The sequence below is a fragment of the Flagellimonas lutaonensis genome (genome assembly GCF_000963865.1).
In the GTDB taxonomy this organism is placed as follows: domain Bacteria; phylum Bacteroidota; class Bacteroidia; order Flavobacteriales; family Flavobacteriaceae; genus Flagellimonas_A; species Flagellimonas_A lutaonensis.
Window position 1 is genome coordinate 1,045,515 of the sequence record NZ_CP011071.1, and the last position, 230,686, is coordinate 1,276,200.

Here is a 230,686-nt window from a genome sequence, read left to right on the forward strand (position 1 = left end):
TTCTGCGCTCTCCCCGCCATGTGAAGTAAAGGCTAGGGCAGCCTCAAATATAGGTTTTGACCACTCATCGAGGGCATTTTTATCCACTATGCGATAAACATCCAAGGCATCTTTTTTGGAAAGCCAGGATGCCGCAACGATCGCTGCCAACCGCACCCTGCCGTGGGGGTCTTGTACGGCATTTTTCAAAAGCTTCATTGAATCATTTAGGTGATGGTCCATGTAGCGCAGTACAGTTACCGCAGCGGCCCTTACCCTGTGGTCGTTTGCTTTGAGACAATTTTTCAAGAGCTCTTCATCCACCTTATTGGTGCCCCAGGCGACCCAAAGGGCCTCCAACAGATGGTGTTCGTATTGCTTATCGTTCTTGTCGAGTTCAGCGACCCAATTTGAGAGTGCACCCATTACCTCATCCACATTTCTACCCCTTAGCTCCCTGCGGGTCCGGTAACGGGTTCGGTACTCGGGCAGTTTCAGGTTGTCCAACAACTGGGGAATAGTGGCCCCATCGATATTCGCAGGTTGCAACAAAGGCCTGGATGGATAAGTGATCCGGTATACCCTACCATGTGAATGGTCGCGAAGGGGGTCGCGCGCATTGTGCTGCATATGCCCGATCAATATGTTGTGCCAATCTATGAAGTACAGTGATCCATCGGGGGCAAACTCCATATCGACGGGCCTAAAATTTCCATCGTCTGACCAGATAAGGTCTTGGCGGTGCCTGCTTTTATAGCCTGTACCACTCTCTGTTATCTGGTGTTGCTTCATCCCCAAAAAGCCTATGGTATTGTTGATCAGCAGATCCCCCTGCACCTCGTCTGGAAAATGGCGGCTCGAGACAAACTCAAGACCACTTGTGGGGCGTACCCGGTGTGATTCTTCAATCAGGTTTTCAGATTTTGGGGAGGCCTTTCCGTATACCGGTTTGATCGTACTGGGCATTAGCCAGCGCACCGGTGGGCCCGATGTCTCGGCAAAAAAGTATTGGCCGTAGTCGTCAAAAGCGATGCCCCAAGGGTTTGGTATCGCGATCTGTGCCGTACGCTCAAGATACCTTCTTGTTGGGTTGTACCTGTAAAACCCACCGTTGGAACCCCTGACCGGGCCATAGGGTGTCTCGACATTGGTGTGCAGAAATACCCCTTCGCCCATATAAATGGCCCCCGAGGGATCGGCACAGAATGCACTTATGGTGTGATGAGTGTCGTGGTCATCAAATCCACTCAATACGATTTCGACCGCATCGGCCCTGTCATCGCCATCAGTATCGCGATAGCATTTTAGGTGCGTACCCTGAGAAACAAAAACCCCATGCTCCGTTATCTCAAAACCCACGGGCACATGCAAGCCATCGACAAAGGTGGTCTGCTTGTCTGCCTTGCCGTCGGCATCGGTGTCTTCCAGTATAATGATTTTGTCATTTGGTTTGCGGTCACCCGGTCGATAGTGTGGATAACTGGGCATGGTGGCGACCCAAAGTCTACCCTTGTTGTCAAAAGCCATCTGCACCGGATTTGCCAAATCAGGAAATTCTTTCTCTGAGGCAAAAAGTTCTACTTGGTACCCTGGTGCCGTATGGATGGCGGCCACAGCCTCTTCCCCATACAAATATCTGGCGCCTTCTTCTTGATCGCCCAGTGTATAGTTCGTTTGTACCTCGGGCAATTTATGGGTCAGCCTGTCATATTTGGCCAGGTCTCTTTTTTCACCGCGCAGTGCCTCCCAAATGGCGGCATCGCGAATGGCCGTCATTTCACGGATCTTCTTCAGTTCGTAGGGGTAATTATCGGGGCCGTAAGGCTTATATCTTCTGCCGTAGACGTGCACGCCGTTGGGTATTTTGTAATCGTTGTGCCACATCCAATTTTTCTCGTTGACAGCCTCTAGCACCAAGGCGGCGTGGGTCCGGTCAGGTCGCCGTTTTCCAAAGACTTCATCTGCCAGAAAACGGGCCAGCTTCTTATAGCCCCTGTCGTTCAATTGCACCCCGTCGATTGTCAAGGGCTCTTTTTTTTTATACCACTTTTTGCTCTCAGCAAAGGCATCTACAAAAACAACGGCATTGGCTTGGGCCACCTTGCGCATGGCACTGGCATAATGAAAAAGGCGTTCGTTTGCCTTCGAACCATTCGGCACATCAATGGAGTCTGACACGTCTTGAAAAGCCGTGGGCGACACCAAGACAAGTTGGGGTGCGCTAGATCCATTGTACCTTTGTGATCGAACATGTTTGACATAGGCATCCAGTTCTGCCGCAAAATTCGCGAGCCCCTCGGGGCCGTCAAAGGAGGAATTATAACCAAAAAAGGCCAAGATAACATCTGGCTTGAGTCTCGAGAGCCATTCATCGGGGTATTCAAAATGCCCCTGGCTATCGGTTGGATTCGACAGCTCATCTTTGTGAAAAGCCTCGGCCCCCGGAAAAGACCATGGCGTCTCCCTACCCGAATGGGGCCAAAAACCAGGGGTGTTGCCGCCGTCTGCCATATTTCGTATCCATAGGGAATCTTGGGGATGTCTCAGGTGGAGTTCGGTCTCAAAATGACCAAAATCCATCATCCTAGAGGCCATATTGCTTCCTACGATAACAATTCTGTCATGGCGCAGTAATGAAATCTTGGGTTCTTCACTACAACCATGGAGCAATACCATAAAAAGTGTAAAGAGCAGAACCCGTTTAAAAAACAAAAAACCCTTGGGGCTACCGGATATAAGGCGGTAATCGATCATATACCTCCAAGATACAATTTTAAAGCAGTTCACCACACCCTTTTGGTAAACTGGCTTTTTATCGGGCATTGACATGGGCAATCCTCAAATAAATGGTACAATACCTTACTTTTACAGCCAACAATTCTTGGACCTTTTTGTAAAGATATGTACACACCACAGACCAAGGTCGGTGAACTTACAAAACAAAAAAATTGATGGACGCCTCAAAGGATCTACTGCTCATCTTTACCCGAAACCCCGAATTGGGAAAATGCAAGACCCGCTTGGCAAAGACCGTTGGCGACCAAGCGGCCCTCGACATCTATACATTTTTGTTGGAACACACCTTGCAAATTACCAAAGGGCTGCCCGCAACCAAATATGTCTACTACTCAGAAGAGATTTGGCAAGATGATATTTGGGAAGCCGGTATCTACACCAAAAAACTGCAACAGGGCAACGACTTGGGCAACCGTATGCACAATGCTTTTGTTGAAGGCTTTGACGAAGGGTTTGAAAAAATCGTCGTTATCGGAAGCGATATGTACGATCTCTCCCAAGTAGACCTTGAACAAGCCTTTCGGGAGTTGGACACCAACGATTTTGTCATTGGCCCTGCGCATGATGGGGGCTACTACTTGCTCGGCATGAAACGTTTATATGCGCCTTTGTTCAAAAACAAGGCTTGGGGCGCAGAAAATGTGCTGCAAGACACCTTGGCCGACTTAAAAAATGAAGAAATCGTTTTGCTCGATATGCGAAATGATGTTGATTTGTATGACGATATCAAAGATATTGAGGCCTTTCAGGCTTTTCTAAAACATATGGAAGAATGACACAGAAACTGTTGGATGAATCAGTAGCCTATTTGCGGTCAAAAGGGTTCGTAGACCCCGAAATAGGCATTGTACTCGGTACTGGGCTCGGACAATTGGTCGATGAGATCGAAAACCCGGTGGAAGCCCATTACAACCATATCCCCTATTTTCCTCTGGCAACGGTCGAGTTCCACTCTGGCAAACTACTTTTCGGCACCATTGAAGGTACGCAGGTCGTGGTCATGCAGGGTCGCTTTCACCTGTATGAGGGATATGATTTTTTGGATGTAACCTACCCCATCAGGGTCATGCACCAATTGGGTATCAAGAAACTGTTCATATCCAATGCCGCAGGGGCCATCAACCTGAACTTTAAAAAAGGTGACATGATGCTCATCGAAGACCATATAAATCTTCAGGGGGGCTCGCCTTTGGCATTCAAAAACGTGACCGAATTCGGGGACCGGTTTGTGGATATGAGTGAGCCCTACGACATTGAAATGCGCAAAAAACTTGAGGAAATTGCCAAGCAAAAGGGCATTACCTTGCAAAAAGGGGTCTATGCCTCGGTCGTTGGCCCACAATTGGAGACCAAGGCCGAATATCGTATGCTGAAAATATTGGGGGCCGATGCCGTGGGCATGAGCACGGTGCCCGAGGTTATTGTGGCCAACCACCTTCGTTTGCCCATAGTGGCGGTTTCTGTGCTCACCGATGAGTGCGACCCCGACAACCTTGAACCCATCAACGTTCAAGAAATTATTGAAGTTGCAGGCAAGACCGAGCCCAAAATGGTCAAATTGTTCAAAGAACTGATCAAGCAAATATGATGAACGGTGGGCACAGGTACTTTCATAAACATTCAATGACCGTTTACTTGCGGCCAACGTAAGGTTTTGCGCATTTTGCCCACTATTGAACATACGTTTGAGCACATAGCCCATGAGCACCCCAACAATCAGTATCATCATCCCCACCCTAAATGAAGCGGCACATATTCAAGTGCTGCTCAATTGGTTGAAAGGCCATAGCACTGCCCAAAATATTGAGGAAATCATAGTTGTGGATGGCGGCAGCACTGACCAAACTATCGAACTCGCCAAGCGTTCCGGCGTTTCCACCCTCTCGGGGCCACGTGGCCGGGCGCACCAAATGAACCTCGGCGCAAAAAGCGCCAAGGGTGAAATACTCTATTTTCTACATGCAGATACTTTGCCTCCCAAAAATTTTGACACAACCATTTTAAGGGCGGTTGCCGCAGGCCACGAAGCAGGCTGCTTTCGCATGCGGTTCGACACAAAAAATCCCGTGTTGCGTTTCTTTGCCTGGTTGTCAAGAATCAACCACACCCTGTGCAGGGGCGGCGACCAATCGCTTTTTGTTACCAAACAGGTTTTCTTTGGAAACAGGGGGTTCAATGAAGACTACCTCATTTATGAGGATAGTGAATTCATCCGTAGGCTTTATAGAAACACCGACTTTAAGGTGTTGCCGAGGCAGGTGGTTACCTCGGCCAGAAAGTATCGCCAAAAAGGCTGGTTGCGGGTACAGTATCACTTTGCCATGATCCACCTCAAAAATTATCTTGGTGCAGGCCCGGAAGAGCTGTACCGCTATTACAGCAAAAACTTACTTTGAGGAAACCGTTTTTGAGGATTCATAATCCAGCATGATCCCCTCTGAAATCCATTTGGCCAAAGCCTGTCGGTTGTCAGGGTCCAAAATACGGCGTTGGTCTTTTTTGCTTCTGATATTGCCGATTTCGATATAGGCCATGGCCGGCAGCGTATTTTTTACCACGTACAGGCCGCTGCGTTCCATAAAGGTGCCATGATAGGTCCTGTTGGGTTGAAACTTCTTGTACTTTCTTAAAAATGTCTGGTGGATGCTCTCGGCCAACCGCTTGCCACTCTTGCTTTTTTCGTGGTGATAGAAAAACACATCGATATCAGTGCCCCTACTTCTACTATCGATATGGGTTACCAGCAACCGTTGGTACTTGCCCCGGTTTTTTAGGTATAAACGGTTAACGGCCTCGGTACGCTGTTTTAGGCGCGCCAATTGTTTTATGGGAATGGCCTTGTCAGGAATCACGAATTCGTCCGTATCCAATTCAAGGGCCCTATCGTCCCGTATTCCATCATTCCCGTCTTGTACGATAATATGCACCTCCGCGCCATGCGATAACAGCTCTCGGGCCAATCGAAGCGTTACATCGTATGCATACTCATCTTCGGCAATCAATGTTCCATTATACTTCTCAACTGCCCCGGGATCTGGCCCACCATGCCCCGATATCAAATAATACACCGTATCATCCAACCGGTTGCTGACCGAATCGACCTTGGCAAAGGCATTGCCAAAAAGCGGATATCGTATGCCCGTATCATTTTCTTCGGCTTCTTTTAGCGCCAAGGTATCGGGCAACAAATAGGCACGGCCCATGTACAGCGACTCATCTTCCCCCAACCTTTCAGCATTGAGCTCCACAAAGTTGTTATAAAATTTTGTGGGATTTACCCCATGCCTGCGCAGCAGGGAATAAATGCCATCGCCCTGCTTGGCCACGACGGTGGCCAGCGTATCTTGGGCCACCATAAAACAGGGAAGCCAAAAAATGAACAGGAAATATTTTAACGGGCAGGGTTTCATCGATCTTCAATTTCAATATCGGCATAATCTTGGAGCATACCATTGGCTATCCACCGGGTCAGGGCCCTTTGATCCTTTCTCACCAAATGTCTGGCGGGCGTTGTAACCGCATCTGAAAGGGAAAGCACTGTTATGGGAGGCAGCATGTTTCGTGCCAAAAATAGACTTTGGTTGTCGACAAACACACCCGGGGCATCAGACACTTTTCCCACTTTCTTGCTATATCTGCCAAAAATGGCTTTCAGGTTCTCGGCCAACCGTTCGCCCTCGTCACTGCCATCGTAATGGTAAAAAGATACATCCAGGCTTTTGCTTTCCAGCGAACCGTTGGCACGAAGAATGAGCAACCGCTGGTACTTGCCCTGGTTCTTAAGGTATCTCTTGTTCACCACATCAACATACTGCTGGGCCCTAGAAAAGGCATTGGCCGTATCATCGCTGACACTTTCATTTTTGATTACATATACCTTGGCGCCGTTCACCAACAACCTACTGGCCAAATTGGTGGCCATGGTCGTGATGAAATCATTCTGCACCTTATCTTCAACAACCAAATAATATACCGCATTCTTCAGTTCTTCGCTCTTTAAATCGAGCTTTGCCAATTCAACATCAAAAAGGGGCGTTTCGGTTCCATCGGGCAATGATACCGCCCTGCCCATGTTCTTAAACGAATCTGGTGCCATGGGAATTTTATAGGGCCAACCCTGTTTAAGCTCGCTGCCGTTTTTAATATGTCCTTCATTGAGTTCTAAAAAGGCCCCAAAATATTTCTTTGGATGGATACCCTGCTTTCTTAGGATGGAGAAAATACCATCACCGGGTTGGGCAACAACCGTTAGAACCGAGTCTTGGCCCAAGAGCATGAATGAAAAAAGAAAAAAAACAAAAAAGGCAAGGCAATGTCGCATGGGCGTTCCAAATAAATTCTATACGTTACAAAATTCTGTAAAATTTAGGGCAATGGAACGGGCGGCTGCATGAACTTTTCAAACAATTTGCCCACATTTATCAACTATTGCTTTTTGTAGAACGATCGTATCACTTCTTCGGCGGGCTTGTTCTGGGGAGTAAAACGGTTGTCGTTGGCACCACCGACCTTATTATGGTGAATAAACCATTTCCATACAAACCCCCCGGCGAACCAATCTTCGGTCCAAAATTCTTGGAATATGGCCCGTAGGGCATTGGCCTGGGCTTCAAGGTTCACTTTCATTTCATTGCGATCGACCAACCAAGGTTTATGGGCCGTATAATCCATACTACGGTAGCCAAATTCGGTAAACAATATGGGCCTACCCTTTTCGGCAGAGAAAGAGGCCAGCGGCTCCTTCCATTTTTGCCAGCCCGCTTTGAGTTCCTCTGGCATGGGGTGTTCTGTATCGGAAAGTGGAAAATAGGCATCGATGCCGATATAATCGAGTTCTTTCCAGAAAGGGGTTCTGGAATATTCGTCCCAGTTGGCAGCATACGTCAGTTTGCCCTTATAGACCTGCCGCACTTTAGCAATCAGGCTTTCCCAAAAATCAGGACGGTATTTTACAAATTCTTCCAGTTCGGTGCCGATACAGAAAATATCCGTCTTTGTCTCTTCCGCAAGTTCTGCATAGGTTATAATGAACTGTTCGTATGAATCCTCAAGTGTTCTCCAATCTTCTTCAGATTGCATCATCATGTCGCCAGTGAACTCACCACGCCAAATCCATATCTGAGGTTTGAGCATGATCTTGATCCCATTTTTCCGCAACAGCTCAATGTACTGTTTGGCGCCCGCCCTTGTTTCACCGTACCATTGACGATCCGTATTAAAGATCACGTTGGGCGATTCGAGGCTTCGAAGAAAGCCAAAAGGCATTACGGCCGCATAATTGGCGCCGACAGACACCACGGGATCAATATTTTCCTGCGACACCTTATCTCGTGAACCCACAAAGCTCACCCCATTTATTTTCTCTTGCACCTGACTGCTACAACTCAGTTGCAAGAGGCACAATAAAAAAAGCCAAAGGTTTTTCACACATCCACATTAGGCTTCTAAAATACTGTATCTTGGAAACTTAAGGCGGTTTTTAAGATTTATTTAAGTCGTTTAGACGCCAGTCATAGGAATAATGCCCAACACCTTTGTCTACCTCGATTTTCTCTTTCCTGAATCGGTTGATGAAATCGATCACTGTTTTTCCGCCCTGAACAAAATCTTCCCTATACCACTCAAAAATCTGTGAAAGCAACACTTTATCGCCCCTTATCTTGATAAACTCGGGATTGTTGAGGGCCTGTATGGTCTGGCGCTGCATCTGGGCCTCAAGCTTATTGGGCAGATAGGCCTCGTCTATCAACGGTGGGCAACCCAGTCCGGCGCATACCAAAACAAAGTGGAACCGTGCCTCTTCAGGAAACTTTCTCCGCAACAGGTCGTTTTCAATCTCGTTCAGGGTAACGTTCTTACCCGATACCTTGTGCTTTTTTTCGTCAAAGATGCCTTTGATGTCAAGCGGAGAGGATACTGGGTAATGGGCCACCACTTCATGGATGACCAGTAGGTTATAGGCGTTGATCCAAAAAGCTTGGTATACTTTTGGGTCGTCCATAGAAACGGAAAACTCTTTGGCCATATCGATAAGCCCATTCAATGTGGTGGGATTTTGTTTGATGGATTGGTAATCGACCCTTCCGTTCTTGACGTGGGTACTGAGGAAATCGTCTGCCTTTGAGAAGAATGCAGTCGTACTTTGTGGGAAGCCCAACTGATAGAACCCAAACAATAGAACCGTAACAATTTTTTTCAATATTGGCATCGACAATTCTTAATTCTTGGTGTTGGTCGCAAAAAAAGGCCGTAACCTACAGTTTAATAGGAAATATCGTCAAACCCGGTGCCCGGTGGGCCACAAAATAGCAAAACCTTACATATCCCAACAAAATTTAAACTCTTTCTAAATAAAGAGTGTGCGTTAAGTTTCTATCTTTAAATGCGACACAATTCTCAACCGATTCACAATCAATGCAAAACATAGTTATAATTGGTAATGGCATAGCTGGTGTCACCGCTGCACGTCATATCAGGAAGCTTTCTGACCATCGCATCATTATCATTTCTGCCGAGACCGATTACTTTTTTTCAAGAACGGCCTTGATGTATGTCTACATGGGCCATATGAAATTTGAGCATATACAACCCTATGAAAATTGGTTTTGGGAAAAAAACCGAATCGAATTGGTACGGGGTTATGTTACCCAGGTGGATGCCGACAACAAGCAACTCTTGGTCGATAACACCAAAAAGTTTCATTACGACAAATTGATCATCGCCACTGGCTCAAAACCGAACAAGTTTGGCTGGCCCGGACAAGATTTACATGGTGTACAAGGGCTTTATTCAAAACAAGACCTTGATTTATTGGAGGTCAATGCCCCCAATAAGAAAAAGTGTAAGCGGGCCGTCATCGTGGGGGGCGGATTGATTGGCATTGAGCTCGCTGAAATGCTACGAAGCCGTGACATTCCCGTTACTTTTTTGGTGCGTGAAAGCAGTTTTTGGAACGGTGTCTTGCCCGAAGGTGAATCACAGATGATCAATGAACATATTCGTGAGCACCACATTGACTTGCGGTTGAGCTCGAACCTAAAGGAAATCGTTTCAGACAAGAACGATCGCGTCAAAGCGGTGATCGTACAGGAAACCGGTGAAGAAATTCCCTGTGATTTTGTCGGTCTTACCGCAGGGGTTTCGCCAAATATTGATTTTTTAAAGGATTCGGGCATCGAACTCGGTCGGGGCGTGAAGGTCAATCGTTTTTTGGAAACCAACAAAGAAGATGTATATGCCATCGGTGACTGTGCCGAACAGCGTGAGGCCATCGGTAACCGACGCCCCATTGAGGCCGTTTGGTACACAGGGCGAATGATGGGCGAAACGGTGGCCCAGAGCATTTGCGGCAATCGTGTTCCGTACAATCCGGGCCATTGGTTCAACTCTGCCAAATTTTTGGACATCGAATACCAAACCTATGGCTGGGTCTTTAGCGAACGGGGCAAAAAAGAGTATGAAAAGCATTTTCATTGGCGCCATTCAAAAGAAAAAATATGCATCACTGTTGCTTTCCATAAAGAGACACAACAATTTTTGGGTATCAATACCTTCGGAATACGCATGCGCCACGAAATTTTTGACCGTTGGCTGACCGAGGAACGTGATGCGGATTTCGTGATAGAGCATCTGATCGATGCCAACTTCGACCCTGAGTTTTATAGAAATCACGAGCAAGAAATCATTTCAAAGTACAATTCAGATTTTGGGAAATCTATAAAAATCAAAAAGAAAAACATCAAGAGAATATTTCAATTCAACTGATTGGATGGTTTAGTGTTCATAGTTTTTAAGACGATATAATGGCAACTGTAGATAAATTCGAAGATTTAGAAGTTTTGCAATTGGCTAGAGTGGTTTGTCAGCAGGTAGAGAAGCTTTTTCAAAACACCTAACTTGCTGGAAATTTTTCACTTCGTGACCAAATGGAAAGAAGTTCAGGTTCAATAATGGATAACATTGCTGAAGGGTTTGACAGGGATGGAAATAGTGAGTTCCATAACTTTTTAAGCTATTCTAAAGGTTCGTGTTCTGAATTGAAGTCCCAAACCTATCGGGCTTTTGACAAAGGATTGATTTCAGTGGAAGTGTTAGAGCAGATTCAATCAAGAATAGAAATAACAACAAACAAAATAGGAGCTTTCATGTTCTATTTGAGAAAATCTAACTTCAGAGGTCAAAAATTCAAATGGACACCGAACAACAATAAACCATGAACTAAAAACAACTATGTACTACGAACAACATAGCAAAAACATGTCCCTCACGGGTGAACCGCCCAAAGCCTTGAACAGGGGCCAAAAGTTGGCAACGGCAGTGGGCACGGCCGGATTGGGCATTTTGACCCTTTCGCTTTTCAACCTAAATTTTCCGAACAGGCCAATGTTGTTAACGGTTTCACTGATGGCGATTACCCTTGGGGTCGTTTGGTTTGCCAAGGCCCAATATGGCAACAAGCACAAAGGCATCAAAAACGACGGGGTGATGTTCAAGTCGATTTCAAGCCGTGGGCTTGGGGGGTGGGTTTCGGGCATCGCCTTGACCGGGTTTTATATCGTTTTATACTTCTTCCCAGAATATTTGGGGTTGGTGCAAGACGGTGACAACAAGGGCATCATCGCCTTATTCGACCCTTTGAGCAAAGCACTTAGTGGCAACCCAGCCAGCCAGTGGTTTGTGTATGGCGCCCTGTACACCGTGGCGATATTGGCCTTTGGCATCAAGTTCATCTGGAAATACCGTCACAATACCTATGAGATCATACGTACCGTGAGCGTCATGTTCTTTCAGACGGCCTTCGCGTTTCTCATTCCAGAATTTATGGCAAGGCTAAACGGTAAACTTCCTTATTACGATTTAAAGAATATCTGGCCGCTCAACTATTACAATTTTGAACGCTATCGCGTCAACAGTTTTATCGATGCAGGCGACATTGGTCTGGCCATGTTGATCTTTGGCATACTGTCAATTTTTGTGATTACCCCAATATTGACCTATTTCTATGGAAAGCGCTGGTACTGCTCTTGGGTCTGTGGCTGTGGCGGCTTGGCCGAGACTGCCGGGGACCCCTTTCGGCACTTAAGCGACAAGACCCTGTCGGCATGGAAGGTTGAGCGCTGGGTAGTACACAGTGTGGTGGTATTTGTGACCCTCATGACCATTGCCGTGGTACATTCATACTTGGGCAACGATACCAGTAAATATTGGCTGACCAAAAACACGTTCTTGATAGCATCGGCCACTTTGTTGACCTTCGTATTCGCATGGGTCATGATTTTCAAAAGGAAACAACTGCAGAAAGATGCCCAATATGGGGCCATTGGCTATTTTATGATCATTGTGGTGCTGTTGGGCCTCCACTTTTTTGGCGGCGACAACAACTTATTTCTGTTCAAGGCTGAAAGCCTTCGAAAATGGTATGCCTTTTTGATCGGGGCCGTTTTCAGCGGAGTGATCGGAGTCGGGTTCTATCCTATTTTCGGCAGCCGTGTTTGGTGCCGGTTTGGCTGCCCCATGGCGGCCATTCTAGGGTTTCAGCAACGCTTGTTTTCAAGGTTCAGGATCACCACCAATGGTGGGCAGTGCATCTCATGTGGCAATTGCTCGACCTACTGTGAAATGGGCATCGATGTTCGGGCCTACGCTCAAAAAGGCGAAAATATCGTGCGCTCAAGTTGTGTGGGGTGCGGCATCTGTTCGGCCGTATGCCCAAGAGGTGTTCTAAAGCTCGAAAACGGCCCATTGAAGGGGCGTATCGACAGCAATGAGGTATTGCTTGGAAACGATGTTGATTTAATGAATTTGGTGAACAAAAAATAAGCGACTTTTGCACCAAAATCCCTCCATGGCAGATATCAAGGTCATAATCCCCGCCTTCAACGAAGGTGATTCAATAACCAAGGTAATAGAGGAAGTTCCTGATTTTGTGTCGGAAATTATAGTGGTCAACAACAATTCAACCGACGATACCTTTGAAAAGGCCAAGAAAGCAGGAGCCACTGTTTTGACCGAAACCCGCAAAGGATACGGCCATGCATGTCTTTGTGGCCTGCATTACATCGATAAACGATCCAAAACACCCGATATCGTCGTATTTATCGACGGAGACTATTCAGACTATCCCGAGGATATGGAAAAAGTGGTGGCCCCGATTTTGAACGAGAACATTGATTTTGTGGTCGGGGCACGCAAAAAAGAGCTCAGAGAACCCGGGGCGATGACCCCACAACAGGTTTTCGGCAATTGGTTGGCCACTTTTTTGATGCGATTGTTCTTTGCTGCAAAATACACCGACCTGGGGCCCTTTAGGGCCATCAAGTACAAAAAGCTCAAAGAACTGCAGATGGAGGACAAAACGTACGGTTGGACTGTGGAAATGCAGTTGAAGGCCTTGCGTAAAAAACTGACATACAAAGAGGTACCCGTACGCTATAAAAAAAGAATTGGCGTTTCTAAGGTATCTGGTACCGTAAAAGGTACTATATTTGCAGGCGTAAAAATTTTGGGTTGGATTTTTAAATACAGTATAAGATAATCATGGCACTCACTTTAACTTACATCATTATTGCTATTTACAGCATCGCGTTGATGTTGATTTTCTTCTACAGTTTGGCCCAGCTCAACTTGCTCATCAATTATCTTAGCTACAAAAAGCGCAACGACGAGGCCCCGAAATTCAACCTTATGGATCCAAGGGAAATACCCTATGTGACCATTCAATTGCCCATTTATAATGAGGAATATGTGGTAGAGCGATTGCTCGATAACATTTCAAAAATAGAATACCCAAAAAGCAAACTGGAGATTCAGGTGCTCGATGACTCTACCGATGATTCAGTTTTGGAGACGGCAAAGAAAATTGAAGAACTTCAAAAACAAGGGCTCGACATAAAGCACATTCGCCGCGAAAACCGTCAAGGTTTCAAGGCCGGTGCTTTAAAAGAAGGGCTTGCCATCGCAAAAGGCGACTTTATTGCCATTTTCGATGCCGATTTCATGCCAGAGAGCGATTGGCTCAAAAAGACCGTGCCTTATTTCAAGGATGAGGAAATCGGGGTGGTTCAGACCCGTTGGGGGCATATCAACCGTGATTATTCCACCCTTACAAAAATCCAGGCCTTTGCCTTGGATGCCCATTTTACATTGGAACAGGTCGGAAGAAACTCAAAGGGCCACTTCATCAACTTCAACGGTACCGCCGGTATTTGGCGTAAACAATGTATCATCGATGCAGGTAACTGGGAAGGTGACACCCTCACCGAAGACCTCGATTTGAGCTATCGTGCCCAGTTGAAGGACTGGAAATTTAAATACCTGGAGGATGTAGAGACCCCCGCTGAGCTGCCCGTGGTCATGAGTGCCGCCCGCTCTCAGCAATTCCGATGGAACAAAGGAGGTGCCGAAAATTTCAGGAAGACGGTCTGGAGCGTTATTACCGCTAAAAATCTTGATTTCAAGACAAAGTTTCATGGGGTAATGCACCTTTTGAACAGTTCAATGTTCTTGTGTGTGTTCTTGGTGTCTGTACTGAGCATCCCCATGCTGTATATAAAGAACTCCTATGGCCACCTTGCTTGGGTTTTTGAGGTTACCAGTTTCTTTATCGTCAGTACCATTATTCTGTTTTTCTGCTACTGGTTTACCTACAAGAGTATGCAGGGAGGTGGTTTTGACAAGTTTGTAGACTATATAAAGCTGTTCTTCACGTTTTTCTCTGTGGCTCTGGGACTGTCGTTGCACAATTCAATCGCCGTACTGGAAGGCCACTTGGGCAAGCGAAGTGAATTTGTCAGAACCCCGAAATTTAACATCAACAGCCTCAGCGACACATGGAAGGGCAACAAATACATTACCAACAAACTCTCACCGAACATGTTGGTAGAGTTCGGGCTTATGCTTTACTTCCTTTTTGGAATGTACAGTGCCGTACCATTGAATGATTTTGGTCTTTTTCCCTTCCATCTGATGTTGTTCTTGGGCTTCGGTTTTGTATTCTTCAAATCGTTGACGGCCAAGGCGTAACATATGCTTTCTTATTGGAAACTACACAGAATACCCATCCTGCTAGCGCTGGGAAGTGTGTTGTTTTATTGGGTCTTTGCCTACAACCTAGTACGTGAGGACAGTATAAAATTGTTCTCTCTTTTCGGTGCACTTTTCTTTTTCTATTTCAAATTGATCCAGTTTGAAAAATGGAACCTGAGGTTTATGGTTGTCTGCGGTGTACTCTTCAGATTGGTGTTTCTTTTGGCCGAGCCCAATCTTTCGCAAGATTTCTATCGGTTCATATGGGATGGTGAACTGATCAATAACGGAATCAATCCGTACCTACATACTCCTGACGAGCTGATTCAGAATTCGGCATTCAAAATTCAGCATTCAGAATTGTTGCATCAAGGCATGGGTGCATTGAGTGCAAGTCATTTCAGCAACTATCCGCCCTTGAACCAATTGTTCTTTGCCATATCCACTTTTTTGGGCGGTGGGAGTGTTTTAGGCTCCATTATAGCCATGCGGCTGAGTATTATAATTACCGATATCGGCATTTTCTATTTTGCCAGAAAACTGCTCAGAAAACTGAATATGTCGACCCATTTGGCTTTTTGGTATTTTTTGAACCCCTTGGTCATCATCGAGTTGACGGGCAACCTTCATTTTGAGGGGGTCATGATTTTCTTTTTTGTCTGGGCCATGTACCTGTTGTCAATCAACAAATGGTGGCTTGCCGCGCCCATTTATGCGATGGCCATCATGCTGAAATTGGTGCCCTTGCTATTTCTACCCTTTTTCCTCCCTTTCTTGGGATTCAAAAAGAGTATACTTTTTTATATCCTTACAGGAATTGCCTGTGGCGTTTTTCTCTTACCGTTTTATTCCCCCGTTTTTATAGATAACTATGGTGACACAATAAAGCTGTGGTTTTCGAACTTTGAGTTCAATGCAGGCATCTACAATGCGGTCAAGCATAGTGCCGTGAACCATTATGGAGCCAAGCCTTGGGAATTGATAAAAGATTACGGAAGCCTTGTGCCACTTTTGGTGGTATTGGCGGTTCTGTTGCTGACCATCTTCAACAATAACAACAAACTTGAAGGCGTATTGAAATCAATGTTATCGGTTCTGGTACTGTATTATTTTCTGTCGACAACGGTACACCCCTGGTACATTATCTTTCCGCTGTTTTTGACGATTTTCACCGATTACCGTTTTGCGGTGGTCTGGTCGGCCATGATAATTTTGAGTTATTTCGCCTATTCAAATCCCGTCTTTGAAGAGAACCTTTGGCTCATCTTCGTTGAATATTTTGTGGTTTTTGGCTTCTTTATCTACGAAATCTTTAAAATTGAAAACCTGAAACGGCTATTTCAACAAAAATCGGAAGTCAAATAGGTCAGTTCTGCATAATTTGTACATTTACCCCATAATGAACGAACAGCAAGACATACTTTCTTTGATGGGCACCTTCGCCCCAGTACGCCAGTTCGCTCCACGCCGTCGCCCGTAAGGGTGTGCTATATCTTTTGGGAATAGGTGAGTCCATTCCCGTAAACTCCAAAAAATCTTTTTCAATCCAATAAAAACATCAGCAATGGATATTGTTGTTGCCAACGAGTCACATTTTAAATACGCCCAAATAATCAGCGATACCATTTCAGAATCGGCCAAGGTTCGGGGTACAGGTATTGCCCAACGATCGCCCGAATACATCATTAAACGGTTACAGAACGGCAATGCCGTCATCGCCTTGGACGGTGACAAATTTGCCGGGTTCTGTTACATCGAGGTATGGGGGAACAAAGATTTTGTAGCAAATTCTGGCCTGATCGTGCACCCCGACTACCGGGGCCAAGGATTGGCCAAAAAAATAAAAAAACGAATTTTTGAGCTTTCAAGGGAAAAATTCCCGGAGGCAAAAATATTTGGCATCACCACTGGCCTGGCGGTCATGAAGATGAACTATGAACTGGGGTACAAACCTGTTACCTTTTCAGAATTGACCGATGACCCCGATTTTTGGAAAGGATGCCAGACCTGCAAAAATTTTGACATCCTTACCCGAACCGATCAAAAGATGTGCCTTTGTACCGGTATGCTGTATGACCCAATGGCAAAGAACAGCCATCCCCAAGCGGAAAAAATAAACAGAAAAACTTTTCAGCGATTGAAAAGCATCAAGGAAAGTCTTTTCCTAAAAAAGAAAAAGGTCTCCCCTGACCCTTCCAAAGGAAGGAAATTACCCAAAGGGTGATATTTGGATTATTACCTTGAGGGAACTTTAGGGATGTCAAAAATATTAAAAACAATAAAGGGCTCTCCCTTTGGAAAAAGGGAGATGTCCGACAAATGAGGACAGAGGGATTGAAACAAACAGATTCCCGTTTTCACGGGAATGACAAAATGAAATGATTATGAAAAAACTGGTTTTAGCTTACAGCGGCGGACTCGACACCTCATACTGTGCCAAATACCTTTCGAAAGAGAAAGGGTTTGAGGTGCATGCCGTAAGTGTCAACACAGGCGGATTTTCAAAGGAAGAAATCAAAAGCATCGAAGAAAAGGCGTTGGCCTTGGGGGCTGCAAGCTACACTTCCATTGACGCGGTGCAACGTTTCTATGATAAGGTGGTAAAATACCTCATCTTCGGCAATGTGTTACGTAACAATACCTACCCCCTTTCGGTCAGTGCCGAAAGAATCATACAGGCGGTAGAGATCGTGAACCACGCCAAAAAAATTGGTGCCAGCCATATTGCCCATGGCAGTACGGGTGCAGGCAACGACCAAGTACGGTTTGACATGATCTTTCAGATATTGGCGCCCGAAATTGAAATAATTACCCCCATTCGTGACCACAAACTGGCCAGGGAAGAAGAAATTGCCTACTTACAACAAAACGGCGTCGATTATTCATGGGAAAAGGCCAAATACTCTATCAACAAAGGGCTATGGGGCACCTCCGTTGGGGGCGATGAGACATTGACCTCACATTTGCCCCTACCCGAGTCAGCATATCCCAGACAATTGGAGGCCAAACTGCCCAAAGAGGTCAGGCTCACCTTTGAAAAGGGTGAGTTGGTGGCTTTGGATGGTAATGCTAATTCACCCGTGAACAATATCGAAAAATTGAACGATATCGCCTCAAAATATGCCATTGGCCGGGATATTCATGTGGGCGATACCATTATCGGCATCAAGGGTAGGGTCGGTTTTGAAGCGGCCGCTCCGCTTATCATTATCAAGGCGCATCATTTGTTGGAAAAACACACCTTGAGCAAATGGCAGCAATACCAAAAAGAGCAATTGGGCAACTTCTACGGAATGTTGTTGCACGAAGGCAATTATTTGGATGCTGTGATGCGAAACATCGAAACATTTCTAGAAGACACCCAAAAGAATGTCAGTGGCGATGTCTTCGTGACCCTACATCCCTATCGTTTTGAACTGAACGGCGTAACCTCTGAACATGATTTGATGAACGCTTCCTTCGGAAGCTATGGCGAAATGAACAAGGGTTGGACAGCTGACGATGCCAAAGGCTTTATCAAGATTTTGAGCAATCCAGGGAAGATTTCTAATTACGTTTATCAGAAAGAACAATAATATCATATCAAACTGTCATGCTGAGCGCAGTCGAAGTACAGTCGAAGCCAAAGCGAGATATCTAGATTTCTCACTGTCTTGGCAGATTCGAAATGACAAAAACAAAAACGAATGATCAAAGTAGGCATTATTGGCGGTTCAGGCTACACAGGAGGCGAGTTGATACGGCTTTTGCTGAACCACCCAAAAGTGGAAATCGATTTTGTGTACAGCACCACCAAAGCTGGCAAACCGATTTCTTCTGCACATGGCGATTTATTGGGGCAGACCGATTTACAGTTTTCAGGGGAAGTCAATCCAGGGGTTGACGTGGTATTTCTGTGTTTGGGGCATGGTAATTCTGCACAGTTTCTAAAAGACAATGATTTTTCAGAAATTACCAAAATCATCGACCTCAGCAATGATTTTAGGCTACAAAAGGATGCTGGGTTCGGAGGGCGAAAATTTGTATACGGACTTCCTGAGCTGAACAAAGAGAAAATCACCAATGCGAATGCCATTGCCAATCCGGGTTGTTTTGCCACCGCCATTGAACTGGCCCTATTACCTCTGGCAAAGGCCGGATTGCTCCAAAACGAAGTACATATCAATGCCATAACAGGTAGTACCGGTGCGGGCATCAAACCCTCTGAAACAGGCCATTTCAGCTGGCGAAACAACAATGTGAGTTGGTACAAACCCTTTACCCACCAGCACTTGGGCGAGATTGGTGAAAGCTTGGCCTCCTTTAAAAATGAAGTCGGACAACTATACTTTCTTCCCAATCGGGGAAACTTTGCCCGTGGCATTTTTGCAACGGCCTATACCAAGTTTGGGGGAAGCCAGGCAGAAGCCTTTGAACTTTACAACGATTTTTATGCAGATGCCTTGTTTACCCATATTTCGGAAATGCCCATCCATTTAAAACAAGTGGTCAATACCAATAACTGTCACATCCATATACACAAACATGACAATGTACTATTAATCACTTCGGCCACAGACAACTTGTTGAAGGGAGCATCGGGACAGGCGGTACAGAACATGAACCTGATGTTCGGGTTTGAAGAACGAGAAGGGTTGAAATTAAAAGGAAGTATTTATTAACCATTAGGTCGAGCTGTCACATCGATCGGAGGCGAGATGCGAGACCTGTTTAATTAGATTCCTGCTTTCGCAGGAATGACAAAAAAAAAGAAACATGAAACTAGCAATTATAGGAGCGGGAAATCTCGGGCTGGCCATCGCCAAGGGCATTTTGCACACCAACGGGGCCACCACCATGTACCTCACCAAGCGCAACGTAGCCGAAATCAAGGATTTTGAGAAATACGGTAACGTAACGGTAACCACTGATAATGCCGAGGCGGTCAAAAATTCTGACATTTTAATTTTTGCCGTGCAGCCAGGCCACTTTGAAGCCATTCTATATGATGTCAAAGACCTATTGACCGAAAAACACGTGGTCATCAGTACCATCACGGGCTTCAGCATCGAAAAGATGGAGTCCATTATCGGCGCAGACAAGTACATCATACGAAGCATGCCCAACACGGCCATCTCCGTGGGCAAGTCGATGACCTGTCTGTGCAGCAACGACTTGGGCAAAAAGCGCATCGATTTGGCCAAGGCCATTTTTAACCGTATGGGGCCCTCCATGGAAATTCCAGAAACGCAAATGCAGGCGGCCACCGTTATCTGCGCCAGTGGCATTGCCTTTTGGATGCGCCTGATCCGCGCAACCACCCAAGGCGCCATTCAATTGGGCTTTGATGCAAAAGAAGCGCAAGAATTGGCCATGCATACCTGTAACGGGGCAGCCAGCCTGCTGATTGAATCAGGCAGCCACCCAGAAGAAGAAATTGATAGGGTAACAACACCTAAAGGCTGTACCATTGAAGGTTTGAACGAAATGGAGCACCAAGGGTTGAGCTCTTCATTGATACGGGGCATTGTGGCATCGTTTCAAAAGATTAGTGAAATACGAAAAGGCTAAGGCCTCCCCTGGCCCCTCCCCTTCCTGTATCGTGCGAAGTCACGGTAAAATAAGGGGAGGTGGATTCCGCTGTCATACTGAGCACAGTCGAAGTAAAAGCGGAAGACAGAGGGGTCTGAAAAATTAATAGATTCCCGGCCCTATCTGCCAACAGGCAGGTTCGCGGGAATGACAAAATGTAAAAATGAAACTATTCGACGTATATCCGCTCTATGAGGTGACCCTGGTTTCCGCCAAGGGCATTGAGGTCATTGATGACAAGGGCAACATCTATTTGGATTTCTATGGAGGCCATGCCGTGATTTCCATCGGGCATTCACATCCACATTATGTAAAACGGCTGAAAGACCAACTGGATAAAATAGCTTTTTACAGCAACTCGGTTCAAAATCCGCTGCAAAGGGAACTTGCCCAGAAGTTGGGCGAGCAATCGGGGTGTGAAGACTATGCGTTCTTTATGTGCAATTCTGGGGCCGAAGCGAACGAAAATGCATTGAAAATGGCTTCCTTCCATACGGGAAAGGCCAAGGTCATCGCCTTCAAGAACAGTTTTCACGGCCGTACTTCAGCAGCCGTGGCTGCCACAGATAATCCTAAAATCAATGCCCCGATCAATCAACAACAAAAAGTGGATTTTTTGCCTTTGAACAATTTCGAAGCTTTTGAAAAAACCATCGCCAAAGGCGACCATTGCGCCGTAATCTTGGAAGCCATCCAAGGGGTAGGCGGTTTGGATGAACCCACCACGGAATTCTACCAATTCATTGCCGAAAAGTGCAAGAAAAATGGGATTGTTTTAATTGCTGACGAGGTACAGTCTGGCTTTGGAAGAAGCGGCAAATTCTTCGCCTTTCAGCATCATGGGGTGACACCAGACATCATCTCAACCGCCAAAGGCATGGGCAATGGGTTTCCAGTTGGCGGAGTGCTTATACATGAAAAATTCAAAGCTTCCTACGGATTGTTGGGCACCACTTTCGGCGGCAACCATTTGGCCTGTGCCGCCACTTTGGCCGTGCTGGAAGTGTTGCAAAACGAAAATCTAATTGAAAATGCCACTGCGCTCGGAACCTATTACAAAGAGAAAGCCCAAGAAATTCAACAAGTGAAACAGGTAAAAGGCCGGGGACTGATGTTGGGATTGGAGTTTGAACACGAGGTCAGCGAGCTCCGAAAAAAACTGATTTATAACCAGCATATGTTCACAGGTGGCTCGGCCAATAAAAATTTGTTGCGGTTTTTACCGGCATTGAACATAACAAAAGAACATATCGATATATTTTTTGAAAGATTGAAAAAAGAATTACTAACAACATAGTGTCATTTCGAACGTATGTGAGAAATCTCAAGATCAATAAATAGATTTCTCCTCACTTCGTTCTGTCGAAATGACTGAAAAAATATGAAACACTATCTATCCATACACGACATCGGCGACCTGCAAACTACGGTCAACGAAGCCATTGCATTGAAAAAGAATCCGTATCAATTTGAACAATTGGGCCATCAAAAAACCATTTGCCTGTTGTTTTTCAACAATAGCCTGCGCACCCGTTTGAGCACACAAAAGGCGGCCATGAACTTAGGTATGGAGGTCATGGTCATGAATTTTGGAAGTGAAGGTTGGCAATTGGAGTTTTCAGACGGTGCAGTAATGGATGGTGGCAAGGCCGAGCATATCAAGGAAGCCGCCCAAGTGGTGTCACAGTACTGTGACATTGTGGCCATACGTGCCTTTGCAGGGCTTTTGGACAAAAAAAAGGACGAGGCTGAAGAAGTGCTGAACGGATTCAAAAAATATGCTTCAATTCCCGTGGTGAACATGGAAAGCTCAGTGGCCCATCCGCTGCAGGCCTTGGCCGATACCATTACCATTGAAGAGCATAGAATAATTGAACGGCCCAAAGTGGTGCTGTCATGGGCACCCCATCCCAAACCCCTGCCGCATGCAGTGCCAAATTCATTTGTGAACATGATGAGATTGCAAGAGGCCGAGTTCGTCATCACGCATCCGAAAGGGTACGAACTGAACCCTGAAGTAACAAAAGGCTGTAAAATTGTGCACAACCAACGCCAAGCCCTGGAAAATGCGAACTTTGTCTATGTCAAAAACTGGAGCAGCTATTCGGAGTACGGAAAAGTGCTGCACACAGATAAAAACTGGATGATGACGCAAGAAAAACTGGGCGATGCAAAATTCATGCACTGCCTACCCGTACGACGAAACGTGGTGGTCGAAGATGCCGTGTTGGACAGTCTGCAAAGCCTTGTCATCGAACAGGCCAATAACAGAACCTATGCTGCGCAAGTGGTTTTGAAAAGGATATTGGAGAATATAAAATAAAAATGTCAGGTCGAGCGCAGTCGAGACCTAAATAAAGGGATTCCCGCCGAAGTCCATCCTGAGCGAAGACGAAGGGCGGGAATGACAAAAATGGAAAAACTGAGTATCATAAAAATAGGAGGCAATATCATCGAAGATGAGACCCAGCTTCTGCAATTTCTTAAGCTGTTCGCTGCAATGGATAATCCAAAGATATTGGTCCACGGTGGGGGCAAAAAAGCTTCTGAAATTTCCAAAAAACTGGGTATCGAACCCAAAATGCACAAAGGTCGCCGAATCACCGATGAAACTGCCCTTGATGTGGCCCTAATGGTCTATGGCGGGCTCGCCAATAAAAAAATTGTGGCGCGATTACAATCTTTGGGCTGCAACGCTCTGGGTATGAGCGGTGCAGACGGCAACACCATCAAAGCGCATAAACGACCTGTAAAGGAGATGGATTACGGCTTTGCTGGTGATGTGGACGGCATTAATGCCGATTTGATAACCAATCTTTTACATCTTGGGATCTCGCCCATTTTCTGTGCATTGACCCACGACCAAGAAGGGCAGTTGTTGAACACCAATGCCGACACCATTGCTTCCGAATTGGCGGTGGGATTGAGCGATGATTTTGAGGTAACATTGTATTACTGTTTTGAAATGAACGGGGTGCTGCGTGATGTTTCCGATAAGGGTTCGGTAATCAAAAAAATCGATTCCACATCCTATCAAAAATTGATGTCCGATGGCATTATCAGTAATGGCATGCTCCCAAAACTGCACAACTGCTTCCACGCCCTGCAACATGGGGTGAACGAAGTAAGAATCGGTAATTTAGCCCTGTTTGAAAAAGGGAACCCCAATTATACAACGCTCACGTTATGACGCTAGATAAAGACACCTTGGCAAAAGAAGCCCTAGAATTGTTGAAAGAGCTGATATCCATTCCATCCTTTTCCGAAGAGGAAGACGGGACGGCAACCGCCATTGACAATTGGTTGGAAAAGTTTGGAGTTGATACCAAAAGGCAATACAACAACATTTATGCGTTCAACAAATACTATGATGAAAGCAAGCCCAATCTGCTGCTGAACTCACACCACGACACAGTGAAACCCAATTCCGCTTATACCAAAGACCCGTTCAATCCGCATATCGAGGATGGAAAATTGTACGGGCTGGGCAGCAACGACGCGGGTGGGGCTCTGGTTTCGTTGTTGGCGACTTTTGTCCACTTCTACGAGCGTCAAGACCTCAGCCATAATATCATCATGAGCGCCACGGCCGAAGAAGAGGATGCTGGTGACAAGAGTATTTCTGCTTTGCTGCCCATTCTTCCTGAAATAGATGTGGCCATTGTGGGCGAGCCCACCCAAATGCAATTGGCCATTGCTGAAAAGGGATTGGTAGTCTTTGAGGGAAAAGTGGAGGGCACGCCTTCGCATGCGGCACACCCGAATGACAACAATGCCATTTACAACACCATAGAGGTTTTGCAATGGTTCAAGAATTACAGGTTTGAAAAAGTTTCGGAGGTCCTCGGGCCAGTGAAAATGACGGTCACCCAAATCAATGCGGGCAGCCAGCACAATGTGGTGCCAGGGCACGTTGACCTTGTTATTGACACCCGTGTGAACGATTGTTATACCAACGAAGAGGTTTATGAAATCTTGAAAAAGGAAGCCCCTTGCAAACTGACGCCGCGTTCATTGAATTTGAGTAGTTCTTCGATTTCAATCAACCACCCTTTGGTGCAATCGGGCATTGCGCTGGGCAGGGAAACCTACGGTTCGCCAACATTATCCGATCAAGCAGAATTAAGCTGCCAATCGTTGAAATTGGGCCCTGGTGACAGCACGCGGTCGCACTCCGCCGATGAGTTTATTTATGTAGATGAGGTAATCGAGGGCGTTGGGCTGTATATTGATATTTTGGAGGGATTCTTATCAAAGAAATGAGATATTGGACGTGAGGTTCTAGATTCCTCGTAATCAGTTCTTGCGTCTCACATCGAAAATCAAACATCTAAAAAACAATGAAACTCTGGGACAAAGGCTTTAGCACCGATAAAAAAATAGACCAATTCACCGTGGGCAATGACCGTGAGCTTGATCTCGTTTTGGCAAAATACGATGTCATCGCCTCAAAGGCCCACGCGAAGATGCTGGGCAAGATGGGATTGATTTCCAAGGATGAATCCGATGCGTTGTTAAAGGAATTGGAGACCATTGGAAAATCCATCGCAAAAGGCAAGTTCACCATCGAGGATGATTTTGAGGACATGCACTCAAAAATCGAATTTCTGCTCACCAAGAGATTGGGCGATACGGGAAAGAAAATCCATACCGCACGTTCACGAAACGACCAAGTGTTGGTGGCCATGCAATTGTACCTCAAGGATGAACTGACCGAAATCAAGGCACAGGTCAAAACATTGTTTGATTTACTGCTGAAACTGGCCAAACAACACCAAAAGGTGCTGCTGCCAGGTTATACACATTTACAGCTAGCCATGCCCTCTTCGTTCGGACTCTGGTTTTCGGCCTATGCCGAGAGTCTGGTCGATGATCTCTACTTCGTACAAGCCGCCTACAAGGTTGCGGACCAAAATCCGTTGGGGAGCGCCGCAGGGTATGGAAGCTCCTTCCCCATCGACCGAAGCTTCACCACCAAAGAAATGGGGTTCGAGACCCTCAAATACAATGTGGTCGCCGCCCAAATGGGCCGTGGAAAAGTCGAGAAGGCCACCGCTTTCGGTATTTCAAGCATCGCGGCCACGCTCTCAAAACTGGCGATGGACATCACGCTCTACATGAGCCAGAACTTTGATTTTATCTCTTTCCCAAATGAACTGACCACGGGCAGCAGCATCATGCCCCATAAAAAGAATCCCGATGTGTTTGAATTGATCCGCGCCAAGTGCAACAAGATACAGGCCGTGCCCAATCAACTCACACTTATCACCAACAATCTGCCGAGCGGCTACCACCGGGACCTTCAGCTGGTCAAGGAAATCATCGTGCCTGCCTTGCAAGACATAAAGGCCTGTCTCGAGATGATGACCTTCAGTTTAAAGGAAATCAAGGTCAACAAAGACATTCTTGACGACCCAAAGTACGACTACCTCTTCAGTGTCGATACGCTGAACGAGATGGTCAAAAGCGGTATGCCCTTTCGTGATGCCTACAAGACCATGGGACAGGCCATTGAAAACGGCAATTTTAAACCGAAAAAGGACATCAAACATACCCATAAGGGCAGTTTAGGGAATTTGTGTTTGGATGAGATCAAAGCAAAAATGCAGAAGGCTTTAAAACCCTAACGGCTCCCCGCCCTTGTCAGGGAGGGGTGGTTCCGACTTTGGCGGAGGCGGAGTATCGTTAGGTCAAATGGCGCCAATGGCCAGTACCAAAGTATTTTTTTGGAACCTATGGCATTCTTTGATAATTTTCAAGTCATTGTTTCGGTATTTTTTATGAAAAGAAGGTCTTGGAACCCGTTGATTGCCAATAATCACAAAATAATTTGGTGTATATATCGTTTGAACAGAACACCAAACACTAACACATGGCAAAACCATTACGCTGCCTTTTACTTCTTTTTTCAACTTTCCAACTATTTTCGCAGACCCCTGTTCCAGATGTTAATTTTGAGCAATTTTTAGTCGATGAGGGCATTGACAGCAACGGATTGACCGGTGATATTCTCAATGCCGATGCGGCCGCGGTGACCAATTTAAATATAACGGTGAACACCATTACCGATTTTACGGGGCTTGAAGCCTTTGTAAATCTTATTACCTTGAACGCTGGCCGCAATCAGTTCGCCACCCTACCATTAAATACCCTCACCGCATTGGAAGAATTGGTTTTTGATGACAATGATGCACTGGCATCGTTGGATCTCTCGAACAACACTGCATTGCGCATTCTTGAATTGGATAGCTATATTCCAGGTCTTGTGCCGCACCCGCCAATCACTGTTTTAGATTTATCGAATAACATAAATCTAGAAGATTTGACCATTGGTTATATGGTGAACATCGATGATCTTATATTACCTGAAACTGCAAGCTTGACCGATATCGACATCAACCAAGTTCGGGAAGATGACCTAAATTTTTCAAAGCTATCAGGCCTCGAAAATCTGCGGATTCGCGGAAGCGCGGCCGTTAATCCTGTTACCATTACCTTGCCCGATGAAAAAACGGTATTGAAATCACTTTCCATTTCAGCAATCAATTTAGATACCGTAGACGTGTCAGAATTCATTGCTCTTGAAAACCTGTATTTGTTCGTCACCAATGTGCAGACCCTTTTACTGCCCGCAACCAATACATTGACAGATATAGACATAAACAACCATCGAATCACCAATATTTCCTTTGTCAATCAACCCGGACTGATCAATTTGGAACTGAACAGCATTGAAAATGGTCTTGGCCCGCTCGTCGTAGATTTAAGTCAAAATCTTGCCTTGGAAGACCTTGATTTATCCAATAATGAGATGACATCTATCGACATCGTGAACAATGTCAACCTAACAGATTTGGACCTGGGCAGCAATGAACTGACCACTTTAGACATAACTTCAAATGTTCTACTTGAAGATGTAAATGTTAACCGAAACCAATTGACCACATTGGATTTATCACAGAATCCGTTATTGGAGCGATTGAACATCAGTTACAATCAATTTCCTGGTTTGGACGTCACCAACAACCCTGAATTGGGCTCATTGATCATCAGCAACAACCTTTTCACGGGAACAGGTTTGGATCTTACGCAAAACCCCCAACTCTATTATATAGATTGCTCCTTTAACCAAATTCAATCGTTGAATATCACCCAAAACACAAATTTGGCAAGCTTTATTGGCAATAACAACCTATTTTCCGGTACCGATATCATGGACCAATTTTACAACATACAGGCCGCACGTGGCGGTATTTATGCCTCTCAGCTGCTATATGTCCATTTTAATAATCTTTCTGGGAGAATCCCAGATTTTGCCGGCCTAATCAATCCCAATACCAATTATTTCAGGTTGCGTTTCAACGACAATAATTTCGAGTTTGGTGATTTTGAGGATGACCACGCTGAGTATGTATTCAATATGTCGGCAACCAACACTTTCAGTAGTACAGAGCTGCCCATCATGACCGAGTATCATTACGCTCCCCAAGCCAAGGTCAACAACATTGAAAACTTCACGAGAAATGCTGGTGAAGACATCACCCTGACCACCATTGTGCGTGGTAGCCAGAACCATTACCAATGGTTCAAAGATGGTATGCCCTTGGCAGGTGCCCCCGATAGCCCAGAATTGGTATTGATCGAATTGGATGACTGTGATGCCGGTGTCTATTACTGTGAGATAACCAGTGATCTTGTGCCTTTTGAAAACGCAAATCCACCGGGCACCGATGGCAAAAACCTGTTGTTGGTTCGAAACGACATCTCGCTGAACATCAACGTCAACAAGACGTGTGCATCCCTAATAAACCCATTGAACGCTGCTACCGATGTGCCTGTGACCACTGGCCTAACTTGGCGAGAAAACCCAAGTGCTTGCAGTTATATCTTGACCGTGGGCACCGCAACCGGAGCTTCAGATGTTGTGCCCGCTACCAATGTGGGCAAAGTGGAAACGTTCAACTTTGACACCGACCTAGCTTTCAACACAACTTATTTTGTTAATATCACGCCCGTTTTTTCAGATGGAAGTTTGGGCGGATGCACCGAAGAATCATTTACCACGGGCAGTGATTATGTAGTACCCGATTGCACCTCCCTGGTATCACCCGAAAACGGTGCTCTCGATGTTGCCATTGATACCGATGTTTCATGGAACCACGCCAATGGTGCCGACGCGTATCGAATAACTATCGGCACAACCACTGGCAACAACGATATTCTTGACAATTTTGACGTGGGCAACGTAACCACATATGATCTACCCACCGATCTGCCTGAAAACACCGAAATCTATGTAACGGTGACACCTTATAATGTTGCTGGGGGTGCCATGGACTGTACCGAGGAAAGCTTTACCACAACCAATGTGGCGACCGTGCCAAGTTGTACAACACTTTCAAATCCTGCAAACGGTTCGGCAGACGTGCCATGGGATACTGATGTAACATGGAACGCAATAACAGAAGCTACAGGTTACAGGTTGACCGTTGGTACTTCTTCGGGAGCAAACGATATTCTGAACAATTTCGATGTGGGCAATGTGACCACCTACGATTTGCCCAGTGACCTACCACATGGAACAACAATCTATGTTTTGACAACCCCCTACAATACTGTAGGCGATGCAGTAGGATGCAGCGAAGAAAGCTTCACCACAGACCTTGCTTCCACTGTGGCCTGCGTACGATTGATCAATCCATTAAATGGTGCGACCAACGTTTCCGTGACGACCGACTTGACATGGGAAACCGAACCTATTGCCGATGGGTACCGTTTAACAGTGGCAACTTCATCGGGCGGCAATGATATTTTGAACAATGTGGATGTCGGAAATGCAACTACTTATGACCTGGCTACAGATTTACCTGCCAATACCCAGATATTTGTAACCATAGTGCCCTACGATTCCGTTGGAAGTGCTTTGGATTGTTCTGAGGAGAGTTTCACGACCAGCACCCCAACGATACCCAGCTGCACAACATTGGTCAGCCCGATTGACGGAGCGGTCGATATTTCCATCACAACCGATTTAACTTGGAATTCGGTAAACAATGCCGATGGATACCGATTGAGTATCCGCGATGGGGCATCGGTGAGCTACAATATTTTAGATGATGTAGATGTCGGGAATGTGACGGTCTTCGATTTGCCCAACGACCTACCGGAGAACAGTGACATCTATGTACTAATAGTACCCTATAACGACACAGGTGATGCGATAGGCTGTACTGAAGCGTTTTTTGTGACCGGTGAAGAACCTACCATACCCGAATGTACTTCATTGCTAAGTCCGAACAATGGTTCTGCCGATATTCCCATCGATATAAATCTATCATGGAATATTGTTTCAAATGCCAACGGCTATCGATTGATTGTAGGAGCCGCTTCAGGGCAAAACGACATTCTCGATTCTGCAGACGTGGGCAATGTCACCTTTTTTGACCTGCCTAATGACCTGCCGATGAATACCGAGATTTTTGTGACCATCGTACCCTACAATTCTGTGGGAGATGCCACCGGATGTGTCGAAGAAAGCTTTACCACCTTCAACGACATGGGTAATTCGGTACCAAACTGTACCCGGTTGAACACCCCTGCAGATGGGGCAATGGATGTTGCCGTTGATACCGACATTTCTTGGGATAGCATTGCCGCAGCCGACGGTTATCGATTGACCATTGGAACCGATTCTGGGGGCAATGATATTTTGAATGGGGAGGATGTAGGACTGTTGACCTCGTATGATTTGGCCGAAAACTTGCCGAATGCCCAGCAGATTTACGTGACGATCACTCCCTACAATGCCCAAGGCAATGCCCTGGGATGCAACGAAGAATCGTTCACTACAATTGGACTTAGGGAAGAAGGCCAAGCAGAAACCCTCTTTGGGTTTTCACCCGATGGAGACGGCATCAACGATTATTGGGAAATCAACGGAATAGAGAACCATCCTGCCAATACGGTGATAATCTTTAACCGCTGGGGTGATATGGTGTTCAAGATCGAGGGGTATGACAATGCCGGAAATGTATTCAGGGGCGAGGCCAACCAGTTGACGGGTATGGGGGCCGGACAGCTTCCTGAGGGCACCTATTTTTTTCAAATCAACATTCCAGAAGAACATAATCTAAAGACTACCCAAGGGTACTTGGTGTTAAAGCGATAAGACTATGGCAAAAAAGTTTTTTTCAATGGTGGTTTTTGCCATTGCCTCCACATATTTGGCATGGGCGCAACAGACCCCGACCTTTACGGAATACAATTACAACACCTTTGTCATCAACTCGGCCTATGCCGGAGTATTTGATGGTGCAGAGGCCACATTGAGCAACATTGGGTTCGGCAATCCAGATTTTCAAGGCACTCCGAGAAGCTTTGCTTTCACCTTCAACACGCCATTGCAAAACCAGAAAATGGGACTCGGTGCGGGGGTCATAAACGATGAGATCGGGGTTACTTCAGCAACACAGATTTTTGCCGCCTATTCGTACAAGATTTATTTGAACGACAACAGGCACCCCTACTGGAAAGTCTATGATCGTACCTTTATCTCTTTTGGCCTGAATGCAGGGGCACTGCTGTACAACCAAGACCTCTTGGGCTTGGGCATACAAGACGACCCCAACTTTACCGAGAACGTCAACACAACTTTGCCATTGGCAGGTGCGGGCATACTTTTTGGCCATGGCAACTTTTTTGTGGGGGCATCCATGCCCAATCTATTGGGCGACACTTTTGCCAACCAAGACAATCTACAGCTATCACGGCCCATTTACGCGTATACCGGATATCATATCGCCCTAAGCCGTTTTCAGCCCGATTTCGTGTTCAAACCCAGTATGCTCTTTAAGTATGAATCAGGGGCACCCTTTCAGGTCGATGCCAACCTATCGGTAAACATCAAAAATACCGTTGAAATCGGCGCAGGCTATAGAACCAGCAACACGTTGAACGCTTTTGCCGGCTTCTACCTCTTTAAAAATTTTAGGGCGCTCTATAGTTATACCCAAGGCAGTGCCGACTCGCCCATAGGCAACACCCACGGTATTGTCCTCAGTTATCGTGCAGGAAATGGCTACGCTGTTGATTGATGGTCAAATATAAAAAAGGCGTTTTATCACTTGCAATTGATTACTTATTGCCCCAGTTTTGCCCTGTTTTAAAGGCCAAAAAGCCAAATACTGCCAAAACCAAAATATAGAACACCTTTAAACCAAGGTATACGTTTTTCCAAAAATCAGCTGTTGGGGTACCCTCCAAGCCATCATCAAAACCTGAAGCCATAAACAAAAACTGACTTGCGGGAACTATAATAAACGCAGTCAAACCCCATGAAACCAACAATATAAGGTTAGATGACCTGCTCGAGAAACCATTTAGCAAACACTTCAATAAATAGCTGAAAGAAAAAATGGTTACGGTAATGCAAAACCAGAAATATTCGTTGGCAATTACAAAATAAGTGTCATGAATGTTCATATCAGTGACCCCCTTTGGGTCATTGGAAATCCATACAAATATCAAGACAATAACAAGGGTTGAAAAAAGCCAAGTGAAATCTCCCCTTCTCACTTTATCATCCCCAAATTGATCACCTCTTGTTGCGTCAAAGGCCGCCAATGGCCTCGCGGCAGGTCTTTTTTGGTGAGTCCGGCAAAAACCACACGATCTAGTTTTGTCACCGTATAGCCCAAATGCTCAAAGATGCGGCGCACAATACGGTTGCGGCCCGAATGAATTTCGATGCCCACTTCCTTTTTGGTGGCACCCTTTACGTAGTCGACCTCATCGACCTCTATTTTGCCATCTTCCAACTGCAGGCCCTCACGAATCTTTCGCAGGTCGGCGATTTTTAGGTTTTGGTCCAAGTGTACATGGTAAATCTTGCGGACCCCGTGTTTTGGGTGGGTCAATTTTTTGGCCAGATCGCCATCGTTGGTAAAGAGAAGGAGTCCTGTAGTGTTGCGATCTAAACGGCCCACGGGATAGAGACGGTTCTTTGAGGCACTTGAAACCAGTTCCATCACGGTTCTACGCCCTTTTTCATCGCTGGTAGTGGTGATAAAGTTCTTGGGCTTGTTGAGCAGCACGTACTCCTTTTTCTCGGGGTTCAGCTTTCGCCCATCAAACCGCACATCGTCAGTGCGCTTTACCTTGTGCCCCATCTCGGTAATCACCTTGCCATTTACGGTCACATTGCCCGCTTTGATGAAGGTGTCGGCCTCTCTTCGGGAACAAACCCCCGCATTGGCAATAAAACGGTTCAAACGAATAAGATTGGGGTCCTTTTTTAATTGGGGTGCTGTCTCTTTTTGTTGTTGGCTTCGTTTTATCGGAGAATTGCCACGGGCATTACTTTTTTCTCTATAACTGCCACCTTGCCTGCCCGAAGCCTTTCGGCCCTTGTAGTTGTCTGATTTCGCCATCAGTCCTTAAATTTTCGCAAAGATAGTCAAAGAATGGATGCAAGCCAGATTCGTTGTTTCAATATATTGCCAAGACCATTGTACAACATATTAACCTGTTATTTAAAAAAAACCGTTGACTGCCGTTCTCTATTGACCAATAACTTTGTCACATCCGGACGAGAATAGTGCCCCACAGGGTCAAAATTTTGTCGTTCTTCATAGACTCGGTTGATATCGATGGTATGATGGATGATTCCCTCTGCACCCACAACAGGTTCCAAAACCCATTCGCCATCAGGGCCAGCGATACATGAGCCACCATTGGCCAAAACATCAGGAGCCTTTTCCAAGATTTTATCCAAATGTGGCGTATCGGAAGGAAAATCCTTTTGGGTCATCATCGATGAAACCGAAATCACATAGCTTCTTGATTCGCGGGCAATGAATCGGGTAATGTCTTTCGTGTTGTTCAAGTTGCCGGGCCATACCGCAACGTGTAGGTTTTCGCCCTGACCATACAAGGCTGCACGGGGCAGGGGCATCCAATTCTCCCAACAATTGAGTCCGCCAACGGTGAACTGTTTCAAGGGGTGTACCTGCAGCCCATTACCATCACCGGGCGCCCAGGTCAGCCGTTCATCATAGGTGGGTTGCAGTTTTCGGTGTACCGATTTGATTTCCCCATGTTGGTCGATATAGACCAATGCACAATACAGGCTGTGTCCTCCGCGGTCTTTGGCCCGCTCGATCATGCCTAGATAAAGAGCCATTCGATTTTCTTTGGCCATCTGGCATATGGCATCCAGTTCACCTGCTTCAATCTGTATGGAGTTTTGTGCGTAATGGGCATGTAGTTCTTTGTTCAATTGCAAATCCCAAGCCGCGCCATCGGTATAGGCCAACCAAAATGGGTAGCCGGGCAACAGTGCTTCACCAAAGACCAAAAGCTCGGTCTTCTCTTTGGCTGTTTCCTGAATTGCCACAAGGATTTTTTCAAGGGTTGCCTTTTTATCTAACCAAACAGGGGCTATCTGTGCCAGGGCGACTTTCAACTCATTTTCCTTCATAAAATCCTATTTAAGACCAGGTCCACATCAATCAACAAAATACTGAAAACACCCAAAACAATGATGAACTTTAAGATGTTGTGCAGCCATACATAATGTTTTTTTCCGGTTGCTTTCCAAAGCAGGAATATGAACAGTGCCAATAAAATGATGCTTCCCCAGAAATACAGGTACATATACCCCACATCGAATATCTTTATGAGAAGGTAAGCGGGTATCAAGGTCAATACGGCCAACGAGGTGACCAATGCCTTTGAAACCCGTGGGCCGAAAATCAGGGGAATGGTGCGGTAGTTCTGCGCCATGTCACCGGGCATGTTTTCTAGATCTTTTATCATTTCACGGGCCAGAATGAGCAAAAAAAGAAAAACAGCATGTACAAAGATGACGGTTTCAAAATTTCGATAGTACACAAAAACCACAAAAAAGGGTGCAATGGCAAGAGTGGCAGAGACAAAATTGCCCAATAGCGGAATTCGCTTTAGTTTGTGTGAGTAGAACCAAATGCCAAAAATATATGCCGAAAAGAACAGTACGGCCCGAAAGGAAATATAACTGGCGGTGAAGACTGCCACAAAATTGAGCACAAAATAAGTGGTCAACTTAAACCGCTGGCTCACAAGCCTGTCCAACATGCTTTTTGTGGGCTTGTTGATCAGATCTTTTTCGGCATCGTAGAAGTTATTGATGATGTACCCCGCGGCGATAACGAGGGCTGAAGCGGTGACAATCAAAAAAAGGTTGAGGTCAAAAACCACCTTTGCCAATGGCAGGTCTGGCGCCAGAATGTAGATAGAAGCCAGGTACTGTGCCAATGTAATCATGAGTATGTTGTACCCACGTACCACAGAAAAAAGGCTCAGCAATTTGAAGAGATAGAACCTTTGCTTTCTGTTGAGCATTACGTATTTCTAGAAATTGTAGACCACCTCTAGCTTGTGGCCCTTCAAAGCCTTTCGGGCCCTGTCGATATCTTCAGTGAAGCCGAGAATATAGCCGCCGCCGCCAGAACCACAAAGTTTTAGGTAGTAATCGTTGGTCTCAATCCCCTTTTTCCAAAGAGAGTGGAACTGCTTGGGAATCATGGGCTTGAAATGGTCGAGCACTACGTGCGAAAGTTGCTTTACATGCCCGAACAGTCCTTTGATGTCGCCGTTCAGGAAGTGCTCGACACAGGCATCGGTATGTTTGACAAACTGGTCTTTTATCACATTTCTAAAACCCTCTTGTTTCATCTTTTCCATGAACAACTGTACCATGGGGGCCGTTTCTCCCGTCATGCCGCTATCGAGCAGAAAGACAGCGCCCTTGCCCTCTTTGTTCTGTGAAGGTATGCTGGTCGACTCTATATTGTCTTTTGAATTGATCAAAATGGGCAGGCTCAAATAACTGTTCAAGGGGTCAAGACCTGACGATTTACCATGGAAAAACGATTCCATCTTGCCAAAAATATCCTTTAGTTTCAGCAGTTTTTCTCGGGTAAGGTTCTCCAATACCGTAATCTTATCATGGGCGTATTTATCATAGATGGCCGCCACTAGGGCCCCGCTGCTTCCGATACCGTAGCCTTGGGGAATAGAACTATCAAAATACATTCCTTTTGAAACATCTTCCTTCATCGAAGAAATATCGAAGGTGACCAACCCATCATCTTGTATTTCTTCCAAATAATCAGCAAAACGCCTTAGGCCCTCATTTGACTTTTTGGCTTCCTCAAATAGATTCTCGGTGGTCTTCAACGCCCCTTTGAAAAAGTTATAGGGAATGGAGAGTCCTTTGGAATCTTTGATGATGCCGTACTCCCCGAATAGCAGAATTTTTGAATAAAACAATGGACCTTTCATAGCTAATTATCAGACGTTTGATGTGCAAATGTACTGAATCGACGATTTCGGTCGAATATTATAACGATAATTTACAATTTTTTTGCCCCAAAACCTATTCGATCACAAATGTGGTGGCCGTTCTCGCAATGCTGCAACAATGACTCACAGATAAACTGATAAACCGGTTTCTTTTCAGATTCTGGGTACAGTACATGTACATTGGCCCCTGCATCCAAGGTAAAACAGACATGTCGCCCGGTCTCTTTTCGATACTCCCAAATTTTATTGATGATTTCGAGTGTATTGGGCTGCATCAGCATAAAATAGGGTTGGCTGGTCATCATCATGGCGTGCAGCGTCAGTGCCTCGCTCTCAACGATTTCAATGAAGGCATCAAGGTTTCCATCGGAAAAAATGGCTTTCAGCCTTTCAAGATTGCCATGCGCCTGCTGAAACCGCTTTTCGGCAAACGGGTGGCCGTGCATCAAATCATGCCCCACCGAACTGCTCACTTGCTTCTGGCCCTTGTGCACCAACAGAATGGTATCATGAAAGTTCTTGAAATTTGGGTGTACCGGATAAGGATATTTGATTCCATATAAATCAGAGCTTTCGGGTATCGTAGGTGTCTCGCCCCATTGAATCACATCTCCCTCAATACTGCGACAGGCACTGCCCGACCCCAACCGGGCCAAAAAGGAGGCCTTTCTGATAAAAAAATCTTCTGACATTGCAGGGTCAGCCTCTTTTTCGATTGAAAGAAGACAAAGCGCCAAAGCCGCCATTCCACTGGCAGAAGAGGCTATTCCTGAGCTATGCGGAAATGAATTTGATGTTTCGATCACAAAATGGTATTGCTTCAAAAAAGGCAGATAACTCTCGACCCGCCCGAAAAACGTGCTGATTTTTGCTTTGAAGCTTTCTTTGGGTTTTCCCTCAAAGTAAAAATCGAATGAAAATTCTTCACCAGCGGTTTTCTTTCTTTCGAATGAGAGCGTTGTCGTCGTGGCACAGGCATCCAACATAAAACTAATGGATGGGTTCGCGGGAATCTGGTTGGCCTTCTTTCCCCAATACTTCACCAGTGCAATATTGCTGGGTGCCTTCCACGTTACCTTTCCGCCTGTTGCCAGGCCATCGGCTTTTTTAGAAAGAAAATCCTTTTCTGTCATCAAAAAACAATTTGGGCAAAGATACATACGAGGTGGCACCTGTTCACACAATTGTGAGAATTTCCTATTTTAGTAGTGACAGGTGCCAACCATGAAAAAAAAACTCGTTTACATCGCCATATCGATGACCGTATGCCTTTTGATAGGCATATTGGCGAGTTTTGCCACCCAAAGCTCGGTCAATGATTGGTACCAGACCCTGAACAAACCGAGTTTTAATCCGCCGAACTGGATTTTTGGGCCCGTCTGGGGAGTTCTCTATATTTTGATGGGCGTGGCCGCCGGTATCGTTTGGGCCAAGGGCATCTACCATCTATGGGTCAAAACAGCGTTGTACCATTTTGCCTTCCAATTGCTGTTCAATGCGCTATGGAGCATTGTTTTCTTTGGATTTCAAAGTCCGTTTTGGGCCTTGATAGTCATTTTAACGCTATTGATACTTATTTTTTTGACTATTCGTTGGTTCAAAGTGGTCAGCAAAACAGCTGCCGTATTAATGGTTCCTTACTTTCTTTGGGTCTGCTTCGCGGCCGTATTGAATTACAAGATTTGGGAGATGAATTAAGCCCTTCCTAACCTACCCAAACAGGAGGAAAGCGCAAGCTCAAGATTCAAGTGCAATGGTTTTTAGACACAAAAAACACGAATTTTTGAGGTTGCAATGACGTTCGCAACATACGTGGGTCTAGGCATTGAATTGTGAATTCCCCCTTTTGGGGCCAGGGGCCTTTTAAACTTTAACCAGGCATTTCAATCAACTTTTGTATGGTTCTCAAATTGCGGGCAGTAGCCTCGACTTTTAGTTTGCGCTCGATTGAATTGTTGTTTAGTTTGGCCTCTGCAAAGCCAATTTTACAATTCAGGTACACACAGGCATTGGTAATGTGAAAGTCTTCGCCTTCAAATTTTAATTTATTGAATTCATCGATCAAGGCTTTGGCCGGTGGCTGTTTTAGCAGTACAAAGAACAACTGCCTTGTATTTTCTTCTTTGGAAAAAGGATTGTTCTTCAAGATATTTTCTAAATCCTCTGCCGTTCTCACCAAAACCGGCACATCAAATCCGAAATCATCAAGAATGGCCTTTTTAATGCCTTCTTCAAGTTCGAACAGCTCCCCGCCCTTGTTTATAAAAACGATGTTCCCACTTTGAATATAGGTCTGTACCCCTTCAAATCCTCTTTTGTGAAGGCTTTTCCGCAAATCGGCCATTTTTATGGTCTTGTGGCCACTGACATTAATGCCCCTTAACAGGGCGATATAGGTTTGCATTCCTTCACTTTAAAAAATCCACTTCCAATCTACTGATTTATTTTAGTAAATTCAGACACATTTTTGATTCGCATTCATGGACAAGTATATTCTCGCCCTAGATCAGGGCACCACCAGCTCACGGGCCGTTGTTGTCGATAAAAAGGGAGCCATCGTCTCGGTGGCGCAAAAAGAATTCACACAGATTTTTCCGAAACCGGGATGGGTCGAACACGATGCCAAAGAAATCTGGTCAACCCAAGCCGGTGTCGCCGCCGAGGCGGTTTCAAAGTTGGGATTGGATGCTGCCCAAATCGCTGCCATCGGTATTACCAACCAACGTGAAACGGCCGTTGTGTGGGACCGCAATACCGGCGAACCCATTTACAACGCCATTGTCTGGCAAGACAAACGAACGGCCGATTTTTGCGATCAACTCAATAAAGAGGGTAAGGCTGAATTGATTCGAAAAAAGACTGGTCTGGTCATCGACTCTTACTTTTCCGCCACGAAAGTGAAATGGATTTTAGACCATGTCGAAGGGGCCAGAAAACGCGCCGAAGCAGGCGAATTGGCATGGGGCAGCATTGATTCTTGGCTCATTTGGAAGATGACCCAAGGCAACCTGCACATCACCGATGTAGCGAATGCCTCTCGGTCATTGATATTCAATATCAATACCATGGACTGGGATGACGAACTGCTCGAACTGTTCACCATTCCAAAGAGCACCTTGCCCGAAGTACGCCAATCAAGCGAGGTGTATGGCCATACAAGTCCGAATTTCTTTGCGGGCAAAATCCCCATTTCGGGCATTGCCGGCGATCAACAAGCGGCCCTTTTTGGGCAGATGTGCACCAAACAGGGCATGGTCAAGAATACCTATGGCACCGGTTGTTTTATGCTGATGAATATTGGTGAAAAGCCCATCATCTCAAAGAACAATCTATTGACGACCGTTGCCTGGAAAATCAACGGGAAAACACATTATGCCTTTGAAGGAAGCATTTTTGTTGCGGGAGCGGTGGTACAATGGCTTCGCGACAGCTTGAAGATCATTAAAACTTCTTCTGAGGTAGAAAAACTGGCAGGTTTGGTTGATGGTGCGGAGGGTGTTTATTTTGTTCCCGCATTCGCGGGATTGGGCGCTCCGCACTGGAACCAACATGCCCAGGGCACCATCTTTGGGCTGACACGCGGTAGCACAGATGCCCATATAGCAAGGGCAGCTTTGGATTCCATCGCCTATCAGACCATGGATATTTTAAAAGCGATGGAGGCCGATTCAGGAATATCCATCAAAGAATTACGGGTCGATGGTGGGGCCACCGTCAACAATATGTTGATGCAGTTTCAGGCCGATGTGTTGAACACGGTCACGGTGCGCCCAAAAATTGTGGAGACCACCGTAATGGGTGCGGCCTATCTTGCCGGATTGGCCGTTGGATATTGGAACAGCGCCGAAGAAATACAGGATATTTGGGAGGCCGATGTGCATTTCAGCCCCACGCCTGACAGAAGACCCATCGAAGATGGAATCAAGGGCTGGTATCGGGCCATTGACGCTCTTGAACATTGGTCAAAAAATAGTTGATGGTGACTAGACAGCAATCATATGTTCAATTATTGACCCGACCATATCATGGTATCACTTTTTGTGATACACTAAACAAATAACTGATAACCAATAACCTAATAACCGAACTATGACACCATTTGTGGCCGAGATCATCGGCACCTTTTTATTAATGCTTTTGGGCTGTGGCGTGGTTGCCAATGTTGCCCTTTCTAAAACGTATGGCAACAATGGAGGGTGGATTGTCATTACAACGGGCTGGGCCATGGCCGTATATGTAGGGGTGGTGGTGGCGGCCCCTTACAGTGGGGCACATATCAATCCGGCGGTAACAGTGGGATTGGCGGTTGCCGGAAAATTTCCTTGGCAAGAAGTACCCCCTTATATTTTGGCCCAGTTTATCGGTGCCATGTTGGCTGCCTTCTGTGTGTGGCTGGTGAACAAAGAACATTTTGATGCCACCGAAGATGGCAATACCAAACGGGGCGTTTTTTGTACGTCCCCGGCCATTCCCAATACGGCGTTGAACCTGTTCAGTGAGGTTTTGGGCACTTTTGTGTTGGTTTTCACAGTGCTTTATTTCAGCGATGCGACCCTCAATGATTCAAAGCCCATTATTATTGGTCTGGGATCTTTGGGCGCTTTGCCCGTGGCCTTGCTTGTTTGGGCAATAGGCCTGTCTCTTGGCGGCACTACGGGGTATGCCATAAACCCTGCGCGTGATCTGGGTCCCCGAATCGTTCATGCACTGCTGCCTTTGAAAAACAAGGGTTCCAATAATTGGGACTATTCTTGGATTCCTGTAGTGGGCCCAATAATCGGAGGTTGTTTGGCGGCTTTTTTGATGTTGGCCCTTAACTAAAGTCAGTAGAGATGGCCTTGGCAGCAATATAGGCCCCTGTCCAAGCATTTTGAAAGTTAAAACCCCCTGTAATGGCATCGACGTTGATAATTTCGCCTGCCAAATAGAGGTTGGGCACAATTTTGCTTTCAAACGTCTTGAAATTGATTTCCTTTAAATCGACACCCCCGGCGGTCACAAATTCTTCTTTATACGTGCTTTTTCCATTCACCTTTAAAGAACAGGCGGTCAATTCTTTTGCCAAATTTTTAAGGTCATCATTTGTGGCACTGGCCCATTTCAAATCTTTTTCGATTCCGGCGGCCAAAACCAACCGGTACCATAAACGTTGCGGTATTTCGATGGCCCTGCTTTTTATTACGGTCTTTTTGGGTTCCATCTCTTTGATCTGCCTTAGATACCCATACATCGATTCAGTGGTATATTCGGGCATCCAGTTGACCTCGACCCTAAAGTCATATTGTAGGTCGTGCAGCAAATTGGCCCCCCAGGCCGAAAGCTTCAGAATAGCCGGGCCACTGAGCCCCCAGTGGGTAATGAGCAATGGCCCTTCGGAAACCATTTCGGGTTTTTTTGGCAATCCGCTTTTGAGCTGTATCTTGATTTTTGGGTTGTACCTGTTCTTTTGATAAACTGCCACTGAAACATTACAGCATATCCCCTGTAGGCCATTGATACGGGAGTCTTTGATATTAAACGTAAAAAGCGATGGCACAGGGGGCACAATGGTATGGCCCATCTGCTCCAGTAATTTCCAGATTTTGCCATTGCTTCCAGTGGCCAAAAACAATTTTTTGGCGAAGTAATGCTTATTCATGGTGGTCACCTGCCACTGGCCTTGACCGTCAACCTTAAATTCTTTGACCGAACTGTTTCTTAAAATGGTAATGCCCAATCGGTCAGCTTCGGACAGAAAAAAATCGATAATGGTCTGAGAAGAGTCGCTCTTGGGAAAGACACGGCCATCTTCCTCAATTTTTAAGGCGATGCTGTTTTCTTGAAAAAAGGCCATGGTGTCACCCGTGCAGTGCTCATGAAATGGGCCCAACAGTTCTTTTTCGCCACGGGGATAATTTTTAACCAGTTCGTGAGGTGAAAATTCCGCATGGGTCACATTGCAGCGGCCCCCACCTGAGACCTTTACCTTTGACAGTACGTTTTTACCGCGTTCAAAAATGGCTATCTTGAGCTTCGGGTTAGCCCGGGCCATGTGGATGGCCCCATAAAAACCGGCCGCACCGCCACCAACAACGATAACATCAAACATCAACGAACACGTTCTGGATAGTCAGAAATGATACCGTCAACCCCAAATTCTTTCATCTTTTCGATGTCTTCAGGGTTGTTGACCGTCCATGTATAGACTTTAAAACCTGCATCCTGAATTTTGTCAACTATTTCTTGTGTCAATTGCCTATAATCAGGGTTGATGGCGACCGCATTCAATTCTTTTGCTACGGGAATTGCCTGTAAGGGGTCTTCTTCGGTCAATACAGCGATGGCAATATCAGGATTTGCTTCACGCATTTTTTTCAACTCATCCCAGTTGAAGCTGGAAATCAAAAAATTATCCCAAGACCAGCCTTTTTCCCTTACATAATAATCAAGTATGAAGTTGACACGGTTTGCGGTATCCGCTCCTTTCAATTCTATATTCAGAGTGGTCTGGTTGTTGATGAGCTTAAGCACATCTTGAAGCATTGGTATTTGGTGGTTGCCATCAAGCACCACTTGTCTCAAATCAAAGATGTTGTACTCTTCTATTCTTCCCCCGGCATTGGAAAGTCTTTCGAGGCGCTCATCATGGAACACTACAATTTCACCGCTATCAATCTTAAATACGTCAATTTCGATCATGTCTGCATTCAACTCCATTGCCTTTTTAACAGAAGCCAACGTATTTTCGGTCTCATGGCCCATGGCACCCCTGTGCCCAATGACCAAAGGAACGGAATTTCTCATATTGCAGCATCCAAAAAATACCATTATTACAATTAGTGCTATCGCGGTCTTTCCCATATTCAAAGATTATGCTGCACAAAAATACAATTTGGAAACAGAACTCAATAGACCTAATCTAACTCATAAATACCCATTGTATTAACATTAAAATTGAAATTTATTAAATATTTTCATTTTGTTGATGTGATATTCGTAAAATATATTTAATAGATTTGCCATATTACTAACCGATTAAATAAACCAACATGTTTTCGAAATCAAATTTATTGGCCACTCTTGTCAGTGGTATTTCCATGTTCGTACTAGGGTACGTTTTTTGGGGAATGTTGGGTGAAAGCCTGATGGAAGGCCACACCCTGACCAATGTGATGAAAGAAGAACCTGATTTCATCCACTTATTCTTGGGTTGCTTGATAGGGGCCTTTGCCTTTAGCACCCTTTATGGGAAATGGGCACGGGGCCATCACTCTGCCAAAGAAGGAGCCGAGTTTGGCCTTTGGATAGGTGTATTCGTCGGATTGGGAATGGGCCTTATTTGGTTCGCCACCTCTACTATGATGGATCTTACCGGACATCTTATGGATGCTGTAATCAACATCATCTACTACACCATCATCGGGGTAATAGTTGCCATGATCTATAGAGCCACGAGTGCCAAAAACCCATGATAAAATATCTGAGCGGGCCAAGGCCCGCTCTTTTATTGGGCAATACGAAAAATAAAAGACTGTAAAGGGTCAAGCTCAATGGCAATCTTTCCTTGCCCTTCTTCAACCTTCAACTTGTTTTTTTGTTCCCCATAGAGATTTTCTTTCAACGGATAGATGCCATCGGCCAAGCCCCATTTGGCTATGATATCTTGAGGAATCTTCAAATCGAACCTATAGTTTTTCTCCCGATCAAAATTAGAGACTATAACCAGCTTTTCGTCGAACGACCAGCGAACATACGACAACACGCGATGGTCGTAAGTGGGTGTGTTATCTTTATTGTAAAAATGGATTTCTTGGTATTCGCCCATCAACGCAGGGCTATTGATGGTGAAATTCAATAAGTTTTTGTAAAAGTCACGCAGGCTTTTTTCTTTTTCGGATAATTGTCCACCATCAAATTTTTTGTTGTTCATCCACCGTTGATGGGCAGGCACACCGATATAGTCAAAGATGGAAGTTCTGCTGGGCCTTCCAAAGCCTGCCTCTTCAGAACCATCTTCACCCACTTCTTGACCGAAGTAGATCATGGTCGGTGAGGTACTGATGGTGGCCGATACCACCATGGCCGGCTTGGCAATTTCTGGATCTCCTACGAATTCAGGACTTGCGATTCGCTGTTCATCATGGTTCTCCAAGAAATGTAGCATATGGTGCTCGATATCTTTCAACCCATTCTGTACAACAGGTATATGGTCTGTCCACCCATGGCCCTGCATAATATGTTTGATGCTATCGTACAGTTCTACCTTGTCGTAGAGATAATCCATTTTTCCTTTGTGGATGTAATCACGGTAAAGGCCCGGGTTATAGACCTCGGCCAACAAGAACGCATCGGGGTTTTTCATTTTTATGGAAGCGTTCAAAAAACTCCAGAACTCTACGGGCACCATTTCTGCCATGTCGAACCTGAAACCATCGACCCCAAAATCTAGCCAATAGAGGGCAATATCCCTGAACTTATACCAAGAGTCGGGCAAATCTTTATCCTTCCAAAACTCAAAGTGGTCTTCATAACCCTTCATGGCATATTCAGGGGGCAACTTTTCAAAATCTTTGCTGCCATCGGGCCGCACCCCGTAGTTGATTTTAACGGTCTCGTACCAATCATTTTGTTGGGGCTGTGGCGCACGCGAGCCATTGCCCGTCCATTTTGCGGGCTCTTCGGTAAACTTACCATCGGCCAAGGGATGGTTTTCGCCACCCAAGGGCCGATAACCATCTTGCCACTCGGGCACCTTGAAAGCTGTACCCGGTATGTAGTAAAAGTTATTGTTTCTGGTGTATTCGACGGAGGTGTCGTCACTGACCCCAAAATCTTCAATCCCTTCAGGATTGGTCAACCCCTCATAACGACGGGCCACATGGTTTGGCACAATATCAATGAGCAGTTTAAGTCCGTTTTTATGGGTTCTCTCGATTAGCTCCTTAAACTCATCCAACCGTTTGGCAGGGTCCACAGCCAAATCTGGGTTCACATTATAATAATCTTTTACTGCATAAGGGGATCCCGCACGGCCCTTTACCACATCAGGATCATCGTTTGATATGCCATAAGTGGTATAGTCGTTGATGACGGCATGGTGTGGCACACCTGTATACCAAATATGGGTAACCCCTAGGGCCTTGATCTCTTGAAGCGCCTTGTCGTCAAAATCAGCAAATTTTCCGACACCGTTCTCCTCAACGGTGCCCCACGGTTTGTTGGTGGTATTGGTGTTGCCGAACAGTCTGGTAAAAACTTGGTAAACAACTTTTTTTCGCTCTTGCATTTCTTCTGATTTGCTTTTTTTGGGATTTTCAGCACATGACACAGTCAATAATACACCGATCAATAAGACTAAGACTGTAAAGGGCTTCATGCTTGTATGGTTTCCCCAGGTTTGAGCACCACCCGTTGGCCGTTTACCCGAATGGACATCTCCTCGGTGCCTGTCAGCTCATAGCTAGACCCCTCTTTGGTCACGGTTACTTTAAGAATGCGGTTTCTGAAATTTATTTTGAACGAATAGGCTTCCCACTTCTCAGGAAGTTGGGGTGTAAAATTCAATTTATCCTCAATGATTCGCATGCCCGCAAAACCTTCGACGATACTCATCCAGGTGCCGGCCATTGAGGTAATGTGCAGCCCTTCTTCCACTTCCTTGTTATAATCATCGAGGTCAAGACGCGAGGTTCTAAGGTAGAACTGATAGGCTTGGTCCATTCTGCCCAGTTTGGCAGCTTGAATACTATGTACACAAGGCGACAGGGACGACTCGTGTACCGTAAAGGGCTCGTAGAAATCAAAGTGTTTGCGCAACTCTTCTTTGGTAAAATGATCTTCAAAGAAATAGAACCCTTGCAACGTATCGGCCTGTTTTATGTAGGGCGAGCGCAAAATGCGGTCCCAGCTCCATTTTTGGTTCAACGGACGTTCACTCTTGGGCAATTCAGATACAGGTATCAATTCCTTGTCCAAGAAACCGTCTTGCTGTAGATACACGCCATGTTCTTTGGAATATGGAAAGTACATATTGTCGGCTACTTTCTTCCACTTTTCGGTCTCCGTCTCGGTCAGATGGGTTTTGCCGATAATCCTTTTGTAATCATCAGGATAGCCCTCTTTTACTTTTTCAAGCTGTTCAATGGCATACTCAATGCACCATTTGGCTATATAGTTTGTATACCAGTTGTTGTTCACATTGTTTTCATACTCGTTGGGTCCGGTAACACCCAGTATCACGTACTGCCCCTTGTGTTCAGAAAAGTTGGCCCTTTGGTGCCAAAAACGGGCGATACCTATAAGTACTTCAAGGCCCATTTCAGGAATGTAGCTATAATCTCCCGTAAATCGGAAATAATTGTATATGGCGAACGCAATGGCCCCATTCCTGTGGATTTCTTCGAACGTGATCTCCCATTCGTTATGGCACTCTTCGCCGTTCATGGTCACCATTGGGTACAGGGCGGCCCCATTTTCGAAGCCCAGTTTTTGGGCGTTTTCAATAGCCTTTTCAAGGTGGTTATAGCGATATTTCAAAAGCCTTCGGGCCACCTCTTGGTTTTTGGTGGCCATGTAAAAGGGAATGCAATAGGCTTCGGTATCCCAATAGGTGCTGCCGCCATATTTTTCGCCCGTAAAGCCTTTTGGGCCTATATTCAATCTCGAATCGGTACCCAAATAGGTCTGGTTCAGTTGAAATATATTGAACCGGATTCCTTGTTGGGCCTTGACGTCTCCTTTAATGGCGATATCGCTCATCTGCCAAATATCGGCCCATGCCTTTTTCTGCGTTTGCAGCAACCCATCAAAACCAATAGCGGAAACCTTGTCAAGCACTTCATTCGCCGCTTCGATCAATTTGTTTTTGTCATGGTTTCTATCAACGGTATAACCACCATATTTTATAACGGTAAGCTTGCCTCCTTTCTTTAGGGCAGTATCGAAGGTCAATGAAACCTTGGTATCGGTTTTTTGTGGCGATGATGGCTTTACTTGTTCGTTGTGGGCTTCGGCAGTGGCCATCATAAAAGTACAGGTGGCAAAGTTGGTCTTCATGGTGTGCGCCTCTATGAAGCCCCTGCTGCCGTCAGCAACAATATTCGTGGTGTTCCAAAACTGGTCATCCCAATTGCTATCTTCATTTTTGATACCACTGTCAAGGTATGGCATTGCCGCAACCCCGACATCTTTGTTCAAGACCTCCAGTTCATATTTTATGGCCCCGACCTCATCATATTTAAGGCTTAGAAACCTTGTCACAACCGCCTTCACCTCTATTCCATTGGGCATGGTGGCTTCAAAACTTCTTTGGTACCAGCCTTCTTTCATATTCAGTTCACGCCTGTAGTTGTCGACTTTGGTACAGGTGTTGAGATCTAAGGGTTCTCCATCAATAGAAATATCGATACCGATCCAGTTGGGGGCGTTCAATACTTTGGCGAAGTACTCAGGGTAGCCATTTTTCCACCAGCCTACCCTGGTCTTGTCAGGATAATACACTCCTGCTATATAACTGCCCTGAAAGGTTGGCCCAGAGTAGGTTTCCTCGAAATTGGCCCGTTGTCCCATAGCTCCGTTACCGATGCTGAACAGGCTTTCTGATGATTTCACGCGATTCTTGTCAAAGCCCTCCTCTATAATGGACCACTCGTCTGGCACAATATAATCTTGATTCATTTGATGTCAGTTTTTTGGTTGCTATTAATTTCCCGACCCTGCACCATTTGGGTTCAAAGTTGATTCCCTGGCAACTATGGTGGGCTGAATTATTTCGGTTTTATATGTTTCTTCCTCTACATCGCTCTCGACCTTTTCTATAAGCATTTTTGCAGCGATTTCTCCCATTTTATCACCGTGCTGCGCCACGGAGGTCATACTCGGATTGGCGTGTTTTGACAACAGTCCGTCGGTAAAGCCAATTACCGAAATATCATCTGGAATCACATAGCCCTTTCTCTGAAGTACCCGCATTGCGTTAATTCCAAATATCTCATTGACGCTCAAAACACCATCCACCTCAATTCTATCAAAAAAATCGCTGATGACCTGCTCTTCAATATCCATATAGGGCAGTCTTAAGATATAGTCGTCCTTGATCTCAAGCCCACTGTCTAGCAATGCTTTTCGATATCCTTCATTACGGTCTCGGCTAACACTAAAATAATCATGGGTGGTAAGCAATGCAATTTGTTTTCGCCCTTCATCGATTAATTTTTTGGTGGCCATATAGCCCCCTTGCTGGTCATCGATAACCACCTTGTCACAATCGATTTCATCAGTGACCCTATCAAATAGCACCACAGGTATGCCCTGTTCGGTAACCTCTTTTAAATGGTTGTAGTCATCATTTTCTTGGGTGCCCGCTGAAAGAGACATAATAAAACCATCGATGCTGCCATTGGCCAACATCTCCATGTTAATGACCTCTTTATCAAAAGATTCGTCTGAAAGACATACTATTACATTATACCCTTTTTGGTTGGCGTATTTCTCTATCCCTTTGACGACCGTTGTAAAAAAATGGTGCACAATGTCAGGAATCACCACCCCGATATTCTTTGTTCGCTTGTTCTTGAGGCTTATGGCAATGTTGTTCGGCTTATAGTTGTACAACTTGGCAAAAGCCTGAATTTTCTCTTTGGTATCCCGACTGATTTCCTCGCTATTTTTCAGTGCTTTGGATACAGTGGAAATAGACACATCAAGTTCTCGGGCAATGTGTTTTAAGGTAATCTTCTTTTTTAACATGAATCGCGTTATAAATCAGAGTTTATTTGGTAAAGAATACCTTCGCCATCTTTTGGCACGACAAGTATATACAGCGGACATATTTATAACCAAAAATAACGGCTTAAGGCGGCAAGAAATAAAAATATACTATATTTAGCAATTATTTGACGATTTCTTATACCTATTATACGATTAGTGAAGAAAACACAAATTGCGGTTGGTACAACTGACCAAATGGTAGTTTGGCAAAGTTATTAACACGAAACCGTTTTCGTGGCTGTTAGGCCAAGCAATAAAAGGGTTTTAACGCTTTTTTTACATATGTTTATCGTTTAATTTAAAATTAACTCAACTTAAAATTAATTACTTATGAAGATTACGCTACTTAAAGGCTTTGTGCTGCTCGGGGCATTTTTATGCTTTGGCATTGCGAAAGCTCAAACGGTATCTGGTACTGTTTCTGACGAAACTGGTCCTTTACCTGGGGCGAGCGTTTTGGTTAAAGGAACCACTAACGGTACCCAAACTGATTTTGACGGTAATTACACCTTGAACGATGTGGGCAGCGATGCTGTTCTGGTGTTTAGCTACATTGGTTACAAGACCCAAGAAATTGCGGTCAATGGTCAGTCGACCATTAATGTGGTCATGGAAGAAGATGCCCAAGCATTGGATGAGGTAGTAATCATCGGTTACGGTCAAACAACGGTGAAAGACGCAACCGGTTCGGTAACTGCGGTCACCTCAGAAGATTTCAACCAAGGTATTATTGCATCGCCCGAACAGTTGATCCAAGGTAAGACCGCGGGTGTGAACATTCAACAGACCAGTGGTGAGCCTGGTGCCGGAGTTCAGGTAAACATTCGAGGCTCTAACTCAGTTAGGGGTAACAACAACCCTCTTTTTGTCGTTGATGGTGTTCCTCTTTTTGGCGAAAATACAGATGCCGCAGGAGACACAGGTCAAGGAGGAAGCGAGGTAAGTAACCCGTTGAACTTTTTGAACCCCAACGACATCGAGAGCATCAGTATCTTGAAAGATGCCTCTGCAACGGCCATTTATGGGTCCAGGGGCGCCAATGGTGTGGTCATTATTACCACAAAAAGTGGTAAGGCCGGTGGCACAGGAGTGTTGGAGTTCAGCTCTACACTAAGTATATCAAAGCCAGTCAGAAAATTCGATTTGTTGGATAGGGATGAGTACCTTTCAGCTGTCGAGCAATTTGGAGGTAACGCTGCAGCCAATGACTTCGGAGCCAATACCAACTGGCAAGAAGTAGTTTTAAGATCCACCGCTTCTACCAATAACAACATCGCCTATTCAAAAAACTACGGTTCGGGCAATGTAAGGGCCACTTTCGGGTACCAGAAACAATTTGGTGTTATTGAAAAGTCCGAGTTCGAAAGAATTACGGGAAGATTGAATTTGAACCAACGGTTTTTGGATGACAAACTTTTGTTGGGTATCCAGACCTCAATTGGTCGGGTAAACATTGATAAACCGCCAGTAGCTTCAGGAGCGGGGTTCAGGGGAGACATCTTGGGTGCCGCCTATTCCGCCAACCCTACATGGCCTGCAAGCCCAAGTTTTGATGATGGTGGTGGTCTTATCCAACCTGCCAACTATTTGGCCGAGACACAAAACGTGACCAACACCAATCGTTTTCTCTTGAACGGCTCGATCGAATATAAGTTTACCCCGGAACTTTCGGGAAAAGTGAACTTGGGTTATGACCGCTCAGACAGTGAAAATGTATCTGTACTTAGTGCGAACTTGCAAAACTTCAATGGTATTGAAGGTATTGGTTTTGGAACCTTCAACTCATTGGAACGAGAAAACTCAACACTCGAAACTACTTTGAGCTACACCAAACAGTTTGACAATTCAAACTTGGATGTTGTGGTCGGGTATGCCTTTCAAGATTTTAGAACTTTTGGTTTTAATTCACAAGGTAGAGGTTTTGGAACAACTGATTTGAATGGAATGAGCAGTGATCTTGTTGCGGTCATCAACGCTGCAAGAAACACTATTGACGGCTCTTTCCAACAGTTTGCCTACGGTGTCAATACAGATGGTTTGGTAATCAACAGACTGTTTCCAGCACCGGTTACAGAGACTATCCCGTACCAATTCTTAAGAGAGGTAAGATCTGCTACTTTTGACAACTTTGACAATACCGATGAACTTCAGTCATTCTTCGGAAGGGTCAACTACAGCATCGCTGGTAAATATCTTTTTACAGGCACATTTAGGGCGGATGGTTCGTCGCGCTTTGGCCCTGACAACCAATACGGCTACTTCCCTTCGGGTGCTTTTGCATGGCAAATTGGAGAGGAAGACTTTATTGGAGACAACGTTTCAACTCTTAAGCTACGCTTAAGCGCAGGTCTAGTGGGTAACCAAAACGGCCTTGGCTACGGTAACTTTGTTACTAGGGAGCGTTTCAGGGGTATTGGAACCCAACAAAGCCTTGAGGTATTCCCTGACCAGTTCGGTACGGCACCAGTGGCTTTTGAAAGAACTGACCTAAAGTGGGAAGAAACATTGAGTTTGAACGTTGGCCTTGATTTTGGCTTCAACAATGATAGGCTTAATGGTAGCATCGATGTATATCGCAACGATACCCAAGACCTATTGCTGCAGTTGCCACCGGCATTTCCATCGGCGAGTGCCTTCCAATTTGGTAACGTTGATGCAAGCATTATTAACCAAGGGATTGAATTTGCGTTGGCATACGACTTTGTTCAGACCGAGGATGTGAATTTCAATGCTTCTTTTAACATTGCCTACAACCAGAACGAGATCCAAGACTTCGAAGGCGCCATCAACACCGGTGAAATCAATGGCCCTGGCCTATCAGGTGCGTTTGCACAGCGCTTTGAGGCTGGCAGGTCGCTCTTCTCATACTACATGGCAGAGTTCCTCGGCTTTGATTCTGAGGGCAACCCAACATATCGCGATGTTGACGGTAATGGAATAGGAGATCCTGATTCTGACAAGTTTTTTGTTGATGAGGATGGTCTACCTGATGTTACTACAGGTCTGAATTTGAGTGCCAGCTACAGAAATTGGGATTTTAATGCCTTTTTCGCAGGCCAATTTGGTTTCTCAGTGTACAACAATACTGCCAATGCCCTGTTCAACGCAGGCCAAATTGGTACGGCTAGAAACATTACACGCGATGTCGTTACCAGCGGAGAAAACCCAGGTGCCTCAACTGCTGTATCGACCAGATTCTTGGAAAAAGGAGACTTTGTAAGGTTCCAGAACGCAACCGTTGGCTACAACGTGCCTCTTAGTGAAGATAGCCTCTTTAAGAGCTTGCGTTTATCCGTTAACGGTCAAAACTTGTTCTTGATTACAGATTACAGTGGTGTAGACCCTGAAGTGAACGTACCTACTGCAACACTCGGCTCGGGTGTACCCACAAGAGGTGTAGACTGGTCAGCATTCCCCAGACCTATGACGATTAACTTCGGTGTTAATGCTACTTTTTAATTAAAAAATTGTTAGAAATCATGAAAAGAAATTCTTCTAAAATTTATCTATTAACCTTCCTCTCGGTACTGGGGCTCGCTTCATGTACCGACTTGGAAATCGAGGAAACCGACTCTTTTATCAGTGAAGGTTTTCAAGGATTACAAGACCCGCAGGCCAGTGTGAACGCTCTTTACGGGCAAACCTATAGCCAGTTGGGCGACCAAGCAAACACTTATGCCTTACGTGAGGTAACGACCGATGCCCTTTTGGTGCCGACCAGAGGTGCCGACTGGGGAGACAACGGCCGTTGGAGAAAACTTCACCAGCACGAATGGGGCTTGGAAGAAACCGATATCATCACACCATTTCAACAATGGACATCGGCCCAGTTATTGGCCTCGCAGGTATTGGACCCAAGAAGTAATGCAGATGCCACTACAGCGGCTGAGGCAAGATTTCTACGTGCCTATGCTATGTGGACAACACTTGATCTTTACGGTCAGGTTCCCTTCAGGGATACGCAGCTTCCAGATTCTGAACTGCCAACCGTATTGTCTGGCGCAGAAGCGGTCACTTTCATTTTGAACGACCTAGATCAAGCTATCTCTGGATTGCCTGCTACTGCAGCTGGTTCCATTGATGACCTTGACAAGGCGAGCAAGGCAGCGGCCAGATTCTTAAAAGCCAAAGTATTATTGAACAGGCACATCTATGAAACTCAGCTTACAGGTGGAGGGGGAACTCCGAATCCTGCAGACATGGCTGAAGTCATTGCGTTGGTAGATGCCATCGCCGCCGATGGCTTTGAACTTGAAGACAACTACTTTGAAATGTTCAGAAATAGCGCGGATACCGAAACCATTTGGTGGGCAGCAACAGCGATCGGAAACCGTATTTTCAACGGACTGCACTACAACTCTACCGGTATCGGTGGTGGTGGTTGGAACGGTTTTAGCACCCTTGCCGAATACTATGACCTATTCGAAGGAGACCCCAATAGCAACCGAGTTGACTTAGATGGCAATCCTTTGGATGGCCAAGAAGAGCGTAGAGGCGGTGTGCCTCCAGCTGGTCTGCCTGTAGGAAGCATTACTGCCAACCCAGGTGAAGAAGTTGCCGATGGTAATGACAATGGCATTATCGATGGAAGTAATGTAGGTTTTGGTTTCTTGATTGGTCAGCAGTACAGCGAGACCGGAGACCCACTTACCGATAGACAAGGAGCTCCATTACAATTTACCAGAGAGTTCTTGGATGGCAACGGCCAGCCTAGCCTTATCAACAATAACGAACGTACCGGGATACGGGTAATGAAGTATAGTCCACGTTATGGCGGCTTTGTGAACCATAGCCCGCAGTTCCGTTATGCCGATGCGCATTTGATGAAGGCCGAGGCCCTGATGAGAAGTGGTGGCGACCCCACAGCTTTGGTCAACGAGTTGAGAACTGCCCGTGGTGTTGATCCACTTGGTGCGGTAGGCGAACAAGAGCTTTTGGCAGAAAGAGCGAGAGAGCTCTTTGCAGAAGGCTGGAGAAGAAACGATATGATTCGCTTTGGCCAGTACCTACGTCAATGGGAGTTTAAAGGATCTAATGAGACCGGCAATGCTACAAGATTGCTTTTCCCTATCCCACTTCCACAGTTGTTGGCGAATCCTAATTTGCAACAAAACCCAGGGTATTAATCCTGATTGTTCATAAAACCAAAAAAGGGGGGCAAATTGCCACCCTTTTTTGGTTCTCCCCACACTGTCTTGCAAACCAATCAAGGAAGTGCACTTATTTGCATAGTTCCAGCCATGAAGTTTTTCCTCCGTTTAGCGTTGACTAGCACTTATACTCCCTACATAAAATATCAAAACCTAACAATAGTTTTATATATGCTGTTTCAGTCTATGTGCATTTGGAATTCAGGTTTTCGTTGGCAACCAAAAGTCTGAAACAACAAGCAAACATCCGCTTTTAATAACCATTGGAAATACCGAAAGTTCTTAAGACCCTACCATAAACCTACAGTTGGTTCGATGTTATGTTCGTTGCATCTTATTGTTGCCCATAATATTCTAGAAACGAAGGTCGGCTCTTGCTGATAGCTATCCACATTGTTCTAAGTGGCAGATGTAAACAATTCCAGTCTCCATGACCCGAAAAAAAGAAATTAAGGCATGGGCAAGTAACCCAGGAATCAAACCCAAAAGTTCGACTGGCGAATATGTAAAACGAAACCCCAACCATCTATAGATAGGGGCATAAATTGTTGTTACAGTAAGTGTTTCTATGGGGTTTATCGGAACACCCACCATAACACGAGAACCACGGCTATAATAGCCATTGTAAGCCAAATTTCCTTGCTCTTGAACAGACTTTCCTTTTTCTCTGTGGGATGGTAATCGTAAAGAAGCGCAGGATCCAATTCTTTGGCTGTCTTTTGGGTGCCCAGACTTACCACTACCATGATCACTATACTTGTCACGAATAGGAAGATGGCGTAATGCAAAAAGTTCATCGTCACCAAGGTGCCCAGCAGAGAAGTCTCAGAAATGGCAAGCCCCCCTTCTTGGCTCATAAATTCGAGAACCAATCGACCTATGCCCAAAACAAAACCCGTCCACAAGGCGGCCAGAGCACCCTTTCCATTAATCTTCTTGTAAAAGATGCCCAACAAGAAGGCAGCGGCAATCGGCGGTGAAATGTAGGCCTGAACACTTTGTAAATACTTGTAGATACCTCCACCCTCGGTGAGCTTTTTCATAAAAGGAATCCAGGCCAAACCAACAATCACAAGCAAAACGGTGGCCACTCTTCCTATCATCACCAGTTCTTTTTCAGATGCCTGGGGTTTCCATTGCTTGTAGAAATCAAATGTGAACAACGTGGAGGTACTGTTGAAGACACTTGACAATGAGCTCATCAGGGCCGCCAAAAATCCAGCGACCACCAACCCTTTAAAACCTACTGGCAAAACCCTTAATATCAATGCAGGCAATGCCGCATCGGTCGTAGTCTTGGTTTCTCCGGTGATTGGATTGGTCACGGTAAACATATCTGGAAATTCAGTGACCGAAAGTGCATATGCTATAATACCGGGAAACACGAAGATGAACAGCGGCAATAGCTTTAAAAAACCGCCAAATATGGTACCCTGTCGGGCCACCTTGATGTTCTTGGCCGAAAGCACCCTTTGCACTATAAACTGGTCGGTACACCAATACCAGATTCCCAATATGGGCGCTCCGAGCAATACGCCGGTCCAAGGGTATTCTTCATGGCGCCAGAGACTCATAAAAGTGTCGGCATTTGGGGCATTGTCTTGAATGGCAATCACCACATTGTCCCAACCGCCAATGGCCTGAAGGCCAAAATAGGTAGCAGCGGCCCCACCAAGGATGAATATGATAGATTGTACCATATCGGTATATATAACGGCCTTTAGCCCTCCGAATACCGTATAGATTCCAGTGGCTATGACCGTGATAATGGCACCCGTCCAGAATGGAATGCCCAGCAACACCTCAAAAACTAGGGCCCCCGCAAAAATTGTGAACGATATTTTGGTCAACACATAAGAAACGATAGAAATCAACGACAGGTACATTCTAGAACCCCTATTGTACCGGCGCTCTAGAAATTCCGGCATGGTAAATACACCACTTTTAATGTAGAATGGCACAAATACCCAGCCCAACAAGAGCAAGATAAGTGCTGCCAGAATTTCGAACTGTGCCTCAGGAAAAGCACCCCGTGCGCCCGCACCAGATAACCCAATCAAGTGCTCAGACCCAATGTTACTGGCAAAAAGCGAAGCCCCTATGGCAAACCAACCAAGGTTTCGGCCGCCCAAAAAATAGTCTTGCGAGCTTGCCCCGCTCTTTTCTTTTACAGTTACAAACCAAGCAATACCAAAAACAAGAATGAAGTAAAGCGCAACGACAATGAAGTCAATAGTGGTAAGGTTTCCCATTATATTTTGAGTTTGTTAGTTGAGTGATTGCAATTTAACCAAATTTTTGAAGGATTCTAAGCAACTTTTCGGCCGTAGCCGTATCCTTAACAAAGACCAAGATAAACATTCTTTATAGTCTTATTAAGTTTAACTATCTTGCCTGCTTTCTTTAAGGTGATTTATGATAAGGAGTCTTGCACTTGCAATATCAATATTGGTTATTGGTATATCATGTGGTGACAGAAAGGAAAAACTGTTCAGGCCACTGGATCCTGACCAAACGGGCATACATTTTGCCAACAGCCTAAACGATTCGCCCGACCTGAACATTCTAAATTACCTCTATTACTACAATGGGGGCGGTGTGGTAGCCGCTGATTTTAACAACGATGACCTTGTTGACCTATATTTTGTGGGAAACCAAGTGGCAGATGAACTCTACATCAACAAGGGCGATCTTTCTTTTGAAAGGGCCACCGACCGGTCGGGCATTGACAATGCAACCGGCTGGAGCACCGGGGCCACCCATGTCGACATCAATAACGACGGGCTTTTAGATATTTATATCTGTAAGGTAGGGCGATACCGCTCCATTAAAGGCAAAAACCTTTTGTATGTCAATAAGGGAATCGATGAAAACGGATTTCCCTTGTTTGAGGAACAAGCTGCCCAATACGGATTGGATTTCATTGGATTCTCTACCCAAGCGGCCTTTTTTGACTATGATTTGGATGACGATTTGGATATGTTTCTGATGAACCACTCAGTGCATCCCAACAGAACCTATGGAAGAGGAAGCATTCGAAAGCGCTTTGACCCTCTTTCTGGTGACGTTCTGTTTCGCAATGATGGCGGAAAGTTTATCGAGGTATCTGAGGAAGCAGGCATCTTTCAAGGAAAGATCGGCTACGGGTTGGGGCTTTCCATAAGCGATGTGAACAACGATGGCTACCCCGACATCTATGTGGGCAACGATTTTTTTGAAAATGACTATCTGTACATCAATCAACAAGATGGCACGTTTAAGGATTTGATATCAGCTGACAACCTTAGATTGGGGCACACAACGCACTACTCCATGGGCAACGATATTGCCGACATAAATAACGATGGCTTGATGGATATTGTCTCGCTTGATATGCTTCCCGAAGATTTGAAAACCTACAAAACCTCTGGCCTTGAGTATGCCTACCCCATCTACCAACAGTACCTCAGAAACGGTTATGCCCCCCAATACATGCAAAACACCTTGCACCTGAACCTAGGCAACGGGAACTTTTCAGAAATCGCGCATATCAGTGGCATTGCGGCAACCGAATGGTCTTGGGGAGCCTTGCTCGCCGATTTTGATAACGATGGACTCAAAGACATCTTCATAACCAATGGCATAAAGGGGGCGACCAACGATATGGACTATATGAACTTCATCGCCAATGAAGATCTGCAAAGACGTATCGATACCGGTATGGACCATACCGATATGCCGCTGATCCATGAAATTCCTGAAAAGAAAGTTCCCAACTATTTTTTTAAGAACAACGGGGACTTGACTTTTACAAATACCACGGAAATATGGTCAGAAGCAAGGGCTTCGTTCAGCAACGGCACCACCTATGCCGATCTGGACAATGATGGCGATCTCGACATCATCGTCAGCAACATCAACGAAAAGGCCCTGATACTGAAGAACAATGCCCAAAACAACAATTTTCTTCAAATAACATTCGATGGGGCTACCAAAAACAAATTCGGCATTGGTGCCAAAGCCATCGCTTTTGTGGGCAACAAGGTCTATTCAGCCGAGAATTTTGTTATTAGGGGATATCTTTCCAGTAGCCCCAGTAAGTTACATCTAGGGCTAGGAAAAGACAGCATTATAGATAGTTTGACAGTGGTTTGGCCGGGCGGTGCTTTCGAGACTCTTCAAAATGTCAGGGCAAATCAGTTGCTAGAGGTCTCCCAAAAGAACGCCACTGGCAATTACTACGAAAAAAGAATGGCAAGTCCGGTATTATACACCATGAACGATACCTTGGTCGCTTTTGTTCACAAAGACCCCATTTCCTTGGATTTTGACCGTGAGCCCTTGATTCCGTATGCCGGTTCAAACAAAGGTCCGGCATTGGCAGTGGCCGACATAAACAACGATGGGCTGCATGATCTGTTCTTGGGAGGGGCCAAAAAGCAGTCCTCTGCCCTGTATGTGCAGAATGCCTCCGGGGGCTTTTCTAATTGGCAGCCAGAGCTGTTCGAAGCACATGCCACCAACGAAGATGTGGCCAGCACGTTCATAGATGTAAACGGCGACGGTTTCAAAGATTTATTGGTCGGCAGTGGGGGCAACGAATTCAAAAAGGGGCTACCCTTACAGCCCCGGCTATACCTGAACGACAACGGGAAATTTGCACTTGACCCTAACCAGTTTGCCAAAATCGCGGCAAATGTTTCAAAAATCGCACCCTCAGATTTTGACCAAGATGGCGATATCGACTTCTTAATGGCCTCAGACCAGATAAGCACTCAATTCGGAAAAACTCCAAAACAATATTTTTTTGAGAACGATGGCACAGGTAAGTTTAAGAATGTGGTCAAGCAGATAGCACCCGATCTTGAGAGGGCCGGTAATATTACAGATGCAGTGTGGATAGATTTGGATGGTAACGGATATGACGACCTCATCGTCGTAGGCCATTGGATGCCCATCTCAATTTTTTTAAATGATGGGCAAGCGCTAAAGCCCTACATGGCCAAAGGCCTTGATAAAACCCATGGTTGGTGGAACACGGTAAAGGTTGACGACTTTGACAACGATGGTGATTTTGATATCGTTGCCGGTAATTGGGGATTGAACAGCAAGTTCAGCGCCTCTCTTGACAAACCCATTAAACTCTATAATAATGATTTTGACGAAAACGGCACTTTAGATCCGATCGTAACCTACTACCACCAAGACATCGAGACCCCTTTTGCCTCGAAAGACGAGCTGGTCAAGCAACTGCCAGACCTCAATAAAAAATTTCTTTTGTACCAAGATTTTGCCGATGCCACAATGCAAGACCTTTTTGGCAAAGAAAAGCTACGGGCTGCTGAGAAAAAATATGTATACGAACTTGCAAGCTGTTATTTTGAGAACCAAGGTAATGGCCAGTTCGTGAAAAGGCCTTTTCCATTGGCGGCACAGTTCTCTGTGGTCAATGACATGGTGGTAGACGATTTCAATTCAGACGGTTATAAAGATTTGTTAATCGTGGGCAACAACTTTGAAATTAGCACGCAGCTCGGTAGATTGGATGCCCTTCATGGACTATTTTTGCAGAACGACCAAAACGGTGGTTTTATGGAACGTTTTGACACTACCGTCGACATCTCCGGAGCAGCAAAAACAATGGAAAAAGTCACAATAAACGGCCAAAAAAGCTACATAGTCGGCCGCAACAACGATTCACCGATTTTCTTGATCAAAAAAGAAAAAGAATGATGAGAGCACATTTAGCAACAACCCTTTTATTGGCAGTATTGGTGCTGTCGTGCAACCCTAAAGAAAAAGAGGTTGCCGAAAACAAAGACCAGACCCTTTTTGAACTTCTAAAACCCGAGCAGACAGGCATTGACTTTGTAAACAGGGTCGAGAACCAAAAAGACTTCAATATTTTCAAATACCGTAATTTTTACAATGGTGGTGGTGTGGCCATCGGCGACATCAACAACGATGGCCTGGCCGATATCTACCTCACAGGAAATATGGAACCCAATAGGCTGTACCTGAACAAGGGCGGACTGAAATTTGAGGACATCACCGAAAAAGCTGGTGTTCAGGGCAACAAGCCATGGTCTACCGGTGTGGTCATGGTCGACATCAATGCAGACGGCCTGTTGGATATCTACGTAAGCAACGCGGGCAACCTCGAGGGAAACAACCATGACAATGACCTCTATATAAACAATGGGGACCTTACATTTACTGAAATGGCGTACGAATATAACCTGGCAAAAACAGGTTTTTCGACCCATGCCTCCTTCTTTGACTATGACAAAGACGGCGATTTGGATGCCTATATTTTAAATAACAGCAATATTCCGGTGAGTAGTCTGGGGTATGCCGAGCAGCGAGAGGTACGTGCCCAAGATTGGGAAGGGGTTCCGCACATCTTTCGTGGTGTGGGCGATATGTTGCTTCGCAACGATAATGGCAAATTTGTCGATGTCAGCGAAGATGCCGGTATTTATGGCAGTTTGATCGGCTTTGGTCTCGGTGTTATGGTGACCGATATCAACAACGACCTTTACCCAGATATTTATGTGTCGAACGATTTTTACGAGCGTGACTATCTCTACATAAACAACCAAGACGGCACCTTTAGTGAAGAAATCAAAAAGTGGACATCGCACCTAAGCCTTTCTGCGATGGGAATCGATATTGGCGATATCAACAACGACGGGCACAATGATATCTTCATCACCGATATGCTTCCCGAAGAGGAGAAAAGGGTCAAATCGGTTATGGAATTTGAAGGATACAATGTCTTCGACCTCAAGCAAAAGAAAGATTTCTACCAGCAGTATATCCAAAATACGTTGCAACTCAACAACGGTAACGGCTCTTTCTCAGAGGTGGCCTACTATAGCGGGGTAGATGCCACCGACTGGAGCTGGGCCGGCCTGCTCTTTGATATGGACAACGATGGCCTAAAGGATATTTTTATAACAAACGGCATCAACCATGATCTGACAGACCTTGATTTTGTCGATTTCTTTGCCAACGAGATCATCCAAAAAATGGCCCTCACCGGCCGTAAGGAATCCATTGATTCAATCATTGCCAAGATGCCCATTAGGCCACAGCCCAACTATGCCTATAAGAACAATGGCGACATAACCTTTACAAATGCCAATGCTGAGTGGGGTTTTGACCTGCCCACCATGTCAAACGGAGCCGCCTATGGCGACTTGGACAATGACGGTGACCTTGACCTGGTCATCAACAATGTGAATACCGAGACCTTTGTTTATGAGAACAAGACCAACGAATTATTGAAAGACCATAATTTCATCAAACTAAAGTTTGAAGGCGAGGGCAAAAATCCCTTTGGTGTTGGCGCCATAGCAAAATTTTACTTTGCCGATAACATTGTCAACCAAGAACTGATACCCTCAAGAGGGTTTCAATCTTCCATAGAATATATCATGACCATTGGCTTGGGCCGGCACAAGATGCTTGACTCCATAAGGATTATATGGCCCGATGACCGTTCACAACTGTTTACAAATGTAAAGGCCAACCAACAATTGGTGGTCAAACAGTCAGAGGCGGATGAGACCTATACACCCAACCCCAAGACCGATATAAAAACACTTTTCAAAGAACTGGACAATCCATTTTTGATTGCCCACAAAGAGAACAGCTATAGTGATTTTGACTACGAGGGCCTGATATACAAAAAAGTATCACAAGAAGGGCCCGCAATGGCCGTGGGCGATGTAAACGGCGATGGCAATGACGATGTGTTCATAGGTGGTGCCAAGGGAGCCCCCGGAGTACTTTATATGCACCAAGGCAGTGGCCAATTACGTCCTTCTCGGCAGCCTATATTGAACTCCCACAGCGATTTTGAGGACACCGCAGCGGCCTTCTTCGATGCCGACAATGACGGTGACTTGGATCTTATGGTAGGTTCGGGTGGCAATGAAGTGGGCAGAGAACAGACCTATAGAACCAGATTGTACCTCAACGATGGCAAAGGCAGCCTTTCCGTGTCAGAAAAGACCATACCCTCGACCTTCAAAAATGTTTCGGTCATCGCACCCTTCGACTTTGATGCCGATGGTGACCTAGATGTCTTCATAGGGTCAAAGAGCGTAGTCGGCGTCTATGGGCTGGATCCTGACCATTTATTGCTTGAAAACCGTGGCGAAGGCCAGTTTGTCGATGTGACAGAGCGCGTGGGATATGACCTAAAAGATGCCGGCATGGTATCAGATGCCATTTGGGCCGACATCAATAACGATCAAAAAGCCGACTTGATAACGGTCTCTGAATGGGGCACCCCAAAAATCTATCAGGGTTCGGGCAGACGGATCATGAAAATGGACACCGCCCTCGATAGCCTCGATGGATGGTGGAACACTGTTGAAGTGGCTGACTTAGACAATGACGGCGACCTCGACCTAATCTTGGGCAACCAAGGTGAGAATCTACATTACCGACCTGAAGAGGGCAAACCCATGAAAATGTATATCAATGATTTTGATAACAATGGTACCATCGAACAAATCGTTACGCAGCACGAAAACGGTGGCGACTACCCGATTCACCAAAAGAAAGAGCTTACCGAACAGCTGGTTTCATTGAAGAAACAGAATCTCAAGGCCTCCGATTATGCCGGTAGAACCATTCAAGAACTGTTTCCGAAAGAACTAATGCAGAAATCCATCGTAAAGCGGAGCACCATATCGTCTTCGGTGATCGCCATCAATGAAGGTAATGGAAACTTTACCATAAAACGACTGCCCTACCGAACACAATTGTCATGCATCTGCGATGTCAGCTGCACCGATGTCAACAACGACGGAAATCTTGACTTGGTGATGGCTGGCAACGATTTTGAATACAAGCCCCAGTTTTCACGCCTTGATGCCGGTTATGGCCATGTGCTCTTAGGGGACGGAAACGCGAATTTTGAGTGGCAAGATTACGGCAAAAGCGGTTTCTTCATCAGAGACGAGGTAAAGCACCTGAAGACGATAAAAGACTCGTCTGGGCAACATTTTTTGGTGGCGGCCATCAACAATGACAAACCTAAGATTTTTGCAATAAATGAATAGGCACCTAACGTATATCATATGTTTTTTAATGATGGTGGCCTGTAAAAAGGGCGGCGACCTCTTTAAAAATCCTTCGCCCAACAAAACGGGCATAACCTTTGCCAATACCATTACCGAAACCGATGATCTGAACATATTGGATTATCTCTATTTCTATAATGGGGGCGGGGTTGCCGTGGGCGATATCAACAATGACGGCCTTGTCGACATCTTTTTCAGCGGCAACCAAGTGAAGAACAAGTTGTACCTGAACAAAGGAAACCTACGGTTCGAGGACATCACTGAAAAAGCGGGTGTCGAAGGCAACAGCACCTGGAACACAGGGGCCGTTATGGGTGATGTGAACGGCGATGGCCTTTTGGATATTTATGTATGCGCCGTTGTGGGCATCAACGGTTTTAGGGGGCATAATGAACTGTACATCAACCAAGGCGATTTGACATTCTCGGAAAGCTCGGCCCAATACGGTCTTGATTTCGATTCGTACAGCTCGGGTGCCGCTTTCTTGGACTATGACCTCGATGGCGATCTAGACATCTACTTGCTCAACCATGCTGTACATACCTCAGAATCGTACGGTACCGCTGATCTTCGCCACCAACGAAACTACGAGACCGGCGATAAATTACTTCGTAACGATAACGGCAGGTTTGTAGATGTCAGTGAAGAAGCGGGCATCTACGGGGGCATCAACGGCTACGGATTGGGTGTCGCGGTCTCTGATTTCAACCAAGACGGATACCCTGACATTTATGTGGGAAACGATTTCCATGAAGACGATTATTATTATCTGAACAACCAAGACGGTACGTTTACCGAAAGCAGCAAGAAGTATTTTGGCCATACAAGCCGTTTTTCCATGGGCAGTGACGTGGCCGACATCAACCAAGACGGACTTCCAGACCTGATTTCTTTGGATATGTTGCCAGAAGACGAGGTGGCCCTGAAATCTTCGGAAGGGGATGATAACATACAAACGCAAAAATTGCGCACCGAACAGTACGGTTACCACTACCAGTTCACACGAAACATGCTGTATGTGAACCAGCCCGACGGCAATTATTTGGAGACCGCCATGCTCAGTGGGGTGGCCGCCACCGATTGGAGTTGGAGCGCCCTTTTCGGCGATTTTGACCAAGATGGACGGCAAGACCTCTTTGTCTCAAACGGTATTCCCAAACGACCCAATGATTTGGATTATATCAAATTTTTATCAAGCGACCAGATCCAGAACAAAATCAACAATACGAAATTGGTCGACCAAAAGGCCATTGACATGATGCCTTCGGGTGCCGTGCACAACTATGTTTTTAAAGGAATCGGGAATCTCGGCTTTGAGGACAAATCAGGGCAGTGGATAGCATCTGACACACTCATTTCGGGTGCTACGGCCTGGGGAGATTTCGACAATGATGGCGACATTGACCTAGTGGCCAACAATCTGAACAGGCCCGCCACCCTTTACATCAATCAAACAGACGACGATTCAAACTATCTCAAAATTCATCTAAAATACAAGGGGCCAAATCCTTTCGGGGTGGGCACTAAAGTGGTATCGTACCACAATGGTGAGCTTCAATACAAAGAATTATATACTTGCCGTGGGTTTCAAGCCTCATCGGAGCCCATCATCCATTTTGGGTATGGCAATGCCAAGAAGATTGACTCCCTTAAAATCATTTGGCCCGATAAAACCTTTCAATTGCTGGCTGACATTCCGGTAAACCAAACCCTCGAGATTTCACCGAAGAACGTGGGTCCTTTCGACTATAAGGCTTTAAAGCCCAAAACCAGGCAACTGTTCACCAAGGTGAAAGGCAACTTGGGTATTGATTATAGGCATATTGAAGACCCGTACATTGATTTCAACCGTGAAAAATTGATCCCCTACAAGATATCAGATAGGGGCCCGGCCCTAGCAGTGGGCGATTTGAACGGTGACGGCATGGACGATATTTATCTTGGCGGGTCAAAGTTCATTGCATCCAAAACATACTTGGCGCAAGATTCAACTTATGTCGAAAAAAAATGGCCAACTTTGGCACAAGATTCCGTACAGGAAATCATCGATGCCCAAATTGCCGATTTCAACGGTGATGGAAGCAACGATATTTTTCTGACCGCTGGCGGGGGTGATTTTTTTGGTTCTTCCCCTGCCCTGTTGGACTCTTATTTTTTGGCAAAAGACTCGACTTTCACAAAACAATCCCTCCCTGAAATTTACCAAAACAGTTCTGTGGTGCGGGCCCAAGATTTTGATGACGACGGTGACCTTGATGTTTTTATCGGTGGCCACACGCTGACCTCTAAATTTGGTGCTCCGGCCAGCTCCCATTTACTGGAAAACCAAAACGGCCACTTCAGCTTGGTCAATGGTTCGGTATTTGCCCTACAAGGTATGGTGACCGATGCCGTATGGAGTGATTTCAACTCAGATGGCAAAATAGACCTGATCGTGGTGGGCGAATGGATGGCACCCAGATACTTCAAGAACACCGGCAATTCGTTTGTGGAAGAGCACAAACTTGAATTAAACGGTCTGTGGCAAAGCATCGCGCCTTTTGATATTGACCACGATGGCGATGTCGATTACCTATTGGGCAATTGGGGAACCAACTCTAAATTCAAGGCATCTTCTACCCATCCCTTAAAGATGTACTTTGCCGACTTTGATGGCAACGGACAGACGGAAACCGTTACCGCCATTGAAAAAGATGGGCATTACTATACCCTTGAAGGGCTCGACGGCCTGGCCGACCAAATGGTTTTTCTTCGCAAGAAATTCAATAATTACAAATCGTTCGCCGGCAAAAAACTCGAAGAGATATTCGACAGAAAATTGCTCGATGGGGCCACTTTGCTTACCGTGAGCGAACTACGGTCTGGGTATCTTAAAAATGAACAGGGGCAATTTATGTTTGTACCTTTTGCCGCACCGATGCAGGTTTCGCCAATCATGGCTTTCACCGTACACGATTTTGATGGCGACGGACAAGACGAAATCCTTGCCGGGGGCAACTATTTTGGGGTTAAGCCCTATCAAGGCAGGTTCGACAGTTTTCCCGGTGCGTTGATAGAAAGTGAAAATGATGTAATTTTGGGCAGTCAAATCGGGCTTGATTTCACCCAAAAGTCCGTTCGGCACCTAACCATCTTAGAACGGGGCAATAAAAAATTTCTTCTTGTAACCTATAACAACGACAGAGCAGAAGTTTACGAATTCAACAACAAAAACAATGAAGATGAAAAGTAACGTAATCTTACTATTCGGAATATTTATTCTGATGGCCTCATGTGAAAAAAATGAGCCTATCACAATTTCACCTGAAGATTACCATGCATCGGTCGATAAGGTTACCGAGGTAATGGTACATGATATCTTCTCTCCACCTGTGGCCAGTAGAATCTACGCTTACCCAAACATTGCCGCCTACGAGATTTTAGCTTTGAAAGATAATCGGTACAACTCGTTGGCAGGGCAGGTCAGCGAGCTTACCCCTATTCCCCAACCCCCTGGTCCAGTGAACATCAATACGGAACTGGCAGCTCTTGTCGCCCATATCGACGTGAGCCGTAGATTGATTTTTTCCGAGGATAAGATAAAGGCCTTCCGTGACAGCCTTTATGATATTTGGCAGAATCAAAATCCGAAAGTATTTGAAGCTTCGCGTGACTATGGCCTTCAAGTGGCCGAGCACATAGCGGCTTGGATGGATGGGGACAACTACAAACAGACCCGTACCATGCCAAAGTTCACCGTTGATTCAGAAGACCCATCGAGATGGCAGCCCACACCACCGGCCTACATGAACGGTATTGAGCCCCATTGGAACAAAATCAGGCCTTTCGTCATCGATTCGGCTTCGCAGTTTCGACCAACGCCTCCGCCACCTTTTTCAATGGAGGAAGGTTCTGACTTCTACAAAGAGGTCAAAGAGGTGTACGATATCAGCAAAGAGATCACCGCAAAGGGCGATGAATCGGAAGAAGTGGCCATCGCGCAGTTTTGGGACTGCAACCCCTATGTTTCGGTAACGCGCGGACACCTTATGTTCGCTACCAAAAAGATAACACCCGGTGCCCATTGGATCGGCATTACCAAAATTGCCAGTAGAAAAACAAATGCAGATTTTGCAGAAACTGTGCACGCCTACACGAAAACCTCTATCGCCATAGCCGATGCCTTTATCAGTTGTTGGGACGAAAAATACCGCAGCAACCTCATTCGGCCCGAGACCCTTATCAACGTACACATAGATGATAGTTGGGAGCCCGTGCTACAGACCCCCCCCTTTCCGGAATACACCAGTGGCCACAGTGTTGTCTCGGGTGCGGCCGCTACGGCCCTGACCGAAATATTTGGCGATAATTTTGCCTTTGATGACGATACAGAAGTAGCCTACGGGTTACCCGTAAGATCCTTCAATTCGTTCAAAGAGGCCGCAGATGAAGCCGCTATCAGCAGAATGTATGGTGGCATACACTACAGGGCTGCCGTAGAGGTAGGGGTCAAGCAAGGTAGAGACCTCGGTAAATTTGTTGTGAACAACCTTAAAATGAAAAACGAGAAACAGGTTACCTCAAACTAAGGGTGTTGTGAAAAAAATAAGCGCTGTCGTTGCCATTGTTATCATTGGTATATTGGTCGGGTATCTCTTTTTATGGCCCCAAGACTATCAAATACGTTTTAATGTCAACACGTTTCCGGGGGCCATCAACCAAACGCTTAAGGTATGGAACAAAAATCTTGACAACCCCGGCGAGATCGTTCAGGGCGCAACCATTGAGCAGCTTAGGCAGACCCTCACGTTTGGCGATTCAACGCATATCTACAAATGGCGCATTAAACGATTGACCGATTCAACCTCAAGGGTCATAGTGAACATAAAAGACATGGACCACAGTCTGATGAACAAGATCAAGGTGCCCTTTATGGATACAGATTTTGAGAAAAGGTCACGAAAGACCGTGTTGGATTTCAGCGAGCTGCTGACCCAGCATATAGACCGGTTCAAGGTCACCATTGTAGGTGAAAGTGAGGTGCCGACCACCTATGCCGCCTATGTCACCATAAAGACCACACAACACAAAAAGGCGGCAGGCATGATGGATAACCTTCCTTTGCTATCGAATGCAATGCTTGAACATGGAGTAGAACCTAACGGGCCACCACTAATTGAAGTGCTCGATTGGAACATGAAGACCGACAGTGTCACCTATAATTTCTGTTTTCCGATCGTACGGTCAGAAAAACTACCCATCCATCCTGAAATAAAATATAAACGCGTTTTTTCAAAAAAAGCCTTGAAAGCCATCTACAATGGCAACTACATCACCTCTGACAGGGCTTGGTACGCCCTTCTACATTATGCCAAAAAAAACAATATTGAGGTAGATCGCAAGCCGGTCGAGATCTTTTACAACAACCCCAACACAGGGGGCGATGAGGTCAACTGGAAGGCCGAAATATTCATGCCCATAAAAGAAACTCATGAGTAAGACCCTACAGTTTCTCACCATTCTTTTTTTGCTCTCTTGTGGCCTGCAGGATTTCGGAAAACTTGAGTTTGTGGCCAAACTGCCCTCAAAGATGGATGAAAGTTCAGGGATTGCCGTTTTCAATGATTCAACGATCTGGACCATCGAAGACAATGGAAATGCCGACAACATCTATCAGATCGACATTCAAGGAAACCTGTTGACCTCATTCGATGTCAAGGATGCCAAAAACAACGATTGGGAAGATTTGGCAACCGACGGCGAAAAGAATGTCTATATCGGTGATTTTGGCAATAACAACAACAAACGAAAAGATTTGGTGATCTACAAACTGCCAAATCCTGAAATTGAAAAAGGCGACCGTATTGATGCTGTGAAAATACGGTTCAAGTATCCTGAGCAAACGGCCTTTCCACCCTCCGCAGAAAAGCTTTTTTATGATGCCGAGGCGTTCTTTCACTATGGCGATTCGTTGTATATCATCACCAAAAACAGGTCAAGGCCTTTTAATGGAAAAGCAATGGTATACCAAATACCCGACACAGAAGGCAACTACAAGGCCAAAAAAATAGGAAGCTTTGCCCCGTGCGAGGAAGAATTTAGCTGTGTGGTCACTTCGGCCGACATTTCAAAAGATGGTAAAAAGGTAGTGCTTTTGGGCTACGGCAAGCTATGGGTCTTTACCGACTTTGCGATGCCAGATTTCACAAAAGGAAAAATGAGAACCGTTGACCTGCAAACAGAATCCCAATTAGAGGCGGTGGCCTTTTTAAACGACAGCACCTTGTTGCTTACCGATGAAAGAGGCCCACATTCAGGTGGAAACATCTATCGTTTCAAACTGCCAAAAGATTAAAACCCGAAACCAAGGCCAAACGAAAAACGCAGTCCGTCGCTACTGTTGAAAAGGCCTATGTTGGCTGACAAAACATCCGCTCCGTTCACAAAAAATCCACCCCCGAACGAATTGTGCCATTTGGTGGAGCTATCGTCGGGCAACCAAACACGGCCATAGTCGAACCCCCCATAGATACCTGGCGTAACGGGCAGCAGCCCAGTTCTTTGTTTTCTAAAACTATACCGAATATCGGTATTCTGAAAATAAGCAGTCTTTCCTGTAAACCGCTGAAACCTAAACCCACGAAGACCGTTGTTGGCCCCGATACTTGCGCCTTGATAAAATTCAAAATCGTTGCCGATATTGAAATGCCCCTTGAACTTGGTGGCCAGCACCAAGCGCCCATCGGGGCTGATCTTATAGTTAAAGGATAGGCTCGGAACCACATAGCCGAACGACCTATCTGATTCGCTCACATTGGTTTTAAAACCACCGTTCAGTGAAAATGCCATGCCCATGGTGGGAAAAGCGTCGTTGTCGGTGTTCGAGTAACTATATTCTGCATCAAGTGCAAAAAATTCCTTCGAATTTTCCTGTTGGTTCTGTATAAAAAAAGTATTGATAAATCGGCCTTCAGTTTCTTCGACCTCAATTAATTCGTAACCAATGCCCAGCCTTATTTTGGAGCCTAAATGACCCCGCCAAACTAGTGCTGGGGCTATTTTGATAGTCTTAAGGCGTACTCTGTTAAAGTCTAGCCCCAGATCATCATCCAGATTATCCGTCTCATTTCCAAAACCAAAAAAATTGATTGCGAAATTGGGGCTTGTAAACTTTGTGGTAATTTCAAAGTTTATTTTTTCAAAAACATTCGCAAACTCACCGACATAGGACAGATCAAAACCGTTGGTTGCAAAATATACAGCTCCGTTAATCGTATGCTGCGAAGTGAAGGGATTCTGTCTAAAACCATTGTGGGTGTATATATCGGTAATGCCTATGCGAAAACCATCATCAGGGTTGAATCCCAGGGCCGGCAAAATCTGGTTATTGCTCGCCTTGATCTTGAGAAACTGATAGGTGTTCACATCATAATCATTGGTCTTGTGTATTTTGCCCCCAAAGGTCTCACCGTAGGTATTCTTTTTGTATTTATGGTCATAAACGTGTACAGCCCTTGATTTCTCGGCAATTTTGTACACATCATTGTTTTGGCCGCCAATCAGCCGCACTTTTATCTTTCCAGTGTTTCCTGACACCTCAAAGACATCATCATCATCAAGGCCGTACACCCACACCTCTTTGGTATATCGGGGGTCGTACACTTTATCAAAAAAAAGGTCTTTCAACTTTCCCTTTATTATCCTATAGGCCCTGACGCCCAATTTTCCATCGGATAAGGGGGTGATCATAAAATGGTCGTCTTTGTCGGTACCGGTCACCACACTGTATTTGTTCAGGATCTTATAGTATTCCTTGGCGGTTTGTGCCAAGTTCTTTTTCCGGGCCAACAATATGCGCTTCAATTTGTCAACGGTCTCATCGCGTACCTCCTCCGGAAATTCTTGAAAAGCCCTATCGACAACTGTTTCATCAATGTTTCTTTGGATGCATCTGGCCTGATCGATCCAATCGTCCATTGTGGTCTGCGAGAGCAGTGCCATGTCGAGCGCAAATGTCTTGGGTGATGAATTGAACCCCTTTACACTTCTTATTTCTTCATTAAAGCCCTCAAAAAGCTGCAATGATGGTATGGCCCTGGTACCAAAGGCCATCAATGCACCATCGCCCATAATCGAATAGGCCTGGTCTCGATCACGGGGTATGGGCCTGAAAATTTTGTTTCCCTGGCCATCTTCAACCTGGGCCCACCTCCATTGGTCGTTATGGCGGTCCCAATCGCCTATCAACATATCGAAAAGCCGTGCCCGCACATATAGTTCTTCATCCAACTTAAAGTCCTCGTCTTTTCTGAGCTTCTCCATAAAATCATCGGTACCCATGATTTTGTCGGCATGGCCCAGACTGGCCACTTCACCGTGCCCCTCTGAAAGGTGCTCTTCGATAATATAAAGTTCATCGCCAAAGGTATCATTGAAATCTTCCAATGCGGCCTGTTTGGGCACATAGTACAGTTTCGGGTTGGTATGGTAAATACCGACCGCATCAGACAAGGTGCCCACGGTAAGAGGCGCATAGGGGTGCGACCCGGTATAAAAATCGAGCAGAAGCGCTTCGGTATACGTATCTTCAAAATCGCCTACGATGTACCGATCCTTGAAGGCAATGGCCTGAAGGTATAGCTCGGCACTCTTTTTAAGGGCCCGCATTACAAATTGGCGACCGTCTTTATGCTCAAGGCGTAGTGATTTGGTTTGGTGGCCACCCCCCTTGCGTACCGGTTTCAATCCTCCGTAAAGGGTGTCCAATCGAACAGTGGGCGCTTTTACCCTGGTGGCATAGTATTTACGGTACCGCTCGCCCCAAAGTGTTTTAAAAAAGTTCGATTTATCGACCTCTTCTTCTGTATAGATGGAAGTTGACACATATTTAGGAAAGTCTTCATGGCCTTTGAATCGAACAGTCTTGCGTTCAGGGGGCAACACTTGGGTACTGAACAACAACGCTTCATTGTTGCCCTCGACACCATAAAATTCGACCCAAGAAGAGCCATCCCCAAAAACTTTCAAAATGGCATACCCTCTTTTTCCTGTAGAGAACCGGCTGCCGTTCAAAAGGCGTGCCGCTCCTTCTTTGGCCCCCGAACCACTTACAATTTGGGGGGTGTTCTCTTCAACAATGTACTGTAGGGTATGCTCATGGCCAGAGGCCAAAATCACGTTTTCTGAATACTGTGCCAAGGTCACCACACGTTTTTTGAGTTCATTGTAGCGTTTGTTCTGCATATCGGCAATCGAGGCCCCTGAGGTGCGCCGCAGTACATTGATCAAGGTGCCGAATCCCGGCAATGGGATCGTATGGCCTTTCGGATAAATGTGTTTTTCCAATGAATAATGGCCCCCATGCGGACCGTAAGAGAACATAGGATGGTGCATGGCGATCAGGGTGGTTCTGTCGCGGTTCTTTTTGATAAGGCTTTCGAGCTCTTCGAAAAATCGCTCTCGGTCTCTGATATCGCAATTGTCGTTGATGTCCGGCCTTTTGTTCCAATTGGTCAGATACCACTCGGTGTCGATGGTAATGACCAAAATGTCATCACCGATCTTGAAATGCTCCATGGCGCATCCGTTCTCAGGAAAAAACACTTCTTTGCTATCGAGTTTTTCCTCAATATAGTTCTCTTGGCGTTTGAGACCGATCAGTCCTTCGGTGTACCAATCATGGTTGCCGGGAATAAAAACAGGTTTTCCCTTATAGTTCTCGAGAGTGGCCAACTGGGCATCTAAATGGCTCTTGGCCTCTATGTAAGCCTGGGTCGAATCTTTTTTATCAGGAAGCCCCGCGGGGTAGATGTTATCGCCCAAAAAAATGGCGGTACTGTTCTTGGGGGCTTCAGACAATCGCGACCTAAATTTCTTGAGTACCGGATTCATGCCACCAATAGGGGATTTCCCTGCATCGCCTATCAAATAAAAAGTATGCGCCACCTTCTTGTCAGGTGTGGCCCGGATGGCCGACTGAGCATCTGAATACTGCACCTTTTTTGTGGCGCAAGCCGATAAAAACAGTACAGATAATACAATAAGGCAGTTTTTTTTCATAACTGAATTGTTCGGGGCAATTTTTGTAATTTGTCAACTCTTAGCAACCTATATGTCAAGCATAGTAGAAAAGACTGAAGCATTCGTAAGCGATTTATTGACCCACGAGCTTTCTGAAAAGTATCTCTACCACAACTTACGCCACACCCAGCGGGTAGTTAAAAATACGAAAGAATTGCTTGAACATTACGGGCTCAATGATTCGAAACAAGAGTTATTGCTTTTGGGTGCATGGTTGCACGATATCGGTTACACCAAGGGCCACACCAAGCATGAAGAAAAAAGCTGTGCCATTGCCGAGCGGTTTTTGACCGATCAACAATATGACAATGATAAGATTGCAGAAGTAAAAAAGCTCATCATGGCCACCGAACGCCACTATGAGCCCCAAACCCTCGAAGAAGAGATTATACGTGATGCAGATGCCTCGCACTTGGGCTCAAAAAGCTATCTAGAAACATCTGAACTGCTCAGGGAAGAACTTTTTCTTTTGGGCATTGCCACATACTCGCAAAGTGAGTGGTGTGAAGAAAACATCAAAATGTTCAGAACAGAACACCGTTTCTATACCGATTATGCCAAAGAGCACTGGCAACCCCGAAAAGACAAGAACCTTCGAAAACTCATCAAGGCCAAAAAGGAGGAAAAGAAAATCAGGAAAAAGGAGGCCTTAAAGGCAAAGTTCAAGAGCGAAAGCCCCGATAGGGGCATTCAAACACTCTATCGCGTCACGCTTAGAAACCACCTGACATTAAGCGATATCGCAGATACCAAGGCCAACATTCTTCTTTCGGTAAATGCCATTATTATCTCTCTGGCCTTGGCCAACCTCATACCCAAGCTCGACAACCCCTCAAACTCCTACTTGATCTACCCGACGGTGATTTTTATCTTGTTCAGCATCATTTCAATGGTACTTGCCGTATTGGCCACACGACCCAATGTTACCAGTGGTGAGTTTACCCAAGAGGATGTGAAAAACAAAAAGGTAAATCTGTTGTTTTTTGGCAATTTCCACAAGATGCCGCTTGCCGACTACGAATGGGCCATAAAAGAAATGTTGAACGACCGAAACTATATTTATTCATCGTTGACCAAAGACCTTTATTTTTTGGGGTTGGTGCTAAACAGAAAATACAAACTGCTACGGTGGACCTACACCATTTTTATGGTGGGCATGATTATCTCAGTCATTGCTTTCGCCATTGCATTTAAATACTTCGGCCCTGAACGATTGCCTCTCTAAAGGTCTTATACATTACGATTTCAGTTCTTCCATCAAGTCGTTGTACGTATAGGTCGTTTCTGAGGCGGTATCTTTCTTGTAAAGAATCTCGGCACGGATTGCCTTGAGCCCAGCAACTCCCTGTAGGCCTTCCAATTCCACTATCTCGATATTGTTCGTGAAATAGCCCTTGGCCTTGAGAAACTTGATGTACCTGAGATATTCGAGCTCATCTTTCTTCTGTGAGTACACAATGGCAAGTTTGCCCTTTTGGGTCAACCGTTCGTTGGTGCCCTTTATATATGATTTATCTATTCGTTTCTTGATTATTTCGTACCGTGCATTATAGGTGCCATCTACATCGAAGCGTTTTTCATCCATCCTGAATCGAATGGAAAGCGAGGTACTGTACACCAAAATCAAAGAGGCCACGTCTAATTTAATGGGCAATTTGGGCTTTAGCTCGTAATACCGGTTCTCCATATCGCACATAACCTGCAACTGCCACAATCTTAGATTGTTAAGGTACAACTGGTTAAAGGTGAGGTCTTTCGCTATAGAGCTGCCGATGTACATATTATGCTCTACCCCATCGGTTTTGTATCTTTCAAAATAATGGGGAAACATTTTTTGTGCCTCTAATTGTTTTTTATCTAGAAGAGCCGCCAATTGCATATTGGCCTCCATCACACTTTCGTCGTAGTTTCGACGATGATCGTAATATGACTCGGTGCCCATATCGATTTTGCTCTCGTAGGCAGTGATCAAGTTGTTCAACTCTTTGTCTTCATCTTTCAAATGCCTTAATACAGGATTCACCTCATCGTTCACAAAATCGAAGACCGCTTGCTCCGTATTGGTGTGCAGTGCTTCCCGAACCTCATCAAGATGGTTGTTGACCCTAAAAATCAACTCGTCGTATATGGGCAAGTTCGTTTTTTCAAAGGCCTTCTTCAATATGGCATTGATCTCAGATAGCTGGATCATCAAATCTCTTTGAATGGCCTTGTTGCGTTCTTTTGAAGAATCTTTGATGTCGATTTGCCCATAGAGCGGATATACCTCTTTAAAGACAATCTCTTGAAATTCGGGTTGTTTGCCCTGTAGCTGATTGACCATAAAACGTTTGGCCTCTTCTTGAAATTTCCAATATACCGAAGAATGCACAGTAGTGCATTCGTGCTGAATAATGGCATCTATCAAATTCTGCTCTTCTTCTATAGAGCGAAGCACCGCCGATACAATAAAGGGCATTACATCGGCCAATTTATTGGCGTTGACACTGTTGAGCTCATTCACCTTTGAGGATACGATCTCGAGCACGCCCAACAATTGGCCATCGTCTGCAATGGGTGCTAGAATAGCACTTTTAAGCCCTTGCTCCTTGAGGTTCTTGTAAGGTTGCATTCCTTTTGACTTCTCAAAAGATGCATCAATATTCGGGATAGCGAAAAAAGCACTTTCATTCAAGAGTTTTCCATAACAATAGCTGCAAGATAGGATATCCTTTGCCCCTTGTTCTTCGCCCTTTAGAATAAAGCTTTCAATGCCTTTTCCGTGAATTTTTAGAAATCGGTTGGCTCCTTGGTCGTACCCTGTAAACCCGACCTTTATGTTGTTAAGACTAAAAAGCGATCTGAAGGTATCTTGAAAATTATCCATGAACACCCCACTGCCACGCTTGTTGCCCCCAATCAGTGTCGATTTGATCTCTGAAATGGAATGTTCTGCGGTAACATCGAACATATTGCAGATCACGAAACCTTTTGAAATGAAGCTATTTGGCGGAATCTTCTCTTTCCACAGCTCTAGGTTGTCAAAGTTCGCCAGCAGTTCATCGAAATCTTTTTGGGTCAGTTCCTTGGCCTTGTCTGTAGGTTCCAACTCCATGAAATCGGCATTGTACAGAATTCGATAGTGGCGCATGACCCCTTCAGCATCGGGAATATCAAAAAAGATGGGGCGCTTAAAATCTACTTTGTAACCGTAGTAGAAGGCTAAAATCACCGTGCACTGCATGATATAGTGCATATGTTCCGGTAGATTTCCTATCTGCAATTCATAATCATCCCCGGCCTCTTCAAGAATTTTCTGAAAACGCTTTGATGAGTTGAACACCAGATTGGCAAAGGGAATGGAGGCAGCCTTTATTTCGTTATGGGTCAAGACTGGCGAAAAGGTGTCGGCCAAGATTATCTTTATGACATCCTTTCGCTTCTCTAAAATACTGAGGTCGGTAAACCCTTCTCTGAGTTCTGGATATGGGGCCTGGGCTTCAAGCACATGTTTGGCCCTTTCGGCAAGAAACTTGTCCTTGCTTTTCAGTTGCTCATCATAATGCTCCAACAATTTGTTGAAACTGACCAATTGAACCAAGGGAGCTTCTCCTTCGTAACACTTTTCCATACCCTATTTGTCTCGGTTGAGCCTATAAAATTACAAAATCTGGGGGCAAAGTTTTATTCAGTGATTTTTTACGGGTCTTGTGCTTTTTTTGGATATTTAAGGAAATAAACTTTCATGTCTTCCAACTCACGACTTAACCGTGCCTATGAAAAGGCCAAGGTCATCGCTTTTGACGATGAATCAAAATTTATTTTTTTCAGTGATTGCCACAGGGGAGACAACAGTTTTGCAGATGACTTTGCCAACAACCGTAACATCTATTTTCATGCCCTGAACCACTATTACAGGGAAGGGTTTCATTATTGCGAGCTGGGCGATGGCGATGAGCTATGGGAGAACCTTCACTTTGAATCTATTTTTGAAGCCCATAAGAATGTCTTTCAACTTCTTCGGCAATTTCACCTAGAGAACCGCCTGCACATGGTGTGGGGAAACCATGATATGGTGTACCAAGACCCTAAATATGTTGAAAAACACCTTTATCACTACTTTGAACCCATAGAAGGAAAAGACAAAGAACTTTTTGAGAATATCCAATACCATGAGGCCCTGTTGTTGCAACATACCGAAACAGGTCAGGAAATTTTCTGTGCCCATGGCCACCAAGCCGATTGGTGGAACTATGTCTGTTGGCGCATCGGGCGTTTTTTGGTGCGAGTACTTTGGAAACCCCTTCAGGTATGGGGCATTGCCGATCCCACGAGTCCTGCAAAAAACTACAAAGAGCTCATTCGCATTGAAAAGCGTATCAAACGCTGGATACTGAACCATAATCTAAAACTGACCATTGTCGGGCATACGCACAGACCGCGGTTTCCTGAGCCAGGCGAGATTCCCTTTTTCAATGATGGCAGTTGTGTACACCCCCGAAGCATCACCGGCATCGAAATTGAAAACGGAAAAATTTCACTGATCAAATGGCATATTGCCACCAAACCCGATGGCACCCTGCAAATAATCAGGGTTATGCTGGAAGGGCCTGAAAACCTATCAGATTACCAGAAAGCCAAGCGTTGATCACGCCCTTTTTGCCAAGGTCTTAACGGTATCGACAAACCTGTCGAGCTCTTCGGTGGTTGTGTACACATTGGGGGTTATGCGGCACCCGTGAACATTGGCATAGTCGATAGCCACAGTATAAATGCCAAACTCGTCGAACAAGGCCTTCGCCATATCTGACGGTTTCATGTTTACAATGCCCACATTTGCAATACCGCAACTGCGGTGCTCATCTTCAGGCGTGTTTACCACAACATTTTCGACATCACGCAATTGGTCGCTCCAATAACGTTGTAGATAGCGCATTCTCTTTTCTTTACGTCCAAGTCCGATCATTTCAAGATAATCAATGGCGTTGTCGATGGCCAGATCGGTATGCACGGGGTGGGTGCCCGTATGGTTCAGCCTCAAAATATCGTGGGGCTCTTTGTTGTGCTCTGCCAACAGCGGCCAAATATTCGGTATTTTATCTTTGGCCACGTACAAAATTCCGGCCCCCAACGGGGTACTCAACCACTTGTGCAAGCTGGATCCATAGTAATCGCAGTTCAAGGAGGAGATGTCTACATGTATATGTCCTACGGTATGCGCGCCATCGACCATTACCTCTACGCCCTGTTCATGGGCCATATCACAAATCTTTCGAATTGGGAGGATTTGCCCCGTAATGTTGATCATATGGCAGGCCATCAACAGCTTGGATTTTGGTGTAATTTGGGCCTTATAAAGTGAAACGATTTCCTCATCGGAAACGGGATGGTTCGGCACCGAAACCTTTTTGCAGATAATTCCATAGCGGTCTCGCATCAGAAAAAAGTGGTCACGCATGGCTCCATAATCCTGCAGGGCGAAAATGGCCTCGTCACCCTCTTTCCAGGGATAACCGCCAATGACCATATCAAGCGATTCCGTAGTGTTTCTGGTTATGATCAATTCATCAGCTGCGCACCCGACCAATTTTGCCAACCGTCCACCTATCCTGTTCTTATTGTCCCACTGTACCGTACGCATATAGTACGAGCCTTCATAGTTCACCTTCTTGACATGTTCTATGAATTTGTTCAGCGTAGGAATCGGAACAAAATTGTAATACCCATTCTCTAGATTGATGTATTCGGGTTTCAGGGCATAATCTTTTCTGATCCGTTGCCAGAAACCTTCGTCATCGTCTATAGGGTACGGGATATCTTCCACAGATGATTGTGCCATGGCGTCCCACGACAAAAAGGGCGATATGGCCGCCGCTTGGCCCAAACGTTTCAAAAAATCCCTTTTGTGCATCCCTCAAAATTTAGTGTTTCCATCCATTGAAAGATAGTCAAAAGAGCACTAAAATGCTTAATTTTCGGTACATGAATATCAGTGCGACCTTTGTTTTGAAAGAACTGCAATCCATAGTACAACAAATACCCGTTGACCATAATTTCTTCTCGCACGTCATCCTTTTAGGTGTGGTTCAAGGGCTGTTCTTGAGTGGCATGACATTATTGCGATTTCACAAAAATACCGCCCTTAATTTCTTGGGATGGTCACTTTTATGCCAGTCTTTGGTTTTTTTTGACGTCTACCTGTGCTATACCGGGCTCATGAAATATGCACTGCATTTCAACGACTCAACGGAGCCCCTTGTATTGTTGATTGCCCCCACTTTTTATCTGTTCGTGCATATATTGATCAAACGCGAGCCTTTTAACTTAAAAAAACATTGGTGGCATTTTGTACTTCCACTGTTTTACATCATAACTCAGATTCCCTATTACAATGCACCCTTGGCAGTAAAACTGAATGCCTACCTCGGGGCCTATCACTCAGAAATTGAATATGTTCCGGTACCTGAATCGTTCGACTATTCCTATCATTGGATAAAAAACCATTTTGACCAATTGGTGCTCGCAAGCCTCTTTTTCTACTCGATTCTGGCACTGCGATTGGTCTGGCAAGAGTTTAAAAGGAGGAAGGTAGTTCCCCACATGGCCAAGGTAAAAAAGTATCTGTTCAGCAGAAATTCGGCATTAATATCATTGCTGTTCTTTATTTGCTTGTTTTTTGTTTTCTATTCGTATGATGATGATAGCGGCGACCACCTATTGGGCATATTGTTCACAATCATCATTTTTGTCACATCAGCGGCAATTACACTAGAGTCGAGGGTTTTTGAAAAATCATGGGCGGCAGACAAATACGAGACCTATACTTCTAGCCACTTATCCATTTCAGATATTGAAGAATACATCGCCAAGGAAAAGTACCATTTGGAACAAGATGCTTCGTTAAAGGGCCTTGCCAAAGAATTAAATGTTAGCCCCAATCTGGTGTCAAAGGTAATCAATGCAAATACTGACAGTAATTTTAATGACTATTTGAACAAGAAACGAATTGAGGAGGCCAAAGAAAAGTTCAAGAGCGGAGATTATCGACACCTTACCATCGAAGCTGTCGGTTCTTCGGTAGGTTTTCGTTCAAAATCAGCATTTTATACCGCTTTTAAAAAACATACCGGTCTTTCCCCGGCAGGTTATATAAAGGCCAAAACTTCTCCATAATTACAATTCTGAACTTCTTGGGGTCTAAATAATACGTCCCTTGAAGAAAAAGATTCCACCTTTGACACAAACATCAAAGTCATGGAGAAAAAAATACGTCGGTACGATTTGGATTGGTTGCGGGTCATCGTCTTTGGCCTACTTATTTTCTATCACGTAGGCATGTTTTTTGTGCCCTGGGGATGGCATATCAAGAACAATGTCATTTACGAATGGCTCCGTTGGCCAATGCTCTTTCTGAACCAATGGCGCTTGCCCATTCTTTTTGTGATTTCTGGTATGGGCACCTACTATGCATTATCGCACCGAAACTTACGACAGTTTAGTTGGGAGCGTGCAAAACGTTTGGGCATTCCCTTGTTTGTGGGCATGCTCTTGATTGTGCCTCCCCAAGTCTATATTGAGCGTTTGGCACATGGGCAGTTTCAAGGCTCATATCTGGATTATTTGACCACCGTTGCTTTTAATGGTGTGTACCCTGAAGGAAACATAAGTTGGCACCACCTTTGGTTTTTGCCCTATTTGTTGCTTTTCTCTTTGGTTTTGGGGCCTCTCTTCATATATCTAAGGAGAAATACTACCCGCTTGGGGGCATGGGTGAAAAAGATGCTGCAAAAACCGTTTGGTGCTTACGTTTTTGTACTGCCCCTGTTTCTTGTCGAGGCCTTTGTAGAGCCCTTTTTTCCCGTGACCCATGCCTTGATCGGTGATTGGTTCACCATCAGTTTCAACATTTTATTCTTTTTCTATGGCTTTCTGTTGGTCTCCGCCGGAAAAATATTTTGGGAAACGCTTCCCAAGATAAAAAACAGGGCGTTGGCCATTGGCATGGTGGCCTTCTCGGCACTTCTTATCATTTGGCTATTTTTTGAAGACAGTATCGTCGTTCATTTTACCGAAGCCTTTATAAAAGTTGTCAATATCTGGTCATGGATTTTGGTGCTCTTTGCTTATTCGGCGAAATATTTGAACAGGCCCAGCAAAAGGCTGTCATACGCTAATCGTTCCGTATATCCGTTTTACATTTTGCACCAGACCGTGACCATCGTGATTGCTTATTTTTTGATGGATTTGGAATGGGGACTGTTTCCTAAAGCAATTTTATTGATTGTTGGAACGTTCGGAATCAGTTGGCTGATCTACGATTTCATCATTCTCAGGATTCGATTATTGCACCCTCTCTTCGGGCTAAAAGGGGAAAAAACCAGCAAAAGGACCATTCATCGATTTAAAAACATATTTAACAGCCTTTTACCATAGCACTGGCAAGGTATTTGTTACTTTTAATGAAGCAAAACGACCAAAGTTTAAGGTGAAAGCATCCATTTTTATAATAGCATTGGTATTGGTGGCCCAAGTTGGGTTTGCCCAAGGCGATATCCCCACCACCAAGCCTTTAAAGATTGGTGAAAAGAACAATCTTGATGTTAAGCCCAGCAACCAAGGCACTGTGCTTCGCATGCCCTCTGTTATTGACGAAAGCCTTATCTCAAAAGACAACACGCCCAATATAAAAATGCTACCCGACAAAGAATTGGTACAAGCTGGGCATGATCTGGTTATAGATCCAAAAGTGGTCGAGAAAGAAAAAAAGGGTTCAAACCAATTTTTTGGTGATATGTACCTGGGTGATGTCAAGACCAAGGCCAAATTCGTAGGGGTTGTCTGTCGTGACCATGAATATGTTGATGGCGACCGGGTGCGTATTTATTTGAACGGTGAAATCATAGAGCACAATGTGCTGCTGTCGGGAACCTTTAAAGGGGTAAATGTAGATTTGGTCGAAGGTTTCAACCGCTTGGACTTCGAGGCGCTGAACCAAGGCACCTCAGGCCCCAATACTGCACAGATCATGGTGGCCGATGAAGAGGGCAACATCATCCACAACAATCTTTGGAATCTTTCCACGGGATCAAAGGCAAGTCTTATCGTTGTCAAAGAAACTGAGTAATCTTAAAGTTCAAGCCCAAGAAGTTTCAAATACAAATTCAATTATCAACAAGAATAACTCAGCGTTCAGCAAATTTATTTCCGTTCCCCTGGATGATATGTCTCCTGCGCTCGTTTTAGTACATCATCTTTGTAATACGCGGCATCTTTCCATTTGATGTCAGCATACATTTGTGCTTGGTCGTCAAAATGGGGTGATTCAGGGTCGCCACTCTGCCCACCGGCCAAAATGGTCTTGGCCTTGACTTTGTCACCAAACTCTACCACGGCCACAAAACTGTTGCCCCGTGTACCGTAAATCTTTTTGGTGTTGTTGTGGTAACGGGCCCCATAGGCCGCCAAAGCTCCCCAACGCCCACTGGCAAAACCAATAGGGATACTGGGTTTCGAATCGTCAAATTCCTGCCTAATATCGCCCGTCAACCTTTGATAGCGGTTTACCTCGCCCCATGGCATCTGCCAAGTGCCGAAATCCGCCACCAATTTGTCAACTACCAATTCAAAAAGTTCCAACATGTTCTCATCTGTAATATAAAATTCGACGTTTTCAAGTAGTTCCATCTGTGATGGTGCTTCTTTCATATTATCCGAAAATCCCGTTTCCAAACATTTTAACCCGTAAAAATGTGCCAAGGTCATGGCCACGGAATTCTCAGAAGTTCTATAATCCCAATTCTCCAATTCATCGATAGCACCTTGTAGTTTAGGGTTTCTATCGTGATGGACATAATAAGATTTAACCAGTTTTGGAATCAACACCTCGAATGCAGGCAAATAGGGGTCATGTGCCAATGTAATAAGACTATCGAGCGCGTAACCACTTCTATTTTTCAACAACTTAATGGCATGAACCCCCCTAAAATTCTCTTGATCGCGAGACATATATTTGGGGTAATCGCCCCGCTTCGGGCTGTACTCCAAGGCAGCAGTGTACGGCGTTGAATTACAGTTTTGCACCCACCCATTTGGCGGGTTTTTGATGAGTATGCTCTCATCGACCGTGTGAAGCCCCTGCCAATCGGTGTTTGGGTTGCTGCCGTCAACAGGCTGCGTATAATCGAAGATGGTGTCGCGCTTTGGAATGAAGTTTCCATGAAAATAGACAATGTTGCCATCGGCATCGGCATAGACGGTATTGTTCGAAGAGTTGGTACGAATATCCATCATCTTTCGAAAGCCCTCATAGCCATCTTGTTTGGTTCTGATATACGATTGCTCCAACGCCTTGACAGGCTCCCACATCATGGCAGAGGCCGTCCATCGGCCATCGACCGCATGGGTAATGGGCCCATGGTGCGTACGGTACAGGGGGAAGGTCTTTTCTTTTATGCCTTCATCGGTTTTATACTTTAAGGTCACTTCAGATTTTTCGACGGGTCGCAATTCCTCGCCATATACATAAAACAGTTCGCCATCTTGCTTCACGATAGTTTCCATAAATTCATCCATCACATCGGTGTAGGTCGAGGTGTGCATCCAACCCGTTTTTTCGTTGAAGCCCTGGTACACAAAAAACTGCCCCCAGGTAACCGCTCCGTAGGCGTTCAACCCTTCCTCAGACACCACATGCACTTCTCCCCTGAAATAAAAAGAAGTATGCGGATTGATCAATAGCATGGCGTTGCCCGATTGGGTCAGCTCACCCGAAATGGCAATTCCGTTCGAGCCTTGGGGTTCAGTCATTTCAGCTTTCTTCTTGAGCTTCAATTCTTCCATTTCGGGAATTTCCATATCACTTTCGTAAAACGCCTCGATCTTTCGGGTAGAAATGCGCTCGATATCGCCCCCGATGCTCCCCTCGCTGAAATAAAAGGGCATCCACGGCTCAAAACGGGTCAAGAGTTTTGGCTTCACCTCAGGATGTGTGTACAGATAATAATTGATGCCATCGGCAAAGGCATCGCAGAGTTTTTGCAGCCACTCAGGACTGTTTTCGTAATTCTCCTTGGCTTCCTCCTCCGTCATAAAAAGATTGGCGCGCAGGTCACTATAAAGCGCCGTTTCACCCTCGACTTCGGCCAAACGCCCGGTGGCCCAGATATAGTTCTGCTCCACTCGATTGAAATCGTCTTCGCATTGGGCATATAAAAGTCCGAATACGGCATCGGCATCGGTCTTTCCGTAAATGTGCGGCACCCCAAAATCATCGCGTACAATGGTTACGTTCTCGGCCTGCTCCTGCCATTTTTCGACTTCGGATATAGGTTGGTTTTTTTTGCAGGCACTTAAAAAAAGAATAAATGCTAAAAGAAGAAAAGTGATACGATTCATGGATTGGTTATTTCAGTCCATGAAAATACACAAATTGTAACATTTAGGGCTCCTCAGGAGCCAATTCGATCTCAAGCCCGTCCAACTCTTCGGTTATATGTATTTGACAGCCCAGACGACTATTCTCTTTCACGAAAAAGGCCTCTGAGAGCATGGCCTCTTCATCATCTGATTTTTCAGGCAGTTCATGATCAGATTGCACATAACACTGGCAAGAAGCGCACATGGCCATGCCACCGCAAATGCCAATGGTACCCTCAGGGGCCAGTTCATAAGAGCGAACGACTTCCATCAGGTTCATGTTCATGTCGGTAGGGGCATCGACTTCGTGCAGTACCCCTTCGCGGTCGGTTATTTTTATTTTAATATCTGACATTTTAATCAATCGCCTTTACTACCGCCTTCGGTGCTTCTTTTTTACTACCATCAAAACCAGTAACGCCACCTACCGTCGTATATTTCATCACATATTTTTTATCGGGATGGATACGCTGATAGGCACTCTGGCACATTAACGTCGCTTCATGGAAACCGCACAAAATCAATTTCAGCTTTCCGGGATACGTATTGACATCACCAATGGCGTAGATACCGGGAATATTGGTTTGGTAATCGAGTGAATTATCAACCTTGATGGCATTCTTCTCGATCTCAAGCCCCCAATCGGCAATCGGCCCCAATTTGGGCGATAATCCGAACAACGGAATAAAGGCATCCACTTCAATACGAAGGTCTTCACTGGCCTTTGAATTCTTTCGTACCGTAACGGCTTCCAAATATTTGTTGCCTTCAAGGCCCACAACCTCGGCGGGCGTTATGAGATTGACCTTGCCGAGATTTTTCAATTCCTGTACTTTTTCAACGGAATCCAACGCCCCGCGAAACTCGTTTCTACGGTGCACCAATGTTACCTCACTCGCCACATCGGCCAAAAAGATGGCCCAATCCAAAGCCGAATCGCCTCCTCCGGCTATCAAGACCCTTTTGTTTCTATACATCTCCGGTTCTTTGATCATATAGGCAACACCCTTGTCTTCAAACTGTTTCAAATTTGGAATCATGGGCTTTCGGGGTTCAAAACTGCCCAATCCGCCTGCAATGGCTACCACAGGGGCTTGGTGTTCAGTGCCCTTGTTGGTCGTTACGATAAAGGTGCCATCTTCCAATTTTTCAACCGTTTCGGCCCGTTCGCCCAAGGTGAACCCTGGCTGAAACGGTTTGATCTGCTCCATCAAATTATCGACCAATTCGCCCGCCAATATCTCAGGAAAACCGGGAATATCGTAAATAGGTTTCTTCGGATAAATCTCTGCACATTGGCCCCCAGGCTGTGGCAAAGCATCGATCAAATGGCACCGCAACTGCAACAGGCCTGCCTCAAAAACGGCAAAAAGACCCGTAGGGCCCGCTCCAATAATCAGAATATCGGTTTTTATCATGCAATCGTTCCGTTTAGAATTCTGGCAAAGCTATGGTTTTGGAGAACAACGTTCTGTGACTTTTATCACCTTTAGCTAAGATTGATGACTTCTTGAATTTGGGGGGCATATTTCTTTATGGTCATTTCGACCCCACTCTTCAAGGTCATTTGATTGACACTGCAACCAATACAATTTCCCTCGAGCCTTACCTTTACAGAAGTATCATTGTCTATCGATATCAAAGTGATATCGCCCCCATCACTTTGAAGAAAGGGGCGTATTTCATCCAAGGCTTTCTCTACGTTGCTTCTTAGTTCTTCCGGTGTCATACTCATTTCTTTTTTACCGCATCACAACCTGCCATGGTCGTTATCTTAATGGCCTCTGTCGGCGGCAGATCTTTGTTGCGCCGTACCAACTGGCTCACCACGTTTTTGGTCAATTCTTCAAAAGCTTCCTCAACAGGGGTGGCTGTTTGCATGGCCGCTGGCCGCCCGACATCGCCCGCCTCCCGAATGCTTTGTACCAAAGGAATTTCCCCTAAAAATGGCACATCTAGATCTTCTGCCAAATTTTTGGCACCCGCCTGACCAAAGATATAGTATTTATTGTTCGGCAACTCTGCCGGGGTGAAATAGGCCATATTTTCAACGATGCCCAAAACCGGTACGTTGATGGCCTCTTGTTGAAACATGGCAACCCCTTTTCGGGCATCGGCCAAGGCCACTTCTTGGGGGGTGCTCACCACAACCGCCCCTGTTACGGGAAGTGCCTGCATGATGCTCAGATGGATATCTCCGGTACCCGGTGGCAAGTCGACCAGCAAAAAGTCGAGCTCGCCCCAATGGGCATCAAAAATCATTTGGTTCAAGGCCTTGGCAGCCATGGGACCACGCCAAATCACCGCTTGGTTCGGCTGGGTGAAAAACCCTATGGAAAGCATTTTGACCCCATAATTTTCAACAGGTTTCATTTTGGCCCGGCCGTCAATGTTGACCGATAGGGGTTTTTCCATCGCCACATCAAACATAATGGGCATCGAAGGGCCATAGATGTCGGCATCCAAAAGGCCCACCTTGAAGCCCATTTTCGCCAGTGTAACGGCAAGGTTCGCCGTAATGGTAGATTTGCCTACCCCTCCTTTTCCCGAGGCCACTGCGATAATGTTTTGGATACCCGGAATGGGCTTGCCCTTGATTTCGTTCACTTTCGACTTGCCCGGCGCATCAACCCTAAGGTTTACCTTTATTTTCGCTTTCTCATAGACCTTTTCATGAATGGTCTTCAATATCGCTACCTCGGTCTTTTTTCGTGCCTGAAGACTCGGGTTTTTGATGGTGACATCTACCTCTACCTCATCGCCAAAAACCTGAACATTGGTCACGGCCCCACTCTCTACCATGTTCTGCCCCTCACCGGGTACTGAGATGGTCTTCAGAGCCTCTAGAATATCTTTTTTGTGCAGCTTCATGCTTTTAATTTCAACTAGTTTGTGCTAAGCCTATCGAAGCACAGTCGTTTAAACTGATTCTAAATTACAAAGATACGGCTTTGGCTTAGCTAATAAAAGTAGATGGATTGAAAATGGAGATGGCGTGATAGGAAGCCTTTATTTGGTAAAATGTCTTAATTTTTGAAAGATTTACAGATGATTTCGCTCGATGCGACATCTACTGCAATTCTTTGGCGGGGTCCCAAAAGTGCTTCTGAAAATCGACGATTTGGTTATCGACCACCTTGATGCCTTCGTTTTCGAGCAGTTGCTGCATTAAATTGGAGCCATCAAAATGGTGTTTGCCCGTTAATACCCCGACACGGTTTACCACCCGATGGGCAGGCACATCCTTTGCCAACGAATTGTTCATGGCCCAGCCGACCATACGGGCACTACGGGCCGCCCCCAGATACTTGGCAATCGCTCCGTAAGAAGTTACCCTGCCATACGGAATCTGTTTGGCTACCTCGTAAACCTTATCGAAAAAGTTTCGCTCTTTCATCACTTGTAGAAAATCCTTATCAAGGTGATGGCCAGCAAGACCACCATCAAGGCACTCAGTATGAAGTTCGAATTTCTGGAGAAAGTACTGGTCTTGGTCTCCAATTTATTGAAATAAAACACATATAGGTACAACACTGAGAAGGTGCCACAGGCCGCAGCAAACACAAATGTTGCAATGTCTTGGGCCTCGAACTTTATCCAGCCTGCCTCGTTCCACATGGCATTCAGGCCACTATAGTAAGGTATGGTCAATAAATTCAGCGCTGCCAGCGCAAGCCCCCTGAAAAAGCTGTTCTTTTTGCTCACATTTACTGTGGTGAAATCTTTGGCCTTGTTGCGCTTGGCCACCACAAAAAAATACACGGCAAAAAAGGCAAAGACCACAATGGCAGCCTTAAAGAGCACATCGATTACCTGTGGGTTGTTATATAAAAATTTTGAGATGTACACAGCAATATAGGCCTGCGCCATGATCATGGTAGATACGCCCAAACTGAAAACGATGCCGTTCAGTTTACCTTTTTCAACACTGGCCTTGGCCGCGTTCATATTGAGAAGGCCCGGAGGCACGGTAGCCATGAAGGCTGCCGAATAGGTGGCAAAAAAAAGTATCAACAAGTGGGTCATTGGTCAGTTGATCCTAAATTGGATGTAGGTAATCGGTTTTCCTTTTTCAAGATACTGATTTTCATAAAATGTCTGAATCTCCAGCACCTCTTTGGGGCTTCCCTCGTTTTTATAGACATCATGGTTGGCATAAATAACCTCAACCCCTATGCCGTGCAAAAGGCCCAAGGTGTACCCATGCATAAACTCGCTGTCTGTTTTAAGGTGCACTAGACCACCGGGCTTTAAAATACGTTTGTATTTGTCTAGAAACTGTAGGTTGGTCATTCGGTGCTTGGTACGTTTGTACTTGATTTGCGGATCGGGAAAAGTGATCCATATCTCCGAGACCTCTTCTTTGCCGAACAACAGGTCTATCAACTCTATTTGGCTTCGTAAAAAGGCCACATTCACAAGATTTTCTTGCAGCGCGGTTTTGGCCCCCCGCCAGAAACGGGCACCTTTGATGTCGACGCCTATATAGTTGACATTAGGGTTCATTCGTGCCAAGCCCACGGTATATTCGCCTTTTCCGCACCCCAATTCCAGCACAATAGGCTTATCATTCTTAAAAAAGGACGCCCATTTTCCCGTATACCTGAAACCTTGTAACACCTCTTCGCGAGGGGGTTGAACAACATTGGCAAAGGTCTCGTTCTCGGCAAACCGCTTTAGCTTGTTCTTGCTTCCCAAACCAAAAAGATTAAAGTTTTGGCAAAACTAAGGAAAACCGTTCACCAATTACGAAAGATAGGTCCAAGCAAGAAAAGGGCACTAAAAGTACTATTTACCGGATTTAGTTGCCTTTTCCAGCGTGAATGAAAATTCAGAACCCACACCCTCTTCGCTCTCAACATAAATTTTTTCGCCGTGGGCCTCAATAATATGCTTGACAATGGAAAGGCCGAGGCCCGAACCACCCTCTTTTCTGCTGCCGCTCTTATCGACCCTATAGAATCTTTCAAAAAGTCTCGGCAAGTGCTCTTGGGCAATGCCCTCGCCGTTATCGGTAACCCTGACGATTACCTTGTTCTTTATCAAGTTCTCGACACTCACCTCGGTGGTACCGTCTATTTGGCCGTATTTTATGGAATTCATGAGTAGATTTGAAACTACCTGCTGAATCTTTTCTTTATCGCCCATTACATATATGGGCTCGTCGTATTCCATATCAAAGGTCAGGGTTATATTTTTCTTCGAAGCCCTGATTTCAAGCAGGTCAAAAACGTTTCTAATCAACTCCACGATATCAAAGCGCTCTTTTTCAAGATGCAGGTCGCCCACCTCCAGTTTGGTGATAAGGTCAAGGTCTTTGATAATATAGATAAGGCGTTCTACCCCTTTGTTGGCCCTTTCCAGATATTTGTGCCGTACCTTTTTATCGTTTATGGCCCCATCAAGCAAGGTCAATATATAGCCCTGAACGGTAAAAAGAGGGGTTTTGAGCTCATGGCTGACATTACCGAGAAACTCTTTACGGTATTCTTCTCGAATTCGCAACGTATCGATCTCAATTTTTTTGTCCTGGGCGAATTTTTCGATTTCTTCTGTAAGGGTCTTCATATCGGTAGTGATGGGCCGGTTCGAAAATGAAGAGGACTCGAGCAGTGACACATCATCATATATCTTTTTGACCCTCCTATAGATAAACCTTTCTACCCGAATTTGTAAAATCAAAAAAGAAATAATAAAAACAACCGGAAAGGACAGCAATGCATCCACATAGTCGTACCGCTCAAAAAAGTAGGCGGCCAACAGCACTGCCAAGCAAAAAATCAACGAGATATAAAAAGAAGAACGCAGGGCAAACCTATATGACTTGCGTAGTTTAAGGGCCATTATAGTACAAACTTATAGCCCACCCCTTTGACAGTCTTGAAATGATGGTCCCCGATTTTTTCGCGCAATTTTCTAATATGCACATCGATGGTTCTGCCCCCGACCACCACTTCGTTGCCCCAGACCTTGTCTAGAATAACTTCTCTCTTAAAAACCTTGCTGGGTTTTGAGGTAAGAAGCGACAGTAGTTCAAATTCTTTTCGGGGCAAGATGATTTCCTTGCCGTTTTTGACGATTTTGTATTCTTCGCGGTTGATAACGATATCGCCCACCTTTACAATGTCTTCGGTTTCAGATTCATCATTTTTCAATCTTCTTAGCAGCGCCTTTACCTTGCTGACCAACACCTTGGGCTTTATAGGCTTTGTGATGTAATCATCGGCACCGGCATCAAAGCCGGCCACCTGGGAATAGTCTTCGCCCCTTGCGGTCAAAAATGTGATGACCGTATTTTCCAATCCCGGTGTCTTGCGAATGATCTCGCACGCCTCGATACCATCCATCTCCGGCATCATCACATCGAGGATGATCAAATGGGGATGTTTCTTCTTTGCCTTGGCCACACCCTCCACTCCGTTCTTGGCGGTAAAGACCTGATAGCCCTCTGACGATAGATTGTAGCTGACAATTTCCAAAATGTCAGGTTCGTCATCTACCAAAAGTATCTTGATATCCTTTTTTTTCATTAGATGCGGAAGTTTAGTTAACCTCTCAAATGTAAAGATAATACTAAAACCTCTCTAGCCCTTAACATTGATTTAATGTGGTAACACTATCGTAAAGGTTTTTAAATAAACTCTTAACAAAGGGCTAACACGACCTTTACAACACACTTCTTTATTTGCAGAGTGTTTTGGAAAAGAAAATTGATCAACACTTTAACTATGAAAACAAAAAATTTAAGCCTTATGAAAAAATTATTTTTATTTCTAATCGCTGCGGTTACGATGACATTTATCGCATGCAGTGATGATGATAACGGACCGACCCCAATCATACAAGATGCTGATGGTGATGGTATCGAAGACAGCGTTGATAATTGCCCAAATGCTGCGAATGCCGACCAAGCGGACAACGATAATGATGGCATTGGCAACGTTTGCGATCCCACCCCGAATGGTGAAGTGGCTACGTGTAATGATGGCATAAAGAATGGAGATGAAACCGATGTTGATTTTGGGGGTTCTTGTGCAGGTCTAATCACAGTTACAGGTGAAATTACCGAAGACACAACTTGGACCAGGGATAATATTTATTTGCTTGGCGGCAAAGTAGTTGTAGGCGTGGGCGTCACTTTGACCATAGAACCTGGTACCATCATAAAAGGTAAATCCGGGTCGGGTTCCTTAGCTTCCGCACTTATAGTGCAAAGAGGTTCTAAAATTAATGCGGTGGGTACCGCAGAACGACCTATCATTTTCACCTCGGAGCAAGATAACATTCAAGTTGGTGAAACTGCTGGCACCAATCTTGACCAAAATGACAATGGGCTATGGGGTGGCGTTTTGGTCTTGGGAAATGCCCCGGCATCGCTTTCAGGTGACGTGACCGAAGAGCAAATTGAGGGTATTCCTGCCAGCGATACATTCGGGTTGTTTGGAGGAAATGATCCTGCAGATGACTCTGGAGACTTAGCTTATATTTCCATTCGCCATGGTGGTGCCTTGATTGGTGAGGGCAACGAAATCAATGGCCTTACTTTAGGTGGTGTCGGTTCTGGCACATCCATTTCAAACATAGAAATTGTAGGTAACGAAGATGATGGTTTGGAAATCTTTGGCGGTACAGTCGATGTAAGTAATGTGTTTGTGTGGTCGGTAGCAGATGATGGTATCGATTTAGATCAAGCTTGGTCTGGAACCTTGACCAATGGTATGGTGGTACAAGGATTGCGTTCTGACAGTGCCTTGGAGCTTGATGGTCCTGAGGGCAGCACAACGGGAGGCTTTACGTTGAACAATATTACTTTAGTGGGCAACACAGATGCTGCAGGCACGGGGTCACGACGGATAGCGGATTACCGTGACGGTCTTGAGGCCGATATCAACAATGTTTTCGTTACCGGATTCTCTGACGTGCAATTGGTACGGCTTAACGGAGACGAATCCGCCACTACTTACAACAACGATTTGTTGAATTTCATGGCATGGGAATTTGTGTTGCCGGCAGGTGTAGCGAATGTAAATGCAATGCACACTTTGAAAGACGTGACCATCGCCACGGATTTTGTAACCGACTCTTCGACTTGGGCAAGTGCCGTTGCCGAAGGTGCTGCGACCGTTGGTGCTGACACTTCAGCTTTCGCATGGACTTATTCCAATACCAAGGCAAATCTTGGCTTCTAAGATTGTCAGTTTTTAAATAAGTATAAATAAGAAACTCGCCCCGAGTAGTGGGGCGGGTTTTTTCTCTTAAAACCAAACAGATGCTGAAAAAAGCCTTACTTACGCTCTTCACATTGACCATTGCATATACCGCAATCGGTCAAAGCGGTATTAGCGGAACACTCTTTGACGGGGAGATAAACGACGTGTTACCGTTTGCCAATGTTTTGATTGAAGGTACATCAAAAGGTGCTACCTCTGATTTTGACGGCAAGTATGAAATTTCAATCGAGCCGGGCACTTATGCTTTAGTGGTTTCTTACTTGGGCTACGAGACCAAGAAAATAACAGATATTGTGGTAGAGCCCAATGAATATACCATTGTGGATGTCACCCTAAATTCGTCTGCAAACCAACTGGATGAAGTAGTTGTCACAACAAGTGTTACTAAAAATACAGAGGCCTCAGTATTGCAAGTACAGAAAGCATCGGTAAAATTATTGGACGGCCTATCACTGCAAAGTATCAAAAGAACCGGTGCCAACGATATTGCCTCTGCAGTCAAATCTGTTCCTGGAGTTTCTGTTCAAGGAGGCAAATATGTTTATGTGAGGGGCCTAGGCGATAGATATACCAAAACTACCTTAAACGGCATGGATGTACCCGGATTGGACCCGGACAGAAATACGCTTCAACTGGATCTATTTCCCACGACTATTCTGGATAACATACAGGTCGTAAAATCATTCACCCCCGAATCATCAGCCGATTTTACCGGTGGTTATGTCGACATTGTCACCAAAGATATTCCCTCCAAACAGGAATATAATCTTTCTGTGGGAGTTGGCTACAACTCCTCTATGCACTTCAATGATAATTTTTTGACTTCAAAGAAAAGTAGTACCGATTTTCTGGGTTTTGATAATGGTCAACGTGACCTACCGATTGGCCGTAGTGAGGTCATACCGCCCCCATCAGCAGACAATCCGGCCTTGACCCAGTTCACACAAAGGTTAGAGCCGGAAATGGCTGTCAAAAAAGACCAAAGCTTTATGAACTACAACTTTAGTTTTTCAGGGGGGAATCAGTACAGTATTGGTGAAGAGTCTAGGCTTGGTTTCTTGGCTTCTCTAAGCTATCGTAACACAACCGATTTTTTTCAAGATGCCGAGAACAATTTTTGGTTCAAAAACAGGTCAAGCAGTGCAATATATGAGTTGGAACCAGATCGCCTACAGAGTGGTGACATAGCCATTAACAATGTTTTAATCAGTGGACTTGCCGGGATAGCACTTAAAACAAAAAGGTCAAAATATAAGTTGAACATACTGCATATTCAAAATGGCGAGTCTAGAAATGCCTTTTTCAATGTAGCGTCTTTACTATTTGATGAAGTTCGCGGTGTACGGGATAATATTGAATACACCGAGAGATCGGTCACCAATGCGTTCTTGGGCGGAATCCATACCAGTTCTGATGCTTCATGGACAGTAGAATGGAAATTTTCCCCAACTCTTTCCATTATTAATGACAAAGATGTGCGTTTTTCATCATTTGAAATAAATGATGTTGGGGAATTGATAATAAGACCTAGTAGCTTTGGCCCCCCTACGAGAATATGGCGAGATCTTGAGGAAATCAATCTAGCTGGTAAACTTGATTTCACCAGAAAACATAAATTGTTCAATAAGAACGCGAAGCTGACTTTTGGTGGTGCCTACACCTATAAGGATAGGGACTTTGGTATAGACCAATATTTTCTGTCGGTTCTGCCGTCACCCGCCGTTCCGATTGATGGTAATTCAGATAATCTGCTAATACCGGAAAACATCTGGACCCCAGAAACGGATGCGGGAACTTACATAACCGGAAATTTTGAGCCGACGAACACTTTCGAGGCGTATTCTACCCTTGCGGCTGCACATATTGGTGAAGAATTCCAGTTATCCCCACGTTTGAAAAGCATTTTAGGCCTTCGTTATGAAAAGTTCGAACTTTTTTACACAGGCCAGAACAACCTTGGGGACATCGTTTTGAACGAAGAAAAAATTATCGATGTATCTGATATTTTTCCATCAGCCAACTTGATTTTTGACTTTAATGAAGAAGGGAATACAAAAGCAAGGGCATCATATTCTAAGACCACGGCCCGCCCATCCTTTAAAGAGGCCTCGATAGCCGAGATATTCGATCCTTTGACCAACAGGGTTTTTATTGGTAACCTTGATTTAGAACCTACTTATATCAATAATTTTGATTTACGTTTTGAAAGGTACGGTGAGAACTCCCAATTTTTTGCAATAAGCGCTTTCTACAAGACTTTTACCGACCCGATAGAATTAGTGGCTTTTGAGCAAGCCCCGGATAATTTTAAGCCACAGAACGTCGAGTCGGCACGGGTTTTCGGAGCAGAATTGGAAGTAAGGCAGTCCCTTGGAATTTTGAGCCCTGCCTTTAAAGAAGTCTCCTTGAATGCGAATTTCTCCGTAATAGATTCGCAAGTCGATATGAGCGAAACCGAATTCAACTCTCGCCAATTGGCTGCCCGAGAGGGAGAAAGAATAGAAGACACAAGAGAATTACAAGGGCAATCCCCATTCTTGATAAATCTTGGCGTGAATTATCGAGGTCAAAACAATGGATGGCAAGGGGGTCTTTTCTACAATGTTCAGGGAAAGACCCTAGAAGTAGTCGGAATCAGAGCGGTTCCTGACGTATATACCTTACCTTTCCACAATTTGACGATGTCAATAGGAAAGGAGTTTGGTAAGAATAGGAATTCTAGGATAACAGTGAGATTTTCGAACATTTTAGATGATAAAATAGAGAGTGTTTATCAATCGTTCAGGGCTAACGATCAGATTTACTCATTGCGTGATCCCGGTCAGACCATTTCTTTGGGTTATAGCTTAAATTTTTAACTAATTGAGTCAGTTAGTTTAAATGCCTGAAAGGCCTTGATATTGAAATCAGGGCCTTTTTTGTGCATTTCATCGAAAAGTGTAGTGTTTTTCTTTCCTCCAAAAAGCTTAGCAGGCTAAAATTTCTATATTTGTGGCATACCCTTTGCTACCAGTACTTTATGAAGCACTTTTACCTGATTGCATTCTTCTTTGTTTGCTCCCTGGGATTTTCACAACAATCTCAAGGTAAGGGTGATATTGACGGGCTCAAACTTTATCCAAATCCTGTAACAAACGGTAAAATCTTTATCAGCACCACCCTGAATGCCCCAAAAAAAATCCTGATTTTTGATATATTGGGCACTCAAGTCTTGCAGACAACCATTTTGGGCAAAGAATTGAACCTCTCTGATCTTGACAAAGGGGTCTATATTATTCGGGTCTTCGAAAAAGACAAGGTGGCTACCCGAAAGCTTATCATCCGATAATTTTAAAAGGGCTTCCCACTCTTTAAAACCGCACCTTCTTCACAAGTAAATTCCCTTTCACATCAAAGAAATGGCCTTTACCTACAAAAATTGGCGTTTCACAACATTTAGTACTTGATTGTAAGACATTTACATACCTTTACCCTGCTTATCCCAAATCAAGCATATGAAGAAAATCTACTTAATCCTCATTATGGTGATTCCAATATATGCCATGGGCCAAGACCTTGTAGAGGTCAACCACCCCAAGCCACAGGAGCTAAAGGGTTTTAAAATGTACCCAAACCCTGCTTATGGCGATGAAATCTATATTACCACCGCCACCAACGGCAACAAGAAGATTGCCGTCTATGATGTGTTTGGCGAACTGGTATTGACAGAGGTGATTACCACAAATACCTTGAACATTTCACGGTTGGTTCCTGGGGTGTATGTGCTGCAGGTAACCGAACGTAAAAAGACCATGACCCGAAAACTTGTGGTCAAATAATCACAGAAAACATTAAGTGCACAAAGGCCCTGACAATAGTCGGGGCTTTTTATTTTGGCTATTTTAGCCAATACCAATGGATGATGGGATAGCAAATAAAATTTTTGAAATTTCCGGCGAAAAGGATTTTGAACAAACGGCCCTGGAACTTTTTGGGCATCAATACCAAAACAATGCCGTTTACAAGACCTTTTGCGATCATTTAAGGAAAGCGCCGCCCAATGTCAAACAATTGGATGACATACCGTTTTTGCCCATCGAGTTTTTTAAATCACATCAGGTGGTCTCGGGCAAAAAAGATTATGCCCTGTGTTTTGAAAGCAGTGGTACCACTGGTGCTGAAACCAGCAAACACTTTGTGGCCGACCCATCGCTCTATAAAAAAAGCTTTTTGTTGGGTTTCGAGCGTTGTTACGGCCGGGTCGATGAACTGTGCATCTTGGCCCTATTGCCCTCATATCTTGAACGGCAAGGCTCATCGTTGGTCTTTATGGTGGAAGAACTCATCAAAAGAACCGGGCATCCTGACAGCGGTTTTTATCTCTACAATCACGATGAACTCCATCAAAAACTTCAAAAACTAGAGAAAACCAATACCAAATCACTCTTGATCGGGGTATCGTTTGCCCTATTGGATTTTGCCGAAAAATATCCGCAGCAACTAAAACACACCACGGTTATGGAAACGGGGGGTATGAAGGGCCGACGCAAAGAGCTGATCAGGGAAGAACTGCACAGACTCTTGACAACTGCCTTTGGGGTCGAAAAAATCCACTCAGAGTACGGGATGACCGAATTGCTCTCACAGGCCTATTCAAAAGGGAACGGTAGGTTTGAAGCCCCGCCATGGATGAAAATAATGATCCGCGACACCGAAGACCCCTTGCACTACCCGATAGTGGACAAAACAGGTGGGGTAAATGTCATTGACCTGGCCAATATCGACTCATGCGCTTTTATCGCCACCCAAGACTTGGGCAAGGCAAATGATGATGGCAGTTTTGAAATATTGGGCCGCTTTGACCACTCTGATGTGAGGGGCTGTAATTTGATGGCCCTGTAAGAATAAATCTCATTTTGCCTTATGTTCCATTTCAATAAAGGAATTGTGGGCGCATATTTAATTTACTTTTCCCTCTCTTTATTACGGCACTGTAAAAGACACAAAACAAATTGTCTTTCCCGATTTATTCGATTTCTATACGGTATGTTGCTCCTGCTCCTTGGCAGAATTATATAGATATCATTTAAAGACCAGTACAAAGTAATTCTTTTTGCCCCGCTGCAGTAAAACAAACTTATCGTTGATAAGGTCGTTCTTGGTGATGGTATGCTGCTGGCCCACTTTCTCTTTGTTTACAGAGATGGCGTTTTGCTTCAATTCCCTGATGGCTTCACCGTTCGATTTCAGAAATCCGGTTTTGGCGGCAAGGGCTGCTACCATATCCAACCCTTCATCAAGAACATCGCCGGAAAGCTCAGCTTGGGGCACCCCTTCAAAAACTTCTAGAAAGGTTTTTTCGTCGAGCTGCTTTAACTGGTCAGATGTCGACTTTCCAAAAAGTATTTCACTGGCCCTTACCGCGTTCTCAAAATCTTGCCGCGAATGCACCATAACGGTAACCTCCTCGGCCAATTTTTTCTGTAGAATTCTTAAGTGGGGTGCTTGGTTGTGTTCGCCCACCAGACTTTCTATTTCTTCTTTGGGCAAGAGGGTGAAAATCTTGATGTACTTTTCGGCATCCTCATCTGAGGTGTTCAGCCAATACTGATAGAATTTATAGGGTGATGTACGGTCGGCATCCAACCAAATATTACCACTTTCTGTCTTACCGAACTTAGATCCGTCTGCTTTGGTTATCAACGGGCAGGTTAGGGCATAGCCCTTGCCTCCATCAATTCTGCGAATAAGCTCTGTGCCGGTAGTGATGTTTCCCCATTGGTCGCTGCCGCCCATTTGTAATGTACAGTCGTATTCTCGATAGAGGTGCAAAAAATCGTAGCCTTGCACCAGCTGGTAGGTAAACTCGGTAAAAGACATGCCTTCTTTTGCGTCTGATGACAATCTTTTTTTCACAGAGTCTTTTGCCATCATATAATTGACGGTTATATGCTTGCCCACATCTCTAATGAAGTCCAGAAAAGAAAAATCCTTCATCCAATCATAATTGTTCACCAAAATCGCCGCATTCTTTTCGTCGCTTTCAAAATCGAGAAAACGGGCCAACTGTTCTTTGATGGCCTCTTGGTTGTGCCGCAACGTCTCTTCATCGAGCAGGTTTCGCTCGGCCGATTTTCCTGAGGGATCGCCAATCATACCGGTGGCGCCTCCCACCAGTGCAACAGGCCTGTGCCCCGCCAGCTGAAAATGTCGCAGCATCATCACACTGACCAAATGGCCAATATGCAACGAATCTGCCGTAGGGTCAATGCCCACATAAGCTGATTGTATGCCACGCAACAGGTGTTCTTCGGTACCGGGCATAACATCATGAAGCATGCCCCTCCATTCCAATTCCTTGACAAAATTCTTCGTCATTTTGAGCTTTTGGTTGAATTCTTGCAAATATAGAATGTTGTGCTACAATTACATCAATATTACCAAGCAATTCGGTACTTTTAGAGCATGGTTTTGGTAACGGGGGGCACAGGTCTTATCGGGTCGCACTTGCTGTTTGAGTTGTTGAAGAACAAACAGCCCGTGCGGGCCATTTATCGCTCTAAGAAGAGCCTTGAAAAGACAGAGAAGGTATTTTCGTACTATTCTGAACATCCCAAACAATTGATGGAAAAAATTGATTGGGTACAAGCCGATCTGCTCGATACTACCCAATTGAATCAAAGCATAAAGGACGTGCAATACGTTTACCATTGTGCCGCCTTGATATCTTTCAATCCCGCCGATTACCAAGAGTTGGTCAAGGTCAATGTGAAGGGTACGGCCAATATTGTCAATGTCTGTCTGGTAAACAGGGTCAAAAAGCTGTGCTACCTAAGTTCGATTGCCGCCTTGGGCACCCAAACAAACGGTACGCCGGTTACCGAGAACACCCCTTGGACGGATAAAAATGCCACGGTGTACGGTCTAACCAAAAGAAGGGCAGAACTAGAGGTATGGAGAGGTACCCAAGAGGGGCTTCCCGCGGTAATTCTAAATCCTGGTGTGGTGCTGGGACCCGGATTTTGGAAAAGTGGCAGCGGCTCCTTTTTTTACTTTGCCTCAAAAGGAAACAAAAAAGCACCCCCCGGGGGCACCGGTTTCGTCTCAATCAATGATGTGGTCAGGGGCTTGATTCAGGCTATGGGGCCGGGCATTTCTAAAGAACGTTTCATCTTTGTCTCTGAGAACCTTACCTATCTAGAGATACTGCAAAGAATCGCCCGCCGATTGGGCAAACCGGTTCCAGAGAAGGAATATGGCAAACTGGCCATCGAGGTTTTCTGGCGGCTTGATTGGGTGCGGTCCAAGCTATTGAACAAAAGAAGGCGACTGGCAAAACAAACCGCAAAGTCTTTGTTTAACAGACAGTACTATAGCAATAAAAAAGCAACGGAATTATTGGAGTTCGAATTTGAGAACCTCGACACGGCGATAGATTTCTGCTGTGAAAAATTTAAGGCTGATTTTCCGGAATTTTTTTAATGGACTTGGCCGAGATGGAAGAATCGCTCCTTTTCTTGGTCACATTCCGAAGGCTATCTGTTTTTTCCTTTCTTGCCTTTTCTAGAATCTTGGCCTGCATTTCCAAACGAGCCTCAACATTTTCATAAATGGCTTGATACTTGAGTGGAAGCGAAGCGTAGTAAAGATCGCTCGAGGCCAACTGTGCACTATCTATACCATGCTTGTTGTAAATAAACCGCATGGCGTCGATATCGTTGGTTCGCAATATGGACTTATTGGTCGATTTGGCGGCCTGTAGTATGGCCAAATCGTACAAAATATCTGTCATTTGCTCCTCGCTTAAAAGGTTTTCTGGTTTTTCAACAACCTTCTCGGCACAAGAACAGCAACACAAAATAACCAATACCCAAATAAATGTTCGTATCATCGGTCAAAAGTCAATCGTTTGGCCTTCTTTTGGTTGGAAAAATTTCCTCTGTCGTACGCCAAATGGCCATTCACGAAGGTACGCATTACTTGGGCATCAAAAATTGTGCCCTCGAAGGGCGACCAACCGCATTTGTACAAAATGTTTTCTTTGGCCACGCTCCAAGGTTCTTTCAGGCTCACCTGAACGAGGTCGGCAAAATACCCTTCGCGCACAAATCCCCTGTTTTCTATTTCGAACAGCTTGGCAGGGTTATGGCACATCTTTTCCACAATTTTTTCCAAAGAAATCTTTCCCACTTTATGGCACTGTAACATGGCCACAAGGGCGTGCTGCACCAGAGGGCCGCCCGAAGGGGCCTTGGTGTAGACATTCTTTTTCTCATCCAAGGTATGGGGCGCGTGGTCGGTGGCCACTACATCAAAACGATCATCGAGCAATGCTTGCCAAAGTTGCTCGCGATCGGTTGCCGTTTTCACCGCCGGGTTCCATTTGATAAGGGTGCCTTTTTTTTCATAATCCCTGTCTGAGAACCAAAGATGGTGTATGCACACCTCAGCGGTGATTTTTTTGTTTTCCAACGGAATATCATTTCTGAACAACTCCGTTTCCGCCCCAGTGGAAATATGGAAAACATGCAAGCGTGCGCCGGTCTTTTTTGCCAGTTCTATCGCCCGCGAAGAAGATAGGTAGCACGCCTCGGCACTGCGTATCAGCGGATGGTATTTAATGGGAATGTCCTCTCCGTATTTCTTCAGATACCGGTCAAGATTTCGCCGTATGGTGCCCTCATCTTCACAATGCGCCGAAATGACCATCTCTGTATTTGAAAAAATCTGCTCGATTACGTGCTCGTCGTCTACCAGCATGTTTCCGGTAGAAGAACCCAAAAAGAGCTTGATACCTGAACAGCTTTTGGAATCTAATCGTTTTATTTCTTCAAGGTTATCGTTGGTGCCCCCAAACTTGAAAGAATAGTTCGCGAACGAATTCTTTGATGCAATCGTAAATTTTTCTTCGAGCTTCTCGATGGTGGTGGTCTGAGGGATTGTATTGGGCTGCTCCATAAAGGAGGTTATACCCCCAGCAATGGCCGCCCTGCTCTCGCTTGCGATATCGCCTTTGTGCGTAAGGCCGGGTTCGCGGAAGTGCACTTGGTCGTCAATCGCCCCAGGCAACAGATAATCGCCTTCTAAATCAATTATTTGGGCGTGGGCATCGGCAATGCCACTGGCAACCTTTTCGATACGCTCATCGACAATAAGAACATCTACTTCGCCTATTGAGCCTTCATTTACAAGCTTGGCATTTTTTAGAAGTATTCTAGCCATTTAAAAATTTCTTTTTTAAGAAAAGGCTTCTCAGCCTCATGCTGATGACCCCGAATATGGCCTCGCGCACGATGGCAGAGGTCATTTTTGAATTTCCTTCGATTCGGTCTGTGAAAATGATACTGACCTCTTCAATCTTGAATTTTTTTAAATAGGCCCTGTACTTCATTTCAATCTGAAAGGCATATCCGATAAACCGTACGGCGTCTAAGTTGATGCTTTCCAAGACCTTTCGTTTGTAGCAGATAAAACCGGCCGTGGGATCGTTGACAGGCATTCCGGTAATCAGTTTGACATAAAACGAGGCCCCATACGATAACAATATGCGTGACAAGGGCCAATTGACCACATTTACCCCTTTCTTGTAGCGTGACCCAATGGCCACATCGGCACCGTTTAAACAGGCCCTGTAAAGTCTCAAAAGATCATTTGGTCGGTGCGAAAAGTCGGCATCCATTTCAAATATGTAGTCATACCCCTTGGCCAAGGCCCATTTGAAGCCATGAATATAGGCAGTGCCCAAACCAGACTTTTCTTTTCTTACCTCCAGAAAAAGTCGTTCAGGGAATTCTTTTTGCATTCCCCTTACCGCAGCCGCCGTACCATCAGGTGAGTTATCATCCACAACCAAAACATGAAAATCTCGTTTTAGATCGAGAACGGTCTTAACGATGGCCTCGATATTCTCAATTTCATTGAAAGTCGGTATGATTACCAGTCCGTCCGCCATTAACAAATTCATTTGAGCCCCAAAAATAGTATTTTATAGTTGCATCCGCCGGGTACATAATTTCATTCAATGCCTTATTTCATAAATTTGCGCCACAAACAAGCCACTGATGACCAAACGTTTTCCGAAACTCTTCATCTATCTACTATCAGCGCTTTTTTTATTGAACATTGTGCAAAGCTTTTTCACAGAGCTGATATATGACGAAGCCTATTATTGGTACTATGCACAGGATTTGGCTTGGGGGTATTTTGATCATCCCCCTATGGTGGCCTTTCTGGCCAAAATTTCCTCCTTTTTCTTTGACGGCGAACTTGGCGTACGCTTTATGGGCTGTATTTTGGGCGTGGGCACCTTTTTGGTTCTCTGGCAACTGATAGCATCAAAGGAGAAGCATAAGTATGTACCGTTTTTTTTCGTGCTGCTTTTTTCGATGCCACTGTTGAATGCCTATGGCTTTTTGACCCTGCCAGACACCCCTCTGTTGTTTTTTACCACCCTCTTTTTGTTGATTTATAAAAAATTTCTCGAGCGGGCCACCATTGGCATATCACTAGCTCTTGGATTGGTCATGGCCGCCTTGATGTACAGCAAGTACCATGCGGTTCTAGTGATACTTTTCGTGTTTCTTTCGAATGTTGCCCTAATTAGAAACAGGTTTGCATGGTTGGCGGTGGCCACGGCCCTTGTTTGCTACTTTCCACATTTCGCATGGCTTTACAACAATGACCTGGTCACTATCAAGTACCATCTGTTTGAGCGCCCCAACCAGCCCTACAGCTTTGAAAAGTTCACCCTTGGTTATATTCTGAACCTGGTTTTGGTTTTCGGGCTATTGTTTCCTTGGGTGTATTGGGCCCTTTTAAAGACCAAAGCCAAAGACCGCTTTAAAAAGGCCTTGCAGTTCTTGGCCTATGGGGTCATTTTGTTCTTTTTTCTATCGAGCTTCAACAGACGGGTACAGACCCAATGGATCATTGTCATCTGCATCCCATTGGCGATTTTGACCTATGAGTATTTTTTGTCGCGGCCTACCCCTAGAAAATGGATCATGCGCTTGGGGTTGACAAGTACCGCCATTCTACTGTTTGCAAGGGTGGGGTTGGTTCATGAGCCATTGTTTCCGGTCGTGTATGAAACACACGGAAACAAAGAATGGGTCAATACCCTGAAAGAAAAGGCCGGAGACATCCCCGTTGTTTTTGAGAACTCTTACAGGCGGGCGCCCATGTATGCGTTCTACTCTGGCAACACCTCCTATTCATTGAATAATTTTCACTACAGGCAAAACCAGTATTCAATAGATGACTCTGAGGAGAAGGTGCAAAACAGGCGGGTGCTCTATGTTACGAAATATGCCAAAAAAGGCGATATATCTTATACAAATGCCCGAGGGACCCTTTTTTATGGGATCTTCATAGACAATTTTAGGTCATACAGAAAGCTACGGTGCCTGGTCGAAGACCTGCCGATAGATCTGCAGCAAGATTCGCTGATGGTAAAAGTGTACAATCCTTACCCGCATGACATCGATTTGGGCAACCTGACATTTCACGTGGCCTACCTAAACGCCCACAAACAGCTCCAAGAATCGAATAAAGTAGCGTTTTCACCCTTGAATGGGGCCATTGATCGTTTGAAATCAAATGATACCACCTATTTTCGCTGTACGTTGAAGAGCCCAACCATGAAGGACATTGAGTATATCAAGTTTGGTATTTCCGAATTTGGACTACGCCCGGGCATCAACAGCAGCAGTTACAAACTTGAGCCATGAACCCAATAGCGCGTACTATAGAACCTGTAGACTGGATGACCATCCTCATATTCTTGGGACTATTATTGCTTGCCTTGGGTAAATATCTGTACCAGACCCGGTTTATGAACTTTCTTATCCTTCCGTTCAACAACAAATACATCTCGCTCTACAATAAAAAGGGACGTTTATTGAGCTGGTTCCATTTATTGATGACCCTTTTTCAGATCATCAACATTTCCCTATTCGCATACTTGGCCCTTAGAACCTTGATGCCCGATCTATTGGCCCGAATGTCCTCGCCCTTTCTTATGATACTAGCCATAACGACACTCCTTCTTTCGATAAAAATAATATTGCAACTGACAAAGGGCTATGTGTTCAATACACAGTCGCTTGTCAAAGAGATCATCTACCACAAATTATCATATTTCAACTACAGCGGACTGATCATGTTTGCCATCAACATCTTCATCATCTACGTTGCAGATAGTCCAAAACATATGATTTATGGTGGTATTTTCTTAATTATGATCATTAACATCATAGGATTGGTCAATATCTTGAAGAACCATCAAAAAGTGATCATTTCCAACGTTTTCTATTTTATTTTGTACCTTTGCACTCTCGAAATTGCACCCTTTGTATTAATTAGCGGTTATCTAAAACACTGATTTTTATGAGAGTAAAAACGATTTTGGTCTCTCAGCCAGAACCGAAAATGGAGAACTCTCCATACTCGAAACTCATCGAAAAAGAAAAGGTTAAGGTCGATTTTAGGCCTTTCATTCATGTTGAGGGTGTTCAAGCGAAAAACGTTCGGCAGCAAAAAATAGACCTCAACAATTTTACGGCCATTATTCTGACAAGTCGAAACTCGGTGGACCATTTTTTCAGAATAGCTGAAGAAATGCGCTTTAAGGTGCCCGATACAATGAAGTATTTCTGCCAATCGGAAGCGGTGGCCTACTACCTTCAAAAATACGTGGTCTATAGAAAGCGCAAGATTTATGTTGGCCAACGCACTTTCAGTGATTTGGTTCCGATGTTCAAAAAATACAAAGACGAAAAGTTTCTATTGCCCTCATCTGATGTGCTGAAACCAGAAATACCAAAAGTACTTGACGAATTGAAGCTGGATTGGAAACGGGGTATCTTCTACAAAACGGTTATCAGCGACCTTTCTGATCTAAGGGATGTGTACTACGATGTTTTGGTGTTTTTCAGTCCTTCGGGCATTGAATCGTTGCTCAAGAACTTTCCTGATTTCAAACAGAACGACACCCGCATTGCGGTTTTTGGCAACAGCACGGTAAAGGCCGCCACCGAGGCGGGCCTCCGTATCGACATCAAGGCCCCAACACCAGAAACGCCTTCGATGACCATGGCTCTGCAGAAGTACATTTCTGATGTCAACAAGCAATAATATCTGCTAAAAGGAAATTAAAAAAAGCCCCGGTCAAACGCCGGGGCTTTTTTGATTTAGAACGCATAGCGCTGCGGGCCACCACGTCGTATCTCTTCATTCGCATACGCTTCAAATTTCTTGAAGTTCTCGCGAAATGCATTTGAAAGTTTAAAGGCTGTCTTGTAGTATGCCTCATCATCGTTCCATGTGGCCCTGGGGCTCAATACAGAGGTGGGCACCCCTGGACACTCACGGGGCTGTGCCACCCCAAAAACCGAGTGAATGTGATAGGTATCATAACTGTAAAGGCCCAAATCGCCGTTCAAGGCCGCTGTGATCATGGCCCGGGTATACTCGAGTTTCATACGGGTGCCCACTCCGTAGGGGCCGCCCGTCCACCCTGTATTGATAAGCCACACATCAACACCCGATTCTTTCATTTTTTTGCTCAGCATCTCAGCATACTTGGTAGGGTGCAAAGGCATGAAGGGCGCCCCGAAACAGGCCGAAAATGAGGGTTGCGGCTCAACCACACCAGCTTCGGTACCCGCCACCTTGGCCGTATAACCCGAAATAAAATGGTAGGCAGCTTGGGCCGGGGTCAATTTAGAAATAGGGGGCAGTACGCCAAATGCATCGGCAGTCAAAAAGAAAATATTCTTTACGTTCTCTCCGATGGATGGCCGTTGGATATTATCGATATGGTAAATGGGATAACTGACCCTGGTATTCTGCGTGATCGAAGCGTCCTCAAAATCTACATTACCTTGGTCATCTAAAATAACATTCTCTAAAATGGCCCCCTTTCTTATGGCCCCATAGATTTCGGGCTCACTTTCTTGCGAAAGGTTGATTACCTTGGCATAACACCCTCCCTCAAAGTTGAACACCGTGTTCTGGGGAGTCCATCCATGCTCATCATCGCCGATGAGCTTTCTGTTGGGATCGGTCGAAAGGGTTGTCTTGCCCGTGCCCGAAAGACCGAAGAAAAGCGCGGTATCGCCATTCTCGCCCACATTGGCCGAACAGTGCATGGGCAGCGTGTTGTGATACACCGGCAGAATAAAGTTGAGGGCAGAAAAAATTCCCTTTTTGATTTCGCCCGTGTATCCGGTACCCCCGACAAGGGCAATCTTTTTGGTGAAGTTGAGAATTGCAAAATTGTGCTGTCGTGTGCCATCAACCTCGGCGTTGGCCCTAAAGCCCGGTGCATTTATGACCGTCCATTCCGGCTCAAAACCCTCGAGCTCATCTTCATCGGGCCTCAAGAACATATTATGGGCAAACATATTGGACCAAGGGTACTCGTTGATTACCCTGACATTGGTTCTATAGGCCGGGTCGGCGCAGACATAACAATCACGCACGAACAATTCCTTGTCATTTAAATAGTTAATGACCTTGTCGTACAAGCGATCAAACTTTTCGGGTTCGAACGGAATGTTGATATTGCCCCACCAAACCTTGTCTTCTGTAACATCATCCCTGACGATAAAACGGTCTTGGGGCGACCGGCCGGTAAACTCACCGGTATTTACGGCAAGCGCACTAAGCGATGTCTCTTGGCCCATACCTTTTTCGATGGTACGGGCATGAAGATCGTCTGATGACAATTGGTAGTGAAAGTTGGAATGGTCGATTCCGTAACCTTTCAACGAAATCGTTTTCGTTTTTTGGGCATTATTAGCCATGAGCATCGATTTTTTTTGATGGTGCAAAGCTAAAAAATGTGTGGTGAATGTTACCAAAAAAAGGCAGAAAGTATCATTTTTTGGCCAAAACGGATATTATGAGATACACCCATCCAGTAATCATAAAGAGCCCCCCGATAGGTGTAATCCATCCTATCTTTCTAAAATCAAAAGCCGTCAGCTTGTTGGTCGCCAAAAAGTAGATGGAAAACGAAAAAAGCACCACACCGATCACAATGGCGTAAAAAACCCATTTCTTGGTATCATCGGCCATCTTTGGCAGCATACTCAAAAACAGTAGAAAAAGGGCTTGGTACATCTGGTAGCGCACCCCTGTTTCAAAAGTACCCAGTTCATCAGCAGTGAGTACCTTTTTGAGACCATGGGCCCCAAAGGCCCCCAGTATAATGGCCAATACCCCCAAAACGAGTCCGGTTACCAAAATTGTTTTGTTCATAACTATAATGGGTTGTTTTTTTAAGAATATAACAATTTGATACCTTCGTATCCGTTACATACAAAAGTACTCAAATCGTATGACGCGTAATATACTGGTTCTTGGTGCTGGCAAATCAACTTCCTATCTACTGGATTATTTTTTGGAAAAATCATCCTCTGAAAACCTGCATATAACCATAGGGGACAAAAACCCGAAAAGTCTCCCCGAGTATATCGGAAACCATCCTAACTGTACCCTTCTGACCCTGGATATCTTAGAGGATCCCGCCAGGGCAGAAGCCATCTCAAAAGCATCCATCGTGGTATCGATGCTCCCTGCCAAACTGCATATAAAGGTGGCTGAAGACTGCCTGACCCTGGGGAAGCATTTGGTGACCGCCTCTTATATCAGCGATGAGCTTCGAAAGCTCGATGCAGAGGTCAAAAAAAAGCGACTGGTGTTCATGAACGAGATAGGTCTTGACCCGGGCATTGACCATATGAGTGCCATGCAGGTCATTGACCGCATACGGGCAAAAGGTGGAAAAATGTTGCTTTTTGAGTCGTTCACTGGTGGGCTGGTGGCACCTGAGAGCGACAACAACCTATGGAACTACAAATTCACCTGGAACCCTAGAAACGTGGTGCTCGCCGGCCAGGGCGGGGCCGCCAAATTTATTCAAGAGGGCACGTACAAGTACATACCGTACCACAAACTGTTCAGGCGTACCGAGTTTTTAGAAATTAAAGGCTACGGTACCTTTGAGGCCTACGCCAACCGTGACTCACTTTGGTATAGAGATGCCTATGGACTTCAAGACGTATTGACCCTGTACCGTGGCACCATGCGAAGAGTGGGCTTTTCAAAGGCTTGGAATATTTTCGTACAGCTGGGCATGACCGATGACAGCTATATAGTCGAAGGGTCCGAAGGAATGTCGTACCGTGAGTTTGTAAACCTTTTTCTGCCGTATTCGCCCACCGATTCGGTAGAGCTAAAGCTACGGCACTACCTTAAAATTGACCAAGATGATATTTTCTGGGAAAAACTGGTAGAACTAGATCTTTTCAATCCTGATAAAAAGATTCCCCTGAAAAATGCCACACCCGCCCAAATGCTACAGTATATTCTGGAGGATAGCTGGACACTTGACGATGGAGACAAAGACATGATCGTGATGTACCATAAGTTCGGTTATGAGTTGGATGGCAAAAAAAAGCAAATAGATGCCAGTATGGTCGTCATCGGCGAAAACAGGACCCATACCGCCATGGCCAAGACTGTAGGTTTGCCCGTGGCCATGGCGACCCTTGACATTTTGAATAGAAAAATAACCACCCCTGGGGTGCAGATACCCATCTCAAAAGAGGTCTACAGACCCATTCTTTCAGAGCTTGCCGAATACGGTATCCGTTTTAATGAGTTCGATGCCCCGTACCTAGGGTACAACCCTGATTCGGTAGCGGGTTAAACCACTACATCTGGATTTCAAACCTATTTGTTCGTATCTTGGTTTCGATTTGATATCTGATATATGAAAAACTCTAACAATCTGATCAAGATTGATGGCATCGACAAAAAGATTTTAAGGTTTTTGATGGAAGATGCCCGAAAGCCCATTCTTGAAATCGCCCGAAATATCGGTATCTCAGGCGCGGCCATTCATCAACGATTGCGAAAATTGGAAGCATCGGGCCTTATTTCGGGTTCTAAATTTGTTATCAACCCCAAAGTATTGGGCTACACTACCATGGCCTACATCGGTATTTTTTTAGACAAGGCCATGTCGAACCCACGTGCCGTAAAAGAGCTTGAAAAGATTCCAGAGGTCTTGGAGTGCCACTATACCACTGGCAATTGGTCTATCCTCATAAAAGTGCTCTGTAAAGACAATGAGCACCTAATGCAGGTGCTAAACAAAAAGATACAACAAATCGAGGGGGTCTCACGAACAGAAACCTTTATCTCGCTCGACCAACAAATCGACCGGCAGATCACCATATAAAAAAACCCACCCGAAAAAGTGGGCATCTAAATACGAAGTATTAATGGTGATATTATTAATCTCTGGCTCCCAAGACTTGTACGGCCCAGTAGATCAATGATGCCAAAGCGCCCAGAGCCGCTACCAAGTAGGTTCGTGCTGCCCATTTTAGGGCATCCTCAGCACCCTTGTACTCTTGCTGTGATACCATATTTTTTTGTTTTAACCATGCCAAGGCCCGGTTACTCGCGTCGTATTCTACCGGTAGTGTAATAAAGCTGAACAATGTGGCGAGGCCCATCATGATCAGTCCGGCAACGGCAATGTAAAAACCGATACCCCCGGTTGCCCCAGTTGCGGCCATTAGCGCAATGCCGCCAAATACGACCCAAGTACTCATATTGGAGGTTACACTGACCACAGGCACCAACTTTGACCGCATGGTCAACCATTCATAGGCCTGCGCATGTTGCACGGCATGCCCACATTCGTGCGCAGCCACCGCAGCAGCAGCAGCATTACGCTGGCTGTAAACCCCTTCGCTCAGGTTCACTGTTTTGTTCTTGGGGTTGTAGTGGTCGGTCAGCATGCCCGGGGTAGAAATTACCTTTACATCGTAGATTCCATGGTCTTCAAGCATTTTTTGGGCAATCTCTGCCCCACTCATACCATTGCGCAATTGCACTTTGGAGTAGTGCCGAAACTTACTCTTTAATTTTGCGCTCACGGCCCAACTTATCAAGGCAATGGCACCAATAAGTATATAATATGTCATCATAATTATTCGCTTTTCTTGGTCTAAAGTTAAAAAGATCATTATTTGATTCGCGCTAATAAAATGCAAAAATCCCGCCAATCGCTTTTTGCCGTCAATGGCTGACAAAATGTCTCCCCTATTTGTAGCGAATTTTCTGAAGCAACATCAAAAGCGCCAGTAGAGCAATGACCGCATTGGCCAAGATGGTGGCCAGACTTTCGTGGTAAACTCCATAGACCAGTCAAAGAATGGACCCCCGATAAAAAAATGAGGTACATGGTAAGCGACAGGTCGACACCATGGTCTTGTGCTTCAACGCCTTATAAACCTGCGGTATAAAGGCCATGGTGGTACACACCGCGGCGATGAGACCTATGATTTCAATAGTGGGCATAATAAATTGCTAATGTAGCGAAGCAACCGGCTTTTCTTCGAGCAAACCACTTTTCTCTGTTCGAAATTTAGCCAACAATGTTCACAATCTTACCCGGCACGACAATGACTTTTTTCGGGGTGCGCCCGTTCAAGTACTCTTTTGTCTTTTCATGGGCCATAACAGCGGCCTCAATTTCCTCTTTGCCCATATCCGATGGCAGTTGCATCTTAAAGCGAAGCTTACCATTGAAAGAGATGGGATATTCTTTGGTGCTTTCAATCAAATATTTTTCCTCGAATTTTGGGAAAGGCGCAAAGGCAATCGATTCTGTATGCCCCAATTTTTCCCAAAGCTCTTCGGCGATATGGGGCGCATAGGGTGACACCAAAACGGCCAGTGGCTCTAGAATGGCCTTGCTTTTGCACTTCTGGGCGCTCAATTCGTTGACACAGATCATAAATGTAGAGACAGAGGTGTTGAAACTGAAGTTCTCAATGTCTTCCTCAACCTTTTTGATGGTCTTGTGCAAGGTTTTCAGGCTCTCTTCAGATGGTGCAACATCCTCAATGTTTTCGTATAATTTCCAAAGTTTTTTTAAGAAGGAATACACCCCTGTAATCCCTGCCGTGTTCCACGGTTTTGATTGCTCCAACGGACCCAAAAACATCTCGTACAATCGCAGCGAATCGGCCCCGTATTCGTCACAGATCGCATCAGGATTCACCACATTGTATTTCGACTTGGACATTTTCTCCACTTCGCGGCCCACAATATACTTGCCCCCTTCCAATACAAACGCTGCATCTTTATAATCTGGTTGCCATTTCTTAAAGCCTTCCACATCCAACTCATCTGAAGCATTGACCAAAGAAACATCTGCATGAAGAGGTATTACATCCTTCTGACCGACCAATCCCTTAGAGTAAAACGTATTGGCTTGGGCATCTTTATAGACAAAAGCACTCATCCCCGTGATCATCCCTTGGTTAATGAGCTTTCTGGCATATTCGTCTTTGGGCACCAGCCCATTGTCGAACATAAATTTTTGCCAAAAACGTGAGTAGAGCAAGTGCCCCGTGGCATGCTCGCTACCACCAATGTAGAGGTCCACGTCTTGCCAGTAGTTGATGGCCTCCTGCGAGAAGATTTCCTCATTATTTCGAGGATCCATATACCGGTTGAAGTACTGTGAACTGCCTGCCCAGCCTGGCATGGTGTTCAACTCCAACGGAAAAACGGTTTTATGGTCAATCAAATCGTTGCTGACCACTTTATTGGCCCCGACATCCCAAGCCCACTCCGTAGCGTTGCCCAAAGGCGGTTCTCCGGTCTCGGTAGGCAAATATTTTTCCACCTCAGGCAATTCTAGGGGCAAATATCGTTCATCAATCATATGGGGAATGCCGTTTGCATCGTAATAGACGGGGAACGGTTCGCCCCAATAGCGTTGGCGGCTGAAGACGGCATCGCGCAAACGATAGTTGACCTTGCCCTTGCCGTGTCCGATCTTTTCCAACTCATCGATAATTTTTCGAAACGCATCTTTATAGGAAAGCCCGTTCAAAAAGTCAGAATTGGCGATGACTGTATTCTCTTTGTCTGAAAAAGCCTCTTCAGAAATATCAACCCCTTCAAAAATATTCGGTATGTCTATGCCAAAGTGCTTTGCAAAATCATAATCGCGCTGATCGCCACAGGGCACGGCCATAACGGCACCGGTTCCATAGCTGGCCAACACGTAGTCGCCAATCCAGATGGGAATGGGCTCTTTGGTGAACGGATGTTCTGCATACGCGCCCGTGAACACCCCTGAAATAGTTTTCACATCGGCCAATCTATCACGCTCTGAACGTTTGGCGGTGGCCTCCACATAGGCCTCGACCGCTGCTTTTTGTTCCGGTGTGGTTATTTGGCCGACCAGTTCGTGCTCAGGGGCCAAGGTCATAAACGATACCCCGAAAAGGGTATCGGGACGGGTGGTAAAAACCTCGATTTGGGCATCGTGGTCTTTGACATTAAAAGTCACCGAAGCCCCTTCGCTTCTACCAATCCAATTGGTCTGCGAATCCTTTAACGGTTGCGGCCAGTCGATGGTATCAAGCCCATCCAATAAACGCTGGGCGTATGCAGTGATGCGCATCATCCACTGCGTCATTTTTTTGCGTACCACAGGGTGGCCGCCCCTTTCGGAAACGCCGTTCACAATTTCATCGTTGGCAAGAACCGTTCCCAAGGCCGGGCACCAGTTGACTTTAGCGTCGGCGAGGTAGGTCAAGCGATATTTCAGCAACATGCGCTGTTTATCGGCTTCTGAGAATTGGTTCCAATCTTCAGCTGAAAAGACAGGCGTATCATCATCACAGGCAGCGTTCACCTTTGAATTGCCTTCCTTCCCAAATCGGGCCACCAATGTATCGATGGGCTCCGCTTTGTCAGTATCATTGTTGTACCAAGAATTGAAGAGTTGGATAAAAACCCACTGCGTCCATTTATAATAGTTAGGATCCGAAGTGCGCACCTCACGGCTCCAATCAAAAGAAAATCCGAGACGGTCCAATTGCTCGCGATACCTGTTGATATTGGCCTCTGTGGTGATGGCGGGATGTTGCCCTGTTTGTATGGCATACTGTTCGGCAGGAAGGCCAAAAGAATCGTACCCCATGGGATGCAGCACGTTATAGCCCTTGTGGCGCTTGTAACGCGCGTAAATATCGCTGGCTATATACCCCAGTGGATGCCCCACGTGCAAGCCGGCCCCAGAGGGGTAAGGAAACATATCCAACACATAATATTTGGGCTTGTCAGAATTATTGTTCGCCTTAAAGGTTTGGTTCTTGGCCCAGTAATCTTGCCACTTCTTCTCTATCCTTCTAAAATCGTAGCTCATCAATCGGTTTGTCTTTAAATTTCGTATGTCATATCGAGCATGGTCGAGATATCAAACAAATCATTCGGTTTCTTGTTCCTTTGAATAACAAAAACAGATTCCATTTGAAGCGCAAAAATAGGGTTAATCCCTTTAAAACCGATTTACTTTTCTATTTTTACACTATCAAATGGTGCTATGAGCCAGTACATTGAACGATATCAACGGCGACGGTTGATTTCCTCCTATTTTTCGGTTGTGTTGAGCATTGGCCTGGTGCTTTTTTTGCTGGGCGTGCTAGGCATGTTGGTGTTGAACACCAAAAAATTGGCCGATCACTTTAAGGAACAGATCACCATTTCGGTTTTTTTGAAAGACAATGCCAAGCCCGTGGAAATCGACCAACTTCAAAAAAGTCTGGCCATGGCCGAATACACCAAATCGGCCGTGTATGTTTCAAAAGAAGATGCAGCCGAACAATACAGTGAGGATATAGGCGAGAATTTTCAAGAGTTTTTGGGGTACAACCCCTTGAAAAACTCGATCGACGTAAACCTGAAGGCCGACTATGTGACCCCAGAACAACTTGTTGAAATAGCCGAGGATCTAGAGGGCAAAACCTATGTGGATGAGGTCAGCTACGACAAGCCCCTGATCGAATTGTTGAACGAGAACGTCAAGAAAATTAGCCTTTGGATACTGATTGCAAGTGCCGTGTTCACAGTAATTGCCGTTTTGTTGATCAACAGCTCTATACGGCTGTCGATCTACTCAAAAAGGTTTATTATCAAGACCATGCAAATGGTCGGGGCCACCAAGACCTTTATACGGCGGCCCTTTGTCTATACCAACATAAAACTGGGCATGCTGGGGGCACTACTGGCCTTGATCGCTCTCGCTGTTCTGCTCTACTATGTGAACAAGAATTTTCCTGAGCTGAACCTGTTTCAAGATGTAACCTTGTTGGCCATATTGTTCGTAGGAGTTTTTGTGTTGGGCATAGCAATCTCATGGATCAGCACCCATTTTGCCACCCAACGCTTTCTCAACCTTAGAACCGACGATCTTTATTACTAACTTTGCGGCATGGGCAAAAAGAACAAACAGGCTCCCAAGCAACAACGGGAGTTTATCTTTGAAAAGAAAAACTACATATTCCTCTTTATTGGACTGGCTTTTATGGCCTTGGGCTTTATTTTGATGAGTGGCGGTGGCAGTGATGACCCAAATGTGTTCAATCCTGATATCTACAGTTTTCGCAGAATCCGTTTGGCCCCGACCTTGGTCCTAATTGGTTTGGGCATACAGATTTATGCCATATTGTTGAATCCGAAGAAAAAGAGCAGATAACTATGGAAACCATTGACGCCATCATTCTTGGCATAATTCAGGGATTGACCGAATTTTTGCCGGTCTCCTCAAGCGGTCATCTAGAACTGGGCAAAGCTATTTTGGGTGCCGATGCACTACCAGAAGAAAGCCTTTTGTTCACAGTGGTTCTGCATTTTGCAACCGCACTCAGTACCATTGTCGTTTTTCGCAAAGATGTGTGGGATATTCTCAAGGGACTCTTTCAGTTCAAATGGAACGAAGAGACCCAATTTGCCGTTAAGATTGTCATTTCAATGGTGCCGGCGGCTTTGGTCGGCTTTTTTCTACAAGATTATATGGAAGTGTTTTTCGACGGCGCCATCATTATTGTGGGCTTTATGCTAATTATAACGGCCATCTTGCTCTATTTGGCAGATTTGGCCAAGACCACTGACAAAGGGGTTACCTTCAAAAATTCATTTGTTATCGGCATGGCGCAGATGGTGGCCATGTTGCCCGGCATCTCGCGAAGTGGGGCAACCATTTCGGCGGCAGTACTGTTGGGCATCGACAAGACCAAATCGTCACGGTTTTCGTTTTTGATGGTCGTCCCGTTGATCATAGGCAAGATGGCCAAAGACGTGCTGGGCGGTGAAATCAATTTTCAGAGTGATGAAACCTTTGCCATGGGAGCAGGCTTTTTGGCTGCTTTCATAGCCGGCCTTGTAGCATGCACTTGGATGATCAAATTGGTACGCCAAAGCAAACTGACCTATTTCGCCATCTATTGCCTGCTAGTAGGGCTTATCGCCATTGGATGGAGTATTTGGGGAGCCCCATGACCCCTTTAGGTAGCAAGGAAGCAAAATGTTCTTATCAATGAACGCTAACAGCAAAGAAGATTTTCTTGAGGGCCAAGTTCTCTTGATAGACAAACCCTATGAATGGAGTTCTTTTCAAGCCCTGAACAAGGTCAAGTGGGCCATGAGAAAAAAATTCAACCTCAACAAAAAGTTCAAAATAGGGCATGCCGGTACGCTAGACCCCTTGGCCACCGGTCTTTTGATAATCTGTACAGGCAGGTTCACCAAAAAGATACCTGAAATACAGGGTCAGGCAAAAGAGTACACCGGCACGTTCACCTTGGGAGCCACCACGCCCTCGTACGATTTGGAGACCGGGGTCGATGCCACATTTCCGACCAGGCATATCGACGAAGCGGCCATAGAAAAAATCATTCCCGGTTTTATGGGCAAAATTCAACAGATACCGCCCCTCTTTTCTGCCCTAAAAAAAGATGGCAAACGGCTGTACGAACTGGCCCGCGAGGGCAAATCGGTCGAAATAAAGGCGAGGACCATCGAAATCCATGATTTTGAGATAACCCGTTTCGCCATGCCTGAAGTTGATTTTAGGGTGGTCTGCAGTAAGGGCACCTACATTCGCTCATTGGCGCACGATTTTGGCAAAGCCCTTGGTTCTGGCTCATATTTATCGGCCTTGAGAAGAACCAAAATAGGTGATTACAACGTAAATAAAGCGGTAACCCCAGAAGCATTTGCCCAGCATATTGCCCAGATTGGCTAAATTTTTGCGGTTTGCTTTTCTGTACAGAATAAAATATTTTGTAAAAAAAGGGGTTATTATATCACTATGGACTTGAATAGGAAGCAGTTATCGCTATTGATCACCATCTTCTCGATGTCAATCATCGTACTGGTGGCCTATAGTATACGTCTGGGTGCCAAGCAAGAAGATGAATATGTCATAGAGATGGCCCTTAGTGAAGAAGACCTGGAAGAACTGCTCAAGGAAGAAGAACAGCGATTGGAAGAGATTGCGCAGAACGACCCCATAAAAACCCACAGGGCTTTCAACGAGACCGCCAAACCCAGTGTGGCAAATCCCGAACCATTGAAAACCCTTGAGGAACTATTGGAAGAGCGTGACATGAGTGAAAGCCCAAAAGATTTTCTCAGTGGTGACGAAGGGTTTGCGGCCAACTTGAAAGAGCTTGCCAAAAAAAGGGAAGAGAACAAAGAAAAGCTTTCTGAACTCGAGGCCCAAAAAAAGGAATATACGCAGAACCTATCGGAACGGAGAACCACTATCTCATTTTCTTTGGTTGACAGAAATTCATACGAACTGCCGCCGCCGATATACACCTGCATTCGCGGAGGAAAAGTGGTGGTCAACATAGAAGTGGACGAGCATGGATATGTAACGGATGCCAGTTTTAATGAAAAAAGCTCGAACACCCGTGATTATTGCCTAATAGACAATGCCATAACCTATGCATTGAAGGCAAGGTTCAGCCCCCACCAACGGAAATCACAGATTGGCACCATTACCTACCTATTCCAAGGCAAGCAATCGCAGTAGATCGGCCAGTATATTTTGCCCTTTGTCCTTGTTATACCAAAGTTGTAGGTCTTGCTTAAATTCGGGGGTAAGCTTACCGTAGGTTGCCTTGTAATCTTCCACCATTTTGGTGGCAACTGTTGGTCTGGGGCCCCAGGTTCCAACTATCTTATCAGCTTCCACGTCAACGGCAATCAACTTCGGAATCGACAATGTGCCGCTTGTCAGAAACCGTTCCATAAGCTCAAGATGTTCATCCCTAAGAATAATCTTTAATTCTAGATTGGGCGCCTGTTCCGCTATTTTGTTCATTACCGGAAGCGCGTGTGCCGCATCGCCGCACCAGCTTTCTGTCAAGACCAGCCAAAGTACTTTTCTGTTGAGTTTTTTGATGGTTTCGACTGCTTCGGCAGGTAATTTGAAGGTCTTGTCCCATCGGGACATGCGACGGTCGTTCAACTTGGTGTACTCTATGAGAGATTCCGTCTGTTGTGGGCCTGTAGTGGCGCCGTTGGCCGCAAGCTGCGAAACCGCTTGACGGTAGGTACCGTATTCAACGGCCATATCCAAACTATCTTGAACCAGTTCGAAATCGGTTTTGATCAGTGCAGTATCTGTATTTGACATCCTTGATTTTTATTTGCAAAGCTATGGTCGCAACCCATTATAAAAACTGACATTTATCAATGGCTGATACGTCTTTTTTTGACCATGCCGCCCTTGGTATCGTTGATACTGTTCATGACCACAAAGGCATTTGGATCAATTTTGGCAAGCTCCATGTTGATTTTGCGGATCTCTAAACGGGTTATGACGGTATAAATGACATCGTACTCGTTACGTTCGCCCTCTTTGCCAAATCCGCCCGCCGCCTTGTATATGGTAAGTCCGCGGCCCATCTTTTCCGTTATCATCTGTCTGATTTCCTCACTTCTATGTGAAATAATGGTCACCCCCGTGTACTCTTCAATGCCATCGACCACAAAATCCAAGGTTTTGGAAGCGGACAGATAGGTGAGCATAGAATACAGGGCTACCTCAATTGAAAGCAAGTAAGCTGCAGCCAAGAAAATCACAATATTGATGAGAATGATGATATCACCTATTTTGGTACCCAACTTTTTACTGAGGAAAATGGCCAAAACCTCTGTGCCATCTAGAACCCCACCACCACGAATGGAAAGGCCAATGCCCGCCCCGAGGAAGAACCCCCCAAATACCGACACCAGTAGCTTGTCTTGGGTTACTTCTGGAAATCGTATCAATGTCAGTACCAATGCGAGTCCCAAGATGGCCAATACTGCCTTGATTACGAACTGCCTGCCAATAACGCGAAAACCAAGAATCAAAAAGGGAATGTTGACCAAGATGATCAAAAGGGCAAGCGGTATGTTGGTCAACTCGGTAACCAGTAACGAGATACCGGTAGCCCCACCGTCGATAAACCCATTCGGCAGCAAAAAACTTTCTAGGCCAAAGGCAGCGGCAAATATGCCTGTTATAATGAAAAAAAAGTCTTTAATGAAGGAGTGTACGGTTACCCTGAACCGTCTTGACCTGAACAGTCGCCTGTATTGTACTATGTTTCTTTCTGCCATAAACGAATATTACAGGTTTTCAGGGTTTATTGCAAGACTTTTGAACAATTTTGCTTTGGTTGTATAGTATTTGTTCTGTACCTCATTTTGTTTCAGCTCTGCATCGATCAACTTGCTTTCGCGTGAGTTTATCAAGAAAAGAGAACTCTCGCCAAAACTGAACTTACGTTCTTCGGCTGCCAATAGGGTGCTGTAATCGCCAACAATATCGTTTATCAACCTATTCTGCTCATTGTACGAATCAAGTTCAAAATAGATGGCCAAAACCTTATTCTGTATTTCTACGGCTGCATTGTCACGTTCGAACTGGGCGTCTTGAAGTTTAAATTTTGCCAACTTCAGTTCGCCCCTCTCTTTTCTGAGAAACAAGGGAAACTGAAAACTGATACCTCCTTTGTATTCTTGCGTGTTGAATGAATTGATCTGGTCTGGGGTTTCTGTCAAAAAATTGTACTCCACATCTATTTTGGGCAACAGCTTGTTTGCCTTTAACCGCTTATCAACGGCCAAACCCTCGATCTTAAAATTGAGTGAGCGCAGTTTGGGGTGGTTCTCAAGGGTAAAACTATCCAATGGCTTTCCCATTATCTCAAGGGTCGTGTCTATTTCTTGGTCAATGTCTGTGTCTGGTATAACATTGGGCTGAAGCTCAACGGGCACATCCTCAATCCAAAGAAAATTGGAGAGTTCCAGTGATTTCTTGCGCAATTTCACCTTGGCCTGCTCAAGGCCCAAGGCCCTGTTTTGTAAGGCTATCTTTGCCTCTACCGTGTCTATTGCGGCGACATCGCCTGCCAATGCACTTTGCTTGACCCCGTTAAAACGGGTCTTTGCATTGACCAAAAAATTTCTAAAGATTTCCGCATCTTTATATGCCTGCAGCCAATCAAAATAAGCCAACGAAGCCCTATAGAGCACCTCGTTCACCAACAGATCTTGGTCGGCCTTTGACTGTTCCCTAAAGAATTTCGCCTTTTTCAAGGTGGCCATTCGCTCGTTGATCCAAAAGCCCTGCCCAAGAGACATTGAAACCCCGGCACTGTACAGCCCATCGATCGGCACATTTTCATCGGGATTGATGAAATCGCCCTGGTTCTGCTCGAAGTTTCCCTTCAGTTCGATTCCGAAGTAGGTGGGTATCTTAAAGGTCGCATTTAGCCTGTCCCAATACTCGGTCTCTTTGAACTCTTTGCGCTCATAGTCAACCTCGATCTTTGGGTCAAAACCTCCCCTAGCCCGCATGAGGTTGGCCTGGCCCATACTAATGGCGAGTTGGGCCTGCTTGGCTATGGGATGGTATTTTTTTACATAGCCCAAATATTCGTCAAATCCCAGCACCAAGGTATCTTGTTGTGCGGATATGACTGTAGTGATCAAAAGGAAAAACAATACGCGGTATGTTCTCATGATCATTTCTTTTGGCTATTGGCCGTGTTGTTTTCTGGTTGATAATAATTGGGTGGAAATCCGTTCAATTGCCTCCAAATCTCAAACCAAATAGGTACGTCTTCCAACAAGGCTATGGTATAGGCACCTGAGCCCACCCGAAGGTCTTGTGGCCATGGTTGGTCTTCGGGATCGGGGGCGAGCAAGATCCGGTATTTGCCATTTTCACTGATGAATGTTTCTATCGCAACCACAACGCCACCGTAGGTGCCATACGAGAGGTTGGGCCATCCGCTAAATACTATAGCCGGCCAACCATCGAACTGAATACGTACCTTTTCGCCCAAATGCAGTAGGGGCAGGTCAATGGGGTCTACATAGGTCTCAACTGCCATATCAAAATCTGCCGGCATAATGCCCACTAAATGCTCACCTTCTTTAAAAGTTACCCCGATACCTCCCTGAATGGCCTTATTGATGTAACCACTCAGTGGGGCCCTTATGTAATACATATCGTTACGGATTGAATAATTGGTGAACTCGTTCTCGAGTTTGGTGACCTGGGCCTCTGAATCAAATTGATTTGACTGTGCCGTGAACATATCACTTCTTGCCTTCGAAATCTTGTCGGTATACTCGGCCTGTACGCGATTGATCTCTACCTGTGCGTTTATTACCTCGTTCTCGCTGGCAAGCAGCTTGTTTTCTTGTGAAATCAGCTTGGCCTGGGCCTCTTGCAGCTTCAACCGTTTTTCTTCGACATCGGTTACGGCCTTCAACCCTTCCGATTGTAGTTGCACTACCCGATCATATTGCCGTTGGGCGATGGTGATATTGGTTTTTGCCGCCTCAAGGTCAATGCTATCACTTTGAACTTTTAGTTTGGCCTGCATCAGTTTGTTCTTGGCCTGTTCCAATTTCAATGTACGCTCATTTGCCAGGGCATTGATCTGTGTGTTCAAAGCCTTGACCTTTTCTTGATAAGAGGTAACGGCCATTTCTTTTGCCTTTATCTGTTGGCCTGTACGCTCGACGAGTTGTGGGTCAAAATACTCGTTCTTGATTTCTGAAATATGTAGTATGGTATCGCCTTTCTCCACAAAATCACCCTCACGCACGTACCATTTCTCGATTCGCCCGGGAATGGGCGACTGAATCGTCTGGGGTCGCTGGTCTGGGGTCAAGGTAGTAAGGTAGCCCTTGCCCGTAACGTTCTGCGTCCATGGCAAGAACAAGATGATGAAACAGATTATGGCAAAAGCGAGCAGAAATTTGTTGAAGTAGGTATAATAACGCCTGGGAAATACCTTCTGTGCAGCCTTAAACCGCATCAGGTCAACTTTCTGGTTTAACTTGTTATGGGTAATGTTAAGCATGGTTTCCTGCAATTTCTTTTATTAATCTTCCATTTTCCATAGTGATGATTCGACCACATTTTTTGGTCCACCTTGGGTTTTCACTTACCACAATAAGGGCCCACCCATTGTCGGGGTCGGTCAAAAAGTCAATGATCTCATCGGCCTCTTCCCTATTGAATTGGTCAAGAGGATCCTTTAGAATCAATAGCTTGGGCTTTCTAACAATACTTCTTGCCAAAACTATCTTCTTTGAGATGGTATATGGAATCTGTTTCCCCTCAGGATAGAGTATGGTTTTCAAACCTTTGGGCTGTTCTTTTACAAAGGCTGTGAGCTTGGTCTTTTCCAAGGCCCAGTAAATATCTTCTTGCGGAATGCTTTTGTCGCCAAATGTTATGTTGTCCAAAATAGTGCCCTCGAACGGGGATTCTTCAGAAAGTGATTGCCCAATATGTGAACGGTAGTGGTTTAGGTTAACGCCCTTCAACGACACATCGTTCACAAAAATATCGCCTGAATCCGGTTCTAAAATACCGGCGATCAACCGCAGCAAGGTTGATTTACCAGAACCGCTGGGGCCCTGCAACAGTATGGTGCACGAGGGGGTAATGTTCAAAGAGAAATCGTTTACAATAATTTTCTTCCTTTCAGGCACCTTGTAGGTAACGTGGTTGAGCTCAAGATGAAAGCCCTCGTTCTCTTTAAAGGGTCTTTCACCCTCGGGCGATTCCAGTTTTTTGTCAACCACCTGCCCCAGTTTCTCGAGCGAAGTAAGCAGGTCGTAGAATGTTTCCAGCCCAAGAATGAGCTTTTCGACCGAATTGATGACCAATAGAATAATGATCTCGGCGGCAACAAATTGCCCAATGTTCATTTCTTGGTTCAACACCAGTAGGCCACCTATCAAAAGAAGGCCAGCGGTGACCAACACCTTGAACCCGATCATGTGGATAAACTGTAATATCAAGATCTTGAAATGGCTTTCACGGGCATCAAGATAATCGACCACAAGGGCATCGTTCTTGTCTATGGCATGAGAGGTCTTGCCCGACAGTTTAAAACTGATTATAGACCGGGCAATCTCTTGGATCCAATGGGCCACACGATATTTGTGCATTGATTCTTCCAAGCTTGTCTCGAGCCCCCTTTTAGCGGTAAACTTGAAGACCACATAGATCAGCAGCAGCAGAAGCAGACCGTAGATGATAAAAAATGGGTGGTAGAACGAAAGCAGCAACAGGCCGAATATGATCTGCAAAAGGGCTGCGGGAAAATCTATCAAAATCTTCGAAAGGCTTTTTTGAATTGTCAGTGTATCGAAGAAACGGTTGGCCAACTCAGGCGGATAGTAATTGCTCAACTCGCTCATCTTGATCTTTGGAAAACGATAGGCAAACTCAAAAGAGGAACGGGTAAATATTTTTTGCTGCACGTTTTCAATGATGCGTATCTGCATCAATTGCAGCAGACCTACAAAGGCGACACCCAAGGTAACCAAAATTACCAGTACAATCCACGAGGTGCTCACTTGGGCACCCTGTATGAGGTTGATGATGGCCTGTATGCCCAAGGGGAGCGACAAGTTCACCAAGCCAGCAAAAATCGCATAATAAAAAACTTGAAAAATGTCCTTTTTGTCCAGCTTCAAAAGCCCCATAAGCCGTTGCCATGAGGTCATCATATTTTGCGCCATGTTAATTTGATTTTAGGGTTTTGAAGGCCAGATCGACAAAGAAATCCGTCGGGGCTTCATTGGCATTGCAATTGGTCAAACTCTGAAAGTGTTCTTTTAAGAAATTTTGGTGAAGCACCCCTTCTAGAATGGTGCTGGCCAAACTTTTGGGGTACGGGTATTGGGGATTCACCCCTTGTACCATCTCGGTCAAGCGGCTCACCATACGCTTGTAAATGACGAAATAACCCTCTTTGTTTTCAAGGTCGACCTCTTTTGTGAAAAACGATTTGGAAGATTCATTGACTACAATTCGGTTCAGTACAACCTCGTTGATGTGCGAGAAATGGGAGTCTTCTTCAATGGGTCGTGAGATAATCTCAATGGCTCTTTTCAGCTTTTCATGCGGATTGGAAATACTGTTCGTCGAAAACACCAAATGGTACTCAACCCAACCCCAATACCAAGAAGTGAGGTATACCAAAAGCTTGTGCTTGTTCTCAAAATACCGATAAATAGAACTTTCGTTCGAACCAATTTCGCTACCCAGTTTTTTGAAGGTAAAGGCCTCAAAGCCCATTTCGTCGATCATCAAAATGCTCTTTTCAATGATTCGTTTGCCCAAATCTGAGGACTCGGGGTCTTTGACATAGATTTTTTCGTTAATGGCAATTTTGATTGTTTGAAGTAATCGCTCCATATCACCTAATAAAATTCCATGCAAAAATAATAGTATTACTATTGTATTTCAATAGTTTAACCTTCTTTTAACGAAAGTATTACTTGTTAATCAAAAGCAACTTGTTATTTTTACTTGTAAATTCAAGTATCCTATGGCCAAATCTTTACTTTTATTCTTATTTGGTTTTTTCCTCTATACCGGAATGAATGCACAGACCCAGGTCTATAGAATGGGTTTTGAGCATTTTCAGGAAAGCCGGGGAGACAGCGATACGGGTCTATTGGCCAAACTGCCCTATACGGAGGTGGTTTTGGGATACAACCCCATGAACAGCCGTTCAGGCCTGGGCACCACCTTCAACTTTCATGGCCATGTGGTGGTGGTAGACCAAATGGATGTATTGCCAGACGGCAGCATCCAAGCCATTATCAGAAGGGAAGATGGGCGTGATTTTTTTGGCTATGCCCCAACCCTCAAGGCCATATTAATACCAGTCAATACTTTAAACAATTCACTGAAAAGCGGTAATTTAGTGTCTAATCTAAATGTAAAACAATGAGACAAATATCTTTCTTTGCGGTTTTATTTTTCTTTTTTGGTGCTTTAAATGCCCAAGACCAACAATCGGTCAACGTTGGAGACGAGCTTATTATTACATCTCCCATATCCCACAACTATAAATACATTGATGTTCCCCGAAAAAACTTCATTATCAAGCGTGGCGGTATTGCCAATTTAAAGAGCCTTGAAAATAGAAAAGCCATTGTAAAGGACATCAGCACCGAAGGAGACGAAGTGGTTGTTACCCTAGTACCAGCCAACGGCGGAAAATTCTTCAATGTTTACCGTGAGCTGAAAGCAGACTTAGCAGATGCCCTTGACAACGGTGAGCTACAAAAAGTCGAGGGATAACCTTGACAAAAACTAAAGTTGTTCTCTAACAAAGCGCCGGCCCCTTCATGTTCATAAAATCGTTTACCGGGCCGGCGCTTCATTTTTGCACGTAGGACTTCAACCATTTGAAATCACGTCCTATAATCTGTGATTTTTCATTCTCTAAAAAATCAAGAAATGCCAGTGCCACGGGTGAGTGTTTTTTGGCCCTCAGCCACACTACGTTCCACATGGTGGTAATTGGCAGGTTCTTCATGTCAAAAATCTGTAGATCGCCCTTGAGCAATTCGTTCTTAATTCCGATAAGCGGCATGATAGAGCAACCCAACCCTGCCAAAACGGCTTGTTTCACGGCCTCGTTTGAGGTGAGCTCAACCCTCTTGCCCACTTCTATTCCGAACTGTGTCAGGTAATTTTCCATAGCAGCACGAGTGGCAGAGCCCTCTTCCCTAAAAATAAGCGGTGTGCTAATTTGTCCGGTCTTATTGTCTACCCTTACCTCATCAAAATAGTTCGGATTGCCCACCAAGTATAGAATATTTGACATCAAGTCAACGGTTTCCAAATCTAGATGTGCGGGCAACACAGAGACCAAGGCAAAATCTACCTCGTTCTGTTCAAGACTTTCAACAACCCTAGATTTGTTGGTCACATCCATTACAAGGTCCACCCCGGGATTCTCGCGCATGAAAGCCGATAAAAAATAGGGCATTACGTATTTGCCCGTGGAAACGACGGAAATCTTTAGGCGGCCAGCCAACTGCCCGCCGTAAGAGAGCATTTTGTAATTAATCGCATCGACCTCGTTCAGAATTCGATCGGCCACCGTGGCTATTTCCTTGCCAAAATCTGTTATATAAAGCCTTCTGCCAACCACCTCGGTGAGTGGAATTGGAAATTGGTCTTGAAGGTTCTTCAATTGTATGGACACCGCAGGTTGGGTAAGGTGCAATTCTTCAGAGGCCTTGGTAATGCTTTCTTTTTCACAGATCTTCAAAAAGACCTTGAGTTGGTGCAGTGTAAAGTTCATAAACCTTTTTAATGTTTAGTATTATAAATATAAATAAAAACATATGAAATATTAATCTCAACTTTGCCCCCGGTTTTGAACGGCTTGACATATCCGTATTAAAACACAATCAGAAGTTCAACTTTAAAAACAGTGATTATGGAAGTAATAAGCGATGTAAAGACAATCAATCTAGTGGATGGTACATTTACACCTTCAGAGGCACATGATGTAATACAGGCACTGATTGACCAAAAAATTAATTTTCACAAGTTTCAACGCCTTTCTTGGTGTGAGGGAGACATCAATGCCGACACCCAGTACCCCGATGGTAGGATTGCAGAATTGATCGAAGAGAAGAAAAAAGCAAAAGAGCTCATAGCCGAGCTGAGAAAGGAAGGCAAAAAACTCAGAATTGACGGCATTTTGAAGATTTCTGTTGAAGAGTAACTGCTGAATGGACCTTCATCTTTTAGTTGATAATCTAACTAACCCTGCGCTCTTATTCTTTTTCTTGGGAATATTGGCGGTTCAATTAAAAAGTGATCTTGAAATTCCTTCGAACTCTTCAAAGTTCATCTCGCTGTATCTTCTTTTTGCCATTGGATTTAAGGGTGGCCAAGAGCTTTCCCACAGCGAACTGAATTTAGAGATTTTATGGTCGTTGCTGTTTGGTATTTTTATGGCGGTGGCGGTACCTGTCTACGCTTATTTTATTCTCCGCAGAAAGTTCAGCGTTGAAAATTCAGGGGCCATTGCGGCCGCCTATGGGTCGGTCAGCGCCGTGACTTTCGTTACGGCCATTACCTTTCTTGAAATAGAACACATCGATTTCGGCGGGCACATGGTTGCCGTAATGGCCTTGATGGAAGCACCTTCTATAATCGTTGGTGTCATACTCATGTCGCTCTTCAAAAAAGGACAGAAAACCGAAAGAGCTGATTTCGGTAAAGTCTTGCACCATTCGTTGACAAACGGTAGCGTATTGTTGATTATAGGAAGCTTGATAATCGGCTTCTTGGCAAATGACCAACAGGCCGAGGGCATCAAACCCTTTACTACCGATATTTTCAAAGGTTTCTTAGCGGTTTTCTTACTGGATATGGGCATTACCAGCGGACGAAAGCTCAACGATTTCTTGAAAAAAGGATGGTTTGCAGTGCTTTTCTCCATCATTTTGCCCATAATCAACGGTTGTTTTGTGGCTTGGTTCAGCCAGTTCATCACAGAAAGTGTGGGCAACAGGTTTTTGTTTGCTATTTTGGCGGCGAGTGCCTCTTATATTGCTGTGCCAGCGGCCATGCGGTTGGCGGCTCCGAAAGCCAACCCAAGCCTTTACATCCCCATGGCGTTGGCCATTACCTTCCCGTTCAACATTACGCTGGGTATGCCACTTTATCTGTATCTTGTACAGAACCTCTAAACGTTTTGAATGGAGAAAAAAAGATGTGGCTGGTGCGAGGGCGATGCCCTGTACGAAGCCTATCATGATAATGAATGGGGCGTACCTGTAAAAGATGATCCCACGCTCTTTGAGTTTTTGGTCTTGGAAACCTTTCAAGCAGGTTTGAGTTGGATTACCATCTTGAGAAAACGTGAAAATTTCAGAAGGGCATTTGACAATTTCGATTATGAAAAAGTTGCCCAATACCCCCAATCAAAAATAGATGCGCTCTTACAAGATACAGGCATCATCAGAAATAAATTGAAAGTGCATGCCACGGTGACCAATGCCCAAGCCTTTATGAAAGTGCGGCAAGAATTCGGAAGCTTCAGCAATTATATATGGGGGTTTGTCAATGGTACGCCCATTAAAAACAGCTATGACGACTACCGAAAGGCTCCTGCCAAGACCGAGCTGTCAGAGATCATCAGTAAAGACCTCAAAAAACGTGGCTTCAAATTTGTAGGAAGCACTGTGGTCTATGCGCACATGCAGGCCACGGGGATGGTAAACGACCATGAAACCAGTTGTTTCAGATATGATGAAGTGTAAAAACGCAACTGGCAAATGTTACGCTTTTCCCCGTAATAAAGCCAAAAAGTCTTTTCTTGAAACGATTTCAGCCCCCATGCTCTCTAGATGCTTGGTGGGCACTTGGCAGTCTATCATGGTATACTTCTTTTGTGCCAACTCTTGGGCCAATCGAATCAAAGCAAACTTTGAGGCGTTCGACACCAAACTGAACATACTCTCTCCACAAAATACATGGTCCAGATCAACTCCGTACAGGCCACCGACCAATGTATCTTGTTGCCAAACCTCATACGAGTGGGCATGACCCTGCCTATGTAGCTCAATATACGCGTTCTTCATGTTGGACGTTATCCAAGTGCCTGGCTGGTCTTTTCTTTCAGCATTCGCACAATGATCGATGACTTTTTCAAAACAGGTGTCTTTTGTCAACCTAAATTGCCCGCTCGCCAGTACTTTTCCCATACTTTTTGAGACTTTTATTTTTCGAGGAAACAATACCATGCGAGGGTCGGGCGACCACCACAGGATAAGGGCATCATTATTGAACCAAGGAAAAATGCCATTTCGATAAGCCAGCAACAAGCGTTCTACCGATAGGTCGCCACCAATGGCCAACAGCCCCTCTTCGCTGGCTTTTTCTACTGGTGGAAACTCCAATTCTTCACCAAGAAAAGCAATGGGAAGCCTCCGCTCTTGATTGTCCATAGCAATGCTTTTTTTTCTCTAAAATAGAGAATTTGCCTTAGAAGATCAGCAGCCCTGCTACGTAAATGGCACCCCCAACAAGCATGAAAATCAGGGTGTAGGGCAAAATTTCTTTTGCCTTTAATTTGGTAATGCCCAAAAGGGGCAAGGCCCAAAACGGTTGCAGCATGTTCGTCAATTGGTCGCCATATGCAAGGGCCATAATGGCCTTTGGCAGGGGTACCCCCAATTGCAGGGCCGACTCCAATACCAAGGGGCCCTGTACCGCCCATTGGCCTCCGCCACTCGGCACAAAAATATTGACAAGGCCAGCACTCAAAAAGGTAAATATGGGCAACGTTGTTTCATTGCTCACCGAAACGAAAAAATCGGATATCTGGTTGATCATACCACTTTGTGCCATTATACCCATGATACCAAAATATAGGGGGAATTGGATTAAAATGCCCGCCACGTCACCAATGGCCTCTTCGACGGCGTTCAAAAAACTTTTGAAGCTACCATGCAGTAAGAGCGCCAATCCGAGCATGAAGAAATTTAACATGTTCGGTGTAATGTTCAGCGTTTGCAAAGCGGGTAGGTACTGCAAAAGAAAAACACCCAACACCAACAATCCGAATATGGTCGAAAAAATTTTTGAGTGGTCCAATTTTTCAGCACCGACCAGCTCATCTTTACTTTCATGTTTAAACCGGTACACTCCCAAATCGATAGGGGTGGCAGCGGTCTTTTTTCCCAGAAAAAAGACCAATAAAGAAATTACCGTGACAATCACTAAAAAAATTACAAGATTGGAGATGCTGAACACCGTAAGCCCTGTTGAAATGGAATCGGGCAATTGCCCGACCAAACTGGCCGCTGAAACGCCTTGCATCAAATCGTGCAGATGTCCAGGCTCAGCGACCTTGATAGGCGCCGAGCCGCTAATGCCCCCATGCCAGACCATCAGACCAACATAGCCAGAGGCTCCTATAAGTGGATAATTTATTGGAATGCCCTCGGCGTGTGCATGCTCACCTACCTTTCGCGCCAGTATGGCCCCGAAAATCAACCCAAGCCCCCAATTGAAAAAAGAAACGAGCATGGTGGGCAAGGCCACCAACAGGGCGGCATTCGAAGTATTGCTTACATATTTTGTGATATGCATGATGAGCCTCTCCATAGGTTTGCTCAGCACCAGCACGTGCCCCAGCACCAAGATGAGCATCATTTGGTAGGCAAAGACCAAAAGACCGTTGTTCCAAATGCCCGATTCCCAATAGGATAGTATGGCCGTTAATTGGTTTTCGTTTTGGGACGGCTCGGTCAAAAAAAGTGCCAACACCAAGGTCAGCACGGTCAATAGTATGGCAATGGTAAAGGGAGAAGGCAAGTACCTTCTAAAGACATTTTCTATAAACGTGGTAAGGCCCATTGCCTAAAACGGAAGGTCGTCTGGCTCTTCTTCTTTTAGATCCTCAACGGGTTCAAATGCCTCCATCGGTGGCACGGGTGGCATGTTATCAGCATTTTGCTCTCCCTCAAGGCTTTCGATACGCCATCCTTGTATTGAATTGAAATATTTGGTTTCACCTTGTGGATTCACCCATTCACGGCCCCGTAGGTTGATACTGATCTTGACCATTTGCCCCACTTGAAAATTATCCAACAGGTTGGTCTTATCTTGTACAAACTCAACCAGTATATGTTGCGGATACTGCTCTTCGGTGGTAACGACTATTTCCCTTTTACGAAAACCGTTGTTACCATATTCTTTGGTTTCACCAATGAGTTTTATTCTTCCTTGAATCTCCATATCTCTCTTTTAATTCGTTTCAAAAATACATAAATGGCCCTGAAACTCGGCCCTTGAATATGATTGGGTTTTCAACATTTTATCCCTTTTTGCGTTATCTTTAAAATGCAAACGGCCTGGCATGGAATTCAACCCCAGAAAACGCACCTCGAACATCTTTCTTTTGATATCGGCCTTTGTCATAGTCAGCCTTATTTTATGGAACACCAATAGCTTTTTCAAGAAATTCAAGGAAGAAGAACGCCTCAAGATGGAAATTTGGGCCACGGCCCAATCAGAATTGTTACAAGCTGACGAAGACCAAGAGCTGGGCAATCTTACCCTCAAGGTATTGGGCAACAACACCTCGACCCCTATGATTCTTCAGAACAAGGATGGTTCTATCAGAACCAACAACATGCCCGAAGAAATGGTAGTGGACAGCGCCTATCTGCAAAAGAAGATGCGGCAGTTCGCCAGTGAGAACGACCCCATTATCATCGAAGATCGGGGCGAAGAGCTCGCCACCCTTTATTACGGCAATTCTGAGGTATTGAACAAGTTGAAATACTATCCCATAGCCCTTTTGCTGATTATTTTTCTGTTCGGAGCCGTCATCTTTTTCTTTTTCAAGACGAACAAGGCTTCAGAGCAGAACAAGCTCTGGGCGGGCATGGCAAAAGAGACCGCCCACCAAATTGGCACCCCATTGACTTCTCTTTTGGGATGGAATGAACTGTTAAAGGCCGAAAATATTAATCCTGAGGTAACCAAGGAAATTGGGAAAGACATTTCGCGCTTGCAGACCATTACAGAACGGTTTTCAAAAATCGGGTCGACCCCCGAACTTGAAATGCACGATATCGTATCTGAAACAGAAAAGGCCTATCAATACCTAAAGCGCCGCAGTTCTAAATTGATACAGTTTTCGTTCAGCTCAAACATCGACACACTTTTGGTGCCCCTGAACCCCCCTCTTTACAATTGGAGCATTGAAAATTTGGTGAAAAACGGCATCGATGCCATGAAGGGCAAGGGAAGCATTTCCATCAAGGTTGAAAAGACCGGCAACACGGTCAATATTTTAGTGGCCGACACGGGGCATGGCATTCCAAGGGGAGCGTTTCAAACCATATTCAACCCAGGGGTAACAACCAAAAAAAGAGGCTGGGGGCTGGGACTATCACTGGTGAAAAGGATTATTGAAGAATACCACAAAGGAAAAATTAAAGTATTTTCGTCTAGCAAGGAAGGAACAATCATGCAGATTTCATTGAAATCAAATCATTGATCATGGCCAAAGAGAAACAGGTAGTCATAAAGGATGTGGAAATTTCCAACAATTGCCCTGAATGCTTCAACCAAGAGCTTCGGCTTACCTTCTATCAAAGGCACACTTCCACACCCTTTTACCACAGAAAAACAAAAGACGTTACGCACGAAATAAAGTGCAAAAAATGTTATTCGCTCATCTATCCGGTAAATTGGACACCTGATATCGAAAGGGTATTTGACTATTACAATAAACTGGTTGAGCCCGATAGACCAGCAGTACGGTTCACCACCCTATTTTTTGTGATATTGTTGTTGTTGATTGTTTTGGTCGGGGCTGGTGTCTACCTTATCTTGGAGGGGATTATTTGATTGCCGACCGTATTTTTTCAGCCACTTCCTCGAACTCCTCTTCAGTAATTTCCACCTTGTGCTGAAAGGTCGCATCCTTCATGCTGTGAAGGGGAATCAAATGTACATGTACATGGGGCACCTCAAGACCGATCACCATCATACCTACCCTTTCGCAGGGCACTGTGGCCTCAATGGCCTTTGCCACTTTTCGCGAAAAGGCCATCAGCCCCATATAGTCACTTTCATCCAAGTCAAAGATTTTATTGACCTCCTTTTTGGGTACACAGAGTGTATGCCCCTTTGAATTGGGGTTGATGTCCAAAAAAGCAAAATGATGCTCATCTTCCGCGATTTTATAGCACGGAATCTCTCCATTGATGATTTTGGTAAAAATACTGGCCATTTGGTACGGTTCTAAACAAAAAAAATCCTGCCCTTTAAGGCAGGATTAAAGATATAAATTTATGAGGATGCTATTCACGGGTGATTTCTAAAATTTCAAACTTTAAGGTTCCGTTGGGTACGGTTATCTCGGCGACATCACCAACCGATTTGCCCAATAGCCCCTTGCCTATTGGAGAAGTCACTGAAATCTTTCCTGACTTCAAGTCTGCCTCACTCTCGGCCACTAAGGTATATTTCATTTCTTGTCCGTTGTTCTGGTTCTTCAACTTTACCGTCGAAAGCACCAACACTTTTGAAGTATCTAGCTGCGATTCGTCAATCAACCGTGCATTGGCCAAGGTCTCTTCCAATTTAGAAATTTTCATCTCTAAAAGCCCCTGTGCTTCCTTCGCGGCATCATATTCGGCGTTCTCTGACAAATCGCCCTTGTCTCTGGCCTCGGCAATGGCTTGTGAGGCCTTTGGCCGTTCAACATCCCTCAAGTAATCAAGTTCTTCCCTGAGTTTTTTTAATCCTTCCGCTGTATAATAAGATACGTTGCCCATATCGTTGTATTTTTATCGCCATCGAGTACCAGACCCCGAACGGGAATCTTTGTATGGCTCGGTTTATTAAATAGAAAAAATCCTCCGCTTTGACCATGCATGCATGGTTTTTGCGAGGATTTAACGCAAAGATACACAAATTTTGAGCATTTTTACCTTACGAACAGCTTTTCAGCATGTTATGAAGTATGTACCTCTTTTCACGTTCTTGCTCTTGTTTATTGCTTGTGGCAAAGACAATGCGGAGCGAAACCCCTTTTTACAGGAAACCAATTTCAGGTTTGAACTGAACCTCAACCTACCACTCTACAACGGACTCAACACCATTGGAAACCCAGTGTATGTTGGCAACAATGGGGTGGGACTTAGGGGCGTCTTTGTCATGAAGACCAGTGTTGACACCTATTTTGCCTTTGAGGCATCGTGCCCTAACCATATACCCAATTCATGTTCTACCATGACCCTTGACGGGCAGAATGTCACTTGTTCGTGCGAAGACTTTGAATATAGCCTTTTTACTGGTCAATTGCTCAACCGCCCAGATGATGGAGAACGATATTTTGATCTCTTGTTCTACAGGGCTGTACAAAGTGGTAATACCGTGACTATTTCGAATTAATACAACAGGTGTTCGATATAAAATCGAAACAATGATGGGGCTGACACCAATGAACAAGCCCAATGTCACTTCGAGCACAGTCGAAAAGCCTTAAAAATGGAGGCTTTTAAATAGGTCTCGACTGCGCTAGACCTGACAGAATATTTATATTGTTGAAAATCAAATGCTTGAGTGCCGTCTTACATCGAACTCACGTTACCCTATTGTTTTCCCAATATCTGGTCCATCAACCAACTGATGTGCAGTCCATCTACGCCCAAAGATGGGTGTTTGGCGTCTCCTATCAGATGTCTTTTGATGTTTTCAACATGATAGTGCTGTATGTGCTTCGGATTTTCTATCAGCAATGATTCTGTTCTTGCTTCAGTGGTCAACTGAATTGGTGCCTCATCAAACACCGAAAAAACAATTTTACCTTTTGAACCGTATATCTCCACTACATCTTCACGTTCATGAGCACCAAAGTTCCAGCTGCCCTGGCCTGTGACACCGCTTTCATATACCCAATTACCCACGATATTGTCAAAAGCTTTATACAGCCCCATTTGGTTTCTGGCAAAACCCTGTGCCTTTTTTACGCTTCCGAAGAAATAAGAAAAAAGATCTAGCCCATGGCTGGCCAAATCATCGAAATAGCCCCCCGGGGCCACCGCTGGATCGGTACGCCAGTTGTATTCGACATTCAAATCCTTTCTATTGGGCGGTTTGCCCAAATGCCAGCGTATATGCCTTACGTCTCCAATAAGGCTTTTGGCCAACCACTGCTTGACTTGGTTAAAACGTGGTAATGAGCGGCGATAATGGGCAATGAACAAGGGCAGGTTTTTCTCTTCAAAGGCTTGGCAAATGGACAAACTTTCTCTGAAAGAGGGTGCCATCGGCTTTTCAACACAACATGGCTTGCCTGCCTCGGCCACCTGCAACGCATAGTATTTATGGGTGTCGGGTGGGGTTGCAATGTAGACGGCATCAACCAAAGGGCTTTCAATTAGTTCCGCAGCATTATCGGTATACTTTGGAATGCCGTGTCGGTACGCATAGTCTCTTGCTTTGCCAATATCACGTCGCATGACCATACACCCCTCAAATCCGTCAGTCATCTGATAGGCAGGGCCACTCTTTACCTCGGTAACGGCACCACAGCCAATAAAGCCCCAGCGAATGGGGCCTTTATCAAAATAGGGTTTAAGGGCCATCTAGCTAGTTTTTTCAAAAGTACTTGAAATCTTCTTTTGCCCTCACCCCTAAATCCCCCTCTCCCACGGGAGAGGGGACTCTCAAAAGATTCAAAAATTCACGGTCGCACCCAACAAAAAGTTAATGCCCGCTTGCGGATAATAACCGGCACCCTCAAATGTGACTACGCTTCCTGAAGAGTCATCATCAAAGGTGAAGAAATAGCCGTTTGAAACGATATCTTGGTCAAAAAGGTTGTTCACCAACCCAGACAGTACAATGCTCTTAACGAACGAATTGGTCTCAATGGTGTACTGCAGGTTCAAATCGGTTTGCGAATAGGCCTCCAAAATCGAGGCTTCTGAATCAATGTTTCCCATGTACTGTTCCCCCACATATTTCGAGAGGAGCGAAATCTGAAAATACTCGTTCGGTGCGTAGGTGAGCATATTGCCCGCAACCACGCTCGGTGAATAGGCGATATTGGTATTGCCCAGGTTTCGTAACTGTCCATCTCGTTGAAAGATAAAATCCACATTTTTATTATCGCTCAATGCGATGTTTGGCCGCAGTCGCCATTTATTGCCCAACGCAATATTGGCATCCACTTCAAGGCCCAGACGATAACTATCGCCCACATTGGCACGTAGTGGCGCACCCACATCGTTCAGTTCGCCTGTTAGCACCAGTTGGTCTTTGTAGCGCATGTAATACACATTGGTGTTTACCTGTACGGAGGGCGAAACATAGCGCCAGCCCAATTCAAAATCGTTCAGTTTCTCTGGCCGTGGGTTACCGTTCTCATAATCGTTTCTGTTAGGCTCTCGATTGGCCCTGGCATACGAAAAGTAGAAATTATGGTTACGATTCAAATTATAGGTAATTCCCGCTTTGGGATTGAAAAAGTCAAAGGTATCATCGACCAAGCCCGTATCTTCACCATTGGCCTCATAGCCTACGGTTCTATACTGCAGGTCACCAAAAAGGCTCCATTTTTGGTTCAATTTATAGATGGCCTTTGCGTATAGGTTAAAATCCGTTTTGGTGGAATTATCATCATAATATCGATCACGATACTCACTATCACTTGCAAAACGAGCCCATATGACCTCTCCAAAATGGTCGCCTTTATAAATATTGTAGCCCCCACCCAAAATGAGATCCAGGTCTTCATTTTCATAATTGGCAGAGAAAACAGTACCATAAAAATCGTTGTCAAGCCATCTTCTGCGAATCAAGTCGGTAGTATTTACCTCTTCATCGTTGACATTAAGGGGCTCAAAACCATAGGTTGCAAAATCATCATCTTCGCGAAACTGTTCAAAAAAGCCCCGGCCACGGGTATAGTGCAGGGCTATATTGGTGCTCCAATTGCTGCCTAGTTGCTCGTTCCAGTGCAGTTGAAAATGGTCTTGTTTATAGTTGTCCACTTCGTTTTCATAGAACCGTACATTACCGTTCTCATCTGTATAAATGCCGGCGGCATTAAAGGTTCTGTTTGTTCGCAAAGTCTCGGCATCAATACCGTACCAAGCTTGGTAGGTTATCTCGTGTCCGCCAAAAAGAAGTGCCTTGACAAGGGTATTGTCATCGACATAGGTTCCTTGAAGAAAATAGGAATCGAGCTCTGCTGAAGCTCTGTCTATATAACCGTCAGAAGTTATGCGTGATAACCTTCCGGCCAGTTCTATTTTATCATTGAGCAGCCCTGTACTAAACTTGACATTGTTGCGCAGGGTATTAAAGCTACCATATGAAGAAGAAATGCGGGCGTAAGCATCTTCAGAAAATCCATCGGTCAACAAGTTAAGACTGGCGCCAAAGGCTCCGGCCCCATTGGTAGAGGTGCCCACCCCCCGCTGCAGTTGTAAACTTTCGGTCGAAGAGGCAAAATCGGGCATATTCACCCAAAAAGTGCCTTGTGATTCGGCGTCGTTATAGGGAATACCATTGATGGTGACATTCACACGTGTGGCATCACTGCCACGCACCCTGATACCCGTATACCCCACGCCAGCCCCTGCATCTGAAGTGGTTACCACAGCAGGCAGGTAATTCATCAAAATCGGAATATCTTGCCCAAGGTTTCTTGGGGCAATCTCTTCCTTGTCCAGATCGGAAAAGGTGACCGGTGATTCTTTGGTTACCCGAACGGCCTGCACGAGTACCTCATCGAGTACGACTTTTTTTCCTTCTAAAGTGTCTTGTTGTTTTTCTTGTGCACTGAGACCCAGTGCCAGCCCTGAAAGGGCAAAAGTTGCGAATACAGTCTTCATCCGTAAAAATTTTTACGAATAAAAGGGGCCATTATTCTGGTTTGACTTTGATTGTTGTTGGTCATGCCAATTATCTGGCAACAAACACAACGATTAGGAAATACCAAATGGCGATTTATCGCCTCCCTTGGCGGCATTACCCGCCCAGGTTCATTGGGTATAATCTCAGCCCTACAAATTGCAAATGATATAGTATGAATTCCAAATTTAGATTCTGGAACTCTTCATGCTACATTCACAATTCGTAGAAGCACCCCTTTGAGATGGTACAAATGTACCACTGAAACTTTTATTTTCATAAAAAAAGGCCGCCGAAGCAGCCTTATCTGACCAAGCCAATACTGACCTTTAATATAGGGGAAGTTGTCAACAACAATATAAAAAGTGCAAATTGCCTTTGGCCATCGGACAATGCATGGTTAGTGTTTGCATAGCATTATCCTTATACTTCAATCTTTTCGGTTTCCTTTTTGTTCCATCTCCTTCTTTCGTTTTTCAGGTACGGTCCCATCAAATAGATGGCCATGGCGAACGACAGAACACTTATAATCAACAGTATGATATATATCGCTTGCATCTTTTTGTATTAATTGTGGTTGAACTGCCTAAAAAAGGGCCGTATACGTATTGACACGGCCCTTCCAACCAAATCAACCAACCAAAATCCGTGCGCCGTAAGGCTACAACGGATAGTTTTCTTCTATTTTTTCTTCAGCAGGATTCTCCGTTGCTGTGTTCCCTATTTTCTCCTCGACCTTGCGATTGTCTTCTTTCTCGCTATTGCCCTTTACATTTTTGGCCATCAACAGCGCCGCCATCAATATGGCGATCAGTATGCCTGATTTCAAAAGGTCTTTCATCTTGTTTGGTTCTTCACTTTGTATGACACCCTTTTTTGAAAAAGGTCACATACAAAAAAACCCCTTAAAAAAAAGGGGGTGGATAAGGTAACTTGTGTTTACTTAAACCTGATGTGAGGGTTTCAAGAGATCATTCACTGTTTTCACAGGATTAAAGGTCACCAAGGGCACCTCGACGAAAATGGTGTTCCAGTAGGCCATGGCCCCGTTCCATAGACCCGGAAGCTCAAGGGCCTTTAAGGGCTTGCCCTCTTTTGTCTTCTCTGTTATAAAACCTTGCTTTGCATCTACATAATTTAGGAGGTTGTACTTTTCTCCCTTATGGTTCTTTACCCCACATACCAGGTCAACGGGGTTGAAATGGGTAGAATTCTTTAAAATGGACACTTGGTGCCCGTTTCCCATATCGACCTGTGCCGATTCGATGATCTGCAGCGAAATATTGCCATTTTTGTCCTTGATCCAAAAGGGTCCGCCACCGGGTTCGCCCTCGTTTTTGACCATGCCGCACACACGAATGGGCCTGTTCAACTTGTCTTTGAGAATAGCTCTCTGGTCGTCGATGCTCAACCCCCTGTAGTTTTCTTGAAAACGAACGTTCAACCGTTTTTCAAGAAAATCTTTGGCCTCGGCCATGACATCAATCGATACGGTTTCGTCATCCAATTTTTCAGCGAACGAAAAAGCCTCGGACTGTACTTGTAGCAATACCCCTGCAAGCATTTTTTTGCTGTTCGCGACCGCTTCCAAGTTTCTATCGACCACCACATTGTCGATGTTTTTGATAAAGATGATATCGGCCTGTTGATCGTTCAGGTTTTCAATAAGTGCCCCGTGGCCGCCGGGCCGAAACAGCAACGTGCCATCATTGCTTCTAAAGGGTTCATCGTTCAGGTCAACCGCTATGGTGTCGGTCGAAGACTTTTGGTTTGAATAACCGACCTTGAAAGTTGCCTGTGTCGATTTTGAAACTCTTTCAGCAACTCTCTTTTCTTCGGCCCTGAACATTTCATTATGCTGCTCAGATATGGTGAAGTGCAGATTTGCAACACCATCGGTCTTGGCATACAGTGCCGCCTCTTTCAAGTGTTCTTCGAGAGGGGTGGCGGTATCTTTGCCATATTTATGAAAGGGCAACAATCCCTTTGGATAAACCCCATAGTCGAGACCATCGGTCGATAGCATTTCCTTGACAAAATAATAGACTTGCTCGCCTTGTGAATGGTACTTACCCTCGATACGGTCCATTATCTTTTCGTAAAAGGGAAACTTTTCGATACCCTCGGCGAACTTTTTGACCGCTTCGTCGTTGGTTCTCTCCACGTATTCGGTTAATGTTTCCCGTTTGGGATCATGCGCATCCAAAAAATTGAACATGGCCTTGAACATTCTGGAGGCCGCCCCCGAGGCGGGCACGAATTTCAACAGTTTCAGTCTATCGCGATGCTTTTCAAAATAATCGCCCCGTTTTTTCTGTTCCGCTTCTGTAAATCTCTCGATGCCATTGCCTACAACAGCCGCTTTTTCGAGCGTCACAAAGGGAATGCCCTCTTTGAACGTATCTATCTGCTTGAGAACTTTTTCTCTGGTTATGCCTTTTTCTTCAAGTTGTTGCAGGTCTTTTTCTGAAAATTGAACCATGGTCACAATAATTTATCAATGTGGTTGATCGCGGTTGAAAGCCGCGTTTCTTTATCACCCTTTAAGATAACAAAATTACGGCCATACTTCACCAAGGCATCTTTGAAACATGCAAACATTCGCTCCCTTTCATCAGGCTTGTCGCGCAGGTCGTCTTTTACCCAGGGCGTATCGATATAGGTCAACAAATAGAGGTCGTATTGGTTGGCCAATGCATATTTTTCGAGTTCGGGGTCGCAATACCCCAGATAATAGGCCTCAGAATACACTTTGGTCTCCAAAAGGTCTGTATCGCACACCAACAACCTGTTCGCCTCTTTTGCCAAGGCGTTCTCGCTGGCCATCTGGCCCTCGGCTATCGGAAGCAAATCTTTAGGCTCGCAGGTCTTTTGTTCCCTATCCCACTTTTCTTGAAGGTATTCACGGGCATACTCGGGCACCCAAACGGTATTGTAATGTGCTGCCAGTTGTTTGGCCAAGGTGGTCTTTCCGGTCGATTCGGGTCCAAAAAGTACTACTTTGACGAGGTCTGAAGGTTGTTGTGCAAACTTTTCTTCCATGCTAGATAGCCCTGTATGGCCAAAATCGTGAAAATAAGATATTGTAGTGAGAACATGCCCCACCCCCTATAGGCATACAAAGGTACGGTTATTAGGTCTCCCAAGATCCAAAGGGTCCAGTTTTCGAGCTTCTTGTTTGCCATATACCACATGGCCGTGAAAAAGATGCCCGAGGTGAATATGTCAATATAGTTTGAGACCTCAATTTCAGACCCGAAGAGCCGGTACACGGTGTACGTGACCAACATGGTCAATACGAACAGTGCGAACCCGATCCATTTTTCCTTGGTATTGGTTCTTGAAATCTGAACCACGAACTCTTTGTCGTTCTTTCGGCGGGCCCAGTTATACCAGCCGTAGATGCTCATGATCGAGAAATAGAAATTCATCATCATGTCCCCGAAAAGCTGGTCTACAAGAAAGAGATAGGTGGTAATGGCCGTGGCAACCAATCCTGTCGGATATACCAAGATATTCTCTCTTTTCGCATAGACCACGCTGGCTATTCCGAAAAAGAAAGCCGTGGCCTCAAGAATAATCAAAGAAACCTGTCTGCCCTGGTACGGTTCAAGAAAGAAATCAAAAATGGGGTTCATAACCACTTCGGTCAGACTTTACGATCTTCATGTACAAAAGTACCCGTTCTGTGTTTTCAAAGGCTGCCTTTATTTCATCTGTCAGCAGGGCCATGACCTTGTCATAATCTCCAAAAACCTGGGTGCTGAGCGGATTTTCCACCACGGTCAGACCAGAATTCCGTAGTCTTTTGATAAAATCGATGATCGGTGGTTCAAAATCGTCTTGAAGGGGGGTGAGTGTCAGCTCAACTGAAATTTCCATAAGGAGATTTTACGGTGTTTTGGCAAAGAAATCAAATTTCCTTCAGTCCCCGGCCTTTTTAAGGGCATAAACGGTGGTAAAGCCCTCGAATTCGAAAAACTTGACATCGTAGTGCGTCGAGTGGCCCTTGTACAATATTTCGGCAGTGGTCTGGCCATCAGCAAAAGAGAAGTCATGCACATCAATATGCCTGAGAAAACTAAGTCCCGGTTGGGCATAGATTTTATAAAGTGATTCTTTGGCCCCCCAAACAATGGTCAATTTTCTCTTAACGGCCTCTGCATTGGCCAACGTACTGTATTCTTGAATGGGTGTAAACTTATAGGCAATTTTCAAGATCTTATCGCGCTGCTTTTCAATGTCTATGCCCACTTGGTGGGACTCGCTCACAATAATGCCGGTAAAATGGTGCGAATGGGTAATCGAGATGTGGTTGCCGTCCATCAGATGGGGCTTGCCCATCTTATCGTAGTACAGGTCTTTGTCTTCATAGCCTGCCTCGGCCATCAAGTGCCTAATGCTCAAAAAGGCCCTGCGGTGCATTTCAGATTTCATGCCATCGATCCGTTGTTGGCAATGCATTGTCAAAGACACTCCCTTCCAGAGGTCGGTTTCGGGTTCCGTTACCTTCCAGATATAGATTTTGGTCTTGTTCGATTCTGTTATGGTTTTGTAAAGGGGCACTGGTATGAGTTAAGTTATTTGTACCTTTGCGACTCATAAAATTTTGTTTCCTGAACGGCCAACAAGACCGGTAACAGAAACCATAGGTCGTACGAGGCGAGCCTCGTATTTGAAAAGCCCTTTATGGGCAAAACGAAGCTACGAAAGTAAAATTAAATAGAAGATGAGTACAAAAACAATTCCCTATGTTGCCTATAAGGTCAAAGACATTTCATTGGCCGAATGGGGCCGAAAAGAAATCGAGTTGGCCGAAGCAGAGATGCCAGGTCTAATGGCATTAAGGGAGGAATACAAAAACCAACAGCCACTTAAAGGGGCACGTATAGCAGGATGCCTTCATATGACCATTCAAACCGCTGTTTTGATAGAAACCTTGGTCGAATTGGGGGCCGAGGCCACTTGGAGTTCTTGCAACATATTTTCAACCCAAGACCATGCCGCTGCCGCCATTGCCGCAGCAGGAATTCCGGTATACGCCTGGAAAGGTATGACCGAAGAAGAGTTTGACTGGTGCATAGAACAAACCCTGTTCTTTGGTGAAGAGCGGAAGCCCCTCAACATGATTTTGGATGATGGCGGTGACCTGACCAACATGGTTCTCGATAAGTACCCTGAGTTGGCAACAGGCATAAAGGGATTGTCAGAAGAGACCACCACAGGTGTTCACAGATTGTACGAGCGCATGAAAAACGGTACGCTACCCATGCCCGCCTTTAACGTGAACGACTCGGTCACAAAATCAAAGTTCGACAACAAATATGGTTGTAGGGAAAGTGCCGTCGACGCCATTCGCCGTGCCACCGATACCATGTTGGCAGGCAAAAAAGTGGTCGTTGCCGGTTATGGCGATGTTGGCAAGGGTTCAGCAGCCTCTTTTAGGGGAGCAGGTGCCATAGTGACCGTTACCGAAATAGACCCTATCTGTGCCCTCCAGGCCTGTATGGATGGTTACGAGGTCAAAAAACTGGAAACGGTAATCGGCAATGCCGATATCGTTATCACCGCCACCGGCAATAAAGATATTATCCGCGAAGAGCATTTTAGGGCGATGAAAGACAAGGCCATTGTCTGCAATATCGGGCACTTCGACAATGAAATCGATATGGCGTGGCTTAACAGCAACTATGGCAATACCAAAGACGAGATTAAGCCACAGGTGGATAAGTACACCATTGACGGCAAGGATATCATCGTATTGGCTGAGGGCCGCCTAGTGAATTTGGGCTGTGCAACGGGACATCCAAGTTTTGTTATGAGCAACTCGTTCACCAACCAGACCTTGGCACAAATTGAACTATGGAACCACAGCGACAAGTACGAGAACAGGGTCTATACACTGCCCAAGCATTTAGATGAAAAAGTGGCCAAACTTCACTTGGCACGCCTTGGTGCCGAATTGACAGAGCTAAGGCCCGACCAAGCCGAATATATTGGGGTTGAGGTAAAAGGCCCGTTCAAGCCCGAGTATTATAGATACTAGCTGTTAGACATAAGATTCCAAACAATAGACCCTTGCATCCCGTTAGTTGATGGGTTGCAAGGGTTTTCCCATTATGAAATAAAGAAGTAATTTTCAGCTTTGGCCCTATATTCCCCGCCCGCTTATTTCTAACGGACCAAAATTTTATCGATGACCCTATTTGTTGACATGGATGAGGTTTTGGCAGAAACCTACCTCAGGCACATTGAACTGTACAACCAAGACTTTGGTGAAAATCTTACCGTTGAAGAATGCAAAGGCAAAGAGGTGTGGCAGGTGGTTCCCAAAGAACGGCAGAAAAGCATACAGAACCACGCCAATACCATAGGGTTTTTTAGGGATTTGAAACCCGTGAAAGACAGTCAGGAAGTAATGCGGGAGCTTTGCGACCGGTACGAGGTGTATATTGCCTCTGCCGCCATGCAGTTTCCGTATTCCCTAAAGGAAAAGAGCGATTGGCTCGACGAGCATTTTCCATTTATACATTGGAGAAAGCGAATTTTATGTGGTGACAAATACATCTTAAGGGGAGACGTGTTGATCGATGACCGCAGCTATAACCTTGAGCCCTTTGATGGCAGTACGATATTGTTCACCTCGCCCCACAACATTTTTCAAAATGGTTTTGAAAGGGCCAACAACTGGCAAGAAATAGCCGAAAAACTTTTATAGGTCTTTACAAATGAAAAAAGCCCTGACATTCCGTAGTGCCGGAAGGTCAGGGCCTTATAATTTTAAAAGGTAGTGTTTTGTGGCCTATGCCTCGAACGGGTCTACCGACACGTATGACTTACCGCCCGTTTTCTTTTGAAAACGTACGATGCCATCGACCTTGGCATGAAGCGTATGGTCTTTACCGGCATAAACATTCTCGCCAGGTCTGTGCTTGGTGCCCCGTTGTCTAACGATTATATTGCCTGCAACCGCGGCTTGACCACCAAAAATCTTAACGCCCAAGCGTTTCGATTCTGACTCTCTTCCGTTTTTCGAACTACCTACACCTTTCTTGTGTGCCATGATAATTTATTTTTTATCCCTCTTTCGCCCCAAGGGCAACCTGGGATGTGTTTTTACTCGATTTTATTTGCTCAAAGCTTCGATCAACTCAGCTTTCTTCATAGAAGAATAACCGTTGATCTCTTTGGCCTTCGCCATTTCTTTAAGTTCAGCTACGGTCTTCTTTCCCAAATCTTCAGAAGCCTTGGGCTTTGCCTCTTTTTTAGGGGCGGCCTTGGGCGCTTCCTTCTTTGCAGCGGGCTTCTCTTGTTTGGCCTTTTCCGGGGCAGCTTTTTTGGCTCCCTTCGCCACAATGTTCTCAACCACAATTTCGGTCAAATACTGCCTGTGGCCGTTTTTCTTGCGGTATCCTTTTCTTCTTTTCTTTTTAAAGACAATTACCTTGTCTCCCTTTAGGTGCTTGACCACTTTGACCTCTACCGCTGCACCTTCTATAGCCGGGGCGCCAATGGTTACGTTGCCACCGTCTTCCAACAACAATACCTTATCGAAGGTCACTTTCTTACCTTCTTCGGTCTGCAAGCGGTGCACGTACACTTTTTGGTCTTTCGCAACCTTGAATTGCTGCCCTGCCATCTCTACAATTGCGTACATACTCTAATTGATTTATGTTCTGTTTTATCTCTTTGCGCGGGCAAGCCCGCCGAAGAAAAATCTTCTGATTTTTCCCTAGGAGGGTGCAAATATACTGCTAAATCTATAATTGACAAGGGCTTTTGAAAAGATTAGGCCGCTTTCTTTCTCGGATTGTTCGACGATTTGAACAACTGCATAAAAGAAAGGGTCAAAACCAAGGTGGTGGCAATGCCCATAATGGCTACGGTAAAGAAAACGATGCCCTCAAAATTTTTATAGTCCTTCGCCCAGGATTGTGATAGCTCGTCTAGAAATGTTGTGTTGAGCTCTGTTGAATAGACGGCAAAGAAAATGGTGAACAAGATGGTGGCAACGATTCCTGTGGTGATGCCCGCGGTGAACCCTTTCCCATAATTGAAATCCTTTCCCATTCTCAGTTTGGTGATCTTCAAGGTTTCGTAGATGCCGAATCCTGTAATGACCCCGTTGAATAGACTGAAAAAAACATTGGTGTGCTTTCCGAAGAGCGATAAAATTAGAAAGTAGGCGATCAGGCAAGCACTGGTCACAATTCCGAATCGGATGGGTAGGGTCAAGTTCTTCATATCCCGAATATTTTATTCAAATGTTAATTTAAAGATTTTTTTCGATAAAATCCTGTTAAAGCCGAAAGGCAATTACCACCTTTAGACAAAAAAATCAGTTATATTAGCTGAGCACTTTAACGTGCTCTTTTACTTACCTTTAAAGTTAACACACAAACACTAATGAGAATGAGAAAAAACGTATTATTTGTCTTTTTCATACTTTTTTCGATTGGGTCGCCCCTGGCCCAAGAGGTGAAATTTGAGGAGTATGATCTAGATAACGGCCTACATGTGATACTGCACCAAGACAATTCGGCGCCGGTGGTCACCACATCGGTAATGTACCACGTCGGTGCCAAAGATGAAGACCCTGACAAGACAGGGTTTGCCCACTTTTTCGAGCACTTGTTGTTCGAGGGCACCAAAAACATCGAACGGGGCGAGTGGTTCAAAATCGTATCTTCCAATGGCGGAAACAACAACGCGAACACCACTCAAGACAGAACCTACTACTATGAAGTATTTCCGTCGAACAATCTTGAACTGGGGCTCTGGCTCGAATCGGAGAGAATGTTGCACCCCATTATCAACCAGATTGGGGTGGACACCCAAAAAGAAGTGGTGCAAGAAGAACGACGTCTGCGCTATGACAATGCCCCTTATGGCAGATGGCGCGAGCAGATGTTCAAGCACCTTTTCAAGAAACACCCCTACCGCTGGCAGACCATAGGATCGTTGGAGCATTTGGCGAGTGCCTCGCTCGATGACTTTAAAAAATTCAACGAAATCTTCTACGTGCCCAACAATGCCGTATTGGTCGTGGCCGGTGACATTGACATCGACGAGACAAAAAACATGGTACAAGACTACTTTGGGCCTATTCCCAAAGGCGATGAAATCGAGAGAAAAACATTTGCCGAAGAGCCGATTGCAGAGACCATCAAGGCCAAGTACCATGACCCGAACATCCAAATTCCAGCCATACTCATGGGATATCGCACACCGGCACAGACCGAGCGTGATGCCTATGTGCTCGACATGATATCGACTTATTTGAGTGACGGCAAGAGTTCGAAACTCTACAAAAAACTGGTCGATGAAAAGAAAATGGCACTACAGGTCTTCGCTTTCAACGGTTCGCAAGAAGATTATGGGGCCTATGTGGTTGGCGCACTTCCTGTGGGCGATACCTCCCTTGAGGCCTTAAAGACAGAAATCGACGAAGAAATTGAGAAGGTCAAGACAGAGTTGATCTCTGAAAGAGACTACCAAAAACTACAGAACAAGTTCGAGAACAATTTCGTGAATTCGAACAGCAGTGTGGCGGGTATCGCCAATTCGCTTGCCAGGTACTACATGCTCTATGATGACACCAACCTCATCAACACCCAAATCGATATTTATCGGTCAATTACCCGTGAGGAGATAAGGGAGGTTGCCAAGAAATACCTGAACAAGAACCAACGTGTTGAATTGGAATATCTACCAGAACAAAAAGAAGCCAATTAAGATGAAAAAATTTTTTTTATTAGCCGTATTATCGCTCGTAATGGGCGTTTCGCATGCGCAAGTCGATAGAAGCCAACAGCCCAAGCCCGGGCCTGCGCCCAAAATCAATTTGCAAGAACCCAAAACATTTGACCTGAACAATGGCCTAAAGGTGATGGTGGTCGAAAACCACAAATTGCCCAGGGTCTCGATACAACTCACCATAGACAACCCTCCCATTCTTGAGGGCGATAAAGCAGGTGTTTCTTCACTGACCGCTAGTCTTTTGGGCAATGGATCGAAAAACATTTCAAAAGATGACTTCAATGAGGAAGTAGACTTTTTGGGCGCATCAATAAGCTTTGGCCCCCAAAGTGCCTTTGCCAGTTCATTATCAAAGTATTTCCCTAGAATTTTGGAGTTGCTGGCCGATGCAGCCATCAATCCTAATTTTACCCAAGAAGAGTTTGAAAAGGAAAAGGAAAAACTACTCACAAGTCTCAAGGCACAGGAAAACGATGTGTCTGCAGTGGCCGATAGGGTTCAGAACGCCCTTTCATACGGCAAAAACCACCCTAAGGGCGAGTTTACCACCGAAGAAACAGTGAACAATGTGGCCTTGGCCGACGTGCAGCAGTTTTACCGCAACTATTTCGTGCCCGCCAATGCCTATTTGGTGGTAATCGGTGACGTGAAATTCGATGAGGTAAAAAAGCTGGTCACTGAGAATTTCACGCCTTGGACAAAAGCCGTGCCGCCTACCATTGACTATTCTGAACCAACAGAGGCCCAGTACACACAAATCAACTTTGTTGACATGCCCAACGCTGTGCAGTCTGAAATATCGGTACAGAACCTCGTTGACCTCAAAATGAAAGACGACGATTATCTGGCAGCACTGTTGGCCAACAGAATTTTAGGAGGGGGTGCCCAGGCCCGTCTTTTTTTAAACCTTAGGGAAGATAAGGGCTACACCTATGGTTCATACTCGGGCATCGGCAATGACAAGTACGGCCCAAGTACCTTTCGCGCACAGGCCAGTGTTCGAAACGCGGTCACCGATAGTGCGGTGGTCGAAATCTTGAAAGAGGTCGACAAGATCATCAAAGAACCCGTGAGCGAAAAAGAATTGGCCGATGCCAAGGCGAAATACACGGGCAACTTTGTAATGGCCCTGGAGAGACCGCAAACCATTGCAAATTATGCCTTGAACATAGAAATTGAAGACTTGCCCAAAGACTTCTACAAAACCTATCTAGAGCGGTTGAACGCCGTAAGCGTGGAAGAGGTTCAAAAGGCAGCAGCAAAGCACTTCTCTTCGAGCAACGCAAGGGCCGTAGTGGTCGGCAAGGGCAGCGAGGTCATTGAAAATCTTGAAAAGGTCGAGTTCAATGGCAAAAAACTGCCTGTTCTATATTATGACAAGTACGCCAACAAAACAGAAAAGCCAGACTACAATTCGGCCATTCTAGATGGAATCACCGCAAGCGATGTCATCAATAAATATTTTGAGGCCATTGGGGGTGCTGAAAAGATAAATTCGATAGAGTCGCTCAAATTGGTCTACGAAGGTGAGGTAATGGGCAGTAAAATCAAGGTGGAAGAAAAACGTACAGCCGACAAGTTTGCCCAAACCACCTATATGAACGAATCGCCCATGATGGGGGTCGTTGCCAAAGGCGATGAACTGGTAATGAAACAAGGACCGAACAAAATACCCCTGCCCGAAGAGATGAAAAAAGACATGATGAACGTTATGGGCATTTTTGCAGAACAGGCTATCTTGGCCAATGGTTCGGCAAAGTTGGCGGGCATCGAAAAAGTAGACGGCAAAGACGCCTATAAGATCGATGTTTCGGGCAATGTCATCAATGCTTCGTTCTTCTATGATGTGGAGACAGGGCTAAAGGTCAAAGAAAGTACCGTAATTAATATGAACGGGCAAACCCAGAACCAATCGTCATTGCTTAAGGAGTACCAAGAGATTGATGGTATCAAGTTCCCCAGCGTCAAGACCCAAAGCATGGGCCCACAAGAAATCGAGGTGAAACTGCTCGAGGCAGTTGTCAACAAAGATGTATCTGAGGCCGATTTTGAGTAGAAACTGGAAATAAGCATGTGAAAGGCGCTCAGTTTTGGGGCGCCTTTTTATATTTTTGCACTATGAAAAAAATAATTCTTCTTCTCGCTTTAATTTTCGTTGCGGCATCTTGTAAAGAGCAAAAAAAAGAAACCCAAAACGACACGACCCAAATGCAGGAGGTCATGGCCATTCACGATGAGGTAATGCCTAAAATGAGCAAGCTGGGCAAGTTGGTCGCCGAACTGAAAACCAAGGTCGATACCACAGAAACGGGCCGGCAATATGAAGCTGCCATGAAAGACCTTCAGGCGGCCCATAAGGCCATGATGGACTGGATGCAAGGATTTGGCGACCGATTCGATTCTGATGAAATTTTGAACGGAAAAGAATTGACTCCCCAAAAACAGCAATGGCTCGATGAAGAGGAAGAAAAGGTAAAAGCCCTTCGAGAACAAATCAATTTAAGTATTGAGCGTGCCGAAAAACTTTTGAAAAAATAGGGTTCAATCGTTGTCCCATTCAAGGGTTTCCAAAATTCTTCTGATATCTTTTTGAAGGTAAATCGCCGCTGGATAAATGGAGTCGTAATTCGGTTTCGCATAGAAGTACAAAGACCCGGTTACAAAATGCCTTAAACTATCGGTCGCGTAGAACTGTGATTGCGATGCGGCATTTCCGGTAACTTCATAAAACATTCCGTACACCCTTTTTTGTTCATTGATATAGGGCTGCTCAATAATGTTGTCGGCCTTTACTACGTGTTCATATGAAAGTTTTTGTGCGTCGCGAAGCAATGTGGCAAGGTTATTATTGACTTTTTTGTAGGTGATGAACACCGATGCCTTCATCATCGGATAGTTCAGCACCATCGAACATTCTTCCTTTTTTTCTGGCTCAGAAAGGGTGTTGGCCATAAAGGTATAGGCGCAACCATCATTCCATTTCGAATACTCTGGCGCTGGAAACGTTAACCGTAGCATGGCCTTGGGCCTTGGCAGTACTTCTTCACCACCACAACCGATACACACCAAGATGATCAAGAAAAAAATAAATACACTATTTTTCATGGGGCAAGGTGACCTTAATTTGTTTCAATCGTTTTTTGTCAAGACTTTCAACCACGAACTGGTAGTCATTGAACAACACTTTTTCGCCCCTTTTGGGGAAGCTTCCGGCTATTTCGAGCACAAAACCGGCAATGGTCTCCGACTCACCCTTTTTTTCCTCAAAAATGGATTCATCCTCAATTTTGGCCACCCGGTAAAAGTCCTTGAGGTTCGTTTTGCCCTCAAACACAAAGTTATGGTCGTCCAGCTTTGAAAAAATCAAATCCTCATCATCAAACTCATCGCTGATATCGCCCACGATTTCCTCGATAATGTCCTCAAGGGTAACAATGCCCGAAGTGCCCCCGTACTCATCGACCACAATGGCCAAGTGCTTTTTCTTCTCCTGAAATTCCAATAGCAGGTCATCCAATTTTTTGTTCTCTGGCACAAAATAAGGCTCTCGTATAAGGCTCATCCAATTGAAGTTCTTTCTTTCTAGATAAGGCAAAAGGTCTTTGACATAGAGAACGCCCAAAACGTTGTCCATATTCTCTGAAAAGACCGGAATTCTTGAATATCCGTTCTTTTTGATTTCCTCCAAAACCTCAGAAAACTTCATTTGCTCGTTCAGGGCAAAAATGTCTATACGAGGCCGCATTACCTGCTTGGTATCGGTATTGCCAAAAGAAACAATGCCCTCGAGTATCTTTTGTTCCTCTTTTGTGGTATCGCCTTCAGAGGTAAGCTCCAAAGCCTGTGAAAGATGGTCAACCCCAAAGTTTGACTTTTGACGGCCCAACTTGTCTTGCAAGAAAATGGTCGCCGAACGCATGGGCATGCTCAACGGATAGAACAAGCGGTCCAATACGCTAAGGGGCAGCGACATAAAATGTGCAAACTTTATACGGTTTCTATTGGCATAGATTTTCGGAAGTATCTCACCGAACATCAATATCAAAAAAGTGGCCACGATCACCTCTAAGATGAACCTAACGGATATAAAGCCAAATAGGGTTTGGTCAATGTTTGTAAAAAGCGTGTCGCCAATGGTGTTGAACAACAGTACAATGCCAATGTTGATGGCATTGTTTGCAATTAAGATGGTGGCCAACAGTTTCTTTGGCTTTTCGAGCAATTTAACGATTCGCCTGCCCCGAAGGCTGTTGGTCTCGGCAATATCGTTCAATTCGGTCTGCGAGAGCCCAAAAAGGGCCACCTCTGCACCCGATATGAGTGCCGATGAAGCGAGCAACAGTACAAGCACCACCATGTTTATCACGAACATGGTACTGATTGAAAAAAACAGCAAGCTCAAACTATAGGGCTCTGGGTCCAAAAGTCAAAAATAAAATTTCTGTCTAGAATGGCAGATCGTCGTCAGGCTCTGCCTCATTGGCAACCATATTTTGCTTAGCTTCACCCTGTACGGGTCTCTCAAAAGAATGGGTCTTTTGTGCGGGGGCACTGTCATGGCCCTCTTTCTTGGTCGACAAAAAGGTGAAGTCTTGTACATGCACCTCTGTGGTATAGCGGGTATTGCCATCCTCACCCTGCCATTGTCGGTTCTTCAACCTACCTTCTACATACACCTTATCGCCTTTGCTTAAATATTTTTCACATATCTCGGCCGCCTTGTTGCGAACAACAATGTTGTGCCAGTCGGTATTGGTCACTTTTTCGCCCGTTTGGCGATTGGTATAGGTTTCGTTGGTGGCCAAGGGAAACCTGGCAATACAGCCCCCACCTTCAAAATAATGTATTTTGACCTCGTCACCTAGATGCCCTATCAGCATCACTTTGTTCAATGTTCCACTCATAATTCTATTGTTAGGTCAAAAATACTAAAATTTAACCTTCTTGATGAAGTCTGCGATCAGAACGGGCACTGGAAACTCAGGCACCCTTTTCCACGGAATACCTTCGGGCAGGGCATTGCCAAGGTCAACGCGCCAAAACCAAGTATATAAGTGCTGGTGCGATAACTTGTGTACAATGGGCATGTCGTCAAAACCGGTCACCGAAACCACTTTTTCTAAGAGCTCCTTTTCTGAAATTTTGTTTCTGATCTCGGTCGGGCCAACCTTTTTTTCGCACTCTATCAGCGGAAATTGATAAAGGTTCTGCCAGATACCTTTGCCCCTACGTTTCTCAAGAAGTGTGTTTTTTTCATTATCGAAGATTACCAAATAATTGAAAAAACGTTTTCTAATCTTCTGTTTTTTGAGTTTTACGGGCAGTTTATCGACCATGCCTTTCTGCAAAGCGGCACAACCACTTTTCAATGGGCAGGCCTGGCAATTGGGCTTTTGGGGCGTGCACTGCAGGGCTCCGAATTCCATGATGCCCTGGTTATAATCGCGAATGTTCCCGGTGTGCATCACCTCTCTTGCCAGTGCCTTGAAATACTTGGTGCCTTTCGGTGAATTGATGGGCCCATCCACTGCAAAATAACGTGCCAACACCCTATATACATTGCCATCTACAACGGGTTGGGGCTCACCAAAACAGATAGAGGCTATGGCACTTGCGGTATAATCGCCCACGCCTTTCAGTTTTATCAGATCTGCATAGTTGTCAGGAAACCTACCCCCAAGGTCGTTCGCAATCGTCTTTGCAGTGGCGTGCATATTTCTTGCCCTTGAGTAATATCCAAGCCCCTGCCATAACTTTAAGATCCGTTCTTCGCTTGAGGCTGCCAAGGCCTCGACCGTAGGAAATTCTTCAACAAACTTTTTGTAATAAGGAAGCCCTTGGGCGATTCGTGTTTGCTGCAACATTATCTCTGAAAGCCATATGTTATAAGGGTTTGTGGTTTTTCTCCATGGCAACGGTCTCTTGTTCTTTTGGTACCACAGCAATATTTTTTCAGAAAAAGACATGTTCGAAAATACTAAGGCCCAAAAGTAGCAGTTTATATACTTAAAATATAAAAGCCTGAGGTGTAGAATGATATAAATTCATATATTTGCAGGCCTAAAAAACTGAAAACTTAATTTGAAAAATGACGAAAGCGGATATTGTATCTAGAATCTCAGAAAAGCTGGGAATGGAAAAAGGTGATGTACAAGCAACAGTGGAATCTTTCATGGAAGAGGTAAAATCATCGTTGGAGAACGGCGACAATGTTTATCTGAGAGGATTCGGAAGCTTTATCATCAAGACGAGAGCTGAAAAGACGGGAAGAAACATTTCAAAGAACACCACGATAAAGATTCCGGCGCACAATATTCCTGCATTCAAACCTGCAAAGGTGTTTGTAGAGGGCGTTAAGAGCAATGTACAGGTGAAATAAAGTTATTAACACAAAAGAGAACCCTATGCCTAGCGGTAAGAAAAGAAAAAGACATAAGGTGGCTACCCATAAAAGAAAAAAGAGAAGGAGAGCCAACCGACACAAGAAAAAGTAGTTGTAACGACTACTTTTTCACTTTAAGCCCATACGTTCTTTGACATACGAGATTCAAAGCTAGAATTTCAACCGGTTCAATACCGGTTTCAGAATAATGTTTAATCCATCCCGATAGTTATCGGGACAAAAATCGATTCAGGTGAATACAGAATTAATCGTACGATCTAGTTCTGACGCAGTCGATTTTGCCTTGTTAAAAGATGGAAAATTAACCGAATTGCACAAAGATGAAGACGACAACAACTTTTCTGTCGGAGATATCTTCTTGGCCAAGATCAGAAAGCCCGTTACGGGCCTCAATGCGGCATTTGTCGACGTTGGGTACGAAAAAGATGCTTTCTTGCACTACCATGACCTTGGGCCGCAGCTATCTTCAATGTTGAAGTTCATCAAATTGATTCGCGCAGGAAAGTTACGAGACTATTCCCTAAAAAATTTTCCATTTGAAAAAGATATTGACAAAAATGGCAGTATCAACGATGTTGTAAAGGCCAACCAATCTATTCTCGTACAGATCGTAAAAGAGCCCATATCGACCAAGGGGCCCCGAATCAGCTCAGAGCTGTCTCTCGCAGGGCGTTACCTGGTCATGGTGCCTTTTTCAGATCGTGTATCGGTCTCGCAGAAAATTGCGAGCAAAAAAGAGAAAGATAGGCTGATACGTTTGGTAAAAAGTATCAAACCAAAAGGTTTTGGTGTCATCATCAGAACTGTCGCAGAAGGCAAAAAAGTTGCAGAACTAGACAAAGACTTACAGAATCTGATGACAAAATGGTCATCACTCTGCAAAAAGATCTATAAAGCACCGCACCCATCTAAGGTATTGGTCGAACTCAATAGGGCATCCTCTATATTACGGGATGTCTTCAACGATTCATTTACAGGAATACATGTAGATGATGGGGAGCTTCATGATCAAATCAAGGATTATCTGCTTGAAATCGCCCCTGAAAAGGCATCCATTGTAAAGCACTACACTGGTTCAGTCCCCATTTTTGAGCGGTTCGGTATCGAACGCCAGATCAAGACATCTTTTGGCCGTACAGTTTCTATGAGCAAAGGGGCCTATTTGGTCATCGAGCACACAGAAGCACTGCATGTTATCGATGTCAACAGTGGCAACCGTTCAAACAAGGCCAAAAACCAAGAAGATACGGCACTTGAGGTCAATCTTTTGGCGGCCAGTGAAATTGCCAGGCAATTGCGATTGCGAGATATGGGCGGTATCATAGTTGTCGATTTCATCGATATGACCCGAGGTGACCATAGAAGAAAACTCTATGACCATTTGCGGGAAGAGATGAAAGACGACCGGGCAAAGCACAAGATCCTTCCCCCTAGCAAGTTCGGTCTGGTACAGATAACCCGTCAAAGGGTGCGACCAGAAATGAATATCAAAACAAGTGAGGAAAATCCCAGTGTCAATGGCAAAGAGGTAGAGGCCCCCATAGTTTTGATAGACAAGATCAATACCGACCTTGAGAGGATTTTGACAGGCCCGCATAAAAACAAAGGTCTTGTGCTGAATGCACATCCCTTTATTGCGGCCTATCTGACAAAAGGCTTCCCGTCAATCCGTTCCAAATGGTTTTTAGACCATAAGAAATGGGTAAAAGTACAGCCTAGGGATGCCTATACGTATCTTGAATACCGTTTCAAGGACAAAGATGGCAAGACCATACGATAACCAAAGCGGTGCCGCAATTAGCGGCACCGCTTTTTTTATTTCAGTGCATTTCGGCACAATATGGTATTTTTGATAAAGTCATAGTTTTCAATAAATATCATGAGAACCATTATCTGCTATCTCTCTATTTTCTTGCTTCCTGGTTGTGCCACCAAAACCGAAAAAAGCCTCTTGGAAGTGCTTGAAGATTCCCCATCCATCACGGGCAAACAAGCCTATCTCGAATCACCCTACGTAACCGCAGGTGACCGCGTGTATATGGTGGGGCACCAAGATGGAAGCTTCCCCCCATTGGGCTGGCACATAAAGGGCGAAATGGGTGGCATCTGGAACCACCCCATCAAACTGATGGATGGCTTTGAGGCCCGTCTCATTGTTGGGGATGATACGCTTACACTCGACAAAGCCGTTGAATTTGTCAACTACCCATTTGCCAACAAGCATATTTTTGAATTTTCCGAAAAAGAATTGGTGGTAGAACGGCTCCAGTTCGTGCCCGATGCCAAACAGGGGATCGTTGTACAGTTTGTCGTTGAGAACAATACAGGTACAGCACAAGAGGCAACCTTTGAATTTATCGGGCATACCGATCTAAGGCCTACATGGTTGGGCGAGCGAACCGAGATGTTCGATGGTCCCGATTCTTCAGAATTCATTGAAGATAAGTGGGTGGTAAAAGATGCCAAAAACCCATGGTTTGCGGTTTTCGGTGCTGGACGCTCGCCCGATTCGAACCATTCTTTTCCCAAGAAAGATGGCGAACACGGCACCTCAAATTCTTTGGCCTATTCGATTTCGCTTGCCGCAGATACCCCGCAGATCTTGAACTTCACCATTGCTGGATCGTATAACTCGCGCAAAGATGCACTCGACACGTATGAGGCCCTACAAAAAGATTATTTTTTCATGGCCCACGAAAAAAAAGAACGTTATCAAAAACTGGTCGAACGGTCAAAATTGTCTATTCCGGACCAAGACTTGCAACAGGCCTTTGAATGGCTCAAATACAATTGCGACTGGTTGGTGCGCAGCGTTCCTGAAATAGGAACGGGTATCGGGGCGGGCATACCCGATTACCCTTGGTGGTTCGGGGTCGACAGTGAGTATGCCCTACGTGGCTATTTGGCCGTGGGGCAGACCGAGCCCGTATACAGCACCATCAAGCTTATTGACAGCGTTTCGATGGCCCTGAATGGAAACGGTAGGATCATTCACGAAATGTCAACCAACGGGGCCGTTTTCAACGAGGGAAACATCAACGAAACACCCCAGTTTGCTTCTCTTATTTGGGAAATCTACAAATGGAACGGTGATAAGCAATTTCTTGAAGAATACTTCCCCACCATTGAAAAAGGATTGCATTGGCTGTTGGCAGAGAACGATGCCAATAAAAACCTGTTCCCAGATGGGTTCGGCATGATGGAAATACATGGTCTTGACAGTGAGATGATCGATGTGGCGGCCTATACCCAACGGGCCTTTGCAGATGCATCCAAAATGGCGAAAGAGCTGGGCAAAGAAGAGCTGGCCGCTGAGTATGCCCGCACTGCACAAAAACTAAAAGATAAGATCAATGAAGAATTCTGGTCAGAAGAGTTTGGTTCGTTCGCCGACTTTTTGGGCACCGATGAACAGGCCATCCACTTGATCGAAGATGCCATTGTCAGGGCCGATACCTTGAACAAACCTTGGGCCATCGAAGAGTTGCAGGCCACAAAAAGACAGATCCAAAAAAATCCATCCAACAAATTGAAAACCTTTGTGTTGCACCACAACTGGGTGGTCAACACCCCTATGGAAATGGGCATCGCCGATTCTATCAAGGCCATCACCGCACTCAACACGGCCAAGAAGTTCACCAATCCGTTTGGGGTCTTTGTAACGGGCATTGACCGTGACGAGTCTGCCGGCCAAGAAGATGGCTCGTTTCAGGGCAGCAAGGTATTCTCGTACACCGGGGCCGTGATGACCTTGCCTACGGGGGTTCAGGCCATTGCCGAAAACAATTATGGCCGGCCCGATGAGGCACTGGACTACCTAAAACGCATGACGCGTACCTTTAGCTATGCCCTACCGGGCAGCATGTACGAGGTTTCACCCGATTATGGTATGATGGTACAGGCTTGGAACATCTACGCCTTTGCCATACCCATCGTACAGCAGTTTTTTGGGGTGCAGCCAATGGCGCACAAAAAAACAATCATCATCAGGCCACAGATGCCCTCGTCTTGGCAGAACGCTTCCCTGGAAAATATACAGGTGGCCGACAACGAGGTTTCCATTTTTTATAAGCATGGTTCCGAAGGGCTGCAAATAGAGGTCTTGCAGAGCAATACCGACTGGACCATTCAACTAGAGCTTCCAAAAGGTGCTTATTCGGTCAATGTAGAAGGGGCCCAAACCAGTGAAAATGGCACCGGTTCCGTTTTTATCTCTTCGGATAAAAAATTGGTGGTGGTTTCAAAAAATCCATAATGCTCCCTTCCATCAAAACCAACAAACACATATCTGTACAAGAGGCACAAAAAAAAATGGAACGCTACTGTGCCTACCAAGAACGCTGCCATCAAGAAGTGGTTCGCAAACTAAGGGAAATGCGCATGATTCCCGAGGCCATCGACCACATTATGGCGCACCTCATCAAAGAAAATTACCTGAACGAAGAGCGGTTTGCCAAGAGCTTTGCACGGGGCAAGTTCAACATCAAAAAATGGGGGAAAAAACGCATCGTCCAAGAATTGAAGAACCGGCACATATCAAGGTTCAACATTAAAAGTGCCCTAAAAGAGATAGATGATGAAGATTATTTGAACACCTTGCATTCGCTTGCGATAAAACGCCTATCACAGATTACCGAAACGCATCCACAGAAAAGAAAAAGAAAGCTCGCCGATTATCTATTGTACAGGGGCTGGGAGAGTGATTTAGTCTATGCCAAGATAAAAGAGCTGACCTAAGAAATGCCCAAGGCCTTATGGGTCTTGAGCACTGCCTGCTCATTCTTCCAATCAATCCATTTTTGGCCCTTGAGCCTGCGCATCAAATTATCGAAATAGCGCATAAAAAAGACATTGTAGACGGCTTTGGTGAAATTTTTGGGCTTTCGGGCAATGGCCCTCAGGCTCATTGAAAAACCAGGCGTCACATAACGCATATAGTGCCAATAACCTTCGGGCATGTAAAGAACATTTCCGTGATGTAGATTGGTGACGTAGCCTTTGGCATTCTTGAGCGCCGGCCATTTTTCAAGGTCGGGATTGTTGAAGTCGATATCTTCACGAACAATCAGCGAATGTGGCACCTTATACAGATATTTCGTCTCTGACTGTGGAAAGAGGATGCACTGTTTCTCGCCATCAAAATGAAAGTGGAAGATATTGGCCAGGTCGATATCATAGTGCATAAAGGTATAACTGTCTCGTCCACCAAAGAACAGCATAGGAAGCCCCTTCATCAATTTGAGCCCAAAATCAGGATATGAAAAATCGTTCTGTAGCTCGGGTACTTCTTTTAGTATGTTCCATAGAAAAATACGGTATTTGGTAGGCTCGTTTTTGAGCAGGTCGATATAATCGGCCATCTTCATTTTGGCATGTGGCTCGTTGAAACCCTCATCATGCTTGACCGGGCGATCATCGTATAGGGGCACGGTTTTTTCGCCGGCGACCTTCTTCATATAATCTAGATTCCATTTAGAGTAAGCGGGCCAATCTTTGATAAAGTTTTCGATGACCACAGGTTTCTGTGGTCTAAAATACTTTGCCAAAAATTCCTCTTTGGTCAGGGTATTTTCTCGGGGAATCTGTTGAAGGTCAAGTTTCAAAATGCAAGTTATTTTGAAACAGCTAAGTTAGGAAAAGGTTTTGAAAGGGTTACTTAGCCTTAGGGCCGCGTGCCATTTTTGCCTTTTCCTTGGCCTCTTCATTTCGTTGTATCTTATGGTTGGGGCGAGACCATTTCGGTTTTTCGCCAAGGGGTTGGTAACGTGAGTCTTCCGCTTCGACGGTCTCTGGCTTTGGCGCCTTGACAAAGGGGCGTTGCGGGTTTAGGCCCAGCTGTTTAAAGAGCTCCATATCTTCGTTTACATCGGGATTGGGGGTCGTCAACAACTTATCGCCCGCAAAGATTGAATTGGCTCCCGCAAAGAAACAAAGGGCCTGCCCTTCTTTGCTCATTCCAGTTCTTCCGGCAGACAAGCGCACTTGGGTCTTGGGCATCACAATTCTGGTGGTTGCCACCATGCGAACCATCTCCCAAATGGCCACTGGTTCTTGTTCTTCCATAGGTGTGCCCTCAACGGCCACCAAAGCATTGATAGGAACGGATTCGGGCTGGGGATTTAAGGTTGAAAGGGCCACCAGCATTCCGGCCCTGTCCTCAACCGACTCGCCCATGCCAATAATGCCCCCACTGCAAACGGTTACATTGGTCTTTCGAACATTTTCAATGGTTTGCAAGCGGTCATCGTATCCACGGGTCGAGATGACCTCTTTGTAATATTCTTCAGAGGTGTCAAGATTATGGTTGTAGGCATACAGCCCTGCCTCGGCGAGCCGCTTGGCCTGGTTTTCGGTGACCATTCCCAAGGTACAGCAAACCTCCATATCCAGTTTGTTGATGGTGCGTACCATTTCAAGCACTTGGTCAAACTCAGGGCCATCTTTTACGTTTCGCCATGCAGCACCCATGCAGACCCGCGAACTGCCCGATGCCTTGGCACGCAATGCCTGAGCCTTTACTTGCTGTACCGTCATAAGGTCATTGCCCTCGATATCGGTATGGTAACGGGCCGCTTGGGGGCAATAGCCACAATCTTCGGGGCATCCACCTGTTTTTATCGACAGTAAGGTAGAAACCTGTACCGTATTCGGGTCGTGGTACTCTCTATGAACGGTAGCGGCCTCATATAGCAGCTCCATCAAAGGTTTATTGTAAATCTCTAGTATTTCCTCTTTGGTCCAATCGTGTCTGGTCTCGCTCATAACCCAAATGTAATTCTTATCTATAATATTTCAATCGTCAAACCCAAGTTTTCACTTTTGTCTCAAGGCAATGCCAGTAAGATACTCACAGCATTCCCTCCAAACCCAACCGCATTTACGATTATGTTCTTTATTTCTTCAGGGTGTTCTTGTTCAAAAAATGGGGTCGGAACAAATTGCTGGTGCTGCAGCATCAAAACGGCCATTTCTAAACTCAATATGCCCGAAGCGCCAAACGTATGGCCCACTTTCCACTTATTTGAAGTGATTGCCGGAATCTTTTCGCCAAAAACCTTTTTGATGGCCCTGAACTCTGCCTTGTCCCCTTTGATCGTGCCGGGCGCGTGCATGACAACGACATCCACTTCATCTGCCGGCATTGGCCCCAAGGCCATTTTCATGGAGTCTTGAAAGCACTGTGCATCTGTCGATAACGAAACATTGTGCCGCAAAGGTTCGGTAGCGTACCCAATGCCCACTATCTTGGCAAGTTTCGTCTTCGAAGCTTTTCGTTCAAGACAGGCAACCCCAGCGGCCTCGCCCAAGACCATGGTGTTCTGTTTTTTGCCAAAATCCAACGCCCTGCATGGGTAGCTTGGCAAAGTAGAAGCTATGCCATCTTGGTGGTTTCGACTACGCTCAACCTCCCCTTTTGCATAAATTTTCAAAGCCTGCATCTGCGCAATGGTGAACGGGGTCAGTGGTGCTTCGCTACCGCCCACAAGAAATTTGTCGACCAAGCCACTTTGCAGCCACGCCACAGCGTTTAAAACAGCATGCAAAGAAGTGGAACAAGTGATGGAATGTGATATCTCTGGCCCTTTTGATTTCAGATCATGTGCGACCCATGACGAGATATTTCCCAAGGTGGTCGTGGGCGATACGAGTGTGGCAGCTTTTCCGGAGCTCAAAAACTCGCCATAATATTTTTCAAACAATGTGGTTGCCCCGCGCGAAGACCCCAAGTTTATTCCAAAACTCGAATTGCCATTCCAATGGGCAAGGTCAATGGCCTTTCTCGAAACATGGATGGCAAAGAGCACCGAATCGTCCAGATTTTTGTATTTCTCGTTTTGATGACGCAGGTTTTCTATTCTTTTCTTGATTTCTGGCGAAAATTGCGAAGCCCAAACCGTCTGTTCGCCAATTTTGACTTCTGACAGAAAGTGTTTTTCTGTTTGGTAGGATTTCCATATTTCCTCCAAAGAACTTCCTAAAGAAGAAATTGATGAAAGTGCTCTTATGTAAATAGGTTGCTTCAATATGGTCAGAATTGGAAAAGGGCGATTGCCGAACGAATCGAAGCATAGATTTTTTCCATCTGTTCCCTTGAAATGATATAAGGCGGCAAAATATAAATAGTGTTGCCCAAGGGCCTCAGAAACACTCCCTCTTTCATAAAATGTTTAAACAGTTTATTGCGTAGGTTTCCATACCGCTGCGTTTCCACATTCAAATCCAAGGCAAAAATGACCCCCAAATGCCGTACATTCTTTACTTTGGGATGTGGTCGCATCTCATCGGCAAATTTTTGGTGCCATTGCATAATATTTGCAATGTTTTTCTGAATTTCTTCCGATTGCAATAATTCAATGCCTGCCAGTGCGGCCGTACAGGCCAACGGATTGGCCGAATAGGTGTGGCCATGAAAGAATCCTTTGGCGATGTCGTCACTCAAAAATGCCCCATAGACCTCTTCGGTGCACGTGGTAAGCCCCATGGGCACCAATCCTGCCGTCAACGCTTTTGAAAGACAGATGATGTCCGGTTTGGTCTCAACTTGGTCAGAGGCGAAATGAGTGCCCGTTTTGCCAAAACCGGTCATTACCTCATCGGCAACGAGCAACACCTCATGTTTTTTCAGCAAGGCCAAAATTGTATCAAGCCCTTTCGCATCGTGCATCTTCATGGCAGCCGCCCCCTGTACCAAAGGCTCATAGACAAACGCTGCTGCCTCTTTTTCTCTCAAAAGATTTTCAAGCGTTTTTTGAATCTCACCGGTATTTGTACCATTGGGAACGGGAATCCGCTCCACCTCAAGGAAAAAATTTTCAAACGGGCCATTGTAAACCGAAAGTCCCGAAACAGACATGGCACCGAAGGTGTCGCCATGAAACCCATCCTCAAAAGCAAGCAACACATTTTTTTTATGCCCCTTGTTGAAATGATATTGCAAGGCCATTTTGATGCCCACCTCAACAGCGGTAGAACCATTGTCAGAGAAAAACAATTTTTGTTGGTTGTCGGGCAATATGTTGACCAAAGCCTCTGAGAGCTCAATTGCCGGCGGGTGGGTAAAGCCACTGAACACCACTTGATCTAACTGCTGCATCTGCCGCCCCACCCTTTCTATGATGTGCTCGTTGCAATGCCCGTACATGGCCGTGTACCAAGAAGCGATGCCGTCTATATATTCCTTTCCATGTTCGTCGTGGAGTATGGCCCCCTTGGCCTTGACAATGGGCAAGGTCGTAGCGTGCAGTTTATGCTGCGTCAACGGGTGCCAAAGGTGTTTTTGGTCGCGCTCGGCAAAACTTTTCGATATGGTATGCCCTAACAAAATCCTCGATTTATCTATCTTGCAAAGATGGGGAATAATACCAAAAACCGAGGGGCCTGATGTTTAAAAAAGTTCTTCACTTTTTAACTCCTGATTACACCATGATGAAAGAAAGAAACCTTTTCTTTCTTCTTTTTATTTTCTCTCTTTTTATCCGATTTCCTTTCTTTTTTCGTGATTACATTGACCGAGACGAAAGCACCTTTATTCTTATGGGCCAGTCTTGGGTCAATGGTCATTTGCCCTACACCGAACTCTGGGATCTGAAGCCCCCTGTCATTTTCCTGTTTTTTGGTGCCGTTATCTATTTCTTTGGTAAAAGTTTTATTGCCATTCGATTGGCCGGCACCCTACTTGTTGCCCTTACCGCCCTTTTTACCTACAAAGTGGGCGTTAGGGCAATTTCTAAAAAGATGGCTATCTGGGCTTCATTTTTAACAGTACCCCTACTTAGCCTTTTCGGCAGTTTGCAGGGAGTGATGTCTGAACATATTTGCATTGCCTTTTTTATGATGGCCCTTTACTGGTCACTGTTTAAACGGAAATGGTATTGGCTATTGCTCTCAGGTATTTTTTATGGGCTTTCTTTCATGTCTAAATTGAACATTGCATATCCTATTTTCTTTTTAGGCCTCTTTTTATGTTGGGAAGCATTTAGAGACAAAAGAGTAATGGCCGAGTGGCCAAAGTGGTTGTTGATTGTGTTGGGAATGGTACTGGTAGTAGCATTGACCGCGTTGCCATACCTGTTTTCCGGTGAGCTGCTGATTTGGTGGCAATCTGTTTTCGAAGCCCCTATGGCCTATTCAAGTTCAAAAACAAGTTCAAAGTTGGAGGCCATGGTTTTCTTCGTCTTGATAATCTTTCTTGGTTGGTTGGCCAATAGAAAAAAAATCCTCGATTTTCACCAAAGAGAAGTGGCCATATTCTTTGTGCTGCCACTGGGCATGGCCCTTTCCTTTGTGCAAATAGGAAAGGTGAACGGGCATTATTTGATACAGCTATACCCTTTTCTTTTGATTTTGACCTTCATGGCAACATCTAAGATAGTTCTTGCCAAAAAATCATACTTAAAGGCTATTCCTTTGCTAATGCTGCCATTGGTCCCTATGGAGGCTTATCTAGAGTATGCCAATATAATCAACCACAAAGTTGAAAAAGGAACTTTCTACAATGGTGAAGGAATCGAGATTCCGGCTTATCTTATAAAAAATGACTTAGAAACGGAAAATGTTTTTTTTCTAGAATATCATATTGGATATTGGCTTTTAGGAACCAACCCCCCCACCAAAGCGGCAACCCACCCAAGCAACATTGCCAGGGATGCCCTTTTTCCGCACATGCAAAACCCACGTACGACAAGTGCTGAAGAGCTACGATATATTATGGAGGAAATACGGCCAAGCATCATCGTGGCCAGAAAAGGAAAACGGCCTTTTGACAAACAGTTTATTGCCCTCAATTTCTACGTCAATATCTACTTGCAAAAACATTATAAATTGATCAAAACCATTGACCGTGGTCTCATTTACCAACGACTAGAACAGCTTTAGTTTTTGTTTGAATCGAGTAGCATATTTCTTAACAACCTTTTTATTAAAGTTCTCTTCTTCATCAATACGCCCTAAAAGGGTAGCCTTTGTTTTTTCAAGAATGATGCTCTCAGAAGTGGAGTGCTCATTTCCACTAAAAACAATGCCGACTTTGAACCCTTGTTGTTGAAGGGCATTGATGGTCAGCAGCGAATGGTTGATGCTGCCAAGGTAGTGCCGTGATACCACCACAACCTTGTACTCGGGTTTTATCAAATCGAAGATGGTGTCTTTGTTGTTCAACGGAACCAATAATCCGCCCGCACCCTCGATGACCAGATGGTTATCGGTTTTGGGTTCCACAATACACTGCAAATCGATTTCGGTTCCATCAATTTCAGCCGCCGCATGCGGACTCATGGGTGTTTTCAAAGCGTAACTGTTCGGATGGATGACCGACTTCGAATTGGAAATCAATTCTTTGACCTTATCACTGTCAGAGTGGTGCAGGTCTCCTGCCTGAACGGGCTTCCAATAATCAGCCTGCAAAGCCTCTACCAAAATAGCCGAGGCTACTGTTTTTCCTACTTCAGTGGAAATTCCTGTTACAAAAAGCTTCATCGACCGGGTTTGGTTATAAAGTTACATTGGTTGCATTTGTACTTCTTGGTCTCTAAAAATGGAAACAATTTGTACAAAAGTGTATTTCGCGCATAGTACACCTCTGATTTCTTGGCACCACAGTTTGGGCAAACAATTAAGTTGCCCTCTTCGTCAGTGGCAAAATTTCGAATGGAGTCGTAGATGGCCTTGGCCGCTGCCTCGTCATTTTTATGCACCAACAATTTGATACCCCCGAGGGCATTGCTGGCAAAGGGCTCTACACTTACCGTATTTTCATCTTTGAGCCGAACCTCAAAGCCTTCAGATTCGAGCCTTCCCTTAATGACCTGAACATCTGCCAAGAATTCGAAACTTCCCAATACTACCCAATCGTTACCCATTGCCAAATTTTGAAATCAATTCCAATACTGTTCTTATTTCTTGCCTTGTATTATAATCATGCAGGCAGATCCGTAGCCGCTCATACCCCTTGGCAACCGTCGGGGCCAGGATGGGCCTCACATCAAATCCGTTCTGCATTAAAATTTCTGCACAGTGCCTCACCCTTTTGTTTCCACCCAAAACGGCAACTTGAATGGCCGAATCGCTTGACAAAAATAAATCTTGCAATCCATATTCGGACACGATTGACCTAAAGCGCTGTATCAGATTATAAAGACGTTCTCGTTTTTCTTTTCCCTCAGGCGCGTCCAACAGTTTATAGGCTGCTATTATTGAGGCTGTTGTATGGGGCGGTAGGGCAGTCGTATAGATAAGGCTTCGCGCAAAGTTTATCAAATAGGTCTTTAGCCCATTTGCACCCAAAATGGCAGCACCATGGCAGCCCAAAGCTTTGCCAAAGGTCACCAATCGGGCAAAGACTTTCTCTTCTAGGTCCAATTCGGCCACCAATCCTCTGCCTTGGCCCAATACCCCCACTGCATGGGCCTCGTCAACAATCAGGCACAGTTTGTGTTTGGCACAATAGTCTGCCATTGCCCCTAGGTCTGGTGAATCGCCATCCATCGAAAAGACTGACTCAGTGACCACATAGATTTCACTGTCCTCGCTTCTCGACTGAGCTCGAAGGGACATGGCTATCTTCTCATTTAAATCTTTCAGGTCGTTGTGTTTGAATTTGTAGCTTTTGGCATTTCCTAAAGCAATACCATCTCGAATACTGGCATGTGAAAGCTCGTCGTATAGAACAATATCGTTCCGCTGCGGCACCGAGGAGAAAAAGCCAAGATTGGCGTCATATCCTGAATTGAACACCAGGGCGGTTTGAGCCTTGTGAAAATGTGCTAAAACCGCTTCAAGTTCCTCCAGCAAGGGGTAATGGCCTGTCAACAATCTCGAGCCTGTGGCACCATTGGAACAAGCGCTTTCAAGCATCATACCCTCGGCCTGCCTCTGTATTTTCTTTTCCCGCGCCAGTCCGAGATAATCGTTGGACGAAAAATCGACCAAGTCTTTATAATTTGACAGCTTACGAAGAGCATTTTCATTTTTGCGCTTTTCAAGCCTTTGCCTTAGTTTTTTTGGGAAATTGGGCATATTTCAAAAGTACTATCTTTATTCAAATGACAGCTTCGGTAGGCTATAAACAAGCATCTACAGACTCAGAATTGAGGCAAATCTTGCATTTGCAGTCATGTAACCTTCCTGAAAATTTGGCGCCCGAGGAAAAGACCCGTGAAGGTTTTGTAACGGTTAAACACAACCTAGAATTGTTACGGCAGATGAACGCTGTATGCCCGCACACCCTTGCGGTACACAACGACAAGGTAATCGGCTACGCCCTATCGATGCACCCCAGCTTTGGCGACACCATTCCCATACTGAAACCAATGTTCCCCGAGATTGAGAAAATTGGGTTTTCCAGAAATGATTTTATCGTAATGGGCCAAATCTGTATCGCAAAGGCATATAGAGGCCGTGGTGTTTTCCGGGACCTTTACAAGCATATGAAACAATTTCTGATTCCCCCATTTAAACAGATAATCACTGAAGTGGATGTCAAAAACGTACGATCGCTCAATGCACACTTTGCAATTGGTTTCAAAGAAATTCACCGATACCGGTCATCAACCAATGAATGGGTTCTAATCAGTTTGTAAAGGCTTTAAATCTACCCATTTAAAATTATTCGGCTCAGTTGCGTCAAGCAGGTTTACCTTTAGTATTTCTGCAACCTCTTTGCCCATTTCAAAGGCCGGGGTCCGGTCTAAATTCTCATAAATCTTGAAATGACGATTTTGGGCATACCAAAGGTTTGTTTCAAAAACATAATTCCCGTTTGTGAGCAGTTGCCTAAAGACAGAAACATACTCAATCTCGGGCAAGCCTTTCCATTTTCCGACCCTTATGGGGCCAACCGAATATTGAATTTTATATCGGTCGTTTTGCAAATCAAAAATCCAATCTCTGACAACGGAAAAGAAAAGTCCATTTGTAAATGTCATTATAGAAAATACCAAAAAACCTACTCTCCCTTTAAGTTTGGTAAGGTCGGTGGTGTTAACCCAATTGCTGAAAAACAGAAACAGTAAAAGCACGGAAAGCGTAAAAAATAGTGCCGCCAAAGCAAGTTGCCATATTGGACGATTTCCTTCTTTTATTATGTATCCCTGCATAAAACAAAAAAGCTGTAAGCGAAATTATGCTTACAGCTTTAAATCTAATAAGAATTTTTATGCTGGCTAATCAGCCAAAACAATCACTTTGTTATCCTTCATCTCAACCGTACCGCTTGAAATTTCCAATACGGTTTCACCATTTGGGCCTTTTGAGAATTTATCTTCGAACCCCTCTTCTATGGTAACATCGCCCTGCACCTTGACCTTCCCTTCTTGCAAAAGCGAAACTACGGGTGCGTGGTTTTGCAACATTTGAAACTCACCGTTTACGCCCGGTACGGTCACCGAGTCAACTTCACCTGCGAACAAGGTCGCTTCTGGGGATACGATTTCTAGATACATATTCTTTAAATTTCAATGTTCAAATTCCAAATTCCAAAAAGATTGGATTTTGGTGCTTGAAATTTGAGATTTGCCAAACCTTGCTTGGTTTATGCTTCAGCCAACATTTTCTCACCAGCTTCAATGGCTTCTTCGATGGTCCCTTTTAGGTTAAATGCTGATTCTGGCAGGTGGTCCAATTCTCCGTCCATAATCATATTAAAGCCTTTGATGGTATCTTTGATATCAACCAAAACACCAGGAATACCAGTAAACTGCTCAGCCACGTGGAACGGCTGTGACAAGAAACGCTGAACACGTCGTGCACGGCCCACAGCAAGCTTATCTTCCTCTGAAAGCTCTTCCATACCCAAGATGGCAATGATATCTTGAAGCTCTTTATAGCGCTGTAACAACTCTTTTACGCGCTGGGCACACTCATAGTGCTCTTTACCCAAAATCTCTGGGGTAAGAATACGAGAGGTAGAATCCAACGGATCTACCGCTGGATAAATACCCAACTCAGCAATCTTACGAGACAATACAGTTGTCGCATCCAAGTGGGCAAAAGTAGTAGCCGGTGCAGGGTCGGTCAAGTCATCTGCAGGTACGTAGACCGCCTGTACCGATGTAATAGATCCTCTTTTTGTAGAGGTAATTCGTTCTTGCATGGCACCCATCTCTGTGGCCAATGTTGGTTGGTAACCCACCGCTGAAGGCATCCTTCCCAAAAGGGCCGATACCTCAGAACCGGCCTGGGTAAACCGGAAAATATTGTCAATAAAGAAAAGTACATCCTTACCTTGACCGTCACCAGCACCATCACGGAAGTACTCAGCGATGGTCAATCCAGAAAGGGCCACACGAGCCCTTGCCCCTGGTGGTTCGTTCATCTGGCCAAACACAAACGTTGCCTTTGATTCTTTCATGGCCTTTTTATCGACCTTTGAAAGATCCCAACCGCCTTCTTCCATAGAATGCAAGAAATCGTCACCATATTTGATAATGCCCGACTCCAACATCTCACGCAACAGGTCGTTACCCTCACGGGTACGCTCACCAACACCAGCAAAAACCGAAAGACCACCGTGACCTTTTGCGATGTTGTTGATCAACTCTTGGATCAATACGGTTTTACCTACCCCGGCACCTCCAAACAATCCAATCTTCCCTCCTTTTGCATACGGCTCAATAAGGTCAATTACCTTGATACCTGTATAAAGTACCTCGGTCGAAGTGGAAAGATCTTCGAATTTGGGTGCCTCACGGTGTATAGGCAGACCGTTATCACCCGTTTTGGGAAGGTCTTCCATTCCGTCGATGGCATCACCCACTACATTGAAAAGTCGGCCATATACATCTTCGCCAATGGGCATTTGAATGGCACTACCGGTAGCAACTACATCAACACCCCTGCTCAATCCGTCGGTAGAGTCCATTGAAATGGTCCGCACAGTGTTCTCACCAACGTGCGATTGCACCTCGAGCACCAATTTAGAGCCATCGGCCTTGGTAATCTCCAGTGAATCGTAAATCTTTGGAATCTCGGTTCCGGATTCAAACTCTACATCAATGACCGGCCCGATGATCTGGGCAACTTTTCCTGTAATCTTTGACATTACTTATCTGTTTGTGTTTTATTCTCTTATCTGCGGCGGAAAGTCTAAATTTTCCGGCTGCAAAGATATGCTTTTACATTTTTAAATTGAAACTTCTTCAGCGCTTTTTTTGGGCATAAAAAAGGCGCTGTTCAACAGCGCCTTTGACATTTATTATGTTTGCTTTTTTAGGGGTTTATAGTCCAAGAAATATAGTATATAGATCCGATTAGACCACTACCTACGGCTTGAAAATACTCTTCTCCCAAAATATTCGAACCACCTGCCTTGAACACTGATTTAATGCTCGGCACTGAGTAGTTTATTTGGGCATCAAGAACCGTATAGGCAGGAACGTCGCCATCCGCGAATGAAGCCTCCCAGAAGAAGCTGTCACTCCAACGATAGTTCACGCCAAAACCAAAGTTCTTAAATAAATCAGTCTTGCCAAAAGAGGCCTTCACCTTGTGTTCAGGACTATTGAAATTGGTTCGTATGCCACGTGCCCGTAATTGCTTGGCATCTTCTAGCTTTGTATAGGTGTAATTGACCCCCAAATCAAACCCGGCGATTTTCGTGTCAATACCCAGTGTGCCCCCATAAGAGGTTATTTCTTCCGATGAATTGGTATATACTTGGTAAACCTGTGTATCACCATTTTGCAGTGCCAATAGCGATAAGCCACCATCCCCGGCCTCACCGTAAAATGGCACGAGCACCTGTGTTTGGGAAATAAAGTTACTGTAGCTGTTGTAATAGCCGCTAGCATCAATGGTGAATTTACCCACTTGGGCACGATAGCCCAGTTCATAAGCTGTTATTTCTTCAGGTTGCACCAATGGTGTATTAACGGCTGTCGGATTACCGGCAAGTACAGATGCCGCTGAAAATGCATTTTCATAAGCGGCCCTACCAACCACTTGTACGGTTGGTGAACCCGTTATGGCCTGCCCTTGTGGGCTAACATCAAAGGTTCTTACATCCCTGTCCAAATTCGCAGGCGCCGAACCTACCAAGATGGCAACTCCGGCATCGAGCCCGATAAACAAATCTTGTGTGGTCGGGTTTCTGAAACCTTGCTGCACCGAAGCTCTGATGTTGTGGTTGCGATTCTCACCCAAGGTCACTGACAAGCCCGCCCGGGGAGAAACAAATCCATCAAAAAATTCGTTTTTGTCATAACGGCCAGAAACGGTCAGTTTCACCCTCTCGTCGGCAAATTTCTTCTGCAGTTGGGCATATCCACCGTACTCATTATAGGTGATGGGCCCGTCAATATCTGTAAAGATGGTACCTTGAGAGTTCAGTTCATATTCCCTAAAGGAACCCCCTATTTGGATATCTGCCCAATCATCTATCAAATGGGCCAAGTTGTAATTACCGTTTACGTGGCGAAACTTGGTATTATCGATAAACTTCGCGCCAGTGGTCAGATCACCATCACTGATCACGGCATTGAACGCCCTTTCAAACTCTGGGGTGCCGGGTATCAGCCTACCGGTATCTGCAGCAGCCCTTGCCGCGGCATGAGCCTGCTCATCTGTGGCTTGTACACCAGTACCAACACCCAACTTGGCGCCAATGAAAGTTTGCGCGTACTCGGTAAACCATTGTGTATCAGATTTCCACCTACGGTTTACATTGATGGCCGCAAACCTAGTGTCATATGCATCACCTGAATTCTCGGAAACAATGTATCCGCGAATAAAAAAGTTATCGTTTCTTACTTCCAATTTATGCTGTTGCATTTTAAAGCCCGCTACTGAATAACGGTTTGCTCCTTGGTAAATGGTGGTGCCCCTTCCTATTCTACCGTTATAAATAAATTCAAGGTCATCACCGAACGGGCGATAGTGCAGTGCCCAATCTGCTTTCACACTCTCAGCATTGTAATTGGCCAAATCCCTTTCGTGGTAACCGGTTCGTGTTACAAATGCAGATCCCACTGTGCCGGAAGGAAGTCCAGCTGCCGCGTCAAAATTAAGTAGGGTTCCTACCTCATCACCGTACACGTTCAACCCATTATAGGCCGGGTCGGTTCTATCGGCACTGGGATTGTTCACATCCACCGTGCTTACAGCGTGCCAATCCTCGCCTGTCATGTACGAAAAGCTTGTTTTTATTGCAAATTTATCGCTAAAGGCATGGGCTGCCCGAATACCAAAATCGTAGTAGTTGTTATCCCCGGCAGCTTCCTGCGATGTAAGTCCCGTTTTTACGTATGCACTGATGCCCTGAAAGTCAAAGGGATTTTTACTACGCATAAACAAAATTCCATTAAATGCACCTGCGCCATACAATGCAGAAGATGCCCCTGGAAGAATCTCTACACTTTGAACATCAAGCTCGTTCATACCGACCAAGTTACCGAGAACAAAGTTTAGCCCTGGGGCGGTATTGTCCATACCATCGACCAACTGCAGAAAGCGCGTATTGGCAAAGGTCGCAAAGCCCCTAGTGTTGATGGATTGAAAGGTGAGACTGTTGGTATTGATATCCACCCCCTTCAGATTTTGCAGCCCTCCGTAGAAAGACTCTGCTGTAGTGTTCTGGATATCACGAATGCCAAAGCGCTCTACCGATACCGGCGATTCAAAAATCCGTTCCGGGGTTCTTGATGCCGAAATCACGATTTCATCCAACATGGTGGACGCTTCACTCAGCGTTACATTTACCGTTTGGTTGCTTGAAGTGATACTTACTGTTGCATCGGCATATCCGATATTGGAAATTCGCAGTTGAAAAGGTGGGTTTTCTGAAGTGTTGAACTCAAAATTACCATCGAAATCAGTGGTTGTGCCCTCTGCCTTGCCTACCAAGACCACATTTGCCCCTGGAACAGGTTCGCCGTTCTCATCCACTACCTTACCCTGAACCGTTGTTTGCGAGTAAGCAATAAAACCAAACAACAGAAAGGAAGCAAGCAATATTCTTCTCATGATTGCTAAGATTAGTTAAATTAGTTAATTTTTACAGGTGGAATATACATTTTTTTTTTACTTCTGTCGCCACAAAAGATCTAAAAATTATGCATGCATAATATCTAGTTCGCAACGCATTGTCTCAAAAATTAAATTATCAATAAAAAAGCCGCCTAAAATTGGCGGCTTTTTATATTAAACGTGGTATGCCTTGTTACTCGACCGTAACCGATTTTGCCAAGTTTCTAGGTTGATCAACATTGCAGCCGCGCATTACTGCGATATGGTAAGAGAGCAATTGTAAGGGAATTGTTGTTAGTAACGGCGTCATGCTCTCAGAGGCTTCTGGCACTTCGACCACATGATCTGCCAACTCTTTGACCGTATTGTCACCTTCGGTGACAACAGCGATGATCTTACCCTTTCTAGACTTGATCTCTTGAATATTGCTGACCACTTTTTCGTAATGGCCCTTTCTAGTGGCAATGACCACTACTGGCATCTGTTCGTCAATAAGTGCTATTGGGCCGTGCTTCATTTCTGCTGCCGGATAGCCTTCTGCATGTATATAACTTATTTCCTTCAATTTCAAGGCGCCTTCGAGTGCCACTGGGAAGTTATAGCCGCGACCCAAATAAAGACAGTTTGAAGAATCTTTGTACACCTCTGAAATTTTCTCTATCAATGGGTTTGTTTCCAGGGTTCTTTCCACCTTTTGGGGAATACCCTCCAGTTCTGTCAAGAGTTCATGGTACTTAGACTCTGAGAAAACGCCCTTTTCTTTGGCCAATTTCATCGCAATCATCATCAGCACGGTAATTTGGGTGGTAAATGCCTTGGTAGAGGCCACGCCAATTTCTGGACCCGCATGGGTATAGGCCCCGGCATCGGTCTCTCGTGCAATGGATGAGCCCACCACATTGCAAACGCCAAAAACAAAAGCGCCATTTTCTTTGGCCAATTTAATGGCCGCCAAGGTGTCTGCCGTCTCACCCGATTGGGATATGGCTATCAGCACGTCGTTCTCTGTAATCACAGGGTTTCGATACCGGAACTCAGATGCATACTCCACTTCTACGGGTATGCGTGCCATATCCTCAAAAATGTACTCGGCCACCAAGCCGGCATGCCAAGAGGTGCCACAGGCAACTATGATGATCCGGTTGGCGTTGAGAAACCTTTCGCTGTTTTGGTCAATCCCCGCCATTTTTATAATACCTTGATCTGGCCTTAACCTTCCTCTAAATGTATCATGTATTGCCCTGGGTTGTTCGTAAATCTCTTTCAGCATAAAATGCTCATACCCTCCTTTTTCTATCTCCTCAAGATTTAGTTGAAGTTCAAGGATATTCGGGTAGGCTATTGCATCATCTTTGATCTTACGCATCTTGATCTCTTTGCCAATTCTGACAATGGCCATTTCTTCATCCTCGAGATACACTGCGTTGTTCGTGAACTCTATGAACGGTGAAGCATCTGAAGCAATAAAATATTCGTTCTCCCCAATGCCAATGGCCAACGGGCTTCCGAGTTTGGCCACCACTATCTCATCAGGCTTGTTCTTGTCAAAAACGGCAATGGCATAAGCTCCCACCACTTGGTTCAAAGCAATCTGAACCGCCTTGCCCAGTTTCACCCCTTCTTTTTTCTTTACTTCCTCAATAAGGTTCACCAATACCTCGGTATCTGTATCAGATTCGAAAGTATAGCCTCTTTTTACAAGGGCCTTTTTGATTGATTCATAATTTTCAATGATACCATTGTGGATAATGGCCAAATCACCTGAATTTGAGAAGTGCGGGTGTGAGTTGATGTCGTTAGGAACCCCATGGGTGGCCCATCTGGTGTGCCCCAATCCTAACTTTCCATTGGTTGGCATGGTGCTTTCTGCCTTGTTCTTCAGGTCTTCCACCTTGCCCTTGGTCTTTGCCAAGCGCATGTTTTCTCCGTCGAAGAGCACGACCCCGGCACTATCGTAGCCACGGTACTCTAGACGCTGTAACCCTTTTATAATGATGGGGTAGGCATCTCTATGCCCAATATACCCGACAATTCCACACATAACTAAGTAGTTTTCAATTGATTTAGATAAACAAAATTACTTTTTGAGGGGGAAAATCAAACTATATCGGTTGTAAAACGTAAAAAATCCGTCAGTGGTATAAACTAAACAAGCAATTAGTTGGCCTCGGTAAAGAAAATCTCAAGTTTTAGTTTTTTCTCTTCATTCGAGGCATCGACGTTGCTACCGAACAACACAGTTCCAAATGGATTCACGGTTGACATAACGGGAACATCAATTTTCATGTTGTTTGCACCCATGGCTTCCCTCACGGCAGATTGTGAAATGTCAATATTTGAAGTAAGGGTCAGGGCCAATTTTGCATTGGCCGAATCTCGCACGATGATATTGTTTATGTGTTCTGTAATACGAACCGTATAGGTGTTTTGGTCTTCGTCAAGAATCCCTCCGAAATTGAGATAAAGGCCCAACGGATCGGTGTTTACAGAGCTCGCGGTTTCGGTGGCCAAATTGTAAATGGGCTGATTGGTCTCGGCATTGTAGATATAGATCCTCGGTGGCTGCTCTTTGACCATGTTGCTGTTGAGCAATTGCTCATCTACATGAAAGACCAGGTTTGCTTCATTGATAATCCAGTTTTTTGCCCGGATTTCCTCTAAAATCGGTGTTGCGTCAACCTCATCGAACAATTGAATTTCGGCCATTGCACCATCGCCACCTTTCAGATAGATTCTTGAAGCGTTCTCGCCGGTGTCAAGGTTGTCGGCAATTTCAGTTGGGAAACCATCGCTCTCGAAGGTATTCACAGCATTGCCTGAAATAACGCCATTGTTGTTCTGCAACAAATTGAATACCAGGTTGCGCTCTGTTTGTTCTATAAAATCGTCTGAGGTATCGGATGTAGTGTTGTTATTGTTATAATCATCGTATTCATAGGTGAGGGTTATGTTCGCCCTTGAAAGATCTAACAACAACATGATATCATCATCGGCGTCTATTGAAAGATGAATGCCCCTAAAGAATTCTACAAAATTGGCCTGGCTCAAGAGTTCTGAACTCCCTTCTTTGTCAAGAATATTCTCTTGGAAGAAATTCGGATCAAGTGGCACTCGAATCCCTGGATCAAGTCGGTTATCGACCGTCAACGATTCATCAACGTCAGGGGTGTCAGGGTCATCTTCGTTGAAGAAGAGTATTTCTTTATTGTCGATTTCGACTTCCCCATCAAAAAGAACATCTGAAACAAAATCGGGCGAAAATGTCTGCGTTGAAAAATATTCTTGTGCCTCTTCAAAATTGGTGTTGGGATCCAAGTCTCGCAAAAAGAATGTTGATCGCTCTACCTTTAGACGAAAAGGTGCCTCGATATTACCATAAATACTGTCAAGTTCGTAGGTCTTCGCAAAGGCATTTGAGATTGTGTCATCATCATCGGCATCGCCAATTCCGTCACCATCGGTATCGGGATCCAGCGGATTGAGGCCGCGAACCCTTTCGGTATTGTCGGTCAGGCCGTCGTTATCGCTATCGCTGTTAGGGTCTGTAGGGTCGACATCAAATGCATCATCAACGCCATCGCCATCACTGTCGCGTGAGCTATCTGGCGGCTGTTGATAGGGCAAGTATAAAAAGACTTCTTTTACCGTTTCGTTCTCTGGTATGGTCGATATACTTTCGTCATTATCGGAGTTGTATTCGGTTGCCTGTGAAAAGTCGCCAAAGGTGTTGTTCAACGTTCCTGTATTCGGGTTGATAGAAAATCTGACCTGACTGGTGATACTGGCCCTTCGTTTGCCATAGATGGGATCGTTGAAATTTCCGAGTTGATATATCGGCAGACGGTTTGTCTGTACCGCGTTCACTCTTTTGTTGTAGGCAAAAACGTCGTAAACGGCCTTTCCTGTGTTAAAGGGTTCTCCCCCGACAACACCTTCGCCAAGGGTTGTCAAATCTTCTTCACAAGACACCATCACCAAAAAAATCCCAACCAAGGTTGAAATTGTCGCCTTTCGCATAAGATTCATGAAAACTATTTTAAAACTTCCGAATTATAGAAATTGGCATATGCTTCTTCGGTTTCTTTGAAAGAAACATATGGCAGCACGGGTTTTGAAAGGTTGGAAATATGCTTGTCAAGTTCATCTGGAATCTGTTCGGAGGCTAAAATAATGGCATCTGAATGATCCACTGCAATTTTTAACAAATTATTATAGTCGGGCTTTTCTAAGGCTTTGATATCTTCAGTGGGTATTCCGTCGAATGCAATTTTATCTACAATGGCACTGTCAAGTTCACCTTCAAAACCTTGCCCATAGACCGAAGTAACGATCTTACTGTCTGCAAAAATCGGCTCATCGGCGTAGTACTTTCTTAAATACAGGGGCAAAAGTGATGCCAGCCAGCCGTGCACGTGTATAATGTCTGGCGACCAATTCAGTTTTTTGACCGTTTCAACCACGCCCTTCGCAAAGAAAATGGCCCGCTCATCGTTGTCAGGAAACAGGTTGCCATCGGCATCGGCAAAAGTACCCTTTCTCTTAAAGTACTCTTCGTTGTCGATGAAGTATACCTGAATACGTTCTTTGGGGATTGACGCCACTTTTATGATCAGTGGCATATCCATATCATTGATGACCAAATTCATGCCCGATAGCCGAATGACCTCATGCAGTTGATGCCGCCGCTCATTGATGTTGCCATATCGGGGCATAAAAATCCTGATCTGGCCGCCCTTGCTGTTGACCATTCGGGGCGCTTCGTATGACATCAATGAAACTGGGTTCTCGGGGAGGTAAGGCACTAATTCAGAAGATACAAACAATATCTTTTTACCATTCATAGACCGATTCTTTTTTTCCTGAAACGTAGGTGCAAAAGTACAAAAATTATGCCGATTACCAGTATTTATGGTATTTTTGCACGCCTTTATTACCATATATGCACCTTATTGAAGACAAACGGCACCTTCAAGCGGTTCTCGCTGCAGAACGCCAAAAAAACCATTCCATCGGTCTAGTGCCCACCATGGGTGCCCTGCACTATGGCCACCTGTCTTTGGTCAAAAGGGCACTTTCTGAAAATGGGGTGGTGGTGGTCAGTATTTTTGTGAATCCCACACAGTTCGACAATCAAAATGACCTTAAAAACTACCCAAGCAACTTAGAAAGGGACCTCGACCTATTGAACGCGCTTTCTGAAGACATTTTGGTATTTGCGCCATCGAAAACCGAAATCTATCCGGGTGAAATCGCTCCACAGAAATTTAAATTCGGGGGATTGGAAAAAACGATGGAAGGCCAATACCGAAACGGACATTTTGACGGGGTCGCCACCATCGTTGAACTATTGTTGAAAACTGTTGGGCCCGATAAGGCCTATTTTGGCGAAAAAGATTTTCAGCAGTTACAAATTGTGAGAAAACTGGTCAGATCAAAACAGATTCCCGTAGAGATCATAGGCTGTCCGATCCAAAGGGAAGCCAACGGCCTGGCCATGAGTTCACGAAATGAAAGGTTGCCAAAAGAAGTGCGACAAAGGGCCGGATTCATCTTTGAGACCCTAAAGACCGCCAAAAGGCAATTTGGCATGAAAAGTGCAGATTATTTGAGGAAATGGGTGAAAGACCAATTCAAGGCTAACAACGATTTTGATTTGGAATATTTCGAAATCACAGACGAAGAAAAACTTGCACCCATCCAAAGAAAAAGAAAAAACAAAAAATATAGGGCGTTCATAGCCGTTTATGCCAAGGGTGTACGGCTCATCGACAATATCGCCCTCAATTGATTAATTTTGCGCCATGCAGATTGAAGTAGTAAAATCGAAGATTCATCGTGTAAAGGTTACGGGTGCCGATCTGAACTATATCGGCAGTATTACTATTGATGAAGACTTGATGGACGCCGCCAACATCATTCGTGGCGAAAAGGTTCAGATCGTGAACAACAACAATGGCGAACGATTGGAAACTTACGCCATACCGGGACCCAGGGGAACGGGCGAGGTAACCCTCAATGGGGCCGCGGCCCGAAAGGTCTCCGTTGGCGATGTGCTCATTTTGATCACCTACGCTTGGATGGGTGTCAAAGAGGCCAAAGAGTTTAACCCTGCCCTGGTATTTCCTGATGAAAACACCAACCTGTTGAACTGATTTTGTCAAAATCGCTGAAAAAATCACTGAAAATTATCTTGCCCATCGCCTTTGGGGTGTTCTTGGTTTGGTATTCATACAATGCGACCACGGCCGAGGAAAGAGGGCAAATAGTGCACTATATCAAAAACGCCGATCCTTTCTGGGTGTCCCTCTCCATAGTAATCGGTATTCTTAGCCATATCTCAAGGGCCATACGGTGGAACTATATGCTGCAGCCAATGGGCTATAGCCCAAGATTGGGCAACAATGTGTTGATGATACTGATTGCCTATTTGGCCAATTTGGGCATCCCCAGGTCAGGTGAAATATTGAGGGCCTCCGCGCTGACCACTTACGAAGAAGTGCCTTTCGAAAAAGGCTTTGGCACCATCGTCACAGAAAGGGTGATCGACCTGATCATGTTGTTTCTCATCATTATAGTGGCCCTGCTGATGCAAACCTCGGTCATCATCGAATTCTTGAACGAAAAAGGCATCAATTTGGCGGGGGCCGCCCTAATCCTTGCTGTGGGCATCATCGGACTTTGGCTCAGCATAAAGTTTTTACGAAAATCGAAATCGGGTTGGGCCCATAAACTGAAAAATTTCCTGAAAGGACTGCTCGAGGGGGTCATGAGCGTCTTTAAAATGGAGAAAAAGTGGCCTTTTATTTTCCATACCCTATTTATTTGGGCGGCGTATATCGGTATGTTCTGGGTCATCAAATACACCGTGCCAGAAACGGTCGATCTTTCATTGGGCGAGTTGTTGGTCGCTTTCATAGCAGGTGCTTTTGCCATGTCGACCACCAATGGCGGTATCGGACTGTACCCCATAGCGGTGAGCGGCGCATTGGGCATTTACGGAATATCATCGGTTTCGGGCGATGCTTTCGGCTGGATCATGTGGATTGCCCAGACCTTGATGGTCGTGGTTTTCGGGGCAATATCTTTCGTGCTCTTACCGTTATTGAACAGGGGTCGATAAGACCTTTGTTTAAACCATACCCCATGAAGAAAATTTTACTCCCGATCATCGTTCTGTGTGGCTTTTTGGGCACCGCACAGGTCAAGAAAGAGATTTTTGAGTCGTTCAAACTGCAAGAAAGAAGGGATGTTTCCTACTATTTTCCCGAAGATTATGTAGAGGATAAAAAATATCCGCTCATCGTGGTACTCGATGCCGATTACCTCTTTGACCTGGTCGTGGCCCACAACAAATTTTACAGCAGACATGATAGGATGCCCCAGGCCATTATCGTGGGTGTACACCAAAGCGAGGGCGATATTCGTTGGGAAGACTGTGATTTTGAGCAAGCCTCGGGCCTGCCCACCGAAAAAGGGGTGAAATTTTATGAGTTCTTGGGAACAGAGCTGATCCCCTATCTCGAAACCAGCTACAGTACCGCCCCGTTCAAGATGTTCATCGGCTACGACATCACCGCCAATTTTGGCAATTATTTTCTGTTTAAGGATAAATCGTTCTTCAACGCCTACCTAAGCATTTCGCCCGTGTTGGCCACCGAAATGGAAAGTAGGGTGCCTTCTCGCCTTTCAGACATTGACCAAGAGATTTTTTACAATGTCGTTCTTGAAAAGGCCAAGACCGAAGACCGCAACAGAATTCTTCAGATGAACAATGCCATTTCTTCCATAAACAAAGAAAATGTCCACTACTTCTTTGATGAATATGAAGACGCAGACCATGTCTCGATTGCTGCCTATGGCATCAGCAAATCTTTTGACAACATCTTCAAACCTTTTAGGCCCATTACACCCAAAGAATACAAAGAGCAGATTCTTACCGCTGATGTACCGGTCTTTGATTATTTAGAAAACCGTTATGCGATGATTGAAAAATTGCTGGGTTTCAAAAAAGAGGTCGAGTTGAACGATATTATGGCCATTTATGCGGCCAGTAGAAAAAAAGATGATTTCGAGTCGCTGAAACCCCTTGCGGAACTCTGTAAAAAACAATTTCCAGAGACCATGTTGGGTTTTTATTTTGAAGGCGAATACCTTGAAGAGCTGGGTGAGCCAAAAAAAGCCTTCAAGGCCTTTGAAAAGGCTTTTCAAATGAAAGAAATTGACTTTCTCACCAAAGAAATGGCCTTGGAAAAAATCGATGCCCTTAAAGCGGATTTTGGGTATTAAAAAGTTTTGGGTTTTGTTGAATGGATTAACTTACGTGTTCATATCGCTATTTACAGATGTGTTAAACTTATAAACACCAACGCATAAACCAAATTCCTACAACCCCGTAGACCCCATTTATTCCCAAACTTCTAATTACCTTTATCGGCAAACGAGAACCCTCAAAAATGCCCAAAACCAAAACCGCTTTTTTTTGCCAGAACTGTGGCACCCAATATGCCAAATGGGTGGGCCAATGCTCGGCCTGTAAACAATGGAACACCGTTGTGGAGGAAGTTGTTCAAAAGGAGAAAAAGCCAGTTTGGCAATCCAATGAATCACCCTCCAAAAAGGTTTCCAGGCCCGTTCGTATCAAAGACATCAGCAACGACCGTGAAATAAGGCTCGATACGCTTGACCAAGAGTTCAACCGTGTACTCGGTGGCGGACTCGTGCCCGGATCGTTGACCCTGTTAGGTGGCGAGCCCGGCATTGGAAAGAGTACCTTGCTACTGCAAATAGCCTTGAAACTGCCTTATAAGACCTTGTATGTTTCTGGGGAAGAAAGCCAAGGCCAAATCAAGATGCGGGCCAATCGAATGAACCCCGATAGCTCTAACTGCTACATACTTACCGAGACCAAAACACAACATATATTTCAACAAATAGCGTCGTTAGAGCCAGATTTGGTCATCATAGACTCCATCCAAACCTTACACTCAGACTACATTGATTCGGCCGCGGGAAGCATTTCCCAAATCCGTGAATGTACGGCCGAGCTCATCAAGTATGCCAAAGAGAGCAACACTCCGGTCATTTTGGTGGGCCACATTACCAAAGACGGCATGATCGCTGGCCCCAAGATCTTGGAGCACATGGTCGATACGGTGTTGCAGTTCGAGGGCGACCGTAATTATGTCTATCGTATCATACGCTCGTTGAAGAACCGTTTTGGGTCCACGGCCGAATTGGGTATATACGAAATGCAGGGCAATGGACTCAGGGAAGTGAACAATCCCTCAGAAGTGTTGATTTCAAAAAACGAAGAAAATTTGAGCGGCACGGCCATTTCGGCCACTGTTGAGGGTATGCGCCCATTGCTTATCGAAATTCAAGCCTTGGTCAGCACGGCGGTCTATGGTACGCCCCAGCGTTCGGCCACGGGGTTTAACGCCAAACGGCTCAACATGCTCTTGGCCGTGCTCGAAAAGCGGGCGGGTTTCAAATTGGCGGCCAAAGATGTGTTTTTGAACATCACAGGGGGCATTTCGGTCGATGATCCCGCGATCGACCTTGCCGTGATTGCGGCCATATTGTCGAGCAATGCCGACATCCCCATCGAAAAGGGGGTCTGCTTTGCCGCAGAAGTGGGACTGGCAGGCGAAATACGCCCTGTGCAGCGTATTGACCAGCGCATCATGGAAGCTGAAAAACTTGGGTTTTCGACCATTTTCGTATCAAAAAACAACAAGATCGGCCTTAAGAACCCCAAGGTCAGTATACAACTTGTATCAAAGATTGAAGAGGTTGTCGGGCACTTGTTTGGCTGATATTTCTTGGTTCCAATTTCCTATCTTTAACGGTAAAACCAACCATGCGAAAGGCCTTCCCTTTTTTTCTTCTTTCCATATTGATCGTTTCTTGCGGAAAGAAAACTTCAAAAGACATATCAAAAAATCCTGATTATACCACTTGGCAAGATTACCTTGGCGATCCTGCACGAACACATTTCTCGACCCTATCGCAAATCGATACCTCGAATGTTTCAAACCTGCAATTGGCATGGTCGTACAAAAGTGGTGGTCTAGAGGAAGGAAGAACCACCCAGATACAGACGAACCCGTTGATTGTTGGCGATAAATTATACGGAGTAAATGCGGCCATCGAACTGTTTGTCCTGAACGCTGCCACGGGCGAGGAACTCTGGAAATTCAGTCCGAATGCCAAAGATGAATCGGGACTCGGTCTCAACCGCGGACTCGTGTATTGGCCCTCGGATGGCGAAGCCAAAAGCCGCCTCTTCTTTTCATCGGGCACCAACCTATATGCCGTTGATCCCGAAAATGGCCAAGCCTTTGCTGGTTATGGAAACGGCGGAAGCATCGATTTACGCGATGGCCTTGGTAGAGACCCTGAAAAACTGTCGGTGGTCGCAAACACCCCGGGGGTCACCTATAAAAACCTGCTCATCATGGGTACCCGTGTGGGTGAGGGACCTGGTGCCTCACCAGGGCACATAAGGGCCTACAATGTCATCACCGGAGACATCGAATGGACCTTCCACACCATTCCCCAACCCGGTGAGTTTGGGTACGACACTTGGCCAAAAGATGCCTACAAGTACGTAGGGGGTGCCAACAGTTGGTCGGGCATTGCGTTGGACGAGGAAAGGGGCATCGCCTATCTGCCCACAGGATCCGCGGCCTTTGACTGGTATGGGGGCAACCGTATCGGGGCAAATCTATTTGCGAATTGTCTACTTGCTTTGGATGCAGAGACCGGCAAACGCCTTTGGCACTTTCAGATGGTACACCATGATATCTGGGATCGCGACTTGCCCGCACCGCCCAATCTTTTTGAGATGAAAAGGGATGGCAAGACCATTCCCGCGGTGGCACAGGTTACGAAAAGTGGGCATGTGTTCGTATTCAATCGAGTAACGGGTGAGCCTTTATTTCCAATCGAAGAAAAGGAATATCCTGCCTCAAAACTTGAAGGTGAGCAAGCTTTTCCTACCCAACCATTGCCCACCAAGCCTGAGCCCTTTGCAAGACAGATTTTAAGGGAAGAAGACCTGTACGACCCAGACCGCCCTGCCTTCGTCGATGATTTTGTTGACAAGGACCAAAACATCGACCCGCCCACGGTTTTGGAAAAATTCAGAAGCATTACCTCAAAAGGGCAGTTCATCCCCATTGATACGGCAGGGGTAATCTTGTACCCCGGTGCAGATGGGGGTGCCGAATGGGGAGGGGCCGCTGTGGACCCAAGAGATGGCGTCATGTACGTGAACTCGAACGAAATGGCGTGGATTGTAAGAATGCGGAAGGTAGGTGGTGAAGAAGACAAAAAAATACCAGTTGGGGCCTCATTGACCCAAATACACTGTGCCCGCTGCCATGGGGGCGAATTACAGGGGCTTGGAGCCATCCCCGAATTGCAAAAGGTAAAAGAGCGTTTCGCTGTGGATTCCATCGCTGCCATCATCAAAAACGGCAAGGGGGCCATGCCCGGTATGCCCAATCTTTCCGATGGTGAGATCGGTGCCATTGCCAACTATATTTCAGGCACTGAAGAACCCACCGACCACCGGGCTGAGGAAACTTCCGTAAAAGTACCCTATGCCGTGGCGGGATTCGGGCGATTTAAAGATGATAGGGGATTCCCCGTGGTAAAACCGCCCTGGGGCACCTTGAACGCGCTTGACCTGAACACGGGTGAATATCTCTGGCAGATCCCCTTGGGGCATGAAGAAAAGCTGGGTGATCCCAACATTCCCGTTTCGGGCACTGAAAACTATGGTGGCCCTGTTATCACTGCTGGCGGTGTACTGTTCATTGCGGCGACCAATGACGAGAAAATACGTGCTTTCAACATGGCAACTGGCAAACAGCTTTGGGAAGATAAACTGCCCGCCGGGGGTTATGCCACCCCAGCCACTTACGAAGTAAACGGACAACAATTTTTGGTCATCGCCTGTGGTGGCGGCAAAACGGGTACTCCTTCGGGGGATGAATACCGGGCGTATGCGCTGCCTAAATAATTATGGGGAAAAGTCATTTCGAAATGAGTCCGCCATAGGCATAAGATTAAGAAATCCAAATTTCTCAAATAGTAAACTAACCTGAGTTCGAAATGACATCAGTTAGCAAGTCGGAAAATCTATTTACCGCTTATTTCTAAAAGCCCTTGTGGCCAAAAAAATTAACAATACCACCACAAGAATCAACACGATTTGACCAAAGCCAATTCTTACTAAAATATTCATCATCATGGCGCCGGATTTGGAATGGATTCATGGATTTCCTCAATGCCCTCCAATACCTCATCGGATAGCTCAACATCAATGCTTTCGATGTTTTCTCTGAGTTGGTCAATTGTTGTGGCACCGATGATATTGCTGGTTACAAAAGGGCGTGAGTTCACAAAGGCCAATGCCATCTGAGCCATTGAAAGCCCATGGTTTTGTGCAAGTTCATGGTATTTTTTGGTGGCTTCGGTAGCGGTATCACCGCTATACCGTTTGTAATTGGGGAAAAGCGTCAAGCGGGCCTTTCGGGGCTGTACGTCGCCCAAATATTTGCCGCTGAGCACACCGAAGGCCAAAGGTGAATAGGCCAACAAGCCGATTTTTTCGCGCATCGAAACTTCTGACAGCCCCACTTCAAACAAACGGTTCAACAAACTGTACGGATTTTGTATGGTGACCATACGTGGAAGCGTACGGTGCACCTTGCTCTCCTCTAAAAAACGCATGGTGCCCCAAGGGGTCTCGTTCGATAGCCCCACATGCCTAATCTTTCCTTCCTCGACCAAATCGCGCAAGGTTTCCAGCACTTGGTGGATGTTGTCTTCCCAAAGGTCTGTGGCCTCTGCATTAAAACCTCGCTGGCCGAAAAAATTAGTGTTGCGCTCAGGCCAGTGCAATTGGTACAGGTCGATGTAATCGGTCTGAAGCCTTTGTAGGCTGCCATCAACCGCTGAAATAATAGCTTCCCTGCTAAACCCTGTGGTTCTAATGTGCTTGGTAAAATCGGCCCTGCCGGCAATCTTGGTGGCCAACACGATTTCTTCACGCTTGCCTGTCTTTTTGAACCAATTGCCGATAAATTCCTCGGTAACGGCGTACAGTTCCTTTTTTGGGGGAATAGGGTACATCTCGGCCGTATCGAAGAAGTTGATGCCCTGCTCCACGGCATAATCCATTTGTTCGTGGGCCTGTTCCTCAGAATTTTGGCGGCCCCAGGTCATGGTGCCCAAACAAATTTTACTGACACGTATGTTGGTGTGCGGAAGAAACGTATATTTCATTTCACAATTTTGCCAGCAAAAATACGGATTCCCCCTTTGTGGTCAATAGTCCGAAGATTATCAATCGACCTCCAAAAGAATGGGGCAATGGTCGCTGTGCTTTGCTTCGGATAAGATAACGGAGCGTTTCAACCGATCTCTAAGGCTTTCGTTTACCATGCCATAATCCAATCGCCAACCTTTGTTATTGGCCCGGGCATTGGCACGATAGCTCCACCACGTATAATTGTGGGGTTCTTGGTTGAAGTGTCGAAAACTGTCTATGAAGCCACTATCGATAAAATTGCCGATCCATTCCCGTTCCACAGGCAAAAACCCGGAAACATTTTTGTTTCGCACGGGATCGTGTATGTCGATGGGCTTATGGCAGATGTTGTAATCGCCGCAGACAATCAGGTTTTCATGGGTCTTTCGCAATTCATCGGCATATTTCTGGAAGTCTGCCATGTAGGTCAATTTATGGTCCAATCGGGCAAGGTTTGTGCCTGACGGTAGGTACAGGCTCATAATATGCATATCGTCAAAATCGGCTCTGATATTTCTTCCCTCGTGGTCCATATAATCGATACCCGTACCATATTCCACATGGTCGGGTTTCTGTTTGCAGAGTAACGCAACCCCACTATAGCCTTTCTTTTCGGCGCTGAACCAATAATGGTGCTCGTACCCTATTTCCTCAAAAAGTCGTGTATCGACCTGCTCTTTCATGGCCTTGGTCTCTTGCAGGCACACCACATCGGCATCGACCGATTGTAGCCATTCGACAAAACCCTTAGTGATGGCCGCGCGCACCCCGTTTACATTGTAAGAAACGATTTTCATGCAATCAATTTTACCAAAAATAGCTATTTTTAAGGCTTTCCGTTCCCGATGATGAACCGATTCTCCTGCTTTGCTTTTTTTCTTTTCGTTTCCTGTGTTGTGTTCGGCCAAAAAGACTCTGTCACGACCTTGGACGAGGTGATTTTGCTCGAAGATTTTGCCCCAAAAAAAGTCCAGGGCATTACTCCCTCGGCCACCATCGCCCCTGTGGTGCTTGAAAAATTCAGCCCCATAGACGTGGCCTCTGGCCTGAACCAAATTCCCGGAGTATATATGCTATCAGGTGCCTTGAACACCAACCGCATCACCATTCGCGGTGTGGGGGCGCGAACACCCTTTGGTACCGACAAACTGAGGCTTTATTTCGACGGCATTCCTGTGACCAACGGCACGGGCTTTTCGACCATCGAGGCCTTCGACCTTGAGAATCTGGACATGGTAGAGGTCATCAAAGGGCCCAAGGGCACCTCTTTTGGGGCCAATCTAGGCGGGGCCATCCTCCTGAACAGTAAAAATCCTGATACCGATGAAACCCGGTTGATGAACCATTGCACGGTGGGTTCGTACCACATGCTGAAAGACAATGTCACCTTTCAACATTCAGAAAAAGGTTTTACGCTGAACCTCAGTTTCAACCATCTTGAGACCGATGGCTACCGACAGAACAGCCGTTTTGAACGGAATGGGCTATTGCTCAACAGCTCGTTCCACACCAGTGACAAAAACAAATTGGGTTTTCTTATGAACTACATTGACTACAAGGCACAGATCCCCAGTTCGTTGAACGAGACCGATTTCAGGGAGAACCCCACCGCAGCAGCGGCCAACTGGTTGGCAGCCCAAGGGTTCGAGGCAAATAAATACTTATTGTTGGGGCTTTCAAACCAATACATTTTTAACGGGCGCCTCAAGAACACCTCCAGTATTTTTTATAGCTATTTAGACCATTACGAACCCCGCCCCTTCAATATTTTGGATGAGTTCACCAATGGCTACGGGTTCAGAACCGTTTTTGAGGGAAAATTTTCCGAAGAAAACCAATACAGTTTCGGAAGTGAATTCTATCGCGATGAATACAACTGGAGCACCTTTGAAAACCTCTTCAGGGACAACAACGGCAACGGGAGCCTGCAGGGTGACCGTTTGAGCAAAAATCGGGAGTTCAGGCGACAGTTCAATGCCTTTGGCACCCTTACCTTGGCCTTTTCGCCAAAACTCTACGGCCAATTGGGGCTGGCATTCAACCAGACAGTCTATGATTTTAGAGACCTGTTCAATTCAGGAAGTGAAAATACTTCGGCCCGCCGAGACTTTGACGCCATTCTGTTGCCCAGTCTCGGGTTGCGGTACCATATCAAATATGGGCATCTGTTCGCCAATATCAGTCGGGGCTTCTCAAACCCTGGTTTGGAAGAGACGTTGACCCCAAACGGTATTATCAATCCTGATATTGCCCAAGAAACAGGTATGAATTATGAAATCGGGGCATCGTTCCGTTTTCCAAAACAAAGGATTGCTTTGGAAGTGGCCCTGTATCGAATGGACATCGACAATCTTTTGGTGGCCCAACGCGTGGGTGAAGACCAGTTCATCGGCCGAAACGCAGGTGAGACACGCCACCAAGGGTTTGAACTGGCCGTAAACCATTCTTTTGAACTTTCGAAAACCATAACCATATCCCCTTATGTGAACTACACCTTTAGCGACCACGTTTTTGTGGATTTTGTGCAGGAAGGCAATGATTTTTCGGGAAATCCGCTCACAGGAGTGCCCAAGCACCGTATTAATTCGGGGTTTACTTTAAGACACTTATCTGGCTTTGAATGGGGCCTGAACCACCAGTTTGTTGATGAAATACCGTTGACCGATGCCAATACCTTCAGCAGTGAATCCTTCAATGTTTTTTTTACATCGGTACGATACCGAAAGGCTTTGTTCAAGAACATGGCCTTGGGCATCAATGCGGGCCTCAATAACCTTTTTGACACCAACTATGCCCAATCGGTCTTGATCAATGCCGTGGGCTTTGGCGGTTCGCAGCCCCGCTATTTTTATCCTGGTAACGGAAGAAATTACTATGGAAGCATTCTTCTAAACTATGTTTTTTGATAACTTTTTGTGTTATTTCGTGCTTGAATGGCCTTACAGGATAAGATAACGCAGGTCTGGGTCAAAACGACAGGCAGAAGAATTGATGCAAAAGACTTTGCCTGGTTGATAGGCCCCGTTGGTGATACCGATATCATTAAAGATACGTTCGTCACTAAATTGGCCAAGGAAGAAAATCTGGAGATTTGTAAAAACCTGCCGGCCTCTGGTCTTTTGGAGCAAATTGAAGAGTTGGGGCTTACAGACGAAGAGATGCGTAGACTTAACCCAAGGGTAGCCGATTTTTACGAAAACACTTCGGAATACGAGTTTGAAATGTGGTCTGAATGGAAAGGATTTTTCAAACCGTTTGGCAAAATCCTCAGTAGTGTCTTTAGCAAACGACTCCAACAACTGAACCTGCCCCTGAAGGCAATTGACACTGCAAAAGGCCTGAAAAGTGAAATCATCAAATTGAAATGTAAAGAAACCCAGAAAACAAAATGGACAATTTGGTATAGGATCATAAAGAGCACCGACGATGTAATATACTCAGGTATTTACACCACTTGCAAAAACCCGAACCATAAAACGCCCCTGCTCAAAGTGATTTTTCCCCTTCCCAACGGAAATGCATCTGTGGTGATGAAAAAGAACATCGAGGAAGACGGTGCCCTTCTATTGTCGTCAGACGGGAAAAAGTTTGGTGATAATGGTTTTTATTTCACACTGACCGACCACAAAGGCAATTACTGGGCACGATTTGTCAAGTCAATGCACGAATGGATACGGGTTTATGAGGACGAAGAAAATATTTTGAGGGCCGACCACCATCTTAACTTTTATGGCTTCAGGTTTCTCGATCTACATTACAAAATGACCAAAAAAAGCAATCCGTAATCCCTGATGAAAAATCTTCTGCAATCGGCCTTTGGTTTTAAAAATCCCACGGTAAAGCCCCTTGACGGCTACGACAACAAAAATTATTTGGTCGAAAACCAGGGGCAGAAATTCACCTTTAAAACATATCCAGTAGAAAAAATGGACAAGGCTTTGTTGGAAGCTGAGAACGACGTCTTGCTTTTTTTAAAGGAAAAAGGATCTGAAGGGATTCCTGAACCCATGCCTTTTTTGGACGGAGCCTACATAAAATTACTCAAAGTGGATGGAGCATCTTCATGGTGCCGCATACTTACTTATTTGGAAGGAAGTTTTATGGGCGACGCCACGGCCAGTGAAAACATAGTGGCTTCGCTCGGAAGCTTTTTGGCCCACCTTGACAAAACATTGCTGCCGTTTGACCATCTCGCCCTACGGGCACGAAAATGGCCGTGGGACCTGCAATACCTACACCTCAACAAAAAATATCTTGGTGATATTTCGAATCCGCGAAAGCGTAGCTTGGTAGGCTCCTTCTTTCAGCAGTATGAACAGCACGTGGCGCCCCTGTTGCCCACACTTCGAAAATCGGTCATCCATAACGATGCCAACGAATGGAACATTTTGGTCAAAGATGGAAGTGTGTCAGGACTTATCGACTTTGGCGATCTGGCCCATTCATATCTTATCAACGAAGTTGCCGTGTCCCTGACATATGTTTGTTATGATAAAAAAGACCCTTTGAAATGGGCAAAACCTTTTTTGGCGGCCTACCATCAAGAATTGCCACTAACAGAAGAAGAAATCAGCATCCTCTATTACTTGGTCGCCGCGAGGCTCTGTGTCAGCGTCTGCAATTCAGCCCATGCAGCAAAAACCAACCCCGATAACACTTATGCCCAAAGCAGTGATGAAAATGCCTGGAACTTGCTGCACCGTTGGTTGGAAATTGGCCCAATAGCCGCTGAAAAGGCTTTTCGTGAAACGGTAGGGCTTCCTGAAAAACCTGTGCCAACTGAAAAAGAGATGATGCGGAAGAGGCATCGGTACATCAGCCCTATTCTTTCCATCAGCTACCAACGTCCCATCCACGTGAAAAAAGCGGCCTTTCAGTATATGTACGATGCCCGAGGCAACAGCTTTTTGGATGCCTACAACAACATTCCCCATGTGGGGCATTGCCACCCAAGGGTGGTCGAGGCAGGGCAACGGCAAATGGCCGAACTCAATACCAATACCCGCTACCTGTACGACCTGTTGCATCAATATGCTGAAAAATTGCTGTCCAAGTTTCCCAAGCCGTTGAACAAGGTGTTTTTTGTGAATTCTGGCAGTGCCGCCAGCGATTTGGCCATCCGCTTGGCGCAGGCCCATACAAAACGCCAAAACCTCTTGGTGATGGAGCATGGCTACCACGGCAACACCCAAATCGGCATCGATATCAGCGATTATAAGTTCAACAATCCCAAGGGGCAAGGCCAAAAACCCCACATTTTCAAAACCGCTTTGCCCGACACCTACTGTGGGCTTTATTCCCAAAATGATGGCACCGCAGGGCTAGCCTATGCCCAAGATGCCATTCGGCACCTTGAAAAAATACAGTCGCCCATGGCGGCTTTTATCGCCGAGCCCATTGTAGGTTGCGGCGGGCAGGTTCCTTTGGCCAAGGGCTACCTAAAACCCATGTACGAGGCCATTCGAAAGCAGGGGGGTGTTTGCATCAGTGATGAGGTGCAGGTAGGTTTTGGTCGGTTGGGTGCTTGTTTCTGGGGGTTTGAGGCCCAAGAAGTGGTGCCCGACATCGTCATCTTGGGAAAGCCCATGGGCAATGGCCACCCCATCGGTGCAGTGGTCACAACGGATAAAATTGCAACTTCATTTGAAAAGGGAGTGGAATTTTTCAGTTCGTTTGGGGGCAACCCTGTATCGTGTGCCATTGGCATGGCCGTTTTGGCGGTTTTGGAAGAGGAGAACCTACAGGATAACTCCAGAATCGTGGGAAATTATTACGTAAGGCGGTTAAAAGAATTGCAAAAACAACACCCCTGTATCGGTGATATACGTGGTTCGGGGCTCTTTTTGGGCATTGACATCGTTAAGGAAGGTACCAAAGAACCTGATCCCCAGCTTGCCCAGCATCTCAAAAACGAATTGCGAAATCGGCATATTTTGGTCAGTACCGATGGGCCTTTTGACAATGTCATCAAATCAAAGCCCCCACTCTGTTTTAGCAAAGAGAATGTGGATTTGGTTGTCAATGGCCTGGATAGTATCTTGAAAGACCACTGTTAATTGCCTTCCACCCTTCGCGACCGCGGATGGCAGACACTACACTTGCCTCAGGGAAGCAGTATTTTATCCATTTAAGAAAATAAAAAAAGAGCGGCCTATGCGGCCGCCCTTTCACCAATATTCAATTTCCTTTTTCCTATTTCAAATCAAAACGGTCCAAATTCATCACCTTGTTCCAAGCCTTGACAAAGTCGTTGACAAACTTATCTTGGGCATCGTCACAGGCATAGACCTCGGCCAAGGCGCGAAGCTCTGTGTTGGAGCCAAAGATAAGATCGGCTCGGGTGCCCGTCCACTTCACCTTGCCCGTTCCACGGTCGGTGCCCTCAAAAAGAGTGTCATCATTTGAGATGGCCTTCCAAGTCGTGTTCATGTCCAATAGGTTCACAAAAAAATCATTGGTAAGGCTCCCCGTCCTGTCGGTGAACACACCATGTTTCGATCCATTGTAATTGGTGTCCAATACCCGCATGCCGCCTACCAGAACGGTCATTTCAGGGGCGGTCAACGTCAACAACTGGGCCTTGTCCACCAATAGGTTTTCTGCTTTGGCCTTCGGCCTGCCCTTGACGTAGTTTCTAAACCCATCGGCACGTGGTTCCAATGCGTCGAAAGACTCAACATCGGTCTGCTCGGCACTGGCATCCATACGGCCAGGCACAAAGGGCACTGAAATGTTATGTCCTGCCTTTTTGGATGCTTCCTCCACAGCGGCACATCCTCCCAGAACTATCACATCGGCCAAAGATATTTTTTTGTTGCCCGATTGCGCATCGTTGAATTCCTTTTGTATGGCCTCCAACGTTGCCAGTACTTTTTTCAACTGTGGGGGATTGTTCACTTCCCAATTGTTTTGGGGGGCCAAACGAATACGTGCCCCGTTGGCGCCTCCCCTTCTATCGGAACCTCTATAGGTTGAAGCTGATGCCCAAGCAGTTGACACCAATTCGGAAATCGAAAGGCCCGATGCCAAAATCTTTTTCTTCAACCCGGCAATGTCGCCATCGTTGACCAACTCATGGTCCACAGCAGGGATGGGATCCTGCCAGATTAAATCCTCTTCTGGCACCTCCGGGCCCAAATAACATGCCTTAGGCCCCATATCACGGTGCGTCAGCTTGAACCACGCTTTCTGGTAGGCCTCTTTGAACTCTTCGGGATTTTCTAGAAAGTGCCTTGAAATTTTTTCATATTCTGGATCAAAGCGCAACGACAGATCTGTGGTCAGCATAAAGGGCGCATGCTTTTTGTCAGGGTCGTGCGCATCGGGTATGGTGCCTGCCCCAGCCCCGTCTTTGGGCCGCCATTGGTGCGCCCCAGCAGGACTTTTGGTCAATTCCCACTCATATTTAAAGAGGTTTTTCAAAAAATTATGGCTCCACTGCGTAGGGGTTTCCGTCCATGTGCCCTCAAGACCGCTGGTAATGGTATCGTTGCCAACGCCAGTGCCAAAGTTGTTCTTCCAGCCCATACTCATCATCTCTATGGGTGCGGCAGCGGGTTCGGCCTCAACATATTGGTCTGCTGGTGCCGCGCCATGTGTTTTCCCAAAGGTGTGGCCACCAGCGATCAAGGCCACGGTCTCGTAATCGTTCATCGCCATTCGGCCAAACGTCTCGCGAATGTCATGGGCCGCCGCCACAGGATCGGGATTGGCATTCGGGCCTTCGGGGTTCACATAGATCAACCCCATGTGGGCCGCGCCCAATTGACCTTCCAATTGCCCCTCTTTGTCGTAGCGTTCTTTATTGCCCAACCATTCGCCCTCTGAGCCCCAATAGATATCTTCTTCGGGTTGCCAGATATCTTCACGGCCCCCACCAAACCCGTACATGGGTAGGCCCATCGATTCGTGTGCCACATTACCTGCCAAGATCAATAGATCGGCCCAAGAGAGTTTCTTGCCATATTTCTTTTTGATGGGCCAAAGCAACAGCCGCGCCTTGTCAAGGTTGGCATTGTCGGGCCAACTGTTCAAAGGGGCAAAGCGTTGCGCGCCCGTGCCGCCCCCACCACGGCCATCGGCAATACGGTAGGTGCCCGCGGCATGCCATGCCATACGGATGAACAAGGGCCCATAATGACCAAAATCGGCAGGCCACCAATCTTGGCTGTCGGTCATCAGGTCGGCGAGGTCTTTTTTGACCGCCGCCAGATCCAGTTTTTTGAACTCCTTGGCATAGTCGAAATCGTTGCCCATCGGGTCGGCCAACTCAGAGTGTTGCCGAAGAATGTTGAGGTTCAGTGCATCGGGCCACCAGTCCCGGTTGGTGGTGCCGCCCCCGGCGGCTTGCTTAAGTTCTCCGTTCAAAAACGGACATTTGGCGGTTGATTCATTGACATCCCAAGCCTCGCCCTGACCGTTGGAATGTGGGTTGTTTGTATTCATTTTGAAGTGTTTTTTCGTTACTTGAAAAAGATGCTATAAGTTACAACACTTGTTGCTAAGAGTAGAAGGCCTACCATTCGTTTGTGTTATGTGGATATTGGTATTGGTTATGGCGACCAAAAAGGAAGGCGGGTTTTGGTTATTTTTAGTTATCTATATGAAGGCTATTACAGTCATTTAATCTATATTCTTACGATGATGTAGAATATGTTTACGACATACTTCTGTCTGCCCGCTGTTACAATTTGATAAAAGAATGATGGAAAAGAGAGGTTTCACGTCCAATAGAGAGCGAAAATTATGGCTTTGGGCGTTGTCAGTTTTAATTGCCATATACGGCACCCTCTTTTTTGGCGGCCAACTAATAGATTTTATGATTGAACGTCGCATTATAGAGCAAACAACATTTTACTTATTTCTTCTTCTGATTCTAGCGCCTATAATCAGCGGGTGGAAGAGTTCTGACCAGAAATTGGGGTTCTGGGTTTATGCCGGGGTAATGGCAGTATATGGAATGGCGCTGCTACGTATGGATTTGACGGTAGCTGAACGCTCTCATATATTTGAATATGGGCTGCTCGGAGTGTTGGTTCACGAAGCCTTAATCGAAAGAAAAAGCAATGGCGCAAAAGTTAAAACTCCGGCCTTGGTTGCTATTTTAGGCGTAGGAACTATTGGCTTATTGGACGAATGTATTCAGTATCTTATACCGTATCGCGTTTTCGATTTGGTAGATATTGGTTTTAATTATCTGGCATCTGCATTTGGGGTCCTAACAAGTGTGGGGGTAAGCTGGTTGCAAAGTGTTTTTATAGGTCGATTTAAAAATAAGAGTTGATACGCAACCACCCATGGTTGGACATTGTGTGAAGTAAAGGGTAAAGCTAAAAAAACGCCTGTACCAAAGGCTCCTGTCAGAAGTCTTGGCCAAACCAAGTCCATTTAGGGCACCACCCTTTTTTCATTTAGCTCAGGATGGCAGAAAAGAGGCCAAAAACGATGTTAGATTTTACGCAACCACTCTTTCATCGCCACCTCTTTGCCGATAAGGTCTTTGACCTCGCCCAGCCTAACCCGTTGTTGTTCCATCGAATCGCGATGGCGAACGGTCACGGTATCGTCTTCCAAGGTTTGGTGGTCGATGGTCACACAGAAAGGCGTGCCAGCGGCATCTTGGCGACGGTAGCGACGGCCCACGGCATCTTTTTCATCATAGGCCACATTAAAGTCCCACTTGAGTTCATCGACCAGTTTTTGGGCAATTTCGGGCAGACCGTCTTTTTTGACCAAGGGCAGCACAGCGGCCTTGGTGGGCGCCAAAACAGCCGGTATCTTCAGCACGGTACGGGTGGTGCCGTTCTCGAGTTCTTCTTCTTGTAGTGCCTTTGAGAACACCGCCAAGAACATACGATCCAGCCCGATGGAGGTTTCGACCACGTAGGGCACATAGCTTTCGTTGGTCTCGGGGTCAAAATATTGCAATTTTTTGCCAGAATATTTTTCGTGGTTGGCGAGGTCGAAATCAGTTCGGGAGTGGATGCCCTCCAACTCTTTGAAACCGAACGGAAATTTGAATTCGATATCAGCGGCCGCATCGGCATAGTGCGCCAGTTTCTCATGGTCGTGAAAACGGTAATTGTCCTCGCCCATGCCCAATGATAGGTGCCATTTCAGACGGGCCTGCTTCCAGTGTTCGTACCATTCCATCTGCGTGCCGGGCTTGATAAAGAACTGCATCTCCATCTGCTCAAACTCGCGCATACGGAAGATGAACTGACGGGCCACGATCTCGTTACGGAATGCTTTTCCCGTCTGGGCAATTCCAAAGGGAATTTTCATCCGTCCCGTTTTCTGTACGTTCAAAAAGTTCACAAATATGCCCTGTGCCGTCTCGGGACGCAGGTAGAGGTCCATGGTACTATCGGCGGTGGCGCCCAACTTGGTGCCGAACATTAGGTTGAACTGTTTGACATCGGTCCAGTTTTTTGAACCCGACAGGGGACAGGCAATTTCCAATTCTTCGATCAGCGCCTTCACATCGGCCAAATCTTCGTTTTCCAACGATTTACCCAGGCGTTTGAGAATGCCATCAGCTTTTGCCTGATAATCCAACACGCGCTGGTTCGTGGTCAAAAATTGTTCTTTATCAAAACTGTCACCAAAGCGTTTTGCGGCTTTTTTGACCTCTTTTTCGATTTTGTCCTCAATTTTGGCCACATAGTCTTCGACCAACACATCGGCACGGTAGCGCTTTTTCGAGTCTTTATTGTCGATCAAGGGGTCGTTAAAGGCATCAACGTGGCCCGAGGCCTTCCAAGTGGTGGGATGCATAAAAATGGCGGCATCGATGCCCACGATGTTTTGGTTGAGCTGTACCATGGCCTGCCACCAATACTCCCTAATGTTCTTTTTGAGCTCAGCCCCGTTTTGGCCGTAGTCATACACTGCGCTCAACCCATCATATATTTCGCTCGATTGAAAGATATAACCATACTCTTTCGCATGCGAAATGACCTTCTTGAAAATGTCTTCTTGATTTGCCATTGCGCAAAAATAGCACAAAGGCCCAAATAACAAACAATAAGAACCGGTGTTGGAGGGATTATTTCAGCTGAAATTCCGTAGAGGCCAAAAGGCGTTCGTCTTCAAAGACATTCAAGGTATAAATGCCCTCTTGCAGCGACCCTTCGGGCACAGTAATGGCGTCACAGACACTCATTTCTTCGCCCATATATAGCACCTCTACCCGTTTGCTATAGGTATTGCCACTTACCGAAACGGTCGTTGCATTGTCTTCGATCACCTTCATATTGGGGTCTAAGAACTGTAGATAGATCACCTTGACCTCGCCCTCTTCGTTGGGGTTGCCCAATATGGTGACACAACCACGCAGTTTTTCGATAGTGGAAGCCTTATTGGTCTTCAAGGGGCGACCTGCCCGTAATCGAAATCCGCTGCCCTCGGCATCGCTCAATTTCAAATAGCTCTTGATCCTAAGTTCTTTGCTTAGCTCTTTGTTCTTTTGCCGCAAAAGGGCCTCGGCCTCTTCAAGGGAGCTGCTTTTGCCACGCAATTCTTCCAACTGCTTGCGGGTTTCTTCGAAACGGCTGGCCAAAAGGCTGTTGTTATAGCGCAAGAAGTTGTTCTTCAGTTTTAGGCTATCGTACCTCATCTCAAGTTCGCGAAGCGCCTTTCGGCTCTCCTTTAGTTTTCCTATGGTAAAGTTGAGCCTTCCCACTGAATCAAGCAATTGTTGTACCCTAATGCGTGAATCGTTGAGTTCTATCTCGTTGACCTCATTCAGGCCATTGAGGCGATCCACCTCGGCCCTCATCAACGTCAAATCTTTTACGAGCAAGGTCTTTTCTTGCTCTAAATAGTTCATTTGGTTCTGTGCCTGCGCATAGCTGTAATAAAAAGCAATAAGAATACCGATGATGACCGCTACGAGTGCCGCAACAATGATCTTGTAATTGAAATTCTTATCTTGGGATTGGGAGTCCATGCTAAAATGCGGCTAATAAGTAGGTATAAGATTTGATTCGAACACAGTTTTCAAAGATAATAAACGATATTAACTCCATACTATTGCCACAGGTATGTTTTGGATGTAATGTACGTTTAATGGGAGGAGAGTACACCTTGTGTACCGTTTGTCGACATGATTTACCGCTCACCGAGTACAATTTCATCGAAGAAAACCCCGTAGACCGCATATTTTATGGGCGTATCGACATCGCCAAGGCCAGTTCGTTTCTACATTTTCTATCGCACGGAAAGGTCAAAAACCTCTTGCACCAGCTGAAATATAAAAATCAAGAAAAAATCGGTTCTTTTCTCGGAGATTGGTATGGAGGGCTTTTGGCCGAGGATAAAGGACTTCCTAAAATCGATTATATCATTGCTGTTCCGCTGCACCAGAAAAAACTTCGAAAAAGGGGGTACAACCAAGTGGATCTGTTTGCCCAGCAACTTGCAAAACACCTAAAAACCCAAACATTGAAGGGCGTTTTGGTCAAAACCGCGAATGTGAAGACCCTGACTAAGAAAAACCGCTCTTTCCGCTGGCAAACCAGCCAAAATCTGTACAAACTGACCGATAATTCAAAATTGGCCCACAAGCGTGTGCTGTTGGTCGATGACGTCATCACCACCGGAGCCACCATTGAAGCATGTGCCCAGGCCCTAACAATGGCCGAGGGCACCGAAATTTACGTGGCCAGTATGGCGTTCGTGCCCAAAACAGGATTCTAAAATTGGGGCATAATTCTTGAATTAATCGTTTCTTTGTTTTCATGAATAAGACCATGTTGCTATTGAAAAGGACATTGAGCGCCATTTTTTTGCTATTCATGGCCGCTGCCCTTTGGCAATGCGCCCGAAGGGGCACTCCCAGTGGCGGGCCAAAAGATGTTACTCCCCCTGTTTTATTGCGAACCGAGCCCGAAAATCTGAGTACCAATTTTAAAGGCAACAAGATTCGGCTGTATTTTGACGAATACATCAAGCTAGAGGACGTACAAAACCAAATGATCGTATCGCCCCCCTTAAAATACATTCCTGAAATAAAGCCTCAGGGCGGCCCGAGTAAGTTCATAGAAATCACGATAAAAGATACCTTACAAGAGAATACCACCTATACCATCAATTTCGGGCAGAGCATTGTTGACAACAACGAGGGCAACCCAAACAGTTTTTTGACCTATGTTTTCTCAACGGGCGACTACCTTGACTCATTGCAGATTTCAGGGCTGGTTCAAGATGCCTTTAATCGGGAACCCGATGATTTTGTCAGTGTTATGCTCTACGAAATCGACAGTGCCTACAACGATTCGACCATTTACAAATTTCCGCCGAACTATATTACGAACACGCTTGATAGCACCCCTGTTTTCCAGCTCAAAAACCTAAAGGCGGGCAACTATGCCCTAATAGCGTTGAAAGACGTGGGCAAAAACAATGTTTTCGACCAACGGGCCGACAAGATTGGTTTTGTGGAAGATACGGTCAAGATTCCGACCGATTCGCTCTTTTTGCTAAAACTGTTCAAAGAAGTACCAGACTATGCCATATCGGTTCCTAGTTATGCGGCAAAGAACAAAATTATATTTGGGTACCGGGGGAAAGCGGATGAAATCAAAATCGAGCCCCTGACCGTATTGCCCGATTCGGTACAGACCCTGATTACCAAAGAACCGGACAAAGACACCCTCAACTTTTGGTTGACCCCCACAGATTTAGACTCCATAGTCTTTACCGTAACGAACGAGCAGCAAAAACTGGTCGACACCTTTACGGTGAAAAGCAGAAAACTTGCTATGGATTCGCTGAAACTGAGCACCAATATCAGGGGCAAAATGAATTTTACCGATACCCTGAGCCTGCTGGCCACGACGCCATTGGTTCAGGTCGATTCTTCCAAAATTTCGGTAGCCCTCAACGATTCGATACCCATTGGGTTTAATTGGGCCTTGGACACCCTGCGCAACAAGGTCAATATTGGGTTTCCGTTGGAGGCCAACCAAGGTTACTCGGTAAAACTGTTGCCGGGGGCCCTTACCGATTTCTTTGGCATGCAAAATGATACCCTGGCCTACAACCTTTCGACCGGTAGCTATGCCGATTATGGCAATTTGCGCTTTAACATTGCTGGAGCCGTGACCTACCCTGCCATCGTTCAGTTGATCAATGACAAAGGGGAAACCCAAAGAGAGGTTTATGCAGAAACGCCGCAAAAGGTCGAATTCAACTACCTAAAACCCGGCAATTATGGGGTTCGTATCATTTTTGATGAAAATGGCAACCGCAAATGGGACACCGGTAGTTTCCTTAAAAAGATCCAACCTGAAAAGGTTAGGTACTATCCTGATATGGTCAACATACGTGCCAATTGGGAAATGGAGGAGACCTTTACGGTGTTAGAGTAAACCGATCACGGTCATCGAGAAACCGTAGTTTTTCCCTATTTGAGACTATATGCTCTTTGCTCAACACCGCATAAAGCACTTCTTCGCTCTCAGAATAGACGATTTTGTGGCCCAACACATCGTACACGGCAGAATGCCCTGAATATTCATGCCCAAGTCCATCACGCCCCACTCGATTCACACCAATGCAATAGGCCATGTTCTCGATGGCCCGCGCCTTTAAAAGTGCATCCCAAGCGGCCACACGGGGTTTGGGCCAATTGGCCACATACAACAGTACATCGTAATCAAACGTGTTTCGAGCCCAAACCGGAAACCTTAGATCATAACATATCAGGAGCATTAATCTAAACCCTTTATACGTTTCAACCAGTTGTTCATCGCCCCTTTTATAGACTTTGTCTTCGCCCGCCAAGGTAAAGGTATGCCGCTTGTCGTACTGCGATATGTGAGCATGGGGAGCAACAAAAAAAAGTCTGTTGTAGCAATCATTATCTTCTTTATAGGCAATACTTCCAACAATGGCCGCATCTTTTTCAATGGCCTTGCGGCGCATCCACTCCACCGTTTTTTTTTCTTCGGAAGCAGGGATATTCTGGGGCTTCATGGTAAATCCCGTAGTGAACATCTCAGGAAGCACGATCAAATCGACATCATCATCGATGGCAGCGATTTTTTTATCGAACATCGCTCGGTTTGCTTCTGGGTCTTCCCAGTGCAATGGCGATTGCACCAATGCTATTTTTATTTCTATAGCCATTTTCCTTAAAGAAGTACTTACCCCTTGTAAGTATTCACGGCCAAATTAGGAAAAACCTTCCAAATTAACTGCTTTGTAAGACCTTACATTAAGAAAACATTTCTGGCAGAAACCACTTGAAACCCAATAAAAACAAGGTTCTCACCAACAAATTGTGAAGTGGGCGCCCTAAATTCCATATAAGTAAAATCTTACTATCATATTTTTGGTGTACTTTTATGTAAGATTTTACGTTTCAATATGTTCAGCAATAAATCTTTAATTAAAATGTACCCCTTGGTCCAATGAAGATTTCCCCTAGTCTAAAAAGGAAGGAACTGCTTATTGAAAAAGCCTTCAACATGGCCAAAATCGGCTTTTGGGAGGTCGATTTGGTAAAAAACACTGTTTTTTGGTCAGAGATCACCAAACAAATTCATGAGGTGCCGGAAGATTATGTCCCAAATCTCAAAGAGGGCATCAACTTTTATAAAGAAGGAAAAGACCGCGAATTGATTTCACAAGCGGTAAGCAATGGCATCGCCACGGGTGAGCCCTGGGATGTCGAACTGATCATTGTGACCGCAAAGGGGCGTGAACTATGGGTACGTGCACAGGGCGAGGCAGAGTTGGCCAATGGCAAAGCGGTTCGGCTTTTCGGAACCTTTCAAGATATCGACGACAAAAAAAGGAAAGACCTGGCATATTCGCAAGCCATGGAGCGATTGGCCCTGGCGACCAATGTCGCGAAAATCGGGGTTTGGGACTATGATGTGGTTCAAAACAATCTAATCTGGGATGACAATATGTTCAAACTCTACGGGCTCAATCGAAGCAATTTTTCCGGGGAAGTAGAAGCCTGGGAGTCCAGTGTTCACCCAGAAGATAAAAAAAGAGGGCAAAAGGAATTGGCACTGGCACTCGCAGGTGAAAAGGAATTCAATACAGAATTCCGTATCATACAACCAACTGGGGAAATCCGCCGCATAAAGGCCACGGCCACAGTGAAAAGAGATCAAAACGGACATCCCATACAAATGATCGGTACCAACTGGGACATTACCGAGTTAAAAGAAACCCAGTTGCAACTTGAGAGAACCATTGAGTCTTTCAACGGAGCGTTTGAAAACTCAAGTATCGGAATGGCCTTGGTCGGTTTGAATGGTAAATGGATAACCGTAAACAATAGTCTTTGCAAAAGCATTGGCTATACGAGCAAAGAGCTCATGGGGCTCACATTTCAAGACCTTACGCACCCCGATGACCTAAAAAAAGACCTCGGCTTACTAAAACAGCTGGTCGATGGCGAAATAGAGACTTACCAAATTGAAAAGCGTTATTTCCATAAGAAAGGCCACATCGTTTATGTTCTGCTCACTGTTACCGCGGTTCATGATATCGATGGAAATCTATCGCATTTCATTTCACAAATTGTTGATATCACCTCTCGGGTCGAAGCCCAAAGAAAGCAGCAAGAGCTCAATAAAATTGCACTTGAGCAGAACAAAAACCTGATGAACTTTGCCCATATTGTTTCACACAACCTGCGTTCGCATGCCACCAATATGACCATGTTGTTGGGGTTTTTGTCAAAGGAGAAAGATGGGGAAGAGTTTCAGAAGATACTATCAATGCTCCAATCGGCTTCTTTGGGGCTTAATGAGACGGTTGACCACCTGAACGAGGTTGTACAGATAAAGACCACCACACTTGACAATTTGAAATCGGTAAACCTCTGGGAGGCCATTGCCCATACCAAAAATAATATAAGGGCACAGATCGATGAACTTGATACTACCATTAAGGTCAACGTACCAAATGACCTGTTCATCAAGGCGGTACCCGCCTATTTAGACAGTATTTTGCTGAACCTTTTTACCAATGCCCTAAAATACAGCTCAACTGAACGGGCCCCAATCATTGAAATCGATACCAAGATCCAAAATGGCAAAGTCGAATTAAGATTCAGCGACAATGGTCTGGGTATTGATCTTGATAGGCATGGCGAAAAGATCTTTGGTATGTTCAAGACCTTTCATAGGCATAAAGATGCCAAGGGCATAGGCCTTTTTATAACCAAGAACCAAGTCGAGGCCATGGGCGGCAAAATTACCGTGGAAAGCGAGCCGAACCTCGGCACCTCGTTTATTCTAACTTTTGACTTAGCCAAAAAAAAAATGATTCATGAAGAAGATCAAGTGTGCGTGCGTAATTGATGATGATCCGATATGTACTTATTGGACAAAGAAAATGATGGATGAACTCATGTTTTCAGAAGACACCCTAATCTATGAAAACGGTCAAGACGCCCTTGAAGGGTTAAAAAACATTATAGACCGGGGCGAACAGCTGCCTGAGGTCATATTGTTGGACCTTAATATGCCTATAATGGATGGATGGGACTTTTTGGAAGACTTTGTTAAATTGCCCAACCATAGTAAAGGTAATGTTCATGTGTACATAGTGAGTTCATCGGTGGCCCAACAAGATTTGGAACGTGCCAAAAAGTTTGATGTAGTGAACAACTACATTTTAAAGCCCTTGACACATAAAGAACTAACGCAAATATTGAAAGCAGTCGCATAGCTTTTGCTATCGCTGGCCGGGCGAAAAATCTTCAGGGGCATTCTGGGGTTGGTTTATGGTGCCCGCTGCACCCGTATCGTTATAAACGGTCCATTCTGAAAAAGTATAGATCGGGTTTGCTTGTGAAACCCCGACTTTTCGAAGGGCCCTGCCATCTTCGAACTCATGGTCGGTGCCAGAGCCGTCTTCGCCTATGACCCCAAAGACATCGATGACCGATCCGAAAGGATCTACCAGCACAAGATTATCGTCCCCGTTTGAATCGGCAGGGCTGTTGGTCGATACCCCCATATCAGGGGCAAAACCGTATACGGCTTCAAATGTCGCGGCATTGGGTGAAATTACAAACGTGCCCAGGGCACCAATGGTAAAACCCGAAAGATCAAGGACCGAGCTTACTTCGGTATTGGCATTGGTATAGCGACGTATCGACCAGCCGTTCAAATCCAAAGGCTGATTCCCGGCATTGTACAATTCTACAAACCGCGCCCCTGCATTGTTGTTGGGGTCGGCCAATTCAGAAAAGAAAATTTGGTTGGAAGTAAATTCGGTCACCGGTTCTTCACACCTTTCGTTGGAAAAACCAACATCGTCCAAATCGCGGATCACTAATTGAAAATCGTCGTTCTCCCTCAAAAGAACCCCTATAACCGAACCGTTGCCCCCAGGAAGCAACTCGCCCTGAAAATCTGCAAAGCCACTGTTGACCAGCACCAATTCGTTGCCTTCACAATCTTTAAGTGTGCGCTCTGTTTCCTCCCACGGTTCTGCAAATGGCAGCCCCAATCCGTGTTCCACAAATTGAAGACTATCGATTGTCACCAATGTATTGATCAAGGCATTATCCAGTTCGTCGAGCCGTACCTTTCTAGGGGTTATTGCGGCCACTTGATCACAGCTTCTAAAAATATGCTCCGGAATTTTTAATGCGGGTAACCGACCCACATTGGTGGCGCCAAAGGCCGCAAAGGTGCCCCCGAGCCTGAATACCCCTTTACTCTGCCCCAGGTACAGTCCCTTTGTTTTGATCAAGACCTTGCTGCCCGGCTCGAACAACAAATGCGACTCAAAAAGGTCTATAGCTATTTGAAAACCTTCGGTCGGTTCGGCAGGTGCATCTTGAAAATGCAGCACACTGAAAAAATTGCCCGCCCGATCAGAGGAGATTACATATCCCTCGATTACCCAATCTTCCTGTATCTGTAAAAGTTCGCCCTGATAGAGTGCCTTGACATCGGCGAAAGTGGCATTGGCGACCAGATTTTCTTCACACGCATCTGTAATGGATTCAAAGTCTTGGTTTTTTACACATGAAATGGCATTGCCCAAAAAGACAAAAACAACTATCATGCATGCAATGCGTGTGCACATTTTAAATTTGGACTGTATCTTGTCAAGATTCTTCACATTGTTGAGAATGTCAATTTAATAGGTCAAAAACTTACCGCCACATTCAAAAAATAGGTTCGGCCGTAACCGTACCAATATTTTGGTGCGAAAGTGGGGTTATTTCTCAGGTTATCTTGTTGCAATTGGCCAAAATTGCCATTTCTGCTCTGCTCGTATCCACCCGTTCTAAAGGTGGCCTCAAAAACATTGTTGATACTGGCAAAAATGCTTACATAGGTTCCGTCGATAAGCCAAGACTTTCCGCCGACCAGATTCAAGAGATAAAAATCATCCAGTTTTTGCTGTTGCAGGAGCTTGGCAACATTTTCTTCTGTGGCATCGACAAATCGTTGCCCGGTCTCGGGATCTATCAAAAAACTCTGCGTTCTGGTAATGGTTGAAATATTGGCATAATTGTTCGCCAAATAGTTTGCGGTGGCGCCCACCCACCAGTAATCGGGATCGCGATATTCAACTCCGAATGCAACGGCCTTCTGTGGGCCTTGGGCCAGTCTATAGCCTTTTATGTTGGCAAGGCCCAGGTCAATGTTTCCCTCAGGGGCAATGGGTTCTTCTTGGCCTGCGGTGTCAAAGTTTATGGTAACTGCTGGATGATTGGCAAAAAGGTACTTGCCCACGTTGGCCACCAATGAGAGCTCGACGGCAGGCGAAACTTGGTACTCAATACCGACCTCAATGCCCATGTGCACTCTATCGAGATCTGTGATGACCTCTTGTACAAAATCGGAGCCCAGCCCCGAATCGACAAAAAAGAAATTGATGTCGGTGGCATTCTGAAAACGGGTGTAAAATCCTGAAATTCTCCCTGTCAGATCAGGGAGCCGCAGGAAATAGTCCATGTCCATCGAAGAAACGGTTTCACTCTCAATATCGGGGACCACTTCATGGCTCTCGCGTGGATTTACGTACACGTTCTGCACTATCGGCGAGCGGGTCAAATACGCCGCTTGGGCCCTCAACCAATGCCTTGCCGTAATCTTGTAGGTCAGGCCTCCCTTCGCCCCAAAATTTGAGAAATCGACCTTTTCGCCCTTGCCGAGCGAATTCTGTGAGAAACGTTCGTTTTGAAAAAGGCCCGTACGCCGGTAGGTCGTTCTTGAAGCTTCAGCTGCAAAAAAAGCACTCCATTTGTCAAACTGCTTTCTCGCCTGTACGAACCCGTTCAGGGTTGTCGCTTCAACTTCATAATGGTATGAAAAAACATCACCCTCCTCTTTGTTCAAAGGGCCGTTGATATTGTTTCGGGTATTGGAGAACGGGTCTATATCCTCGTGGAAATCAGCTCCCAATAAATCGTCCAGTTCAGCAAAATTGGCAGAATTGGTCTGGGTATGCCCAAGTCCTAAATCGAGCAGAAATCGATGGCCCATGGAGATGTTTGCCACTGAATTGACCGAAAAACGGGCATCTTCAACAATATCGTTCTGCAATACATAGGCGGCCTTGCCCTGGTTTACCGTGTTCGAGTTCGCCAAATAGAGATTGTTCCAGTTAATCTGTGGGTTCTGTAAAAATCCTTCCCTTGCCAATGCTGCATTGGTAAAATCGGCCCCTATCGGGTTGTTGATGTAAAAACTCGGCAGGTAACGATAGTATGTCGGATCAGGATTTGGCGCATTGAAGTACCCCAACCGACTTCTTGCACGGCTGCCCGATTGATAGGAAACACCTGTGACAATCTGTATGTTTTGTGACTCAAAATAGTGGTTCAGCATCAAGATCGGTTCAAAAATATCCCGTTCACGGCTGCTGCGCATCCCATCATTTTGATACCCCCAATACGGGTTGTAGCGGTTTCCGGCCAGCTCAAACACTTCTTCGGTGATCGCGGCCGAACGGCCCCGACGATTTTTGGCCATAATGGAGGTCAGTAGCAGCGAATTTCTTTCATTCAACCGGTATTCGAGTGCGCCAAAAAAGGAAAAGGCATCGTAATGTGTTCCATCTATGTACCCTTCCGTTGCCCAACGCCTTGAACCCGATACCGTGTAATGCCAATCACTGTTTCCACTTGAAGTATAAGTGGCCATCAAGCGCCCAGAATAGGTTCTGTTAGAGGCCGATGCAGAAAGCCGAAGGCCAGGCCGTAAACCGGATGGGCGGGTGTCAATGTTGGTATTTCCCAAAATACCGCCAAAACCCATTTCGGCCGCTTCGAGTCCGTTGGTAAAGGTTTGGTTTCGCACCACGTCGTTGAGGCCGCCCCAGTTGTTCCATTGGGGCCTCCCATCAAAAAATTTGTTCATCGGCATATTGTTGATGAAGACTTTGCCCTCTCTCGAATCATAGCCCCTTACCCGAAAGAAGGCCTGCCCAAAGTCAAAGGCGGCACGGTTCAAAAAGACATCACGGGTAGCCTGTAGCAAGCCTGCTGAAGCGGAAACTGCCTCAACATCATCGGAAAGTTCAATATCGGTTAAGGTAATCAGGTTGTCGGTCTGTTCAACGGTTACGTCTGGTTCCATGAAAACCGTGCCCACATCAAGATTGGTTCCTTCCAGCTGTATTGCCAATCGTTTGGTGATAAAATCATTGGCAGTGCAGACCAACAGCCGTTCACCTGTCAATGGAGTGGTAAGTTCAAATTCACCTTCAGAATTGGTTTCGTAAGTGAGTGACGTTCCCCCGAGTATGACCCTCCCGTTGGGAATGGGCCTGTTCAGTTGGGCATCCACCAATTTTCCCTTTATGGAGATGGACTCCTGTCCAATTACCTGAAACAAGGCAAATGAACACAGAAATAAAGGCAATAGCCGCATTTTTGGTCAGTGTTTCCTCAATTTTACATAAAAAAATTCAATCAAAGATGTCTGGGCCCAGAAAAACAAAAAAACATGTGTATTTTTCCGTAAAGTTATACGGATGAGAAGGTTAGTCGTTCTTTTTTGTTTTCTTTCGATATACTGCCATAGCCAATCTGAACAGCCGTATAGGATAAGGTCAATTGCCTTTTACAATGTCGAAAACCTGTTTGACACTACCAATGACACGTTGATCTTTGATGATGAAAGAACACCGACAGGGGCTTACGGTTGGACCCAGGAGCGTTACCAACGAAAAATAGCGCACATCTCACAGGTGCTTTCAGAAATTGGCAAGGAAACAACAGGCACCTCGCCCGATATCATCGGGCTCTGCGAAGTAGAGAATAAAAAGGTAATCAACGATTTGGTGGCACACGTAAACTTACGTTCAAAAAACTACGGAATAGTACACCACGACTCACCCGATGAGCGGGGTATCGATGTGGCCCTACTTTACAAGAAAAACGTTTTTTTGCCCCATTCGTTCAACAACCACCGATTGTTGCTTTTTGATGAGGATAGCAATAGGGACTATAGCCGAGACCAATTAGTGGTCGGTGGTATGTTGGATAACGAAGAATTCCATTTTATCGTCAACCATTGGCCCTCACGTAGTGGTGGCGAGGCCAAGAGCAGACCTAACAGGATACAGGCGGCCCACTTGAACAAACGTATCATCGACTCGATTCTGCGCCTGAAGCCCAGTGCCAAGATCATATCGATGGGCGATTTCAACGACGACCCCCGAAACGACTCTTTCAAAAAAGTGTTGAAAACAGTAGGCAAAAAAAGATTGTTGGACAGTACGGGCCTTTTTAACCCAATGGAGCGGCTCTTCAAAAAAGGTGTGGGTTCATTGGCCTATCGCGACAAGTGGAATCTTTTTGACCAGTTTTTCTTCACAGCAAATCTGCTTTCAGACCGTAGGGAGACCTATTCGTTTTGGAAAGTCGGGGTCTTTGACCCAGATTATCTGAAAAACAAAAGCGGACCATACAGGGGCTATCCTTTTCGAACATATGTGGGCACCACTTATCACGGCGGGTACGCTGACCATTTTCCAGTGTATCTGTTTTTGGTGAAAGCCTCTCCCAACCCCTCCAAAGGAGGGGAGTGAAATAGATTCCCGCCTATGCGGGAATGACAATGGGTTTAATCAAACCACTGCCCCCAAGGGATACGGCTGAGAATCAACAACAACCCCAATCCGTAGAATATGGCAATGCTCTTGAACTTCTTGTCGCCCTCCATAAACTTCTTATGGCGCGACCAGCCGATGGTAATCAATACAATGGCAATGATGTTTGTCAAGGGATGTTCCAAGGCCAGTAGCCTGGCCGGGGCATTCAGCCCTCCCATACCCAATGTCTGGATGGCCTTGAGCCCATTGGCAGACACAAAGTACAATACGAGGCCAATCAGTAGCTGTATATGGCTTAGAATGAGTGCAAAGAGACTGATTCGAAGGTCTTTGTGCATGGTAAACATACGTTTACCGATCCATCCTGCAAAAGCATTGACAACGGCAATGACCAACATGGCCAATACGATATAGGCAAAATAGGAATGTAGGTTCTGTAGGATTTCCATATCTGAATTTTGAAGTCTAAAAGTAATGATTTTAACAATAAAAAAGCCCCGCAAATTGCGGGGCTTTCTATCTAAGCATTATAATAACGTCTTAGTTAAAGATGTAGCGAACACCCAATTGTGCCTGCCACCTAGATGACTGGATTCCGAAATCATCCAATTCTTCAAAGTTAGGCGTACCATCATCGTTCATAACCCCTTGGTTGATTGCAAATACAGGCGTATCACCTGTAGAAACTGTTGTCAATGGGCTTACCTCGCTTCTGATAAATTTCAGTTTGCCCCAATCTTTGTTCAAGAAATTGGTGAAATTGAAAATATCAGCAGATAGTTGCAAGGTATGCTTCTTATTGCCCCAATTGATTGAGAAGTCTTGAAGCAATTTGAGGTCAACGATGTGGCTCCAAGGGCCTCGAACCGCATTTCGCTCTGCATATTTGCCCCTGTTCTCCCGTAGGTAGTCAATGCTGTTGATGAAAGTATCCAACTGTTGCCATTGGGCCGCTTGCTCTGCTTCGGTACCTGCAAACTGTATTTCACTGGCATTTCTGGGTATATAAATCAACGCGTTATCCCTTGAATCGTCGTTCAACAGGTCGCGCCCTTCGTTGTAGCTAAAGCTATAAGGAGAACCTTGGAAACCAGAATAAAGCAAGCCTACAGTAGTCTTGACATTGTCGTTCCAACTAATCTGATATGAGGCATCGGCCACAATACGGTTGCCCAAAGCAAAATCTGAACGGGTAACAGGCAGGTTGGGTGAGTTTTTGCCGTTCACCGTCAAAATATTTCGCCATTGTGAGCTATTCTGTGAAGAGGTCCCATCGAAAATCTTGTTAGACTCACCGTAGGTATAGGAAATGGAACCGGCAAAACCATTTTCAAAAGGCTTGCGAAGCGTAAAAGTAAGGTTCGTAGCATTACCACCACCTGTGTTCGAAGCCAAAATAATTCTCCCATACGTTGGGTCTATTTCGTCTCTTCTATCGTAGAATGGCCTATTATCGGCACCTTGGTAAAAACCAACGGGGCCCTTAAGGTTCAAATTCTCATAATAGATATCGGTGATGACATCTGTATACAAGAAGTCAGCTGAAGCAATCAATCCCCACCATGGCAATTTTTGGTCGATGGCAATGTTATACTTCATCACCTGGGGCAACTTGAAATCTTCAGCTATAAGGTCGATGTTTCCTCCCAAACCACCTGAACCAGGGGCAGGATCTTCAAATTGGTTTTCTACATTGGGCTCAAATGGCTGTCCGAATTCAAACATAAATCCACCGGTTACACCGTTGTTGTTATAGGTGCCTCCGGGCCATACCAAGGGCAATCTGGATGTAAACACACCGAGACCACCACGAATTTGTGTGGTTCGCTCACCATTGACATCCCAGTTGAAACCAAGTCTTGGTGCAAACATGGCAGTACCGACACCTTGGCCTACCCTAGCACCTTGAAGGTCTTTACCGGCGGCTTCAAGCAAGGCAACCGTCCTGGTATTGAAATCTTCGTTCACCGTACCGTCTTTCCAGCTAGGAATATCGATACGTGCACCGATGCTCACTTTAAAATCATCGGTTACCTGAACATCATCCTGTACATAAAAACCTGCCTGAAAAGTCTTGAAGTCAGCTGAACCTGACGATTCATCGCCCACAGCGCCATTGCCAACCAACGAATAGCCATGCTGGTACACATCGGCATCTTGACCGGTCAAAAACTGGTTGAGACCGCTAGAGATCAACACACCATTGTCGTCGAATTGGTCTTCGAATGTGTAGTCTCCGTAGTTGAAAGCAAAAAACAGGTTCTTAATCGTTGCGAATTCTAGGTTGGCACCCAAGGTAACCGTATGGCGGCCAGCATAGATTTCAAAGTTGTCAGTGATGGTCAAATAATCTGTGTTCAACAAGTTGGCTGTTGAGAAGGGTTCAGACCCAAACGAAATGGTTCCGTCGCCATCTTGGATGTCTACCGTAGGAAAGGGATCGCCGAATGGATCACGGTCATCCCTAACGGCAGTATAGCCCACTACCAAATTATTGCTGAACTTGTTGCCAAACCTTGAGTTCAATTCAAGTGCAGTCGAATTAGTGTTCGACTTAAAGAATTCAGAACCATTGATAAAGCCTATATTTCGATTGCCCGAATTACGTGCTTCCAGGTTTTCTGCTCCCACATAGCTATGGCGCAACGAAAGGTTGTTGTTCTCATTGATGTTCCAATCTATCTTGGCCACCAAAGTGTTGCTTTCCAACGTTCGGGTGTTGTTGTTAAAAATACCTGGATTGTACCCATAGGTACTCTGTAGGAAGTTGCTCAAGTTTTCTAGATCGGCCTGTGATGACCTCCCTGTATAGTTGCTAAAGTTGAAAGGTTGGGGAATCTCGGTCTCCGCTCTTTCGTAGTTGATGAAGAAGAACAGCTTGTCTTTGATTATTGGACCTCCTAAACGAACACCGTAGGTGTTTGCTGAGAAGTCTGCAAGCTTTTCCCTTTCTTCACCATCGCCCACCAAATCGGGTGGTGTTTTACCGGCCAGACCTTCATTACGTGTAAAGTAGTAGGCCGATCCCTCAAATTCGTTTGAACCCGATCGGGTGATGGCATTTATCGATCCTCCTGAAAAACCTGATTGTCTTACATCAAAAGGTGCAATGTTGATTTGGAATGTTTCAATGGCGTCCACTGAAAGAGGGTTGACCCCTGTCTGGCCTCCGTTGGTGCCTGAACCAGCCAAGCCAAATACATCGTTGTTAACGGCACCATCAATATAGATGGCATTGTAGCGATTGTTCTGTCCTGCCAATGAAATGGAGAACCCATCATCCCCTTCAGACAATTGTGCCTGGGGTGTCAATCGCACAAAATCTGCCAACGACCTAGAGGCCGCCGGAGTGGTCGCCACTTGGCGTTGTGAAATGTTGGTCTCGGTACCTGTCTTGTTGGCACCGAAGACGCCATCGCCCACAGCGGTCACAACCACTTCGTCAAGTGCTGTTGCCGATTCAGCCAATTGAGAGTTGATAGTGGTGGTCTGACCTAAGTTGAGATAGACCCCTTCTTTTACATCATCGTTGAAACCAACGTACGAAATCGTAATCTTGTAAGGGCCGCCAGTACGCATACCAGAAATTCGGTAAAAACCATCAAAGTCGGTGGCAGCGCCATAGACCGTTCCAGAGGGTACGTGTACCGCAACAACACTGGCGCCAGGTAGCGGTTCGCCATTGTTGTCCGTGATCTTACCACCGATTGAAGAAGTGGTGACCCCCTGCGAAAATACCGTTGCAGACACCAAAAGCGCCGCAAAAACCAAGTAGAGTTTTTTCATTTGAAATAGTGTTTAATTCATTTAATTAGCGATGCAAAATTCTCTCTTTTTGCCTTTAGTAATGTTAAGGCAATGTTAAGAAAAAGTTGGGGATTTTTGGCCAAAAACCGACAAAAGAATGATTGCCAGCAAATTAATTGTGCTTTGCCCTTTCCGGTGTTCGAATCAGTCCTTAAAAAAACGTAAAAGCTGTTCGGTAGAAGCATCGTGGGGCCCTATTTGAGGGTTCTCAATATCTTGAAGAATATTTTTGGCAAGTTGCTTTCCAAGTTCCACACCCCATTGGTCAAAACTGAAGATATTCCATATCACCCCTTGCACAAAAATTTTATGCTCGTACATCGCGATAAGGGCACCCAAGGTTTTCGGCGTCAGCTTTTTAATAAGTATCGTGTTGGTGGGCTTGTTACCCTCAAATACTTTGAATGGCAGTAAAAAATCTATTTCTTCATTGTTATAGTCTTGATTTTCAAGTTCTTGCCTAACCTCTTCTGGGATCTTGCCGTTCATCAAAGCCTCTGTCTGGGCGAAAAAATTGGCCATCAACTTATTATGATGGTCCGTATCGCCATGCAATGATTCCTTAAAGCCAATAAAATCACTGGGAATCAATTTGGTGCCCTGGTGGATCAACTGAAAAAAAGCATGTTGTGAATTTGTGCCGGGCTCTCCCCATATAATTGTGCCGGTCTGGTAGCCGACCTGTTCGCCCGAGCGATCAACACTTTTGCCATTGCTCTCCATAATGCCCTGCTGCAAATAGGCTGAAAAACGGTGGAGATATTGACTGTAGGGGATGATGGCCTCGGTCTCGGCTCCGTAGAAATTGTTGTACCATACGCTCAAAAGCGCCAATATAACCGGTATATTTTCGCTGAAGTCTGTTTCCTTAAAATGGTTGTCCATTTCACGGGCCCCTTCAAGAAGCTGGGTAAAATTATCATAGCCGACAGACAATGCTATTGAAAGGCCCACCGCACTCCAAAGCGAGAAACGGCCACCGACCCAATCCCACATCGGGAATACATTTTCATCGGCAATGCCAAACTCCTTTATTTTCTCAAGATTGGTCGAAACGGCCACAAAATGGTGTGCCACATCTTCTGGGGAGGCATACTGTAAAAACCATCTTTTAATGGTCAGGGCATTACTCAGGGTCTCTTGGGTGGTAAAACTTTTCGATACCACCACAAAAAGAGTGGTCTCTGGATCAATGTGCTTTAACACTTCATGGACGTGGTCACCATCGACATTGCTCACAAAATGCACCCTTAAGTGGTTCTTGTAATATTCAAGCGCCTCGGTGACCATTACGGGCCCCAAGTCAGAACCGCCAATACCGATATTGACCACATCGGTAAAGGGTTTGCCCGTAAACCCTTTCTTTTTTCCAGCGATGATCTCTTCTGAGAACGTTTTTATGTGCTCGCCGACCTGGTGTACCTCTGGCACCACATTTTCTCCATCGACCTTTACCACTTCATCTTTTGCTGCACGCAGCGCGGTGTGCAAAACGGCCCGCCCTTCGGTTTCATTGATCACATCACCACCAAAATAGCTGGCCATGCTTTCTTTTAACCTGACCTCGTCGGCTAATTGCAGCAGCAAATCGATGGTTTCGGATGTAATTCTGTTCTTGGAATAGTCGACAACGAAGTCTCTCCACTGGATATGGAATTTTCTCGCCCTATCGGGGTCCGATTCAAAGAGTTGCCGTAAATGTAGTTTTTCTGATTCTTTTTGGTGTGCCGCCAGAGCCATCCAGGCCTTAGTCGCTGTAGGATTGATTTTGGGAAGTGTCATCGTATTGGTTGAAGGTTAGCATGTCTTTCTCATTCTCATAATCGGATGGTTGCATGAACTCAATACAATCCAATTGAAACCTAAGCGGTTTTATATGTTCGAAATAGGCACTTTTCAATGAATCGGCGATGGGGTCAGCCGAAGGAAGCTTTTCTCGCAGGGGGTCTACCTGTCTACCGTTCTTCCAGAAGCGGTAGCAAACGTGTGGGCCCGAGGTGTTACCGGTCATGCCTACCCAACCGATAACATCGCCCTGTCGAACAAAATCGCCCTTTTTCACCTTTTGCTTGCGCATGTGCAGGTACTGGGTACTGTAGGTGCCGTTATGGCGAATTTTTACGTAACGACCATTACCACCCCGACGGGTCGATTCGGTAACCGTGCCATCTGCCGTAGCGATAATGGGCGTGCCAATGGGCGCCGCGTAATCAGTGCCCTTATGTGGCCGCACCCTATTGCCGTAATAGGCAATACGACGCTTTAAATTGTACCCTGAAGAAAGTCTATAGCCAAACTTGATCGGGGCCCTTAAAAAGGTGCTCCTTAAATTATTGGCATCTTGGTCGTAGTAGTCAAGTATGTTTTTTGTTGAATCTATAACATAGGGAAAGGCATAAACGGGTGTTCCCTTATGTTCGAAATAGGCAGCTTTTATAGCCCCACTGCCCGCATAGATGGTATCGTTGATATATTTTTCATCGTAGACGATCTTGAACTTATCGCCCTTTTCCAATCTAAAAAAGTCGATGGTCCAAGCGTAGATTTCCGACAGGTTGATGGTCACCGCATAATCGACCCCCAAGCTATCCAATGTTTGTGAGAGACTGCTGTTGATGACACCTGCCACCTCACGCTCGACCAGCTGTACCTCTTTCTTGCTCTTGTACACCAAGGCACTGTCCCTTAAATCTACCACCGTATAATTGACCTTATCGTTTTGATAGATAAAAATCTGGGCCTTTTCGAGCGAATCTTTTGATTTGAGGATTACATAGGGTTTGCCAACTCGGATTTTTCTAACATCGAAGGTATCCCTGAATTTTTCGGAAACGGCCGCAATTTTTGGGTAGTCAACATGGTTCTTGAGCATCAGCTCGCCAAAACTGTCGCCATAGCGGATGGTGTCGTTCACCACCTTAAACTCCTCCAGATTGAAGCCAAAATATTTTTCGACCGGTTTTTCTACCTCAATTTGGGCAATCTCGGTGATGATTGGCTTTTCCTCTTCTTTGCATGAAACAATTACCACCAATGCCAAAAGTACGCCCCAGTATTTCTGCATTTCTTATTTTTTGTTGTCGGGGTTGAACATATGGTCAACCCACTGTTTGCCCCAATTTGCAAGCTCTTCCTCTGAGTACAAAGTTGGGAAAAAAATTATTCTTTGAAAACTGGGTGGCAAAAACTCTTTCCAGTTGGTGCCGCCCGTGGCCTCTATTGCCGCGTTTTCTTTTTTCAAATAACGATAGGCCGACCCCATGTGCATCAAGGGCCAATTGACATTGGCGTTGATATCCAATCGCTTCAAAGCCTCTATCAATTCAGGGTTTTCCCTGACTTTTTTGGGCAGTTGAAGGTATTTATGGTATATCGTATTGCCTTTTACCTGTTTGGCTATACGTATCAACCTAGGAGTATAACGATATTCGAACTGTTTTAGTGTTAGGGTCTTCTCACCTGTTTTTAAGTCTGTTGCACCCTTTTTCCAATAGATATGCCCATAGAGCTCTTCTATGGTGTTCTGCTCTGAAAAATGTCCCCGTTCGGTATGGTGCACCAAATTTTCCAACGGGGTGGCATATATCTCGATCATTCGGTATTGCACCGATTGAAACCCGCTTGCTGGAAGCAACGCCATTCTGTAGCGCAAGAACTGTTCGCGCTGCATGCCGTTGATCATAATGCTGAACGATGAGGTGAGTGCCTTGAAATAGTTGTTGATCCGGTCTGTCTTTTCGAGAAAGACCTCCAATGCTTGCGATTTGTCATCTACCAATTGCTTCTGCTCATGCAAGATGAGCTTGAAATAAAGCTCGGTGATCTGGTGGTACATGATAAAAATCTCCTCATCGGGAAAGTAGGTTCGGGGCACTTGAAGGCTCAAAAGGGTGTCGAGGTGGATATAGTCCCAATAGGTGAGATAACGTTGGTACAACAACCCGTCTAAATAAGAGCTCAGGTCTTGGCCCGAGTCTCTATACTTCTCTTCAAGCTTGTTGATTTGCGACTCAATTCGCTTATCTCTCTTCATCAGTGGTTGTTCAATCCATAATTATTTTGAACTGATTTTTAAGGCCATTGTAACCGTCTAAATCGGCCTTGATAGACCCAACGGCCAAATCGGCCTTGATACGCACCGGAATTTTGTTAAGATCGTTGGACACCCACAAGGTAAGACTCTCTTGCTCGCGAAATACTCTTCCTGATTGTACGTAGGGCCTAAATTTAAGACATTCTACCTTACCAAACTTGGTTCTTATGGTGTCAATGCCCAGAAATTTGAGCTTGAATTTATAAACCCCATCGTCATCGAACAGCATGTCCATGCCAATACTCTCACCCACAACAAGGTCGTCTGCATCGTACCTGTCCCTCAAATAATAGGCTGCAGAAACTAGATCTTGCACTTGGTCGTGGATGGTAAAATCATACTGCTTGTTGTTCTTATTGTCTTTTAAGAGCGCTTTGTTCTTTGTGTAATCAAAGTCTATTTCGATGTCTTTTGTATACCCTCCTTCATCAATTTTTCTGATGAACCGGTAGGGTTTGCCATCATCCTGGCCAAAATAACTTTCATAGGTGTCGTCAACCTTGAAAAAGATACTTGCAAAACCAGTGGTCTTGCCCCGGCCCACAACATGGTAGACCGGTTTTCCTTTTATGGTGTCGGTTTTAAGGTGCAGGGTGGCATAACTGGCGTTCAAGATGCCATAATGTATCCTGAACTTCAACCATTCGCCTGCTTTAAATGCCCTGGGTGTCTGTGCAGACAACCCCATGACAAATAGCAATAATATTATAGGGACAATTTTCTTCATGATGTTCATTACACCGCCAAAAGTACTAATACGATACATTTAGAAGCATGTTTTACATTACTTTAAACAAAAGTTATTCCAAATTAGTATACGCAAAAAAAGCCCCGACTGAGTGTCGGGGCTTTTTCTAAATAACCAACCAAACTTTAAATTATGAAAAACCAATACTTAAAGTAATAAAGGAACCACCCTTTATCACTGTAAAGATAAGTTGAAGTTTTTTCTGAAAACAGTTTTTAACGGACTTTAACTATATGCCGTACTTATTGGGGATCGCTTAATAATTTGTTCTGAAAAAATTAAGAAAAATGGGGGGGTTATGGTTTGGTGCAGACAGGCACTTATCAAAACCAAAAGCCTACACTAAAAAAAACATTGCTATCATCTAGTTGGGGCGACCATGAATAGTAAACCTGTACGGGGCCCAGAAACGACTCAAAGCCATAACCTACGCCGAAGCCCGAAAAATCAGGCTCTGAGAACCATTCACCGGTTCTAAAAAGATCATCTTCCACATTGGCCACATTGGCGGTAAAGAGTATGTGGTTTTTGGGGGCAATTTCGATGTCGAGGCGTCCATAGGCCTTAACAAAACTGTTTCCGGGCAGGCTAAGAAAATCATATCCGAAAAAGGGGATAAAGTTGTTGATGAAATCATTGCCAAAGCCTCCCAAAACAAAGTCAAATGACCCCACGCTCGAAGTGCCCAGTTTAAACCCGCCTTCTGTCTCAAGATTGAAATATGTGTTGGGCAATAACTTGAACGCCGTACCCATACGGGCCTTCGCTATTGAAAATTCTTTGAAGTTATCGTTAAAGTCAGAAGAAAAAAGATACACATGAAAGTCTCCATCGAATAAAAGGCCCTCCGTGGGAAAGTACTTATCGTCATAAGTATCCAATGCCAATTTGCCAAAAGCACTGAAATAATTGCTATCCTCAAAAAAAGTACGGTCTCCAGAGCTTGGCGTAAAACTCGCTTCTGCCATTTGAGCATTTTCAGTCAAGGTTCTTGTGCTGTACCGCAGCAATTTGTGCTCAGCCCCAATCCTAAACGCAAACTCTTCACGTAATACCGTTTGTAGGTACAGCTGATTGGTGAAATCGGCCACATCAAGCAATATCTGGCCTATGTTGGGATTGTCGACAACATCAAAATTGGAGCTTATGAGTCCGTAATCAATTTCTTGGTCAAAATCGGTGAAACTGGAGTTTATACCAAAGCTCCAATACGCTCCTTTGTCTACGTAATATTCCAAATTGTACCTTATGTGGTCTCCTAAAATAAAATCAAAAGAGGCCACATCGTCTTGAAAAAAGAGGCCCTTTCGGGTAAGGTTGATCAAAGCGGCACTTTTATATAGGTCGTCATAATGCGCGCCCATTTTGATGAACATTTTGGTAGGGTCGTCTTTAAGCTTCAGAATGAGGTCGGTACCAAGGCCGTTGTATGCCAACTCGTACCGCAGTGCCTTGAAATTGCCCGTAGCGGCCAGATTGTTGATTCCCTGTTGGAGTTTTTCGAACGAAATTTTTTCGCCCAGATCTACCCGCAGCTTACCCTTTACATAGCCCCTGGAGTAGCGGGTATCTCCTTTTATCATAAGCCGGTTGATGATCAGGCTATCAGACACTTCGCCCTTAAAATTCTTTGCATCCATTGTCGCTTGCTCCCGTGCCACTTTGACAAGTTCATCAAATCGTGCCTTGGCAGCCTTCTCGCCAATTTCCATTATTTCTGCAGCATAATCAAAGTCAATTACCGAAAAATCACCGATCTCCGGTTTTATGTAGATGTCTGTCTTTTCCCGTTTTTCAACCATATCCCTTACCGTGCGGTAGTTGTTTATCTGCAGAAGAATTCCCGTGGCCGATGATAGCGACTCCCGTTTTACAAGGCCATGCTGTACATCGACCCCTATAATGATGTTGGCACCCATTTCTTTCACCTCATCAATAGGGTAATTATTCACCACCCCACCGTCTATCAGTATGTCTCCATCGATCTCTGAAGGCTCGAACAGTGATGGAAAAGTACCGCTTGCTGTTATGGCCTCTGGCAGAAAACCGGAGTCTAGTACCACTTCTTCGCCGGTTTCTACATTTGTGGCTATGCATACAAAGGGTATTGGAAGTTGGTTGAAGTCACGTATGTCTTTAACGTGGTACAACAAGCGAACCAACTCGCCGTAGATGCGCTGCCCCCCGGAAATACCCTGCGGAAAAGAAATTTTGAACCCATTAAACGGAAGACTTAGGGCATACCTTTCTGAATCGTCCTTTTCATAAAAGGTCTTGGCCCCCCTGGGCACATCGTCTTGGATCAACTCATTAAAATCAGTGGCCCTGAATATTGAATCCAGTTCGGTGGCCGAGTACCCCGCAGCATACAAAGCCCCAACTATGGCCCCCATACTGGTTCCGCCAATATAATCAACCTTTACCCCCGCCTCTTCAATTACCTTCAGGGCCCCTATATGGGCAAGCCCCTTGGCGCCGCCCCCGCTCAATACCACGCCTACTTTCGGGCTTTCTTGTGAAAAACAGCTATGTGCTACCAGTGCCAGTGCCAAAAACGAGGCCTGTCTGATCTTAGTGTTAATGAAATGATTCATAAATTTTTTTTGCCTTGGCCATACCGACGCTTTTGGCCAAATGGTCGATACTTGCCTCTTTGATCCGTTTTACCGATTTAAATTCTTTCAACAACTGTTGCGCCGTTTTCTCTCCAATGCCCTCAATACTCTCAAGCTCAGAATCAATGGCCTTTTTGCTTCTCTTGTTTCTATGAAAGGTGATGCCAAAACGGTGGGCTTCGTTTCGAAGCTGTTGTATGATTTTTAAAGTTTCCGACTTTTTGTCGAGGTACAGGGGTATGGGGTCATCAGGAAAATAGATTTCCTCTAACCGCTTTGCAATGCCTATAATGGCGATCTTACCCCTTAAGCCCAAGCGCTCAAGGCTCTTGAGTGCCGACGAAAGCTGACCTTTGCCCCCATCGATCACTATCAGTTGGGGCAAGGGTTCATTCTCATTCAGCATTCTCTTGTAGCGCCGGTGCACCACTTCTTCCATCGATGCAAAATCGTTGGGCCCTGAAACGGTCTTAATGTTGAAGTGGCGATATTCTTTTTTGGAAGGCTTTCCATTTCTGAAGACCACGCAGGCGGCCACCGGGTCGCTGCCTTGTATATTCGAGTTGTCGAAACATTCAATATGCCTTGGCTCTTCTGAAAGTCTGAGGTCGGCCTTCATCTGTGCCATTATACGTTTGGCATGCCTGTCGGGGTCAGTGATCTTTATTTGCTTGAAACGCTCTTGACGGTAGAATTTTGCATTTCTGGTCGAAAGATCTACCAATTTTCGCTTATCTCCAAGTTTTGGCACCGTGACCCTCAGCCCTTCTTCCACTGGTACGGCAAATGGCAAATAGAGTTCTTTTGAGTCTGAACCAAACCGCTGACGAATCTCAATGATGCCCAGTTGCAAGAGTTCTTCATCGGTCTCATCCAATTTTTTCTTTATCTCCATTGTGTGTGAACGCACCACCAGCCCATGTGAAATCTGTAAGAAGTTGATATAGGCATGGGTCTCATCTGAAACGATTGAAAAGACATCCACATCGCTAATCTTCGGATTGACGATCAATGATTTTGCCTGGTAATTTTCCAAAACCTCAATTTTTTCCTTTATCCGCTGGGCCTTTTCGTATTTCATCTCAGCGGCCAACATTTTCATCTGTTTTTTAAGGTTGGAAAGGGATGATGAAAAATTGCCCTTTATAATGGCCCTGATGTCGTCTATCTGGCCTTCATATTCTTCGGCGGTCTGCAGCCCCTCACATGGCCCTTTGCAGTTGCCCAAATGGTACTCCAGGCATACCTTATACTTGCCCGCCGCTATTTTTTCCTCAGACAGGTCGTAATTACAGGTACGAAGGGGGTATATGCTGCGGATGAGGTCGAGTATGGTCTTGATGGTCTTTACACTGGTGTACGGGCCAAAATATTCAGAACCGTCCTTGATGAGTCTTCGGGTCATGAACACCCTGGGAAACCGTTCGTCCTTGATACAGATCCAAGGGTAAGATTTATCGTCCCTCAACAACACATTGTAGCGTGGTTGGTGCTTTTTTATGAGGTTGTTCTCCAATAATAAGGCATCTGACTCTGTCGGCACCACCACATGTTTAATGGTCTTTATTTTCTTGACCATCACCCGTGTTTTGCCGTACTCCTGTTTTCGCGTAAAGTATGAAGAGACCCTTTTTTTAAGGTTTTTGGCCTTGCCCGCATAGAGCATTTTGCCGTCTGCATCAAAAAACTGGTAGACCCCCGGGTTATCGGGCAACGAACTCAATTGTACTTCTATCGACAGGGTTGACATGGTATGCTAGGGCACGCTTTAAAATACAGTATGAAATTACTATGTTTTTCGCAAAGGCCCTCTGAAATGGTGGTTAAAAATCGGTGACAGACCATAGCCGCGGCCTATTCGCCTTTCTATAAGAAAAATCAGCCTTCATGGGTTGCGCCGCTGTTAAAAAAATAATAAAAAAGTGCATTTCATCGATAAAAAAGTGCATTTCATAGCGCTCACTTTATTTTTTTGTTTATTTTTAGACACCTAAACGTTAAATGCATGGAGAATTATCTTATCGTTTTGGGCATGTATCTAATTTTGATGTTGTTCTTCAAAATTTACGTTGCCGTCTCAACAAAAGAGTAGGTAATTATTGCTTGAAACTTCCCCCGGAATCAATCAACATCGCGTATGTTGAAACATGAATTAAGAAAAGTCTATAAGGAGAAACGATTACATCTTTCTCCTTCTTTTATTTTAGAACATAGCATTGAAATAGCCAACCGACTCCTACAACTACCCATTTGGCATTTCACCCACTACCATGTCTTTTTGAGCATTGCCGATAAAAAGGAGGTGGATACCCACCCCATAATAACAACCCTACAGGCCAGGGACAAATGTGTTGTGGTCCCGAAAATCGCTTCGGGTACTGAAATGGAACATTACCTTTTGACCGACAGTACAAAGCTGGTGTTGAACAGTTGGCAGATTCCCGAGCCTGTGGACGGTATCAAAATAGAAGCGTCAAAAATCGACGTCATCTTCATGCCCCTTTTAGCCTTTGACCTAATGGGAAACCGCGTCGGGTATGGCAAGGGTTATTACGATACGTTCTTGAAAAAGTGTCGGCAAGATTCGATTAAAATCGGAGTGTCTTTCTTTGGAGCCGAGGAAGTGATCAGCGATGTCGGCCCGCACGATGTTCCTTTGGATTATTGTGTTACTCCGACCAAAATCTATTCATTCCCTTCTTCCGATCTTTCTTCTTGACCTTTTTTAGGGAAGGCCTTTTTGTTAAAAATGATGAGCAAGGCCACTCCAATGCTTATGGCTGAATCGGCGATATTGAAAACCGGTTCAAAAAAGCTAAAGTTATTACCTCCCACAAAGGGTACCCAGTCGGGCCAAACGGCATCCTGTATGATGGGAAAATAAAGCATATCGACCACCTTGCCATGAAACAGTTTGCCATATGGTTCATCAGCAAAAAGGGTCGCCACTTGGTTATAACTGTCGTTAAAGATTACCCCATAGAAAACCGAATCGATAATGTTGCCCAAGGCGCCGGCGAAAATCAAGGAAACGGCTACAATTAAAACACGGGCAGATTTCTTTTTGATGATATCATACAACCAATAGCCAATACCGACAATGGCAAAAAGCCGAAAAATGGTCAAGATCAATTTACCAGTTGATTCAGATATGGGCAGAAAATCGTTCAGTTTGGTCCCCCAGGCCGCCCCTGAATTCTCGATAAATAAAATCTTGAACCAACGGAAAACCTCAACGGATTCTTGATACTCAAAATGCGTTTTGATATAGATTTTGCTAATCTGGTCGATCAGCAATACAACTATGATCAGTAAGAGTGATTTTTTTAGGTCCATTTGTAAAAATGAGTTGCAAAAATACTGATATTATTCAGTTTTTTTGAGATGGATGTCGCCCTCTACCGACCGCAGGTCATAAACTGAATTACCTGACGGAATCGAACTCCCACTTACCCTTCCGTAAGCTGATGTAGCCAGTATATCACCTTTGTCGGTAAAAAGATAAATGGTTCCCCTTTGGGTTTTTACCTGCACGTTTTCGCCAATGTTGCGCAGTTCGCAAACACCATCGGCCAAATCAACTTTGAGGTTTTTATAGTTGCCGGTGGCATTGACATGGCTGCTGGTGCCATAAAGACGAATATCATGGTATTCGGGCAATGTTATGTGAAGCCGTATCGAAACGACCTTGTGGGCACTCAATTTGTCGTTCGGAAAGATGAAATTGGGCTGAAAACCTGTGTTCACCAGAATGGTTTGGCCTTCTTGCTCGATATTGACCACCAAATCTTTTTTGTATTCGCCATCGATAATGGCCTCGACCGACAGTTCATCGCCCGAAGCCGTAGTCAAATCTACTTGGTAGCAATTATTCGAATCAATTTGGATGTAGTCATTGTTGGCGTTGACGTAGGTCTTTTTCACCACCTTTTGCGCAGCAACGGTAATACTGGCCAAAAAGCCCAGTAGACCCATAACAAAATACCCGCAACGTCTCAAAGGCACTGGCCTACTTTTGCATGTTCTTTGCCTCAATGCTCAAAGTGGCATGGGGTACCAGCTTCAACCGTTCTTTGTTGATCAATTTGCCCGTTACCCGACAAATGCCATAGGTTTTGTTCTCAATTCGCAACAAAGCATTTTTAAGGTCGCGGATAAATTTCTCTTGACGGATGGCCAATTGGGTGTTGGCCTCTTTGCTCATGGTCTCAGAACCCTCTTCAAACGCTTTGAACGTTGGCGAAGTGTCGTCTGTACCATTGTTGCCATCGTTCATGTAAGAACTTCTCAAAAGCTCAAGGTGCTTTTGGGCCTTTTCTATTTTCTCTTCAATCAGCTTTCTGAACTCCTCAAGCTCTTTGTCTGAATACCGGACTTTAGTATCGTTTGACATCTTTCAATGTTTTTTAATTAATAATCTAGTGTTCACTCCATCAAAGGCCAAGGCCGTTCCTCCTTCCAGTTCCTCTTCAAAATCAAGCGCTGCGGTCAGGGTCTCTGATTTAATATACTCTTTATTGCTTTCAACTGCCTCTTCGATCAAGCCATCTTTTTGGATCTTGATGTCAATTCTATCGGTCACTTCAAAACCTGAGTCTTTTCGCAGGTTTTGAATGCGGTTCACAAGTTCTCTGGCGATACCCTCTTTTTTAAGGTCATCGTTAATGGTAACATCAAGTGCCACGGTAAAGGTGCCATTACTGGCCACCAACCAACCCTCGATGTCTTGAGAACTGATTTCTACATCTGACAACTGTAATTTAATGCTTTTATTTTCCAAATCAAGCGATATTTCGCCTTCCTGTTCAATTTTTTGGATGTCTTCTTGCCCCATTTGTGAAACAGCGGCAGCAATTGCCTTCATCTCTTTCCCGTATCGGGGGCCCAAAACCTTGAAATTTGGCTTGATCTGTTTGACCAAAATGCCCGAAGCATCATCGAGCAGCTCGATCTCCTTGACGTTTACCTCGGACTTGATCAAATCGGATACCGCTTCGATCTCTTCCCTTTGGGAAGCATCCAGCACGGGAATCATGACCTTTTGCAATGGCTGTCGCACCTTGATCTTTTCTTTCTGGCGTATGGAAAGCACCAATGAGGTAATTTTTTGTGCCGCCTGCATCTTGCCCTCCAACTTTTTGTTCACCATGGTTTCATCATGGTCGGGGAAGTCAGCAAGGTGCACGCTCTCAAGCCCTTCCAATTGGGTCACCGCTTCCAAGTCTTTGTACAGTCTGTCCATATAAAAGGGTGCCAAAGGGGCCGAAAGTTTGGCAACCGTACACAGGCAGGTATAGAGCGTTTGATAGGCCGAGATTTTGTCCTTCTGGTAATCCCCTTTCCAAAAACGTCTTCTGCTTAGGCGAACATACCAGTTGCTGAGGTTTTCCTGCACAAAATCTGAAATGGCGCGTGCCGCTTTGGTTGGCTCGTAATCGGCATAGGCCCCATCGACCAGCTTGATCAGGGTATGTAGTTCAGAAAGAATCCATTGGTCAAGCTCTGAACGCTCATCTAGGGCCATCTCTTCTTCACTGTACGAAAAGCCATCGATATTGGCATACAGCGCAAAAAAGGCATAGGTGTTGTAAAGGGTGCCAAAAAACTTTCGTTTGACCTCGACAACGCCCTCGATGTCAAATTTTAGGTTGTCCCACGGGTTGGCATTCGCTATCATGTACCATCGGGTGGCATCGGCCCCATGGGCCTTCATCGTCTCAAAGGGATCAATGGCATTGCCCAAACGCTTCGACATTTTTTTGCCCTCTTTATCGAGTACCAAGCCATTTGACACCACATTTTTATAGGCCACTGAGTCAAATACCATGGTGGCTATGGCATGCAGTGTATAGAACCATCCCCGTGTCTGATCGACCCCTTCGGCAATGAAGTTCGCCGGAAAAGCAACCCGGTCATCAATCAACTGTTTGTTCTCAAAAGGATAGTGCCATTGGGCATAGGGCATCGAACCGCTATCGAACCATACATCGATAAGGTCTGCTTCGCGTTTCATGGGCTTGCCCGAGGGCGACACCAAAACTATTTTATCAACCACATTTTTGTGAAGGTCGATTTTGTCATAATTGGCCTCGCTCATGTCACCCACAACAAAGTCGTCGAAGATATCTTTCTCCATAAAACCTGCCTCGACGGCTTTGCCCATTTCTGATTTGAGTTCTTCAACCGAGCCGATTATTTTTTCCTCTTGCCCGTCGTCTGTACGCCAAATGGGCAAGGGTATGCCCCAGTAACGAGATCGAGACAGGTTCCAGTCGTTGGCATTGGCCAACCAGTTGCCAAAGCGGCCTTCACCTGTCGATTTTGGTTTCCAATTGATCTCTTGGTTCAATTCGTACATGCGATCCCGTACATCGGTGACCTTGATGAACCAAGAATCAAGTGGATAATATAAGATGGGTTTGTCTGTACGCCAACAGTTCGGGTAGCTGTGCAGATATTTTTCAACCTTGAACGCCTTGTTCTCCGTTTTTAGTTTGATGGCCAATTCAACATCGACTGATTTTTCGGGTGCCTGGCCCTCTTCGTAATATTCGTTTTTAACGTATTTGCCGCCAAACTCTCGCATTTCTGGTCGAAACCTGCCCTGTAAATCGACCAGGGGGACGGGATTGTTATTCTCATCGAGCACCAACATGGGCGGCACCTCGGGCTTCGCCTGTTTGGCCACCATGGCATCGTCGGCACCAAAGGTTGGGGCCGTATGCACGATACCTGTACCGTCTTCGGTGGTAACAAAATCGCCAGCAATTACCCTAAATGCATTCTCTGGGTTTTGGTAAGGCTGTACATAATCGATAAGCTGTTCGTACCGTATGCCTACCAAATCTGTGCCCTTGGCCTCGGCAATGACCTGATAAGGAATTTTTTTGTCGCCCGGCTTGTATTGGCTGAAATCTTCGGCTGATTCGGCCTCAAAGAATTTGCCTGAAAACTGTTTGCCCACCAGCGCCTTGGCCACCACTACATTGATGGGTTCAAAGGTATATTGGTTAAAAGTCTTTACGAGCACGTAGTCAATTTTCGGGCCGACCGTCAAAGCGGTATTCGAGGGAAGCGTCCATGGTGTGGTCGTCCATGCCAAAAAATAGATGTTTCCCCCAACGTCTTTCAAAAAATCAGGAAGGGTTTCTTTTTTGGCCTTGAACTGGGCCGTTACCGTTGTGTCGGTCACATCTTGGTAGGTGCCCGGTTGGTTCAGCTCGTGCGAGCTAAGGCCCGTGCCCGCTTTGGGCGAATAAGGCTGTATGGTATAGCCCTTGTAAATGAGCCCCTTGTCATAAATCTGCTTGAGCAGCCACCAGACCGACTCCATGTATTTGGACTTGTAGGTGATGTAAGGGTCGTCCATATCTACCCAATACCCCACTTTTTCGGTCATGTCGTTCCACACATCGGTATAACGCATGACCGCTTTTTTACAGGCCTCGTTGTATTCTTCTATCGATATCTTCTTTCCGATATCTTCCTTGGTGATGCCCAGTTCTTTCTCAACACCCAATTCAATGGGTAGCCCGTGGGTATCCCACCCCGCCTTGCGCTTCACCTGGTACCCCTTCATGGTCTTGTATCTCGGAAAGATGTCCTTGATGGTTCGTGCCATCACATGGTGGATGCCCGGCATTCCGTTGGCCGAAGGAGGGCCCTCATAGAACACATAGCTTTCCTTTCCATCACGGGTCGAAATACTCTTCTCAAATATGTTCTTTTCCTTCCAAAAAGTAAGCACTTCCTCTGCCACTCCTGGAAGGTCTAGATTTTTGTACTCTTTGAATTTCGAACCCATAATGCGCTTTGAATTAAGGTGCGCAAAATTAAGCAATTTCCTATAAAAACAGCGGGGAGGCAAACTAAAAAAGCCCCTCTACAAGGGGCTTTTCTTTTTTAGAAAATATACGTTTGGGTTATTGCATGGTTCCCGTGACTACTACATTTACGTTGAGCTTAAAATCCATGTTACGGTTTATGCACCATGGATCTTGTCGAATTCGCTCGATGCAGAACATTTAAATTCGATTAACCATTTGGATATTTTTCATGTCGCGAAAAAACCGTGTTGTCACAAATAATTCCGAAATAAAATTGATGCCGGTCAAACTGAACTTTAAAGAAAAACTTTTTGAAAATTCTACAATATTTCAACGTTTGCATAACTAATTGGATATGAAAAAAATACGTCTTATAGTTCATTGGTTTGTCGTGCTTTTTGATATCTTTAGGCCCATATAACACTAAAACCATTACGATGAAAAAAGTTTTGTTAGGATTTGCCGTCATAACGATAGCCATGGGTTTTCAATCTTGTGAAGGTTGTGCCGACAAGGTGAACGAAGCCAAAGAGGAAGCTGTAGAGGCCACTGGCGAAGCAGCTGAATCATTGGAAGAAGCAGGAGAAAACCTCAAGGAGGCCGGCGAAGAGGCCATGAACGAAGCCAAAGAGGCAGGTGAAGAGATGAAGAAGGCTGCTGAAGATGCAGCCAATGATGTCAAAAATGCCGCAGAAGAAGCTGGTGAGGATGCCAAAAAAGCCGTCAACGAGGCTGCCAAAGAAGTGGAAGAAGCCACCGACGACAACTGATCTCTTTTGTATTAAAAATCTGAAGGGGCCGTTTAAAAAGTTTGCCCAATCGTCATTTCAAGACCTCCGGTCTACGCCCGATTTGACAAAAAGATATTCAGCAAACTTTATGGGCGGTCTCTTCCATTTAAAAGGAATATTCAAGGCCCAATATTAAATTGGTGCCCGGTGCCACAATACCTGAAGAATAGGTTCTATAACGTTGGTTTGTTATGTTCTCTAAATTCAATGAAGCCTTCAATGATTGTGTGATCTCATACTGCGAACGGAAATTCAAGGTGTACCAAGAAGGTGAAAATGGGTTGCCGTTCTCATCGGTCGCGTAAATGAATTCTTTGCTGCGCTCTGAAAAGGCTAGGTCTTCAAAGGGCATCTCTCCATTATAGTTCAGAAATAAATCTGCCGTAAACCTAGGGCTCTTCCATAATACATGAACATCTGCAAAAGTAGGGGCCACATGGCGTGCCGGTGAATCGGTGCCATCATCATCTTCTTCAATGCCCTCGGTAAGTGTCAGGTTGGACACTAGAGACCAGTTTTCATTTAAAAAAGCCTCAAGACCGAACTCAAAACCATACACGTAGGCCTTGGCGGCATTTTGTATGGCCTGAACGTTGCTCAATTCCCCATTGTATTCAATCTGTGATTGACCATTGAAAGTAAAGTCCCTTCGCACAAGGGCATCGACCAAATAGGTGTAGTATGTGGCCGCAGAAAGCACCACCTTATCATTGAAATTCTTACGGACTCCAAAATCAATATTGTACGCATATTCAGGTTGCAGATCAGGATTTGGCACCACCACCGAGCCGGGCTCTGAATCGAAGATCTTTCCCACATCATCGATATTGGGCGCCCGAAAGCCCGTAGACCCATTCAAGGTGAACTGTAGGTTTTCTTGTGGAAACCAACTGAAGCCCACACTGCCGGTAAGGGCCCCTGTTATAATATCGGCCTCATCAAAAGGAAACTGGTAGAAGGTATCGTCGAACCGGGCATCGACCCATACTTGGCTATAGCGAAGGCCCGACAATAGGGTAATATTTGGCTTCAAATGATATTCGCCATGTACATAACCGGCAAATGTCTGCCAGGTGGCACCATCGGGGTAGCGCGAGGCAGCATCAAATATTTCGGCTGTTTCAATATTTTTTTGGCTACCGTCTGAGTTGACCGTGTTGAAAATATATTCGGCCCCGTAATACAACCGGAGGTTGCCTATCTTCTTGTTCTCAAAATCGAGGTTTACCGACAAGGCATCCACTTTCTCTTTGGTTCTGAACAATATCGGGTCTTGAAAATCACGTTCGTTCCTGCTCTCTTCGAACAATTGGTAGGCGGTGGTCAACTTGACCCTGTCATAAAATTTATTGCGCCCCTGTTTCGTCACCTGAAAATTGCCCATGAACCACTTTTGGGGGCCATAGTACCACTCGGCAGAGCGTAGACCAGCACCATCGCTGCTTGGCCTGATCAAACGGTCGTATCTTGCATAATCAGAGGTTTCTGAATAATAGAGACCAAGGTCATACGTGTAATTGTTGTTGGGGCGAAATTTGAATTTCTGAAGAAGATTGATCTGGTCATAGCCAGAAGGCACCTGCTCTCGTGGGTCAGCATTGGGCACCAGCACATCTTCCCCGTTTCGCCTGACCACATAATGGTTTCTCAAGTAACTGTCGCGACCGTGCTTGCCCATGGTCAAATCTCCAAAGTCGTTATATGAGACACTTATGTACGAAGCCCATCTTTTTTTTCCAAAATTAAAATCGATATGGGCGGTGTTTTCGTTGTTCGCGGTTGAAAAACGGTACAGGGCACTGCCTGAGAACGCCAGGCTGTCGGTGAACGAAAAACGCGGGCTTTTCGTAAAAAAGTTCATAACCCCCCCTATGGCATCACTACCGTAAATAACAGAACCTGGGCCAAAAATCACCTCTGTGTTCTTGACGGTGAAGGGGTCTATGGAAATTACATTCTGAATATTGCCACCCCTGAAAATGGCATTGTTCATTCGAACCCCATCGACCGACAAGAGAACCCGATTGGTGGCAAAACCCCGGATCATAGGGCTGCCCCCTCCCAATTGGCTTTTTTGAACGAACACCTTGCCACTGTGCCGCAACAAATCTGCAGAAGTCTGCGGACTCGCCAAAGCAATGCTCTGGGCATCGATGGAAACAACCTTTTGGGGTATGTCTTTTCGTTGCTGCTCCCATTTTGAAACCGACATGACCACCTCATCAAGTTGTTCGGGCTTGAGCTGTAAAAAGACTTTGTTGCCCTTTCTCAGTATCAAGGCCTTGGTGGTCTTCAAGGGCTGGTAACTGATATGCCTGAACTCGATACGTTCATTGCGATTG

At 45.3% G+C, this 230,686-nt stretch carries 190 protein-coding genes and 1 pseudogene (2 of these 191 only partly in view); 89 read left to right on the forward strand and 102 right to left on the reverse strand.

What is annotated here, in order from left to right; translation table 11 throughout:
- Window positions 1-2,766: the 5' portion of a PVC-type heme-binding CxxCH protein gene (locus VC82_RS04950; protein WP_245615983.1), read on the reverse strand. It extends 453 nt beyond the left edge of the window; the window shows 2,766 of its 3,219 coding nt (coding positions 1-2,766); its start codon is at window positions 2,764-2,766; its stop codon lies beyond the left edge, outside the window.
- A gap of 164 nt (window positions 2,767-2,930) precedes the next feature.
- Here VC82_RS04950 and VC82_RS04955 point away from each other — a divergent pair, with 164 nt between their 5' ends.
- From VC82_RS04955 to VC82_RS04965, 3 genes are all read left to right on the forward strand, one after another.
- Entirely contained in the window at window positions 2,931-3,551 is a 621-nt protein-coding gene (locus tag VC82_RS04955; protein ID WP_045801379.1) for a TIGR04282 family arsenosugar biosynthesis glycosyltransferase, read from the forward strand.
- The gene (locus VC82_RS04960; protein WP_045801380.1) at window positions 3,548-4,363 is read left to right on the forward strand and encodes a purine-nucleoside phosphorylase; all 816 of its coding nucleotides are present in this window, start codon (window positions 3,548-3,550) and stop codon (window positions 4,361-4,363) included. Before VC82_RS04955 ends, VC82_RS04960 begins: the two co-directional genes overlap by 4 nt.
- A 112-nt stretch (window positions 4,364-4,475) precedes the next feature.
- Window positions 4,476-5,171 carry a TIGR04283 family arsenosugar biosynthesis glycosyltransferase gene (locus tag VC82_RS04965; protein ID WP_045801381.1) on the forward strand — a complete coding sequence of 232 codons (696 nt, stop codon included), beginning with the start codon at window positions 4,476-4,478 and terminating at the stop codon, window positions 5,169-5,171.
- Here the strand turns inward: VC82_RS04965 and VC82_RS04970 are convergent.
- From VC82_RS04970 to VC82_RS04985, 4 genes are all read right to left on the reverse strand, one after another.
- The gene (locus VC82_RS04970; protein ID WP_045801382.1) at window positions 5,163-6,185 is read right to left on the reverse strand and encodes an N-acetylmuramoyl-L-alanine amidase family protein; all 1,023 of its coding nucleotides are present in this window, start codon (window positions 6,183-6,185) and stop codon (window positions 5,163-5,165) included. The genes VC82_RS04965 and VC82_RS04970 overlap by 9 nt on opposite strands.
- Window positions 6,182-7,096: a hypothetical protein gene (locus tag VC82_RS15220; RefSeq protein ID WP_052698917.1), complete on the reverse strand. Its 915-nt coding sequence runs from the start codon at window positions 7,094-7,096 to the stop codon at window positions 6,182-6,184. The genes VC82_RS04970 and VC82_RS15220 overlap by 4 nt, the downstream gene beginning before the upstream one ends.
- A gap of 104 nt (window positions 7,097-7,200) precedes the next feature.
- Window positions 7,201-8,202, reverse strand: a complete 1,002-nt coding sequence (locus VC82_RS04980; protein ID WP_045801383.1) for a glycoside hydrolase family 113 — start codon at window positions 8,200-8,202, stop codon at window positions 7,201-7,203.
- A 52-nt stretch (window positions 8,203-8,254) separates the two neighbouring features.
- On the reverse strand, window positions 8,255-8,983 hold the full coding sequence (locus tag VC82_RS04985; protein WP_157517991.1) for a DUF547 domain-containing protein: 729 nt from the start codon (window positions 8,981-8,983) through the stop codon (window positions 8,255-8,257).
- A gap of 206 nt (window positions 8,984-9,189) precedes the next feature.
- Here VC82_RS04985 and VC82_RS04990 point away from each other — a divergent pair, with 206 nt between their 5' ends.
- The 17 genes and pseudogenes from VC82_RS04990 (at window position 9,190) to VC82_RS05070 (ending at window position 31,463) form a co-directional block, all read left to right on the forward strand.
- Complete coding sequence (locus tag VC82_RS04990; protein ID WP_045801384.1) at window positions 9,190-10,539, forward strand: NAD(P)/FAD-dependent oxidoreductase; 1,350 nt, start codon at window positions 9,190-9,192, stop codon at window positions 10,537-10,539.
- A 152-nt stretch (window positions 10,540-10,691) separates the two neighbouring features.
- Window positions 10,692-10,991, forward strand: a pseudogene (locus VC82_RS04995) (four helix bundle protein); the annotation flags it as partial.
- 13 nt (window positions 10,992-11,004) lie between these two features.
- Window positions 11,005-12,594 (forward strand): 4Fe-4S binding protein, encoded by a 1,590-nt coding sequence (locus tag VC82_RS05000; RefSeq protein WP_245615987.1) that lies wholly within the window; start codon window positions 11,005-11,007, stop codon window positions 12,592-12,594.
- A 25-nt stretch (window positions 12,595-12,619) separates the two neighbouring features.
- A complete protein-coding gene (locus VC82_RS05005; RefSeq protein WP_045801386.1) occupies window positions 12,620-13,309 on the forward strand; it encodes a glycosyltransferase family 2 protein in 690 nt (229 codons plus the stop codon).
- A gap of 2 nt (window positions 13,310-13,311) precedes the next feature.
- Complete coding sequence (locus tag VC82_RS05010) at window positions 13,312-14,796, forward strand: cellulose synthase family protein (RefSeq protein ID WP_045801387.1); 1,485 nt, start codon at window positions 13,312-13,314, stop codon at window positions 14,794-14,796.
- A 3-nt stretch (window positions 14,797-14,799) separates the two neighbouring features.
- Window positions 14,800-16,164 carry an MptA/MptB family glycosyltransferase gene (locus VC82_RS05015; RefSeq protein ID WP_045801388.1) on the forward strand — a complete coding sequence of 455 codons (1,365 nt, stop codon included), beginning with the start codon at window positions 14,800-14,802 and terminating at the stop codon, window positions 16,162-16,164.
- Between the two features lie 199 nt (window positions 16,165-16,363).
- On the forward strand, window positions 16,364-17,023 hold the full coding sequence (locus tag VC82_RS05020; RefSeq protein ID WP_045801389.1) for a GNAT family N-acetyltransferase: 660 nt from the start codon (window positions 16,364-16,366) through the stop codon (window positions 17,021-17,023).
- Between the two features lie 160 nt (window positions 17,024-17,183).
- Window positions 17,184-18,374, forward strand: a complete 1,191-nt coding sequence (gene argG, locus VC82_RS05025) for an argininosuccinate synthase (protein ID WP_045801390.1) — start codon at window positions 17,184-17,186, stop codon at window positions 18,372-18,374.
- A 111-nt stretch (window positions 18,375-18,485) separates the two neighbouring features.
- A complete protein-coding gene (gene argC, locus VC82_RS05030) occupies window positions 18,486-19,460 on the forward strand; it encodes an N-acetyl-gamma-glutamyl-phosphate reductase (protein WP_045801391.1) in 975 nt (324 codons plus the stop codon).
- Between the two features lie 94 nt (window positions 19,461-19,554).
- On the forward strand, window positions 19,555-20,349 hold the full coding sequence (gene proC, locus VC82_RS05035) for a pyrroline-5-carboxylate reductase (protein ID WP_045801392.1): 795 nt from the start codon (window positions 19,555-19,557) through the stop codon (window positions 20,347-20,349).
- Between the two features lie 184 nt (window positions 20,350-20,533).
- Window positions 20,534-21,667, forward strand: coding sequence for an aspartate aminotransferase family protein (locus tag VC82_RS05040; protein WP_045801393.1), 1,134 nt, complete (start codon window positions 20,534-20,536; stop codon window positions 21,665-21,667).
- Between the two features lie 84 nt (window positions 21,668-21,751).
- On the forward strand, window positions 21,752-22,693 hold the full coding sequence (locus tag VC82_RS05045) for a Rossmann-fold NAD(P)-binding domain-containing protein (protein WP_045801394.1): 942 nt from the start codon (window positions 21,752-21,754) through the stop codon (window positions 22,691-22,693).
- A 90-nt stretch (window positions 22,694-22,783) separates the two neighbouring features.
- Complete coding sequence (argB, locus tag VC82_RS05050; RefSeq protein ID WP_045803267.1) at window positions 22,784-23,560, forward strand: acetylglutamate kinase; 777 nt, start codon at window positions 22,784-22,786, stop codon at window positions 23,558-23,560.
- Entirely contained in the window at window positions 23,557-24,633 is a 1,077-nt protein-coding gene (locus VC82_RS05055; protein ID WP_045801395.1) for a M20 family metallo-hydrolase, read from the forward strand. The genes argB and VC82_RS05055 overlap by 4 nt, the downstream gene beginning before the upstream one ends.
- A gap of 77 nt (window positions 24,634-24,710) precedes the next feature.
- Window positions 24,711-25,997, forward strand: coding sequence for an argininosuccinate lyase (gene argH, locus VC82_RS05060; protein ID WP_045801396.1), 1,287 nt, complete (start codon window positions 24,711-24,713; stop codon window positions 25,995-25,997).
- 245 nt (window positions 25,998-26,242) lie between these two features.
- Complete coding sequence (locus VC82_RS05065) at window positions 26,243-30,538, forward strand: T9SS type B sorting domain-containing protein (protein WP_045801397.1); 4,296 nt, start codon at window positions 26,243-26,245, stop codon at window positions 30,536-30,538.
- A 4-nt stretch (window positions 30,539-30,542) separates the two neighbouring features.
- On the forward strand, window positions 30,543-31,463 hold the full coding sequence (locus VC82_RS05070; RefSeq protein WP_045801398.1) for a PorP/SprF family type IX secretion system membrane protein: 921 nt from the start codon (window positions 30,543-30,545) through the stop codon (window positions 31,461-31,463).
- Between the two features lie 40 nt (window positions 31,464-31,503).
- Here VC82_RS05070 and VC82_RS15525 read toward each other — a convergent pair whose 3' ends face one another.
- The 6 genes from VC82_RS15525 to VC82_RS05100 all read right to left on the reverse strand — a co-directional run bounded on the left by VC82_RS15525 (window position 31,504) and on the right by VC82_RS05100 (window position 36,845).
- A complete protein-coding gene (locus VC82_RS15525) occupies window positions 31,504-31,656 on the reverse strand; it encodes a hypothetical protein (protein ID WP_157517993.1) in 153 nt (50 codons plus the stop codon).
- A 284-nt stretch (window positions 31,657-31,940) separates the two neighbouring features.
- Window positions 31,941-32,798 carry a pseudouridine synthase gene (locus VC82_RS05080; protein ID WP_045801400.1) on the reverse strand — a complete coding sequence of 286 codons (858 nt, stop codon included), beginning with the start codon at window positions 32,796-32,798 and terminating at the stop codon, window positions 31,941-31,943.
- Between the two features lie 98 nt (window positions 32,799-32,896).
- Window positions 32,897-33,847, reverse strand: a complete 951-nt coding sequence (locus VC82_RS05085) for a carbon-nitrogen hydrolase family protein (RefSeq protein WP_045801401.1) — start codon at window positions 33,845-33,847, stop codon at window positions 32,897-32,899.
- Window positions 33,844-34,749, reverse strand: a complete 906-nt coding sequence (locus VC82_RS05090; RefSeq protein ID WP_045801402.1) for a geranylgeranylglycerol-phosphate geranylgeranyltransferase — start codon at window positions 34,747-34,749, stop codon at window positions 33,844-33,846. The genes VC82_RS05085 and VC82_RS05090 overlap by 4 nt, the downstream gene beginning before the upstream one ends.
- 9 nt (window positions 34,750-34,758) lie before the next feature.
- The gene (locus VC82_RS05095) at window positions 34,759-35,691 is read right to left on the reverse strand and encodes a mevalonate kinase family protein (protein WP_045801403.1); all 933 of its coding nucleotides are present in this window, start codon (window positions 35,689-35,691) and stop codon (window positions 34,759-34,761) included.
- A gap of 71 nt (window positions 35,692-35,762) precedes the next feature.
- The gene (locus tag VC82_RS05100; protein WP_045801404.1) at window positions 35,763-36,845 is read right to left on the reverse strand and encodes a diphosphomevalonate decarboxylase; all 1,083 of its coding nucleotides are present in this window, start codon (window positions 36,843-36,845) and stop codon (window positions 35,763-35,765) included.
- A gap of 91 nt (window positions 36,846-36,936) precedes the next feature.
- Here VC82_RS05100 and VC82_RS05105 point away from each other — a divergent pair, with 91 nt between their 5' ends.
- Entirely contained in the window at window positions 36,937-37,410 is a 474-nt protein-coding gene (locus VC82_RS05105; protein WP_045801405.1) for a TspO/MBR family protein, read from the forward strand.
- A 172-nt stretch (window positions 37,411-37,582) separates the two neighbouring features.
- Here VC82_RS05105 and VC82_RS05110 read toward each other — a convergent pair whose 3' ends face one another.
- Complete coding sequence (locus tag VC82_RS05110; RefSeq protein WP_045801406.1) at window positions 37,583-38,116, reverse strand: DUF1697 domain-containing protein; 534 nt, start codon at window positions 38,114-38,116, stop codon at window positions 37,583-37,585.
- Between the two features lie 76 nt (window positions 38,117-38,192).
- On the opposite strand from VC82_RS05110, the gene glpK reads away from it, so the two are divergent.
- Window positions 38,193-39,689, forward strand: a complete 1,497-nt coding sequence (glpK, locus tag VC82_RS05115; protein ID WP_045801407.1) for a glycerol kinase GlpK — start codon at window positions 38,193-38,195, stop codon at window positions 39,687-39,689.
- Window positions 39,690-39,801: 112 nt separating this feature from the next.
- Window positions 39,802-40,533 (forward strand): MIP/aquaporin family protein, encoded by a 732-nt coding sequence (locus VC82_RS05120; RefSeq protein WP_045801408.1) that lies wholly within the window; start codon window positions 39,802-39,804, stop codon window positions 40,531-40,533.
- Here the strand turns inward: VC82_RS05120 and VC82_RS05125 are convergent.
- Window positions 40,526-41,800 (reverse strand): BaiN/RdsA family NAD(P)/FAD-dependent oxidoreductase, encoded by a 1,275-nt coding sequence (locus VC82_RS05125; protein WP_045801409.1) that lies wholly within the window; start codon window positions 41,798-41,800, stop codon window positions 40,526-40,528. The genes VC82_RS05120 and VC82_RS05125 overlap by 8 nt on opposite strands.
- The gene (locus VC82_RS05130; RefSeq protein ID WP_045801410.1) at window positions 41,800-42,495 is read right to left on the reverse strand and encodes a glycerophosphodiester phosphodiesterase; all 696 of its coding nucleotides are present in this window, start codon (window positions 42,493-42,495) and stop codon (window positions 41,800-41,802) included. Before VC82_RS05130 ends, VC82_RS05125 begins: the two co-directional genes overlap by 1 nt.
- Before the next feature lie 245 nt (window positions 42,496-42,740).
- On the opposite strand from VC82_RS05130, the gene VC82_RS05135 reads away from it, so the two are divergent.
- Window positions 42,741-43,163 carry a hypothetical protein gene (locus VC82_RS05135; RefSeq protein ID WP_045801411.1) on the forward strand — a complete coding sequence of 141 codons (423 nt, stop codon included), beginning with the start codon at window positions 42,741-42,743 and terminating at the stop codon, window positions 43,161-43,163.
- Window positions 43,164-43,195: 32 nt separating this feature from the next.
- Here the strand turns inward: VC82_RS05135 and VC82_RS05140 are convergent, their stop codons facing one another.
- The 3 genes from VC82_RS05140 to VC82_RS05150 are packed head-to-tail and all read right to left on the reverse strand — an operon-like array spanning window position 43,196 to window position 48,438.
- Entirely contained in the window at window positions 43,196-45,067 is a 1,872-nt protein-coding gene (locus tag VC82_RS05140) for an alpha-amylase family protein (RefSeq protein WP_045801412.1), read from the reverse strand.
- A complete protein-coding gene (locus VC82_RS05145; RefSeq protein ID WP_045801413.1) occupies window positions 45,064-47,367 on the reverse strand; it encodes a glycoside hydrolase family 65 protein in 2,304 nt (767 codons plus the stop codon). Before VC82_RS05145 ends, VC82_RS05140 begins: the two co-directional genes overlap by 4 nt.
- Window positions 47,368-47,391: 24 nt before the next feature.
- Window positions 47,392-48,438, reverse strand: a complete 1,047-nt coding sequence (locus VC82_RS05150; RefSeq protein ID WP_045801414.1) for a LacI family DNA-binding transcriptional regulator — start codon at window positions 48,436-48,438, stop codon at window positions 47,392-47,394.
- Between the two features lie 351 nt (window positions 48,439-48,789).
- On the opposite strand from VC82_RS05150, the gene VC82_RS05155 reads away from it, so the two are divergent.
- The gene (locus VC82_RS05155) at window positions 48,790-51,918 is read left to right on the forward strand and encodes a SusC/RagA family TonB-linked outer membrane protein (protein ID WP_045801415.1); all 3,129 of its coding nucleotides are present in this window, start codon (window positions 48,790-48,792) and stop codon (window positions 51,916-51,918) included.
- Between the two features lie 20 nt (window positions 51,919-51,938).
- A complete protein-coding gene (locus VC82_RS05160; protein ID WP_045801416.1) occupies window positions 51,939-53,585 on the forward strand; it encodes a RagB/SusD family nutrient uptake outer membrane protein in 1,647 nt (548 codons plus the stop codon).
- A 599-nt stretch (window positions 53,586-54,184) separates the two neighbouring features.
- Here the strand turns inward: VC82_RS05160 and VC82_RS05165 are convergent.
- Complete coding sequence (locus VC82_RS05165; RefSeq protein ID WP_045801417.1) at window positions 54,185-55,861, reverse strand: sodium:solute symporter; 1,677 nt, start codon at window positions 55,859-55,861, stop codon at window positions 54,185-54,187.
- A 163-nt stretch (window positions 55,862-56,024) separates the two neighbouring features.
- Between VC82_RS05165 and VC82_RS05170 the strand changes: the two genes are divergently transcribed.
- The 6 genes from VC82_RS05170 to VC82_RS05195 are packed head-to-tail and all read left to right on the forward strand — an operon-like array spanning window position 56,025 to window position 69,020.
- Window positions 56,025-59,321, forward strand: coding sequence for a VCBS repeat-containing protein (locus VC82_RS05170; protein ID WP_045801418.1), 3,297 nt, complete (start codon window positions 56,025-56,027; stop codon window positions 59,319-59,321).
- A complete protein-coding gene (locus tag VC82_RS05175; RefSeq protein ID WP_045801419.1) occupies window positions 59,321-62,665 on the forward strand; it encodes a VCBS repeat-containing protein in 3,345 nt (1,114 codons plus the stop codon). The genes VC82_RS05170 and VC82_RS05175 overlap by 1 nt, the downstream gene beginning before the upstream one ends.
- Window positions 62,658-65,918 carry a VCBS repeat-containing protein gene (locus VC82_RS05180; RefSeq protein WP_045801420.1) on the forward strand — a complete coding sequence of 1,087 codons (3,261 nt, stop codon included), beginning with the start codon at window positions 62,658-62,660 and terminating at the stop codon, window positions 65,916-65,918. The genes VC82_RS05175 and VC82_RS05180 overlap by 8 nt, the downstream gene beginning before the upstream one ends.
- Window positions 65,902-67,254: a vanadium-dependent haloperoxidase gene (locus VC82_RS05185; protein ID WP_045801421.1), complete on the forward strand. Its 1,353-nt coding sequence runs from the start codon at window positions 65,902-65,904 to the stop codon at window positions 67,252-67,254. The genes VC82_RS05180 and VC82_RS05185 overlap by 17 nt, the downstream gene beginning before the upstream one ends.
- Window positions 67,255-67,261: 7 nt before the next feature.
- Window positions 67,262-68,164 carry a GyrI-like domain-containing protein gene (locus tag VC82_RS05190; RefSeq protein ID WP_045801422.1) on the forward strand — a complete coding sequence of 301 codons (903 nt, stop codon included), beginning with the start codon at window positions 67,262-67,264 and terminating at the stop codon, window positions 68,162-68,164.
- Window positions 68,157-69,020, forward strand: coding sequence for an NHL repeat-containing protein (locus VC82_RS05195; protein WP_045801423.1), 864 nt, complete (start codon window positions 68,157-68,159; stop codon window positions 69,018-69,020). Before VC82_RS05190 ends, VC82_RS05195 begins: the two co-directional genes overlap by 8 nt.
- On the opposite strand, the gene VC82_RS05200 is transcribed toward VC82_RS05195, so the two are convergent.
- On the reverse strand, window positions 69,017-72,724 hold the full coding sequence (locus VC82_RS05200) for a metallophosphoesterase (RefSeq protein WP_045801424.1): 3,708 nt from the start codon (window positions 72,722-72,724) through the stop codon (window positions 69,017-69,019). The two genes, VC82_RS05195 and VC82_RS05200, sit on opposite strands and share 4 nt — an antisense overlap.
- A 52-nt stretch (window positions 72,725-72,776) precedes the next feature.
- Here VC82_RS05200 and VC82_RS05205 point away from each other — a divergent pair, with 52 nt between their 5' ends.
- Window positions 72,777-73,970: a Pycsar system effector family protein gene (locus VC82_RS05205; RefSeq protein WP_045801425.1), complete on the forward strand. Its 1,194-nt coding sequence runs from the start codon at window positions 72,777-72,779 to the stop codon at window positions 73,968-73,970.
- Window positions 73,971-73,982: 12 nt separating this feature from the next.
- Here VC82_RS05205 and VC82_RS05210 read toward each other — a convergent pair whose 3' ends face one another.
- The gene (locus tag VC82_RS05210) at window positions 73,983-76,355 is read right to left on the reverse strand and encodes a hypothetical protein (RefSeq protein ID WP_045801426.1); all 2,373 of its coding nucleotides are present in this window, start codon (window positions 76,353-76,355) and stop codon (window positions 73,983-73,985) included.
- 114 nt (window positions 76,356-76,469) lie between these two features.
- Between VC82_RS05210 and VC82_RS05215 the strand changes: the two genes are divergently transcribed.
- Window positions 76,470-77,372: a metallophosphoesterase family protein gene (locus VC82_RS05215; RefSeq protein ID WP_045801427.1), complete on the forward strand. Its 903-nt coding sequence runs from the start codon at window positions 76,470-76,472 to the stop codon at window positions 77,370-77,372.
- Here the strand turns inward: VC82_RS05215 and VC82_RS05220 are convergent, their stop codons facing one another.
- The gene (locus tag VC82_RS05220; RefSeq protein ID WP_045801428.1) at window positions 77,373-78,635 is read right to left on the reverse strand and encodes an aminotransferase class V-fold PLP-dependent enzyme; all 1,263 of its coding nucleotides are present in this window, start codon (window positions 78,633-78,635) and stop codon (window positions 77,373-77,375) included.
- 71 nt (window positions 78,636-78,706) lie between these two features.
- Between VC82_RS05220 and VC82_RS05225 the strand changes: the two genes are divergently transcribed.
- The 3 genes from VC82_RS05225 (at window position 78,707) to VC82_RS05235 (ending at window position 81,848) form a co-directional block, all read left to right on the forward strand.
- A complete protein-coding gene (locus VC82_RS05225) occupies window positions 78,707-79,897 on the forward strand; it encodes a helix-turn-helix domain-containing protein (RefSeq protein WP_045801429.1) in 1,191 nt (396 codons plus the stop codon).
- Window positions 79,898-79,978: 81 nt separating this feature from the next.
- Window positions 79,979-81,157: an acyltransferase family protein gene (locus VC82_RS05230; RefSeq protein ID WP_179944605.1), complete on the forward strand. Its 1,179-nt coding sequence runs from the start codon at window positions 79,979-79,981 to the stop codon at window positions 81,155-81,157.
- Window positions 81,158-81,209: 52 nt separating this feature from the next.
- On the forward strand, window positions 81,210-81,848 hold the full coding sequence (locus VC82_RS05235; protein WP_045801430.1) for a hypothetical protein: 639 nt from the start codon (window positions 81,210-81,212) through the stop codon (window positions 81,846-81,848).
- A 74-nt stretch (window positions 81,849-81,922) separates the two neighbouring features.
- Here VC82_RS05235 and VC82_RS05240 read toward each other — a convergent pair whose 3' ends face one another.
- From VC82_RS05240 to VC82_RS05285, 10 genes are all read right to left on the reverse strand, one after another.
- Window positions 81,923-84,118 carry an acylase gene (locus VC82_RS05240; RefSeq protein WP_045801431.1) on the reverse strand — a complete coding sequence of 732 codons (2,196 nt, stop codon included), beginning with the start codon at window positions 84,116-84,118 and terminating at the stop codon, window positions 81,923-81,925.
- A gap of 43 nt (window positions 84,119-84,161) precedes the next feature.
- Window positions 84,162-84,494 (reverse strand): 2Fe-2S iron-sulfur cluster-binding family protein, encoded by a 333-nt coding sequence (locus VC82_RS05245; protein ID WP_045801432.1) that lies wholly within the window; start codon window positions 84,492-84,494, stop codon window positions 84,162-84,164.
- A 1-nt stretch (window position 84,495) separates the two neighbouring features.
- The gene (locus tag VC82_RS05250; protein WP_045801433.1) at window positions 84,496-85,557 is read right to left on the reverse strand and encodes an NAD(P)/FAD-dependent oxidoreductase; all 1,062 of its coding nucleotides are present in this window, start codon (window positions 85,555-85,557) and stop codon (window positions 84,496-84,498) included.
- Between the two features lie 71 nt (window positions 85,558-85,628).
- Window positions 85,629-85,868: a NifU family protein gene (locus tag VC82_RS05255; protein ID WP_045801434.1), complete on the reverse strand. Its 240-nt coding sequence runs from the start codon at window positions 85,866-85,868 to the stop codon at window positions 85,629-85,631.
- 2 nt (window positions 85,869-85,870) lie between these two features.
- Window positions 85,871-87,010 (reverse strand): Mrp/NBP35 family ATP-binding protein, encoded by a 1,140-nt coding sequence (locus VC82_RS05260; protein ID WP_045801435.1) that lies wholly within the window; start codon window positions 87,008-87,010, stop codon window positions 85,871-85,873.
- Between the two features lie 199 nt (window positions 87,011-87,209).
- Entirely contained in the window at window positions 87,210-87,536 is a 327-nt protein-coding gene (locus VC82_RS05265) for an MGMT family protein (RefSeq protein ID WP_045801436.1), read from the reverse strand.
- The gene (locus VC82_RS05270) at window positions 87,536-88,165 is read right to left on the reverse strand and encodes a LysE family transporter (protein ID WP_045801437.1); all 630 of its coding nucleotides are present in this window, start codon (window positions 88,163-88,165) and stop codon (window positions 87,536-87,538) included. The genes VC82_RS05265 and VC82_RS05270 overlap by 1 nt, the downstream gene beginning before the upstream one ends.
- Before the next feature lie 3 nt (window positions 88,166-88,168).
- Entirely contained in the window at window positions 88,169-88,837 is a 669-nt protein-coding gene (gene trmB / locus VC82_RS05275) for a tRNA (guanosine(46)-N7)-methyltransferase TrmB (protein WP_045801438.1), read from the reverse strand.
- A gap of 90 nt (window positions 88,838-88,927) precedes the next feature.
- The gene (locus VC82_RS05280; protein WP_045801439.1) at window positions 88,928-89,983 is read right to left on the reverse strand and encodes a sensor histidine kinase; all 1,056 of its coding nucleotides are present in this window, start codon (window positions 89,981-89,983) and stop codon (window positions 88,928-88,930) included.
- Window positions 89,983-90,669, reverse strand: a complete 687-nt coding sequence (locus VC82_RS05285; RefSeq protein ID WP_045801440.1) for a response regulator transcription factor — start codon at window positions 90,667-90,669, stop codon at window positions 89,983-89,985. The genes VC82_RS05280 and VC82_RS05285 overlap by 1 nt, the downstream gene beginning before the upstream one ends.
- A gap of 222 nt (window positions 90,670-90,891) precedes the next feature.
- Between VC82_RS05285 and VC82_RS05290 the strand changes: the two genes are divergently transcribed.
- The 5 genes from VC82_RS05290 to VC82_RS05310 all read left to right on the forward strand — a co-directional run bounded on the left by VC82_RS05290 (window position 90,892) and on the right by VC82_RS05310 (window position 97,251).
- Window positions 90,892-92,328: a thrombospondin type 3 repeat-containing protein gene (locus VC82_RS05290; RefSeq protein ID WP_045803269.1), complete on the forward strand. Its 1,437-nt coding sequence runs from the start codon at window positions 90,892-90,894 to the stop codon at window positions 92,326-92,328.
- A gap of 80 nt (window positions 92,329-92,408) precedes the next feature.
- Entirely contained in the window at window positions 92,409-95,228 is a 2,820-nt protein-coding gene (locus tag VC82_RS05295) for a TonB-dependent receptor (protein ID WP_045801441.1), read from the forward strand.
- 161 nt (window positions 95,229-95,389) lie between these two features.
- Window positions 95,390-95,698 carry a T9SS type A sorting domain-containing protein gene (locus VC82_RS05300; RefSeq protein ID WP_052698923.1) on the forward strand — a complete coding sequence of 103 codons (309 nt, stop codon included), beginning with the start codon at window positions 95,390-95,392 and terminating at the stop codon, window positions 95,696-95,698.
- 166 nt (window positions 95,699-95,864) lie between these two features.
- Window positions 95,865-96,188: a T9SS type A sorting domain-containing protein gene (locus tag VC82_RS05305; protein ID WP_045801442.1), complete on the forward strand. Its 324-nt coding sequence runs from the start codon at window positions 95,865-95,867 to the stop codon at window positions 96,186-96,188.
- A gap of 76 nt (window positions 96,189-96,264) precedes the next feature.
- Window positions 96,265-97,251 carry a LuxE/PaaK family acyltransferase gene (locus VC82_RS05310; protein WP_179944606.1) on the forward strand — a complete coding sequence of 329 codons (987 nt, stop codon included), beginning with the start codon at window positions 96,265-96,267 and terminating at the stop codon, window positions 97,249-97,251.
- Between the two features lie 180 nt (window positions 97,252-97,431).
- Here the strand turns inward: VC82_RS05310 and tyrS are convergent, their stop codons facing one another.
- Window positions 97,432-98,727: a tyrosine--tRNA ligase gene (gene tyrS / locus VC82_RS05315; protein ID WP_045803272.1), complete on the reverse strand. Its 1,296-nt coding sequence runs from the start codon at window positions 98,725-98,727 to the stop codon at window positions 97,432-97,434.
- A gap of 87 nt (window positions 98,728-98,814) precedes the next feature.
- On the opposite strand from tyrS, the gene VC82_RS05320 reads away from it, so the two are divergent.
- Window positions 98,815-99,831, forward strand: coding sequence for an NAD-dependent epimerase/dehydratase family protein (locus VC82_RS05320; RefSeq protein WP_045801443.1), 1,017 nt, complete (start codon window positions 98,815-98,817; stop codon window positions 99,829-99,831).
- Here the strand turns inward: VC82_RS05320 and VC82_RS05325 are convergent.
- Genes VC82_RS05325 through VC82_RS05335 form a run of 3 tightly spaced genes read right to left on the reverse strand, consistent with a single transcriptional unit; the run spans window position 99,803 to window position 102,301 of the window.
- On the reverse strand, window positions 99,803-100,240 hold the full coding sequence (locus tag VC82_RS05325) for a DUF4296 domain-containing protein (RefSeq protein WP_045801444.1): 438 nt from the start codon (window positions 100,238-100,240) through the stop codon (window positions 99,803-99,805). The genes VC82_RS05320 and VC82_RS05325 overlap by 29 nt on opposite strands.
- Window positions 100,237-101,571 carry a dihydroorotase gene (locus VC82_RS05330; protein WP_045801445.1) on the reverse strand — a complete coding sequence of 445 codons (1,335 nt, stop codon included), beginning with the start codon at window positions 101,569-101,571 and terminating at the stop codon, window positions 100,237-100,239. Before VC82_RS05330 ends, VC82_RS05325 begins: the two co-directional genes overlap by 4 nt.
- Window positions 101,564-102,301 carry a polyprenol monophosphomannose synthase gene (locus VC82_RS05335; protein WP_045801446.1) on the reverse strand — a complete coding sequence of 246 codons (738 nt, stop codon included), beginning with the start codon at window positions 102,299-102,301 and terminating at the stop codon, window positions 101,564-101,566. The genes VC82_RS05330 and VC82_RS05335 overlap by 8 nt, the downstream gene beginning before the upstream one ends.
- Window positions 102,302-102,410: 109 nt before the next feature.
- On the opposite strand from VC82_RS05335, the gene VC82_RS05340 reads away from it, so the two are divergent.
- The 3 genes from VC82_RS05340 to VC82_RS05350 are packed head-to-tail and all read left to right on the forward strand — an operon-like array spanning window position 102,411 to window position 105,483.
- Window positions 102,411-104,078, forward strand: a complete 1,668-nt coding sequence (locus tag VC82_RS05340; protein ID WP_045801447.1) for an ArnT family glycosyltransferase — start codon at window positions 102,411-102,413, stop codon at window positions 104,076-104,078.
- On the forward strand, window positions 104,075-104,731 hold the full coding sequence (locus VC82_RS05345; protein WP_045801448.1) for a DUF4271 domain-containing protein: 657 nt from the start codon (window positions 104,075-104,077) through the stop codon (window positions 104,729-104,731). The genes VC82_RS05340 and VC82_RS05345 overlap by 4 nt, the downstream gene beginning before the upstream one ends.
- A gap of 5 nt (window positions 104,732-104,736) precedes the next feature.
- On the forward strand, window positions 104,737-105,483 hold the full coding sequence (locus tag VC82_RS05350; protein WP_045801449.1) for a uroporphyrinogen-III synthase: 747 nt from the start codon (window positions 104,737-104,739) through the stop codon (window positions 105,481-105,483).
- Between the two features lie 56 nt (window positions 105,484-105,539).
- On the opposite strand, the gene pckA is transcribed toward VC82_RS05350, so the two are convergent.
- On the reverse strand, window positions 105,540-107,156 hold the full coding sequence (gene pckA, locus VC82_RS05355) for a phosphoenolpyruvate carboxykinase (ATP) (protein WP_045803273.1): 1,617 nt from the start codon (window positions 107,154-107,156) through the stop codon (window positions 105,540-105,542).
- Between the two features lie 73 nt (window positions 107,157-107,229).
- Window positions 107,230-107,613, reverse strand: coding sequence for a DUF423 domain-containing protein (locus tag VC82_RS05360; protein ID WP_045801450.1), 384 nt, complete (start codon window positions 107,611-107,613; stop codon window positions 107,230-107,232).
- 79 nt (window positions 107,614-107,692) lie between these two features.
- Between VC82_RS05360 and VC82_RS05365 the strand changes: the two genes are divergently transcribed.
- Together VC82_RS05365 and VC82_RS05370 are read left to right on the forward strand one after the other, a co-directional pair.
- Window positions 107,693-109,066, forward strand: a complete 1,374-nt coding sequence (locus VC82_RS05365; RefSeq protein ID WP_045801451.1) for a saccharopine dehydrogenase family protein — start codon at window positions 107,693-107,695, stop codon at window positions 109,064-109,066.
- A 63-nt stretch (window positions 109,067-109,129) separates the two neighbouring features.
- On the forward strand, window positions 109,130-109,600 hold the full coding sequence (locus VC82_RS05370) for an Lrp/AsnC ligand binding domain-containing protein (RefSeq protein ID WP_045801452.1): 471 nt from the start codon (window positions 109,130-109,132) through the stop codon (window positions 109,598-109,600).
- A gap of 55 nt (window positions 109,601-109,655) precedes the next feature.
- Here VC82_RS05370 and VC82_RS05375 read toward each other — a convergent pair whose 3' ends face one another.
- The 3 genes from VC82_RS05375 to leuS all read right to left on the reverse strand — a co-directional run bounded on the left by VC82_RS05375 (window position 109,656) and on the right by leuS (window position 113,599).
- Window positions 109,656-110,357 carry a zinc metallopeptidase gene (locus VC82_RS05375; RefSeq protein WP_045803274.1) on the reverse strand — a complete coding sequence of 234 codons (702 nt, stop codon included), beginning with the start codon at window positions 110,355-110,357 and terminating at the stop codon, window positions 109,656-109,658.
- Window positions 110,358-110,577: 220 nt separating this feature from the next.
- The gene (locus VC82_RS15950; RefSeq protein ID WP_084598167.1) at window positions 110,578-110,730 is read right to left on the reverse strand and encodes a PQ-loop domain-containing transporter; all 153 of its coding nucleotides are present in this window, start codon (window positions 110,728-110,730) and stop codon (window positions 110,578-110,580) included.
- Window positions 110,731-110,797: 67 nt separating this feature from the next.
- The gene (leuS, locus tag VC82_RS05380; RefSeq protein ID WP_045801453.1) at window positions 110,798-113,599 is read right to left on the reverse strand and encodes a leucine--tRNA ligase; all 2,802 of its coding nucleotides are present in this window, start codon (window positions 113,597-113,599) and stop codon (window positions 110,798-110,800) included.
- A gap of 177 nt (window positions 113,600-113,776) precedes the next feature.
- Here leuS and VC82_RS05385 point away from each other — a divergent pair, with 177 nt between their 5' ends.
- The 5 genes from VC82_RS05385 (at window position 113,777) to VC82_RS05405 (ending at window position 117,271) form a co-directional block, all read left to right on the forward strand.
- Window positions 113,777-114,655 carry a cell division protein FtsX gene (locus tag VC82_RS05385; protein WP_045801454.1) on the forward strand — a complete coding sequence of 293 codons (879 nt, stop codon included), beginning with the start codon at window positions 113,777-113,779 and terminating at the stop codon, window positions 114,653-114,655.
- Between the two features lie 9 nt (window positions 114,656-114,664).
- Window positions 114,665-114,928 (forward strand): DUF3098 domain-containing protein, encoded by a 264-nt coding sequence (locus tag VC82_RS05390; RefSeq protein ID WP_045801455.1) that lies wholly within the window; start codon window positions 114,665-114,667, stop codon window positions 114,926-114,928.
- A 2-nt stretch (window positions 114,929-114,930) separates the two neighbouring features.
- Window positions 114,931-115,731, forward strand: coding sequence for an undecaprenyl-diphosphate phosphatase (locus VC82_RS05395; RefSeq protein WP_045801456.1), 801 nt, complete (start codon window positions 114,931-114,933; stop codon window positions 115,729-115,731).
- A gap of 37 nt (window positions 115,732-115,768) precedes the next feature.
- Window positions 115,769-116,476, forward strand: a complete 708-nt coding sequence (truB, locus tag VC82_RS05400) for a tRNA pseudouridine(55) synthase TruB (protein WP_045801457.1) — start codon at window positions 115,769-115,771, stop codon at window positions 116,474-116,476.
- A 66-nt stretch (window positions 116,477-116,542) separates the two neighbouring features.
- A complete protein-coding gene (locus tag VC82_RS05405; RefSeq protein WP_045801458.1) occupies window positions 116,543-117,271 on the forward strand; it encodes an energy transducer TonB family protein in 729 nt (242 codons plus the stop codon).
- Here the strand turns inward: VC82_RS05405 and VC82_RS05410 are convergent.
- The 6 genes from VC82_RS05410 to VC82_RS05435 are packed head-to-tail and all read right to left on the reverse strand — an operon-like array spanning window position 117,245 to window position 123,964.
- On the reverse strand, window positions 117,245-117,877 hold the full coding sequence (locus tag VC82_RS05410; RefSeq protein ID WP_045801459.1) for a thioredoxin family protein: 633 nt from the start codon (window positions 117,875-117,877) through the stop codon (window positions 117,245-117,247). The genes VC82_RS05405 and VC82_RS05410 overlap by 27 nt on opposite strands.
- Before the next feature lie 56 nt (window positions 117,878-117,933).
- Complete coding sequence (locus VC82_RS05415; protein ID WP_045801460.1) at window positions 117,934-118,848, reverse strand: YitT family protein; 915 nt, start codon at window positions 118,846-118,848, stop codon at window positions 117,934-117,936.
- Window positions 118,849-118,857: 9 nt separating this feature from the next.
- Window positions 118,858-120,255, reverse strand: a complete 1,398-nt coding sequence (locus VC82_RS05420; RefSeq protein ID WP_045803275.1) for a TolC family protein — start codon at window positions 120,253-120,255, stop codon at window positions 118,858-118,860.
- A gap of 2 nt (window positions 120,256-120,257) precedes the next feature.
- Window positions 120,258-121,610, reverse strand: a complete 1,353-nt coding sequence (locus VC82_RS05425) for an HlyD family secretion protein (RefSeq protein ID WP_045801461.1) — start codon at window positions 121,608-121,610, stop codon at window positions 120,258-120,260.
- Window positions 121,603-123,285, reverse strand: coding sequence for a peptidase domain-containing ABC transporter (locus VC82_RS05430; protein ID WP_045801462.1), 1,683 nt, complete (start codon window positions 123,283-123,285; stop codon window positions 121,603-121,605). The genes VC82_RS05425 and VC82_RS05430 overlap by 8 nt, the downstream gene beginning before the upstream one ends.
- Before the next feature lies 1 nt (window position 123,286).
- Entirely contained in the window at window positions 123,287-123,964 is a 678-nt protein-coding gene (locus VC82_RS05435) for a TetR/AcrR family transcriptional regulator (RefSeq protein ID WP_045801463.1), read from the reverse strand.
- 133 nt (window positions 123,965-124,097) lie between these two features.
- Here VC82_RS05435 and VC82_RS05440 point away from each other — a divergent pair, with 133 nt between their 5' ends.
- Both VC82_RS05440 and VC82_RS05445 read left to right on the forward strand, forming a co-directional pair.
- Window positions 124,098-124,505, forward strand: coding sequence for a hypothetical protein (locus tag VC82_RS05440; protein ID WP_045801464.1), 408 nt, complete (start codon window positions 124,098-124,100; stop codon window positions 124,503-124,505).
- Entirely contained in the window at window positions 124,502-124,858 is a 357-nt protein-coding gene (locus VC82_RS05445; protein WP_045801465.1) for a hypothetical protein, read from the forward strand. Before VC82_RS05440 ends, VC82_RS05445 begins: the two co-directional genes overlap by 4 nt.
- A gap of 79 nt (window positions 124,859-124,937) precedes the next feature.
- Here the strand turns inward: VC82_RS05445 and VC82_RS05450 are convergent, their stop codons facing one another.
- Complete coding sequence (locus tag VC82_RS05450; RefSeq protein WP_045801466.1) at window positions 124,938-125,870, reverse strand: LysR family transcriptional regulator; 933 nt, start codon at window positions 125,868-125,870, stop codon at window positions 124,938-124,940.
- 138 nt (window positions 125,871-126,008) lie between these two features.
- On the opposite strand from VC82_RS05450, the gene VC82_RS05455 reads away from it, so the two are divergent.
- Genes VC82_RS05455 through VC82_RS05465 form a run of 3 tightly spaced genes read left to right on the forward strand, consistent with a single transcriptional unit; the run spans window position 126,009 to window position 127,845 of the window.
- Window positions 126,009-126,299: a hypothetical protein gene (locus tag VC82_RS05455; RefSeq protein ID WP_045801467.1), complete on the forward strand. Its 291-nt coding sequence runs from the start codon at window positions 126,009-126,011 to the stop codon at window positions 126,297-126,299.
- Window positions 126,300-126,306: 7 nt separating this feature from the next.
- A complete protein-coding gene (locus VC82_RS05460; protein ID WP_045801468.1) occupies window positions 126,307-127,272 on the forward strand; it encodes a sodium-dependent bicarbonate transport family permease in 966 nt (321 codons plus the stop codon).
- Between the two features lie 9 nt (window positions 127,273-127,281).
- Window positions 127,282-127,845 (forward strand): DNA-3-methyladenine glycosylase I, encoded by a 564-nt coding sequence (locus VC82_RS05465; RefSeq protein WP_045801469.1) that lies wholly within the window; start codon window positions 127,282-127,284, stop codon window positions 127,843-127,845.
- A gap of 18 nt (window positions 127,846-127,863) precedes the next feature.
- Here the strand turns inward: VC82_RS05465 and aat are convergent, their stop codons facing one another.
- Genes aat through VC82_RS05480 form a run of 3 tightly spaced genes read right to left on the reverse strand, consistent with a single transcriptional unit; the run spans window position 127,864 to window position 130,327 of the window.
- Window positions 127,864-128,532, reverse strand: coding sequence for a leucyl/phenylalanyl-tRNA--protein transferase (aat, locus tag VC82_RS05470; protein WP_045801470.1), 669 nt, complete (start codon window positions 128,530-128,532; stop codon window positions 127,864-127,866).
- A 37-nt stretch (window positions 128,533-128,569) separates the two neighbouring features.
- Window positions 128,570-129,946, reverse strand: coding sequence for a short-chain fatty acid transporter (locus tag VC82_RS05475; protein WP_045801471.1), 1,377 nt, complete (start codon window positions 129,944-129,946; stop codon window positions 128,570-128,572).
- Between the two features lie 3 nt (window positions 129,947-129,949).
- Window positions 129,950-130,327 carry a DUF3127 domain-containing protein gene (locus VC82_RS05480; protein ID WP_045801472.1) on the reverse strand — a complete coding sequence of 126 codons (378 nt, stop codon included), beginning with the start codon at window positions 130,325-130,327 and terminating at the stop codon, window positions 129,950-129,952.
- Between the two features lie 121 nt (window positions 130,328-130,448).
- On the opposite strand from VC82_RS05480, the gene VC82_RS05485 reads away from it, so the two are divergent.
- Both VC82_RS05485 and VC82_RS05490 read left to right on the forward strand, forming a co-directional pair.
- A complete protein-coding gene (locus VC82_RS05485) occupies window positions 130,449-131,597 on the forward strand; it encodes a sensor histidine kinase (RefSeq protein WP_045801473.1) in 1,149 nt (382 codons plus the stop codon).
- Window positions 131,598-131,599: 2 nt separating this feature from the next.
- Window positions 131,600-131,950 carry a hypothetical protein gene (locus VC82_RS05490; protein ID WP_045801474.1) on the forward strand — a complete coding sequence of 117 codons (351 nt, stop codon included), beginning with the start codon at window positions 131,600-131,602 and terminating at the stop codon, window positions 131,948-131,950.
- Here VC82_RS05490 and VC82_RS05495 read toward each other — a convergent pair.
- Both VC82_RS05495 and greA read right to left on the reverse strand, forming a co-directional pair.
- Window positions 131,943-132,335 (reverse strand): HIT family protein, encoded by a 393-nt coding sequence (locus VC82_RS05495; RefSeq protein WP_045801475.1) that lies wholly within the window; start codon window positions 132,333-132,335, stop codon window positions 131,943-131,945. The two genes, VC82_RS05490 and VC82_RS05495, sit on opposite strands and share 8 nt — an antisense overlap.
- Before the next feature lie 70 nt (window positions 132,336-132,405).
- On the reverse strand, window positions 132,406-132,882 hold the full coding sequence (gene greA / locus VC82_RS05500) for a transcription elongation factor GreA (protein WP_045801476.1): 477 nt from the start codon (window positions 132,880-132,882) through the stop codon (window positions 132,406-132,408).
- A 181-nt stretch (window positions 132,883-133,063) separates the two neighbouring features.
- On the opposite strand from greA, the gene VC82_RS05505 reads away from it, so the two are divergent.
- The gene (locus VC82_RS05505) at window positions 133,064-133,501 is read left to right on the forward strand and encodes a Rieske (2Fe-2S) protein (RefSeq protein ID WP_045801477.1); all 438 of its coding nucleotides are present in this window, start codon (window positions 133,064-133,066) and stop codon (window positions 133,499-133,501) included.
- Window positions 133,502-133,701: 200 nt separating this feature from the next.
- Here the strand turns inward: VC82_RS05505 and VC82_RS05510 are convergent, their stop codons facing one another.
- The 9 genes from VC82_RS05510 to VC82_RS05540 all read right to left on the reverse strand — a co-directional run bounded on the left by VC82_RS05510 (window position 133,702) and on the right by VC82_RS05540 (window position 141,538).
- Window positions 133,702-134,697 (reverse strand): Gfo/Idh/MocA family protein, encoded by a 996-nt coding sequence (locus VC82_RS05510; protein WP_045801478.1) that lies wholly within the window; start codon window positions 134,695-134,697, stop codon window positions 133,702-133,704.
- Between the two features lie 90 nt (window positions 134,698-134,787).
- The gene (locus tag VC82_RS05515; protein WP_045801479.1) at window positions 134,788-136,953 is read right to left on the reverse strand and encodes a TonB-dependent receptor; all 2,166 of its coding nucleotides are present in this window, start codon (window positions 136,951-136,953) and stop codon (window positions 134,788-134,790) included.
- A gap of 442 nt (window positions 136,954-137,395) precedes the next feature.
- Complete coding sequence (locus VC82_RS15855; RefSeq protein ID WP_262491909.1) at window positions 137,396-137,530, reverse strand: hypothetical protein; 135 nt, start codon at window positions 137,528-137,530, stop codon at window positions 137,396-137,398.
- Between the two features lie 103 nt (window positions 137,531-137,633).
- The gene (locus VC82_RS15530) at window positions 137,634-137,813 is read right to left on the reverse strand and encodes a hypothetical protein (protein ID WP_157517997.1); all 180 of its coding nucleotides are present in this window, start codon (window positions 137,811-137,813) and stop codon (window positions 137,634-137,636) included.
- Between the two features lie 102 nt (window positions 137,814-137,915).
- Entirely contained in the window at window positions 137,916-139,454 is a 1,539-nt protein-coding gene (locus VC82_RS05520; protein ID WP_045801480.1) for a DUF4301 family protein, read from the reverse strand.
- 2 nt (window positions 139,455-139,456) lie between these two features.
- A complete protein-coding gene (locus tag VC82_RS05525; RefSeq protein WP_045801481.1) occupies window positions 139,457-140,014 on the reverse strand; it encodes an AAA family ATPase in 558 nt (185 codons plus the stop codon).
- Window positions 139,969-140,610: a nicotinamide riboside transporter PnuC gene (pnuC, locus tag VC82_RS05530; RefSeq protein ID WP_045801482.1), complete on the reverse strand. Its 642-nt coding sequence runs from the start codon at window positions 140,608-140,610 to the stop codon at window positions 139,969-139,971. Before pnuC ends, VC82_RS05525 begins: the two co-directional genes overlap by 46 nt.
- Complete coding sequence (locus VC82_RS05535; RefSeq protein WP_045801483.1) at window positions 140,594-140,854, reverse strand: thiamine-binding protein; 261 nt, start codon at window positions 140,852-140,854, stop codon at window positions 140,594-140,596. The genes pnuC and VC82_RS05535 overlap by 17 nt, the downstream gene beginning before the upstream one ends.
- A 42-nt stretch (window positions 140,855-140,896) precedes the next feature.
- Window positions 140,897-141,538: a 4'-phosphopantetheinyl transferase family protein gene (locus VC82_RS05540; protein WP_045801484.1), complete on the reverse strand. Its 642-nt coding sequence runs from the start codon at window positions 141,536-141,538 to the stop codon at window positions 140,897-140,899.
- 163 nt (window positions 141,539-141,701) lie between these two features.
- Here VC82_RS05540 and ahcY point away from each other — a divergent pair, with 163 nt between their 5' ends.
- Complete coding sequence (ahcY, locus tag VC82_RS05545; RefSeq protein WP_045801485.1) at window positions 141,702-143,018, forward strand: adenosylhomocysteinase; 1,317 nt, start codon at window positions 141,702-141,704, stop codon at window positions 143,016-143,018.
- 150 nt (window positions 143,019-143,168) lie between these two features.
- Window positions 143,169-143,690 carry a 5' nucleotidase, NT5C type gene (locus VC82_RS05550; RefSeq protein ID WP_045801486.1) on the forward strand — a complete coding sequence of 174 codons (522 nt, stop codon included), beginning with the start codon at window positions 143,169-143,171 and terminating at the stop codon, window positions 143,688-143,690.
- Window positions 143,691-143,774: 84 nt separating this feature from the next.
- On the opposite strand, the gene rpmA is transcribed toward VC82_RS05550, so the two are convergent.
- From rpmA to VC82_RS05565, 3 genes are all read right to left on the reverse strand, one after another.
- Window positions 143,775-144,035: a 50S ribosomal protein L27 gene (gene rpmA, locus VC82_RS05555; RefSeq protein ID WP_045801487.1), complete on the reverse strand. Its 261-nt coding sequence runs from the start codon at window positions 144,033-144,035 to the stop codon at window positions 143,775-143,777.
- 63 nt (window positions 144,036-144,098) lie between these two features.
- Window positions 144,099-144,629 carry a 50S ribosomal protein L21 gene (rplU, locus tag VC82_RS05560; protein WP_045801488.1) on the reverse strand — a complete coding sequence of 177 codons (531 nt, stop codon included), beginning with the start codon at window positions 144,627-144,629 and terminating at the stop codon, window positions 144,099-144,101.
- A 131-nt stretch (window positions 144,630-144,760) separates the two neighbouring features.
- Window positions 144,761-145,216 (reverse strand): DUF4199 domain-containing protein, encoded by a 456-nt coding sequence (locus VC82_RS05565; RefSeq protein ID WP_045801489.1) that lies wholly within the window; start codon window positions 145,214-145,216, stop codon window positions 144,761-144,763.
- A 168-nt stretch (window positions 145,217-145,384) separates the two neighbouring features.
- On the opposite strand from VC82_RS05565, the gene VC82_RS05570 reads away from it, so the two are divergent.
- The 3 genes from VC82_RS05570 (at window position 145,385) to VC82_RS05580 (ending at window position 149,269) form a co-directional block, all read left to right on the forward strand.
- Entirely contained in the window at window positions 145,385-146,707 is a 1,323-nt protein-coding gene (locus VC82_RS05570; protein ID WP_045803276.1) for a M16 family metallopeptidase, read from the forward strand.
- Window position 146,708: 1 nt separating this feature from the next.
- Complete coding sequence (locus VC82_RS05575; protein WP_045801490.1) at window positions 146,709-148,787, forward strand: M16 family metallopeptidase; 2,079 nt, start codon at window positions 146,709-146,711, stop codon at window positions 148,785-148,787.
- Between the two features lie 62 nt (window positions 148,788-148,849).
- A complete protein-coding gene (locus tag VC82_RS05580; protein ID WP_045801491.1) occupies window positions 148,850-149,269 on the forward strand; it encodes a hypothetical protein in 420 nt (139 codons plus the stop codon).
- A 3-nt stretch (window positions 149,270-149,272) separates the two neighbouring features.
- Here VC82_RS05580 and gldD read toward each other — a convergent pair whose 3' ends face one another.
- Genes gldD through mutY form a run of 4 tightly spaced genes read right to left on the reverse strand, consistent with a single transcriptional unit; the run spans window position 149,273 to window position 152,697 of the window.
- On the reverse strand, window positions 149,273-149,836 hold the full coding sequence (gene gldD, locus VC82_RS05585) for a gliding motility lipoprotein GldD (protein ID WP_045801492.1): 564 nt from the start codon (window positions 149,834-149,836) through the stop codon (window positions 149,273-149,275).
- On the reverse strand, window positions 149,826-151,154 hold the full coding sequence (locus VC82_RS05590; RefSeq protein ID WP_045801493.1) for a gliding motility-associated protein GldE: 1,329 nt from the start codon (window positions 151,152-151,154) through the stop codon (window positions 149,826-149,828). The genes gldD and VC82_RS05590 overlap by 11 nt, the downstream gene beginning before the upstream one ends.
- 22 nt (window positions 151,155-151,176) lie before the next feature.
- Window positions 151,177-151,635, reverse strand: a complete 459-nt coding sequence (locus VC82_RS05595) for a single-stranded DNA-binding protein (protein WP_045801494.1) — start codon at window positions 151,633-151,635, stop codon at window positions 151,177-151,179.
- Between the two features lie 24 nt (window positions 151,636-151,659).
- The gene (gene mutY, locus VC82_RS05600; protein WP_045801495.1) at window positions 151,660-152,697 is read right to left on the reverse strand and encodes an A/G-specific adenine glycosylase; all 1,038 of its coding nucleotides are present in this window, start codon (window positions 152,695-152,697) and stop codon (window positions 151,660-151,662) included.
- Between the two features lie 122 nt (window positions 152,698-152,819).
- On the opposite strand from mutY, the gene VC82_RS05605 reads away from it, so the two are divergent.
- From VC82_RS05605 to VC82_RS05620, 4 genes are all read left to right on the forward strand, one after another.
- Entirely contained in the window at window positions 152,820-153,110 is a 291-nt protein-coding gene (locus VC82_RS05605) for an HU family DNA-binding protein (protein ID WP_045801496.1), read from the forward strand.
- A 256-nt stretch (window positions 153,111-153,366) separates the two neighbouring features.
- Window positions 153,367-154,914: an Rne/Rng family ribonuclease gene (locus VC82_RS05610; RefSeq protein ID WP_045801497.1), complete on the forward strand. Its 1,548-nt coding sequence runs from the start codon at window positions 153,367-153,369 to the stop codon at window positions 154,912-154,914.
- 99 nt (window positions 154,915-155,013) lie between these two features.
- Complete coding sequence (locus VC82_RS05615) at window positions 155,014-157,389, forward strand: alpha-L-rhamnosidase-related protein (RefSeq protein ID WP_045801498.1); 2,376 nt, start codon at window positions 155,014-155,016, stop codon at window positions 157,387-157,389.
- Entirely contained in the window at window positions 157,389-157,871 is a 483-nt protein-coding gene (locus VC82_RS05620) for a regulatory protein RecX (protein ID WP_045801499.1), read from the forward strand. The genes VC82_RS05615 and VC82_RS05620 overlap by 1 nt, the downstream gene beginning before the upstream one ends.
- Here the strand turns inward: VC82_RS05620 and VC82_RS05625 are convergent.
- The 4 genes from VC82_RS05625 to bioA form a co-directional block, all read right to left on the reverse strand.
- A complete protein-coding gene (locus VC82_RS05625; RefSeq protein ID WP_045801500.1) occupies window positions 157,868-158,737 on the reverse strand; it encodes a cupin-like domain-containing protein in 870 nt (289 codons plus the stop codon). The genes VC82_RS05620 and VC82_RS05625 overlap by 4 nt on opposite strands.
- A gap of 49 nt (window positions 158,738-158,786) precedes the next feature.
- A complete protein-coding gene (bioB, locus tag VC82_RS05630) occupies window positions 158,787-159,896 on the reverse strand; it encodes a biotin synthase BioB (protein ID WP_045801501.1) in 1,110 nt (369 codons plus the stop codon).
- Between the two features lie 62 nt (window positions 159,897-159,958).
- Window positions 159,959-161,158 (reverse strand): beta-ketoacyl synthase N-terminal-like domain-containing protein, encoded by a 1,200-nt coding sequence (locus VC82_RS05635; RefSeq protein ID WP_045801502.1) that lies wholly within the window; start codon window positions 161,156-161,158, stop codon window positions 159,959-159,961.
- A gap of 5 nt (window positions 161,159-161,163) precedes the next feature.
- A complete protein-coding gene (bioA, locus tag VC82_RS05640) occupies window positions 161,164-162,456 on the reverse strand; it encodes an adenosylmethionine--8-amino-7-oxononanoate transaminase (RefSeq protein ID WP_245615993.1) in 1,293 nt (430 codons plus the stop codon).
- Between the two features lie 59 nt (window positions 162,457-162,515).
- Between bioA and VC82_RS05645 the strand changes: the two genes are divergently transcribed.
- Window positions 162,516-164,009 carry an ArnT family glycosyltransferase gene (locus VC82_RS05645; protein ID WP_045801503.1) on the forward strand — a complete coding sequence of 498 codons (1,494 nt, stop codon included), beginning with the start codon at window positions 162,516-162,518 and terminating at the stop codon, window positions 164,007-164,009.
- Here the strand turns inward: VC82_RS05645 and bioD are convergent.
- Genes bioD through VC82_RS05660 form a run of 3 tightly spaced genes read right to left on the reverse strand, consistent with a single transcriptional unit; the run spans window position 163,995 to window position 166,148 of the window.
- Window positions 163,995-164,609, reverse strand: a complete 615-nt coding sequence (gene bioD / locus VC82_RS05650) for a dethiobiotin synthase (RefSeq protein WP_045801504.1) — start codon at window positions 164,607-164,609, stop codon at window positions 163,995-163,997. The genes VC82_RS05645 and bioD overlap by 15 nt on opposite strands.
- Complete coding sequence (locus tag VC82_RS05655; protein ID WP_045801505.1) at window positions 164,606-164,992, reverse strand: putative signal transducing protein; 387 nt, start codon at window positions 164,990-164,992, stop codon at window positions 164,606-164,608. The genes bioD and VC82_RS05655 overlap by 4 nt, the downstream gene beginning before the upstream one ends.
- On the reverse strand, window positions 164,985-166,148 hold the full coding sequence (locus VC82_RS05660) for an aminotransferase class I/II-fold pyridoxal phosphate-dependent enzyme (RefSeq protein WP_045801506.1): 1,164 nt from the start codon (window positions 166,146-166,148) through the stop codon (window positions 164,985-164,987). Before VC82_RS05660 ends, VC82_RS05655 begins: the two co-directional genes overlap by 8 nt.
- A 26-nt stretch (window positions 166,149-166,174) precedes the next feature.
- On the opposite strand from VC82_RS05660, the gene VC82_RS05665 reads away from it, so the two are divergent.
- On the forward strand, window positions 166,175-166,711 hold the full coding sequence (locus VC82_RS05665; protein WP_045801507.1) for a GNAT family N-acetyltransferase: 537 nt from the start codon (window positions 166,175-166,177) through the stop codon (window positions 166,709-166,711).
- Between the two features lie 582 nt (window positions 166,712-167,293).
- On the opposite strand, the gene VC82_RS05675 is transcribed toward VC82_RS05665, so the two are convergent.
- The 6 genes from VC82_RS05675 to VC82_RS05700 form a co-directional block, all read right to left on the reverse strand.
- The gene (locus tag VC82_RS05675; RefSeq protein ID WP_045801509.1) at window positions 167,294-167,572 is read right to left on the reverse strand and encodes a F0F1 ATP synthase subunit delta/epsilon; all 279 of its coding nucleotides are present in this window, start codon (window positions 167,570-167,572) and stop codon (window positions 167,294-167,296) included.
- Window positions 167,573-167,661: 89 nt separating this feature from the next.
- Window positions 167,662-169,170: a F0F1 ATP synthase subunit beta gene (gene atpD, locus VC82_RS05680; protein ID WP_045801510.1), complete on the reverse strand. Its 1,509-nt coding sequence runs from the start codon at window positions 169,168-169,170 to the stop codon at window positions 167,662-167,664.
- A gap of 167 nt (window positions 169,171-169,337) precedes the next feature.
- A complete protein-coding gene (locus VC82_RS05685) occupies window positions 169,338-172,088 on the reverse strand; it encodes a TonB-dependent receptor (RefSeq protein ID WP_045801511.1) in 2,751 nt (916 codons plus the stop codon).
- 196 nt (window positions 172,089-172,284) lie between these two features.
- Complete coding sequence (gene glmS / locus VC82_RS05690; protein ID WP_045801512.1) at window positions 172,285-174,132, reverse strand: glutamine--fructose-6-phosphate transaminase (isomerizing); 1,848 nt, start codon at window positions 174,130-174,132, stop codon at window positions 172,285-172,287.
- A gap of 116 nt (window positions 174,133-174,248) precedes the next feature.
- Window positions 174,249-176,117, reverse strand: a complete 1,869-nt coding sequence (locus tag VC82_RS05695; RefSeq protein ID WP_045801513.1) for a DUF4270 domain-containing protein — start codon at window positions 176,115-176,117, stop codon at window positions 174,249-174,251.
- Window positions 176,118-176,122: 5 nt separating this feature from the next.
- Window positions 176,123-176,932 carry a glycogen/starch synthase gene (locus tag VC82_RS05700; RefSeq protein ID WP_045801514.1) on the reverse strand — a complete coding sequence of 270 codons (810 nt, stop codon included), beginning with the start codon at window positions 176,930-176,932 and terminating at the stop codon, window positions 176,123-176,125.
- A gap of 98 nt (window positions 176,933-177,030) precedes the next feature.
- Here VC82_RS05700 and panC point away from each other — a divergent pair, with 98 nt between their 5' ends.
- The 6 genes from panC to VC82_RS05730 all read left to right on the forward strand — a co-directional run bounded on the left by panC (window position 177,031) and on the right by VC82_RS05730 (window position 184,119).
- Window positions 177,031-177,879, forward strand: coding sequence for a pantoate--beta-alanine ligase (panC, locus tag VC82_RS05705; protein WP_045801515.1), 849 nt, complete (start codon window positions 177,031-177,033; stop codon window positions 177,877-177,879).
- 13 nt (window positions 177,880-177,892) lie between these two features.
- Window positions 177,893-178,243, forward strand: a complete 351-nt coding sequence (panD, locus tag VC82_RS05710) for an aspartate 1-decarboxylase (RefSeq protein ID WP_045801516.1) — start codon at window positions 177,893-177,895, stop codon at window positions 178,241-178,243.
- 2 nt (window positions 178,244-178,245) lie between these two features.
- Window positions 178,246-179,211 (forward strand): lysylphosphatidylglycerol synthase transmembrane domain-containing protein, encoded by a 966-nt coding sequence (locus VC82_RS05715; RefSeq protein ID WP_045801517.1) that lies wholly within the window; start codon window positions 178,246-178,248, stop codon window positions 179,209-179,211.
- 23 nt (window positions 179,212-179,234) lie between these two features.
- Window positions 179,235-180,377 (forward strand): alpha/beta hydrolase, encoded by a 1,143-nt coding sequence (locus VC82_RS05720; RefSeq protein ID WP_045801518.1) that lies wholly within the window; start codon window positions 179,235-179,237, stop codon window positions 180,375-180,377.
- Window positions 180,378-180,544: 167 nt separating this feature from the next.
- Window positions 180,545-181,906, forward strand: coding sequence for a DNA repair protein RadA (gene radA, locus VC82_RS05725; protein WP_045801519.1), 1,362 nt, complete (start codon window positions 180,545-180,547; stop codon window positions 181,904-181,906).
- 44 nt (window positions 181,907-181,950) lie between these two features.
- Window positions 181,951-184,119 carry an outer membrane protein assembly factor BamB family protein gene (locus VC82_RS05730; RefSeq protein WP_045801520.1) on the forward strand — a complete coding sequence of 723 codons (2,169 nt, stop codon included), beginning with the start codon at window positions 181,951-181,953 and terminating at the stop codon, window positions 184,117-184,119.
- Window positions 184,120-184,346: 227 nt separating this feature from the next.
- Here the strand turns inward: VC82_RS05730 and VC82_RS05735 are convergent, their stop codons facing one another.
- Window positions 184,347-185,387 (reverse strand): NADP(H)-dependent aldo-keto reductase, encoded by a 1,041-nt coding sequence (locus VC82_RS05735; protein ID WP_045801521.1) that lies wholly within the window; start codon window positions 185,385-185,387, stop codon window positions 184,347-184,349.
- 60 nt (window positions 185,388-185,447) lie between these two features.
- On the reverse strand, window positions 185,448-186,209 hold the full coding sequence (locus VC82_RS05740) for an exodeoxyribonuclease III (RefSeq protein WP_045801522.1): 762 nt from the start codon (window positions 186,207-186,209) through the stop codon (window positions 185,448-185,450).
- 48 nt (window positions 186,210-186,257) lie between these two features.
- Here VC82_RS05740 and VC82_RS05745 point away from each other — a divergent pair, with 48 nt between their 5' ends.
- Genes VC82_RS05745 through VC82_RS05755 form a run of 3 tightly spaced genes read left to right on the forward strand, consistent with a single transcriptional unit; the run spans window position 186,258 to window position 191,468 of the window.
- Complete coding sequence (locus tag VC82_RS05745) at window positions 186,258-188,318, forward strand: TonB-dependent receptor family protein (protein WP_084598169.1); 2,061 nt, start codon at window positions 186,258-186,260, stop codon at window positions 188,316-188,318.
- A gap of 27 nt (window positions 188,319-188,345) precedes the next feature.
- Window positions 188,346-189,197, forward strand: coding sequence for a hypothetical protein (locus VC82_RS05750; RefSeq protein ID WP_045801524.1), 852 nt, complete (start codon window positions 188,346-188,348; stop codon window positions 189,195-189,197).
- 6 nt (window positions 189,198-189,203) lie between these two features.
- Window positions 189,204-191,468 carry an aminotransferase class III-fold pyridoxal phosphate-dependent enzyme gene (locus VC82_RS05755; protein WP_045801525.1) on the forward strand — a complete coding sequence of 755 codons (2,265 nt, stop codon included), beginning with the start codon at window positions 189,204-189,206 and terminating at the stop codon, window positions 191,466-191,468.
- A gap of 136 nt (window positions 191,469-191,604) precedes the next feature.
- Here the strand turns inward: VC82_RS05755 and katG are convergent, their stop codons facing one another.
- Window positions 191,605-193,857: a catalase/peroxidase HPI gene (katG, locus tag VC82_RS05760; RefSeq protein ID WP_045801526.1), complete on the reverse strand. Its 2,253-nt coding sequence runs from the start codon at window positions 193,855-193,857 to the stop codon at window positions 191,605-191,607.
- Between the two features lie 256 nt (window positions 193,858-194,113).
- Between katG and VC82_RS05765 the strand changes: the two genes are divergently transcribed.
- Window positions 194,114-194,695, forward strand: a complete 582-nt coding sequence (locus tag VC82_RS05765) for a VanZ family protein (protein ID WP_052698924.1) — start codon at window positions 194,114-194,116, stop codon at window positions 194,693-194,695.
- A 164-nt stretch (window positions 194,696-194,859) separates the two neighbouring features.
- Here VC82_RS05765 and VC82_RS05770 read toward each other — a convergent pair whose 3' ends face one another.
- Both VC82_RS05770 and VC82_RS05775 read right to left on the reverse strand, forming a co-directional pair.
- The gene (locus tag VC82_RS05770; RefSeq protein WP_045801527.1) at window positions 194,860-196,401 is read right to left on the reverse strand and encodes a glycine--tRNA ligase; all 1,542 of its coding nucleotides are present in this window, start codon (window positions 196,399-196,401) and stop codon (window positions 194,860-194,862) included.
- A gap of 58 nt (window positions 196,402-196,459) precedes the next feature.
- The gene (locus tag VC82_RS05775) at window positions 196,460-197,362 is read right to left on the reverse strand and encodes a coiled-coil domain-containing protein (RefSeq protein ID WP_045801528.1); all 903 of its coding nucleotides are present in this window, start codon (window positions 197,360-197,362) and stop codon (window positions 196,460-196,462) included.
- Between the two features lie 119 nt (window positions 197,363-197,481).
- On the opposite strand from VC82_RS05775, the gene VC82_RS05780 reads away from it, so the two are divergent.
- Together VC82_RS05780 and VC82_RS05785 are read left to right on the forward strand one after the other, a co-directional pair.
- Window positions 197,482-198,111: a ComF family protein gene (locus VC82_RS05780; protein WP_084598170.1), complete on the forward strand. Its 630-nt coding sequence runs from the start codon at window positions 197,482-197,484 to the stop codon at window positions 198,109-198,111.
- A 41-nt stretch (window positions 198,112-198,152) separates the two neighbouring features.
- The gene (locus tag VC82_RS05785) at window positions 198,153-199,784 is read left to right on the forward strand and encodes an Ig-like domain-containing protein (RefSeq protein WP_245615995.1); all 1,632 of its coding nucleotides are present in this window, start codon (window positions 198,153-198,155) and stop codon (window positions 199,782-199,784) included.
- On the opposite strand, the gene VC82_RS05790 is transcribed toward VC82_RS05785, so the two are convergent.
- On the reverse strand, window positions 199,768-200,544 hold the full coding sequence (locus tag VC82_RS05790; protein ID WP_045801530.1) for an amidohydrolase: 777 nt from the start codon (window positions 200,542-200,544) through the stop codon (window positions 199,768-199,770). The genes VC82_RS05785 and VC82_RS05790 overlap by 17 nt on opposite strands.
- 341 nt (window positions 200,545-200,885) lie before the next feature.
- Here VC82_RS05790 and VC82_RS15225 point away from each other — a divergent pair, with 341 nt between their 5' ends.
- Window positions 200,886-202,739, forward strand: a complete 1,854-nt coding sequence (locus VC82_RS15225) for a sensor histidine kinase (RefSeq protein ID WP_170218311.1) — start codon at window positions 200,886-200,888, stop codon at window positions 202,737-202,739.
- Window positions 202,708-203,109: a response regulator gene (locus VC82_RS05800; RefSeq protein WP_045801531.1), complete on the forward strand. Its 402-nt coding sequence runs from the start codon at window positions 202,708-202,710 to the stop codon at window positions 203,107-203,109. The genes VC82_RS15225 and VC82_RS05800 overlap by 32 nt, the downstream gene beginning before the upstream one ends.
- Window positions 203,110-203,115: 6 nt before the next feature.
- On the opposite strand, the gene VC82_RS05805 is transcribed toward VC82_RS05800, so the two are convergent.
- Window positions 203,116-204,459, reverse strand: a complete 1,344-nt coding sequence (locus VC82_RS05805; protein WP_245615997.1) for a DUF5689 domain-containing protein — start codon at window positions 204,457-204,459, stop codon at window positions 203,116-203,118.
- An 83-nt stretch (window positions 204,460-204,542) separates the two neighbouring features.
- Window positions 204,543-207,278, reverse strand: a complete 2,736-nt coding sequence (locus VC82_RS05810) for a peptidase associated domain and porin domain-containing protein (RefSeq protein WP_045801532.1) — start codon at window positions 207,276-207,278, stop codon at window positions 204,543-204,545.
- A 103-nt stretch (window positions 207,279-207,381) separates the two neighbouring features.
- Between VC82_RS05810 and VC82_RS05815 the strand changes: the two genes are divergently transcribed.
- Entirely contained in the window at window positions 207,382-208,440 is a 1,059-nt protein-coding gene (locus tag VC82_RS05815) for an endonuclease/exonuclease/phosphatase family protein (RefSeq protein ID WP_045801533.1), read from the forward strand.
- A gap of 35 nt (window positions 208,441-208,475) precedes the next feature.
- On the opposite strand, the gene VC82_RS05820 is transcribed toward VC82_RS05815, so the two are convergent.
- The 8 genes from VC82_RS05820 to uvrC all read right to left on the reverse strand — a co-directional run bounded on the left by VC82_RS05820 (window position 208,476) and on the right by uvrC (window position 221,477).
- Window positions 208,476-208,913, reverse strand: coding sequence for a hypothetical protein (locus VC82_RS05820; protein WP_045801534.1), 438 nt, complete (start codon window positions 208,911-208,913; stop codon window positions 208,476-208,478).
- A gap of 91 nt (window positions 208,914-209,004) precedes the next feature.
- Window positions 209,005-212,250, reverse strand: coding sequence for a TonB-dependent receptor (locus tag VC82_RS05825; protein WP_045801535.1), 3,246 nt, complete (start codon window positions 212,248-212,250; stop codon window positions 209,005-209,007).
- A gap of 165 nt (window positions 212,251-212,415) precedes the next feature.
- Complete coding sequence (gene pgi / locus VC82_RS05830; RefSeq protein ID WP_045801536.1) at window positions 212,416-214,053, reverse strand: glucose-6-phosphate isomerase; 1,638 nt, start codon at window positions 214,051-214,053, stop codon at window positions 212,416-212,418.
- Window positions 214,019-215,335, reverse strand: a complete 1,317-nt coding sequence (locus VC82_RS05835) for a M23 family metallopeptidase (protein WP_045801537.1) — start codon at window positions 215,333-215,335, stop codon at window positions 214,019-214,021. Before VC82_RS05835 ends, pgi begins: the two co-directional genes overlap by 35 nt.
- 3 nt (window positions 215,336-215,338) lie before the next feature.
- Entirely contained in the window at window positions 215,339-216,304 is a 966-nt protein-coding gene (locus tag VC82_RS05840) for a tryptophan 2,3-dioxygenase family protein (RefSeq protein WP_045801538.1), read from the reverse strand.
- A 10-nt stretch (window positions 216,305-216,314) separates the two neighbouring features.
- Window positions 216,315-217,091 (reverse strand): DUF3108 domain-containing protein, encoded by a 777-nt coding sequence (locus VC82_RS05845; RefSeq protein WP_045803282.1) that lies wholly within the window; start codon window positions 217,089-217,091, stop codon window positions 216,315-216,317.
- A gap of 344 nt (window positions 217,092-217,435) precedes the next feature.
- Window positions 217,436-219,706 (reverse strand): patatin-like phospholipase family protein, encoded by a 2,271-nt coding sequence (locus VC82_RS05850; protein WP_045801539.1) that lies wholly within the window; start codon window positions 219,704-219,706, stop codon window positions 217,436-217,438.
- The gene (uvrC, locus tag VC82_RS05855) at window positions 219,690-221,477 is read right to left on the reverse strand and encodes an excinuclease ABC subunit UvrC (RefSeq protein WP_045801540.1); all 1,788 of its coding nucleotides are present in this window, start codon (window positions 221,475-221,477) and stop codon (window positions 219,690-219,692) included. Before uvrC ends, VC82_RS05850 begins: the two co-directional genes overlap by 17 nt.
- A gap of 387 nt (window positions 221,478-221,864) precedes the next feature.
- Between uvrC and VC82_RS05860 the strand changes: the two genes are divergently transcribed.
- Entirely contained in the window at window positions 221,865-222,446 is a 582-nt protein-coding gene (locus tag VC82_RS05860; protein ID WP_045801541.1) for a 5-formyltetrahydrofolate cyclo-ligase, read from the forward strand.
- Here VC82_RS05860 and VC82_RS05865 read toward each other — a convergent pair.
- The 4 genes from VC82_RS05865 to ileS are packed head-to-tail and all read right to left on the reverse strand — an operon-like array spanning window position 222,413 to window position 227,531.
- Window positions 222,413-223,063: a lipoprotein signal peptidase gene (locus VC82_RS05865; RefSeq protein WP_045801542.1), complete on the reverse strand. Its 651-nt coding sequence runs from the start codon at window positions 223,061-223,063 to the stop codon at window positions 222,413-222,415. The genes VC82_RS05860 and VC82_RS05865 overlap by 34 nt on opposite strands.
- A gap of 30 nt (window positions 223,064-223,093) precedes the next feature.
- Window positions 223,094-223,732 (reverse strand): hypothetical protein, encoded by a 639-nt coding sequence (locus VC82_RS05870; RefSeq protein ID WP_157517999.1) that lies wholly within the window; start codon window positions 223,730-223,732, stop codon window positions 223,094-223,096.
- A gap of 4 nt (window positions 223,733-223,736) precedes the next feature.
- The gene (locus VC82_RS05875; protein ID WP_045801544.1) at window positions 223,737-224,120 is read right to left on the reverse strand and encodes a TraR/DksA family transcriptional regulator; all 384 of its coding nucleotides are present in this window, start codon (window positions 224,118-224,120) and stop codon (window positions 223,737-223,739) included.
- A gap of 3 nt (window positions 224,121-224,123) precedes the next feature.
- Entirely contained in the window at window positions 224,124-227,531 is a 3,408-nt protein-coding gene (gene ileS / locus VC82_RS05880) for an isoleucine--tRNA ligase (protein ID WP_045801545.1), read from the reverse strand.
- Window positions 227,532-227,990: 459 nt separating this feature from the next.
- Between ileS and VC82_RS05885 the strand changes: the two genes are divergently transcribed.
- On the forward strand, window positions 227,991-228,323 hold the full coding sequence (locus VC82_RS05885; protein WP_045801546.1) for a hypothetical protein: 333 nt from the start codon (window positions 227,991-227,993) through the stop codon (window positions 228,321-228,323).
- Window positions 228,324-228,450: 127 nt separating this feature from the next.
- Here the strand turns inward: VC82_RS05885 and VC82_RS05890 are convergent, their stop codons facing one another.
- Window positions 228,451-230,686, reverse strand: partial view of a TonB-dependent receptor gene (locus tag VC82_RS05890; RefSeq protein WP_045801547.1) — the 3' portion only. 197 nt of this gene lie beyond the right edge of the window; only the last 2,236 of its 2,433 coding nucleotides appear in the window; the start codon falls outside the window, past its right edge; the stop codon is at window positions 228,451-228,453.

Coding starts and splice junctions, on each gene's coding strand:
- VC82_RS04955 (WP_045801379.1), top strand. CDS start 2,931: ATGGACGCCTCAAAGGATCTACTGCTCATCTTTACCCGAAACCCCGAA.
- VC82_RS04960 (WP_045801380.1), top strand. CDS start 3,548: ATGACACAGAAACTGTTGGATGAATCAGTAGCCTATTTGCGGTCAAAA.
- VC82_RS04965 (WP_045801381.1), top strand. CDS start 4,476: ATGAGCACCCCAACAATCAGTATCATCATCCCCACCCTAAATGAAGCG.
- VC82_RS04970 (WP_045801382.1), bottom strand. CDS start 6,185: ATGAAACCCTGCCCGTTAAAATATTTCCTGTTCATTTTTTGGCTTCCC.
- VC82_RS15220 (WP_052698917.1), bottom strand. CDS start 7,096: ATGCGACATTGCCTTGCCTTTTTTGTTTTTTTTCTTTTTTCATTCATG.
- VC82_RS04985 (WP_157517991.1), bottom strand. CDS start 8,983: ATGCCAATATTGAAAAAAATTGTTACGGTTCTATTGTTTGGGTTCTAT.
- VC82_RS04990 (WP_045801384.1), top strand. CDS start 9,190: ATGCAAAACATAGTTATAATTGGTAATGGCATAGCTGGTGTCACCGCT.
- VC82_RS05000 (WP_245615987.1), top strand. CDS start 11,005: ATGTACTACGAACAACATAGCAAAAACATGTCCCTCACGGGTGAACCG.
- VC82_RS05005 (WP_045801386.1), top strand. CDS start 12,620: ATGGCAGATATCAAGGTCATAATCCCCGCCTTCAACGAAGGTGATTCA.
- VC82_RS05010 (WP_045801387.1), top strand. CDS start 13,312: ATGGCACTCACTTTAACTTACATCATTATTGCTATTTACAGCATCGCG.
- VC82_RS05015 (WP_045801388.1), top strand. CDS start 14,800: ATGCTTTCTTATTGGAAACTACACAGAATACCCATCCTGCTAGCGCTG.
- VC82_RS05020 (WP_045801389.1), top strand. CDS start 16,364: ATGGATATTGTTGTTGCCAACGAGTCACATTTTAAATACGCCCAAATA.
- argG (WP_045801390.1), top strand. CDS start 17,184: ATGAAAAAACTGGTTTTAGCTTACAGCGGCGGACTCGACACCTCATAC.
- argC (WP_045801391.1), top strand. CDS start 18,486: ATGATCAAAGTAGGCATTATTGGCGGTTCAGGCTACACAGGAGGCGAG.
- proC (WP_045801392.1), top strand. CDS start 19,555: ATGAAACTAGCAATTATAGGAGCGGGAAATCTCGGGCTGGCCATCGCC.
- VC82_RS05040 (WP_045801393.1), top strand. CDS start 20,534: ATGAAACTATTCGACGTATATCCGCTCTATGAGGTGACCCTGGTTTCC.
- VC82_RS05045 (WP_045801394.1), top strand. CDS start 21,752: ATGAAACACTATCTATCCATACACGACATCGGCGACCTGCAAACTACG.
- argB (WP_045803267.1), top strand. CDS start 22,784: ATGGAAAAACTGAGTATCATAAAAATAGGAGGCAATATCATCGAAGAT.
- VC82_RS05055 (WP_045801395.1), top strand. CDS start 23,557: ATGACGCTAGATAAAGACACCTTGGCAAAAGAAGCCCTAGAATTGTTG.
- argH (WP_045801396.1), top strand. CDS start 24,711: ATGAAACTCTGGGACAAAGGCTTTAGCACCGATAAAAAAATAGACCAA.
- VC82_RS05065 (WP_045801397.1), top strand. CDS start 26,243: ATGGCAAAACCATTACGCTGCCTTTTACTTCTTTTTTCAACTTTCCAA.
- VC82_RS05070 (WP_045801398.1), top strand. CDS start 30,543: ATGGCAAAAAAGTTTTTTTCAATGGTGGTTTTTGCCATTGCCTCCACA.
- VC82_RS15525 (WP_157517993.1), bottom strand. CDS start 31,656: ATGGCTTCAGGTTTTGATGATGGCTTGGAGGGTACCCCAACAGCTGAT.
- VC82_RS05080 (WP_045801400.1), bottom strand. CDS start 32,798: ATGGCGAAATCAGACAACTACAAGGGCCGAAAGGCTTCGGGCAGGCAA.
- VC82_RS05085 (WP_045801401.1), bottom strand. CDS start 33,847: ATGAAGGAAAATGAGTTGAAAGTCGCCCTGGCACAGATAGCCCCTGTT.
- VC82_RS05090 (WP_045801402.1), bottom strand. CDS start 34,749: ATGCTCAACAGAAAGCAAAGGTTCTATCTCTTCAAATTGCTGAGCCTT.
- VC82_RS05095 (WP_045801403.1), bottom strand. CDS start 35,691: ATGAAAGGTCCATTGTTTTATTCAAAAATTCTGCTATTCGGGGAGTAC.
- VC82_RS05100 (WP_045801404.1), bottom strand. CDS start 36,845: ATGACAGAAAAGGATTTTCTTTCTAAAAAAGCCGATGGCCTGGCAACA.
- VC82_RS05105 (WP_045801405.1), top strand. CDS start 36,937: ATGAAAAAAAAACTCGTTTACATCGCCATATCGATGACCGTATGCCTT.
- VC82_RS05110 (WP_045801406.1), bottom strand. CDS start 38,116: ATGCAAACCTATATCGCCCTGTTAAGGGGCATTAATGTCAGTGGCCAC.
- glpK (WP_045801407.1), top strand. CDS start 38,193: ATGGACAAGTATATTCTCGCCCTAGATCAGGGCACCACCAGCTCACGG.
- VC82_RS05120 (WP_045801408.1), top strand. CDS start 39,802: ATGACACCATTTGTGGCCGAGATCATCGGCACCTTTTTATTAATGCTT.
- VC82_RS05125 (WP_045801409.1), bottom strand. CDS start 41,800: ATGTTTGATGTTATCGTTGTTGGTGGCGGTGCGGCCGGTTTTTATGGG.
- VC82_RS05130 (WP_045801410.1), bottom strand. CDS start 42,495: ATGAGAAATTCCGTTCCTTTGGTCATTGGGCACAGGGGTGCCATGGGC.
- VC82_RS05135 (WP_045801411.1), top strand. CDS start 42,741: ATGTTTTCGAAATCAAATTTATTGGCCACTCTTGTCAGTGGTATTTCC.
- VC82_RS05140 (WP_045801412.1), bottom strand. CDS start 45,067: ATGAAGCCCTTTACAGTCTTAGTCTTATTGATCGGTGTATTATTGACT.
- VC82_RS05145 (WP_045801413.1), bottom strand. CDS start 47,367: ATGAATCAAGATTATATTGTGCCAGACGAGTGGTCCATTATAGAGGAG.
- VC82_RS05150 (WP_045801414.1), bottom strand. CDS start 48,438: ATGTTAAAAAAGAAGATTACCTTAAAACACATTGCCCGAGAACTTGAT.
- VC82_RS05155 (WP_045801415.1), top strand. CDS start 48,790: ATGAAGATTACGCTACTTAAAGGCTTTGTGCTGCTCGGGGCATTTTTA.
- VC82_RS05160 (WP_045801416.1), top strand. CDS start 51,939: ATGAAAAGAAATTCTTCTAAAATTTATCTATTAACCTTCCTCTCGGTA.
- VC82_RS05165 (WP_045801417.1), bottom strand. CDS start 55,861: ATGGGAAACCTTACCACTATTGACTTCATTGTCGTTGCGCTTTACTTC.
- VC82_RS05170 (WP_045801418.1), top strand. CDS start 56,025: ATGATAAGGAGTCTTGCACTTGCAATATCAATATTGGTTATTGGTATA.
- VC82_RS05175 (WP_045801419.1), top strand. CDS start 59,321: ATGAGAGCACATTTAGCAACAACCCTTTTATTGGCAGTATTGGTGCTG.
- VC82_RS05180 (WP_045801420.1), top strand. CDS start 62,658: ATGAATAGGCACCTAACGTATATCATATGTTTTTTAATGATGGTGGCC.
- VC82_RS05185 (WP_045801421.1), top strand. CDS start 65,902: ATGAAGATGAAAAGTAACGTAATCTTACTATTCGGAATATTTATTCTG.
- VC82_RS05195 (WP_045801423.1), top strand. CDS start 68,157: ATGAGTAAGACCCTACAGTTTCTCACCATTCTTTTTTTGCTCTCTTGT.
- VC82_RS05200 (WP_045801424.1), bottom strand. CDS start 72,724: ATGAAAAAAAACTGCCTTATTGTATTATCTGTACTGTTTTTATCGGCT.
- VC82_RS05205 (WP_045801425.1), top strand. CDS start 72,777: ATGTCAAGCATAGTAGAAAAGACTGAAGCATTCGTAAGCGATTTATTG.
- VC82_RS05210 (WP_045801426.1), bottom strand. CDS start 76,355: ATGGAAAAGTGTTACGAAGGAGAAGCTCCCTTGGTTCAATTGGTCAGT.
- VC82_RS05215 (WP_045801427.1), top strand. CDS start 76,470: ATGTCTTCCAACTCACGACTTAACCGTGCCTATGAAAAGGCCAAGGTC.
- VC82_RS05220 (WP_045801428.1), bottom strand. CDS start 78,635: ATGCACAAAAGGGATTTTTTGAAACGTTTGGGCCAAGCGGCGGCCATA.
- VC82_RS05225 (WP_045801429.1), top strand. CDS start 78,707: ATGAATATCAGTGCGACCTTTGTTTTGAAAGAACTGCAATCCATAGTA.
- VC82_RS05230 (WP_179944605.1), top strand. CDS start 79,979: ATGGAGAAAAAAATACGTCGGTACGATTTGGATTGGTTGCGGGTCATC.
- VC82_RS05240 (WP_045801431.1), bottom strand. CDS start 84,118: ATGAATCGTATCACTTTTCTTCTTTTAGCATTTATTCTTTTTTTAAGT.
- VC82_RS05245 (WP_045801432.1), bottom strand. CDS start 84,494: ATGTCAGATATTAAAATAAAAATAACCGACCGCGAAGGGGTACTGCAC.
- VC82_RS05250 (WP_045801433.1), bottom strand. CDS start 85,557: ATGATAAAAACCGATATTCTGATTATTGGAGCGGGCCCTACGGGTCTT.
- VC82_RS05255 (WP_045801434.1), bottom strand. CDS start 85,868: ATGACACCGGAAGAACTAAGAAGCAACGTAGAGAAAGCCTTGGATGAA.
- VC82_RS05260 (WP_045801435.1), bottom strand. CDS start 87,010: ATGAAGCTGCACAAAAAAGATATTCTAGAGGCTCTGAAGACCATCTCA.
- VC82_RS05265 (WP_045801436.1), bottom strand. CDS start 87,536: ATGAAAGAGCGAAACTTTTTCGATAAGGTTTACGAGGTAGCCAAACAG.
- VC82_RS05270 (WP_045801437.1), bottom strand. CDS start 88,165: ATGACCCACTTGTTGATACTTTTTTTTGCCACCTATTCGGCAGCCTTC.
- VC82_RS05280 (WP_045801439.1), bottom strand. CDS start 89,983: ATGGCCCTTAAACTACGCAAGTCATATAGGTTTGCCCTGCGTTCTTCT.
- VC82_RS05285 (WP_045801440.1), bottom strand. CDS start 90,669: ATGAAAAAAAAGGATATCAAGATACTTTTGGTAGATGACGAACCTGAC.
- VC82_RS05290 (WP_045803269.1), top strand. CDS start 90,892: ATGAAAAAATTATTTTTATTTCTAATCGCTGCGGTTACGATGACATTT.
- VC82_RS05295 (WP_045801441.1), top strand. CDS start 92,409: ATGCTGAAAAAAGCCTTACTTACGCTCTTCACATTGACCATTGCATAT.
- VC82_RS05300 (WP_052698923.1), top strand. CDS start 95,390: ATGAAGCACTTTTACCTGATTGCATTCTTCTTTGTTTGCTCCCTGGGA.
- VC82_RS05305 (WP_045801442.1), top strand. CDS start 95,865: ATGAAGAAAATCTACTTAATCCTCATTATGGTGATTCCAATATATGCC.
- VC82_RS05310 (WP_179944606.1), top strand. CDS start 96,265: ATGGATGATGGGATAGCAAATAAAATTTTTGAAATTTCCGGCGAAAAG.
- tyrS (WP_045803272.1), bottom strand. CDS start 98,727: ATGACGAAGAATTTTGTCAAGGAATTGGAATGGAGGGGCATGCTTCAT.
- VC82_RS05320 (WP_045801443.1), top strand. CDS start 98,815: ATGGTTTTGGTAACGGGGGGCACAGGTCTTATCGGGTCGCACTTGCTG.
- VC82_RS05325 (WP_045801444.1), bottom strand. CDS start 100,240: ATGATACGAACATTTATTTGGGTATTGGTTATTTTGTGTTGCTGTTCT.
- VC82_RS05330 (WP_045801445.1), bottom strand. CDS start 101,571: ATGGCTAGAATACTTCTAAAAAATGCCAAGCTTGTAAATGAAGGCTCA.
- VC82_RS05335 (WP_045801446.1), bottom strand. CDS start 102,301: ATGGCGGACGGACTGGTAATCATACCGACTTTCAATGAAATTGAGAAT.
- VC82_RS05340 (WP_045801447.1), top strand. CDS start 102,411: ATGACCAAACGTTTTCCGAAACTCTTCATCTATCTACTATCAGCGCTT.
- VC82_RS05345 (WP_045801448.1), top strand. CDS start 104,075: ATGAACCCAATAGCGCGTACTATAGAACCTGTAGACTGGATGACCATC.
- VC82_RS05350 (WP_045801449.1), top strand. CDS start 104,737: ATGAGAGTAAAAACGATTTTGGTCTCTCAGCCAGAACCGAAAATGGAG.
- pckA (WP_045803273.1), bottom strand. CDS start 107,156: ATGGCTAATAATGCCCAAAAAACGAAAACGATTTCGTTGAAAGGTTAC.
- VC82_RS05360 (WP_045801450.1), bottom strand. CDS start 107,613: ATGAACAAAACAATTTTGGTAACCGGACTCGTTTTGGGGGTATTGGCC.
- VC82_RS05365 (WP_045801451.1), top strand. CDS start 107,693: ATGACGCGTAATATACTGGTTCTTGGTGCTGGCAAATCAACTTCCTAT.
- VC82_RS05370 (WP_045801452.1), top strand. CDS start 109,130: ATGAAAAACTCTAACAATCTGATCAAGATTGATGGCATCGACAAAAAG.
- VC82_RS05375 (WP_045803274.1), bottom strand. CDS start 110,357: ATGATGACATATTATATACTTATTGGTGCCATTGCCTTGATAAGTTGG.
- VC82_RS15950 (WP_084598167.1), bottom strand. CDS start 110,730: ATGCCCACTATTGAAATCATAGGTCTCATCGCCGCGGTGTGTACCACC.
- leuS (WP_045801453.1), bottom strand. CDS start 113,599: ATGAGCTACGATTTTAGAAGGATAGAGAAGAAGTGGCAAGATTACTGG.
- VC82_RS05385 (WP_045801454.1), top strand. CDS start 113,777: ATGAGCCAGTACATTGAACGATATCAACGGCGACGGTTGATTTCCTCC.
- VC82_RS05390 (WP_045801455.1), top strand. CDS start 114,665: ATGGGCAAAAAGAACAAACAGGCTCCCAAGCAACAACGGGAGTTTATC.
- VC82_RS05395 (WP_045801456.1), top strand. CDS start 114,931: ATGGAAACCATTGACGCCATCATTCTTGGCATAATTCAGGGATTGACC.
- truB (WP_045801457.1), top strand. CDS start 115,769: ATGAACGCTAACAGCAAAGAAGATTTTCTTGAGGGCCAAGTTCTCTTG.
- VC82_RS05405 (WP_045801458.1), top strand. CDS start 116,543: ATGGACTTGAATAGGAAGCAGTTATCGCTATTGATCACCATCTTCTCG.
- VC82_RS05410 (WP_045801459.1), bottom strand. CDS start 117,877: ATGTCAAATACAGATACTGCACTGATCAAAACCGATTTCGAACTGGTT.
- VC82_RS05415 (WP_045801460.1), bottom strand. CDS start 118,848: ATGGCAGAAAGAAACATAGTACAATACAGGCGACTGTTCAGGTCAAGA.
- VC82_RS05420 (WP_045803275.1), bottom strand. CDS start 120,255: ATGAGAACATACCGCGTATTGTTTTTCCTTTTGATCACTACAGTCATA.
- VC82_RS05425 (WP_045801461.1), bottom strand. CDS start 121,610: ATGCTTAACATTACCCATAACAAGTTAAACCAGAAAGTTGACCTGATG.
- VC82_RS05430 (WP_045801462.1), bottom strand. CDS start 123,285: ATGGCGCAAAATATGATGACCTCATGGCAACGGCTTATGGGGCTTTTG.
- VC82_RS05435 (WP_045801463.1), bottom strand. CDS start 123,964: ATGGAGCGATTACTTCAAACAATCAAAATTGCCATTAACGAAAAAATC.
- VC82_RS05440 (WP_045801464.1), top strand. CDS start 124,098: ATGGCCAAATCTTTACTTTTATTCTTATTTGGTTTTTTCCTCTATACC.
- VC82_RS05445 (WP_045801465.1), top strand. CDS start 124,502: ATGAGACAAATATCTTTCTTTGCGGTTTTATTTTTCTTTTTTGGTGCT.
- VC82_RS05450 (WP_045801466.1), bottom strand. CDS start 125,870: ATGAACTTTACACTGCACCAACTCAAGGTCTTTTTGAAGATCTGTGAA.
- VC82_RS05455 (WP_045801467.1), top strand. CDS start 126,009: ATGGAAGTAATAAGCGATGTAAAGACAATCAATCTAGTGGATGGTACA.
- VC82_RS05460 (WP_045801468.1), top strand. CDS start 126,307: ATGGACCTTCATCTTTTAGTTGATAATCTAACTAACCCTGCGCTCTTA.
- VC82_RS05465 (WP_045801469.1), top strand. CDS start 127,282: ATGGAGAAAAAAAGATGTGGCTGGTGCGAGGGCGATGCCCTGTACGAA.
- aat (WP_045801470.1), bottom strand. CDS start 128,532: ATGGACAATCAAGAGCGGAGGCTTCCCATTGCTTTTCTTGGTGAAGAA.
- VC82_RS05475 (WP_045801471.1), bottom strand. CDS start 129,946: ATGGGCCTTACCACGTTTATAGAAAATGTCTTTAGAAGGTACTTGCCT.
- VC82_RS05480 (WP_045801472.1), bottom strand. CDS start 130,327: ATGGAGATTCAAGGAAGAATAAAACTCATTGGTGAAACCAAAGAATAT.
- VC82_RS05485 (WP_045801473.1), top strand. CDS start 130,449: ATGGAATTCAACCCCAGAAAACGCACCTCGAACATCTTTCTTTTGATA.
- VC82_RS05490 (WP_045801474.1), top strand. CDS start 131,600: ATGGCCAAAGAGAAACAGGTAGTCATAAAGGATGTGGAAATTTCCAAC.
- VC82_RS05495 (WP_045801475.1), bottom strand. CDS start 132,335: ATGGCCAGTATTTTTACCAAAATCATCAATGGAGAGATTCCGTGCTAT.
- greA (WP_045801476.1), bottom strand. CDS start 132,882: ATGGGCAACGTATCTTATTATACAGCGGAAGGATTAAAAAAACTCAGG.
- VC82_RS05505 (WP_045801477.1), top strand. CDS start 133,064: ATGAAGTATGTACCTCTTTTCACGTTCTTGCTCTTGTTTATTGCTTGT.
- VC82_RS05510 (WP_045801478.1), bottom strand. CDS start 134,697: ATGGCCCTTAAACCCTATTTTGATAAAGGCCCCATTCGCTGGGGCTTT.
- VC82_RS05515 (WP_045801479.1), bottom strand. CDS start 136,953: ATGAAGACTGTATTCGCAACTTTTGCCCTTTCAGGGCTGGCACTGGGT.
- VC82_RS15855 (WP_262491909.1), bottom strand. CDS start 137,530: ATGCAAGCGATATATATCATACTGTTGATTATAAGTGTTCTGTCGTTC.
- VC82_RS15530 (WP_157517997.1), bottom strand. CDS start 137,813: ATGAAAGACCTTTTGAAATCAGGCATACTGATCGCCATATTGATGGCG.
- VC82_RS05520 (WP_045801480.1), bottom strand. CDS start 139,454: ATGGTTCAATTTTCAGAAAAAGACCTGCAACAACTTGAAGAAAAAGGC.
- VC82_RS05525 (WP_045801481.1), bottom strand. CDS start 140,014: ATGGAAGAAAAGTTTGCACAACAACCTTCAGACCTCGTCAAAGTAGTA.
- pnuC (WP_045801482.1), bottom strand. CDS start 140,610: ATGAACCCCATTTTTGATTTCTTTCTTGAACCGTACCAGGGCAGACAG.
- VC82_RS05535 (WP_045801483.1), bottom strand. CDS start 140,854: ATGGAAATTTCAGTTGAGCTGACACTCACCCCCCTTCAAGACGATTTT.
- ahcY (WP_045801485.1), top strand. CDS start 141,702: ATGAGTACAAAAACAATTCCCTATGTTGCCTATAAGGTCAAAGACATT.
- VC82_RS05550 (WP_045801486.1), top strand. CDS start 143,169: ATGACCCTATTTGTTGACATGGATGAGGTTTTGGCAGAAACCTACCTC.
- rpmA (WP_045801487.1), bottom strand. CDS start 144,035: ATGGCACACAAGAAAGGTGTAGGTAGTTCGAAAAACGGAAGAGAGTCA.
- rplU (WP_045801488.1), bottom strand. CDS start 144,629: ATGTACGCAATTGTAGAGATGGCAGGGCAGCAATTCAAGGTTGCGAAA.
- VC82_RS05565 (WP_045801489.1), bottom strand. CDS start 145,216: ATGAAGAACTTGACCCTACCCATCCGATTCGGAATTGTGACCAGTGCT.
- VC82_RS05570 (WP_045803276.1), top strand. CDS start 145,385: ATGAGAAAAAACGTATTATTTGTCTTTTTCATACTTTTTTCGATTGGG.
- VC82_RS05575 (WP_045801490.1), top strand. CDS start 146,709: ATGAAAAAATTTTTTTTATTAGCCGTATTATCGCTCGTAATGGGCGTT.
- VC82_RS05580 (WP_045801491.1), top strand. CDS start 148,850: ATGAAAAAAATAATTCTTCTTCTCGCTTTAATTTTCGTTGCGGCATCT.
- gldD (WP_045801492.1), bottom strand. CDS start 149,836: ATGAAAAATAGTGTATTTATTTTTTTCTTGATCATCTTGGTGTGTATC.
- VC82_RS05595 (WP_045801494.1), bottom strand. CDS start 151,635: ATGAGTGGAACATTGAACAAAGTGATGCTGATAGGGCATCTAGGTGAC.
- mutY (WP_045801495.1), bottom strand. CDS start 152,697: ATGTCTTTTTCTGAAAAAATATTGCTGTGGTACCAAAAGAACAAGAGA.
- VC82_RS05605 (WP_045801496.1), top strand. CDS start 152,820: ATGACGAAAGCGGATATTGTATCTAGAATCTCAGAAAAGCTGGGAATG.
- VC82_RS05615 (WP_045801498.1), top strand. CDS start 155,014: ATGAGAACCATTATCTGCTATCTCTCTATTTTCTTGCTTCCTGGTTGT.
- VC82_RS05620 (WP_045801499.1), top strand. CDS start 157,389: ATGCTCCCTTCCATCAAAACCAACAAACACATATCTGTACAAGAGGCA.
- bioB (WP_045801501.1), bottom strand. CDS start 159,896: ATGAGCGAGACCAGACACGATTGGACCAAAGAGGAAATACTAGAGATT.
- VC82_RS05645 (WP_045801503.1), top strand. CDS start 162,516: ATGTTTAAAAAAGTTCTTCACTTTTTAACTCCTGATTACACCATGATG.
- bioD (WP_045801504.1), bottom strand. CDS start 164,609: ATGAAGCTTTTTGTAACAGGAATTTCCACTGAAGTAGGAAAAACAGTA.
- VC82_RS05655 (WP_045801505.1), bottom strand. CDS start 164,992: ATGGGTAACGATTGGGTAGTATTGGGAAGTTTCGAATTCTTGGCAGAT.
- VC82_RS05660 (WP_045801506.1), bottom strand. CDS start 166,148: ATGCCCAATTTCCCAAAAAAACTAAGGCAAAGGCTTGAAAAGCGCAAA.
- VC82_RS05665 (WP_045801507.1), top strand. CDS start 166,175: ATGACAGCTTCGGTAGGCTATAAACAAGCATCTACAGACTCAGAATTG.
- VC82_RS05675 (WP_045801509.1), bottom strand. CDS start 167,572: ATGTATCTAGAAATCGTATCCCCAGAAGCGACCTTGTTCGCAGGTGAA.
- atpD (WP_045801510.1), bottom strand. CDS start 169,170: ATGTCAAAGATTACAGGAAAAGTTGCCCAGATCATCGGGCCGGTCATT.
- VC82_RS05685 (WP_045801511.1), bottom strand. CDS start 172,088: ATGAGAAGAATATTGCTTGCTTCCTTTCTGTTGTTTGGTTTTATTGCT.
- glmS (WP_045801512.1), bottom strand. CDS start 174,132: ATGTGTGGAATTGTCGGGTATATTGGGCATAGAGATGCCTACCCCATC.
- VC82_RS05695 (WP_045801513.1), bottom strand. CDS start 176,117: ATGAATCTTATGCGAAAGGCGACAATTTCAACCTTGGTTGGGATTTTT.
- VC82_RS05700 (WP_045801514.1), bottom strand. CDS start 176,932: ATGAATGGTAAAAAGATATTGTTTGTATCTTCTGAATTAGTGCCTTAC.
- panC (WP_045801515.1), top strand. CDS start 177,031: ATGCACCTTATTGAAGACAAACGGCACCTTCAAGCGGTTCTCGCTGCA.
- panD (WP_045801516.1), top strand. CDS start 177,893: ATGCAGATTGAAGTAGTAAAATCGAAGATTCATCGTGTAAAGGTTACG.
- VC82_RS05720 (WP_045801518.1), top strand. CDS start 179,235: ATGAAGAAAATTTTACTCCCGATCATCGTTCTGTGTGGCTTTTTGGGC.
- radA (WP_045801519.1), top strand. CDS start 180,545: ATGCCCAAAACCAAAACCGCTTTTTTTTGCCAGAACTGTGGCACCCAA.
- VC82_RS05730 (WP_045801520.1), top strand. CDS start 181,951: ATGCGAAAGGCCTTCCCTTTTTTTCTTCTTTCCATATTGATCGTTTCT.
- VC82_RS05735 (WP_045801521.1), bottom strand. CDS start 185,387: ATGAAATATACGTTTCTTCCGCACACCAACATACGTGTCAGTAAAATT.
- VC82_RS05740 (WP_045801522.1), bottom strand. CDS start 186,209: ATGAAAATCGTTTCTTACAATGTAAACGGGGTGCGCGCGGCCATCACT.
- VC82_RS05745 (WP_084598169.1), top strand. CDS start 186,258: ATGATGAACCGATTCTCCTGCTTTGCTTTTTTTCTTTTCGTTTCCTGT.
- VC82_RS05750 (WP_045801524.1), top strand. CDS start 188,346: ATGGCCTTACAGGATAAGATAACGCAGGTCTGGGTCAAAACGACAGGC.
- VC82_RS05755 (WP_045801525.1), top strand. CDS start 189,204: ATGAAAAATCTTCTGCAATCGGCCTTTGGTTTTAAAAATCCCACGGTA.
- katG (WP_045801526.1), bottom strand. CDS start 193,857: ATGAATACAAACAACCCACATTCCAACGGTCAGGGCGAGGCTTGGGAT.
- VC82_RS05765 (WP_052698924.1), top strand. CDS start 194,114: ATGATGGAAAAGAGAGGTTTCACGTCCAATAGAGAGCGAAAATTATGG.
- VC82_RS05770 (WP_045801527.1), bottom strand. CDS start 196,401: ATGGCAAATCAAGAAGACATTTTCAAGAAGGTCATTTCGCATGCGAAA.
- VC82_RS05775 (WP_045801528.1), bottom strand. CDS start 197,362: ATGGACTCCCAATCCCAAGATAAGAATTTCAATTACAAGATCATTGTT.
- VC82_RS05780 (WP_084598170.1), top strand. CDS start 197,482: ATGGGAGGAGAGTACACCTTGTGTACCGTTTGTCGACATGATTTACCG.
- VC82_RS05785 (WP_245615995.1), top strand. CDS start 198,153: ATGAATAAGACCATGTTGCTATTGAAAAGGACATTGAGCGCCATTTTT.
- VC82_RS05790 (WP_045801530.1), bottom strand. CDS start 200,544: ATGGCTATAGAAATAAAAATAGCATTGGTGCAATCGCCATTGCACTGG.
- VC82_RS15225 (WP_170218311.1), top strand. CDS start 200,886: ATGGCCAAAATCGGCTTTTGGGAGGTCGATTTGGTAAAAAACACTGTT.
- VC82_RS05800 (WP_045801531.1), top strand. CDS start 202,708: ATGAAGAAGATCAAGTGTGCGTGCGTAATTGATGATGATCCGATATGT.
- VC82_RS05805 (WP_245615997.1), bottom strand. CDS start 204,459: ATGATAGTTGTTTTTGTCTTTTTGGGCAATGCCATTTCATGTGTAAAA.
- VC82_RS05810 (WP_045801532.1), bottom strand. CDS start 207,278: ATGCGGCTATTGCCTTTATTTCTGTGTTCATTTGCCTTGTTTCAGGTA.
- VC82_RS05815 (WP_045801533.1), top strand. CDS start 207,382: ATGAGAAGGTTAGTCGTTCTTTTTTGTTTTCTTTCGATATACTGCCAT.
- VC82_RS05820 (WP_045801534.1), bottom strand. CDS start 208,913: ATGGAAATCCTACAGAACCTACATTCCTATTTTGCCTATATCGTATTG.
- VC82_RS05825 (WP_045801535.1), bottom strand. CDS start 212,250: ATGAAAAAACTCTACTTGGTTTTTGCGGCGCTTTTGGTGTCTGCAACG.
- pgi (WP_045801536.1), bottom strand. CDS start 214,053: ATGACACTTCCCAAAATCAATCCTACAGCGACTAAGGCCTGGATGGCT.
- VC82_RS05835 (WP_045801537.1), bottom strand. CDS start 215,335: ATGCAGAAATACTGGGGCGTACTTTTGGCATTGGTGGTAATTGTTTCA.
- VC82_RS05840 (WP_045801538.1), bottom strand. CDS start 216,304: ATGAAGAGAGATAAGCGAATTGAGTCGCAAATCAACAAGCTTGAAGAG.
- VC82_RS05845 (WP_045803282.1), bottom strand. CDS start 217,091: ATGAAGAAAATTGTCCCTATAATATTATTGCTATTTGTCATGGGGTTG.
- VC82_RS05850 (WP_045801539.1), bottom strand. CDS start 219,706: ATGAATCATTTCATTAACACTAAGATCAGACAGGCCTCGTTTTTGGCA.
- uvrC (WP_045801540.1), bottom strand. CDS start 221,477: ATGTCAACCCTGTCGATAGAAGTACAATTGAGTTCGTTGCCCGATAAC.
- VC82_RS05860 (WP_045801541.1), top strand. CDS start 221,865: ATGTTGAAACATGAATTAAGAAAAGTCTATAAGGAGAAACGATTACAT.
- VC82_RS05865 (WP_045801542.1), bottom strand. CDS start 223,063: ATGGACCTAAAAAAATCACTCTTACTGATCATAGTTGTATTGCTGATC.
- VC82_RS05875 (WP_045801544.1), bottom strand. CDS start 224,120: ATGTCAAACGATACTAAAGTCCGGTATTCAGACAAAGAGCTTGAGGAG.
- ileS (WP_045801545.1), bottom strand. CDS start 227,531: ATGGGTTCGAAATTCAAAGAGTACAAAAATCTAGACCTTCCAGGAGTG.
- VC82_RS05885 (WP_045801546.1), top strand. CDS start 227,991: ATGAAAAAAGTTTTGTTAGGATTTGCCGTCATAACGATAGCCATGGGT.